This window comes from Martinezella rhizogenes (genome assembly GCF_000799715.1).
GTDB lineage: Bacteria > Pseudomonadota > Alphaproteobacteria > Rhizobiales > Rhizobiaceae > Rhizobium > Rhizobium rhizogenes_C.
This window is the reverse complement of sequence record NZ_JUHG01000015.1, coordinates 115,344-346,029: the sequence shown is the minus strand read 5'-3', so window position 1 is coordinate 346,029 and position 230,686 is coordinate 115,344. Positions and strand designations below refer to the sequence as shown.

The following is a 230,686-nucleotide window of genomic DNA, read 5'->3' as shown; positions in this document are numbered from 1 at the left end:
GATGCGCAAATGGTTGCGGATGAAATTGTGCCGATCTGGCGACCCGGCAGATAACTTCGATTGCTAGCGCGAGCACTTAGGCAAGTGAGGGCCATGGCGGCGAACGGGCCTGGCCCCTGGTTCGCAGGAAGATATGAGGCGTGCGTGTGTAATGAATACAATCATTGCGGTTATCCCGCTTGCCGACCATCCTGTGATATCGTTCCTACAGCGAAATACGCGGCGGCTCGGCGTCAACCATGGCGCTCAAGCCACGACCATCCGAAGATAACAGGACGAAATAAGTGTTCTCGGTTTGCCGCCTGATGGATATGTCAACGCTCGCAATCGGAAGTCTGGCAGAGTCGCAATGCAAGTTCGCTTGCGCGAAATGATCGTGTGTGCGCGAACCTCGTTGAGGCAGTACATTGATAATCAGGACTTTTTCCGTCGCCGAGGCGGTTGTCTCGGCTCGTTCATGCTGTCGGTGCTCGGTCGCGGCGTCACACGGAACCGAGGTTGCGACCGCGATGAGCGCAAGAAAAATCAGCCTGATCAACAGCTTCATACGATGTACGGCAAAGTAGGATGTCCCAACTACGCTTGATTTCCGATTAGACCGTCCAAGGAGCAGCAAAATCAAATTGTCACTAGGGTCATAAATCCGAAGATTTTGGGGCAAAGATTTAGGTTTTGAAACAATCCCCACGGAATTTTCCCGGAATTGTTATTGAGCCTCAGATCAGCAAGAATGTGCAAATCCGCGTAGGGCAAGGATCAACGACAATGGCTTTTTCCGCTCTCGGCGGTTTGTTTCTGGCCGCATTTGTGGCGGCCACGATCTTTCCAATGCAGTCGGAAGCCGTTTTAGCTGGCCTCATACTCACGGAGAGGTTTTCGCCGTTTACGCTCGTAGCTGTCGCCTCAGTCGGCAACACGCTCGGAAGTGTCGTCAACTGGTTTCTTGGCCGAGGAATCGAGCGCTTCCGGGACAGGTCCTGGTTTCCCGTCAGCGTAAAAGCGCTCGAACGATCATCCCGCTGGTACCGCAAGTACGGCAAGTGGTCGCTGCTGCTGTCCTGGATGCCACTATTCGGAGACGCTCTCACAGTTGCGGCGGGCGTCCTGCGAGAGCCGCTCCTGCCGTTTACGGCGTTGGTGTTCGTGGCCAAGACCGGCCGGTACATTGTCTTGGCTCTTGTTACTCTGAAGATATTCGGCTGAAGCAACGCTCGCGCGAGCCATTAGCAAAGTCACTGTTCCCACAACGAGACCAATGAAAATGAAGTCCGCCCTTTCATTTTATGCAGTCATATTTAGCCTTGTGCTTTGGCCGACAGTCACAGCCGCACAGGACGTCGTCGTGCTGAGGCAGGCCGACATGAAGGCGATCGCCGCAGCCGCAAAAACGATTTCAGGAATGTTCAAGGAGCCGACGACATACGCGTCGGCAGAGTTCAAGCGGGCAGCTGAGACAATTCGCGACAAATCTGGAGACGTCCTCATCGGCCATTTTGCAAACGAGGCCGCCGACCCCAGATCGAAGGCAAAACCAAACATTATCGAAGAACGCGAGCGGTTTGATAGCCTTGCGAATGACTTGAATGCTTATGCCACTGCTCTTGGCGCTGACGCGGACAAGAATCTGGGACCAATGACAGATAGCATGCGTATGAAACCAGGCGAGCCGATGGGTGGTGGACCGCTCGGCATCCATGTTCAGAGCGAGGCGCAACTGTCCTCCCTACCGGCCGAGCATGCGTTTCACCTTATGTTGCAAACGTGTACGACGTGTCATTCGAGATACAGAATGCCCGATTGAGAAGTTGAATCTACGGGCCAAACGACGCAGGCTCGTACGTCTCGCCAAACGGCCGATTGAGCAGCTTTACTGCCCTCGGAGGTGTGAAAATCGGTCGCGGGCTAGCCGGTCTTTTCAACAGGAATACCAGCCTGCGGCGGTTATCGGGTAGATTGTTCAGTCCTCATGCCGTTCACGCCAAATCGAGCATTGATGGAAGGCAGGCCATCGTCTGCCATGCCCGCGTTCGCGATCTCCTCGATGATCGGACAATCGGGGCGCTCGTCACCATGGCAGTTATTGGCCAGATGTTTCAATGTTTTCGTCATTGCCTGGATCGCAGCGGCTTTACGTTCAAGCTCGGCAATATGCTCCAACGCGATGCTTTTGACGTCTGCGCTCGCCCGTGATCGATCACGCCAAAGAGCGAGCAACGTTTTCATCTGCTCCACCGAAAACCCGAGATCGCGAGCGCGACGAATGAAGCGAAGTGTGTGGATGTCGTTGTCGCTGTAGGTGCGATAGCTGGATTCGGTGCGATGCGCGGGCGTGATCAGCTTGATCTGCTCATAGTACCGGATCATTTTCGCTGACACGCCGCTGGTTTTCGCTGCTTGTCCGATGTTCATCTCATTTCTCCTCATTGCAAGGGAGCTGCATCGAGGGGACCCCTTGGTGCAGCTCTGTCATCAGTTGGCTTGGTAGCGGCGCAGACGAAGCGCGTTTCCGAGGACGAAAACGCTGGACATCGCCATCGCACCCGCAGCGAAAATGGGCGAGAGCAGGGTGCCATTGACGGGATACAGGACACCCGCCGCGACCGGCACGAGGCTGACGTTGTAGGCAAAGGCCCAGAACAGGTTCTGCTTGATGTTCTGGATCGTTGTCCGGCTCAAGGCGATAGCGCGGACCACACCGGTTAGATCGCCCGACATCAGCACGACGTCCGCACTCTCGATGGCGATGTCGGTGCCCGTACCGACCGCCAAGCCCACGTCAGCTTCGGATAGAGCAGGGGCGTCGTTGATGCCATCGCCGATAAAGGCAACTTTCTGGCCATTTTTGCGAAGTTGTTTCACGGCTTCGACTTTGCCGTCCGGTAGCACCTCCGCAACAACGTGATCGATACCCAATTTCGCGGCAATTGCCTCTGCCGTGCGGCGATTGTCGCCGGTAATCATTGCTACCTTCAGACCTTGGGCGTGCAGCGCTGCGATGGCGGCAGGCGTTGTTTCCTTGATTGGATCGGATACCGCGATGATCGCCGCCAGCTGACCATCAACCGCAGCGTAGAGCGGAGATTTGCCTTCGCGGCCGAGATCAGCTGCCATGCTTGCGAAGCTGGTCACACTGATACCTTCGCGAACCAAAGCGCGGTCGGCACCGACGAGAACCTTGTGACCGGCGACAATTCCGCTCACACCAAATCCCGGAGTTGCCTCGAACGCGGAGACTTCCAACGTCGGAAGACCATTCGCTTTTCCGGCGGCAACGATTGCTTCCGCAATTGGGTGCTCCGAAAGGGCTTCGAGGCTGGCGACCCAGGAAAGCACTGCGTCATGGTCGAAGGCCTGCGAAACCCGAAAGTCCGTGAGTTCCGGTTTCCCTTTCGTCAAAGTACCGGTCTTGTCTATGGCGATGATCTCGATCTCCCTCAAGCTCTGCAATGCCTCGCCCTTGCGGAACAGGATTCCCAGTTCAGCCGCCCGGCCGGTACCGACCATGATCGAAGTCGGTGTGGCCAATCCCATCGCGCAGGGACAGGCGATAATCAGCACGGCGACGGCGTTTACCAATGCAAAGCTCAGGGCCGGTGATGGTCCAAGCAGCATCCAGGCGCCAAACGTCAGGGCTGCTGCCAAGATCACGGCGGGAACAAACCAGCCGGTCACCTTGTCGACGAGGGTTTGTATCGGCAGCTTCGACCCCTGAGCCGCCTCGACCATCTTGATGATCTGGGCCAACAGGGTATCGCTTCCAACCTTCGTTGCCCGGAACGTGAAGGAGCCGGTTTTGTTGATAGTGCCGCCGACCACCTCGCTATCCTCTGACTTGAGAACCGGGACCGGCTCACCCGTGATCATGGCTTCATCGACATACGAACCACCCGAGACGACGATACCGTCGACGGGCACCTTTTCGCCCGGGCGGATGCGAATGACATCGCCAACGATCACGTCGCTGATCTGGATCTCCACAAACTCATCGCCACGATCAACGAAGGCCGTCTTCGCCTGCAGACCAAGTAGCCTTTTGATTGCCTGGCTGGTCTTGCCTTTCGCGCGAGCCTCAAGGTACCGACCGAGAAGGATCAGGGTCACAATGACAGCAGCAGCCTCGTAGTAGACATTCACTGTTCCCGCGGGCAGAGCGGTCGGTGCAAACGTGGCGACGACTGAATAGGCCCAGGCGGCGGATGTACCGAGAACGACCAGCGAGTTCATGTCCGGAGCCCATCGCAGAAGGTTTGGTACTCCCTTCCGGAAAAATCGGAGTCCAGGTCCAAACAAAACGATGGTTGCCAGCACGAACTGAACATACAGACTCTCGTTCATGCCGATAGTGTCCATGATGAACGCATGAACACCCGGAATGAAATGCGAGCCCATCTCCACGATGAACAACGGCAGCGTTAAAGCGGCGGAGAGAAGGAGTTGTCTACCGAGCGAGCGAATTTCAACATCCCGTCGAGCGTCTTGGTCGTCGGAAGCAACGTTGACAGCGACTTTTGCCTCATAGCCCGCATTGCGGATGGCTGCGGACAATTCTTCGGCGGATGTCGCTGCCGAGACGAAGCGCACCGTTGCCTTTTCTGTCGCCAGGTTGACATTGGCCTCGGTCACGCCAGGGATCGCTTTCAGAGCGCGTTCAACGCGCGACACACAGGATGCGCACGTCATCCCCTCAATAAGCAGTTCTTGCGTTTGGAGCTTTGCTTCGTAACCGGCACCTTCAATAGCCTGTAAAACTGCGACCGTATCGACGGCATCCTTAAAGGTGACGGTCGCTCGTTCGGTCGCCAGATTGACGGATGCGGCGTCGACCCCGCGAACGGCTTTGATCGCCTTCTCTACGCGGACGACGCACGATGCACAGGACATTCCTTCAATCCCGAACTCGGTCGGGATGGGCGAAACGTTGGATTTTTCGATTTGAGGTAATGCAGTCATGGGACGATCCCTAATTGAACTGCACATACATGTAATCCTTCCCACGATGGGAAGGTCAAGAGCCTTTTCTCCGGGCAAGACATCTCCAAATTTTCTCCGCCAGCCCAACCGACGGAGCATTGCTTGACCCAGATCAAAGCCGATAAAGTAAACGTGATTACTGTCGTGCTACGTCCATAATAGAATGGCGACATGTCGTTGATGAATAGGAACGAGGCTTGGACACGATTGCTGGCGATGGTCGTGCTGGCCGTCGCGATGGCGTTTGCGCCGTTCTCAACGTCACATGCGTCCGCAAACTGCGACCATCTTTCGGATAGTCATCAACTCGTGTCTGACAGCCATGGCAACGTGACAGCTTTTCACAAACACCCAGCTTCACCACCCTTGGCTGCTGGTTTGTGTTGCGTCTCGATTTGCTCGACTTGCGCCGCGAACGCCGGCCCATCCATATCCGCCGTTCGGTTTGATTTCCGGTCGGTGACGTATGATGCGAGATCGACAATATTGGCCGGACAGTCCGTTCGGCCTGCGCTCGATCCACCTCGTTTGAACGTCTGACGTTTCTTCGTTGGCGCTTCGCGCCTTACAGCATTGATCGGCCGCGCGCCGACATAGAAACCGGACCACACACATGTATCGTCGAGAATTCCTTTCCCGGATGATGACCGGAGCCGCCGCATTTGGGGCGCTCACAACAATCAACCCTCAGCTTACGCGAGCAGAAGCGAACACCGTTATCCATCCCATCGGCTCCCCGCAAAAGCTCAACATCGTGAAGAGAACGATTGAGGTGAACGGCAAGGCGGCAAATGTCCTTGGCCTGACGCGCCCCGATGGCTCGTCAGGCCTGATCCTTGAGGCGGACACCACCTTCGATGTCGAACTCACGAGCCGGATCGACGCCCCAACGCTCATTCACTGGCATGGACTGACCCCGCCTTGGGAAATGGACGGTGTTCCCGATAACCCGGCCGCGCCTATCAAGCCCGGTGAAGTTCGCCGCTATAATTTCCATTTAGGGGCGGGCGGAACGCATTGGATGCACGCCCATACCCTGCAGGAACAAAGCCTCCTGGCCGCCCCGTTGATCGTTCGCACCGCTGAAGACAAACAACGCGACGAGCAAGAGGTCGTCGTCCTGCTGCATGATTTCTCGTTCAAGTCTCCCGAGGAACTGCTGGCTGGTTTGAAAAAAAGCGACAGCGGCGATGGAATGGACATGTCAGGCCACGATATGGGCGGCATGATGAAAATGGATATGAGCGGCGGTGCCATGAAGATGGACATGGGTGGTGGAATGTCGATGGGTGCAATGGACATTAACGACATCGAATATGACGCGTATCTCGCGAATGACCGCACCCTCGACGATCCTGAAGTCTTCAAGATCGAGAAGGGCGGTCGGGTCCGCCTCCGGTTGATCAATGGAGCAGCGGCGACGGCGTTTGCCATCGATACCGGTCAAATCGAAGCTTCGTTGATTGCCGTCGATGGTCAAGACGTTGAGCCAGTCAAAGGCACGCGGTTCCCGGTCTCCATGGGGCAGCGTCTCGATCTCAGACTGGAAATTCCAAAAGAGGGCGGTGCTTTCCCGATCCTCGCCCTGCGCGAGGGCGCTCGTCAACGGACCGGGATCATCTTGGCCACCCCAGACGCGACAATCTCAAAAGTCGCAACAGTCGGGGAGGCCGATGGTCCCGTGCTAACGCTTGATCTCGAACAGCGACTGCGACCATTGAAGTCGGTCGCGGATCGACATGCCGACAAGGCTTTTAAGGTGAATCTCACCGGCGATATGGCCAAATATACCTGGAGTATCGATGGCGCGCCTCTTAACGTGTTTCCGGGAGACCACGTCGAAATGGCGATCAGCAACATGTCGATGATGTCCCATCCAATGCACCTGCACGGGCATCACTTCCAGGTGGTTGGCATCAATGGCCAGAAGACGAATGGGGCGTTTCGAGACACCGTGCTGCTTCCCATGATGTCACAGGTCACGATCGCCTTTGACGCTCACAATCCGGGCCACTGGCCATTCCATTGCCATCATCTCTACCACATGGTGAGCGGGATGATGACATATGTCGGCTACGAGGCCTGACGTGCACGGATAGATGCGCCCCGGTTACTCCCCTGGAGCGCATCCGTTTTTGACCGTGATCAACGTGTCAAGGAGCTTGCTATCGCCCGTATCGCTTTCAAGCCGGACCCAAAGCGAGCGATCGGTTCGCGGTTCTTTTCCAACTCGCTGTATGGAAAGTAGGAGGTGTCGAGATCCGAGACCTGGTCGAAAACGAAATAGACCAAGCCACTTGCATTCGGCCGAATACGAGGACGCTACAGGCGGAGCGCTGAAAGCACTCCGCCACCGGGCATCAAATTTGCTTGAAGCTGGAGGGATAGCCAGCGTTCTCGATAGCAGCATTGATTGCCACCGGATCGAGCTTTGTTTCGACCTTGGCAGTCTTGGCGCCAAGGTCGATACTGGCGGAGGCTTCCGGATCAGCAGCATTGATTGCCTTTTCAACCGTGCTTGCGCAATGACCACAGGTCATATTCTGAATATCGAACTCGTACATGGTGGTCTCCGTAATTTGTGACCACTGACATGTGGGGCTTCCCACCATGGGAAGGTCAAGGCCCCAAAGCCGTTTTGTCACATGCCCCTGAATTACAAATCTTCGTGAGCCCGCTTCCGTCGGCTAAAACCGCATGCCAATATAGGTGCATGAAATTCGCCGCCGCCATTCAACGTCTGCTTTGCGTTTTCGCAATACTCGGGGTCGTCCTTGGCCCCGTGAGTGTCGGCATGGCAGAGACCGCGATGGCGGCCTCGGGCATCATGCAAATGGATGCAATGCTTGGCATGGACATGGCTGTTGGATTCCGCCATGAATTGACCCGGTTTTCTGCTTGGTGCCGACTAGGCCAAGCTTGAGACAAGGCAATGAAAAACATTGATTTTCATTGCAGCCGCCGGGTCATGGCGAGATGGCAAATCAGGTGAATCTTGCACGCAATTCAACACCGCCGAAACCGCCAGTTGTTACTTGGCCGTCATTTTGCGTGGAAACTTTGACACTTAGCATCCCTCGATTTTGAAGGGTTCGCCCGATTTATCCGATCGCAGTTTTATTTTCGCCCCGAAGTGGCTGACGCTACCGCTGTAGAATTGAGGGCCTTCCGCCATCAGCATACATAATATTTCATATATGACATATTATTCCTGCGGCGCGCTGACCAAAGCCGGTTTAGGCAAGGCGACGAAAGCATTATTTTTTGATGATGGTCGCTGGGTCACGGCAAGATGGCAAACTGGATAAATTTCGAACGGAATTCAACATCGAGCCCTATCATGCTTGAAATCGAAGTCAGAAAGTAATACCTATGGCAGCAGTGGTATTACAAGGTTTTCATCATGACGACGACAGTTACTGCGAAAGGGCAGGTCACCATTCCGAAGGCCGTGCGGGATCTTTTGGGGATCGTTCCGGGAAGCCAGGTTGATTTCTATCGTGCCGCGGACGGTAGCGTGGTGCTGAAACCGGCTGATGCGAAGAAGCCTATTAGCCGCTTCCAAAAGTTGCGCGGGCATGCCGGAAAAGGGCTCGGAACTGACGCGATCATGGCGCTCACGCGTGGTGAAACGTGACACTTGTCGATACTAATGTCTTGCTCGATCTCGTGACGAACGACCCGGTTTGGGCAGACTGGTCGATCGAGCAACTTGAAAGAGCCAGTCTGGCTGGTCCACTGCTTATCAATGATGTCGTCTATGCTGAGCTTGCGGTTCGATACGAGCGTATCGAGGCGCTTGATGCCTTCATTGATCAAGCGGCGTTGGTGATCAGTCCATTTCCGCAGGCGGCGCTGTTTCTTGCGGGCAAGGTATTCATGCAATATCGCCGGGCCGGCGGTTCGCGTACCGGCGTCTTGCCGGACTTCTTCATCGGTGCGCAGGCGGCAGTTCAGCAACTGCCGCTGTTGACGCGAGATGTCAGTCGCTACCGCGCTTATTTTCCGACCGTCGAATTGATTTCTCCTGCGCAGTGAGCCAGAGTCTGGTGGCATTACTGTTAACAGGGCAGCTTTCATAGTCCCTGGCGGGTGGCATCTTACCACCTCACGATATTGGCTTCGTGAAGCGAACGCCAACACCGACGCCATTCTCGCGGATAAATTCTATTCCGGCCTCCTGAAAGGCCGCAATCATACTCGCGAGATTGTTGCTGATGGGAATATGCGCGCCACGTTCGAAATCAGCGACGGTCTGACGAGAGACGTTAGCTGCCTTTGCAAGCTCTGCTTGGCTCCAGCCCAACATAGCCCGGGCCCCACGGCATTGCTCCATCGTAAGTATGTTGCTGCTCAAGACAAACTTTCTGATTGACTTCTATCATTTTGTACGAAACATTATCGCTTAACGATCGAGTAGGTGCGCGAACACCTACCCGATCTAACCACAACCAAGCTTACGGGAGCTCGGATCATGGCTGATTCCGACCATAGCAGAACTTTGCCTCCGGTCACCCGGGGAGACTTCCATTCCGTCGTGGCGGCGTCTTTACCCACATATCCGGAGCTCGCCGCCTTGCTCACAGCACCCCTGGGCGTTTGCAATGACGATCTCGCGTTCACGATCTGGCAGGAATGGCGTGCGGCGCAGCAACGTTTGATCGAATCATGCCAGCGACAGCAGGGGCTCGAAACCAGGCTCATTTCGATGGTCGGCTCACCGCTGCTCGCACCCGAAGCCTGGCAGGCCGCCGACAAGCAAGTCGGATACAGCGAGGCCCTCGAAGAAGAGCGGCGTGCATCGGCCGTAGAGGACGAGGTGGCGGAAACCTTGTGGAATACACCGGCGGAATCGATCATCGGCGTAACCGCGAAGCTCCATGTCGTTGTTACCAAGTGGCAACCCTCCCTCATCAGCGAAGAGTATCCCTGGCCACAAATCCGTTCCGTCATCGCCGATCTGCTGAAGATCGACCGGCATCGTAAATTTAACGGCAAAGAGGCCATACGATGACGCCGGCCTCTTTTGTCGGCCATGCCCGGACTATTTTCGCCCACAGGTTCATCGCCGATGCGCGCAATTCGCGGTGATGGCTGGAGGAGGTGTCGTGAAGCAAGTAGGCGATGATCGGGTTTTTTCTGAAGCTGAAAGCTGCACGCGTGGTCTCCTCTGGAGCGCAAATTCCCGTAAACATTTTTAAGCCACGCTTGACGGAGAGCCAAAGCCGTGTTCTGTTTGCTGGAAGGCAATTCTACTTAATAGAATTCATATTGCAACCGTCTAGGATATGGCCATGGACACTTCTTTGCTCAACAGCGCGCACTCCCTCGATGCCAAGCACGTGGTACACCCCCATACGAACCTGCGCACCCAGCCTGAAAAAAAGCCGCTTATGATTGTGAAAGGGGATGGCATTTTCGTCATAGACGACGAGGGAAACCGCTATCTCGAAGCCGCGGCCGGGCTGTGGTGCGCTTCGCTTGGCTTCGGCAATGCCCGGCTTGCAAAGGTCGCGCATGATGTCATGACCGAGATCGGGTATTACCATATTTTCCGTGGGGCCGGTAACACGCCGACCGCCGAGCTCTCCGCCAAGCTTTCGTCCATTGCACCGGAAGGCTTCGACCGCGTTCTCCTGCAGAGTTCCGGCTCGGAAGCCAATGATACCGCCATCAAGCTCGTTTGGTATTACTGGAATGGGCAGGGTCAGCCGCAGCGGCGCAAGATCATTTCGCGCGAGCAGAGCTATCACGGCACGAGTGCCGTCACCTCCTGCCTCACGGGTAAGCCTAAGTTTCACGAAGGCTACGGTCTTCCTTTCGATGGATTTCTTTATGCGGCGATGCCCTACTATTATCGCCATGGCAAACCGGGTGAGAGCGAGCAGGAATATTCGACACGCCTAGCGGAAGAACTGGAGGCAATGATCATTGCCGAAGGTCCGGAAACCATCGCAGCCTTTTGGGCGGAGCCTGTTCTCGGCTCGGGTGGCGCGATCGTTCCTCCTGAAGGATATTTCGAAAAGATCCAGACCGTCCTGAATAAGTACGGCATTCTCCTCGTCTCTGACGAAGTGATTTGCGGGTTTGGCCGCACGGGCAATATGTGGGGAAGCCAGACCTTCGGCATGAAACCCGATATGATCACATGCGCCAAGGCACTTTCCGCCGCAATGCAACCGATCTCGGCCGTGCTGATAGGGGAGCGGGTCTACGAGGGCATGCAGGTTCAAAGCGATCGGTTCGGCACGTTCACGCATGGTTACACCTATGCCGGTCATCCGGTCGCGGCTGCGGTCGCGCTTGAAACCCTGAAGATCTACGAGGAAATGGATGTCGTGGGCCACGTCAAGTCGATGGAGCCACTTTTTCTGGCAGGCTTCGAAGCCCTGAAGGATCATCCTCTTGTCGGCGATTCAGGCGGTGTCGGCTTGCTCGGCGCAATCGAGATCGTCGCCGACAAGGTGACGAAGACGATGCACGATCCTTCGATGAAGGTAATGGCAATCTTCGAGGAGGCGGCCATGCAGCGCGGCCTGATCACGCGCATCATTCTCAACAGGATCGCGCTTTCGCCGCCGCAGATCATCAACGCAGACGAAATCGCCGAAATGTTTGCCCGCCTGCGCGCTGCGCTGGACGACACCCTGTCGCAAATCAACGGCTGATCCTCCAATTGGCATTCTTGGCGGTGTCCGACCAGGCACCGCCAAGAATGCCATGATGTGAACAGAACGCTCCATCTTCTGGGAGGACGGTATGTTATGCTGAATACACTCATGCTCCGCGCGCTTATCCTTGCCTGTTCTGTCGCCGGAGGCTGGATCGCGAGTTTGCTGGGCTTACCGCTCGCCTGGCTGATCGGAGCGCTGATCGTCAGCGGCATTTTTGCATTTTGCGGTGTCCGTTTCGATTTCAGGGCACTTAGGCCTTACGGGCTGGTCGTTCTCGGTCTATCGCTGGGGCAGAGCTTCACACCAGCGATACTCACTCAGATCCTGCATAATCTTCCGATCATCGCGCTATGTGCGTTGGGAACGCTCTGCAGCGGTATCCTTGTGGCGCCTTTGTTCAGTTCCTTTGCACGCACCGATCCCAAGACCGCATTTTTTTGCGGCGTTCCCGGAGGCGTTGTCTTGATGGCAATCCAAGCCCAACGTGGCGGCGCGTCGGAAAAACATGTCGTCCTGGCCCAGACCGTGAGGCTGGTCATGGTCGTCCTGATCTATCCGGTCGTGATTGCATTTCTGGTGCCAACGCATGCCGGACTGGCGCTTCAGGCGACGGCCGCCGCGGCATTTCATCTTGGTGACATCTGGAAGGTGGTTGGGTTTGTGGCAGTCGGGTTGCTGCTGGCGTTTATGGCCCGCAAGTCATTCGTGCCAAATCCGTGGATGATCATTCCATGCTTTATGGCGATTGCGCTCGCGGCGATCGACATGCAGCCGGTCAGAATGCCGCATGGGCTGGTGGCGGTATGCCAGATCATTCTCGGCGTTTCGCTGGGTGCGCAGATGACGCCGCAGTTCATATTGGGATCACGCAAACTTTTATTGGCCTCGATCCTGTCATCGGCACTGCTCACCGTGATCCTTGTGCCGTCCGCCTTGCTGATTGCCTATCTCTTTGGTTTCGACCTAGCCGCTGTGCTGCTCGGGATGTCCCCGGGTGGTATGCCTGAAATGACCGTCGCCGCCACCTCGATCGGAGCTGCCGTTCCTCTCGTACTCAGCTTCCATCTCGTCAGGGTGTTGATCGGAAACATGCTTATTGAACCGATCTGGTGGGTAGTCTGCCGAATAGGCTGGATGTCTCCGCTTGCAGGATCTCCGGATAAAGTAAATTGAAGCCTGGCTCGCAACGGCCGAGTGCTCATTAGGAAAGGTTAAGTCGTCATGGAAACTTTGGCGAACTACATCGACGGATTTTCAGTGGCGCCTTGCACAGGTGAATATCTGGAAACCACAAACCCCTATACGCAGCAGGCATGGGGTCGTATCGCACGCTCGCAGGCAGCGGATGTCGACGCTGCAGTCGCCGCAGCCAAACGCGCGTTCATCTCGGGACCATGGAGCAAATACACCGCCCCGCAACGAGGAGCCGCGCTGCGGAAAATAGCCGACGTCATCACTGCTCATGCCGACGAACTGGCAGCCATTGAAGTTCGCGACAATGGCAAGACGCTGAAGGAGATGCTCCATCAGGTCAAGCGGATCGCCGAATGGTACCAGTTCTATGCAGGTCTCGCAGACAAGATCAACGGCGCGGTTCTTCCGACCGACCGGCCGGGACACATGAATTATATCCGACATGAGCCATTGGGCGTGATCGGCATGGTAACGCCGTGGAACTCACCGCTCATGCTCCTTGCCTGGAAGCTTGCCCCGGCTTTGGCAGCCGGTAACACGGCGGTGGTCAAGCCTTCGGAATTCACTTCCGCCTCTGCTTTGCGATTTGCCGAACTCGTCGGGGACGCGGGACTGCCGTCCGGCGTCCTCAATGTCGTTACTGGCCTTGGCGCAGAGGCCGGCGCGGCATTGACCGCCCACCGGGATGTTGCAAAAATTGCCTTCACCGGAGGTGTTTCCGGCGGCCGGGCAGTTTACATGGCTGCGGCCGGCCAGATGAAGCCTGTCACGCTTGAACTTGGGGGTAAGTCGCCAAACATCGTCTTCGATGATGCAAACCTGGAAAATGCCGCACGAGGTGTCGTTGCCGGAATTTTTGGTTCCGGCGGACAAAGTTGCGTGGCGGGATCGCGCGCCCTCGTCCATCACGCAATTTACGATCGCTTCGTTGCACGTCTTCTCGAGTTGACGGCCAAGATCAGGCTCGGGGATCCGATGTCCCCTGATACCGACATCGGGCCGGTGGCAAACCGACCCCAGTTCGACCGCATCATGACCTGCATCGAATGGGGCAAGGCAGATGGCGCTAAGCTCGGCTGCGGAGGAGAGCAGGTTGCCGATCCCTCCGGTGGTCCGGGCCTGTTCGTCGCGCCGACGATCTTCACGGGCGTTCACAATTCGATGCGGATAGCTCAGGAGGAAGTCTTCGGACCCGTCTTGTGCGTCATCCCGTTCTCGAACGAAGATGAGGCGTTGGCGATTGCAAACGAGACGGCATTCGGCCTTGGCGCGGGCCTGTGGACGCGCGACGTCTCCCGGGTTCACAAAATGGCAGCGCAACTGCAGGCTGGATCGGTCTGGGTCAACACATACAAGGTGACGTCCCAGATCTCCCCATTCGGAGGCTACAAGGCATCAGGCCTTGGCCGGGAAGGCGGAATGGAGATGATCACCGAATATATGCAGACAAAGAGCGTCTGGCTCAATTTGACCGAGGAAGTACCTTATGGCTTTCCCCTGTGAGGCCGTGTGATGCCGGGACCCGTTATTTGCAACCAGGTTGATCCGTGTCTGACGGAGCTTCTTGCCTCTCATCCTTCGAACCCGAAAGTCATCGAAAGACTTGATCGGCTGACGCCCTGGGATATTCCGCCCGAAACAGAAATCCTGGTGACCCGGCTATACGATAGCTGGAGCGGGGCGCCCCAAAGTGGCCGCGACCTTCCTGGTCTGCGCTGGATTCAGACATATTCCGCTGGCGTGGAAGGCTATCCCCGTTGGCTTACACAGGACCGGTTGGTCAGTTGCGGCCGCGGTTTGGCGTCGGTGCAGATATCCGAATATGTGATGGCTGCGATCATGCGTGTCGAAAAGGATTTCGAGGGGGTGCGGGTGCGAGCCGCGTCCGACTGGATAAACCGTCCTATGGGAAGGCTGGCCGGGCGATCGCTTGGTCTTCTCGGTTATGGATCCATCGGTCGTGCTATTGCCCGACGGGCTCTTGCCTTCGACATGAACGTGCAGGCCTACAGAAGGGGGCCATGGAGGGAGGCGGATGCCGACATTAAACATTGCCAATCGCCCGAAGCGTTGATCGCCGGATGTGACCACCTGGTGCTTGCTTTGCCCCTCACCGACGAAACGCGGGGGTTGGTTGGCGATACATTGTTGTCGCGAGCCAAGATAGGTCTGCATCTCATCAATATATCACGTGGCGCGGTACTCGATCAGCAGGCCCTGATCAAGGCCTTGGATGCACGTTTTCTATCATGCGCCACCTTGGATGTAACGGTGCCCGAGCCTTTGCCGGAGAACAGTCCACTCCTGTCGCGACAAGACATATTCATAACGCCTCACATATCCTATGCGGGAGGACGAGGAGAGATGGAGATGTTCGGTGCGCGGCTGTTCAATAATCTCGGCGCTTATCTGGATGGTCGACATCTTGAAGAACAGGTCGATATGAGCCGCGGCTACTGATGGAGATCTTCCATCGGATTAGTCGATCCGCGCGCAAATAGGGCCGCACTACGACTCAACCCAGCAGCTCGTAAAACGGCGAGCGAAGATTGTAGCAGATATCTGCCGCAGCACGGACCAGTAACGGCTTCATGGCGCTCACCCGCTCCTCGGTGAAACGGGTGGACGGCCCAGACAGTGTCAAGGCGCCGATCATGCCCTGGTCTATCGCGAAAATGGGAACGGACATGCCGGCGATGTCCGGTCCGCGTTCTCCGATCGTCATGACGGGGAGAAGTGAGAGTTCGTCGTGACTTGCAGGCCCCATTCCATCATGATCGCTGAAATGTAAGAAGACACGGCCTGCGGCACCGCGTCCGATCGGGACCGAATCCCCTTCGGCAATGTGCTCCCGAAGAGGCTCGTTGGTGTCTTCGCGAAAAAGGCAAACGCGCTGATCGCCTTCGCGTCTGAAGAAGGATCCACTTTCGCCCGTCGCTTGGACAAGTTTCTTCAATGCCGGCCGTATGACGGTGTCGAGACGGAAGGTCCGTTGATAAACCCGACCAATCCGGAACGCCTCGATGCCAATGGTGTAGCGCCGGTCAGGCGTGGTCGCCAGCAGACCTGCACTTTGTAGGGATACCAGCAGGCGCAGTGTCGAGCTTTTGACCAGCCCGGTTCGCTGGCTGATGTCGTGCAGGCTCAAGACAGGAGATTGGCTGTCGAAAAGCGTCAGAATGCGGAGCGCTTTGTCAACGGCTTCGACGCCTTTTGTTTTTAATATCGCAGATTTATCGGTCATAGATCCCATCCCTTATCGAGAAACTAGCTCGTCATGCTGCGAATGCGAAGAAAAATTTCCTGGTGCAAATGCGGATGCTTGACGACCCAGCTATTATGCTACATCATTCTATCAGACGGCAAGCCATTCTATTCATCAGAATGCCATTCAATGAAGTCGGCGCAGATCGACGAGGGGAATGCTCAGGTTGAAGAACTCCATTTGCCGCTTTTTACCGCCATCAGGAGAATTCAATGACGCAAGACAACAAACGAACTGGGACATCGCTGACCATCGAGGCAGCGACGACTTTCAATCGCCGTACGCTTTTGAAGAGAACGGCGATCATCGGCGCTGCCGCAGCGCTTTCGCCTGCGTATATAAAGAGGTCACTGGCCTCTTCGGGCGGCATCAATATTCTCTGCTGGACAGATGAACTGCCAAACGAGGTGATGGGCGATTTCACGAAGGCGACCGGCATCACTGTCAACAAGACGCCGTTCTCCTCCAACGAAGAGCAGATCAACAAGCTTCAGGCCACGTTCGGGGAAGGTTACGACCTCTGCATGCCGTCCTTCAACCGGGCACCGGAATTCCAGTTCCTGGAGGTGCTGCAGCGTTTCGATACCAACCGAATGAACATGGGCATTTATTCGGAAGCATTGCTGAAGGCCTCCACGGATCTGTGGACGTGGGACGGTCTCTATCACGTCCCCCACGTTTGGGGCTCTGAAGGCATGGCCTGGCGCACCGACAAGGCCGAGCTTGATTACAAGAAGATGAGCTACGGACTGATCTGGGATCCGGAGTTTGCTGGAAAAGCGCAAATCCGTCCGGTGTCCGGACTGCTTGGTCTAGGCTTGTGGCTCGATGCGACCGGTAAGCTCCCGTCCAACCGCATGCTCGATACCTATAAGGACGAGGCAACCATGCGCAAGATCTACAGCGAGCTTGTGTCCTATGCGATTAAGCAGAAGGCGCAGATCAAGCAGTTCTGGGATTCGAGCGACAGCACGATGTCCGGTTTCATCGAGAACGGCTGCACAATCGGTCAGACCTGGGACGGTCCAGTCAAGCGAATGGCAAAGGCAGGCAAGCCCGTAAAATTCATGGCTCCTCAGGAAGGTGCGCTCGCCTGGATTGACGGCTTTGCAATGTCCAAGGCTGCGGCGAACCTAGATCAGGTCTACGCGTTTTTTGACTATATTCTAAAGCCTGAGGTCGCCGGCAAGATCGCGACCGTTTCCAGCTATAATTCTGTTGTGAAAGGCGCCGACGAGTTTGTTCCAGAGGCCGACAAGGAACGCTTCCGCTCGGCCTATCCGGATGACGCGCTTTCCAAGCTGTGGCGATATCCTTCCAGCCCGCCATGGTTCATTACCGCGCGCAACGAATACGCGGAAAAGTTCAAGGTTTCCTGAGCCTGATACAGGCGACGCGCCGCTCCTTACGGGAGTGGTGCGTCTTCTCGCCATCGCTTTAGCGGTGGTCCGATACCAATGGAAGGTTTTAGCATGACCGCAGCGATCGAGCTCGACAAAGTCCGGATAAGTTTCGGCGATTTTACGGCAGTACACGAGACGGATCTCGAAATCCGTTCAGGCGAGTTTTTCAGTTTTCTTGGCCCTTCGGGCTGCGGCAAGACAACGCTTCTGCGGACTATTTCCGGCTTTGTCGCACCAAGTTCTGGACGCGTCCGGATCGGCGGTGCCGATATGACAGGCGTCGGGCCGAACAAGCGTCCGACCGCTCTTATCTTTCAGAACCTTGCTTTGTTTCCGATGATGTCCGTGGCGGAGAATGTCGGATATGGCTTGAGGGTGCGTGGTGTTGCGCGTGGCGTTCGCGACGATGCGGTGCGGCGACTGCTGGACCAGGTCGCACTGTCGCAACACGCAAACAAGAAAGTCAGCGAATTGTCCGGCGGCCAGAAGCAGCGCGTGGCCATTGCGCGTGCGCTCGCTGTCGAGCCGAAGGTTCTGCTTCTCGACGAGCCACTATCGGCGCTCGATCTGAAGCTGCGCCAGCATATGCGTCGCGAGTTGCGCGAAATCCAGCAGCGCGTCGGCATCACCTTCATCTATATCACCCATGATCAGGGCGAAGCGCTGACGATGTCGGATCGGATCGCCGTGATGAATGCGGGCCGCATCGAGCAAGTGGGCGACGGCCGCAGCATCTACGGGCACCCTGAAACCCCGTTTGTCGCCTCCTTCGTAGGGGAGAGCAATGCCATTGCCGGCCGGATCATTTCGACACAGGACGGAATGGCCAGGATCGAAACGCCGCTGGGCCTTCTGTCAGGTCGCAACCCGAGCGGCATCGCCGCCGGCATGCTGGCTATGCTGTTCGTTCGTCCCGAGTTGCTGAAGATGGCCGAAAATAACGACCAGCGGCAAGACAACGAATGCCGCTTTGCCGCACAACTGCAAGATCTTGCGTTCGAAGGAAGCATGACGCATCTGCAACTGCGCGCCGACACGAACACCTCCATCGCTGCGACACTGGTGGCCGCCGATCTCGATACACTACCCCGCCAGGGCGACACGCTTTCGATGAGCTTTTCTCCGCAACACGCGGTCGTTTTGGCGGAGGCGGTTCGTAGCGCATGAGCAATCTTGCAATTACCATATCCACGACATTGCTCGTGATCATCGCCTTCTTTCTGTTAGTGAAGTTCGATCGTCAGCCGGGAAAACAAGAGGTCGGATTCTTCAAACGCAACGGCGCGTTGATCGGGATCTATCTAATCGTCGCCGTAGGCTTCTGGACGATCTTCACGATCATAATGCCTATGGTGTTCATGGTCGATCTCTCGTTCCACCACAAGTTGCCACCATCCAAGGTCGGCGGTCCGGACGATATCTATACTCTTCAGAACTACCGATATTTCCTGTTTGGCAGTGCCACGAGCACTGAGGAATGGAACTGGATCCATCTACGCAGCTTTTTTGTGACGATTTTTGCCAGTATCCTCCTGACGCTGGCCAATTTCGTGATCTGCTATCCGATAGCCTACTACATGGCGCAGTCGGCGCCAGCGCGAAAACTGCGGCTTGTCCTGCTGCTTCTCATCATACCCTACTGGGTCAACGATATCCTTCGCGCCTTCGCCTTTCGCATCCTGTTGTCCGATGGCGGCTTCATCAACAAGATGCTCATCTGGGCTGGCGTCCTCGACACGCCGTTTGACTTTATGTCGGCGAATGTCGCGCTCTATGTCGCGCTTTGCTATTCGCACCTCTTGATCATGATCTTTCCTCTCTACAACGCCATCGAGAGCCAGGATCACAATCAGATCGAAGCTGCGCGAGATCTCGGTGCGCCATGGTGGCATATCCACCTGTTCGTCGTGATGCCACACGCCAAGCCCGGTATCGCATCTGGCATGACGCTCTGCTTCATGCTGACGGCGGGCGCCGTAGCCACGCCACTCGTTCTCGGCGGCACCAACTCGCTCTGGTTCACGCCGATCGTTTACGATCGCTTCTACCAGCTGTTCGACTGGCCGCAAGGTGCCGCCTATGCGTTGGTGCTCCTGCTCGCCTGTATCGTATTCGTCCTGAGCGTACTCAAAATTTCAGGCCTCAAGCTTGGGGAGATCGCGAAATGAAACAACCGTTCGTCACCCGTTTCGCCGTCTCCGCTTACATGGTCCTGTTCTTCGTCTTCCTGCTTGGCCCGTTGCTGGTCATGGCAGTCTCGGCCTTCAACACACCCGATTATCCGCAGGTCTGGCCGATCGAGGGGCTGACCTTCCAGTGGTTCCGCGAACTGGCAACCGACCGGGAAATGCTTCAGGGGCTGCGAACCAGTGTCGTGATCGGCGTCTTCGTGGTGCTGCTTGCCGTCCCTCTAGGCCTGGCGGGTGCGATCGTGATGACGCAGGTCTTCCGTACGTCACGCTCGTTCTACTACTTCGTCATTGTCGCTCCGGTCCTCACGCCGGGGATTGTCATCGGTATCTCCACCGTTGTGTTCTGGCGCGATTTTTCCGGATTGCTCGGCCTGCGAAACCTAATCTACAGCGGCTCAGTCTTGACCGTTCTCGCCCAGTCAAGCTTCATCGCTTCCTATTGCATGTTGATCATAATGGCGCGTCTTCAGCGGTTTGATACGGCGTTGGAGGAGGCTGCGCTTGATCTGGGAGCGAGCTATTCGCAGAGTTTTCGCGATGTGCTGCTGCCGTTTCTTCGACCGGCGCTTGCCTCATCGGCAATGCTGGCATTCCTGAGTTCGTTCGAGAACTACAATGCCACGACCTTCGCCATTCTCTCGGATAAGACGATGACCACCGTTCTTGCCGGTCGTGTGCGGCTCGGATCGTCGCCGACCATCAGCGCGTTGGCGACGGTCATCGTTGGCCTGACGATCATTGCGGCTCTCGTTTTCGAGATCGTCAAACGGCGCAAGCAACGCAAGACGTTATGGCGGGAGAAGATGGCCTTCGAAGCCGAAGCCGCCGAACTTTCAGCGCAGCACTGACATCAAAGGGAAAAGCATGTCACCCAAGATTGATTCTGTTCGTTCAGACCAGGTTCTACCGGAGGCGGTTGATGTCGTCATCATTGGTGGTGGGATCATCGGAAGTTCGGCGGCCCTCTTTCTCGCCGAACGGGGAATTTCTGTTGCGCTTATCGAAAAAGGGATCATCGCCGGCGAACAGTCGAGCCGCAACTGGGGCTGGTGCCGTGAGCAGCTCCGGTCGCTGCCGGAGGTGCCGTTGGCACTCAAAAGCATGGAGCTGTGGCGCTCGTTTGAGGAACGCATCGGCGAAAGCGTGGGGTTTCGCCAGACCGGCATGATGGTGGTCACGAAGGAAGAAGAGGAAGTTGCGCGCTGGCGCAAGTGGATGGCCGATACGGCGCATTACGGTATGGAAGGATCGATACTGTCGCAAGCGCAGGTCAAGCAGCGCATTCCGGGAACGAGCGAGCAGTGGATCGCAGCCATCGAATCTCCGGTCGATGGCTGGGCGGAACCGTCGGTCGCGGCCCCGGCCATTGCCCGGGCCGCGCAAAGAAAGGGAGCAACCATTCATCAGGGGTGTGCCGTACGAGGATGGGAGACCGCGGGCGGTAAGGTCTCCCATATCGTCACCGAGAAAGGCCGTATTCGCACGAGCCAGATCCTGGTTGCCGGTGGCGCATGGTCCTCGATGCTGTTGCGGCATCAGGGAATATCGTTTCCGCAGTCCGGTGTGTATGCTACGGCCTTCCGCACCGAAGCTGCACCCGAATTCCATCCCGGCGGCGTCGGCAGCCCCAAGTTTTCCTACAGACGACGGCGCGATGGAGGATTTACGGTCGGGTTGCGGGGACAGGGTCGGGTAGAGCTGACGCCCATGGGCCTGATGCAGAGCCGGCACTTCTTTCCGCTTTTCCTCCGACGAAAAGGTGAATTGACCATCGGCGTCGGGCGATCCTTCTTCAATGGCCCGTTTGCCCTGAAGAATTGGAAGAATGATCAGGTATCGCCCTTCGAGCATTCAAGGATCTATGATCCGGCACCCGATCCGAAGCTGGTCAATGCGGGTCTTGAGGCATTCAGAGAAGCCTATCCCGAAATGGCGAAGGTCGGCGTCGCGGAAGCCTGGGGTGGTCTCATCGATGCGACACCGGATATGGTGCCGATCATAGACTCGATCGCCGGCCATCCCGGCGTCTATGTCGCTTCGGGATTCAGCGGGCACGGTTTTGCAATTGGACCCGGCGCCGGCTCTCTGGTCGCCGCGATGATTGCCGGCGAGACCCCGGACATCGATCCTTCTCCCTTTGCACTCAGGCGATTTGCCGACGGTCGCCAACATAAGGCGCATCGATGGATCTGACCGACGAGCGGGACGCGGTTGGGCAGGCACCCTATCGCCAGCACAGTAGTCATTGGGGGGCATTTTCCGCCAGGATGGTTGATGGCCGCCTGGATATCCGCCCTTTCTCGGGCGACGGCGAACCGTCGGCCCTTCTGAACAATATTCCGGACAGTATCAGCCACCCGGCGCGTCTGCGCCGCCCGTTGGTCAGAAAAGGCTGGCTAGAAGACGGGCCGGGGCCGGATGCACGGCGAGGCAAGGACACTTATGTCGAGATGGGCTGGCCGGAAGCTATCAAAATCGCTGCGACCGAGCTGCGCAGGCTTGGTGCCGGGACGGAAGCCTCAGCGACGCTTCCCGGCGCGCATGTCTTCGGCGGCTCCTATGGCTGGTCTAGCGCCGGTCGCTTCCACCACGCGCAAGGCCAGGTCCATCGCTTTCTCAATACCGTGTTCGGCGGGTATGTGGGCTCGGTCGATACCTACAGTTCTGCAGCTGGCGCCGTCATCCTTTCCTACGTCTATGGAAACGCCGTCAATCTCACGCGGGATCAACCCTGGTGGCAATCTCTCGCCGACAAGACCGAACTGGTGCTGGCCTTCGGCGGCCTGCCCTTGCGCAATACCGCAGTGAGTGGTGGCGGCAATTCGCAACATGTCGGTCGGACCTCGATAGACAAGGCGATCCAGCGTGGCTGCCGTTTGGTGTCGATCAGCCCACTGGCGGATGACATGCCGGTTGATATCGGCGCAGAGTGGATCGCACCCCGACCTGGAACGGACACCGCGCTGATGCTGGGCATGGCATACAGGCTGATGGAGACGGGGCGTGTCGATCACGACTACCTGTCGAGATATACGACCGGATACGAAAAGTTTGCTGCCTATCTCGGCGGGCAAAGCGACGGCGTGCCCAAAACGCCGGCATGGGCAGAGCAGATATGCGGTATTCCAGACGGCAAGATTATCGATCTTGCCGATCTGGCTGCCGCCTCTTCTCGAACCCTCATCAACGTCACCTACTCCTTGCAGCGGGCGCGAGGCGGCGAACAGCCGGTCTGGATGGCACTTGTTCTTGCATCGATGCTGGGGCAGGGCAGGGAACCGGGTGGCGGCTTTTGTTACGGTCTCGGGTCGATCGGGAATATTGGCAAGGAGCGGTTGGCTGTTCCCCTGCCAACCTTGCCGCAGGGCCGGAACGGGATCAAGGACTTCATCCCCGTTGCCCGGATATCCGACCTTCTGTTGAAACCGGGCGAGCCCTACACCTACAAGGGTGAAACCCGCGAATACGCCGACATCCGACTGGTTTACTGGGCTGGCGGCAATCCCTTCCATCATCACCAGAATCTTCAGAGACTTGCCGAGGCGTTTTCGAAGCCCGACACGATTATCGTCCACGAGACGGTATCGACCGCCACCACCCGCCATGCCGACATCGTCTTCCCGGCCACCATCACCGCAGAACGGCTGGATATCGGAGCCGGCGGCAATGACCCGTTTCTTTTCTCGATGGAGCCGCTCGTGCCGCCGCCTGACGGTCCGAGAGACGATTACGCGATTTTCTCGGATTTGGCCAAGGCTCTCGACTGCGGGGCCGGCTTCACCGAGGGACGGTCTGCCGAGCAATGGTTGGAAGAATTGTACGAGCCGACACGCAACGCCCTGGCGAAGCTGAATGTCGACGTACCGGACTACGAGGGGCTCCGGCAATTGGGAATGATCGAACTCCCGCTCGCGGAAACGCCCGGCGCGATAGCCCGTTTTCACGATGATCCCACCACGGCACCGCTCGAGACGGAAAGTGGCTTGGTTGAGATCTTCTCCAGGAGAGTGGCGGCCGCCGGCTTCTGCGGACATCCCGTCTGGACACCGCCCGAGGAGTGGCTTGGGTCAGAACTTGCGCTGAAACATCGTTTCCAGCTTGTCGCCAACCAGCCTGCATTGCGTCTGCATAGCCAGCTCGACTTCGGTGCAGCAAGCGCATCCGGGAAATCCGACGGCCGAGAGATCGTGCGGTTAAGCGAGCATGACGCGAAGGACATGGGGATCGTCAAGGGCGACACGCTGCGGCTCTGGAATGATCGCGGTGCGGTGCTGGCATCCGCATTGCCGAGCCGCGGCATCGCTAAAAGCGTCGTGCAGCTTTCCACAGGCGCCTGGTATGCACCCGTGGACCTGCAAGGATCCGGCACGACCTGCGTCAATGGCAATCCGAATATCGTCACGTCCGACGTGCCGGCCTCCGATTTGTCTCAGGGTTGCGCGGGTCAGCTCTCCCTCGTGTCGGTCGAACGCTGGTCAGGCCCAGTCCCGCCGATCGTCCCGCATGAGGCGTTCCTTCAGGTGAAAGGTCAATCGTGAGCAAGCGTTATACCACATCTCACTGGGGGGTTTACGAAGCATCCGCAGGTGCTGACGGCGTTACCCTGTCTTCCTTTTCCGAAGATCCGGACCCATCGCCGATCGGCCTGCACCAGTTGTCCCCCGATCTGATGCGCGTGAGGGTAAAGCGTCCAGCAATACGGAAAAGCTGGCTGGACAATGGGCCTGGCTCCCACCCCGATCTGAGGGGCAAGGAGCCGTTTGTGGAGGTCAGCTGGGAGGAGGCATTGCGTCTGACGGCGGGCGAGCTGGCGCGTGTGAAGACGACATATGGCAACGAGGCGATATTCGGTGGATCCTACGGCTGGGCGTCCGCGGGACGGTTTCATCATGCCAACAGCCAGATTCACCGCTTCCTCAATGTCATCGGCGGATACGTGTCCCATCGCGACAGCTACTCGCTCGCCGCGGCGCGCGTGCTGATGCCGCATATCGTCGCTCCGATGGAAGAGCTGATGAAGGAGCATACGGCCTGGTCCGTGCTTGCCGATCACTGCGAGCTGTTCGTAACGTTTGGCGGAGTGCCGGCAAAGAATGCTCAGATCAGTCAGGCGGGGGCAGGTCGCCACCAATTACGCGATGCACTGCATCGCATGGCTGTCGCCGGAGTGGAGTTTGTCAATATATCGCCGGTCGCGTCGAATATCGATACCGGCGGTCCCGTCGACTGGATACCAATACGTCCCGGTTCCGATACGGCAATGATGCTTGCCCTGGCGTTCGAGATTTTCTCCGATGGATCACATGATGTCGCCTTTCTCGATCGCTACTGCACGGGCTGGCCGGAATTCGAGCGCTATCTGACCGGCATGTCCGATGGTCAGCCAAAGACCGCCGACTGGGCATCGGCAATCTGCGCCGTCCCGGCCGAGCGGATCCGGACTCTGGCCAAAAAAATGGCCGGCAAACGGACGATGCTCAACACGGTTTGGGCGCTGCAACGTGCCGAGCATGGCGAGCAGCCTTTCTGGATGACGGTGACCCTTGCCGCGATGCTGGGGCAGATCGGACTTCCGGGGGGAGGCTTCGGGGTCGGCTACGGGTGCGAAAATTCCATCGGAAGCGCCCATTCCAGGCTTTCGGGGCCGTCGCTGCCGCAAGGGAAAAATTCGGTCACGGCCTTCATTCCCGTCGCCCGTATAGCCGATATGCTCCTCAATCCTGGAAAGGCGTTCGAGTACAACGGCGGCCAATATACCTATCCGGACATTCGACTTATCTACTGGGCCGGAGGCAACCCGTTCCATCATCATCAGGATTTGAACCGGCTGGAACTTGCCTGGCAGAAGCCGGATACGATCATCTTCCATGAGCAGTTTTGGACGGCAGCCGCCCGGCGCGCCGATATCGTTCTGCCGGCCACCACATCGATGGAACGGGAGGACATCAGCTACGCCACGCTTGAAGGCATGCTGGTCGCCTCACGTCCCATCATTCCGCCGGTTGGCGAAGCGATGGACGACTTCGAGATCTTTCGCCGATTGGCGTCCGAGATGGATTACGAGCAAGCCTTCAGCGAGGGCCGCGACAGTGAGGCATGGTTGCGCCATCTTTACGATGGCATGCGACTGAATTGGCGCCCGTCTGGGATCGATTTACCTGATTTTGGAGAATTTCTTTCGATCGGTAAAATCGATCTTTCCTCGCATGACACGCCCCGAATAATGCTGTCGGATTTTCGACGGGATCCGCAAGCCAACCCGTTGTCGACCCCTTCGGGGCGGATAGAGATATTTTCAGAAGCGATCGATTCTTTCGACATTTCTGATTGCCCTGGTCATCCGGTATGGTTGCCGCCGACGGAATGGCTGGGCGCGCCACAGGCGGCGAAATATCCTCTCCACCTGATTTCCGATCAGCCTGAGAGGCGACTGCATAGCCAGCTCGATCCGTCCCCGCACAGCAAGGCCGGGAAGATCCATGGAAGAGAAATCGTCACCATGAGCCACGCCGATGCGGAGGCCAGATCCCTCGTCGATGGCGAAGTGGTCGAACTGTTTAACGACAGGGGCCGGTGTATGGCTGGCTTGCGCATCTCCAGCGACATCATGCCCGGCGTGGTGAGGCTCTCCACTGGGGCCTGGTACGATCCAGATCACAGTGATGGTTATGAGCGACACGGCAATCCGAATGTCCTGACGGCAGATCGGCCGGCTTCCGGATTAAGCCAAGGATGCGCTGCCCAGAGCTGCTTGCTTGATGTTCGTCGACCGGCGAAATCTCCATCCGAGACGCAGGTATTTGAGGCGCCTGCTTTCGTCGATCCCACCCGAAACTCAGAGAAAAGTGCCCGATAATGATGAAGCTACTAAAGTCCATCGAATCCAACCCGACCACCAGGCCCAAGCTTGTTTCTCCCGCGGCAGACAGAGTTGTTGAGGGCAGCCCATCTTTCCGGGTCTGGAAGCAGGATGAAGACCGTGAAGGACAGATCCGTTCAGGTGTTTGGGAAGCCTCGATAGGCTCCTTCCGAACTGCCAAGGGAAAGAGCTACGAATTTTGCTATATCCTCAAGGGAGTGGTGGAACTGACGGAAGAAGGTCAAAGTCCGATCGTTTACCACGCCGGCGACAGTTTTATCATGAAATCTGGATTTGTCGGGATATGGAAGACCATAGAACCGGTTCGCAAGATCTTCGTTATTGTTGATTGAAACGATCTTCTGGCAGGCGGGCGGGGCACCCAGCGTTTCCGTCCTTTCTGGCCCAGTCGGCCCGAACGTGCGATTTTGGCCAAATCGAAGAACAAACATGGAACCTGTCACATTAGGGTGGCTTCCTTGTCCACCAGTCACAATAGGGGCAAACCGACCCTATTGTGACGCGCAGGGAACGTAACATTCGACCGTCACCTTGCGGTACACCCAAATGTAGCATAGCTAGCGCCTGGCGCAAAAATCTCCCTCCAATTGCCGGACTTCTGCGCCTGACATTTGCGACAAGAATTCCTGATGAATTTTGGCTTGGCGCATCACGGGCCGAAAAGTCAGGAATTTTGCGACAATCGATCGCTCATGACAAAATTAACAAGCCGGTCCAGTACCGCGATCTCTCTTATAATCTGCTTGCCCTCAAGCAGTTCGCCCACGCGCGGATCATCCTTGATCGCACGCAGAAGAGCGTCGGCAGAAAGACCCGTAGCAGCGAACACTTTGTGACGCAGCTTGCCATTGATTTGCACCACATATTCGCGACGCTCATCCTCAGCCAATGCCGCATCGAATGAAGGCCAGGGTGCATAGGCAAGCGAGGTCTCGTGACCCAGCATGCGCCATAACTCCTCGCAGATATGGGGTGCGAAGGGAGCGAGCAGCAGCACAAAGGTCTCCACCACTGCACGCGGTCTCTGCTCCAGTGCAATAAGGGCGCTCGACATCTCCATGAGCTTGGAGATCGCCGTGTTGAACCGCATCGCCTCGATATCCTCACCGACCGCGCGGATGGTCTTGTGCATCAGGCGCGCGATGTCGCTTGGCGGCGGGATGTCGCAGACTTGTTCGCTGAGGCCATCCGCGTCATCGGTGACCTGCGCCAGACACGATGCAGAAAGCGGCTGACGCCGGTCACGCCCGACATTTGCCACGGCTTGGCCACGTCGAGTGGCCCCATGCGGACGCCCGAAATCCGTTCGTTGCAAGGCATCGGCGGAAGCAACCAAATAAGCGGCCTATCAAAGACCGAATGATGACCCGTCGCTGACCGGTGCACCAACGCCCTCCTATGCGGCTTGTCGGCTCGTATAATGCTTGAGAGTGCCGCGAGACAGGTTCTGCGGTGCCAGGGGAAAAAACGATCAACGGGTTCCGAGCACAGTTTCGATATAGAGTTCGCGCAATTGCATGGCCAGCGGTCCGGGCTTGCCATCGCCGATGCGCTGACCGTCGATGGAGACCACTGGCATGACGATGGTGGAGGCGCTGGTAAAGAAGGCCTCGCGCGCCTGTAGCGCTTCTTCCACCATGAAGGTGCGTTCGACGAATGTCAGGTTCGTTTCCTCGATAAGGCGCAGGATGGCATGGCGTGTCACACCCGGCAAAACCGCATAGGAGAGTGGACGCGAGACGATTTCGCCAGCTTGCGTAACGATGAAGGCTGTCGATGATGCTCCCTCGGTGACGATGCCGTCCTCGACCATCCAGGCCTCATTGGCGCCGGCTGCGGCCGCTGCCCGCTTGGCCCACACCTGCGCTAGCAGCGAGGTCGATTTGATATCGCGCCTTGCCCAGCGAAGGTCGGGCACGGTGATCACCTCAGCACCTTTGGAGAGGGCTGCATTGGTCCGCACGGGCTTCGCCTGTGTAAACATCACCACAGTCGGCTTCAGATCGGCGGGGCTGAGGAAATCGCGCTCGGAGACGCCGCGTGTCACCTCGATATAGATGAGACCCTCGGTCAGGCCATTGCGCGTCACCAGTTCGTGCTGGATGGCCGTCCATTTCTCCTGTGAATGCGGATTGGGGATTTCGATCTCGCGCAGGGATCGGTCGAGCCGCCGCAGATGCGCCTCATTGTCGGCCAGGCGGCCTTCGATCAGCGCCGTCACCTCATAGATGCCGTCACCAAACAGGAACCCCCGATCCATCACGGGAATGGATGCTGTCTCGATGGGAACGAATGCGCCATTGACGTAGACAATGCGGGACGGGGATATGTCTGCCATGGAAAGACTTTCTTTTCGTTGGTGAGATGAAATTTTACGGGAGGCTGTGCGAGGGGAGGCGCCCTGTTGCAGGGCTATCGTAGCAGGGCGGACATTGCGGAGAGGCAGTTGATGATGCGTACCGCCGCCTCGACCGTCGGGGTGTGAAAGCCGATCTCGTCGCCAGAAAACCGCTCGAGATCGGGCCATTGGCAAAACAGATCTGCCAATGCCGGCGTCTGAACCCGGATATACACCTCGATGGGACCCGGCAGATTGAATGGCTGCGCTGCTTCCGGCCGGTTGAGCGCCTCTTTCATTCCGTTCCGGATTGCGTTGCACGCGTGCACCGGAGACAAGCTCGTTCCGCTGTTGCAGCCATAGGCGCGTTTCGTTTCCACGAAGACGGTGCGTGGGAAGAGATCACGGTTTTCGGCAATGAACACGTCGTCGCCGCTGGCCAGGATGATGGGAACGCCGTATTCGCCGGCCAGAGCCCCGTAAATGCCCGCTTCGCCGAGCTCCATCCCGTTGAATTCGATACGGGCAAAGGCGAAGCTGTTGATGGTATGGGCGAGAATGCCGCGACCATGCGCCCGCGAATGGTACCCGATCAGGCAGACGGCGCTTACGCCCTGTTCGACGCCGGCCATCATGCTGAGATAACGCGGCTTTCCCTGCACCACCAGGGCGCGCGGATCGAGCAGATCAGCATGCATATTGCGGAAGCCGGCATGGGAGTCATTGACCAGAACTTCCTTCGCGCCCGCGTCGAAGGCACCGGCGATGGCGGCGTTGGCTTCCTGCGTCATCAAAAGGCGCGCGCGCTCATATTCACCATGGCCGGGCCGGGTCTGTTCGGTGTGATAGACGCCGGCAACGCCTTCTATATCGACGGAGATGAGAATTTTCACTGTGGTTGCTCCGGGAAAGTAGTGATGTGGTCGGACATCAGATCGAGAAACGCCTGCCGTTGGTGTCCGTTACGTCCGATCACCGTTTCGGCGTGCCACAACGAATGGATGATCGCCTGTTCAACGCTGTCGGCCACTGCCTGAAACAGCGGGTCGAGCAGCGCGTCGTGCAGCATTGCGACATTCGGCATGGAATGCACTGGATCCTGCGGCAACGTATAGGCGGTCGAGAAGGCAAGCGCGATATCGCCACTGCCATGGCCGAATACCGATCCTGTGCGCGCCAACCCCGCGCCGGCGCGCAGCGAAAGGCGGCGCAGCTGACGCGCATCGAGCGGCGCATCGGTCGCGATGATAAGGATGATGGAGCCCTTTTCCGGTTCGCCGGCGTCATTCGCCGGAGCGGTTGCCAACCTATCAGTGAGGACCGGACCGATTGCTTGGCCAGCGAGGGTCAACTGTGATGGTCTTCCGAAGTTCGACAGAAGCAGCGTACCGACGGTGTACGTCGAACCATTCGCAATCGGCGCGTGACGCGATGCGCTGCCGATACCGCCCTTGAGACCGAAGCTCGACATGCCGCGTCCAGCACCTACGGAGCCTTCCGCGAAGGCGGAGCCTGCGGTGGCGCAGGCGTTGAGATAGTGCTCCTCGGTAACGGCCATCGCCTGAATATCGTTCAGATAGCCGTCATTGCATTCGAAGACGAGCGGATTGACGGTTGGCAACTTTCGCCCGCATTGCGGATTGGCCGCCATGCATTGACGGATCTGTGCCCGTGCCACGCTCGCGACGCAAAAGGTGTTGGTAAGGGCGATGGGTGTTTCCAGAACGCCGAGCTCCGCCACCTGCATGAGGCCAATGCTCTTTCCAAAACCGTTCAATATTGTGGCCGCGGCTGGAACCCGATCGCGATAAATGTCACCTGGATGCGGGCGCACCACGGTTACGCCGGTCTGGATTGGGCCGTCGGCCAGCGTCGTATGACCGACATTGATGCCCGCCACATCGGTGATAGCATTGCGCGGGCCAGCGGCCAGCCCGCCAATATGTGGTGGCGTAACGGTGGGGCCTTTCAACATGGTCTCCTATGTACGGTCGATCTTGGGATCAAGCGCATCGCGCAGCCCGTCTCCGAGCAGGTTGAAAGCCAACACCGTGAAGAAAATTGCGAGGCTGGGAAACAGCGCCACATGGGGTGCATTGACCATGTCGGCGCGGGCATCATTGAGCATGGCGCCCCATTCCGGCGTTGGTGGTTGTGCGCCCATGCCGAGGAAGGACAGGCTGGCGGCGGTGATGATGGAGGTGCCGAGCCGCATCGTGAAATAGACGACGATGGAGGAGATCGTTCCGGGCAGGATGTGGCGCACGAGAATGGTCCAGTCCGATGCGCCGATGCTCTTGACCGCCTCGATATAGGTCATGTGCTTGAGCACCAGTGTATTGCCGCGCACGAGGCGGGCGAAGGCCGGCACCGAGAATACCGACACGGCGATCACCACATTGATCATGGAACTTCCGAGAATGGCAACGACACCAATCGCCAGTAGAATGCCGGGAAAGGCGAACAGCACGTCGGAGATCCGCATTACGAGACGATCCCACCAGCCCTCATAATAGCCGGCGAGCAATCCGAGTGTGGTGCCTACCAACCCGCCGAGCGCCACCGACAACAGGCCGGTTGCCAGCGAAATGCGCGCCCCGACCAGGATGCGGCTGAAGATGTCGCGTCCGAGGGGATCGACTCCGAGCCAATGCGACCATGAGGGTCCGGCATTGATCTGGTCGTAATCGAAATAATTCTCCGCGTCATAGGGCGTAATTACCGGCGCGAGCACCGCGACCAAAACCAGCAGTGCCAAGAAGACGAGCGCCCCGAGCGCCACCGGCTGCTTGTGGAACTTGCGCCAGAATTCGCTCCAGGGCGTGCGCACGGTTGCGGTTGCGGTGCCGGGGTCGAGTGAAATGGTTTGCGTCATCATTGGCTCACTTATAGCGGATGGTGGGGTTGATGAGGCCGTAAAGCACATCCACAATGAGGTTGATCAGGATGAATTCCAGCGAAAACAGGAGTACCAGTGCCTGGATCACGGGATAGTCACGCTGATTGACGGCATCGACCAGAAGGCGTCCGAGCCCCGGCCAGTTGAAGACAGCCTCGACAACGATCGAACCGCCGAGCAGGAAGCCAAATTGCAGGCCCATCATGGTGACGACCGGAATCAGCGCATTGCGCAGGCAATGCTTGGCGATGACTACACGCTCGTTCAAACCTTTCGCCCGCGCGGTGCGCACGAAGTCTTCCTGAATCACGTCGACGAAGGAGGCTCGCGTGAAGCGCGCCATGACGGCGGCCACCGCCGCGCCAAGCGTCAGTGATGGCAGGATGTAATTTTTCCAGCTATCGGCGCCGACCGTGGGCAGCCAGCCGAGTTGCACAGAGAAAATCTGCATCAGGAGCATTCCCAGCGCAAAGGCTGGAAAGGAAATTCCCGATACCGCCAGCGTCATGCCGATGCGGTCCGGCCATTGATTACGGTAGACGGCTGACATAATGCCGATGCCCATGCCGAAGGTTACGGCCCAGATCATGCTGGTCAAAGTGAGCAGCAGCGTTGGCATGAAACGCTCGGCGATCTCGGTGGAGACCGGACGGCGCGTGCGTATCGAATGGCCGAAATCGCCCTGCAACACATGGCCGAAATAGGTGGCGAACTGTTCGGGCAGCGGCCGGTCCAGCCCCAATTCGCTGCGTACCAGCGCCACGGTCTGTTCGTCGGCATCCTGTCCCGCCGCAAGCCGCGCCGGATCGCCCGGCAGCATGTGCACGAAAAGGAATACGAGCACCGAAACGATCAACAATGTGGGAAGCAAACCGGTCAGCCGTTTCAGAAAATAGTATAGCATGGACCAACAACCGAACTGTACAATGAGTGGACAGAAGCCCGGCGCGCATCATCCAGTCGATGCGCGCCGGGCAGTAGGATGACCGTTTACTCGGAAGCGGCGATCTCGCTTGCCTCGATGTTGCCGTCCGGCTGGACATAGATGCCGGAAAGGCGTTTGGTCGTGGCATAGAGGTTTTTCTCCACAACTAGTGGCGCCCAAGGTGCGTCCTTCATGATTTCTTCCTGCGCCTTGCGGTAGAGATCAGTCTTCTCCTCATCCTTGACCGATTTCAGCGCGTCGGCGATGTAACCATCGACGGTCTTGTTGCTGTAATAGGCCGTGTTGTTGAGCTTCGGTGGCAAGGCTTCAGTGGCGAGCAGCGGGCGCAGCGCCCAATCGGCCTCGCCCGTCGAGGACGACCAGCCAGCATAGTACATGCGCACCTTGGCAGTCTGTGGGTCCGGCGCGGACTGGACCCATTCTGTCCGCTGACCAGGCTCCAGCGCCTGAATCTGCACCTTGATGCCGACCTGCGCCAGCTGTTGCTGGAGGAACTGGATCGTTTTTTGCGCGGTCGTCGTGGTGTAGGCGCTCCAGAGTATGGATTCGAAGCCCTCGGGATAGCCGGCTTCCTTCAAAAGCTCACGTGCTTTGGCCGGATCATAGGGCCAGGGATCCATCTTATGGGCATAGAGCACGCCCTGCGGCACGATACCCTCCGCTGGCTCCGCAAAGCCATTGAAGGCCACTTTGGCAAGCGCTTCCTTGTTAATGGCGTAGTTGATCGCCTGGCGTACACGGATATCGTTGAAAGGCTTGTGCAGCATATTGAAGCTGACATAGCGCTCGATAATCGACGGGCCGACCGTCACGGTCAGCTTGTCGTTGGCCTTGAGTGCGTTGACCTGTTCATAAGGCAGGGGATAGGCGAAATCGGCTTCGCCGGTCTGGAGCATGGCTGCACGCGTGTTGTTCTCGAGCACTGGCTTCCAGGTCACGTTGTCGACCTTGGGATAGCCTTTCTGCCAATAGCCATCGAATTTCTTGACTTTGATGAAATCCGTTTGTTTCCATTCCACGAAGGTGAAGGGGCCAGTGCCGACCGGGTGGAATGCGATGTCCTTGTTGCCGTATTTAGCGAGTGCGGCCGGCGAGATGATCGCGGCCGAAGCGTGGGCCAGCGAGTTTATGAAAGGCCCGAAAGGCTCCTTCAGTGTGATGCGCAGCTCAAAGGGCGAGACCGCCTCTACCTTGTCGATGCGGTTGAACTGATTGAAACGCGCCAGCTTGTTTTCGGGGTTCATGACGCGTTCCAGCGTCACCTTGACGGCTTCCGCGTTGAAATCCGTGCCGTCGTGGAATTTGACGCCTTCCCGCAGCTTGAAGTTGTAAACGAGGCCGTCGTCGGAAACGGTGTAGCGTTCAGCCAGGACCGGATGCACCTTCAGGTCCTTATCGAACTCGAACAGGCCCTGGTAGAACGACTTGGTGACAGCCGTCGTCAGCGTCGTGTTGGTGTTGTAGGGATCAAGGGTCTCGGGCTGGCCGCCGATAGCCAGAACGACATCGCCGGCAGCGAGGGCTGGTACGGCAGCACCGAATGACAGCAAGGCCACGAGGCCGGAAGCGAGCGACAGACGTCGCAGGTTAGGGAAGCCTTTTTTCATCGAACGACTCCAGTTGTTAGTGAGGGCAGTGGAAGATTGAACAGTTTCATCGACTGGTTCATTGGCCGAAAGCTCCGATCGGGTGGCAGGCGACGAAATGACCGGGGCCGACCGGCTGCAGAGGCTCCACCCGCGGCTCATCGCCCAGGGCCCGCAGCGGACTGGGAAGCTCCTCCGACATCAGCTCACGGCGCAGATGGCGGCGGGCCGGATCGGCAACGGGAACGGCGGCCATGAGCTTGCGCGTATAGGGATGCTGTGGATTTTCGAAGATCGCGGGCCGCGGACCGATTTCGACGATCTGGCCAAGATACATGACCGCCACGCGATGGCTGATGCGCTCGACGACCGCCATGTCGTGCGAAATAAAGAGATAGGCGACACCGAGCTCGCGCTGGAGGTCGAGCATCAGATTGACGATCTGCGCCTGGATGGAGACGTCCAGCGCCGAGACCGCCTCGTCGGCAATCACCACTTTGGGATTGAGCGCCAGCGCGCGGGCGATGGCAATGCGTTGGCGCTGGCCGCCCGAAAACTCATGGGGATAGCGCTGGGCATGCGCGGGCGATAGCCCGACTTTTTCCAAAAGCCATTCAACCCGCTCCCGGGCCTTGGAACCGCTGGTCGTGCCATGCACCAGAAGCGGTTCCATGATGGAGAAGCCAACCGTGACGCGCGGGTCGAGCGAGGCGAATGGATCCTGGAAAATGAACTGGATGTTGCGCCGCAGCTCGCGCAATTCGCTCTTCGGCAGGTTGAGAATGTTGCGGCCATCGAATTCAATCGCGCCGCTCTGGCTGTTGACGAGACGCAAGAGCGAACGGCCGGTGGTGGATTTACCGCAGCCGGATTCGCCGACCAGCGACAGCGTTTCTCCAGGATAAAGATCGAAACTGACTTGTTCGACCGCATGGACCCGACGCCTCACGCGATTGAAGAAGCCGCCATGCACATCAAAGCGTGTCACCAGATCCTTCACGCGCAGGATCGGCGCCGCATCCGGCTTCACCGTATCTTGCGGTGGCGCCTCCTCGGCGGGCGCGCCGGTTTCCGTGCGCAGCAGGTCGAACTTGCGCGGCAGTTCCACCCCTGTCATCGCACCGAGCCGCGGCACAGCCGAAAGAAGCGCGCGGGTATAGGGGTGGTGCGGTGCCGAAAACACGGATTCGGAGGAACCTTCCTCCACTTTGTCGCCGCGGCGCATCACCAGAACACGGTCGGCAACTTCGGCGACCACGCCCATGTCGTGGGTGATGAACACCACGCCCATTTTCATCTCGTCCTGCAGCATGCGGATCAATTGCAGAATCTGCGCCTGGATGGTCACGTCAAGCGCGGTCGTCGGTTCGTCGGCGATGAGCAGCGAAGGCTTGCAGGAGAGTGCCATTGCGATCATCACGCGCTGGCGCATTCCACCCGAAAGCTGATGCGGATAACGGTCGAGCACGTTGCGCGCCTCGGGAATACGCACCAGATCCAGCATGCGCAAGGCTTCCGCACGCGCCTCGCTTGCGCTCTTGCCCTGATGCACGCGGATTGCTTCGGCGATCTGGTCACCGGCGGTGAAAACCGGGTTTAGCGATGTCATAGGCTCCTGGAAGATCATGGCGATATCGGCGCCGCGAATGGCGCGCATGGTCGCATTATTTGCCTGTGCCAGATCCAGAACGGCGCCAGAACGGCGGCGAAACAGCATGCTTCCCGAATTGATGCGGCCGCCGCCATGTTCCACGAGGCGCATCAGGGCGAGGGAGGTCACGGATTTACCGGAACCGGATTCGCCGACGATCGCCAGGGTTTCGCCACGCGCGATGTTAAAGGAGAGATCGCGCACTGCGGTAACCGTGCGCTCCGATGTGGAAAAGCGCACTGACAGGCCATTGACCTCCAGAACCTGCCCCGCGGCCAGAACAGGCGGGCGGTCTGGAAGAAGGACAGTTTGGGTTTCGAAAGACGACATGAATGATCCCATTCGATCAGGACGAACAGACATCGGAAGGATGTTCGAAGATTGCTGTAGAAGGGGTCTCCCCGACCCGGGCATAGCCGCGATACATCCCCTCGGTGTTGAAGCGCAGCGAGACGTTGCCCGCCGCGTCAACCGCGATCAAGCCGCCATTCCCGCCGATGCCGGGCAGTCGCTCCATCACGATCTGACATGCCGCCTCGTCCAGCGTTGCGCCGGCATAGGCAATGCGTGCGCAAAGATCGTGGCTGGCAGCGATGCGGATGAACGCCTCGCCCGTGCCGGTGCAGGATATCGCCGCAGTGCGGTTATCCGCGTAGGTTCCAGCACCGATCAGCGCCGAGTCACTGATGCGCCCCGGCCGCTTGTTGGTCATTCCACCCGTGGAGGTAGCGGCGGCGAGATTGCCGTGGGCGTCGAGTGCGACAGCACCGACCGTGCCGAATTTTCTGTCTTCGTCGAGAGGTGCGTCGCCATCGTGATCGAGAACGGTCGTTGTCGTGCCTTGGACACGGCGAAGCTGCTTGCGCCGGAACTCAGTGGAGAAATATAGGGGCTCCACCATCTCCAACCCCAATTCGCGGGCGAGCGTTTCCGCGCCGCTGCCCGCCATCAGGACATGCTCGCCGTGTTCTAACACCGCGCGCGCCGCGAGAATCGGATTGCGGATATGGCTGACGCCCGCAACCGCGCCGGCGCGCAATGTCGCGCCATCCATCACCGCAGCATCGAGCTCATGGGTGGCGGCGCGCGTGAATACCGAACCGAGACCGGCATTGAAGAGCGAGTTGTCTTCCAACCGCTGAACCGCGAGCCCGACCACGTCGAGGGCGGCCGCACCATCGCTCAGCGCCTGCTGCGCTTCGGTGAGAATTTGGGCAAGTGCCGCATGATAGGCCGCTTCCTGAGTCGGCTCGATGGCCGCGCGGGTGAGGGTGCCGGCGCCACCATGAATGGCGATCACGGGTTGGATCAGGGTCATTCCAATTCCTTGCTGGCTGATTTCTTGCGAGATGAGGCAGTTCTATCGCGCCCTTTGGCGGTCGGCGCTTCGGCTACGGGGCGCAACCCGCCGGAGTGACTGCCATGCAGCCAGGGCAACACGGCTTCGGTGAGTTGTTCGGCGGATTTGACCGATCGCCCGGAGGCGTGGGCCACGGCACTGCTAAGCGCCTCTATCAATGCCAGCGCGCTTGCATCCGAACTTGCGTGATATTGGCTATCTGTATTTGCATAAAGCGCAATGCTCGACAGCGACGCGATGGGAGAATTGACGCCGTCGGTCAGTGCCAGAAGGCCTATTCCTGCTTCATGCGCGCGCCGTGCCAGCAGCACCGTATCGGAAAAGTAACGCGGAAAGGCGATCGCGATCACAAGGTCATCGGGCCTCAAACGGTGAAAGGCCCGCGCGGCATAGGACGATCCTTCAATGCTGGCGAGCAATTGCACATTCTCGCAATGTAGTTCGAGATTGCGCAGAAGCAGGCCACCGAGCCAGCTGCTGCTGCCGAAGCCGAAGATGAACACGCGCCGCGCACCGAGAATGGCTTCGACGGCGCGCGCACACTCTTGCGTATCCAGCCCCTGACGCGTCCTTTCGATGTTGCCGGCCATATCGGCGAGTACTGCGGTAAAGACATCGCCCACGTCGGCCGATTGGCCCAGCTTGCTACGCAGCTTTTCCACTGGCGCCAGTGCGGTCTCGAAACCGAGCACAAGAGCCGCGCGGAACTGCGCATAACCCTCAAAGCCGAGCGCCCGGGCGAAGCGGTTGGCGGTGGCAACCGAGACATCGGTCACGGACGCCAGTTCATCGATCGGCATGGCGGCGACCCGCAACGGATGATCGAGCACATAATCGGCGATCTGGCGATGCGATGGCGACAGCGCGGCGCGCGCAATGCGTTGCGCTATGGAGGGATTGCCGGGCAGCGTCGCCATAGATTTTTCTTGTTCCGCCTCGCATACGCCTGCTGTCCAGGCATATGACTAATTATTTTCATTGGGATAATACAAACGATATTTTTATATCATATGCAAGCACATTCGATCATTATCTGTGCACAAGACGAGTGTGGCTACTATTTAGGCGGATACTTATGGGGCGACTAAACGATGTGGCGATGTCACCTTAACTTGAATTGGGTTGCGCGGGAGACGTTCTGCCTTGAGGATTGATCTCAGGCTGCGGCTCCGGCCGCAGCTTTCCACTCTCCGAGCGCATGGATGCGGTGAATGCGGTGTTGGAATGCGGAGCGTTGCGCGCGGGGTGGGACGAAGAGGTTACGGACAGCGGAGAAGACAGAGACGAAGCGCTGAAGGCCTCCCGGTGATCGAAAGCCTTGCATCATTCGCTCCCGTTTTCGCAACGGCACATGAGAATTCTCGGCCCGGTTGTTCAGACCCTTGTGGGATCGGTGTTGGACGTGCGGCATGACCTGTCGCCGGGCTGCTGCATAGGAGCGCAATTTGTCAGTGATCATCCGCTTCGGTGAAATACCCTGCGTCTTCAGAAGGCGGGTCAGCAATCGTCTGGCGGCCCTGGTATTGCGGCCGTTCTGGACGATTTCGTCAAGCACATACCCGTCCTGATCGACGGCCCGCCATAGCCAGCGTTTCCTGCCGGCAATGGTGATGACGACCTCGTCCAGATGCCACACATCGTTCCCGCTGGGCTTCTTGCGGCGAAGACGACGCGTATAATCCGGGCCGAACTTCTTTCCCCACCGGCGGATCGTTTCATAGGACACGGCAATGCCGCGCTCCAGCAGCAATTCCTCGACAAGGCGCAGGCTCAGCGGAAACCGAAAATAGAGCCAGACCGCGTGGGCGATGATCTGGGGTGGGAAGCGATGGTGCTTGTAGCTGACTGGCGAAGTGTTCATGCACGCGCGTCTATCGCAACCGCTCCTCACAAGGCATTACCGTGACATCGCTCTGGTGGCACTTGCCTGAGCGTGATGTTATCTCAGCGAGGCTCCTTGAGCGCATCGATGAGCCTGTAAAGATGATGACGCCGATATTGAACTCGTGTGCGGAGAAATAAGGCGGAACAACTCGGTTTGGAGAGCCGCTTGGTAGTTCGGTGGTTCGACCTGATAGGAACACTAGATGGCCCTGATCCACGAAGCTGCTATCCGGATCGCAATTACAGGGTTCGCGGTTCTAATCTCTTCAAGACCACCAGCTCTCAACAATCATTCGCCAGTGTCAGGAAAAGTTCTCCAGCACGGCCAGAAAGGTGTGCCGATCGCCTTGGCCTTCGGTCAGCCGCACGCGGCCCTCGATATCGGCCAAGTGGTGATCCATCAGTTGCTGCGCCTTCGCCAAGTCCTTGGCTTTTAGGGCCGCGACGATCATTCTATGATGATCTGCACCACAGTCGTCCTTGCGCTCTTCCTCGTACAAGGCCATGACCAGTGAGAGCCGTGCGACGATCTTCGAGAGCATTTCCGTCAGCACGGGATTTCCGGCGGTTTCGGCGAGCACGATATGAAACTTGCCGGAGAGAACCGTTTTGGATTTCTCATCGCCATGATGATGGATGTGCTCTTCCTCGTCCGTCAGTTTTTGAAGAGCATCCAGTTGGTCTTCAGTCGCCCGCGCGATCACGAGTTCCAGCAGAAGTCCCTCGAGCTTTCGGCGAGCCTCGAACAGGTTCCTGGCCTGCGCGATGCTCGGTTCCGCGACGAAGGTGCCGCGGTTTCTCTTCCGTTCCAGGAGATGGTCGCTTTCGAGAACGCCCAATGCACCGCGCACGACCGTTCGGCTGACGCCGAAATGCTCTGCGATCGCTTCTTCCAGAATCTTCGTGCCAGGCTTGAGTGCGCCTTCGCCGATGGCGGCTGCCAGCGTGGCGCGGATGCGCTCCGAAACGTCGTCATTATTGTCGGCGCTATCCGCCGACCCATTGACCGTCGGGATCGCCTTGGCGCTTTGCCGGCGCGTCTTCCTCATTGCCTTCACCACTTCAAGCCTCGGTATCTCTTGCGTGTCCGGTAGTCCGCCGCACTGAATATCTTTGCGCCGTAATTATTTCCATAAGAATGTTTCTGCGCAAGCTGTGAATTTGGACGGAAACGCGACTTGGAAACGCTGGCAGAAATTTCCGCCAGCGCTTTGTATCTCAAGACTAAGCTGCCTTCTGTTTCGTTGTCGACGAAGACAAGACGATCCCCTTTTCCGCGCAAAGCGTCTCGATGTGGCGGGCCGATCGTTTGATGAAGCCGATCGCCTCGTTGAAGCCATAGGATTGGTTTTCGTAGGTCGGATAGCCGTACTGGGTGCTTTCGTAGGCTTCCCAACCCGGAACCTCACCTGATGCGACCCGCTTTTCGTAGGCGTCGACCATGGCCATGTAGGCGTCTAGTTCGTCCGGTGACAGGTCGGGGTGGCGGGCTCTCCAGATCGGGTCGTCGATTTCGATGCACTGGCGTGGATTAGCCTTGCGGGGCTTGTCGTCGACAGACTGGGCGACTTCCAGCGAAAGGTTCAGCGCAGGATTGGCCTCCGCAAGGATGGGAAGGATCGCCGCGAAATCGACGATACCGCCGCCACAGGGCCGTGTCTGGAAGTCGAGGCCGCCGGGAGCGCGGCCGACATAGGCATCCTTGATGTGCGTTTGGCGAACATAGGGGGCCAGGCGCTTGGCGGCGAAGACCGGATGCTCTGCCCGCTGCAGCCCGTTTGCCGTGTCGAACACGACGCCGACGCAGTCGGAGCCGACCTTCTCGATCAATCGCAAAATCTCGAAGGAGGTAATCTCGTCGTGCGTTTCGATGTTCATATGCGTACCATTGGCACGCGCGACAGGAGCCAGCTTCTGGAGGACCTTTTCCATTCCGAGCAGTTGCTCTTCCCAGGTCACGTCGGTGCGGAAGCGGTCATTGGCCAAGCGACCGCGATATTCGGCCTTGAAATTGCCAGGCGCAACCCAAAGCTCGTGGCAGCCGATGGCGGCGCTCGCTTCGATCATCCGCGTCAGGCCGGCGATGATATCACCTTCGCCGATCGCCCGCAGTTCCGGAGCCTCGGCGCTGCAGTAAGGGTTGATCTTGCCGAGGCCGCTCTCGAGGTAAAGTCCTAGCTCATCGGCCTTTGCCCTGATGTCGCGGAGCATGCCACTGTCGAGGCCAGGGCTCATATCGAGCACGGTACTAAAAAAGATGCCAGCCAGGCCAAGTTCGTTGACGTGGTCGAGACTTGCGAGCGGGCCACGCTTCTTCACCTCGGGCAGCTTCAGCCCATCGATACCCAATTTCATGTCAAGCTCCTTTACTGTTTCCTGATCGGATGCGCTTCACTGGCGATCCTTGGTGTTGTTGGATTGTTCGTGATTATCGATGTCGCGGCGTTCATGGCGTACGTCGCCACCACCCGCGCGCTTTCTCCGCAGAGCCATAACCCTTGGGCTGAAGGCTCTGTTCAAGGAAATGCTGGCCAATCGATGCGATCGAGGTGATCGCGAGGTACCAGATCGAGGCGACGAACAGCAGTTCGATGACGAGGAAGTTCCGGGCGTAGATCGCCTGCGCCTGCGTCAGCAAATCCTGCATGCCTATGACCGAAACGATGGCGCTGGCCTTCAGCATGCCGATGGCCTGGTTTCCGGTTGGCGGAATGATGAGGCGGGTCGCTTGCGGCAGGATGACCGCGCGCAACCGCTGCAGTGGTCTCAACCCCAATGCGGCGGCCGCATCGCGCTGTCCGCGATCGACGGACATGAGGCCGCCACGAATGATCTCGGACATGTTTGCCGCTTCGTGAAGCCCGAGCGCCAGAAACCCTGCGAGTGAAGGCGTCACCAGATCGTTGATCGAAATGGTGAAGCTGCCGATCCCAACCTGTGGGATGAAGAGAGCGATATTGAACCAGAAGAATATCTGGACGATCAGCGGCACGCCGCGAAACCACCAGACAAAACCGGCGGCCATGACCTTGAGGACCAGGTTCTGGCTCGTGGCCATCACGGCAAGCACGCATCCGAGTGCGATGCCGAACACCATGGCACCCGCCGTCAGCTCGAGCGTCAGCAGCACACCGTTCAGGATGGAGGGGTGCACGAGGTAGTGAGGAATCTCGGACCATTGAATGCTTTGGCTTTGGCCCACGATCAGGGCGAAGAAGGCCATCACTGATATCGCGATAGCAGCGGTTGCGATCTGCCCCCACTGGATCGGTCGCGTGCCGCGTGGGGCATGGGAAAGAGTGATTGGTTGAGCGATGAATAGCGCCATGGTCGTCAATCCACAGGCATGCTTGCGGCATCATTGACCTTGACGGTCTTCACGGCCAGCGGTCCGAGGCTCCACGTCTTCATGATGGTCTCGTAGGCTCCGGAGTCCACCATCTGCTGCAAGGCGGCAACGACGCTGTCACGCAGTTGCGGATTGTCCTTGGCGGTCAGCATGCCGAGGTAGCCGACGGCCAGGCGGATATCGGGAAGCGCCTCAAGGCCCTTGCCGTTCCCTGTCTGGTTTTCTGTCGTGTAGACGCTGGTGGCATACCCGTTGACGGTCGCGTCGGCCCGACCGGTGCGAACTGCCTGAAGAACATCGGGCATCTTCGGGATCGCCATGATATTGATCGGAGCCGAGCACTTGGCCGAAGCGGTTTCGACCAGTTTCGCCTGGAAGGTGCCGACCGGAACCGCAACTTTCCTGCCGCACAAATCAGCCATGCTCTTGATGCCGAGAGGATTGCCCTTAATTGTCATGATCGTGGTCGCATCGTACATGTAGTCGATGACGTCGACCTGCTTTTCCAGTTCCGGATCGTCGTTGATCCCGGAGATCGAGACGTCGAACCGTTTGGACAAAATCGAGGGGACGATTGCCGCTCCCGCGCCGACATCGGTCATTTGAACATTCACACCGAGAATGATGCCCAGCGCCGCAGCGATGTCTGCGTCGATGCCGACGAGCTTCCCATCGTCGGCGTGGAAGCTGATCGGTGGGGTCAAGTCGGTCGCGACCTTCAGGATGCCCGAAGTCTTGATGGCCGGTGGTAAGGCTTCCGCCAGTTTCTTCGTCAGTACGACGCCGGGCAACTTTGCAACATCGGTGTCGGGGAGCGTCTTCTCCGCCGCGCCCGCAACGGTTTGTGCGGATGTGGCGATCAGCGTGGCGATTGCCGCGGTAAGCCCCGCTTTCAAAATTCCCTCAAGGCTTTTCATGTGATCCCCATTTTCATTTTTGTTCCCATGAATTCTCGGGATCTATCAAGCAATTGCCGTGCCAATTCCAAATTATTTTCAGTATCTATTTGATATTGAAATCATATTTACGGAGAAACTTTATTCGAATAATAATTCGTATAATTATGCGAATGATATTTCGAACATCATCTGCATATTTTTTGCCCTTATAACGGATTCAATAGGCATCATAGGTGGGCATGGCCCGATGGTGTGTCCGATGCGGGTGTGTTTCGTGCGGAGATTACGCCCTTTCCACCTCTGTTATCGGCGGGCAGTCCGCACGATCGATCAAAAAACGCTCGCAGGCATGCTCAATAAATATGCTTGAATGGCGGAAAATTGCCCACACAGAAATTCGAACTTGGACACGTAATATAATAATTATAAAGTTTCGAATATTTATAAATCAGAAATATCATATTATTTTCAGGCAATTATGATGCGACTATCTGCCGTTTACGAAAGTTGGCACGCAGCTTGCTCCTCAGCTTTCATGAACAAAATCGACGCTACACTCCTCTCCAAGCCGTATCTCCGCCTCACGCCGGAGAGCACGCATCCATTCGTGTACTCGTCGCAACCTCAGGGAAACCAGATGCCAGACACCCAGAATGTTGTCGGACGGAAGCGGCTGAGCGTTCATGGCCTCACGCATAGTTATGGTGGGCAGAATGCGGTTAGCGACGTTTCGTTTGATGTCGAAGCCGGCGAGATCGTGGCTCTGCTGGGGCCGAGCGGCTGCGGCAAGTCGACCGTCCTGCGTGCCATCGCGGGGCTGATCCAGCCGAAGACCGGAAAGATCGTCCTTGGAGAAAAGGACCTCGCAAATGTCTCCGCCAGGTCACGCGGTGTCGGCATGGTCTTTCAAAACTATGCCTTGTTTCCGCACCTGACTGTCGCGGAAAACATCGCCTATCCACTTGCCTGCCAGCAGATTCCACGGGCTGAGCGGAGAGCGCGCGTCGAGGAGATGCTGTCTCTTGTCAGGCTCGGCGGCTATGGCAACCGTCTGCCGCGGGAGCTGTCGGGCGGACAGCAGCAGCGCGTCGCCGTTGCGCGAGCGATTGCGGGCCGTCCGTCACTTCTGCTGCTCGACGAGCCCTTCGGCGCTCTCGATCGGGCATTGCGTTTCGATCTACAGGTCGAACTGCTTCATCTGCAGAAGACGCTGGGCATCACGACGCTCATCGTCACGCACGATCAGGAAGAGGCGCAAAGCCTGGCAAACCGGCTGGTGCTCATGAACAAGGGACATGTCGAGCAGATCGACACGCCGATGACCGTCTACGATCGTCCGAAGACCCTTTTCGTGAATACGTTCATCGGACAGGCCAATCTACTGCATGGAGCAGTCCTCCGGTTCGACGGCGAGACCACGCTGATAGGCCTTGCCAACGAAAAGACCCTCGCTTTGCCGCGCCGCCTGAACTTCACCATCGGCTCTAAGGTTACGATCACGTTCCGACCTGAAGAGGTCCGTCTGTCGACGCGGCCGAGTGAAACGGCGCTGCCGGTACGCATGACCGTATCCGTGCCTCTCGGGCCATCCCTGGTCCATGATCTTGTCCTCGAAGACGGTACGGGTCTGCGCGCTTCCGAGGTGAGGGGACCTTCCACCGCCATCCCCGAACCGGGAGCGCAATTATTTGCCGAGATCGACACTGCAAGGTGTCACGCCTTTCCGGCTGAACCGGACGGCACCCAATAAAGAAACAGGTCAACAGAGGTGAACATGATGATGAGAGATTTTCAGATGACCCGTCGCGGCTTCGGCTTTCTGGCCGCCGGTGCCGCCGTATCGGCCATACTTCCTGTTTCCGCGCGCGCTGCGGGCGGCGGGGCGGTCGCAGCCACGTTCCCAGGCAGTTGGGAGGACGCTTACCGGACCGTCCTCACTCCGATGGTGCAGAAGGCTGGCTACGATCTCACGATTGCACCGGCCCTTGCGCAGGACCAACTCGCAAAGGTGATGGCAAGCCCCGGCAATCCACCCTATGACACGCTGCTGATGTCGCCGGGCCAGATGGCCGTCGCCATCGAGAACGATCTGATCCAGAAAATCGATCCGAGCAAGCTCAGCAACTGGGGAATGCTCGATCCGTCGTTTCAGGGTGAATACGGGCCGACCGTGACCATCGAGGTCAACGGCATCGCCTACAATCCCGATCTTGTTCCAAAGCCGAAGGGCTATCGCGATCTGTTCGAGAATTCGGCCTATAGCGGCAAGGTCTCGTGGACAGGCTTTGCCTCGAACACGGCGATCATGGCCTATACCGAAATCGCCAAGATCTTTGGTTCCGGTCCCGACGACATGGATGCGGTCTTCAAGCTGTTCAAGGATCATCCGGAACACCTCAAGGGCGTCGTCGACAGCACCAACCATCAGATGACGCTGTTCCAGCAGGGCGAAATCGCTGTCTTCATGTGTAGCACAGGCAATGTTGCCCGCCTTAAGAGCCTTGGTCTCAACGCCGAGTTCGCCCACCCGGAAACCGGATCGCCGGCAGCCCCGGTCAACATCCATCTGACCAAGGGCACAGCCAATCTTGATGCGGCATACGCCTACATGGATGCCGCCATCTCCAAGGCCGCCCAGGACCAGCTCAAGGAGCCGCCGACGGAGATGTTTCCGACAAACAAGGACGTCGCTCTTACCCCCGCCATCGAAGCCTACGTTACGCGCGAGCAGTTGAAGACGATGGTCTATCCGGACTGGGTTGCGATCAATAAGCACCGTCCCGACTGGATTCGCCAGTTTGACGCGCTCGTGGCTGGTTGAGGCGAGATGATGAAGGCGAGCGGCTTCCCATACGTCGTACCGATGCTGTTGCTGTCCGTGGCGTTCTTCGCGACGCCGCTCGCCGTTCTCGTCGGTTTCAGCTTCGCCGGTCCCGGCGGAGCAACTCTCGATCATTATGCGCGCTTCTTCGGGGATGCGTTCAATTTCCGCGTTCTCGTCAATACGGCTCGGCTCGGGCTTGAGACTGTCATCGGCACGACAGCGCTCGGAATACCCATCGCGCTGCTCTATTGGCACGGGGGTCGAAACCTGCGGCAGGTTCTGATCTTCCTCACCCTCATTCCCATGCTCACCAGCAACGTGGTCCGGACCTTCGCCTGGATCGTCATCCTTGGCCGTCAGGGACCGATTAGCGAAACGCTTATGGCGCTCGGCCTTACGGGAATGCCAACCAGCCTTTTGTTCACCGAGCTTGGTCTGCTGATGGCGATGTGCCAGATCGACCTGCCGCTGATAATCCTGCCCTTGATCGCGATCCTGTCGCGCACCCCTATCCAGCTCACCGAGGCAGCCCAGGTTTCCGGCGCTGGCCCTTGGCGCATTCTGGTGACGGTGCTTTTGCCGCTGATGCTGCCAGGCCTGCTCGCCGGCTGGATTCTGGTCTTTGCCAGCACAAGCAGTTCGTTCGTCACCCAGGCGGTGATCGGTGGTGCGCGAAACGTCTATGTTCCGCAGTTGATCTACCGAGAAGTGGGAACGTTGTTCGACTGGCCGCTGGCGTCAGCCATCGCGGTGGTTCTGCTGCTATCGACAGGCTGCCTGCTGGTGGCACTCACAATGATTTCCCGTCACAGGAGGTTGGTCGGTCATGCCTGATCCCAATAAGAGCCCGAATAGGGAGAATCCTGTTCCAGCCATATTCTACAAGGCATTCGTCTTCGGATTCGGCGGCTTGTGCGTGATCTATCTCGTCGCGCCCATCTTCATCGCCCTGACGATGTCGTTCACATCGGGCCAGACGTTGAAATATCCGCCGCAGGGCTTTTCCTTCAAGTGGTATGAAGCTCTGTTGGACCCGGTGCGGTCCGCAACGGAACAGATCGCAGCCTGGAACTCACTGAAGATCGCGGGCCTCGCCGTTCTCGGCTCCCTGCTTTTTGCTGTGCCTGCGACTATTGGGATGACGCGAATGAAGCGTAGCACCGTCGGCACGATCGAGCCTTTGCTGCTGGCTCCGCTCGTTCTGCCGAGCCTCGTCTATGGTCTTGCCGCCCTGATCGTCGCCAACTTCATCGGCTTTCGGCCTTCGCTCTGGCTGACGGTGACGGGCCATATCGTCGTTTTTGGGCCGCTGATGTATCGCGCGGCATCCGTCGTTGCCCAGGGTCTCAATCCCTCGCTTGCCGAAGCCTCGACGGTAATGGGGGCGAGCTGGTTCATGACGCTGCGGCGCGTGATCTTGCCATTGCTGATGCCGGGCATTCTCGCTGGCGCGTTTCTGGTGTTCATCCAATCACTCGACAACGTCTCAGTCTCGCTCTTTCTCGCCGACGCCCGAACGACCGTGCTTCCGTTGCGCATGTTCGCGCTGATCGAGGAGTCGCTCGATGTCCGGGTGGCAGCAATTTCCGGAATTCTGATCGCTGTGACTTTGGTCGGACTGCTTGTCGCCCGGCGCGTTCTGGCACCGCCTCGGCAGGCCTGAACTCAGCAACATATCTGAACTTACAAGGAATAAACTCATGAACATTCGCTCGACACCGGCACGCGGCTATCGCATCGGATCGCTGCTGGCCGACTTCCAGCCGGATTTCGACTTTTCCGCTCCCCTGCCGCTTCCCGTCGAAGAGTTCGAGGATCGCCTTCGCCGAATTCGCCGTCAGGCGGTCGAAGCCGGTCATGATGCGATCATCGTCCATGCCGGTAGCGTCGGCTGGTTCCACGCCTCGAACGCCTATCTCCGCTATATCTGCGACTGGATGCGCGAGGGCGTGCTGATCATTCCGACCGACGCCGACAAGGCGCTCGTCCTTCTGTCTTTCTTCACACAGTCCGTGCTGCTGCCGCCCGGAGGCGAACCGGTTCTCGTTGACGAAATCTGGCAGATCGGCCCGATCGGCAGGGAATATTCGGATCGTCCCGGCGATTCCGTCATCAAGACCGCGGAGAAATGCGCCGAGATTCTTGGCAACCTCGGTCTCGCCAAGGCCCAGATCGGCAGGATCGGCGATCGGACGTCGTTGACTTTCTGGGCAGCGCTCGAGGAACTGCTTCCGAAGAGCAAGTTCGTCGCTGATAACGCCATTCTGGATCGCATGCAGAAGATCAGGTCGCCGCGCGAGATCGAAATCTTCCGTGCCGCCGCCCAGTTGATCAGCATCGGCACGCAGGCCGCCTATCATGTTACAAAGCCTGGCGTGACCGACCACGAAATCTACGCCGCTTTCACTCTTGCCCAGCTCGCGCTCGGTGGCGAGACGGGCGACGGCTACCAGATCGGCATCAACGAGTTCGGCACCCATTGCGGCAAACCCTACGGCCACGTCGTCAGACCGGGAGACCTCATCAACCTCTACATCTCGAACGTAACCTATCGCGGCTACACGGCGCAGACGGCGCGGATGATCGCTGTCGGCGATATCACCAAGCGCCAGGAAGAGGTGCTTGCCGCCTGCACTGAAGGCGTGAAGCGCGCGGAAAAACTGATCAGGCCCGGCGCGTTGATGCGCGACGTCAACAATGCCGCCTTCGAGCCGATGATCGAGCGCGGCATGTTGTCGTCACCGGAGGCGCGAACCATGCCCTACAACTGGGCTCCGATGGAGGACGGCGGCGCCCGCCTTATCCCCCAGCAATATGTCAAAGACATCGATTGGGAAGCGCAGGGCCGCAAGCTCATGCACGTCTACCCCGCGACCCACGGGCCGCATAATCCCAACCTCGGCCATTCGGTCGGCATGGCCGGCGGCCAGAACAGCTTCAACATTTCCTCGCACAACTACGACAAGATGGAGGAGGGCATGGTCTTTGTCTTGCATACGCAGTGGCTGGAACCACTGTCCGCCGGCTGCAACATCGGCGACATGTATGTTGTGACCAAAGACGGTTTCGAAAACCTCAGCCGCCACACTCCGCTCGAAACCCACCGCATCGCTGTCGAGGCCTGACATGAGCAACACCAAATCTCACACGCATTTCGATTTCGCGAAACTGACGGAACGGGAACGCTACAAGATCCTGATCGGCACGGTCATTCCCCGCCCGATCGCATTGGTGACCACCGTGAGCAAGGACGGCAGGCCGAACGCCGGTCCGTTCAGTTTCTTCAACGTGCTGACCCATGATCCGGCGATCGTTGCCATCGGCGTCGAAAACTACTCGGACATGCGCTTCAAGGATACCGCCCGCAACATCCGCGAGACTGGGGAATTTACTGTGCATATCTGCGACGACGCGCTCGTCGACCAGATGGAGGTCTGCGCCATCAAATTCGGTCCCGAGGTGGACGAACTCGATGAAGCAGGCCTGGCAACCACGCCCGGCCAGATGGTCAGAAGCCCGCGCATCCTCGCAGCCCCGGCAGCGCTCGAATGCCGCCGCCACACCACCTTGCAGGTTGGCCCGGCCCGCGAAATCATTCTTGGCGAAGTTCTTGGTGTTTATGTCCGCAGCGACGCGGTCGATCCGTCGAACCTACATATCGATCAGCAATTGATGGACGTGGTAGGGAGGATGGGCGGTCACACCTATGCCAGGACGCGTGACCTGTTCGATATCAAAACTCAGACGAAGGAAGAATGGAACTCACAGAAGAGCGGCTCCGAGCTACACTTCGCAAAGCGGTAGGAGCGGCTTGGTATAATCGGCGGCATACTAAGGAAGTGCCCCTATTTCATTGCAGGGTGTGTCGGAAGCTTTGACCAAATAGGGATCAGCGGTTCATAGCCCATCAAGACCACTGATACGCATACTAATCATTCGGTATAGAGCCGCAATCTAATTGCGGGCAGTGATCCGGCTGGCATAACACTGCACTCGACCGCGGCAGCGATTGCCTCGGCGCACCGCTCCCAGGCATCTTCCGATGCCGCGTGGAGCACGCAAAACGGATGAGCGGGGTCGATCCTCGAACCGACCGATGCGAAGGAAGACGCTCCCACCGTGTGGTCAATATCATCCTGAGGCCGTGTGCGGCCGGCGCCGATGCCAAGCAGCGCGATGCCGATCGCATAGCAATCCATTTGGCTGACAAATCCCGTCTTTTTCAGATGAACCGGGCGAATGACAGGTGCGTCTCTTATGTATCTGCGGGGCAGCTCCACCAGATCGGCCGGCCCTCCGAGTGCCGCAACCATGCGGGCAAAGCGGTCCGTCGCTGATCCGTCATCGAGGCGCTGTGAGGCGATTGCCCGGGCGGTCTCAAGGTTTGCCGCAAGTCCTCCCATGACGAGCGTGTCGGAGACGAGGACTAGGACCGTTTCGAGCAGCCTGGGCTCCCGGTATTCGCCTGTCAGGAAGCGTATGATCTCACGTATCTGCAAACCGCTGCCGACACTGTCTCCCAGGACCTGGGTGAGATCGCTGATGAGGGCGGTCATCGGCACTCCTGCGCCGCGCGCGACATCCAGCAGGCTCTCGGCCAATTCAATGGCGCGGGCTTCCGTCTTCATGAAGGCACCCGACCCGAACGGGACGGTCATGACCAGTCCATTGATACCGGCCGCTAGTTTCTTCGACATGATCGAGCCCGTGATGAGCGGTATGCTCTCCACCGTCGCGCAGACGTCGCGAGCATAGAAGATCGGCTTATCGGCCGGGGCAAGATCCGGTGTCGGCGCGATGATGGCGCAGCCTGTATCCTTGACCGTGTTCATAAAAGCTTCGGTAGTCGGCACGGTATCATATCCCGGAATTGCTTCCAGCAGATCGATTTCACCGCCGGTATGTCCAAGGCCTCGCGCGGAAATCATCGGCATGCGGATCCCGCAGGCGGCGGCCAGAGGTGCTACGATCAGACTGACTTTTTCGTCGCCGACACCGCCGCTGGAATGCTTGTCGATAATCGCAGGGCCCTTAAGGCCCACCGTCGCCCAATCGATCACCCGACCGCTATCGCGCATGGCAAGCGTATAGTCGATCCGTTCCTGTCTGGACATGCCGTTGAGATAGACGGCCATCGTGAAGGCACCAATCTGCGCCTGGCTCACCGCTCCGCTGACCGTGCCATCGACAAATTGCTTCAGGTCCCGCTGAGCGAGGGTTTCACCATCGCGTTTTCTGCGAATGACCTCCTGGGGCAGGAATGGTCGTGATGCGATAGACATCTGATATCCTTTCGATCAGCTGGTGGGGGAGGGGATGCTCGTTTCTCAGTTTCGCCGCCAGTAAGGCATGTCGCCCGCATAGCGGTTCATGCCGATATCGACGAGTGACGCGCGCCTATGGATCTCAGCGAACCAGGGCTCGAATATCCGATTTTTCGCTTCCACCTCTCCGTGTTCCGCGAGAAGTGCCGGGACGGTCTCGCGAATTTCTTGAAAAATAGCCGCCTCGTCGATCGTCAACAGCTTGCGGTCGCGAACGACGACTTCCCCGGCAACCATCACCAATTCGATCGAGGAGCCATTTTCACTGAAGACGATCTGGCGCTCAGCATCGTTGAGCGGTTGGAAAGCGTAGGTGCCAAGATCTAGCATGATGATATCGGCCGCCTTGCCCGGCTCCAGCGAACCGGTCACATGATCGAGAAGGGCTGTGCGAGCGCCGCCGAGCGTCGCGGCATGCAGGATTTCGTTTGCCGTCAGCCACTCTTCCGGGTCGGGGCCGCTGACGCCATGGATAAGTGCCGCCGTGCGCATGACGTCGAAAATCCGGGCCGTATCGTTCGAGCAGACACCGTCCGTTCCCAATCCGACGATCACGCCTGCCTCCAGGAGCCTCCGGATCGGCGCGATCCCGGCTCCAAGCTTCTGATTGGAGACGGCATTGTGGGCCACCGAGCAGCGCGCAGCGCCCATCAGCTCGATATCCTGATCGTTGACCCAGACGGAATGGGCGATCGTCGTATGGCGATCAAGGGCGCCCAGATCATGCAGGTGACGGATCAGGGTCTTTCCGTAGAGCAGCTGGCCGGTCACGGCCTGGGTCTTGGTCTCCACGACGTGGGTGTGGAAAGGAACGGAGTTCTCACGTGCCAGTGCATGGCAGGCCTGGATCAGATCCGGTGTGCAACGCTGCGGCGCAGAGGGCGCGATCATGAACTGCAGGCGCCCCGCGCGTCCATGCAATGTCGAAAATATCTCATTGCAAAAGGCGATATACGCGTCCGCCTGAATCTGCGGATTTCCGTCGAGAAGCAGCTGCAGTTCGGACGGCACGATCTCGCGGGCGAAAGGCAACGCGTCCAGCGTCGGTATGTTCATCACGGCGCTGGAGATGTTGGCCCTGATGCCGCTTGCTTCGTAGGCGGAGAACACGGTGCCCAGCCGCTCGACATCATGGCCCGGCACTTCGAAGAAGTCGTCGCACAGCGTTGTCACACCATTCCTCAGCGATTCCATCGCAAGAAGGAGGGTTCTCAGATACAATAGGCGCGGCGATATCTGTGTGCCGACAAGCAGCGGATATGCATAGAGTAGCCAGACCTCAAGCGGCATGCGTTCATAGCGGCCGCGGAAAAATGTCTCGCTGGAATGGGTATGGGCGTTGACCAGGCCCGGCATGATAAGCTTACCTGCCGCCTCTATGATCGCCATATCCGGAGTCGGTGCCACCGTGGTAGCGACCGAAATGATCCTGCCATCCCTGACAAGGACATCGCCGCTTAGCGTCGCGCCATTGCTGCCGGGAGCCATTGTCAGGATCAGAGCGTTTCGAAACAGTGTTTCCGTCATAGAAATGGTTTCCGGGGTGTTCGGAGGCTTTCGTTGGTCAGCTGCGATGAGGCGGCCAGCAGGCAGCTCCTCCACCGACGCTAGATGGCCGATATCATATCCGGCACCTTGCCGGGCGCCCCGCCTTCCAGCCATGCATAGAGCTCCCATATCTCGCCATCGGGGCCGGCAAAATATGCGCCGCGCGCGTTCCATGGATAGTTGGCCGGAGGGCCGGTGAAGGTGACGCCCTTGGCGGTCAGCTCCCGATATGTCGCCTCGACATCGTCGGAGCTGTCGAGCTTGACGGCGATCAATACGCTTGCCGGGCGATCCTGCGTAACGGCGACGCCTGCATGGCGTCCGATGTGGGCGCTTTCCCAGAGCGCCAGCGTCACGCCCGCGCCGGTGAAATCGGCGAATCCCTCGGCGCGGTGCTTGAGAACGAAACCGAGCTTGTCGCGATAAAAGGCAACGGAAGTCTCGACGTCGCGCACCAGCAGGCAGACGTCCGTGATGGTATGGCGTTGGGCAAAAGGCGGCATGGATATGTCCTCAATAGTCTCTAAGTTCGGCAAAGCCGTTCGCGGTCTTGGCGCCGCCGCGCAACCGTCCGCTGATCCAGACGCCGACGATGGTTGCTAGATAGGGAAGCGCCAGAAGCAGGTCGTGGGGGACAGCGTCGCCGAAAACGATCTGGGCACGGATTCCGAGTGCGCCGACGACGCTGAAGAACAAGGCCGCCAAGGCCGAACCGATTGGATGGGCAGCGCCGAAGACGACGGCGGCGAACGCCATGAAGCCGCGCCCGGCGGTCATGTTCTGCGCGAAGATCTGCAGGCTGCCTGCCGAAAGCTCGGCGCCGCCGATCGCGCAGAGAACGCCGCCGACAGCCAGGGCGATGAAGCGCATCCGCGCCGGGTTTATGCCGACGCTGCGGGCCGCGAAGGGATGTTCACCGCTTGCCGCCAATTGCAGGCCGAACCGGGTCCGCTTGAGAAGCACCCAGAGCGCAAGGACCACGAAAGGCATGGCGACCACGAAAATGGAGATCGAGCTATATGATCCGAATGCAGGGCCGAGGCGTGGTACGCCGAAGGGGGCTGTGACGGAGGCCTGACTGCCGAAGATGGACTGTGCGGCAAGCGCGGTTCCGCCGATGCCAAGTCCGGTCAGGCCAAGGCCGGCAATGATCGGATTGGCCTTCAGCTTCTCGATGATGAACCAGAGCAGAATGGAAGCCAGGAAACACAGCACACAGGCAATCAGGATCGCCGCGACGAACGATCCGGTCAGCACGATGCCGATGACCGTCGCGCAGGCGCCGATAATCATCACGCCTTCCAGGCCGAGATGCCAGATGCCGGCACGCTGTGCGATCATCCCGGCCATGGTGACATAAATCAACGGTGTTCCGGAGCGCAGGATGGCGACGATGAAATCATTCATGCTGATCTTCTCCCGAAGTTGAGCAGTCGATCGACGAACCGGGACTTGGCGGTAATGAACAAGGCGATTGCCGCGTTGATGATATCAATTGCCGCCGACGGAAGACCGGCCATGACCGGCAGGTAGAGAGCCGCCGAGGCAAGGCCGCCGAAGAAAAGGGCTCCGACAGCTGTCCCGATGATGGAAAGATTGGCCACCAGCGCGATGAGGATGGCTGTGAAGCCATGGGTGGGCAGAAACCCGCCGATCAGCCGACCGTTCGGCCCGAACACCTCCACCGTTCCCGCAAGCCCGGCCAGTGCGCCACTGATGACGAAGCTGGCAAGGCCCAGCCGCCATACCTTGGCGCCCTGCCAGCGGACCATCACCGGATTTCTGCCGGCAAGGCCTCCGACGATGCCGAAGGCTGTGCGATTGATCAGAAGCCACATCAGCACACCGACGACAGCGGTGATGATCAGGATCGTCGGCGATATGCCGAGCGAATTGCTGATCCGGTAGGCCGCATTCAGCGGCTTGCTCGACGCCTGCTGCCCACTGCCCGACGGATCCTTCAATGGTCCGGCTGTGACATACACCAGCAGCAGCGCCGCGATGAAATTTCCCATCAGTGTCGTGATGACTTCGTCCGTACCCCAACGCAGGCGCATGATGCCCGGCCACAACGCCCAGAGCGCACCGCCGGCCATCCCTGCAAGGAAACATAGCGGTAGCAGGACGGCAGCCGGCGCACCGTCAAGGAGGTTTGCGGCAAAGGTTGCAGCAATCGCGCCCACATAGAATTGGCCCTGGGCGCCGATGTTGAAGAAGCCGCAGCGGAAGGATAGCGCCACGCCACATGCGGTGATGAAAAGGGGAAGTGCCCAGCGAAGACCCTGCATGAGCCCTCCGGGCCGCAAAAAGGCGCCATTGAAAATGCTGGCAAACATCGAAGGCGCGGAATAGCCCGCGAATTCAAAGATGATCCCGCACAGCATCAATGCGACGATAATGAAGATGAGCGCCCGGAGGACTGTCGTCAGGCTGGCATTCATTGGTCTGCTCCCGTCATGGCCGCACCCACCTTCGCCATGTCGAATGGCGATGAGAACTCGGCTGCAATCCGACCCGACAGCATGACGATGATACGGTCGCTGATATCGAAGAGTTCATCCAAGTCCGATGAAATCAGTATGATGGCGCAACCGCGGTCCCGCGCCTCGCGCAAGGCCTTCCAGACGAAAAGGGTTGCCCCGATATCAAGGCCGCGTGTCGGTTGGGCCGCTATGATCAGCTTCGCATTCTCGTCGATTTCACGGGCAAAGATCAGCTTTTGTGCATTGCCGCCGGAAAGCGAACCGGCGCGCTGGGTCGGTGTCGCATAGCGCACACTCCAGGCGTCGAGCGTTGCTACGCTTTCCCGCTTCAAGGCCTTGGGGCTGACGAAATCCAGCAGCCCTTTCGACAGCAGCCTTGCAATTGACCAATTCTCCCAGAGCGAGCTGGAAAGGCTCAAGCCTTCGCTGTTCCGCTCGAATGGAATGATCCGCAATCCCATGGAACGGCGGTCCCCCAAATCGTGGTTTGTGATATCGTCGCCGCCCAGGACCAGCTTTCCCGACGGAACGTCAACAAGACCCGCGATTGCTTGAACCAGCGCACGTTGACCGTTGCCTTCGATCCCCGCGACGCCGATGATCTCGCCCGGCCGGATCGCCAGGGAAACATCTTCCAGCGAAGAGCCTTCCGCGTCACTCTGCGTCGATACATTCTCCATTTTCAAAAATGGTTGCACTGAAACAGTGCTCGTATGCGATTGATCCGCTGGCGTTGATGCGCCGATGACGACAGCTGCATCGTCCGAAGGGGCAGAGGTGCCGATGATGAGTTCGGCAAGCTCGGGAGGACCGATCGTGGCGCACGGAACTGCCGCTGCAATCAGCTTGCCGCCACGCAGCACCGTCACGGTATCGGCAATGCCCAGCACTTCCCGAATCTTGTGAAGGATCAGAATGACCGTCACGCCTCGCGCTTTCAGCATCCGGACGCGCTCGAACAGCCTCTCGATGCCGGAAGGTGAGAGGACGGCCGTGGGTTCGTCGAGAATGAGAATCCGTGCGTTGCTGACGAGAGCCCGGGCGATTTCCACACCCTGCTGCGTTTCAACCGGAAGATCGCGGATGCGCCTGTGCGGATCCACGGTTACATCGAGCGAATGAAGATGCCCGCGCCACCGTCGGTTCAGTTGCGACGAGGTGAAAAGCGACGATTGCCCCGTTGCTCCGAACTCGATCGCTTCTGAAATGGTAAACGAAGGCGGCAAAGCAAAGCTCTGATGCACGAGCTCGACACCGGCGCGCCTTGCTTCTTTTACCTTGCCAGGCTCGATTGGCCCGCCGTCGATCAGGATTTCGCCGGGTTCCGGCTTGACGAGACCGGCTGCGACGCGCGCGAAGGTCGTCTTGCCTGCGCCGTTCTGACCGACGACAGCATGAATGAGGCCCGGTTCGAATGCGACGCTGACACTGGATAAAGCTACGAAGTCACCATAGGTGACCGTGATATCGCGGCAGTGCAACGCCGGCAATGCAATGGCCCTATCGCTCGTCATTGTTTTCACACGGATAGCTCCGCCACCCATCCGGTGGCTACAGACTGAAAGACATATCATGTTCGAGGTGCCCCGGCCTTGTCGGCCGAGGGCTTGATGTTTCGACCGGAAAGCGGTCAGAGCGTGGTGTTGAACGCGACAGTCAGCGATCCGTCCTGAATCTTGGCTTTCGCCGCATCGATCTGCGGCCAGATTTCCTTGGCTTTCGCCACGAGATCCGCAGGTCCCTTTGCGACGAATTCGGGCGAGAGCACAAAGTCGATGACGCCGGTCCCAAGGCCGGTCTTCGTGTGGCCGCCCTTCCACTCCGGCTTCAAGGCATTCGATACCTCGTTGTAGAGCGACTGGCCGAAATCGAGCGAGACAAGCGTTGCGACGGAGGAAGGGCCGAGCTTGTACTGGGCCGGAGAAATGCCGCTGACGAGCTTGCCGGGCATTTCATTGGCCGCCGCGATAATGCCGGCGTCCGTCGCGGCAGAATCCGTCTGGATGAAATCGACGCCCGCCTTGTACATCTGGCCTGCAATCTCCTGACCCTTCGCAGGATCCTGAAACGAACCGGCGAAAGCCACCGTCAGCGTGGCATCGGGCTTGACCGATATTGCGCCTGCCTTGATGGCGTTGGCGTCGGCATTCAGCGGCGGGAGCGAAAGCCCGCCGATATAGCCGAGCTTGCCGGTCTTGGATGTCAACGCACCAAACATGCCGGACAAGTAGCAACCGAGATAATAATCATAAGAAACCGTGACGACATTCGGCATTGCGGGCTCGAAGGGGTCGGCGAAGAGCTGTATCCATTTGGTATTCGGGTAGGTCGGTGCCAGCGCCTTGAATGGTTCGGCAACTTCATTGAATGTCGAAACGATGATGGACACGCCGGCATCGCCCAGTGTGCGGAAAATCGTCTCGTAGGTTGCGGGATCGGCGGCGTAGACGATCTTTGTTTCAAAGCCCTTTTCCTTGGCCAGCTCGGTCAATTTGGCAATCATGGAGTCGACGGGGCCATTGTCCCCGGCCGCCTGGGTGTGAACGAGCGCCACGATCTCGCCTGCAGCCCATACGGTGTTCGGCAAGAGCGCAGTCGCAAGTCCCGCGCCTGCAAGGCCAGCCGAGCGCTTGAGCAGGCTGCGACGGGAGAGCGAAAATGGGGAATGCACACTGATTTCAGCAGGCTTCTTCATGTCTTCATCCTTGGATGGGGCGGATCCGCGAACGGAATGCCGTTTGAAACAATTTGGTCATGCAGTCTATTTTCACAGCAGGTTTGGTGAAATGAACCTAGCCAAAAGCTGACCAAAGTGTCAACTTATCGACGTCAAGAAACTGACCAAATAGTCAAATTTTTTCTGTACCAAACTATTGTTTTAAAAGCATGATTATATATCATCCGATTTGCACAAAAAGAGAACTCGCAAATGCCCAGCAATTAATCACTGGAAAATCTCGATGGAATCGCTGATGTTGATAGAGGAGAGCCAAGCGTGGAGAATGTGAGATCGAAGCGTTCAGCCAAGGGCAAAACGGCAGGGGCCGGCCTTAGTCCGGAAGTGAAGATCCGAGAACGCAACGAGCGTCAGATACTCGAAGCCGCAACGGTGCTGTTTTCGCGAAAAGGGTTCCAGGGTACCCGCACTTCCGAAATTGCCGAGGCCGCAGGCTTGCCCAAGGCAAATGTCTACTATTATTTCTCGTCCAAGGAGCAGATCTACAGCGCCGTGATCCGGCACCTGATTGCCGGGTGGGACGATGCCCTTCAGCAGATCAGAGCAGACCGGGAGCCGGCCGAGGCTCTTGAGGCCTATGTCCGCGCAAAGCTGAATTACGCCTGGCACAACAAGGAAGAGTCGCGCATGTTCGCGACGGAAATTCTTGCCGGTGCACCGTTTCTCTCGCGACGAGACCGTGAGCACATGCGGGATGTGACGAAAGAGCGTTCGGAAATCATCGAGCTGTGGATCAGGCAGGGAAAGCTGAAGCCTGTGGATCCGCGCCACCTTTTCATTATTCTTTGGTCTTCGACTCAGTTTTATGCCGATTTCGACAAACTGGCCTGTGATGCGCTGGAGACGAACCGGCTGACCGCAGCGGACCTCGAAAAAGCTGCGCAAACGATCGTACAAACAGTTATTCACAGTCTTCTGAAATAGGCGCAAAGACGTCAAGCTGGTCGTAAATAGTGGTTCCCACAACCCGGAGAATGGAACAAAATCAACCTGTTCAAAGGTTAGTGGCATTGATGTAAGCTATGGTTTGAAGGTTCGAACCCCATCAAGGCGACCATTGAGATTGGGGTCCGAGTATGTCGCATATTTCGGACGCTGGCCGGACACCGGCGTATCGTTGCGAACAGCGCAACATAGAGTTTCGCTCCTGGGATGTGCAGATGCCAACGATCGCCCAGTGACGGCTTTTGATCCTTCGTCAAAGTAATGTATGATCGTACCCTGCCAACTTGAAAAGCACTGCAATCTTGGGGTCGGGAAAGCCCAGCCAAATAAAGCTCTCCGCAATGTTCTTGCTGAAGACCTGATTGAATATCATCCCGCTAGCGAGCAGCCCGATGCTATCAGCCCATTCTAGTGTCTGGTGAAGATCAGTAGTGAGCTGGTGATTTCCGCGACCAGAATAAGCGAGCTTGAATAGGAGCCTCTGCTTCAGTGGTAGAGATTTCAAATGATCCTTGGCCGTAGCAATTGCCTTTTCCAGCGCCTTTAATCGCACGACCCCGCCGTGCCGATGCGTGTCACCAAAATTAATCTGTATCCGGGCGGTAGGCGTGCTGAGATAGACCTCAGCGAGAAAGTCGTCGTCGCCGGTCATCCAACCCACAGCCGAATTTATGTTTTCCTGTATCAACGGTGACGGGATAAAAAGACTCACGCTATTTCCTTCATTGCTCGGTTCAATTTGGTGGTGACGCAGATTTTCGACAAAGCCACGACAGGTGGGTATTCTGCGCCCAGCCAAATACGACATTGGGCAGGTTTTGTCGTTCTTGAAAACCAAGCACCAGCCGATTGAAGGCGCGATCCATTTTCTTCTCGCCTGGTCGGCATTCGCAGACAATGGCGACCGGGACTGCGCCGCTCTCGTTTGGGTATTTGCGATGCTCCGCCCAAGCGCGGATGATCGGCAAATCCATCGAGCCTTTCAACGAACTTAACGCGAACCGGAAGCTGCCCTGTGTGCGGCAACTGTTGGCCCGAAGTTGGCGTTCGGCGATCTCGCCCACTATGACCGCTTCGCGCCGACACCGGACATTGCGGCCGGCGCAAAACACCCTACTCTGCGATGTCGCAAAAGTCCGGAAAACAGGTGACTCTTTGATTCGGAATTTCGGGACTGACCAATGGCCAAGATTAGGTACACCAAGAAGCGGCCCATTGCATGCCCTACTGGAGATGAAGCATGTTCACCCACGTCATGATCGGCAGCAACGACTTGGAGCGGGCCAGAGCCTTCTACGACGCCACGTTCGCTGCACTGGGAGGCAAGCCCGGCGAGATGGATGCAAGGGGCAGGCTGATCTATGCCCACGAGGGCGGTCGGTTGATGATCACGAAACCGATCGACGGCAAGCCGGCAACCGCGGCCAACGGTGGGACTATCGGTATTGCCGCCGCAAGCCAAGACCATGTTCTAGCTTGGCATGAGGCCGGTACCAAGCATGGTGGCACAGCGATCGAGAGCCCGCCCGTAGAGCGTCCGAACGGGTCCTTCGTTGCCTATCTTCGCGATCCGGACGGAAATAAACTCACCGCACGGTCTCAGCCGACGAAGTGAGATCGGCGTCAGCAGCGCGTAGTGGACAGCGTGATCGATGCTCGGGCGAGTAAGCGTAGGAATGTCGGCTTTGGGCCGAAGTCAGACAAACGTCTCGGCTGCTTCGCGCCCTCATTTCGGTCGTTGGGACCGCGTTAACACTTACCTGAAAGCAGCGGTTCAGTTTCCGCCCTCATAATGCTGATGAAGGGGTGGGAAGCGGCTAGTCCGCTGGTGGCACTAGAATCATCAAGCGGATGTTTGGCCAGTCACGCACTCGCGGATGGCTGGCTTAACGCCCGATCAACGGTATTGAGGGAGCCGTTATCATCCTCGGTCCGCCCTTTCTATCCCGTTTCGAGTCGACCACGATCGACCAAAACATCCATCAAATCACGGACAGTAACCGTTTACTGTTTCACTGCTCTGTTCTAAGAGGGTAGGAGGGTCGAGATGGGTTCACCCTGTGCACGAGGGGACATAACATGGATTCTTCAATTCGGGCCCGGCCATCCTCCGCCATGAGCGACGTTCTGGCGTCGCGGCTCTTCCGAGGCGCTACCATGGCGATGTTCCTGTCGGGCCTGGGAACTTCGGCGGCAGCGCCGCAGATCGTGCTTTTCCTTGTTAGGGAGCTGGGCACTCCGCTCCCCGTTGCGAGTCTATACTACCTTACCAGCATCGCAGCCCCCATCGCGGGTTACATGGTGGGCAGGTACTCCGACCGCACCGGCATCCGGCTCGGCCTGTTCAGGGCCTGCGCACTGCTCGGCTTTCTCGGCTGGGCCGCCATCGCGCTTTCGAACGTGCTGTGGATGCCGTTCGTGATCAGCGCCGTAATCCTCTCTTTGGCCGGCGCGGCGACGTCGCAGATCTTCACTGCCGTCCACGACGAGCTGAGCCGTCATAACGGGAAAGCCAACGAGAGCGTCGTCGGCATAATCCGAATGGCCCTGACCGCTGGCTGGATCGTCGGCCCGGTCCTCGGAGCTTGGCTGGCCGCCCAGTACGGGCTGCGTGCCATGATCTGGGTGACAGCGGCCTGCTGGCTACTACAGATCATCCCTCTCGGCACGTTGAGAGTCCCGCCTGCCTCCAAGCCGGCGACCCAGGACACGCCCGGACAGCGATCGCCCGGCCGGGAGATGGTGCCCCTGCTCGCGTTCACCGGCCTGTTCGTCCTGGTCTACGCCGGGGAGCCGATCAAATACGGCTTCCTCCTCCTTTACATGGAGGAGACCCTCAAACTCGACCCGGCTGTGCGCGGGGCCGTCATCGGCATTCAGCCCTTCATCGAGCTGATGATCATGCCGTTCAGCGTGGTCCTTGCGCGCAAGGTGGGCACTCTCCGGCTGATGTGGCTCGCCGCGGGGCTCGGCGTCTGCGCCAACCTGTGCTTCGCCTTCTGGGCTTCCGCCGCGGGCATGTTCGCGGGCCAGATCCTGATGGGCGGGGTCTGGGGCGTGTTCATGGTTCTCGGCATCATCGTCGCCCAGCGCCTGCTGCCGGGGGCCGTGGCGACCGCGTCGGCAATCTTCATGAGCTCCACGGCGCTGAGCTCCGCGCTCGGCGGTGCCGCCGGCGGCCTCGGTGTCGCTGCCGTCGGCCTGCCGCACGTCTTCGTCCTCCCCGCGGTCTTCGCGGGGGTCGCTGCCATCGGGCTTGTGGCTATGGCCAAGGCGGGGATGATCAGGGACTAGGCACCGACGAGCCCCGCGCGACCAGTGTCGCGCGCAGCTCCGAACGCATCGGAACCTGATGGCCACCAATCGCCGCGACGAGCGTCTCAAGTCCAAGCCGGCCCATCTCACCGGCCGGCATGTGCATCGAAGTGAGAGCCGGGCGCAGGTACTGGCTGCTCAGGTAGTTGTCGAACCCCACCACGGCCACCGCGTCCGGAACCCGTCTTCCCGCGTCTGTCAGCGCAGCCATCGCACCCAGCGCGTGGCGGTCGGTCGACGCGATGACAGCCGTCGCTGCCAAGCCGTCCTTGAGTGCCTCGCCCATGCGCGAGAACGCGTCGGCCTCGCTGTAGATGCCGTCGAGCACGTCCAGCTTGTAGGCTTCATCGGCTTGCTTGAGGAACACGCTAACGCCGGCCTGGCGATCCCGAAAGTCGTGCCACCCCTTGTCCGGTGCCAAGTACGCGAAGGCACGGTGGCCGAGGCTCCAAAGGTGTTCGGCCACTTCGTAGCCAGCAGCCACATTGTCCGTCACAACGATCGGGAAGCCCGGGTTCGCCTGCTGTCCGATCAGGACGGTCGGGATCGGCATCTCAGTCGGAGTTCGTCCCGGCAGGTGGTCGTCGGCACCGGCACAGATCAGCAGTCCGTCGACCCTGCGCTCAAGGAACTCAGTGACCAGTTGCTCGCGCTTTGCCTCGTCGCCTCGGCTGAGGCCCAGCAGGATGGTGAGACCCTGGCGGGTCGCCGCCTCGTCTATCCCTTCGATCATGGCTGCGTAATAGGCGTGGAGCGCCGGAACGATCACGCCGACGCTCTCGGACCTCGAGCGCGACAAGCCGCGCGCCATGGCGTTGCGCACGAAGCCGAGGGCGCCCGCGGCCTCGATCACCCTCACCCGGGTCGCCGCGGCGACCGGGTAGTCGGCCTTGGCGATGACCCGGGAGGCCGTGGCCACCGAGACGCCCGCCATTTTGGCGACGTCTCGTATACCGGGTACGGAGTTAGTTTTTCGTGTCATCACCAACTCATAGCCGCTCCCGCCGGATGACGCTATGGCAGCGTCACAACAGCTGTTCGATCGAGCTCTTTTGGGCCGGGATCACCGTACTCATATTCCGTTAGGTGGCCTTGTGAATCAACGGCTTCAATTCTGCTCCTGTCCGATTCCGGGATTTCAATTCGGCTTGCGGCGGTGTTTGGATCGTCACCGCTGAAGCGCCCAATGTCGCAGATGGGGTGGGAGATGCCTTGCTCCGATCGTTTGATGAATTGCCGGTACTGCAGTTTGGGTATTCAAAGTGGACAGACCGCTCCCGGCCCCAAATCGGTCATTCTGTGAAAAAGCATCCAAGGATGACCCCGCTGAGATGAGGCTTGGGTAATTGAAATCTATTCCGTTTTCTGGAGAAAGTGGCGATCATACCGGCGTCATTCTTCAGAGCCGATTCACAGTGACCGCGGACGAATTCGGTCAGTATCGCATCGCCGCTGACATGTCCCAGAGAGTAATCCGATTTTTTAGATCAGATTTCTGGTTCAGCGACCCGTGGCCGTTCGCCGAGGAAAACGAGGCTGTGTTCGATGGCCACGCGGACAGAATCCAGGACAGGAACTCCAAGTTCCAATGAAAGTGCCGGGGCGATCGATGAGCCGGCTAGATTTGTACAAAGAATGACGATCGCATCTACAGGAGTTAGAGCAACCTCACGCACCATATTGGCGATTTCCCGTGGCTTGATCGCTGCGTAGGCCGTATTTTCTGTCAGGTTGTTGCGCACGGCTGCTGCGACATCGATACCGATGCCGGAATAGTTGGCGATGATGCGCCTTTCAAGGGCTTCGACGTAGGGCGTCACCAGCCCGATCCGTCGCGCGCCAATCCGCTGCAAGGCCTCGTTGATCGCGATGACCGCCGTTGTCGTGCGAATGCCGGTTCGCGCCTCGATGGCCTCGACCCATTGCCGGTCGCGATCGAAGCCGAGCCAGCTTGCCGCCGTTCCATTCCAAAGAATGAGATCGACGGCGGCATCGGCCAGAAGATCCGCTGCGGCGAGGACTGGTTCGATCTCAAACTGTTGGAGCGAGGACGCATCGTCGGAGATTTGGACCACCCGAAGACGTGAGACATGCGACGTCACGGAACCATCGGTCGGCAAGAGCTTTGCCGTCTCCGGTTCCAGCACCGTGTTGGAGGAGGGCGCCAGCATGCCCAGCCGCTTGGGGTGTCGCACGGTCATCGCGCCAACCTCAGACAATCGAGCGACGGGAAGCGATCCCGCCATCGACCGTCATGATCGTGCCGGTCGTGTAGCCGGAGCGGAAGGAGGCGAGGAACACGATCAGATCCGTGACCTCATGGATGTGAGCGGGACGACCCAATGGATAGGTGAGGGCCAGCTCTCCAAAGCGGGTTTCGTCGCCCAGTACGTCCCGAGCCCGCTTTTTCAGCATGTTGTAGATCCGGTCGGTGTCGACCGGGCCGGGATTGACGCCGACCACGCGGATGTTGTCGTCAAGGCTCGATCCGCCGAGCGCCCGGGTAAAGGCCATGAGGCTGGCATTGCCCATCGCGCCGGCGATATAGCGGGGATCCGCGATCTCGCCGCCATTGCCGATATTGTTGATGATCACGCCGCCGCCGGCAGCCTTCATGCGGGGATAATAGAGCCGGCAGAGATTGATATAACCGTAGATTTTCAGCTCCCAGCCTTCGCGCCATTTTGCTTCATCGACGTCGAACAGCGAGCCGGATGGAATGACGCCGGCATTGTTGACGAGGATATCGATATCGCCGACGGCCGCGACCAGGCGTTCCGCGGCGCCGGGTATCGTCAGGTCTTCGGGAAAGAGATCGACGACCGCATCGGGAATGGCTTCGATGATGCCGGCTTTGACGGCTTCCAGATTGCCGATATTGCGTGCCGTCAATCGCACCGCGCATCCTTCCTCAGCGAATGCCTTGGCAAGGCCCGCGCCTATGCCTTGCGACGCGCCGGTGATCAGAACGGTCTTCCCGTTTAACCGCAAATCCATTGTGGGCTCCTGTGAAAATCTTGTGAGAGGGCCGCGATCGCCGCGGCGGTGATGGGTGCCCGAGGCCTTGCTGACATGGTCTAGCGCTTCGCGGCTCGTTCGAGGCCGAGATGGTCCCGCAATGTCGAGCCGGTGTAGTCGGCGCGAAACAGACCGCGCTCCTGCACGATCGGGACGACCAGATCGACGAAGTCGTCCAGACCCTCGGGGAAATAGGGAGGCATGATGTTGAAGCCGTCGGCGGCGCGGCTTTCGAACCATTGCTGCAACGTATCGGCAATATGTTCGGCGGAACCGCAAAGAACCCAATGACCACGGGCCGCGGCCATCAGATTATAGACGTCGCGCAAGGTCATATTGTCCCGGCGGGCCTTGGACAGCATGACGCTTGCAAATGAATGGTAGCTGTCGGGGAGTGCAATGTCCGGAACAGCGCCGTCGAGATCATACTGGCTCATATCGACGCCAAATCGGTCTGAAAGCAGCGCCATGGCATTGGTCGAGGAGATGAAGCCTTGCAGTGTTTTCAACTTGTCGAAGGCTTCTCGGTCCGTGCGGCCGACGACCGGCATGACGCCCGGGAGCAATGTCACCTCGTCCGGCTTGCGGCCGAATTCCGGCAAAAGCGCCTTGAAGTCGGCATATTGTCGTTGTGCCTCGGAGATGTCCTGCACCACGGAGAAGACGACGTCCGCCGTGCGAGCCGCAAGCTTCTGGCCGGGAGCGGAGCCGCCCGCCTGCAGAACGACCGGCTGGCCCTGTGGTGAACGGCCGATGTTCAATGGCCCCTTGACGGAGAAGAACGCACCCGCGTGATCCAGCGACCGGACCTTGGCCGGGTCTATGTAGACACCGCTTGAGCGGTCGGCGACGATGGCGTCATCGTCCCAGCAGTCCCAAAGACCCTTGACGACATCGATGAACTCTCCGGCGATCGCATAGCGTTGGCTGTGATCGGGATGCTCACGGCCGAAATTTGCTCCGGAGGCGGCATTGGCGGTGGTGACCGCATTCCAGGCCGCCCTGCCGCCGCTGATATGATCGAGCGAGGCAAATGCCCGCGCGGTGCTGAATGGGTCGCTATAGGTGGTGGAGGCGGTGGCGCCGAGGCCGATATGGCTTGTCGTCATGGCAAGCGCGGCCAGCATGGTAAGCGGTTCCAGCCTGGCAGTGTAGGACGGATGGGCACCAGGATCCGCATAGAGATTATCACCCATGAAGATCAGATCGAACTTGCCACGCTCCGCCGAGGCGGCAATGGCCTGAATGGATTTCATGTCCTGAAAGCTGTCGAAGGCGCCTGGATAGCGCCAGCCCGCGACATGGCTGCCCGTTCCCAGGATGAACAGGCCCAGATGCATCTGTCGTGTCGTCATGAGCCGTTGCCTGTTGCTTCGAGGAAGGAGAAGCCCATCGTTCGGGCATGGTAATGAAGGCCGCCATCCTGCACGATCAGGAACATCGCCCGCTCATCGCCCTCGTTGTGATGCGAATGCGGCTCGGTCGCCGGCGTTACCAGCGTTGCAAACGGCGACCAGTCGCAGCGCAGGCCGCCGACCATCGAATAGGCGTTCTCTCCCTGGAGGATGAGGGTAATGGCCGCGGAATTATGCCGGTGCAGGCGCTGATGCTCGCCAGGCGGGACCGTGTTGAGCGACAATGTCAACGACGGCATGATATTGCGGCTGGCTTCCTGTCGCAGGGACGAGAAAATCAGCGCTATGCCGGAGGTCGTGTCGCTCTGCCCGGCCTCCACGACGCATCGCAATTGTCGTGCGATTTCCGCTGCGGGATAATGAACAGCTTCGATGGCCGCCGCTGCGGCAATCGGCGGAACCAGGTGCTCGAAGGCCAGTTGCGGCTCGTTGCTGACCAGCCACAAGACGGCGCCATCCGAACCCGCGGCAAGCGATGTATCCGGTCCGCCAGGTGTCAGGAATACATCGCCGGTGGCCCAGTCGAAAATCTCGGTCCCGGTTTTGGTAGAGCCCGAACCCCGGATGACATACCAGATGACACCGCTGGCGGCGAAATCTGTGGGAAGAGTGCCCCCTGGTGCGATTGCCGCATAGCGCGCGAGCATCAAGGGTGTCGTGGCGGCAAAGGGTGCGGCAATTGCTGCCGACTGATCGCAGGCAAACAACGTCGTCGTCGTTGCCGCAAGGGCCAGCGCTGCCTCCTCGCGGAAGGTGGATGCCGGCACTGCCGGTAGCTTGACGTTGAAGGCGTTGCCGGAATTGAAGAAGCGCGCCCGGGCGGCAACCGGTTCCGCTGTGGCGGAGGGATGCTGTACCGGCATCGAGGCCATGTCGATCTTCGGCGCGGTGTCCAGGCTGTTCGTCATGGTCTTGTCCTCGTTCGCGCCTCAGAGTGCCGGACGCCGCAAATGCCATTGGGTCACGCCCTGATAGGCATGTGCCGAACGACAGAGCAGCGCTTCGTCAAATGGCTTGCCGACAAACTGGAAGGCAATCGGGATGCCGGCCGTGCTGGCGCCGCAGGGAACCGTGATCGTGGGGTAGCCGCAGACGTCGAAAGGGGCTGTGAACGGGCCGATGGCGAGGATCGCTTCAGGGTCCTCGCCCAGCGACGCCATATGGTCGAGCGTCGGACCGGCGATTGGCAGGCCGGGCACGAGCAGCATATCGATTGCGGTAAACATGGTTGCGATCCGCCCGTTGAATATACGGCGGTCATGGAGGGCTTCGGCCATCGCCAAGCCGCTGAAATTGCCGCCGCGCTCCAGAAGAGCTGCCAGTCGCTCGCCATATTCCTCTCTGCGCGCCGGATATGTTTCGCGATGGGCAATGGCTGCCTCGACCGCGCATTGCACCGCCCAGCCGCGCAGGATGGCCTCGGATTCGGGAAAGGTGACGTCGACGATACGGGCGCCGAGTGTGCTCATGGTCGTCGCAACAGCCTCAATCGAATGGAGAATTTCCTCCGTGGCAATCCGGCGAAGAAAGGCCCAGTCGACGCCAATCGTGATGCCGGCCACGCCGCCATCGATGTCGGCAAGGTAGTCGGGCACATCGACCGGTGCGGCCGTGGGGTCGGCGGGATCAGGCCCTGCGATAACCGCCAGAATGGCGGCGGCGTCCTTGGCCGTTCGCGCCATCGGGCCGACATGATCGAGGGATTCCGCGAGAGGGAAGACGCCATGACGGCTCACCCGGCTCCAGGTCGGCTTGATGCCGACGAGCCCGCAGCAGGCTGATGGCAGGCGGATCGATCCGCCGGTGTCCGTGCCAAGCGTTGCGTAGGCAAGCCCGGCGGTAACGGCAACGCCGGATCCGCTCGAAGAGGTTCCGGTCCAGTGCGCGGCGCCGAAGGGGTTGATGGGCGGCGCGATTGTCGGGTGGTGATCGGCATAGACGCCTTCGGTCGCCGTCAGCTTGCCGAGCATCACGGCGCCCGCAGTCCGCAGCCTGGTCGTGGCGGTCGATTCATGAGGCGGCTGCCAGTCGTTATATATCGAGCTGCCGAGACCTGTCTTGATGTCGGTCGTGTAGAAGACATCCTTCACGGCCATGGGGATGCCGTGCAGCGCGCCGCGCCAATGTCCGGCCTTGATCTCGGCATGGGCCTTTTCCGCCATCGTCATCGCCGTTTCAGGAGCGACGGTGACATAGGAATGAAGAGTGCCATCATGGGCTGCGATGCGCTCGAGCATCAATTCGGTGAGCGTAACAGGGGAGAGGGCGCCGCTGCGGATACGGTCCGACAAGGCGGTAAAGCTTTCGGCCCACAATCTGTCTTCCGTCATCTAGCCCATCTCCGCAGGCGGATATCATTCTCGTTATACATAAAGAAGCTTTAAAAATAATCAACGCAAAAATATTAGGCAGTTTTGGGTAGATTTCAGGCTGAATCGCCATTGTGGCGTAGGTGGCCTCTGGGTTTCCGGCCTCGATCCGGTATAAAATCCTTGATTCTGAGTTGGCATGTATATTGCTTTTACATTTCTGCATACTGAAACGGAGAGCGATCATGAGGGCATCTTTAAGAAGTAGCTTGCTTGCAGCGGCGGTTGCCGTCTTTGCCGGGGTGGTTTCCATAACGCAGGCCTCGGCGGCCGAGGCGGTGTCGATCCGCCTCAAATGGGTGGCCCAGGCGCAGTTTGCCGGCATTTATGTCGCCAAGGCCAAGGGCTTCTACAAGGAGGCCGGTATCGAGGCGACGATCAATCCGGGCGGTCCGAACATCAATGTCGAATCTCTCGTCGCCTCCGGCGCCGATACGTTTGGCATCGCCAGCGGGACGGAGGGCATGCTCTATGCGCGCGAAAACGGATTGCCGCTTGTCTGCATCGGCATGTCGCAGCAGATGACGCCGTTTGCCTACGTCACCTACAATGGCACCGGCATCAAATCGGTCAAGGACTTCAAGGGCAAGAAGGTCGCCACCTGGTTTACCGGCCCGCAATTTACGCTTTTCTCGGTGCTCGCGCATGAGGGGATCGCCAAGGATGACGTGCAGATCGTCTCCCAACCCTTCTCGATGCAGCCATTTATCGACCATCAGTATGATGTGGCGACGGTGACGCTTTACAATGAACTCAACACGCTGAAGGAGCAGGGCATCAATGACATCCGCCTGTTCCTCCCCGACGATTCCGGTGTGACGACGCAACAGGATGCCATCGTCACCTCGGAAAAGGTGATCAAGGAAAAGCCGGAGCTCGTGCAGGCGTTTCTGGCCGCGACGTTGAAGGGCTGGAAATACTCCTTCGAACACAAGGCCGAAGCGGTGGATATCGTGCTTGCCGCCGGTTCAGGTCTTGAGCGTAAACATCAGGAACTAATGCTGGACGAGATTGAACATGTGATGACAGCCAAGCTCGGCAAGACCGAAGGTCTCGGTGCCATCGATCTGGCCTCCATCGGCGCCGTGCAGGACAGCCTTCTCGAGTACAAGGCGCTCAAGGCCAAGGTGGACCTGAAGTCCGCCTTCGATACGTCCTTCTGGGACAAGGTCCCGGCGGCGGACAAGAAGCTCTGAACGCGCATAAAATGGAAAACGGGACGATGGATCAACCGATGATGCAAAGCCAGCCGGAAGCACTCCATCGTCCCGCGCAACTGCAACTCGTCAACGTCTGGAAACGCTTCGGGGAGGGCGAACGGCAAACCGTTGCCGTTCGCAATGTCGATCTTTCCATCGCGCCGGGCGAGTTCGTCACGCTGATCGGTCCGTCCGGTTGCGGCAAGTCCACGCTCTTCAACATGATTGCGGGCCTTTTGCCGCCGGATCCGGATGGATCGATCCTGCTGGCGGGCCGGCCGCAGATGGACGGTGCGTTGCTCGGCAAGATTTCCTTCATGCCGCAACGAGACCTGCTGTTTCCCTGGCGCACCGTGCTCGACAATGCCACGATCGCGCTGGAGGTCGAGGGCATGTCACGCAAGGCTGCGCGACAAAAGGCTGAAGCGTTGTTCCCCGATTTCGGATTGCAGGGCTTTGAAAAACACTATCCGCATCAGCTATCCGGCGGTATGCGCCAGCGGGTGGCCCTGATGCGTACATTCCTGTTCGAGCGCGATCTGATCCTGCTCGACGAACCGTTCGGGGCGCTCGATGCCTTGACGCGCAGCATGATGCAACGCTGGCTGCTGGACATATGGGCTCGCCACCGGCGCACGGTTCTGTTCATCACCCATGATATCGACGAAGCGATTTTTCTTGGCGATAAGGTCGTGGTCATGACGGCACGACCAGGCACGGTCCGTTGCGAGGTGAAGGTCGATTTGCCGCGCCCGCGTGATGCCTCCATCCTCACCGATCCGGAGTTCATGGAGATCAAACGGAAGCTGCTCGCGGTGGTCGAGGAGGAAAGCATGAAGAGCTTTGCAACGGCGGTAGCGCCATGAAGGTCCGGGTTGTCGCAAGCTCTCCGCTGACCGCGGTTTTGATAACCATGGGCATCTGGCTGATCGCCGTCCCGATGTTCAGGATCGAGCCGCGTTATTTGCCGGCATTGCAGGATGTCGTTGCCGATGGGATTTCGATCTGGCCCGATCTGGTTTCAGGCTTCGCGCGCACATTTTTGGAGACCTTGATCGGTTTCATGCTCGGTGCCACGCTCGGCATCATCTTCGGTATTGTCTTTGCCTATGTCCGGATCGCTGAACGCGCCTTCTTCCCCATCTTCGTTGCGTTGCAGACGGTTCCCGTCATCGCATTCGGGGCGATTGTCGTGATCTGGTTCGGTAACACCATCCTGTCGAAGATCGCGATCGCGCTTTACTTGTCCTTCTTCCCCGTGGCCGTCAATACCCTGCGCGGCCTGCAATCCGTTGACCCGCAGCGGGTGGCTCTCATGCGCAGCTTCGGAGCGACACAGACGCAGCAATTCCTCAAGCTGGCGCTGCCGACGGCGCTACCGACCATTATGGTCGGGCTCAAACTCGGCGTGTCCCTCGGTCTTGCAGGAGCGATTGTTGGCGAATGGTTCGGTGATACGGTCGGCCTCGGCGTCATGCTGCTGCAATCGCTTTATTTCGAGCAGGTGCCACGCATGTGGGTACTGATCATTGCCAGTGGTGTGCTCGGTACGGCGCTCTATGGCGTGCTTGCATTGCTGGAACGGAAATTCATCTGGTGGCGTCCTGAATGACCAAATTCAATAGCCTCGCCCCGGTCTTCATCGCGCTTGTCGGACTGCTTCTCGCCTGGCAGTTCGGCGCTTCGCTTCTTGATTTGCCGGCCTATATCCTGCCCCGTCCGCTCGATATCGTCATGGGCGGTGTCGAGAAGGCTCACCTCATTGGCGATGCGTTGTTCGTAACCCTCCTTGAGGCATTGCTCGGTTTCGCCATCGGTGCGGCAATCGGGTTGGGGCTGGCGATTGTAATGATCCTGCTTCCGCCGCTCGAACTCAGCCTGCTGCCGCTGGTGATCGCCATCAATTCCGTGCCGGCGGTCGCCTTTGTGCCGCTGGCATTGATCTGGTTTGGGCTGGGCATGGCCTCGAAAGTCGCGATGGCAGGGCTTGCGGTCAGTTTCGCGGTTCTGCTCAATGCGTTGGCGGGCCTGAAGCGTCCCGAGACGGCGGCTGTCGATCTGTTGCGCAGCTTCGGGGCGGGGCCGTTCGGCATCCTCTGGCGGTTGCGGCTACCGGCGGCGATGCCGCATTTGGTCACCGGCCTGCGCATCGGGCTTGCCCGCAGCACCATCGCTGTGATCGTCACTGAAATGCTCGGAGCCTATGCCGGCATCGGGCAGCTGATCTATCAATCAACGGCTCAGATCGACTATGTCACCGTATGGGCCGCCGTTTTCGCCGCGTCGCTGGGTAGCCTAATCCTTTATGGCGTCCTCGTCGCAATCGACCGCAAGCTAATATGGTGGAAATGACCATGGCATCGACTTCCCTGCCGCTATCCGAAGCGGAGCTTCGCGTCCAGCTAGCCGCCTGCTATCGCCTTATCGCGCATTTCGGCATGGACGATCTGATCTACAACCACATCTCGGTGCGGCTGCCAGGCCCGGAGCATCATTTCCTGATCAATCCCTACGGATTGCTGTTTTCGGAAATCAATGCCTCCTGCTTCGTCAAGATAGATCTGGATGGAAACAAGATCGGCAAAAGCGATCATCCGGTGAACCGGGCCGGCTTTGTCATCCATAGCGCGATCCATTCGGGCCGCGAGGATGCGATCTGTGTGCTTCATACTCATTCAGAAGCGGCGACCGCCATTTCGGCGCTGGAAGAGGGCCTGCTGCCGGTCAGCCAATTCGCGATGCGCTACATGGGGCATATGGGCCTGCATGATTATGAAGGTGTCGCCATCGACACCGACGAACGGCAGCGTCTAATCGACGATATCGGCCCGCATAACGTGCTGGTGCTGCGCAATCACGGCGTCTTGACGGTGGGGAGAACCATCCCCGAGGCCTTTATCCTCATGTATTATTTTGAGAAGGCGGCTCGCGTGCAACTGATGGCGCAGAGTGCTGCAAGTGCCGGGTCTCGCCTTGCCCTGCCTGAGGCAGAGGTCAGCGATAAGGCGGCCAGGCAATTCCACGATCACCATGGCGACATTCTCGCTCCCGGTTCCCGGGAGTGGCCCGCATTCATCCGGCTGCTCGACCGGATCGATCCATCCTATCGCGATTGATATGATCTGCTTATCTATGCGAAGTAGAGTCGGCGGGAACCGCTACGGATATGCACCCGTAGCGCAAGAGATCTCATTCTAAAGACGGGAAAAGTGGCATGACGGGGCAGGAGACCGGATCGGTTCTATTGGCGTCCGATAATGGCGACGTGCGCGCGGGTGGCGGGACGCTTTCCGACGAGTTGCGCAATCGTCTGGAGGAAATGATCGTCAGCGGTACGCTCAAGCCCGGCGAACGCCTTGACGAAGTGGAGCTCGCGGCCCGTTTCAAGGTCTCGCGGACGCCGGTCAGGGAGGCGCTGAAAGCATTGAGCGCGACCGGCCTCGTCGACATACGCGGACGGCAGGGCATCACGGTTGCAATCATTTCGATCCCGATCCTCCTGGAAATGTTCCAGATGATGGCAGTGCTCGAAGGCTTGTGCGCCAAGCTGGCGGCGCGCCGGGCGACGGTCCCCGAGAGGGCGGCGCTGCGCGAGATCCATGCAAGGCTGATCAATGCGCTTTCGGCTGGCGATCCGGACAATTTCTACGTCATCAATTCCGAGTTCCATGAACTGCTGTACGATGCGGCGCATACGCATTTTCTGGCGGGCCAGACCCGGGCGCTACGCCGCCGCGTGGCCGCCTATCGTCGCTACGTCACCTATCAGCCGGGCCGCATGGCCGCGACGATCGGCGAACATGAGCGCATCCTCGACGCTATCGAGCGTGCCGACGCCGAGACTGCCTTCAAGGCCGCCAGCGAGCATGTCAGTCTCCTTGGCGATGATATGGTGGATTTTATCGCGGCCTTGCCGGCCGCCTTTGTTCAGGAAGGCTGAAGAGGGTCCGTCAGCCGACGCCATGTTTTTCCAGAATGGTCATTGCGATCGAATTGAAGGCCGCCGGGCTTTCGAGCATCGGAAAGTGGCCTACGTCATTCATGATGTGCAGATCGAGACCGGCCAGATCGAGTTCGGTGCTGCTGCGAAGCATGGCAGAGTTGACTGTGGCGACCGGGACATCCAGAAGCGGCCAGCGCGTTTCTATGTCCCATTCCAGCAAGGATCTCAAAGCCGTCAGCGCGACGTTTCTGTCGCATTGCGTCATGATGCGAATGATGTCGGAGACGATGACCGGATCCGTTGCAGGTGCCGTGATGTTGCGCACCATTTTTGCCATCGTGGCTTCGAAATGCATTTCGAACTTCTGAACCCGCAACTCGATCTCGTCGGCGGGACGGCGCTGGTAAAATGCCGCATCGGTGAAAGTGTCGACGCCGAGGACGAACTTGCATCGTCCGGCAAGAAGCAGGCCTGCCTCTATTGCGACGGGACCGCCCATGGAATGGCCCATCAGGGTCAGCTCCCTCGCATCGAGCACGTCGGCCACGTCGACAACGTTTTCCGCAAACCTGGCGATACCGATCTGCCGCGTCTCTACCGGAGGCGCCGAAAGACCGTGACCTTCCAGATCAAGCGTCACGACCCGGAAACGGCTGGCCAACTGCGATATTTGGAAGCGCCAAAAGACGTCACTACAGCACCAGCCATGAAGCAGGAATAGAAACGGTCCATTTTCTCCATGCACTTTGAAATTGTGAATGGGCATCCAGCAGCGACCCCACTTGCATCGATAGAAACAGGCTACCCGACGTCCCTATTGGCACGGGATCCGATATCTTTTTACACTATAATTTCTAGCCTGCTCATTGCTTGTTCTCTGAAGGCACATAAAGCCTAAACTGGAATCCGAAATGACCGGTCGGCGGTTCGAAGCCCATCAAGACCAGCATGGGCGGAGTTCGGTTAGCGCAGCCGAACTGTGCAGGTGAGGTGTCGAAACGGCCGAGGACGAGAATTCCGGAGATGATGGCAGTCCCCTGGTCATATCCAACCCGCATTCGCCCGATCTCATGGCTCCCCTGCGGGCCGCGACACCCAACCGCGTTGCCCCGGACGAGACGAGCTCTCGCGGATAACGAGTTCGCCCGGCAGGAGGGTCAAGGTTGGAGGGGGCAGGGGCGCATCCGTCTCCATGAGCGCGACCAGGCGTTCGACAGCTGCCTTGGCCAGTGTCGCGCCGTCGTTGCGGACGCTGGTGAGGGTCGTGTTGGAGAACTCCCCGAACTCGATGTTGTCATAGCCCACGATGGACAGCTCTTCGGGAACGGACACGCCATTGACTTTCGCCCAATGCATGGCCCCAAGCGCGAACATATCGGATGTCCCAAACAGGGCCGTCAGCCCGAGATTGCGCTCGGCCAACACAGCCATCCCTTCATATCCTGCCGCGATGCTGAAGCCGTTAGGTTCGTAGATCTGGCGGTCGTCGAGAGGAAGGCCATGCACATGATGCGCATGCCGGAAACCCGCTATTTTTAGCGGTTTCTCGTTGATTGGCCCAAGCGCGCCAATCCTTGTATGGCCAAGCGCGATCAGGTGGGTCGTTGCGTCGTAAGAGGCCTGAAATTCATCGACGCCGACGGCATCCAGCCCCGTGTCCCGGGCACCGACCAGCATGACGATCGGGAAATTCCGCTCTCGCAGCCGGTGCAAATGGCTAAGTTTGGTATGGTCCACCGGATAGATCAGCAGTCCGTCGACCATGTGCCGCCGAAACATCTCGATCGCGGCGGTTTCCTGTTGCGGCGTGCTGCTGCTTGCAAAGAGCACGCTATAGCCGCGATCCGACATTTCCCGCTGCAAGGCGGTGGCAACCGCCGTCGGCTGAGGGTTGGTCAGATACTCGACCAACATGCCCACCGTGTTGCTGCGTTTCAGGACGAGCGACTTGGCCGAATTGTTCGGAACATAGTCCAGCGCCTCGGCCGCCTTGATGATCGTGTCGCGGGCCGCCTGGGATATCCGCGTGCTGCCGCGCAAGGCCAGGGAAACGGTATTGGTGCCGTATCCGGTCTTTGCAGCGATATCCGCCAAAGTCGATTTCCGCTGCCGCGTCAAATGAGTTCTCCGTCCCGGCATGTCAGCCTCTCAGATGGGCATACAGCACAATAAATCACTTGCAAAGGTAATGTAGTAGCGTTACTACGCAAAAATGACGTAACCTTACTACATCTGATGAAAACCAATGGCGTCCCATTGAGGAGTGGCGCGCCAGGAGGTTGTTGAGAAGAGGTTGGCGTCAATTGCCTTACCGCCGTCGCCAGGAGGTAGATCGCGGAAGTCTTGCAACCTTGGAGGAGGAAAACGGAATGTTTCACGGCAAGAATGCTGCTTTCGGCGGTCTGGTCGCGCTGTTGCTGACGACGTCGGCGCAGGCGCAGGACCTGAGTGTCGAGGTCTATACCAATTGGGTGTCGGGCGGTGAGTCGGTCGCCCTGAATGCCATCGCATCGGCTTTCGAGGCCAAGGGCGGGACTTGGATCGACGACGCCGTTCCGGGCGATTCGATTGCCCCGGCGGTGACGCGCATTGTCGCGGGGGATCCCATGGGTGCCGCAAAGTTCGCTACAGGCAGCGATCTGGACGAACTCTACAAAGCGGGTTTGCTTTCTGACATTGATTCCGTTGCTGCCGAGCAGAAGTGGAAAGAGCGGCTCCCCGATTTCGTCTGGAACGCGATCACCCGCGATGGCCACGTCTATGCCGTGCCGATCAACGCGCAATCTGAAGTCTGGTTGTGGTATTCGAAGGCGGTCTTCAAGAAGGTAGGCATCGAAGAACCCAAGACCTATGACGAACTTTTCGCCGCAATGGACAAGATCAAGGCGGCGGGCGTCATTCCTCTGGCCGTCGGCGGCCAGGACTGGCAGTTGGCGATCCTCTTCAACAAGGTTCTGGCTGGTGTAGCGCCGGATGTCTACCGGCAGTTACAGACAGATGATTACGAGACCGCGATCAAGTCAGACGGCTTCAAAAAGGCGGCGGAAATTTTCGGGCGCCTGAGACATTATGACGACGAAGGCAGCCCCGGGCGTCAGTGGAACGTCGCGGTCAACATGGTCGCCACGGGTCGAGCCGCTATGATGGTGATGGGCGATTGGGCCAAGGGCGAGTTCTCGGCGGCGGGGCAGAAGGCGGGTGTGGACTACGGCTGCATGCTTGGACCGCAGAACGACGCGGTGATCCTGTCGGGCGATGCCTTCGTCTTCCCGAAAAAAGAGTCACAGCGGCCTGGTCAGATCCTCCTCGCCTCAGTGATGCTCGATCAGGCGACCCAGGTGGCTTTCAATGAAGCCAAGGGTTCGATGCCGAGCATCCTGGACGCCGATGTGAGCCAGATGGATGAGTGCACTCAAAAGGCCATGGCCGTGCTCCAGGACCCGGCCAAGCGCCTTCCTGCCCATCCCTACATTCTCTCCGCCGACCGTCGGAAGGGCATGCAGAACGTCATCTCGCAATATTGGAGTGATGAAGCAGCAGGGCCGGATAGTCTGATCGATGCGATGCTCAAGACGTTCCAGTCCACGAACTAGACCGCGGCCGGTTCATGCCGGCGGGTTTGTTCCCGACCCGTCGGTACCCCCTTCTCGCTCCACTCTCGACGGCTTGCCCAGATGGAACATGCCATGGCCCTGCCTGTAACACTCCGTAGACTTCCCGCCGTCATTGCCATGACACCGACAATCTTCTTTGTCGTCGTTGTGCTTTGCTTCGGCCTCTTGTGGACGGTCTGGACCTCCTTCACGTCGTCCAAACTGCTTCCAAGCAATGATTTCGCCGGCCTTGAGCAATATGTCAGATTGTTCGGGTCCGACCTCTGGCAGGTGGCCGTCGTCAATGTCGCGGTCTTCGGCATTCTGTTCATCGGCGGCTGTCTGGCGCTTGGCTATGTGCTTGCGGTCCTCCTGGATCAAAACATCCGCTTCGAAGATGGCTTTCGCACGATCTTCCTGATGTCGGCCTCGCTGAGTTTCGTGGTGACTGGGATCGTCTGGCAATGGCTGTTCGACCCGACATTCGGGATCCAGGCGGCCGTTCGCAATTGGGGCTTTTCCGACTTCAGGTTTGACTGGCTGGCACGCAAGGAGACCGCCATTTATGCGCTGGTCGGTGCTGGCGTGTGGCAAGCGACCGGCCTTGGAATGATCATCATGCTCGCCGGGCTGCGGGGCGTGGATCAGGACATCTGGAATGCAACGCGGGTCGATGGCGTCGCCAGATGGCGGGTCTATGTCTATGTCATTCCCGCAATGATCCGTCCGATGATCGCGACTGCGGCGGTGCTTCTGTCGCTGACCGCAATCAAGATCTACGACCTCGTCGTCGTCATGACGGGAGGCGGGCCGGGCATCTCGACTGAAGTTCCCGCCAAATACGTCATGGACATGCTGTTCCAGCGATCCAACCTCGGCCAGGCGACGGCAGCCGCAACCATAATGCTGCTGGCCATCTCGCTCTTGGTGGGCCTGCCATGGGTCATCATCCGACTTCGCCAATCGCGCTCTTTAGGGGGAGGTCAAGAATGAATCGCGCCGTTGTTCCAGAGGGCCCCAAGCCCCGGAAAATCTCTGCGTCCCGCATTGCGATCTACGTCTTCCTCGTTGTGTCGGCGGCGTTCTTTCTCCTGCCTGTCTATGTGATGATCATCACCTCGCTGAAGCCGATGGCAGAGATCCGGACCGGCAATCTCTTTGCCTTTCCAAAGGAGATCACATTCGATGCCTGGGCCAAGGCCTGGTCGAGCGCTTGCACCGGGCGGGTTTGCAAGGGGATCAGCCCCGGCATGCTCAATTCTTTCAAGATCGCCATTCCAGGCACACTCTTTCCGGTGATCCTCGGAGCGATCAACGGTTATGCCCTGTCCTTCTGGCGGTTCCGCGGGGCAAATCTGGTGTTCGTGATGTTGCTGGTGAGCACCTTCGTGCCGATCCAGGTGTTCATATTCCCGCTAGTGCGCATGATGACGGCGACCGGCCTCTTCGGCACCCTGCCTGGGATCGTCCTGATCCACACAGGGTTCACACTACCGATTACCACGCTTCTCTTTCGCAACTTCTATGCTGCGGTTCCCGAAGAGATGTTCAGCGCGGCGCGCATCGACGGTGGAGGGTTCTGGTCGATCTTCGGCTACGTCCTCCTGCCTATTTCCACGCCGATCGTCATCGTTGCAGTCATCCTGCAATTCACCGGCTCGTGGAACGACTATCTCTTCGGCCTGATTTTCGCGGGGCGAGGGAACCAGCCCATGACGGTGCTGCTCACCTCTATCGTCACCAGTCAATACGGCGAGAAGGAATACAACGTGAATATGGCAGCCACGATGCTCGCCGCCATGGTGCCACTCCTGGTCTATTTCGCCTCGGGCCGATGGTTCGTCCGTGGAATTTCAGATGGCGCGCTGAAGGGGTAAGACATGGAAAATGCTTTGAAAAAAGAAAAAGCCAAGGGTGTCTCTGTCCGCAAGGTCCGCGTCTCCTACGGGGCGGTTCACGTGATCCGCGAGCTGGACTTCGAGGTCGCGCCAGGGGAGTTCGTCGTTCTTCTGGGTGGCTCGGGCTGCGGCAAGTCCACGCTGCTTAGCGTCATCGCGGGGCTTCGGGATGTCTCTGGCGGGCAGATCTGGATCGGCGACGAAAACGTCACCTGGCACGAGCCCAAGGATCGCGACATCGGCATGGTGTTTCAATCCTACGCGCTTTATCCGCAAATGACGGTGCGCGGGAACCTGTCTTTCGGCCTGCGCATGACTGGGGCCGACAAGGCGGTGATCGACAAGCGGGTGACTGAAGCGGCCGAGATCCTGCAACTGACAGCACTCCTGGAACGCAAGCCGCGCCAGCTTTCAGGCGGCCAGCGGCAGCGGGTCGCGATCGGACGCGCGTTGGTGCGGCACGCCGGCGTCTTCCTCTTTGACGAACCCCTTTCCAACCTCGATGCAAAGCTGCGCACCGAGTTGCGCGGGGAACTGAAGCGGCTCCACAAGCAATTGGGCACGACGATGATTTTCGTGACCCATGACCAGATCGAGGCACTGACCCTTGCGGACCGCATCGCCGTGATGGAAGGCGGCGTGATCCGTCAGATCGGTACGCCAAAGGAAATCTACCGGCATCCGCAAAACCGCTTCGTGGCGGGCTTCATCGGTTCTCCCGGCATGAACTTCTTTGATGGCGAGGTGCAGGTGCAAGGCGAAGAGGCAAGGTTTGTCGGGCGCGGGTTCGAACTGACCCTGAACGGCTACGAGTTTGCAACGGCGACGCCCGTGTGCGGCAAGGCCGTACTGGGGCTGCGGCCCGAGCATGTCGGAACGCGCCTTACTGGCCAGTCACCCTTCCAGGCATCCAGTCCCATCGTCTCGGTCGAGCCCATGGGCGCAGAAACACTCCTCTGGGGGCGTCTTGGCGAGGATCCCCTCTCGATCCGGGTCGACACGCTTCAAGGCTTCGACGAGGCCTCCAGCATCGCGTTTGAAATCGATCCGGCGCTGGTCTCGGTTTTCGATGCGGCAACCGGCCAGCGGCTCTGACTGCCCAGAACTCAATTCACACTCCCCCGAAAGGATAGTGCAGATGACTTACACGGACGAAAATGGCTTTGTTTCACTTTTCGATGGCAAGACGCTGAACGGCTGGTTTGCCACGCCGAGGACATATGGCGAGATGTGGCCGGGTGGCCCCACGGTGCAGGAAGCCCATCCCGATCTCTTCTCGGCGGACTATGACGAGCAGACCGCAAAGCACCCGGCGGTGTGGACGGTGGAAGACGGTGCGATCGTCGGTCGGCAGGACAGCCCCGGCAGCGGCTGGGGCGGCTATCTGGTCACCGAAAAGACCTATGGCGATTTCGAACTGACCTTCGAGGCCAAGCCCGACTGGCCTGCCGATACCGGGATCATGCTGCGCAAGAAGCCGCATACGTTCCACGGTTTCCAGGTGCTTCTGGATCATCGGCAATCCGGTTCGATCGGCGGCTTTTATGGCAATGGCATCAGCGGCTTCCACGCCGTGCCCTTCGCGCTCGATGTGGTGCTCGACGTGGACGGAAAACCCGTCGGCCTGCGTGAGGACGACCCGAAGACCTCGATCGAGCCCTTCACCCAGGCCAAGCGTGATCTCTTGACCGAGGGCTGCTCCATCGAGGACTTTCTCGCGGCATGGAAGTTTGGTGAGTGGAACGCCTTCCGCGTCCGCATCGTCGGGGCCAAACCTCAGGCTTCGGTGTGGATCAACGGTATGCTGATCGCCTCCATCGATCTCGCCACGATGACGTTTCCGAACTACGACGCCGATGCCGTGGCTGACTTCCTTGGCCCTAAGGGGCACATCGCCTTTGAGGTGCATGACAACGACAAGAGGCTCGGCGAGGGGCGATGGGGCCGCACAGCCGCCTGCCGCTGGCGTAACATCCGTATCAAGGAGCTTTGAGCCATGCCCGAAACTCCTGACATCCGCTGGGGCATCATCGGCCCCGGATGGATCGCCGAGTTGTTCGCCGAGGATCTGGCCCGTACCCCGGGTGCGCGTTGCGTGGCGGTTGCCTCGCGCGACATCGGCAGGGCCAAGGCCTTTGCCGAACGCCACGGCATCGCCACGGCCTATGGCGACTATGCCGCCATCGCCGCCGATCCGCAGGTGGACATCGTCTATATCGCCACGCCGCACAGCCACCATCACGCCCATGCGCGGATGATGCTGGAAGGCGGCAAGCCGGTGCTCGTCGAAAAGCCCTTTGCGATGAACGCAACGGAAGCTGCCGACATCGTCGCGCTTGCGCGGGCGCGCCGCCTGTTCGCGATGGATGCGATGTGGACGCTCTGCAACCCGCTCTTTCGTCGGTTGGCGGGCGTCATCGCGGCAGGAGACATCGGCACGCCGCGCGCCTTCGCGGCCCTGATCGGGCCGATGGGCGCGACCAAGGGGCATCGGATCGAAGACCCCGATCTGGGTGGCAGCTTCACATTGGAGTGCATGGTCTACCCGATGAACATCCTGGCCGGACTTGCCCCGAACCTGTTGGTGGATGCGCGGGTGACCGCCTCGGCTCTACTTACCGAGCGCGGTGTCGACAGCGGCTCGGCGATCCAGCTGGCGAACGCGGATGGCCATGCCACGATGTCGGGTGGTTTCGTCCTGGGCGCGAAAGGCGGCGGGTCGTCGAGTTTCCAGCTGATTGGCGACGAGGGCTGGCTTGCGGTCACCGACAACCTCTTCAACCCCGGTCGCGCCCTGATCAGCGCCCGCGGCCGCGAGATGGAGGAGGTGACCGAGCCCTCCAGCACTGAGCGCTACCGCTTCGAAATCGAAGAGGCCGGCCGCTGCCTGCGCGCGGGAAAGCGCGAAAGCGAACTGGTGTCGCATGACTTGACGCTAGCGGTGATGCAGCTTCTGGATCAGGCAATGATCCAAACCAGAGGAGGAATCCTTCCATGAAAATCCCACCACGTGAGCTGGCAAGAGGTCAGCGCTGCCAGGTCTGGGTTCACGACACCGCCAGCGGCGAGAACCGCATGATACTGGAGACGACGGACCTACTGCTGGAGGCGCCCAACTGGACCCTTCAGGGTGACGCGCTGATCCTGAACGGCGGAGGAATGCTCTGGCGCTTGCCGATTGAAGACCCGAACCTGCAGGTGATCGACTTGCAGGGCGTGCCGCCCTTGAACAACGATCATGTACTGGATCCGGACGGGGCGCATATTTTCGTGTCAGCCTACGACGACTGGCAGCTATACCGCGCGCCGCTTACGGGCGGGGTGGCGGTTCAGGTCTCCGGCAGGCAAGGCCCTGACGGACTTCTGCACTTTCTCCACGGAGTTTCGCCTGACGGGCGGCAGCTTGCCTTTGTCGGCGTACAGGCACAGATCACCGACGGCAGCTTCACCTTCGTATCGGCCGAGATTTGCACCCTCGGGTCTGATGGACACGGGTTTCGTCAGATCACCTCGGGCGGCGCACCGGCTGACGGGCCGGAATACAGCCCCGATGGCGCCTGGATCTATTTCAACACCGAAGCCTTTTCGGGCCACGCTCAGATCGCACGCATGCGGCCCGACGGGTCGGAGATCGAAAGACTGACCGATACGCCCACGGTCGACTGGTTCCCGCATTTATCCCCCGATGGTCGGCTTGCGGCCTTTATAGCCTATCCGGCCGAGACGAAAGGACATCCGGCCGATCTTTGGGTCGAGCTGAAACTGGTGCGTGACGGCGATTGGCCGGGTGCAGTGACCGTCGCCCGTCTCTTCGGCGGTCAGGGCACCATCAACGTCAACAGCTGGTCGCCCGACAGCACGCGATTTGCGTTCGTTGCCTACCCGATGGACTGAGTTCACTTCGGGCCGCGCGCAATGCCAGCATGGCCCGACCTTCACGAAAAGACCCAGGAGACCCCAGATGAGCTACACGCTCGACACGCTTGCCCAGGAACTAAAGGACCTGCAACTTGCGACATTCGACTATGATTTCGCCTGGAAACTTGGCTGTATTATGCAGGCGCAGGCGGCGGCCCGATCATTGCCGGCAGCGATTACCGTGGCGCATGGCACCGATGTGGTGTTCGCCCTGCTGATGCCGGGCGCCACCCCGGACAATACGGACTGGGCGACCCGAAAGCGTTCCGTTGCCCATCGATTTCATCGCAGTTCCCTGGCCATGCGGATGGAATCTGAACAAGGTGGGTATGATTTCAACAGTCGTTTTCGATTGCCGGAATCCGACTTCGTGGCCAGCGGGGGCGGGTTTCCCCTGATGTTGCGCGGCGGGACACTGATCGGAACGGTGGGCGTCAGCGGGCTTCCCGACCTGGAAGATCATCTGCTTGTGACAAATGCGCTGCGGGAGCTGTTGATCTTGGATCATTGAGCGGTTTTGGGTCAAGACCCATGCCGGTCGCCGAAGCAAACTGGGACGTGATCCTCTTCATCTGTAAGCGTAAGAAACACCCCAACAGGGTTCGAAACCATTCAAAGGAGAAGGCAATTGGCCAAAACAATACGGTGGGGAATACTGGCGACAGGCTGGATTGCCGATCTGTTCGTCAAGGACCTGATCCAGACGGGTCATTCGGTTGCGGCCGTGGGATCCCGTGCACAGGAAAGTGCGGATCGCTTTGCAAAGGCTTTTGGTATCGCAACGGCGCATGGCAGTTATGAAGCGCTGGTGGCGGACCCCAATGTCGATATCATCTACATTGCAACCCCGCATCCCCAGCATGTCACCGCGGCGAAGCTTGCGCTCGATGCTGGCAAGCACATCCTCGTCGAGAAGCCCTTCACTCTCAATGCCAGGGAAGCCGCCGAAATTGTCGACCTGGCCCGCGCCAAAGGTCTGGTCGTGCTCGAGGCGATGTGGACACGTTTTCTTCCGCACATGCGCCGCATCCGTGAGATCATTGCCGCCGGCACGGTCGGAGAGGTCCGTTCCATCACCGCCGATCATCGCCAGAAGCTGCCAGATGATCCGAAGCATCGTCTGAACGCCTTGGAACTTGGCGGCGGCGCTTTGCTGGATCTGGGCATCTATCCCATCTCGTTCGTCTGGGACATTATGGGCAAACCTGTGTCCATCAAGGCGACAGCGACTTTTCGCGGCACCGGGGCAGACGCACAGGTTGCGACGCTGTTTCACTATGCATCGGGCGCAATCGCCACCACCCTGTCCTCAAGCGACAGCGCAGGGCCAAATCGGGCGAGTGTGGTTGGGACGAAAGGGCGGATCGAGATCGATCGTGTTTGGTATTCGCCAACCACATTCCGGGTGTATGATAATGAAAACAACGTTCTTGAGACTTTCGACGGTTCAGTTGAAGGCCGCGGCATGCAGTTTCAAGCGCAAGAGGCAGAGCGGCTGATCACTGGCGGGCTGATCGCGGGCCAAATCATGCCACCCTCGCAATCCGTCGACATCATGACCACATTGGACGAGGTGCGCAGACAGATCGGACTGCAGTACCCTGGCGAGCACTGAAATGCCCTTGTATCGCCGCGCCGCCTGTTCGATCCCCATCAGGGCGAGCGAGTGAACATCATCTCCGCTATTCGAGAGCGTCGCGGCGGCGGCACGAAGCAGGCACCGCTCATCGGCCTGCGGTGTGAAAAGTGCCGCCACCGTGCAATCAACCATCACTCAAGTCGAAACGCCTTCCGATGAGCTAGTCGCACTTGAGGAAGAAAACCGATGGTTGAAGGGCTTGATGACAGAATATGCAGCTTCGAAAGATGCTTGAGCGTCTGGCGGTATTTGAGTTCTCTTCCAAATCGATCGTCTTGCATTGATGCGCATCAAAGACGGCTCTGGTTGGAGCAATAGCCGACCATTCCGGCTTGGATTTGGCCATCTGCCACAAGAGCGTCTCGGGCCTGCATTGTCTGCGTCATCCTCTGCCTTGGATCTGTTGGAAAACACCGTTCGCCATTAGGTGCGAAAAGGTTAGGCCACTTCGAGATTCTTAAGGTAGAGCGAAAGCAATTGCGTCTGTGAGGAGATGCCGAGCTTACGGTAGACATTGCGCCGATGGACTTTGACGGTCCCCGTCGAAATGTTCAGCCTCATGCCGATCGACTCAGAAGAGTGGCCTTGCAGGACCAGATCGACGATCGCCGTTTCCCGGCTCGTCAGATTGAGATTACGCCAGACAGTATCGGCTGGTTGCAGCAAGTTTCCGGAGGTACTGCGCTTGCGACCATTGCGCGTCCTGGAGTTCAGTTGCGCGTCGAAGCGTGGCGCAAGGCCGGACCAGTAATGTCGCACCATGCTTGCGATCAACGGCTCGACCATTTTCAATAGCGCGAATTCCGTCGCAGGGAAGGGACCTGTTTCCTCCCGTCGCATCAGCGACAGCACGATGGTGATGTTGTCATCGGCAGCGACGAAGAAGCCGATCTCCTCTGCCAGCCCGGTCTGGACGTAGTATGTGCGATAATATTCGCTGGAGAAGAAGCGGTCAGGCGCTAGCTCCCGCATGCGAAAGGCGCCGGCGCGGCGCTCGCGGGCTGTTTGGTAAAATGGGTCGAGGAGGTAGGGGCCCGCCTGATAGAGCGTGACGAAGATGATGTGTTCCTTCTGGTTGAAGGTGCTGTAGAGGTCGATTGGCCGTTCCTTACCGCGATACGCGAAAACGACGACATGGTCGAAGCGCACCAGTGACGCCATCATCTTGGAGAAGGTCTCGCCGAATTCGCTGTCGGTCATTGTCGGTCGGCCGACCGTCGCATTGAAGGCTCGAAATAGCGCCTCCAAATCCGTGCCCATATGACGAAACCTCCTTGTTGCCCCACGCGGAAATCAGCGCGCCTCTATATATACCTTCCATGAAGCTAGATGGGCTGAAATACCTCTTTCGGGGTATATACCGTGAGGGAGGCTAGGCTTAGTCTTTTCTCAACGACGGTGGCAAAAGGCAGCGCTAGACTGCCCAATCCTAACCAACCGCAGGGAACAGACGTGGCATCCGCTTCGACGAACGATATCGAATTCCGTTCGGTCACAAAGAATTATGGCGACGTGACCGCTGTAACGGACATCAACCTCAATGTGCCGAAGGGTGCCTTTCTGGCACTGCTTGGCCCTTCCGGCTGTGGCAAGACGACATGTCTGCGCATGATCGGCGGCTTCGAGCAGCCGAGCGAAGGCGCGGTGCTGATCAACGGACGCGAGATGAACGGCGTGCCTGCCTATCGTCGTCCAGTCAACATGGTGTTCCAGCACTATGCGCTGTTCCCGCATTTCAATGTGGAGCAAAACGTCGCCTATGGGCTGAAGCAGATGCGACCAAGGATCGCCTCTGCCGAGATCGGTCGCCGGGTCATGGAAGCGCTGGAGATGGTTCGTCTCGGCGGCTTTTCTAAGCGCCGCATCCATGAAATGTCCGGTGGCCAGCAGCAGCGCGTGGCACTGGCACGGGCCATCGTTAACCGTCCGTCCGTTTTGCTTCTCGACGAGCCGCTGGCAGCACTCGACAAGAAGCTGCGCTCGGCCATGCAAATAGAGTTGCAGACATTGCAGCGTGAGCTCGGCATCACCTTCGTCCTCGTCACCCACGACCAGGAGGAGGCACTTTCGATGGCTGATGTCGTTTGTGTCATGAGTGCTGGGCGCATTCGCCAGTTGGGGTCGCCACAGGAGGTCTACGACCGTCCGGCAGATCTCTTCGTTGCAGATTTCGTCGGTAAAACAAACCGTGTCAGCGCAATGATGGAAGCCGATGGAGCGACGCTCCGGCTTGCAGACGGCTCTGCGATTGCAGCGAGCGCAAGGCAGCAGGTTTCGCCGGGAGAGACGATCGTCGCGATCCGTCCGGAGGCGATCCGGCTGACGCGAGTAGAGGCGCGCGAAGCCCCGGCCTTCAAGGGGACCGTTACGCACCGCATCTTCCTTGGCTCATCCGCTGAATATGCGGTGACGGTTCCAGGGCTCGGCGATTTCCTGGTTACCGCCGACCGGCGCGGCATGAACGAGGGCGACTTGGTCGAGCCGGGCGAGGTGGTCTTCCTCGACTTCGATCCGGCCGCGGCACATGTCTTTTCCGTATCGAGTGCAGCATAAAATCAAAACAAGGGAACAGCATCATGAGCAAGGACTACGAGGATAATCTCCCCATTTCCGCCAAAGGCTTCATGGACGAATTCATGCGCCTGAAGCGCGGCTCCGTTAATCGTCGCCATTTCCTCGGCATTACCGGCCTCGGTCTTGCGGCGGCGGTGATGTCTCGCTTCCCGGGCGCTGTGACGACACCCGCTTATGCGGCGGGGGAGCTCGGCACGCAGATGTCGATCGCAACTTGGCCGAACTACCACGATCCGGCGACCTTCGAGAATTTCAAGGCGGCAACAGGCGTTGCTGTCGAGGTCAACGTCTTCGGCTCCAATGAGGAAATGCTAGCGAAACTGCAGGCTGGCGCTTCTGGTTGGTCCCTATTTGTTCCAACCAACTATACGATCTCCACCCACCACAAGCTCGGCCTGATTGAGGAGCTGGATTTATCGAAGATACCGAACTTCAGCCAGGCGACCGAAAACCCGCGCTTCACCAAGGAAGGCCAGATCGAGGGCAAGACCTATGCCGTGCCAAAAAACTGGGGCACGACGGGCTTTTCCGTGAATACCTCGAAGATCAAGACGAAGCTGTCGAGCTGGAAGGATTTCTTCGAGATTGCCCAGACCGAGGCCGACGGCCGCGCCATGGTGCACGACTATCAACTGACAACGATCGGCAGTGCGCTGGTTTCACTCGGCTACGATTTCAACTCAATCAAGGCCGACGAGCTTGCCAAGGCCGAGGAGCTGCTGATCAAGGTCAAGCCGCACCTCTTTGCCATCAACAGCGACTATCAACCGGCAATGCGCGCCACCGATGCATGGATGACGATGTGCTGGACGAATGACGGCGCGCAGCTCAACCGCGATATCCCTGAAATCGCCTATGTACTTGGTACGGACGGTGGTGAGATCTGGACCGACTATTACGCGATCCCGAAGGATGCGCCAAACAAGGCTGCGGGCTACGCGCTGCTGAACTATCTGATGGATCCCGCGAATGCCGTGAAGGAACACATTGCCAACGGCGCGCCGACGACAGACAGCCGCGTCATCTCGATGTTGCCGAAAGAGATCACGTCCAACAAGATCGTCTATCCTGACGAGGCGGCGCTGACCCCGCTCGAATTCGGTGCCGCAGTGACGCTGACGGATCCGGGCCGTGCTGAGCTGATGGCCCGCTTCAAGTCGGCCTAACCGCGGATTATTGGTCCCTTACCTCTCCCCGTTCTGACGGGGAGAGGTACCTGCATCATATGACGTTGATATTGGAGCCGCCTGTGAAGCATGTCCCTCCGCCCCACATGCGGGGAGAAGATGCGGGCAGGCGGATGACGGGTGGTCCGTATCGTGAATGAGACACCAAGAGAATGACCCTGACACCGGATACCAGAAAACGCCTGATAACCGCTGCGCTCGTTGCGCCGGCGAGCGCCTGGCTGTTCGTGTTCCTGGTGCTGCCGTTCATCGCCATCGTCGTCTTTGCCTTTGGCGAGCGGGCGCCGGAGGGCGGCTATCAGGCGGCATTCACTTTCGCGCAGTTCGCCAATCTTGGTTCGCGCGCGGCAGCCTTCAAAAATACGCTCGTTCTGGCACCGATCGGCGCATTTGCGTGTCTGCTGGTCGCCTATCCCGTCGCCTATTATCTCGCAGTTAAGGCAAGTCCGAAACACCGATTGCTGCTCGTTTCCCTCGTCGTCGTGCCTTTCTGGACCAGCCTGCTCGTGCGCACCTACGCCTGGATGTATATTCTCGGGGCACGAGGCATTCCGCATCTGCTGGAATTCGTCGGGATCGAGAACGTTCGGCTGCTCAATACGCCGGGCGCCGTGTTGCTCGGCATCGTCTATGGCTACCTGCCGCTGATGATCATGCCGATCTACGTCAGTCTCGAGAAGCTAGACCGCAGGCTTTTAGAGGCCTCCGCCGATCTCGGCGCAAAACCGCTCTCGACCTTCTTCGGCATTACGCTACCGCTGTCGCTGCCGGGCGTCATGACCGGCGTTGCACTCGTCACCATCCTGCTGCTCGGTGAATACCTGATCCCCCAGCTGCTTGGTGGCGGCAAGGTCTTCTTCATCGGCAACGCGCTGGTCGATCTCTTCCTGCAATCGCGCAACTGGCCGTTCGGCTCAGCGATTGCCGTAACCCTCGTTGTCGTCGTTGTTATCGTGCTTCTCGTCGCCATGCGCATTGCCTGGCGTGTCGCGGGCACACGTCAGGTGGATCTCGTCTGATGCGCGGGCTTGTTACTGCAGTCTATCTGTTTCTCTACACGCCAATCGCACTGGTCGTGCTTTTCTCCTTCAACGCGGGCCGGAATGCCTCCGACTTCACCGGCTTCTCGACGCAATGGTATGGAAAGGCGCTCTCGAACACCTTCCTCATGGAAGCCCTGCAGAACAGCCTGATTATCGCCTTCATCAGCGCGAGCCTTGCCGCGCTTTTCGGCACGATGGCTGCGATCGGTATGGAACGACTGGGTGCTAAGACGCGGGCCGTGTTCGACGGATTGTTCGCAGCCGCGATTGTTGTTCCCGGCGTCGTTATCGGGATTGCGACGCTGGTGGCGCTCGTCGAGGTTTTCGGCGTCCTCAACCCGCTATTGGCGGCCGTCTGGCCCGGCGTGCAACCACCGAAGCTTTCCCTGGGCTACGGTTCGATCATCGCGGCACACGGGCTTTTCACCATGGCGCTGGTGACGATGATCGTGAAGGCGCGCATTGCCAGTCTCGGGCGCGATATCGTCGAGGCATCGAGCGATCTCTATGCCACACCGTTCACGACCTTCCGCCAGATTGTGCTGCCGCAGATCCTGCCGTCGATCCTGGCCAGCTTCCTGCTTGCCTTCACCTTCTCCTTCGATGATTTCATCATAGCCTTCTTCGTCGCGGGGTCGAACACGACGCTGCCGATCTATGTCTTCGCTTCGATCCGCCGCGGCGTGACGCCTGAAATCAATGCGATCGCCACGATGGTGCTCGTTGCATCGATAGGCTTGATCCTCATCGCGCGATTCCTGATGCGCGAAAAGACAACAACAAACTGAACGGGAAACGCCATGATCCTCAAGAAGCGGGTTGCAATCGTCACGGGAGCAGGCTCCGGCATCGGACAGGCCGGAGCGCTGATCATGGCGAAAGAAGGCGCTCATGTCGTCGTCGCGGATATCGGTTTCGTTAATGCCAGCGAGACCGTTAGCCTGATTCATGCCGCGGGCGGCAGCGCGGAACGCCTGGTTCTCGACGTAACCGATGACAATGCCTTGGAGGCAGGGATTGCGGCTGTCGCGGACCGTCATGGACGGATCGACATTCTCCACAATCATGCCGGTGCACAGGTTGCGGGCGACCTGGAGCAGGTATCGATCGAGGGCTTCGATAAGTCATGGAGCCTCAATGTGCGGGCGCATTTCATGGCTTCGCGGTTCGTCATGCCAATCATGAAGAAAGCGGGCAAGGGCGTGATCCTCAACACATCGTCTTCATCGGGTGTTCTCTACGATCGCGAAATGATCGCCTATACGACGACCAAGCACGCGGTGATCGCCATGACGCGGCAGATGGCGGGTGACTATGCCAAGTTCGGCGTTCGCGTCAATGCGCTTTGCCCGGGTTGGGTGGACACGCCGTTCAACGAACCCTTCATTGCGCAGATGGGCGGACGGAGCGCTATCGAATCGTACGTGGCTGAGAAGGTGCCGCTTGGGCGCTGGGCAAATGTCTCGGAAATCGCCGAACCGATCCTCTTCCTGGTATCCGATCGCTCTTCCTATATGACCGGCCAGATCCTCGTGGTCGACGGCGGCGAGACCATCGTCTGAGGCCGTTCTGTGGCTGGGCAGGGATTGCAGCTGTGTCGATCTAAGAATTATCCACTACCAAGGCTCGGGTCGCTCAGCCATCAACCAAGTGACTTTACTCTCAAAAAAGAACTCGTTGAGAAATAGCCGATAAAGCATTGGTGGTTTTGCGAACGGCAGGTATCACCTCGGTAGCCAGAAGCTCTATCGCATTGGCGACTTTTGCAAAGGGCAAGCCGCCTATATCGATCTGTGCCATAAAACGATCGTGGCGGAACATCTCGTATTCATAGAGAATCTTATCAATGATCTCCTGCGGACTACCGACGAAGAGGGCACCTTTGGGACTGGCAAGGCGCTCGTAGTCCGCGCGCGAGACTTTCCACCCGTTGTCGCCGTTTGGCAGATTATGACCGATATAGCTTGCGTAATGGGGATAGAATTCATCGCGTGCACGCTGGCTGTTTTTCTGGATATGCCGACTTTGATCCCAGCCGGATCATGACCGGCATCGCGGAAGCTGCGGCGGTAAAGATCGATGAATGGACGAAAGCGCGCCGGCTCGCCTCCGATATTGGCAAGATTGAGCGGCACGCCTGCCTTGCCCGCACGCACGGCGCTCTCAGGCGTCCCGCCGGCGCCGACCCAGATCGGAGGACGGTCGACATAGGGGCGTGGAGCGATCTCGGCCTTGTCGAGTGCGGGGCGAAACCGCCCGCGCCACGTCACCTCGTCGCTGGCAGCGATCTTCAGCAGTAGCGCAAGCTTCTCGTCGTAGAGCGCGTCGTAATCGCCGAGATCGTAGCCAAACAGCGGAAAGGACTCGATGAATGCGCCACGTCCGACAGTGAGCTCGCCGCGGCCAGCGGACAGCAGGTCGATCGTTGCCAATTCTTCGAAAATGCGGACCGGATCGGAGGACGATAAAATGGTAACGGCCGTGGTGATGCGAATACTCTTGGTCACCGCAGCAATCGCGCCCATGACGGCGACGGGCACCGAGATCGTGTAGTCGAGGCGATGGTGCTCGCCGATGCCGAATACACTCAACCCTGCCTGATCCGCTAGTTTTGCCGCCTCGATGATCTCCGATAGGCGCTGGCTGGATGCCGCAGGACCTCGGGTTCCGAGCGGAAGATCACCGAATGTGTAAAGACCAATCTCCACGACCGTCGTTTCTTTTCTACTTTGCCATGGCTGAGGCCAGGAACGTGGCGGCTCGCGCCGCGCCGTCAGCGGAAATTGTGTGGCCAAGTCCTGGTATGATCATGGTTTCGACCTTGACGCCCAGTGACTGCAGCAGAGCGGAGGCCTTGGTTGTCTCCGCTACCGGGATCACCGGGTCGGCGCTGCCGTGTACGAGCAGAACCGGCGTCGAGACGGCGGCCTGAAGCGGCAGCGGCGAGGCAAGACGGCCGGAGAAGCCGACGACCGCACCGACCGGCCAACGTCCCGAGGCAATCGCGTCGAGCGCCATGATCGTGCCTTGCGAAAACCCGACAAATGCGACGTGATCGAGCCGACCGGAAAAGCCGTTCTCTTCGACGATCGCCGTGATCGTCGCATCGAAAGCGGCGCGGGCCTCCTTGATGCGCGTGCTACGATTATCTTCGGTGACGCCGGCAACGCTGAACCACTGGTACCCTGATCCGAAGCTCGAGCGGCTGGGTGCGTTCGGCGACACGAAGATGGCGCCTGGCAGGCTGTCCTTCCAGGTGTTGGCAAGTGGCACAAGATCACTGCCGCTGGAACCAACGCCATGAAGCGTGATAGAAAGCATATTGGCTGCGAGCGTAGACATCGGCATTTCCTCTATAAGATTGCAAAGGGTAGCTGCGGGCCGACGGGAACGATGCCGGTCGGATTGAGCGCCTTGATGGAATAGTAGCCGCGTTTGATGTGATCGATGTTCACCGTTTCGCGGATGCCGGGTACGGATAGAATCCGGCCGAGATAGCGGCTGAGGCCGGCATAGTCGGCAAGCCTGCGCAAATTGCATTTGAACAGGCCGTGATAGGCGGCGTCGAAACGTATGAGGGTGACGAACAGGCGCACATCGGCTTCGGTCAGCCTCTCACCAAACAGGAACGGTCCCCGGTCATCCAGACGGGTCTCCAGTTCGTCAAGCATGGCGAAGACTTCGGCAAAGGCTTCCTCATAGGCAATTTGCGTCGTCGCAAAACCGGTCCGGTAGACGCCATTGTTGAGCCTTGGATAAATTCGTTCGTTCAATGCGTCGATCTCGACGCGCAGGTCTTCCGGATAAAGGTCGACAGTGTCATCGGCGAGCGGCCCGAAGCCCGAGTTGAGCATCCGCAGAATTTCCGCGGACTCGTTGTTGACGATCGTGCCGCGTTCCTTGTCCCAAAGGACGGGCACGGTCGCGCGGCCGGTGTAATGCCGGTCGGCGCTTGTATAAATCTCGTGGAGGTAGGTGGCACTATTCAGTAAGTCGCGCTCTGCGCCCGGATAGTCGCCGAACCGCCAACCCTGTTCGGAAAGTGCGGGTTCGACCACGGAGACGGAGATCGCCTCGCCGAGTTTCTTCAACGCGCGGCCGATCAGGGTTCGCGATGCCCAGGGACAAATCAAGGCAACATAGAGATGATAGCGTCCGGCTTCCGCCTTGAAGCCGCCTTCGCCGGTTGGCCCGGCACTCCCGTCAGGGGTAATCCAGTTACGGAAGCCCGAAATCTGTCGAACGAAGCCGCCCTTGGCATCGGTCGCCTGTACCGGATGCCAGTCGGCCGTCCATTTTCCGTCTACAAGCATGGCTGAACTCCTAAATGGTCTCTACGGTCGGCGTGACGATGGTGATCTCTGTGCCCCAGGGGTCGCGCAGGACGAGCCCCTGCGGCGTGCGAGTGGATGGTGTTTTCCGCGCGTCCGACCGATCGCTGATTGATGCTGCGAAATCGGGACCTGCAAGGATTTCGATATCGGCAAGGCCGGTACTGGGGTAGTTGCGTACGACTGCGCCGCGGCTGTTCCAGACGTTGGTTGCCAGATGGTGATGGTATCCGCCAGCTCCGTAAAACGTCCCGCCGGGATAGCGCGATGTGATGGCGAACCCAAGTATCTCGCTATAGAAGGCCTCGGCATTGGGGATCGCCCCCACCTGCAAATGCACATGTCCGACCTTTGAGCCCTCAGGAAAGCCTGTCCAGCGGCCGTTGCCGGCTGCAGCGAGCACGCTGTCAATATCGAGCTGGTCGCTTGGCATATGGACCAGTCCGTCTTTCCACTGCCAAGAAAGCAGTGGCCGATCGGCATAGATCTCCACGCCGTTTCCCTCCGGATCGGAAAGATAGAGCGCTTCGCTGACACTGTGGTCGGACGCGCCGACGACTGGCGGGCGCGTCTCTATGGCATGTTTCATCCAGCGGCCGAGATCAGCGCGGGTGGGCAGCAGAAAGGCCGTGTGAAACAGTCCGGCCTCACGCGGCGAACGCCGCCGCGCCGAAGAATCGCGGCGAAGCTCGAGAAGCGTGTTGCCTTCGACACCAAGCTCGACCGTCGATGCATCACCACGCAGCAGGTGAAGGCCAACTGCCTGTTGGTAAAAGCTGCTCACCCGATCGAGGTCCTGCACGGTGAGACTGACTTTTCCGATGCCGACCGTAGGGTTCTTGATCGTGCTCATCGCGGTTCTCCGATGTTTGGTCTGTGGCTGCGCGTTACTTGCGGTTGGGAGTAGGGCGGAGCGCCAGTGCGCCGTCACCGCTCAATGCCAGAACGATCAGGGCGACAATCCAGAAGCCCGGGAATTCCCAGCCGCCGTTCGGATTGGTGAAGAAGAAGCCGGCAGCAAGGTGAACGCTGGAGATCGCGCCGAGCAGGATGGGGATGACGGCGATAGCTGCAAGACGCGGCCAGATGCCCAGGATGAGCGCGACTGCGCCAGCCAGTTCCCATACGATGGTGACATAGGCGAGCCAACCCGGGAGGCCGAGGGAGGCGAAGAATCCGGCGGTACCGGCAGGGGTGAAGACGAAGATCTTCAAGCCGGCATGAGCAAGGAAGAGCAGTCCAAGTGCCAGTCGCAGAATGAGGACAGCATAAGGGGCGGTGCGGTTATCGATCATGATGGTGTCTCGTCTGTTAGGGGTGAATTCCTGCCTAAGGATATGCCCCATTTCCAGATCGATGATTATCCAGCGTGCGAGAGAGTATTTGCTTCCAAAATGGAAGCAATCACGGCCAGTTTTTGTCCCAGACCGGTTGTCCGCGAAAGGCGTTTGCCAGGAAATCGACGAGAACCCGCACTTTCAAGGCCAGATGCCGGCCGGGCGGATAGACAGCATAAAGGCCTCGGGGTTCGTCTTCGAAATCGCTGAGCACTGGCTTGACCGCCCCCGCCCGCAGTCTTGCGCCGGCCACGAAGCTTGGAGCACGAGCGATGCCGAGCCCGGCTTCGGCGGCCGCAACGCAAGCCTCGGCGTTGGAGAACTGGATACGGCCATGGACGTCAGCCAGAATGGGCTGCGGATCGGCGTGGTGCTTGAACCGCCAGGTGAGTGGATCGCGAAAATTTGTGTCTATGATGCAGTCGTGGTGCGCAAGATGCGCCGGCTCGACCGGCATTCCGCGCCCATCCAGATAGGAGGGGGCTGCAATGAGCACAATTCTTATGGCGCATAATTTGCGTGCTATAAGACTGCTGTCTTCCGGACGGCCAATGCGGATCGCTGCATCAAACCCTTCGTCCACGAGATTGACGATCCGGTCGGAGAAGCTGACATCGAGCTGGATGTCCGGATAGGCTGTCGCGAACTGGATCAGCACCGAAGCCAGCTGTGTAGTGCCAAATGTGAGCGGTGCGGTGATCCGCAGCCTGCCCGACGGCACTCCTGAGGCGTTACGCACCGACGCATCAAGATCATCAAACTCCTCAAGCAATGTCTTTATCCGCTCGTAGTATGCCCGCCCGGCTTCCGACAACGATAAAGCCCGCGTCGTGCGCATGATCAACTGCACGCCCAGGTTTGTTTCAAGCCTAGATACGAGTTTTGAAGCCTGCCCCGCGCTTGTCCCGAGGCGCGTGGCGGCCGCCGCAAAGCTGCCGGTGTCTATGACTGCGATGAACATGCGGTCGCATTCGAGGCGATCCAAATGTAGATCCTTTTGTCTAAAACTTGCTCTTGTGCGAACCGGTAATGGCGAACGTCCTCGCAGACGATAACTCCTGCCTGAAACTTCTGACGCACCAAACAATAAAAGCAACCGGAAAAGGCATGCTCATGCCTCTTCCAGCCTTGCCACAAAATGTCGAGATCGTCGTCAGAGTCCCCTCTTTCACCTCGCGCTCGTGGCGCAACGGTCAGTTGTCAAGAGGCGGCTATAGGTTTTGCAAAGCCTGCCAGGGGGGACATGTAGTGGGCACCGAAGACATCGAGCTTGCTTTTCACGTCTGCAGGAGCGTCGCCGTAGACATACAGGCGTTCAATCCTCGCCATCTTGAGGAAACGTTCTGCAAATGGCGCAAACGTGTTCTCGACATGGCTCAGCACCGAATCTGCGCGATAACGTTCGACGATATGAACCTCGCGCTCGTCCTCGCTGGCAGAGTATTCATAGATGAACGTGCCGGGTTCGTTGCTGCTCGCGGCAACGATTTCACCGACCAGTTCTTTGAACGCGACCAGATCATCTGGCTCGACGCTCATGTGGAAGACATTCGTAATGTAGTCCATTCGGAACAATCCTTTCGAGTGTTCTCGACCGCTGTCCGGAACCTGATCGGCTCCGGATTGCAGCTATCCGCACTATAATCCCGCCTTGTCCAGGACCGTGATTGCGTCGTCCGAGAGTGATAATTGCGCGGCTCTGGCCAGGCTCTGGGCCTGGCTGACACTCGTTGCGCTGGCGATGGGCGCCGTCACACCTCGTTTTGCCAGGAGCCAAGCAAGAGCTACTTCCGCCGCGCTTGCCTTCTCTTCCTTCGTGACCTGTTCAAGGGCAGCGAGAATGCGAGTTCCCTTGTCGTCAAAATATTTCAACAAGCCATCGCCGCGGGGACGACCTTCAACGTCCGCTTTCGAGCGGTATTTCCCAGATAGGAAGCCGGATGCCAGGCTGTAATAGGTGATGACTGCGATGTCTTCCTCGACACAAAGGTCAGACAGAGCACCTTCGAAGCCGCCGCGATCATAAAGGTTATATTCCGGCTGCAACACGTCATAGCGTTGGACACCATTTTTCGCAGCGGCGGCAAGCGCGTCAGTCAGCTGATCTACATCGAGGTTGGAGCAACCAGATGCCCGAATTTTTCCCTGTGCCTTCAGCTTCTCGTAAGCACCGAGCGTTTCCTCATATGGCGTTTCGGGGTCGTGCCAATGAGAAAGGTAGACGTCGATGTAATCCGTCTGGAGACGACGCAGGGAGGCTTCAACTGCTTCCATGATATAGGCCTCGCTCAGGCCCTTCTTGCCCTCGCCCATTTCCGATCCGACTTTGGTAATGACGACCGTCTTGTCACGGGAAGCCGTGCCTCTCTTCAACCATTTGCCGATTATGGTTTCGGATTCGCCGCCGATATTTCCCGGCACCCAGGAGGAATAGACATCGGCGGTGTCGATCGTGTTTAGCCCGGCTTCGAAACATGCGTCGAGAACGTCGAAGGACGTCTTCTCGTCAGTCGTCCATCCAAACACGTTGCCTCCGAGAATAATGGGAGAAATCGAAATTCCTGTTCGTCCCAAGCGTCGCTTGTTCATGGCAGTCTCCGAGTAATTAGGATTGGTGGTTTGCGGGTAATTGTCTGCGGCGACAGACCCTGTCTATTGGCCCGGACAGCGATCATTGAAAGTTGCCCGGGCTTAAGATGAGAGGCTCAGGATTTTTCCGGTTCCTCACCGAACAGCTTGCCGGCCCCTGCCCAATCCGACGGTGCGATGTCTTCGAACAGGACGTAGATGTATTTTGCGTCCGTACCGGTGTTCTTGACGATGCTCTCGGTGATTTCGGCGGCAACAGCCTTCTTGGCCTTTGCATCCTTACCGGCAAACCAGCTTACGCGTACGACAGGCATTTCAGTCTCCTTTAAAACCGGCAGCCATTTGCTGCCATAGCGACAGTGCCGAGCATTCGGCTCGTGGCGTGGTCCGACAACAGGGCGCGAGCTGCCGAGGTGGTAGATCATGCGAAGAGCGAAGCAGTCCGCTTTGAACCTTCTCGATCTTCACCGATGTTGCACGTCGGTCCCGAACTCATCGTTGTTGTCGCTTCGATAGTGATTATAGTATGCATGAAGTCCGATAAACGTTTCAAAAGCTACGATAAGTAGAGGAATTTTCTACAATGGCTCAACTTGACCAGCTTGGCGGCGTCATCGCCTTTGTCGAGGCGGCGACCTTGTTGAGTTTCACGGCCGCGGCCGACAAACTCGGAATAACGAAGTCTGCGGTTGGGAAGAGCGTGGCGCGGCTGGAGGAGCGATTGGGCACGAAACTTCTGCATCGCACGACACGCAAACTTGTCCTCACCCCCGATGGCGAGGCCTATTTTGCCAGTTGTCGGCACGCACTCGAGGAGATCGGCTCCGCGGAAGACGCGCTGGTCACCAGGAACCAGAAAGTGGCGGGACGGCTTCGCATCGATGCTCCGTCGGCGTGGGGACGACAATACCTGTTGCCGATCTTGACCAACATTGCAAAACAGCATCAGGGGCTGACCCTGTCATTGTCGTTGACGGATCGGATCATCGATCCGGTCGAGGAAGGGGTCGATCTTGCAATAAGGTTCGGCGAGACAAAGGACACCAATGGCCTGGTCACACGCAAGCTGGCCGAACAGAAGGCCACAATCTTTGCTTCGCCTGACTATTTGGCTGCGCGAGGCCGGCCCACGAGGATCGAAGACATTCAGCATCACGATTGCGTTGTCGGTTTCAGAAGGGACATCCCGAATACCTGGCGGGTTCGATCGGCCGACGGCTCGGTCACACGCATCACCCCGCCGCCGACCCATGAAATCGGGGACGGCGCTGCGATCATTGACGCTGCGGTTGCGGGTCTGGGTCTGGCTCAGATGCCTAGTTCGCTTGTTTCTGATCACATCGACGCTGGCAGGCTGGTGGCGGTGATCGAAGAGTTCACTGATGTTGCCGTCACAATCTCCGCAGTGTGGCCTGCGAACAAGCATCTGCTTCCGCGCGTGAGGCACGTCGTTCAGGTGCTGGTGGAAGAAGGACGACGCGGGACCCTCGGAATCTAATAGCGCAAGGATGGGTATCCCATCCAAATACTCAATTCGGTGCGTTACTCTTCCAGGTAAGCGCAGCTCGCGAGGTTGCTCACCATCGGGCCTAGAGATAGGCCGTCGTATGGCTCGACACCATCATCTTCAAGCTATGAGTTCAAAGCCGGCGCACAGGAATCGCCAACATACAAATCTGTTTTGATGACGTCCCATTCAACCTCTCCGTCGGGATTCTCCAGCCTTGCCAGAAGCCTTTGAGCCGCTCTGCGACCGACGACGTCAGAATAGGTCGACACCGATGTCAGACGTGGTCGCATAGCCTCGCCATTCCTGACATGATCAAAACCGATGATGGAATGGTCATGGCCGACCCGGATATTATGGTCATACAGTCCGCTGGAAAGACCCATTGCGACGATGTCGTTGAAGCAGATGGTTGCAGTCGGCAAGGTCATCCCGGCAAAGAGAAGGGGCACCGCGGTCTGCGCTATCTCCGCCAAGGTTTCCGGAACACGGACAACAGGCCCCGCATTCAAATTGTGTCGCGACATTGCGCGATCGAAGGCAAGCGAACGCTCTTCAAATGCCGAGTGGAGCCCGCCCTGGATGGCGAATGCAATGCGTTCATGTCCCAGCGAGACGAGGTAGTCCACGGCACTGTTCATGCCACCGGCGTAGTCGACGCCTACATAGTCGACTGATCGCGTGATATGACGCAAAACTTGAACGACGGAGAGTTGCCACTCCCGCTGGTCATCAAGAAAATCGCCCGCGGTATCCGAGGCGGGGCATAGGATGATACCATCTACGCCGTGCTCGCGCATTCTGCGCATCAGCGCACTTTGCCGACAAGCGCTGTCATGGCTGTTGGCAAGGATAACGATCAACCCGGCGTCGTCGATGATCTCTTCCACTCCCGACAGCAACTCTGCGAAGAATGGATTGGTCAGGTTTGGAACGATAAGCCCGACCATTCTTGTTTGGCTGGCCCTGAGGCGAGCCGCGGTGAGATTCCTGACGTAACCCAATCGCGCTATCGCCGCTTCCACACGCTCGCGCGTTTTGACCGCGGCGAGTGGGCTATTGCGGATGACAAGCGATGCTGTCGCTCGCGATACACCTGCTTCGCGCGCCACGTCGATCAGTGTCACCCGCTGTTTTCTTTTGTCATCCGAGGCCAAATGGGCTCCTCAACGGTAGGTTAATAGACCTGACATTGATCCACGTAATTTCAAGGTCCTGAAACACGGCGCTTAGCGCATCGCGACGTTGATAGCAAAATTCCACGCAAAATGAACTTGACTTAGATCGATCTAAATATCAAAACGAAAATGCTGATATTGACCCCGTCCGCTTCAACCTGCGGCGGGAGTGGAGATAATTCGTGCCTTTAGGGACGACCGCTCGTCTTGGAGCCCGGCCGATCCGTTCTCACAGGAAACGACCATGACCATGACGTCTCAGGATGGCCCGCTTTTGGCAGGGCGAGGCAATTCCATCAAAACTTCCACCGTGCCGTCGATCACTCGCCGCGCACTTCTTGCGGGAGCCGCCTTCTCTTTTGCCGGGTTTGCATGGCAACCGGCGAGCGCCCGGTCGGCGGCGCCGATCAGTGGGCTCTCCGGCTTCCTCAACGTTTCCCGCGCGATCACCGGGAAGTCTGATCTCTCGCCAATGACGGCGGATCGGATTTATGCAGCGCTGCAAGCCGATGATGCGGGCTTTGAAGGCCGCCTGGCTCAGATTGTACCGCTCGTTGGGCAAACGGGCTCGCCGGACGCCCTGAAGGCCGCGGCATCTGCCATTGGGCTTGGCGACACTCTGACCGCTATCATTACCGCATGGTACACCGGCACCGTCGAAACAGGCAAAGGGCCCGTCGTCGTCTCCTACGCCGACGCGCTGATGTACCGGCCCGTTGCTGATGGTCTGACCGTGCCCACCTACTGCAACAAGGGGCCCTTGTGGTGGACCGGTCTGCCACCTGAAATCACCACCATGCCCAACAACTATCCGAAAGTGCTTTGACGATGAAATCTCCCGTTTTCACAAATGGCGATGCCAAGGCTGACGTGGCGATTGTCGGCTCCGGCGTGGTTGGCGCCCTGATTGCAGAGCAGCTTGCCGGGGAAGGTTACGCGGTACTGCTACTGGACGCTGGGCTGCGCATAGAGCGTGGTCAGGCCGTGGAGAACTGGCGCAACATGCCGTTCAAGAACCGCGCAGGGTCTGACTTTCAAGGGCTCTATCCGCAATCGAAAATGGCGCCCGCGCCGCTTTATTGGCCGGAAAACAACTATGTCGAACTGTCCGGTCCGGACGGCAAGGGTTTCAAACAGGGCTATCTCAAAACCGTTGGCGGCACGACCTGGCATTGGGCCGCATCCAGTTGGCGGCATCTTCCGGTCGACCTGAAAATGCGCACCGCCTATGGTGTCGGACGGGACTGGCCGATCTCCTACGATGAGCTCGAGCCCTATTACTGTCGGGCGGAGGAAGCGATGGGGGTCGCCGGCCCCAACGATCCTATGCTGCAATCGCCGTCCGAGCGCAGCAAACCCTACCCGATGGACATGGTGCCCTGGAGCTATGGGGACAAGCGTTTTGCCGAAATCGTCAATGCGCATGGCTATCGTTCGGTACCGATCCCGCAGGCCCGCAGTACACGGCCCTGGAATGGTCGTCCGACCTGTTGCGGCAACAATAATTGCCAGCCGATCTGTCCGATTGGGGCGATGTACAATGCCATCCATTCCGTGCAGGCGGCGGAAGCCAAGGGCGCCTCTGTGCTCGCCGAAGCGGTTGTCTACAAGATCGATACGGACGAAAACAACCGCGTGACGGCGATGCACTGGTACGACAGCCAGCATCAATCGCACAAGGTCACCGCCGATACGTTCGTAATAGCCTGCAACGCGCTCGAATCGCCGCGCCTGCTCCTGGCCGCGGCTAACGATCGCAATCCTGCCGGCATCGCAAACAGCTCCGACCAGGTCGGCCGCAACATGATGGATCACTCCGGCTTTCATTGCTTCTTTCAAGCGCCGGAGCCTTTATGGATTGGGCGTGGACCAGCGCAAAGCAGTTGTATCGTTGGACCCCGCGACGGGGCGTTTCGTTCGGAATATTCGGCAAACAAGATGATCCTGAACAATATCACCCAGGTCACAACCGCAACGTCGGTAGCCCTGAAAAAGGGCCTTGTCGGTCCGGCGCTCGACGCCGAAATTCGCCGCCTTACGACGCATGGGGTCGATCTGTCGATCAGCCTTGAACCTCTTCCCGATCCGAAGAACCGGGTGACGCTCAGCAAGTCACGGCTCGATCCGCATGGCATACCCTGTCCGGATGTCTACTACGATGTCGGAGACTATGTTCACAAAGGTTATGATGCGGCCGTCAAGCAGTTGGAGAATATCGGCAGGCTTTTCAACGCCACCGATTTTCATGTCACCACGGCACTCAACGCCAACAACCATATCATGGGTGGCTGCATCATGGGCAGCGACCCTAAGGATTCGGTCGTCGACGGCAATTGCCGTACCCATGACCACTCCAATCTCTGGATCCCAGGCGGCGGAGCAATCCCGTCTGCAAGCGTGGTCAACAGCACCCTCACCATGGCGGCGCTCGGCATCAAGGCTGCCGACGACATCTCCAAATCGCTGAGGGCTTGAGCATGCGAAAGATCTTCAGGCAAAAAAGCCTTGCAAAACAAGGCGCAGTTATCTTCCTCGCCCTTTCTGCTGTTTTTCTGGGGATTGGAAAGGCCGGGGCCCAGACCAGCGATCCACAAGCACTTGTCGAAAAGGGCAGGGGGATCGCGACTGCCGCCGATTGCATGGCCTGCCACACCGTGCCCCACAGCAATAGACCGTTCGCCGGCGGATATCCGATCGTCTCACCGCTCGGCACCATCTACTCCACCAACATCACGCCCTCAAAGACGGCAGGCATAGGCAACTACACCGAAGACGACTTCGATCTTGCGGTGCGCAAGGGAATCCGCAAAGACGGCGGTCATCTCTATCCGGCCATGCCGTATACCGCTTATGCCGAGATCACCGACGCCGACATGCATGCGCTCTATGCGTATTTCATGAACGGCGTCGAGCCCGTCGATGACAAGGCATCAAACCAGACGAACTTGCCATTTCCGTTCAATATCCGGTTCTCGATGGCGTTCTGGAACCTGCTCTATTCCACCAAAGCGCCATTTCAACCGGACCCAGGCAAAACCGAGGAGATCAACCGCGGCGCCTATCTGGCCGGCGCGCTTGGTCACTGCAGCTCCTGTCATTCGCCGCGCGGCTTGCTGATGGGGGAAAGTGCCGGCAGCTATCTTGCCGGAGGCGCCGTCGGCCCATGGTATGCACCCAATATCACGTCTGATCCGGTGAGCGGCGTCGGCGGTTGGAGCACCGATGAACTTGTCCAGTATTTCCGCACGGGTCATGCGGACGGCAAGAACCAGGCAGCGGGCGGAATGGCGGAGGCCGTTCAGAACAGCCTGCAATATCTGCCAGATGCCGACCTGCATGCCCTGGCGTCATATCTCAAGAGCGTTCCAGCCATTCGCGACCCTGGCGACACACGTGCCGCCTATGAGTACGGCGCAGCGGTCAGTTCAGAGAGCAGCCTTCGCGGCGTCTATTCGCAAACGGAGCACAACAGCCTTCGCGACGGGGCGCAGCTCTACAGCGGCTATTGCGCAAGCTGTCATCAGATCGATGGTGCTGGTAGCGAAAACCAGGCCTATCCGTCGCTCTTCCACAACAGCGCGACCGGTGCCAGTCAGCCCGCCAATCTCGTGGCAACCATTCTTTATGGCGTCGATCGCGAAACGGCCGGCAAGCAGGTGCTCATGCCTGGTTTCGGTGCCCAGTCCTTCGTTACGCCTCTGACCGACCAGCAGATCGTCGATGTCTCCAACTATGTGCTCATGAATTTCGGCAATCCGGCGACCAAGGTTACGCTCGCGGATGTCGCCACCGCTCGTGCCGGTGGGCCGGTGCCGTTTCTTGCTCGCGTTCAGCCCTACATATTAAGTGTGATCCTCTCCGTCGTGGTAATCGTTCTGTTGGTTGCCGCATTGTGGGCTTTAAGGAAGAGGCGTGCAGTATCGGCGGCAGCGTAGCCGCCATTTTGCCGCTCAGGACAAAGGCGCCCCTCACCGCAGCGGTGTGGTCGGCGGTAGTCGGGTGATTCAGGCCGGAATCAAAACTCAGCGAAAAATCCTTGGATACTGTAACGGGCCTGTGCTTGGACAAGAACCATCGCTACCGGGACGCTGACCTGCTGATCAAGCACCCGACGGCGTTCGATCATTTCAGGGGTTGAACTGCATTCATTTCGAGCTGATTCCTGGGACCCGTGCATAAGACGCATGGGTGGAATGAGGGATTGGCACTGTTCTAAATCGATTGAAACGCCTATATCTCAATCATCGAAACGACGCCCGAGCCAAAGAAGGTTGCTGACGTCATCAAGCCCTCAGGAAAGGGGATTATCATGAACGTAGCACGCTCTTTCAACAACTGGCGCAAGTTCCGTCAGACCGTTACCGAACTTGGCCGCATGTCCAGCCGTGAACTGCAGGACCTCGGCATCGACCGCGCCGACATCCGCAGCGTTGCCCGCGCATCGGTCGCGCGCTAACCGCACGGACTTATAGCCTCCAAGACTGCTCGACGCCCGCCGATGACGCGGGCGTTTTTGCGTCGGGATCCCCGGTCTGCGGGTCAGTTCGATCCTGCTTCATCCCGCGCTTTTCCGATCTGTATTTCTTGCATAGCTGCAGTGCAGCATAAGCTATATGAAATCTCGATGTCTGGGGTATGGTTAGCTCCATCGAAGTGATGCACCTCCTCCCGCAGAGCTTCGAGTTTCAGACGGCCCGCTCCTCCTCCCAGGGACGTCTGTAGGAACGGCGGCACTCCTCCTCCCAGTCGCTGTTCGGTTCTTTTCGAAAAGCCTGCCGCACCTCCTCCCGCGGCAGGCTTTTTCGTTTCTGGGCGTGTCCCGCGCTCAATGGGTTGAAATCGAGCTGCAGCTCTTTTCATCCGGCACCTGTGCTCATGCGTGTCACGCTTGGGGCAGGGAAGGTCATTCCAAAGCGACAGCAGCCACACGGCTGAAAGACAGTTCGCGCTCCATCCACTTGTCGTATGCGGTGCAGTCAGGTCGCTTAATCCGCAAAGCGGTGATGCGATCCGGGCCGAACGCGTGGCTGCTCCACCCATTGGCGTTTCCGACCTCCGCTCTTTTGTCTGGCATCCCTAATCCAGTCCCATCCTTGGACGGTCAACCCGCAAGGGGTTCGCAGCTGCTGCGACCTCTGCGCCTTCGCCTTCGAGGTGACCGCGGCCGGGGCTTGGACACACGGGCGCCATCGAGCGGGGATCGGCCCCGCCAACGGATGGAGCCGCACATGTCACACGATCTCAGCCTCGCTCAAAACCACGCACTCGATCTTGCCCGGACCCTGATGGTTCCGGTCACCCTCTTTGAGGTGGATGGAGAGATCGGCGTCATGCCTTCCGCCGAATATGATGGCGACGAAGACGCCATCATCCACGAATACGACCCCTTCGCATACGGACCGGCTCATTGAGCCGGTTTCCCCCTGTCGGGTGCTGCTTGCGCCCATACGCGCAAAAGGGAGGCTTCGCCGCGAGCTTTACTCACACTTTTGCCAGTTGAGAACCGCGCCCTTGCGCGCTCGGGTCTTCGCGCCGGTGAGGCGTTCGATCAAGAAACAGAGTGGGAAGAGAGGAGTAGTCAACATGGAGAAGGCTGATATCGAAGCCCTGCGAGCGCGTGTCGGCTGTACTGCTATGCTGGAACACGAAGGCTTCGCCATCGATCTGAAAGAAAGCACGCGCCGCGCCGTGAAATTCCGGCGAGAGGACGACATCATCATCGTCATTCACGATGACAAAGGCTGGTTCGACCCACGCTCCGACGCCAAAGGCGACGTCTTTGCGCTTGCAAACTACCTGCTTGGCGGCGGCTTTTCCGAAGCGCTTGTGGCGGTCTGCGAACTCGTCGCCTATCAGCCGACCCTGCCGGCTTGGGAGCGGCCAGCGCGCCTCTTCAATATTGATGCGACGATCCCTGAACGATGGGACCATCGCAAGCGCCCAGGGCGCTCGTCTGCGACCTGGACCTATCTCACGCGGCATCGGGCTATTCCCGGGCATGTCGTCCGCAAGGCAATTGACGCCGAACTGCTTCGCGAAGGCCCCTACGGCAGCGCGTGGGCCAAGCACGTTGATGGCTCGGGTGAGATCATCGGATGGGAGGAGCGGGGACCCGATTGGCGGGGTTTTTCAACCGGGGGCGCCAAGCAGCTTTTCCGGTTCGGTGTGACAACGGCGCGGCGCATCTGCGTGACTGAAGCGGCGATCGACGCGATGAGCCTTGCAGCAATCGAGGAGACGAGAGGCGACACGCTCTATGTGAGCACCGGCGGTGGCTGGTCGCCGCTGACCGCTCAGGCGCTGGAGACCCTGGCATCCCAGCGACACACGCAGCTTGTCGCAGCGACGGACAACAACGTTCAAGGCGAGGTCTTTGCAGACCGGATCCGGCAGATGGCGGATGCCGCCGGCTGCGACTTCTCGCGGCTCAAGCCGCGCGTAGAGGACTGGAATGAGGAATTGAAGCAAAGGAGGGAGAGAGGGGAGTTGCCGCATACGCGCGCAACGCATCAAGGGTGACGCTTCGCCCGCCCGATGAGCGGCCCTTGACCCGCCGCCCGCGAGGCGCCGGCTGAGAAGGGGTGATCAAAGGACTGGAGAAGAGATCGACATGACCTAGGCTTCAGCCCAAACCCTTAAAGGAGCCGCAGATGTCAAATCCTCCGACAATCCGTAAAGTGTTCGAAGGCGTCGCCAGCCGCCAGCAGATGTATGCGTTGTTCAATCGTCACAGCCAGTCGCCGTTTGACGATGACCGCCTCTCAGGCCGTCGCTATGCCGGCGAGTGGTTCGAAATCACCGAGGCCAACCACGATCATATGCTTGAGATCCTGCCGCCGCTGTTCATCCGTGGCGACATGTTCGCCATGCGCGAATTCCAGGCGGCAAGCGTCACCAGCGTGTTCTTTGCACTGAAGATCGACGACCGTTTCCGCTGGTTTCACGGCTATTGCGACTTGGGCGACTATGGCTCGCCCGACCGCATGCGGGCTGAGATCATTGAGCGGGAATGCCGCCCGGTGCGCGCCATGAGCGCCCAAGAGAAGCTCGATCATATCTGGAGCACGACGGGCGCGGACTTCCGTGCCTATGCCTATGCCCGCTTCCCTGCCGATCTGCGCAATCGCCAGATCGTGCTCGTCTTTCCCGGTGGGCAAGGAAAGATCTGGAAACTGCTCGACGATCTGACCGACGAGGAAATCGCTGCCAAGTTGCCGGTTCAGCTCCGGCTTCTGCCGGAAGCCGTCGCTGCCTAACGGGCAGCCGGCACCTCATCCAATCCCCTTCATCCCGCCTCTGACAACTTTCCTTCCCGGGTGAGCGAGCGGAGGCGCGCCTTCTCCAGAGGAGCTTTTCATGGCGCATGACGATCCCTTCACCCTCGACCTATTCGGCAATACTTCTCTTTCATCCGGTTTCGACCTTGGCGTCTCTGCTTTCTCGACCGCTTTCGGCAGTGGCATTGATGACGACCCATCGCCTTCAACGCCCGCGCCTGCGATGCCGGTGCCGGCGACACCTAAATCCAAAACCCCGATGCGGGCGCGGATCGACTTTCGCCTGGAGGGTTCTCGCAATCTCGCGCATTCCTGGCGCGAGCGGGCACGTGACAATATCGCGGCGATCCAAATGGCGTCAGAGATCGAACGACAGGATCGATCGGCGCGTCCGGACGAGCAGGCCAAGCTGATCCGCTTCACCGGCTTCGGTGCGTCGGAACTGGCCAACGGCATGTTCCGGCGGCCGGGCCAGGATCAATTTCGCGAAGACTGGAGCGAGATTGCCGGCAACCTCGAGTCGTCGGTCAGTGCCGCGGACTATGCGTCGCTCGCCCGCTGCACGCAGTATGCCCATTTCACGCCCGAGTTCATTGTCCGCGCCATCTGGTCCGCGCTCATCCGGATGGGATTTGCCGGCGGCCGGGTGCTCGAGCCGGGGATTGGCACAGGCATGTTCCCAGCGCTGATGCCGGACACGCTCTCCCGCACCAGTCATCTGACCGGCATCGAGCTCGATCCGGTCACGGCTCGCATCATCCGCCTGCTGCAGCCGCGGGCCAAGATCATCACGGGAGATTTTGTGCGGGTCGCGTTGCCTGCGCATTTCGATCTGGCCATTGGCAACCCTCCGTTTTCGGATCGTATCGTCCGCAGCGATCCCGCCTTTCGGGCGTACGGTTTCCGTCTGCATGACTATTTCATCGCCAAGGCGATCGATCGGCTGAAGCCCGGCGGGCTCGCAGCCTTCGTGACGTCCACTGGCACCATGGACAAGGCCGACGCCCGGGCGCGTCAGCACATCGCCGGCATGGCCGATCTGGTCGGTGCCATCCGGTTGCCGGAGAGAAGTTTCCGGGCGCAGGCCGGCACCGATGTCGTCGTCGATATACTCTTCTTCCGAAAGCGCCGGGAGGATGAGCCCGTCTGTGATGACGCCTGGCTCGATCTGGCCGAGGTGGAGGGTTCAGCTGAAGACGGGCAAGCGATCCGCGTCAATCGTTGGTTTGCCGACCATCCGGGCATGGCGCTTGGGAAGCACGCGATCGTCACAGGCCAATACGGCGAAACCTACACATGCCTGCCGCTCGGCAACGACACTGAAGCCGCACTGTTGGAGGCGGTTCAGCGGCTTCCGACGCGAATCTACGACGGTGAGGCCGGATTGGTCGACTTCGAACTCGAGGATGAAGTCGCCGATGCCATGGCTGAACGGCCCGACGATCCGAAGGTTCGCGAAGGCAGCTACTTCGTCGGCAAGGCGACCCAACTCATGCAACTCATCGATGGGCAGCCGGCTCCCGTCGAGGTGAAGAAGGGCAGGGCGGCCGACGGTGTCTTTGCCAAACATGCCCGGATCATCCGCAAGCTGATCCCGATCCGCGACGCCGTTCGAAGTGTCCTGAAGCTCCAGGAGCGCGATCAGCCATGGAAACAGGCACAGGTCTCACTGCGAATTGCCTGGTCGAGCTTCGTACGCGAGTTCGGTCCGATCAATTTCACCACCGTGTCGACATCGGAAGATCCGGAAACTGGAGAAATCCGCGAAACCCATCGGCGCCCGAACCTGCAACCCTTTCTCGATGATCCCGATTGCTGGCTGGTCGCCTCGATCGAGGACTATGACCTCGAGACCAATACCGCCAAGCCTGGCCCGATCTTTTCTGAGCGAGTGATTTCGCCACCGCCCGCGCCGGTGATCACCTCCGCCCTCGACGCGCTGGCCGTCGTTCTTAACGAGCGCGGGCATGTCGATCCCGATCACATTGCCGAACTTCTGCATCGAGACGTTGCTGAGGTCATCGAGGAACTGGGGGACGCGATCTTTCAGGATCCGGCGACGGGCGCTTGGGCTATGGCTGACGCCTATCTGTCAGGTGCCGTCCGGTCGAAGCTAGCAATCGCTGAGGCGACCGCGGCGCTCGATTCCACATTCAAGCGAAACGTCACTGCGCTGGAGCGCGTGCAGCCGGCCGATCTGCGGCCATCGGATATTACCGCTCGGCTCGGCGCCCCCTGGATTCCCGCCGACGACGTCGTTGCCTTCGTCAGAGCGACGATGGAGGCCGATATCACCATTCATCATCTGCCGGAACTGGCGACATGGACGGTCAATGCCCGGCAGTTGGAATGGTCAGCCGCCGGCAACACCGAATGGGGCACCCACCGCCGGCACGCCGGCCAGCTCTTGTCCGATGCTTTGAATTCATCGGTTCCGCAGATCTTCGACACGATCCGCGATGGTGACACCGAGCGCCGGATCCTCAACACGGTGGAGACGGAAGCGGCCAAGGAGAAGCTCGCCAAGATCAAGGCTGCCTTCCAGTCGTGGATCTGGTCGGACCCCGACCGCACCGACCGGCTGGCGCGAGTCTATAACGACACCTTCAACAATATCGCGCCGCGGCATTTCAACGGCGATCATCTCCAGCTACCCGGCGCCTCAGGCGCCTTTTGTTTGTACGGTCATCAGAAGCGGGGCATCTGGCGGATCATATCGTCTGGTTCCACCTATCTTGCCCATGCCGTCGGCGCCGGCAAGACGCTGACCATGACAGCCGCCGTGATGGAACAGCGCCGGCTCGGGCTTATCAACAAGGCGATGCTCGTCGTACCCGGCCATTGCCTGGCGCAAGCGGCCCGGGAGTTTCTGGCGCTCTATCCTAACGCACGCATTCTCGTGGCCGACGAGACCAACTTCGTCAAGGAAAAGCGCCACCGCTTCCTGTCGCGGGCGGCGACCGCCAATTGGGATGCTGTCATCATCACCCATTCAGCCTTCCGGTTTATCTCCGTGCCGTCCGCCTTCGAGGCGCAGATGATCCAGGACGAGCTGGAGCTCTACGAGGATTTGCTCACTAGGGTCGACAGTCACGACCGGCTCTCACGCAAGCGCATCGAACGGATGAAGGAAGGCCATAAGGAACGGCTGGAGGCGCTCGCCACCCGCAAGGACGATCTCCTGACGATCTCCGAACTTGGCATCGACCAGATCATCGTCGATGAGGCGCAGGAGTTCCGCAAGCTCTCCTTCGCGACCAACATGTCGACGCTGCGCGGCGTCGATCCGAACGGCTCGCAGCGCGCCTGGGATCTGTTCGTCAAATCCCGTTTTATCGAGACGAAGAACCCGGGCCGGGCACTGGTGCTGGCGTCGGGAACGCCGATCACCAATACACTCGGCGAAATGTTCTCCGTCCAACGCCTGATGGACCCGACAGCCTTGTCCGAGCGTGGGCTGCACGAGTTCGATGCGTGGGCATCGACCTTCGGCGACACCTCAACCGAGCTCGAACTGCAGCCATCCGGCAAGTACAAGCCGGTCACGCGCTTTAGCCAGTTCGTCAATGTCCCTGAACTGATCGCGATGTTCCGGTTCTTCGCCGACGTCGTGCTACCGACAGACCTTCGCACTTACGTCAAGGTTCCGGACATCTCGGGCGGCAAGCGCCAGATCGTCACCGCCGACCCGACCGCTGCCTTCAAGGCCTACCAGAAACAGCTCGATGCGCGGATCAAGGCGATCGAGACGCGCGACGGGCCGGCAAAGCCAGGTGACGACATTCTGCTCTCCGTCATCACCGATGGCCGCCATGCGGCGATCGATCTCAGATTGGTGGATCCCGCCAACGACAATGAGGAGGAAAACAAGCTCAACGCGCTTGTCCGCAATGCCTTCCGCATCTGGCAGGAGACAAGCGAGGCCGAATATCGGCGCAAGGATGGCAAGCCCTTCGATCGATCCGGCGCCGGCCAGCTGATCTTTTCCGATCTCGGCACGATCTCGGTCGAAGCCTCGCGCGGATTTTCCGCCTATCGCTGGATCCGAGACCAGCTCGTTCATTTGGGCGTGCCGTCATCCGAGATCGCCTATATGCAGGATTTCAAGAAATCCGAGGCCAAACAGCGGCTGTTCACCGACTTCAATGCCGGCAAGATCCGCTTTATCATCGGCTCGTCCGAGACCATGGGCACCGGGGTCAACGTGCAGGCACGTCTGAAGGCACTGCACCACCTCGATGTGCCTTGGCTGCCGTCGCAGATCGAGCAACGCGAAGGCCGCATCATCCGCCAGGGCAATCAGCACGATGAGGTCGACGTTTTCGCTTACGCGACCCTCGGTTCGCTCGATGCCACGATGTGGCAGAACAACGAGCGCAAGGCTCGCTTCATTGCCGCCGCCCTTTCCGGCGATACCAGCGTCCGGCGGCTGGAGGATATGGGTGAGGGGCAGGCGAACCAGTTCGCCATGGCCAAGGCCATCGCATCCGGCGATCCGCGTCTGATGCAGAAGGCAGGGCTGGAAGCGGAAATCGCCCGGCTCGATCGCCTGCGCGCAGCTCACGTCGACGATCAGCACGCCATTCGTCGGCAGATCCGCGATGCCGAGCGCGATTTCGAGGTTTCGAATCGCCGCATCGATGAGATCGGCAAAGACATCGAACGCTTGGTTCCGACGTCGGGTAATGCCTTCGCGATGGACGTCGGCGGCGCTCAATTCGACGAGCGCAAGCTGGCGGGCCGGGCGCTCATGAAGGAGATTCTGACCCTGGTTCAGCGACAGCAGGAGGGCAATGTCGTCGTCGCATCAATCGGCGGCTTTGAGCTGGAATACTCGGGCGAGCGGTTCGGCAAGGACGGATATCGTTATGTCACCATGCTTCAGCGAAGCGGTGCCGACTACGAAATCGAGTTGACGGTCACGGTCACCCCCGTCGGTGCGGTTTCGCGGCTGGAGCATGCTCTGTCAAATTTCGAAGCCGAGCGGCACAGTTATCGGTATCGGTTGGCGGACGCTCAGCGTCGTCTTGCCTCCTATAAACCGCGCGTCGGCGAAGGTTTCGCACTCGCCGTCGAACTCGAGCTGAAACTGCAGCAACTTGCCGAGATCGAGAAGGACCTCGCCGCCACGGGAGAGCTCGAGGAAGCCATCGATCGGGCCGCGGCCTGACGGTCGCTTGCGCTGGAGGTCAACTCCCCTCAGGTCTTATCTCTCATCGCGGCCCGCAAAGTGTCGTTGATACGGTCCTGCCAACCAGGGCCGTCTTCCTGGAAAAAGGCGAGCACGTCGCTGTCGATCTTGAGTGAAACGAGTTCTTTGGTGTTTGGCAGCGCTGGTCGTTCAACCACCGGCACTGCTGCCTTCTTCGCCGGTTTGAACAATGCTTCGGCCGCATCCATGGGGTTGACGTGTCTGCGAGGCGGGTTTGCCATAGGGACTGCTTTCTAGTTTGAGTAAATCGCATGATTGCTGTTCGTCATGCTCAATGTCACCAGCTCTTGCGGAGCGCTCCCTGTGGAGGGTAGGCGCCCTTTTGTTTTCAAACGGCCAAGGCCGCTGCCATACTCGTCATAAGGAGCGATGGCTCGGGGTGGATTCAAGCGTGGCGCAGGCATTGCAGATCGGCATTCAATAGCTCCTTTTATCCCCCTTTTGTCGGACAGGTAGGTGCGCAACGGGCGAGATCAAAAGAAAAGTAAATTGAAACAATGGATTAGAAATTGGAATGAGAAGAAGTTTATATCAAGGCTATTTGAGAGTTCTGAAAAACTAGTCGCAGGACGGCCCATCGGCTGACGGTTTCCTCAATCGCGCCGGTCGCGCCATACCGGGCGCGCGCCCTTCGCAAGGCTGAAGAGCCTTGCTTGTCCGCGTGCCAGGCATGCTCCGCCGCAATTGCAGCCGCCGGGTTCGTCCCGCGGGTATCGGGAGAGGTCTTCGAGAAGAAGACGTGAAGGGATGGTCAGCCTGTCCGCCCCGAAACCCGAGAGGTCACAGCCATGCAGTTGATTACAGCCGATCCGCGCAGCCTGAAGGAAAATCCCGACAAGCTCCGCCAGTCGAAATCCACGCCACAGTCTGATGCGCTTCTTTGCGCATCGATCAGGGCGGTTGGCGTCGTGCAGCCCCCGGTCGTCAAGCTCGATCCGGATGGTGGCAACAGCTACATCATCGTCTTTGGTCACCGCCGTACTGCGCAAGCAATCGCCGCCGATCTTGCGGAAATCTCCGTGCTGTTGATCGAACCCTCCGACGATCTTGCCGCCATGCAGTCCTTTGCCGAGAATATTGCTCGCGAGCCTCTGAGCCCGATCGACCAGTGGCGCGCCATCGAACGCCTGGTCGCGCTCGGATGGACCGAGGAATCGATAGCGCTTGCCCTGGCACTGCCGGTTCGCCAGATCCGCAAACTTCGTCTGCTGGCAAATATCTTGCCGGGCATGCTGGACCAGATGGCACGAGGCGACATGCCGAACGAGCAGCAACTGCGCACGATCGCGGCTGCGAGCCAGGAGGAGCAGGCGGAGGTCTGGAAGAAATACAAGCCGAAGAAGCAGGATCCTCAAGTCTCTTGGTGGGAAGTAGCCCGGGCGCTGACCAAGACCCGCATGCTGGCAAAACATGCCAGCTTCGGCGAGGATCTGGCACAGGCCTACGGGATCACATGGGCGGAGGATCTGTTTGCGCCGGCCGATGAGGACAGCCGCTATACGACTGATGTCGAAGCCTTCTTCGGCGCGCAGCAGGAATGGCTGGCGAACAACCTGCCTAAGCGCGGCTCGATCATAGAAGCCAGCGAATACGGGCAGGTCAAGCTCCCAGCCAGGGCCCAACAGGTCTATGGTAAGCCGGGTAAGGGCGATCTGACCGGCTGGTATGTCAATCAGCGTGACGGTTCCGTCCAATCGGTCGTCTATCGCATGCCGGAAACGAAGAAGGTGAAGACGGGTGATGGCGTCGCGGCTTCTGCCGAGGAGGCAACGGAAGCAAAGCAGCGGCCTGACGTCACGCAGAAGGGCCTCGACATGATCGGTGACCTGCGCACTGATGCCCTCCACGAAGCGTTGTCACGTGCCCCGATCGAGGACGACACGCTGATGGCGCTGCTCATCCTCGCCTTCGCCGGCACGAACGTCACGATCGCCAGCGGCTCTTCGGACAATCCCTATGGCCGCGCCAAATGCGGGCAGCATGCTGCCCGGCTAATTGGTAAGGACGGCAAGCTCACCTTCGAGCGCGACACGCTGGTCAGGGCCGCGCGTTCGATCCTGATCGAGGTGGTGTCCCTGCGGCGCAATCGCTCGGATAGTGGTCTCGTTGCCCGCATCGCCGGCGATGCAATCGGTGCCGACGGCTTCCTGCCGAACATGGCGACGGAAGGCTTCCTTTCATGCCTTTCGCGCAATGCCCTGGAGACAGCTGCGGATGCAGCCAGCGTTCCCTGCCGCATCAAGGTGAAGGATACCAGGGCGGCTCTTGTCGAACATTTCGTAGAGGCGAAGCTGGTCCATCCGGCTGCGCTCTTGGCGCCATCGCCAGAAGAGGTCAAGGCGTGGACGGCACAGCATCCCTCTGCCGAGGGCCAGGGGGATACGAGCGAAACGGCGGCAGAGTCGGTGAGAACCCCCGTGTCCAGTGGGCTCCAGGAAGACAGCTCTTCGATTGGAGAGGACGTCGACCACGGTTTTCGCGAGGCGGCCGAGTAGCCCGAAACGCTTAAGACGCGAACTGACGCCGCCGGCTCTTGCCGGCGGAGTTTTTTGTCCACCATGGGACAGCTATGCCAACGTGCGCAGCCGAACAGAACATCTCAAACAGCGCTTTTGCCTCATCACAAATCGCTATAGGCTGCCAACCGATGATCGAACGGGGCTGCAACAACTTATGGGTCGAGCCTTGTCAAATCTCGAAATTCTTGCAAATTTCTGTGTTTTCTGTATTATTCAAATAATGCAGAAAAGGACGCTGCAATGAGCAATAAATCCATTTCGACGGCTGAATTTATGCGCCATTTCGGACGCTATCATGATGAAGCGCAAAAGCGGCCCATCACTCTGACAAAACATGGCCGTCCGTCTGTCGTCGTCGTGCCCATCGAGCTTTTCGAGCGCATGGTGGGAATCGAAGATCCGCGCCGCGTCTACAAGACCAGCGAGACGCCCCCAGAGCTGGCCGACATGATTTTGGCGGAGCTTGACCGCCAAGCAGCAGATGACGAGCCGCAGCAATGAACGCAAGGCACAAGCAGGGCCAGATAGTGGACTACCCTTACCTTTGGCTTTGGCAGGCCGAGCAGGGGCGGGATCATGGCGAAAAGGATCGGCCGGTTTGCCTGTCCATCGTCATCGAGGACAAGAAGCAAGGCATCCATCATTTGATTCTATTGCCGATTTCGTCCACTCCGCCGCGCAAGGATCAGGAGACGCTTGAAATTCCTGCCCTGGAACTCAGGCGCGCAGGACTTTCCGACGCCAAGCAGGGCTGGATCACGGTCAGCGAATACAATTACGACATTCTCGAAAAGTCGTTCTATTTCGACGCGAGGAAGGCGCCACGAGGATCGTTCAGCAAGCCTTTCCTCGATCAGATCAATGCGAAGTTCCGACAGACACTACAGGCCAGGAGCGGCAAAGTGGATCGGATGAAGTAGCAGGCACCAGCGGCGGGGCTCACGATCGCGGATCCGGCAATCGGTCTCCCTCTCTCAAGCATAAAATCGGATTTCCCTATCCTTCCGTGTGCCGATCTGCTGCGGCCCGATGCGCAAATGAACTCCGCTCCGGTGATCGGAGTGCCGAACAGGCTTGACGAGATCGGTTGCGAGCCTCTGGAAAGCATACGCGCATTCGGCCGGCCGACTGCCAAGCCATGAAGGATCCTTCTGCGTGATCGCTTGAGTTCCTCCTGAAGCCACTCATCCGGCCGGCTCAACTCCTCGGTTTTGCTGCGGTCTGACATGGGCACGTCCCGGTCAAAGGCCGCTGTCGCGCCGCGTTGCGGCAGGACGCCCGCGTCTTCGCAAGGCGGGGCCGCGTCTGGCGCAGACCGCTCATGCAGTCCGCGTCATCCACAACCCTTCCTCGCTCAGCCCGCAGCGCCCTGACCTTGGGCAGGGCCGCTGATGCCCATGTCCTTTCGACCGCACCCGAGGAACAGAGCCGGACAGACGACCGGCAACCCGCGGGCTTTGCTGAAAAATCGCTCGAAAGGATACCATCATGGCCACGAACTCTCGCTCCACCCAAAAGGCTCGCCCCGCAAAGTCCCAGCGCGCCACTACCCTCGAAATGGTCAGGCACGCCTGCCCCGACACCGCCCAGGCGCTGCGCATCTCAGAAAGCTTCGGCCTTGCCGTCATCGACAGTGGTGGCATCCGTGATCTCCATCGGTCCCAACTGATCGAGAGCGCCGAGGCGCTGAAAGACGGCCTTGCCGAAAAGGCCATGCAGATCCACATGCAGCGCATCGTCGGATCCTTTGTCGGCTCCGCCTACGGCGCCGGGCAGTTCTACAGCCGCTCGGTCACCGAAGCCCGCGACCTCACCACCAAGCTCTCCAACGACGATCGCGACGAAGACCTGGAAGGCCCTGTAGGGTTCGACAGCCGCGCCCAGCGCAAACGCGAATTCGCCGCCGACATGGGGCTACAAGCCCACGTTCTCAGAATGGCAGCCGAAGGCGCCGTCTCCGCCTACGAAAACATCACCGGCGAGACCTGGAAGCCCTACGAGCGCACCCTCGAGCAGCCCGGCTTATCCGTCGACCAGAAAGCAGCCAGCGCCCAGATGGCAGCATTCGAATAGGACGATCGCGGGGCTTCGGCCCCGCATTTTCCTTTCCAGATTGAGGCGGTCGGCGCCTCAAGGCGACGGCATTTTGAGTGTGAGCATATCGCGCCCACGCGGTCTGTTCCGGATCGCGGTCTAGCTTCGCCCGGCTGCGTGCCGGCGCAACGGCAAGCCGTCCTCCACTTCGTTCCGGCCCAGATCCCACTATCCCCACTCCCCGTGGGATCACCTCGGGTGCGCCGTCGCCGGCCTCCGCTCTTCGACCGCCGTGACGGACCGCGATGGGCGCGGTCTTCGAATCGAGGAGAACAAAATGAGACAGGAAAGCAGGAAGAGCGGTCAGGAAACGCGGGTCGACATCTATTCAAAAATCACAAACCGCATCATCGCCTCGCTAGAGGAGGGCGTCCGCCCTTGGGTGCAGCCCTGGAGCACAGGCCATCTGGAAGGTCGCATTACCCGTCCATTGCGGCACAATGGCGAGCCCTATTCCGGCATCAATGTTCTGCTGCTCTGGTCCGAAGCGATCTCGCGTGGTTTCCGCTCTCCGACATGGATGACATTTCGCCAGGCAGCCGAGCTTGGCGCTCATGTCCGCAAGGGTGAGACCGGTTCGACTGTCGTGTATGCGAACCGTGTCAAGAAGACAGAAACGGCCGAGAACAGCGATCAGGTCGAACGCGACATTCCGTTTTTGAGGGCCTACACAGTCTTCAATCTCGAACAGATCGATGATCTGCCCGAGGAATACCTGCCTTCGCTCGCCGAAAATCCCAAGAAGGGCGTCAATCGCATTGCCGCAGCGGACGCATTTTTCGCAGCAACGGGAGCCGTGATCCGCCACGGTGGCAACAAGGCATTCTTTGCTCCAGGCCCGGATATCATCCAGATGCCGCCGATCGAAACCTTCCGGGATGTGGAATCCTACTACGCGACCCTGGGCCATGAACAAATTCACTGGGCTGGAGCGAAGCATCGCCTCGATCGTGATCTCTCGCGCTACGGGAAAGACAAGACCGAGCGCGCGCGTGAAGAGCTGATCGCCGAACTCGGCGCCGTTTTCCTGTGCGCCGATCTCGGCATCGTGCCGGAGATGGAGCCGCGACCGGATCACGCGAGCTATATCGCATCCTGGCTCTCGGTTCTCAGACATGAGAAACGGTTCGTCTTTTCCGCAGCCGCGCATGCGCAAAGGGCGGTGGCGTATCTCCACGATCTTCAACCGAAGGCGCAACAACGAGCAGCTTGAGTCACATCAAGTTGCGCGGACGCACCAGGAAAGGATCCTTTCTGCGGACTGCGGACTGCGGACTGCGGACTGCGGACTGCGGACGAGCTGAACGACTGACGTGCACTGCGGCGTGTGCATGGTGAGATGGGGCGGCTGTGTAAACGAAGCCATCAAAGCCGCGCGGCAATCCCACAACTGGGGGAGAAACAGGTCGAGATCCATCCCGCGGGTGCGTCGAGGCGAGCGATCAAGCTTGGTGTTTGTGAGCTGAGCGCGCTGGAGCGTGGGGCAGGGCGTTTACAACCGATCCCCGCCAGATGACGCCATTGCCGTATCCTTGCGACCTGTCAGCTGGCTCACCCACTGCGGTCTCGATGGGGCATGTCTGACCGAAGACCACCGAGCTGAAGCTCGGTTCGATCGGCATCCGCAACGGCCGGCTCGTTTTCTTCCCCTGAGCGCAAGCGCCCATTCCTCGCGCGCCAAGAAAGCCTCTCCCTTGGCCGTCCTCCACTCGCGTTACGGCCTTTCAGGTGCAGGCCGATCGTCTCCGGTCTGATCGACTGCCATCGAGGCCGCGATGGACGCGGCCCGAACAACCGAAAAGGAATACGACAATGGCAACCATCGGCTCTTTCACCGCTTCCGGCAACGGATTTTCCGGCACCATCAAGACCCTCAACCTCAACGTCAAGGCAACCATACGCGCCGTCGAGCGCACATCAGACAAAGGCCCTGACTACCGCATCCTTGCCGGAGCCACGATCGAATTCGGTGCAGCCTGGAAAAAGACCTCGAACGAAGGTCGCGACTACCTCTCGGTCAAGCTCGACGACCCGAGCTTCCCGGCCCCGATCTACGCAACGCTGATCGAGGTCGAAGGCGAGGAAGGCCTCTCCCTCATCTGGTCCCGGTCGAACCGGGACTAGTACGGGATGCCCCGCCTGACAAGGCGGGGCTCACCCCCATTGGGATCACTTGTTCAGTGCATCCTTGAGCGCCTTGGCAGGCGTGAAGACCAGCTTTTTGGCCGCTGCGACCTTGATGGTCGCGCCGGTTGACGGATTGCGGGCGTCGCGCTCCGGCGTCGCCTTCACCTTGAACTTCCCGAAGCCCGGCAGCGAGGTTTCGTTGCCAGCAATCGCGGCTTGAGTGATGGAGGCAATCACCGCTTCTACGATCGCCTTGCCCTGTGCCTTCGTGAGGCTATGTTCGCCCGCGATCTTGTCGGCGATTTCGTTCGTGGTCGTCATTCTACGTCTCCGCATCATTATTGATACGGAATCCCTGACAGCGGATTTGGTTGCTGTCATTGAGGCGCTGCGGCATGTAACGTCGAATTGCCCGGATTTCCACAGTTTCCGACCGGTCGGTAGCCCTTGATCCGCTTTATCCGTGCAAGTTCCAGGAAATGCCGCGCAGCTTCCCTGTCCGTGGCGAACACCTCGGACTTCTCTCCGCCGCGCTTTCCAATTCGTCCCCAGCAGCGAACGACGGCCGTCTCGCCGAACAGGGTCGGCTGCAACGAAAGCGCATAATAGCGCGCCATGTTTTTCTTCGCGTCGATACGCTGGCAATAAAGCCTGAAACTGTAGAGTGCCATGGTGAAAACCATGACGAAGACGTCCCCTCGCGTCCAACGACAGTTTTGAATCGATTCGAGGGTTTTGATTCACGACGTTGATGAGTGCTGGCGATGCGTGAGGCGTCGAGATAGAAGCCGCATATCAACAATGGGCGGGCCACAATGGACGACGCAATCAAGATCGACAATCGCGGCGACTTCGGGCTTTGGGTGATTGAAGCCGCCAAGCAGATCGTCAGCGATCAGGGGTTCGAGCTGGCGAGAGCAGCGCGGGATGGCACGGAAGAAGAGCTTCGTGTGGCCGGAAACGCACTTGGCCAAGCGATCACCAATGCACTCCTGAAAGTCTATGATGGACTGCTGGATGGTATTGAGGACGAGTAACCCTGCTATCTCGATCGGCGAGACAAAGTCGCGTCCATGCGCTCGATATAATACTGGCCGGCAAGCGGACACGGCGGCCGCCGCCGTAGGCTCTTCCTTCTCTCGCCTCCCATTGTGCACCCGTCACTCCGGCGTCAAGGACTGCGCGGCCCACAAAAATGGAACGCAACGAGCGGGGGGCAGTCGGTCCCGCTTCCCCTTCGGGCCACTATGTTGAAGCTCCTGCGGCTGCCCTTGTTCCGCTCGTTGCGCGGCGAGAATTCCCGAAATCCCGGCCTGTGGCCGGCGCATGCTGATTTCTCCGATGCTCTTCATCCTCTCCGGATCGCCCTTGTTCGTTTCACGTCGCTTCGGCACGATCGACATGGCAAAGTCGGCGCTGTCGGACCGTTTTCCAGCCGCAGCGCCGCCGGTCGGCTGCCGGGGTATCCCAGGCCGATGCAAGATGATCGTGACCTGGTCGTGATCGGTGACATAGATGCCCGCTACGATCACGACGACGAGTACTGAGGGACGTCGAATGGCGGGGAGGGGTAGGGCCGGCGGATCGCCGGATGCGGACACGGCGCCTGGCGGCGCCGTGGTTTCCCTCTCTCTGACATCCCATTGTCGCACCGTCTCTCCGGCGTCAAGGACGAGCGGTCCCCCCAATTTTCAGAGGCCGCCCCGTCGGGGCGACATCAGAAAATCGGCTCCCCCGCCCGCCGCCGCTGGCGGCCGCGTTCCGCGGTCCCTGACCCCTCGCGCCTACGGTGCGGACACCTTCCGTCAGAAAGACGAAAGGAGACTTCTTATGCCTGATATTGACTTCCTCAAGCTGAATGCGGATGCCGCCGGCCTCCGGATCATTGTGCTGGCCAATCAGCTTGGCTGCGAGAGCGACCGGGAGCGCGCGCTCCACGACTGGGTGGAGAAGCTGCTCACCAACTTTATCGCATTTACCCAGTCCGCTCTGGAGGCTGAAAGGCGCCTCGTCCTCAACACCGATCCCACCAAGGTGGCGGAGATCGGCGAAGACCTTTGCAATCACCGAGACAATTACCAAGACTATTGGTGCGAGGAAGGCGACAGCGACCTGTGGAACTTCGTTCCCTATGGGATGGCCGAATTCCGAAATATCCTGAGCCGTATCCACCGGGATCTGCGGATCTTCCTCACCGCATGGGGCCTGGAGCTCCACAAGGACGAACGGCCGGTATCTGCCAAGCCGCGCTATGCGTTCAACGCGGACGACATCGATGACGAGTGCTACGAAGATCTTCACGGCACCGATGACGGGGAGTGAGATGCGAGACGAGAGGCGGCATCCGTCGCCTCTCGTCTTTGCCTTGATGCAAGGAGCCACGCCAGCCGGTTCGACCGGCCGTCCTGGCTGATGAAAGGGGGGCTGCGCCGACCCCTCTCAACACTCACCCCATGAAGGAAGGGCAAGCCCCTCCTTCAAACATCCTCCCATGGGGAAAGGGGACGGTTCCCTCCACCCTTTCCCCAAACCCCAATCCCTCTCCCGGACGGCGGCATCCTGCCGCCCTTTATGGAGAGCAGGTCGACATTGGTCCATCCGCATGTCACACCACGAGGCCGTCCTGGTCTCCGAAGTCAGCAGCCCACTGGTGCGACCAGATGCGTTTCAGGGCAGGCGCTCAACGGATCGGATATCCGCATCATGCCGTGGACGGCTTTGTATCGCTGGCCGTCGCGCTTTCCTTCTCCTCCCGCAGCTTTCGTTTTCCGGTTGTCGAGCGGATCCGATTCAGGACAGGTTGGAGAAACGGAACATCCTCCCAGACCACATCGCGCTCGAAGCGCTCGCTGTTTCTGTTGCGCCAGCGCACCTCCTTCCTGGTCACAAAGGGCGGTGCGATCTCGAAGACGGCCGCAAGCGGTGCAAGTATCAGAGCGCAGAACATGGCAAGGGTTTTCACGATCGTATCGCCGAGCGGCGTCAAGACGGCGAGAGAAACAATCACGACCATTCCGAGAAATGGCACGGCGATGATGAATACGACCCAGATCATCAACGGTCCGAGCAATGAGTACCAAGTCTTTTTCCAATGTTGCATGGCCGATTTCCTCTTATTTGCGTAACGGTGTCAATGGCGTCTGTGCCTTCGAAACAGCTTCGCTTTCGGGCACTGTTCGATGGAACCTGTTCACCCCGACGATCGATGTCATGTCGTCGCGCCGGAACCAGATCGCGCGGCCGCATCTGAGCGGCGCGTTGCCGGCGGTGAAAACGATCTGTTCGTCGGCGCGCATCCGCATCACTTCATGCGGCAGGATCAGCGGGCGGCGGGTGAGTTGCTTTGACCGCGAGCGCGATGATCCCTTCATCCCGGAAGAGCGGTTCGTCTGGTCGACCTCGACCGTCGTGTCGCCGCAGCGCTTCGAGATGTACTCAGCAGTTTCCGGATCGTTGATAGCGGCAAAGGAAATCCACGACGCGGATTCGAACCAATTCGACGTGGCGTCGCGTCCGCCGTAGGCTTCGCGCATTTGGCCGATCGACTGATAGAGCATCGTCAACGTTATCCCGTACTTTCGGCCGGCATCGCGGGCAGTCTCGAGGATGCGCAGGTAACCGAGCCTTGCTACCTCATCCAACAGGAACAGTGCGCGGCCCGTAACATCGCCGTTGCGATTATAAATCGCATTGAGGAATGAGCCGATGATGACGCGGGCAATACCCGCATGGTTCTCCAGCGTCTTCAGGTCGAGGTTGATGAAGACGTCGACGTTGCCGCCGGTTAGATCATCGGTCTCGAAACTCGAACCCGAAACCAGTGAGGCGTAGTTTGGATAGGAAAGCCAATGCGTTTCCTTAGCTGCATTTGCATAGACGCCCGAGAATGTCTCCGGCGTCATGTTGATAAACGGCGCGACGTTTTCTTTCACGAAGATCGATTTCGATTCGTCGTAAATTTCCTGCAGACGGGCCCGCAGTTTTGGCTCCGGTTCTGACAGATTGGCCCGAACCTGACGCAGGTTCTGGTTTTCTGTTTCTGTGTTTCCAGACAAGCAGACATCGGCAATGATAGCTGTGAGAAGCTGTAGCGACGAGGCACGGAAAAAGTCATCCCGAACGGCGTTTTGGCTCGGGCTGTCGCTGACGATCCACGACGCAACCGATGCGATGTCCTCCTCCTTGGTCGCGCCAAATCGTCCGATCCAATCGAGAGCGTTGAAGCCAACACCGGGTACCTTGGGATCGAGCACATGAACTTCGCGTCCGGCCGCTACCCGATGTTTCATCACCATAGGCGCGACCTCGTTGGACGGATCGAGCGCGACAAGCGTGCCGCCCCATTTCAGCGCTGTCGGGATCGTGATCGACGTCGTCTTGAAGCCGCCCGATCCGGCGAACACAATGCCATGCGATGAGCCAAACGAACCATCGAAGCAGAGCAACGGTGCTCGTCCTCCAGCGCCCCAGCTCGCTGCATCGTCGGCCTGGAACGCGGTCGTGGAAACGATGTCCCGATCCACCCTGTACGCCTCACCAACAACAATGCCGCCTGATGCTGGAAACAGCCGCGCAGCAACCGCAAAGCTCATCCAATCGGCATCGCCGTGGACAGCGCGTTTGCCCTTGAGGCGTTTCGGAGCGGCGGGCGCGAAAGCGGCGTTGCCCCTTAGCGCGACGCGCAAGCCGAACAGGCCGGACAGCGTGGCGATGGCCGATCCAATCGTCGTGACCGGATCCAGGTAATCCCAGACCGATCGACCTGATGCTATCTGGCCTGAAAATGCTGCGAGGCGGATGGCTTCGCGGACGATTGCGATCGCGACGACCGTCCCAGTTCCAACGATGACACCAAGGGCAACCGTTCGGATAGTGACGGTGCCCGCAGCAGCGAACAGGAACACGACTGCGACGGCGGCGGCCGCTGCATAGGGCAGGGCAATCCCAACTCTGCCCAGAAATAGTTCCGCAGCGGTAGTTCTTCCGAAATCTGCGATCCAGGACTGATGGCCGGTGAGTGCGATACAGCTGCCAACGATCAAAATGACTGGCGCAAGAAACGAGATTGCTCTACGCGGCGTCATTGCCGAACGCCTCCGCGCCAATCGCCGTCAACCGCAGCCGCTCGTTCTCGTCGACTTTCACACGGCTTGCCGCATCAATCAGCATGCCGAGCAGGAGGGCGCGCTTTTCGTGGCGGAGACCAGCCTTCACGATCAGGCCGCCAAGCTCGATTTTCTCCCGCGTGTCTTTTTTGCGGGCGGCGGATGTCGATGCGCGGACCACGCGCTCAGCCCTCGCCACGTTGGCCCGAAGTCTGGCCAGACGAGAACGCCGCCGCTGACTTCGGTTTCTGCCCCGCACCCTTGCGAAACCGTGCGGCCACGTCTTCGAATGCTGTCTGAAGCTCAGCCTCGTCGATCTCTATATCGCCAAGCCCGGCCTTCAGCGCGATCCGACCGATACGCTCGGCCTCACGGGTTTCAGCTGCCTTAAGCTGTTCCTGAAGTTTGGCGATTTCTTCCCTGATTTTCGACGAAGGCTTCTTCATTCCGGATGATCCCTTGTTGGTCTGATCGCAACGCCATCGACCAAGACTCCTCCGGATGATCCTGCTTTTCTACTCGTCAAAATGCGAGTTGGCGGAGCCAACGCTTCTGGAGATGATCCCGCCGTTCCGAAGGAGCGGGTCCAAGGGCGCAGTTATACGTCGCGATGCGACGCTCTGCTTTTCGGCCCGTTTGTGGGCCTCCGCTCCCGGTGAACACGACGTGTCCAACCGTTCGGGAGATGGCCAGCTTGGCGATCACGCACTTCACAGCTCAGATCATCGGCCGCGGCGAGGGCCGCAGCGCTGTGCTGTCGGCCGCCTATCGCCACTGCGCCAGGATAGAGCATGAAGGCGAGGCGCGGGTTGTCGACTATTCGAATAAGCGCGGTCTGATCCACGAGGAGTTTGTGCTCCCGCCAGATGCTCCCGCTTGGCTTCGAACCCTGATTGCTGATCGTTCGGTCGCTGGGGCCGTCGAATCCTTTTGGAACAAGGTCGAGCAATCAGAGAAACGTGCCGACGCCCAGTTTGCCCGCGAGTTCATCATCGCCCTTCCAGTCGAACTGTCTGTTGAGCAGAACATCACCTTGATGCGCAACTTTGTCGCCAATCAGATCCTGGCGCGTGGACAGGTTGCCGACTGGGTCTATCACGACGAACCGGACAATCCGCATGTCCATCTGATGACGACGTTGCGACCGCTGACGGAGCAGGGGTTTGGCCCGAAGAAGGTAGCCCTGATCGGCGAGGACGGGCATCCGCTTCGCAATCCGGCGGGCAAGATCGTCTACAAGCTCTGGTCGGGCGAGAAGAGTGAGCTGATCGAGCAACGCCAATATTGGTACGAGTGCCAGAACCATCATCTGGCGTTGGCCGGCTTCGACATTCGTGTCGATGGACGCTCCTATGCTGAGCGCGGGATCGACATCTTGCCGACGACCCATATCGGCGTTGCCGCGAAAGCCATCCAGCGCCAGGCCAAACGCGAGGGCAGGGACCCGGAACTCGATCGGCTGCGGGTCCATGAGGAAACCAGAGCCGAAAATGCACGGCGTATTGTCGATCGTCCAGACATCGTCCTGGACATAGCCTCCAGAGAAATGTCTGTCTTCTCACAACGAGACATCGCCAAAATCCTACACCGCTATATCGACGATGCCGGCACGTTCCAGCAGTTGATAGCGCGTATCCTGCAAAGTCCCCAAATCGTGCGTCTGGAAGCCGCCCGCATAGACTTTGCGACGGGTTCCAGGCTCCCGTCAAAATACACGACGCGCGAATTGATCAAGCTCGAGGCGGAGATGGCACGGCGCTCGGTTTGGCTCTCGAGGCGCGACACTTTCGGGGTCAGACACCCCGTCTTCCACACAGTCCTTTCTCGCCATTCGAAACTCTCTGACGAGCAGAGAATTGCCATCGAGCATGTAGCGGGGAATGGGCAGATCGCCGCAGTCGTCGGCCGCGCCGGCGCCGGCAAGACAACCATGATGAAGGCGGCGAGAGAGATCTGGGAAGCAGCCGGCTATCGGGTCGTTGGCGGTGCGCTTTCCGGCAAGGCGGCCGAAGGTTTGGAGAAGGAAGCGGGTATCGTCTCGCGCACGCTGTCCTCCTGGGAACTGCGCTGGAAGCAGGGCAATGGCCAGCTCGATGGCCGGACGGTCTTTGTCCTCGATGAAGCTGGCATGGTGTCGTCACGGCAGATGGCAACCTTCGTTGAGGCTGCTACGAGAACCGGCGCCAAGATTGTGCTGGTCGGGGACTCCGAGCAGTTGCAGCCAATCGAAGCCGGCGCTGCCTTTCGTGCCATCGTCGAACGCATCGGTTATGCTGAGCTTGAGACGATCTATCGTCAACGGGAACAATGGATGCGGGACGCCTCGCTCGATCTGGCGCGTGGCCGGGTGCGGGAGGCGATCTCGAGCTATAACGAACACGACCGCATTCACGGGCGCTCGTTCAAGGCCGACGCCGTCCACGATCTGATCGACGACTGGAATCGGGAGTACGATGCCACGAAGTCGACGCTCATCCTCGCTCATCTGCGCCGTGACGTGCATGCGCTCAACAGCATGGCGCGCGCAAAGCTCGTGGAGCGTGGCCTGCTCGAGCCCGGCCATGGTTTTCGAACAGAGAATGGCGAGCGCCATTTCGCCGCCGGCGACCAGATCGTGTTCTTGAAAAACGATGGCTCGCTCGGAGTCAAGAACGGCATGATCGGGCGCATCGTCGAGGCGGAGCCGCGGCGCTTCATTGCCGAGGTTGGGGAGCGAGAGCACCGACGTTGCGTCGAGGTCGATCAGCGCTTCTACGCACAAGTCGACCATGGCTATGCCGCCACGATTCATAAGAGCCAGGGCGCTACCGTCGATCGGGTGAAGGTGCTCGCATCACTGTCTCTTGATCGTCACTTGACCTACGTGGCGATGACCCGGCACCGCGAGGACGTTGGCCTCTACTATGGTCGCCTTTCATTTGACAAGGCGGGCGGGCTGATCCCGATCCTGTCGCAGAGCCGGTCGAAAGAAACAACGCTCGACTACGAGGACGGCCGTTTCTATCGCGCCGCACTTGCCTATGCCGAAGGCCGAGGCCTGCACATTGCCCGCGTCGCCCGCACGCTCGTTTCCGACCGACTGAGATGGACGGCCGGTCAGAAACAGAAGCTGGTCGATCTCGGCAACCGGCTCCTTTCCATTGGCCGGACCCTCGGTGTGATCGATCGACAATCCGCCAACAGAACCCAGCCATCGAAGGAGGCTCCCTTGGCCGCCGGCGTCAAAACGTTCCCAAAATCCATCTCCGATACGGTCGAGGACAAGCTGGATGCCGATCCCGGCCTTAGGAAAATCTGGGAAGATGTCTCCAAGCGCTTCCGCCTGGTCTTTGCCGATCCCGAAAGGGCATTCAAAGCAGTCAACTTGGATACCGTTCTTGCCGATCCGGCGGTGCGGAAAACGACGCTGTCAGCCCTTGGCGACAAGCCGGAAACCTTCGGAGCACTTCGCGGCAGAACTGGGATACTGTCCAGCAATGCAGACAGGCGGGCGCGGGAACAAGCCGAAGCCAACGTGCCTGCACTCAAGCGCGACATTGAACGCTTTCTTTGGGCGCGGGCAGAGGCCGAACACAAACACGAGGCAGAAGAGCGTGCCACCAGACTGCGGGTCGGCATTGATATCCCGGCTCTGTCGCCAGCTGCTGCGGTGATCCTCGAACGGGTGCGTGACGCGATCGATCGGAATGATCTGCCGGCAGCACTCGGTTTCGCACTGAGCAATCGGGAGGCCAAGACAGAAATCGATGCATTCGGTAAAGCGATTTCCGAACGGTTCGGCGATCGAGCCCTTCTCGGAATCGCCGCGAAGGACACGAGCGGGCAAACCTTCCGAGAGTTGACGACCGGTATGAACCCCGCTCAGACCGCGGCGATCAGCGCCGCATGGCCGACTATGCGGGCAGCGCAGAAGCTGGCGGCCAGTGAGCGTTCGACGGAAGCGCAGAAGCAGTCTGAGACCATGCGTCAGTCTCAGCGGCCGGGGCTCGGCCTAAAATGACAGTTGTGGCAATCCGGTCTCAAAAGAAAGCGGCGCTTTGGTTGATATCAATGGCGGCGACGGTCGCGGTGTTGATCATTGCCGCGGGCTGGTTCGGCGGATACCGGATCAATACCACGCCGAGCTATCCGTTGGGGCTTTGGCGCATTGGGCATCTCGCCCGGGACATTCGAGTTGGCGACCGGGTGTTCATTTGCCCGCCCGACAATGATGTCTTCAGATCGGCGAAAGAGCGGGGATATCTGCGCACGGGTCTTTGCCCGGGTGGCTTCGGTCCGCTTATCAAGACGGTTGCGGCGACCGCTGGTCAGCGCGTCGAGACTAACAGATCCGTCATGATTGACGACAAGCCCCTGGCCCATTCCCAGATCGCAAGACTGGATGGCCGCCGCAGGTCGCTTTCTAACTCCGCTGGTGGCGTTATTCCGCAGGACTTCGTGTTCCTCCATTCGGATTTTGTCGGATCGTATGACTCCCGTTACTTCGGCCCGGTTCCGAAAAGTGGTGTGCTGGGCCTCGCTGAGGAGGTTCTCACCTATGCACCGTGAAGTGCTTGGCTCCATCGGCCTGATCACTGCGGCCGCCATTGTTGGGACATTCGGCTGGAGCGGGAAGGTCCAGCTATTGCCACTGGCGATCCTGTTCCCCTTGGTGTGGTCACGTGCGCCATCGCGCGTTGTCGCAGCAATGATTGCAGCGGCCTACTTCCTTGCCGCATCCCGTGGCTTGCCCCAAGGTGTCGTGAACTTCTATGGGTCGAGGGAGGCGTACGGTTACGCATTGTGGCTGATGGCCGCCGCCGGATTCGTGTTTGTTCACGCCGTTTGTTGTACGCGGCGATCGGGTGTACGGCGCTCGGCGGGATATGCGATCGCTTCAATCCTTATGATCCTCCCACCGTTCGGGATTGTCGGCTGGGCTCATCCGCTCACGGCTGCGGGCGTATTGTTTCCCGGCTGGGGTTGGATCGGTCTGCTTGCGACCGCGACCGGCATGCTCGCCCTAACGACGCGACGATGGCCGATCGCGGTCATAGTATTGGGAGGCTTTTGGGTCTGGTCCGCCGCATGCTGGGTGCCTCCTTCTTTGCTGAAAGGCTGGTCAGGTGTCGACACACCTCTTGGCCAATCGTTGGGCCGCGGCTTTGATCTCGAGCAGCAACGGTCGCTTGTCAGGGCAGTGCGAGAGGAAGCGGCACTTGGAGCTCGGGTGGTTGTTCTTCCCGAAAGCGCGCTTGGCTTCTGGACGCCGACGATGGAGCGATTTTGGCGGACAGCTCTGGATGGCAACCATGTCACGGTGTTGGCCGGCGCTTCGGTGGTAAATCCCGACGGTTACGAGAACGTCATGGCATCAATTAACAGGGATGGCGGATCGTCGATTTATCGCGAGCGCATGCCGGTACCGGTGTCTATGTGGCAGCCATGGCCGGCCTTGATGGGGAAAAGCGGTGGGGCTCGCGCCGCCTTCTTTGCCAATCCCATCGTTGATGTCCTCGGCAGTCGTGTCGCGATCCTGATTTGCTACGAGCAACTGATCACGTGGCCGATCCTGCAATCGGCGCTTCATCGACCCGAGGTGATCGTCGCAGCCGGGAACGGTTGGTGGACGGCCGGAACATCAATCGTCCCTATTCAGCAGGCCAGCGCGTTCGCCTGGGCCAGCCTGTTCAACATCCCTGTCGTCTTTGCCTTCAACAGTTGAGCTGTGGAGCCTCCATGTTTGATCCAACCCTAATCGCCAAATGCGCTGATCCCGACCTCAAACCTGCCATCGTCGAAAAATTCATCGCCGAGGCCGGCTCGCCGAACCCGCTGATGGTTGCAGTCAAATCTGGCGACCGTCTAATTCTTGTGCCTTTGCCGAAGACCAGTGAAGAAGCCATGGCGATCGTATCAAAATACGTTGGCAATGCGGTCGTTCGAGTTGGAGTCACGCAGTATCCAGCCGGAATCGGCGTGAAAGACGCCTCCGAGTTGAAGCCAGAGATTATGGACGCCTGCGAAAATATTCGGGTGGGCACCGCTTTGTTTGCGAAAGTCTATCGCATCGTTGTGAAATGGTACGGCTCATCGCCTCCCGAGGCGCTCGACGATGCCATCTTTGCTTGGAAGACTGGGTATTTCGAAGGCAAGTCCGTCTTCATGGAGCCCGACCCCGGAAAGCTCGACCCAGGCGCCTCGGCCCGCCAGACTGTCGATGGAGGCGATGGTCTCGACGTCCAGACGACCACGAAGAGGACAGAAGCGTCCGATCAGACCGATCCTTCGCGTGCCGATCCACGTATCGACCTTTCCAGAATCAATGGGACGAGATCAGCCTACGCCGAATAAGCGCAAGCCGGCTAAATAACGCCCTTGGCAAAAATGAAGCATCCGTAAGGGCCGGGGTCCGATGTCCTGACGATTGCGAGCGACGTTTTTGCGGTATCGTAGAACGCAAAGCACTCGAGCGCCGCCATCTTGATTGACCACCCCTCAGCTCGATCCACGACACTTTCTGCATTGTGGCAAAGGTCGGCATCTGTTTGTCCCGATCGCCGACGACCTGTGGGGCCTCGACGAAAGCGTCGACCGGATAAAGCCTTGGAGTTGCCTCCGCCGCACGTACAAGACCACAGCCGGAGATGCCGATGAGACGGCCATAGGCCGTATGGCTGACAATTGATTGGGCGGAATGATTGACATCGCAATGATCGAGTTGATCCCCAGTCCCATGAGCACCAAACCTTTCCGGCCGTGTCGCGTCCGTTCGCCTAACCCATCGACGTCTCCTGTGGCTGGCAACGCAAAAGTGCCATCGTTCGATTTATTGCGCCGCACAACATTTCATAACTTTACAAAGATATGTGTGTATGTGAAGTAACGGCAACACCTAACGATGTGAGCGTAGTCCAGTGACCAATTTGAAATTCGCCACCCGCCTTAACTCTTTCGCCTCGCGGCCACAGGCTGAATGGCCTGATCTTTCCGGCAAGCCGACAGTGATGCAGATGGTCGCGCGTGCCGCAAAGGTTGAGGGTCTGACGGATCTCGATCTCAATTATCCCGATCACGTCTCTGAAAATCCGCGCGAACTGGCGAGACAAATTGGCGATATGGGCCTTGCGATCAACGGCTTCGCGATGCGCTACTACACCAATCCGGCCTTCAAAATCGGCGCTTTCACCAATCCTGATCCCGCAGTTCGTCGCGAGGCGATCGATCTTACGAAGAAAGGGATCGATGCGGCGCGCGACGCTGGCAGCAACCTGATGACCATCTGGCTCGGTCAGGATGGCTTCGACTACGCTTTCCAGGTCGATTACGCAACCTTGTGGCAACACGAAATATCCGGAATTCGTGAAGTTTGTGAGCATGATCCGGACTGCCAGATCAGCATCGAATACAAGCCGAACGAGCCACGCTCCTACAGTCTGATGCCCGATTGCGCGACGACGCTTCTGGCAATCAAGGAGATCGGGCTGCCAAATCTCGGCGTGACCCTCGACTTCGCCCATGTCCTTTATGCAGACGAGCAGCCGGCCTTCGCCGCCGCGTTGATCGCCCGCTACAGCCGCCTTCTCGGCGTTCATCTCAATGACGGCTATGCCAAGCGCGACGATGGTCTGATGGTCGGCGCCGTCCACACACAGCAGACGATCGAGCTGCTCCGTCAGATCCGCAAGGACGGCTACGACGGCGCCATCTACTTCGACACGTTCCCTGACATGACCGGCCTCGATCCGGTTCACGAATGCGAGGTGAACATCCAGACCGTCAAGCGCATGCTTCAGGTCGTGGACCGCCTTGAGCAGGACAATCGCCTCTCCGGTGCGATTGACCGCCAGGATGCTGTTTCCGCACAGGCAGTCATTCAAGAACTGATGCTTGGCGCGAAGGCGTGAACTCCAACAATCAACGCACGCCGGACGGTGTGTAAATCCAAACCTCGGGAGGAACCGATGAATACATTTTTGAAAACAACTGTCGCCGCAGGGCTGGCCGCCAGCTTCCTGTTCGGCGCTGCCATTGCACAGGATCTGGCGCCGCTGAATTCGGACACAGAAAAGGACCGCATGGACTGGTCTCAGCTCGAGACCAAGTTCGGACCACTCCCGAAACTGCCGGAAGGTACCAAGGCAGGAGCCGTATCCAAGACGCTGACCAACGAATATTGGCGCTCGCTGGGTGAGGGATACAAGAAGTTCGGTGACAAGATTGGGGTCACCGTCGCCTATCAGGCGGCGCAGAGCGAGGGCGACCAGCTCGGCCAGTTGACGATTGCCGAGGGCATGATCACCCAGGGCTTCAATGTCCTCCTGGTCTCGCCGCAGACTGACGCCAATCTGCAGCCTGTCATGGAACAGGCAAAGGCTGCCGGCATCCCTGTCGTCAACGTCAATGATGCGGTTATCCCACAGGCCGAGCACTATGTCGGCAACGTTCAGCGCGACAACGGCGTCCGCGTTGCAAAGTGGTTCATCGACAATCGTCCCAACGGCGGCAAGGTTGCCATCGTCGAAGGCCAGGCGGGTGTTTACGCCGCTGTTCAAAGAACGGACGGGTTCAAATCCACGATCAGCGAATCCGGCAAGTTCCAAGTCGTTGCCAGCGTTCCCGGTAACTGGGATCGTCAGACCTCCTATGATGCGGCAACCAATATCCTGCAGCAGCATCCGGATCTGATTGGCTTTTATGCCAACAACGACGGCATGGCTCTCGGCATCGTCGAGGCAGTCAAGGCCGCCGGTCTTCAGGACAAGGTCGCTGTCTTTGGCACGGATGGGATCTCCGACGCCTATGCGTCGATCAAGGCTGGCGAGCTGACCGGCACCGTCGACAGCTTTCCTGTGCTGACAGGCGAAGTGGCACTTGAGGCCGCCTTGCGTCTGGTTGCCGGCCAGAAGTTGCCGCGCGTTGTCGCAACGCCTCAGGCGCTCATTACCAAGGACAATGTCGCCCGCTATCAGGGAGGAAGCGTCGATGTCCGCGCCGTGCTGATGGAAGATGCCGCCAAGGTCAAGTAACGCAAGATCGACAATCGTGATGCCGGCTATCCGTGGCCGGCATCTCATCGTCAAAGTAGGTGCTAGCAAGATGACCGAGATGCCCAGACTGAGATTCGAAACCATTTCCAAGTCGTTTCCAGGTGTGCGTGCGCTGTCGGATGTATCCTTCGACGTCGTGCCGGGTGAGATTCACGGGCTTCTCGGAGAAAATGGAGCGGGAAAGTCGACGCTGCTGCGCATCCTGTCCGGCGTCTTTCGTCCAACGTCCGGTTCGATGTTCGTGGACGGAGAGACTGTCGCGTTTCGCAAGCCCCTCGATGCTCGTGGCGCCGGGATCGCGATGATCCACCAGGAGCTGCAACAGGTGCCGCACTTAAGTGTCGCGCAGAATATGTTTCTGGGCCACCCGTTGACCACGGCAGGCGGCCTGTTCGTATCGAGACGGGAGCAGGAGCGTCGCGCCGGCGAGGCATTGGCGATGATCGATCCGGGTATCGATCCCTCAGCGCCGGTTTCGACGTTGAAAGTTGCGCAGCGCCAGATCGTGGAGATCGGGCGGGCACTGCTCGACAAGGCCAAGATCATCGCAATGGATGAGCCGACCTCCAGCCTGACGCCAAGTGAATTCGAGCGGTTGGCGGAGGTCATCACCAGCCTTTCGGCAAGTGGCGTATCGATTATCTATGTTTCGCATAAGATGGATGAGGTGTTCCGCATCTGCCAGCGCGCCAGCGTCATGCGTGACGGCAAGCTGGTTGGTCGCGTGGATATGCAGACCGCCTCGCATCAGGACGTCATCACGATGATGGTCGGCCGCGAACTGATGCAGGAGCAGCATGTTTCCCATGCCACCACGACGGTGAAGCTTGAGGCGCGGGATCTCTCCTCTGCGACGAAGATCCGCAATGCGTCATTCCGGCTCCATCGCGGCGAGGTCCTCGGCATTGCGGGTCTCGTCGGATCCGGCCGAACAGAGCTCCTGCGCCTTTTGGCCGGAGTAGACCGCCTGTCAGCCGGTAGCATTGAGATTGACGGAAAGCCTGTAAACCTCACCAATCCACGCGAGGCCATTTCGGCGGGCATCGGTCTGGTCCCCGAGGAGCGCAAGCGCGAGGGGATCATTCCGGTTCGCTCGGTCACCATCAATATGGCACTCGCGTCGCTCGGCAGTTTCTCGAAGGGTGGCCTTATCCAGAATGGCAAGTTGCGCCGGACCGCACAGGATCTGCTGCGCCGTGTAAACTTGCGGCCATTCCAGCTGGATCGGCCTATTCGCCTGTTCAGCGGCGGTAACCAACAAAAGGCGATCATCGCGCGTTGGCTGGCAAGCCGCTCGCAGATCCTTCTTTTCGATGAGCCCACTCGCGGGATCGATGTCGGTGCCAAGGCAGAAATCTACCACCTTATCGAGGCGTTGGCCGCCGACGGACATTCCATCATCGTCGTTTCCTCGGAACTGCCGGAAGTCATCCGGCTCTCCGATCGGGTTCTCGTCATGAGAGACGGGAAGATCGCGGCGGAGATTGCAAGAGAAGATCTGAGCGAAAGCGCAATCGTGGCGCATGCCATTCCCGGTGCCGACACCGGACAAGCGCCTGCTGCGTAAGCGCGGAAGACATAGAGGAACACGTTATGAGCAATTCACCCGCTGCTGCCGATACGAAGCTTTCGCCCTCCTTTGGCCGCTTCTCATTTTCCTTGCGAGACGCCGGTACATTGATCGGCCTGGTCATTATCATGGCCGTGTTTGCGACCCTGGTACCCGGCTTTTTGTCCGAGCGGAACCTCGTCAATATCCTGCAACAGTCCAGCATCAATGCATGTCTGGCGCTCGGCATGACGCTGGTGATCATATCGGGCGGCATCGATCTGTCGGTCGGTCCAACCGCTGCGATTTCTGCCGTCGTCACGGCGACGCTGCTGCTTGCCGGGACGCCGGTTCCGCTCGCTATTCTGGCGGGGCTTGCCATCGGGGCGGTTTGCGGTTTCATCAATGGAGTGCTGGTTGCCTATGTTGGGTTACAGCCTTTCATTGTTACGCTCGGAACATTGAGCACCTATCGCGCCATTGCCTTGATCTACACAGGCGGAAATCCTGTGCTGGGGATCCCCGCGGGATTTCGCTCACTCTTCAACGGAAATCTTTTGGGCATTCCGACCCCGGTTCTCATTGTCGCCGTTGTGGCGGTGGCTGCCTGGATCCTGCTCAAGAAAACCCCGATCGGTGAGTATCTGCTGGCAGTCGGCGGCAACGAAGAGGCGGCCTACGTGGCTGGTGTTCCCATCGCCCGCACGAAGATCACGGCCTATGTCATCTCGGGCGGGCTTGCCGCGCTCGCATCCCTGATCCTGATCGGGCGGCTGGGAGCGGCTGAGCCAATCCTCGGCAATCTCTGGGAGCTCGATGCAATTGCTGCCGCCGCAATCGGTGGCGCCTCGCTGATGGGCGGCAAGGGCAGCATTCTGGGAACGATCCTCGGCGCTATCATTCTCGGCACGATGCGCAACGGTCTTACGTTGATGAATGTCCAGGCGTTCTATCAACTGCTAGCCACAGGTCTTATAATCCTCGTCGCAATGATGATCGATCGCGCGACAAGGGGACGAGAATGAACACTGAAAGCTTCGACATGAAGGCCGTCGGCCCGCGCATCCGCATGATGATGCCACTGCTGACGCCACTCGAGGCAAAGGTTGTCGATACGGTCTTTGCCCTGCGCGACTTCAGCGACGACACATCTCTGAAACAGATCGCCGACGATGCCGGTGTCTCGGAAGCCATGGTGGTCAAGATCACCAAGAAACTGGGCTTCTCGGGCTATCGCGATTTTCGAACGGCAGTTAGTCAGTATAATCGCCAGCCCACGGCAGAAATGCATCAGGAACTGTCGGCCGACGATACGTCGCAGGAAATCGTCCAGAAGGTGTTCCGCACATCGATCAATGCTCTGGAAGAAACGTTGTCGATCCTCGACATCGAGGCGTTTGACAGGGCAGCGGATCTGATTCACCGAGCCAAACAGCGCGATTTCTACGGTGTCGGCGGTTCCGCTCAGATTGCACGTGACGTCGCTCATAAATTCCTGCGCATCGGCGTACGGGCAAGTGTATTTGACGATTCCCACATGATGCTGATGTCGGCGTCTCTCATCGCCGACGGCGACATCGCGATCGGGTTTTCTCATTCCGGCAATACCACTGCGGTGATCGAGGCGATACAGCTTGCTCGCCGTAACGGCGCTCGAACGATCGCCATCACCAACTACAATTCCTCCGCATTGGCGCAGGCTGCCGATGTGGTGTTGTGCTCTACCGCGCAAGGCTCCCCTTTGATGGGGGAAAATGCGGCGGCGCGCATCGCGCAGCTGAACATTCTTGATGCCGTGTTCGTGGCCGTTGCCCAACGCGACTATCAAGCCGCCGAACGTAGTCTCGATCGGACGATGTCCGCAGTCACCTCCAAACGAAAAGATAGACTTCCATGATCTCCGCGCCTCTTGTTACCGTTTTCGGCAGCCTGCACTACGACATCGCCGTGATGGGGCCGGCCCGGCCGCGCAAGGGGGAAACGGTGACCGGGACGTCCTGGCATCCGAAGAGCGGCGGCAAGGGCGGTAATCAGGCAGTGTCGTCGGCGCGTACGAGCGTCGCGACATCGATGATCGGCGCAGTCGCAGATGACGACTTCGGACGATTTCTGCTCGCCAATCTCAAACGTTGGAATGTTGACGATCAGTTCGTGCGACGCGACGCGACGCAATCGACCGGTATGAGCGTGGCAATCTTCGACGCTGACAGCGACTATGGCGCGGTTATCGTTTCAGGGAGCAACCTGACGCTTGGCGACGCGGATGTTGAGGCGGCGCGCGGTCTTCTAAGCAGGACGACAGTCCTGGTCCTGCAAAATGAAATCCCTGATGCGGCAAACGCCGCTGCTGCAAAAGCAGTGAAAAACTTTGGCGGATGGGTGCTGCTCAACGCTGCTCCCGCCAGAGAGCTTTCCGACACGCTGAAGGATCACGTTGATATTCTCGTCGTCAACGGCATAGAGGCTGAGATGCTCGCAGGTGTCCCGGTGGTTGAAACACTGAGCGGTGCGCTGGAAGCGGCGCGCATCCTTGCCCGCACCTACCCGGCAGCTGTCGTGACCGTAGGAGGCGCCGGCGTTGCCTATGCAAATGGCAAGGGGGACGAACTCGCTATTGAAGGCGTCAAAGTTAGGGTTGAAAGCACGCACGGCGCGGGGGACGAGTTCATCGGTGTTCTCGCGGCGGAGATAGCATCTGGTGCTGCGATGGAGGACGCACTTCGAAAGGCCAACAATGCTGCTGCGCGGCTGGTGGCCACGCCAGAAGTTGATCGCTTCTAACGATGTGACGGCGCAGCCACGTTGTTTTCACATCAAGGATCTGGGGATAGTCGCGTGGCAACAAGGGATCGCGCCGACTTACAAGAACCACGACTATCAGAACTCGCTCGGAAAAAAGTGGCCGCGGAATCGCTCCACGGCCAAGATTTGCACTTTGAAGATCAACGTTTGGAAGCTTGGCTCAATCCTGGAACTTCACGTTGCGCGTCAACTTGGCGATCGCAGCGAGGGTCTCTTCACCAGTCTTGCGATCACGCTGCCAAATGTTACGGCCCACGATGACGCCACGTGCGCCTCCGCGAATTGTACCGGCCACCGCTTCGATCGTCTCCGCCGGAGGACCGGAAAGCGGGCCGCCAGCAATCACCAACGGCACCTTCAATTCTTCCGACAGACGCCTCGTGCGTTCTTCGCCAGGGAATGCGATTTTGATGATGTGTGCGCCAAGATCGTAGGCAATACGGGCCACCTGTTCTTCCTGGATGACCACTTCCTCGGAGCGCGGTGCGCCCATGATAACGGGCTCCAGAACCAGCGGGATGTCCCAACGATCGCACGATGCGACCACTTTGCCGACGCGAGCGCACATTTGCACTCGCTCATATCTCGACATGTTCCATGGGAAGAGCATTTTGACGGCATCGACACCCATGCGAACGGCTTCCTCGACCGTCGTGATGAGGTCATGCGAGCCGCCGCCATCAAGCTCGCGGTATTCGTTGTATGTGTCGATCGTCAAGACGCGGGTGAGGTGGGGATGAGCCGCGAAGAATTTCTCGGTCTGCTTGACCTGTCCCGGTGTCATCATGAAGCCGGTCACGTCGTTGTTGGCCCACGCTGCGAACGGTGCCGACGGGGTTTCGAGACCTTCGATGCGGTCGAAGATTAAGCCGTGATCGACCGGCATGATGATAGCCGCACGATCGCTGGGCAGGGTACGACGAAGACGATATTCCATCGACATGAGATTTTTTCCTATCCTCTCGACGGTCCGACCGTCTTGATTGGTGCTCCTCCTTGTCTTGTCTGTTCTGTACGGACAAGACGGACGATACGTATCTACTCTTCGTTGATTTGGGGTGTCAAGACGAAACTCGACGATGGGTGATATGCGCCGTCGATGTAAGGGGACGCGACCGTGTCATCAGAGTGGGACGAATTGTCGGGCAGCCGGTGCGAGCCGCCACGCCATCGAGGTGCCGGAAAAGCGCCGCCCAGGAGCTTTGAATGATCCGCCGGCTGAAGAGCGGAAACTGCTACTCGCCGTCGCCTGCGCTTTGACCGCTCTCAGTCTGTGCTTCCGCATCGACCGAGATCGTCACAACGTCGCTTCGTACAAATGAGCGATAAAAGTCAAACACGCGACCTGCGTCGGAGCGGGACGTCGACTGCACGAAGAGGACCGGTGCGCCTCGGGCTAAGCCCAGATGTTTTGCGGTGTCGGCAGGAGCGCCGATCGCCGCCACTTCGCGCCTTGCCGCGAAGATCGAGAAGCCGGCTTGCGCCAGCGTCTGGTTCAAGGACGCCAAGCCCTCCAGCACTGGCTTACCAATGAGCGAACCGCCGACATCGGCTGGTAGGAAATTCGTAGAATGCATGGCCGCCTTGCCGTCAATGTGTCGGATGCGCTCGATTACAAATCCGTTCTCTCCCCGTGCAATTCCAAGGGATTCAGCGGCGAAGTCCGGCAATGGTTCGAACCCTGCGCGCAGAACTGCTGTCTCGATCACACGGTCGGGGGAATGCGCACCGGTTTCAAGGAAGCCCTGCGTCACCTGCAACTTCCACCGGTTCTCCGCAGGATCCGAGACAAACGCACCACGTCGTGGAACAAGCCGGATCAGACGTTGCTGCTCGAGAGCACGGAGGGTCTCGCGAACCGTCGACCGCGCGAGATCGAACGACCGGCAAAGCTCGGTCTCGCCGGGAACACGGTCGCCGACTTTATATTTCCCGGCCTTGATCTGGTCCTCGATGATCCGTGCGAGCTGAAGATAATAGGGTTCCGCGGATGCACGATCGATGTTCTGCATGACGACTCTCAATTAATGTCCGAACGAAACGTACACCAAAATTATGTGTGACGTCCATCGTGGGACCATATCGCGATTGAATCGTAGGCACCGAAAAAACTTTTTGCGGTGATCCCCTATATGATTTCGAGGCGGAGCGGACGCAGGGCAAGTAAGACAAGGTTATGTAATCTCTAAGGGATCGATCTGCCATCGAGTGCCAGGTGGATTGCGATCGATGCGGGATCGGCGGCACCAATCGCAAATTACGCCATTGACGCGTTGCTTTTATTTTTGTACGTACAGAACATACAGATAGGCTACCCAGGCGGAGTGAGTAGTTTGCTGTCGGCCCGCCGCATGGCGCCGCCGTTGGGACTTCCGACAATAATGTCGGATTTTTTGGGAGAGGAACTTTCGATGACTATGACTATGTGGCGGCCGGCCGTTGCCGGTGCGCGTGTGAGCACACTCGCGCTTTCGATTGCTCTTGGATTGCTTGCGGCCGAACCGGGACATGCGGAGGAAGTCACCCTCACAGTCGCCCTCGCTGCAAATCCGCAAATGGAAACCGCCGCAAAGCTCATCGATAACTTCTATGCCAAGTATCCGGACATCAAGGTCAAGTTTCAGACGCTACCGGAAAACCAGCTTCGCCCGACCGTCCTCAAGGATGTCGCGACGAAGTCCGGTCAGTTCGACGTCGTCATGATCGGCGCCTACGAAGTTCCCCTCTGGGCGCAGAAGGGCTGGATCACCAATCTCAGCAAGGAATACGTCGCCAAGGACACCACATGGAAGGCGGACGACCTTCTGAAGCCGATCGCCGATCTGGTGTCCTACAAGGGCGACATGTTTGCGACACCGTTCTACGGTTCGTCGTCGTTCATGTTCTATCGCAAGGACCTGTTCGAGAAGGCTGGTCTGAAGATGCCCGAGCAGCCGACCTGGGATCAGGTCGCCGAATACGCCGCGAAGCTCGACGACAAGTCCAAGAACGTTTCCGGTATCTGCTTGCGCGGCATTCCCGGTTGGGGCCAGAGCCTTGCGCCGCTGACGACTGTGATCAACACTTTCGGCGGCCGTTGGTTCAACGAGAAGTGGGAGCCACAGCTCAGCTCCGCAAAGAGCAAGGAGGCGATCAATTTCTACGTCAAGCTTCTAAAGGAACACGGCCAGCCCGACGCTGCGAAGGACGGTTGGCAGGAATGCCTGCAGCTCTTCACGCAAGGCAAGACTGCCATGTGGTACGACGACACGGTCTTCGCTGGTCCGGTCATCGATCAGGCCAACGCCGAAGTTAAGGGCAATGTCGGCTTCGCGCTCGCGCCGATCAAGGAAAAACCTGGTTCCGGATGGCTCTGGGCATGGGGTCTTTCGATCCCGACGACCAGCAAGCACCAGGACGCTGCCTGGAAGTTGATTTCCTGGCTGACGAGCGAGGAATACATCAAGCTGGCTGGTGAAAAGGCAGGTTGGGGCACAGTTCCTCCAGGCTCGCGTCAGTCCACCTACAAGCTGCCGGAATATGAAAAGGCAACGAAAGACTATGCCGACCTGACGCTCAAGTCGATCAGCGCGGCGAACCCGCTCAAGCCCACGGTCGATCCGGTTCCCTACACGGGCGTCCAGTATGTCACGATCCCCGAGTTCGAGCAGATCGGTGACTTTACCTCTCAGCAGCTTGCCGGCGCAATCAGCGGCCAGATGAGCGCCGATGAGGCGATCGCCACCAGCGAGACCAAGATCAAGGAGATCATGGAGGATGCGGGCTACATTAAATAGTTGAGCCCCGGCGGGCCGTTTCCTCCCGGCGGCCCGCCAAAATTTCAGTATCATTCATGCGGATGACAACATGACATCGATTTCGCAATCAAGCGGCTCCCTGGCGACACGTGGCCGCCGCAGCGTCGCAAAGGGATGGTGGGATCGGCTCCCGCTGCTACCGGCCCTGATTTTCGTGATTCTGGTCACGCAGCTCCCCTTCGTCATAACTCTCTACTATAGTCTGCTGCGCTGGAACCTGGTTTCGACGACGGCTCCCCGGTTCGTGTGGTTCCGGAACTTCGTCAACGCCGCAAGCGATGCAGTTTTCCTCAAAGCCGTTGCGAATACTGCGATCATAACGTCCTCGATCGTTGTGGCGTCCGTCGTCATTGGCGGACTGCTCGCTGCGGGCTTGAATAGAGAGTTTCGCGGTCGGACCATCGCTCGCACGCTCGCGATTACACCGTTCTTCATCATGCCTGTTGCGGCAGCACTTTTCTGGAAAACGGGTGTCTACGATCCGACCTTCGGCATCCTCGGCTGGGTCACCGACGAAATCGGTATCGGTCGTATCAACTGGATCAGCCAGTATCCCAAGCTGACGATCATCATCCTCACGACGTGGCAGTGGTCGGCTTTCGCGCTTCTGATCCTGTTGGCCGGCATGCAGTCGTTCCCGACCGAAGTTGCCGAGGCCGCTGAAGTTGATGGCGCTGGCCGCCTATACGTGTTCCGTCGCCTTATGTTGCCGCATCTGCGACCCTTCATCGAGCTGACCGGTCTGCTGGTTGCGATGTACGTGCTGGAGAACTTTGCTGCGATCTCTATCCTGACGAACGGCGGCCCGGCCTACGCAACGACCAATCTTTCCTACTATGTCTATCTCGAGGCTTTCAGTGCGTTCGACCTCGGACGGGCCTCTGCGTTCGGCATGATTTCGCTGGCACTCGCAATGGCTCTCACCATTCCGATGCTCCGGGTGGTCTCAGGCATCTTCAAGGAAGGGGGCCGTGCATGACACGCCGACGCCACAGCTCTCTCGATCTCCTACTGACTGTTCTCACCTGGTTCGGAACGCTGATCATGTTCGCGCCGATCGCGTGGATGATCCTGACAAGCTTTAAGACGGAGCAGGACGCGGTCAGCTATCCGCCAAAACTCCTCTTCACGCCGACGCTTGACCACTACCGCCGCATCTTCGAGAACGACTTCGTTTCTTTCGCCACCGTGTCCGTCATGGTGACAGTCATCTCGACGGCGATCGTGATCGTTCTTGCCGTTCCAGCAGCTTTCGCTCTTACGGTACGACCGGTACCGAAGTGGCGGGACGTTCTGTTTTTCTTCATCTCGACGAAGATGATGCCGATCGCTGCCGGTATCGTGCCGATCTATCTCGTCGCGCGTACGTTCGACCTCCTGAACACGTCGACCGTACTCATCATTCTCTACACCTCGATGAACCTGCCGTTGGCGATCTGGATGATCCGTTCGTTCATGGTCGAAATACCCAGAGACGTCTTCGATGCAGTCGAAGTCGACGGTGCTGGCCGCATCCGGGAGATGGTGCAGATCATTGTGCCCTTGATCAAGCCCGGCCTCGCCTCCACGGCGCTGCTCTGCGCGATCTTTTCTTGGAACGAGTTCTTCCTTGCAGTCAACCTGACGACGACAGTGAGTACGCTTCCAGTTTTCTTGCAGAAATTCCTGAGTTTCGGTCAACTCTACACGGCGCAGGTCGCGGCCGTTGCGACGCTCATCAACGTGCCAGTGGTTGTCGCAGGTTGGTTAGCCCAGAAGAGCCTGACACGAGGCTTAACATTCGGAGCAGTGAAATGAGCTTTGACAATTTGTTCGGTGGCGCACCGGGCGGCAAGATGAGAGCTGTTCGGATCACCCAGAACCATCAGATCAGCGTGATCGAAACGACTATTCCCTTGGTCGCCGACGACGAAGTCTTGGTGAAGCCTACCTGCTGCGGCATCTGTGGGACCGACCTGCACATCCTGAGGCATGGTTTCGTAGGGACGAACTATCCAGTCATTCCCGGACACGAGTTCGCCGGACATGTGGTGGCGGTAGGGCAGAGCGTGCGGAACGTGAAGGCGGGGGACTTCGTCGCCGTCGATCCGAACGTTGTGTGTGGGGAGTGCCGCTGGTGCCAGTCCGGAAGGCCCAATTTGTGCGTTCATCTGACCCCGATCGGCGTTGGTCGCGCGGGAGCTGCCGCCGAGTACGTGGCCGTCCCGGCCCGGAACGCGTTCAAGGTGGACGAGTCCATTGGTTCGGACCTCGCGGCCCTGATCGAACCGCTCGCCTGTGCGCTTCACGCCGTCGACTCCTCACAAGGTATCAAGGACCGACAGGTCCTCATTCTGGGCGGTGGGACGATGGGGCTGCTGATTGCAATCGCTGCCAAGCATTCTGGCGCCGGGAAGGTGACGCTAGCCGATCCGGCCGCCGCCAAGCTCGATATCGCCAGGACCGTCGGAGTGGACGCTGCCGTCCAGCCTGCCGAACTCGGTGCCGAGAGGTTCGATGTCGCCTTCGAGGCCGCCGGTGTGCCAGCAGCATTGAAGCAGGGCCTTCTACTCGTGGAGAAGACCGGAGCCTACGTTCAAGTCGGCGTCCATGACGAACACGCCGAAGCGTCGTTCGTGCCGTTCAAACTTTACGAACAGGAGCTCCGCTTCATCGGATCCAATTCCTGCGCGGGCAAGTTCGCCGCCGCCGTGGAACTGATGCCGGATATTCGTGACAAGGCCAAGGTTCTGGTGGGCGAGAGCTTCCCGGTGTGGAGCTTCGAGACCGCCGTCCAAAGCATGCAGGCCGGAAAGTCAATCAAGACCCAGCTCAGGTTTTCTTGATAGGCGCGTGTGACCAGGAGAATTTGGAATGCTGGTTTGCGGCGTCGATATCGGAACCACCAATCTCAAGGTTTCGATCGTTGATGAGACGGGAGTCTCCAAATGGACGCGGGCGATCCCCACGCCGCGCGTGGGCGTGGCCGCGGGAGTCGACGCGAAAAAGCTGCTTGTCGCCATCGAGGATCTGATCGTCGAGGGATGGAGTGAGGTAGGGCAGGGTTCTCCGTTTTCTGCCATAGCGACGACCGGCATTGGCGAAGATGGCGTCTGCGTGGATAGCGCGCTGTCGCCGCTCGATGTTGCAATACCATGGTATGATCGATGCGCGAGCGCAGAGGCCGTGAAGATTCGCGAGAGCAGCGCGGCGACAACGCGGGCCGGGATCGAGATGGAGCATACCCGAACCGGCGCAAAGTGGCTGTGGCTCAGGCGTAATCGGCCTTCTGTATTCGCCGGCGGTAGCAGATGGATTGCATTGGCGGACTACCCATCGGTCTTCTGGGCCGGTCATCCGTTCATCAGCGAGACGCTGGCTTCCCGGACTGGCTGCTATGACGTGGGACAGCGCGAATGGATTGCGGCGCTCCTTGAGTACTGCGGATCTCCCGACCTTCCCGAAGTGTTGCGGGCCGGTGATGTCGTCGGCTGCATGCGTGCCGGTCGTCTGACGTCGTCCGGTGCCGCCACGACGGAAACCCTTGTCGTCGCCGGCGGACATGACCACCCCGTTGCTGCGGCGCTGATCCAGCGCATAGACCCAATGGCGCGCGTCGATTCGATCGGCACGGCCAATGTCATCTACGGAGAGTCCACGACGTTTCCGCTGGATCGCTTTGACTGCTATCTGGCATTCATGGTGCCCGTCCGGGCGAAGATCGGCGTGGCATGCCTTGGCGTCTTCGAGTTTTCGTCTGCCGTCAAATCACTTCAGGCGCGGGGCGTTGATATTCGGGCCTTTCTGGCGCTCCCAAAGATTCCCGGCGCACCGGGGTTCTTCGCGCCGGCTTCTGACTTGCCTGCGGCCTCCGATGCCCGATCGGTGCTGGAGATGGCTGGTATCACGGCACGTACGATGTTCGATCATATGCGTTTTGCCGGTGTTCCGGACGGGGAGATATATGCAACGGGCGGATGGAGCAGATCACGCAGCCTCTTGGAATTGAGGGCAAGTATTTTTGGACGATCGGTCCGTGTTCTGAGTGAACAGGAACCGGCAGTCGTCGGGGCCGCGCTGCTCGCGGCAGAAGGCTTGGGGAAACCCGTTGATTTCAAGACAGGCGTGACCACGGAAACCATCGATCCGGATCCGCGGTGGCTTGCGTTCTATGAAGACAGATATCAGGCGTCTTGCGACGCCGCATGTGGTCAGGCGGACAGAAATTGAGGCCGACTGGTTTGCGCACACAAGGGAGGAACTCATGTCCGTAATTGCAATCGAGAACCTGAACAAGTCGTTCGGCGCGTTCAACGCTGTCGACAATCTCAATCTTACCACCGAAGACGGCGAGTTCGTCGTCTTGGTCGGCCCCTCGGGTTGTGGAAAGACGACGACGATGCGCATGATCGCCGGCCTTGAGGGCTCCACCTCTGGTTCGATCAGCATCGACGGTGAGGATGTTACCGACCAAACGCCGTCAGAACGGGACGTCGCCATGGTCTTCCAGAACTATGCGCTTTATCCACATCTGACCGTCTACGAGAACATGGCCTTCTGCCTCAAGGTGAGGAAGTGGTCGAAGGACAAGATCGACGCGCAGGTCCGCAAGACAGCGAAGGCGCTCGACATCGAGGCTCTTCTTGAGCGCAAGCCTTCCGCCCTTTCAGGGGGGCAGCGTCAGCGAGTAGCGCTCGGTCGTGCCATTGTCCGGGAACCGCGCGTATTCCTTATGGATGAGCCCCTATCCAATCTCGATGCGAAGCTTCGCATCGAGATGCGCGCCGAGATCGTCAAGCTTTGCCGCCGGCTCAAGATCACGACCTTCTACGTGACCCATGACCAGCTCGAAGCGCTGACCATGGGGCACCGCATCGTCGTGATGCGCGGTGGGATCGCCCAGCAGATCGATACCCCGCAGAACATTTACGACACGCCCGTGAACCGTTTCGTGGCTGGCTTCATCGGTAGCCCTCCGATGAACTTCATCAACACGACGATCGAGAACGGCGCGCTTGTTGGGCCCGATGTTAGATTGCTTTCCCAGGGCGTAATTGCTGACGCCCTTCGTGCCCGGACCGGAACCGTCATTGCCGGAGTGAGACCCGAACACCTCGCTCCACATGTCGGACAGGCGAGCGGCGACGTCGGCAGCATCAAGGGACGCATCGAGCTCATCGAGCCGCTGGGATCGCAGGTGATGATCCAGGTTTCGGTTGGAAATGATCTGGTTTCCGCCCAGTTTGAGCGCGGGCCACAGGTCGAAGTCGGCAAGGATATTGTGCTTATTCACCGACCGGGCAGCATTCACGCATTCGACGACGCTAGCGAGCGCTCGGTTCTCGCGCCCGCCAACTGAGCGACCTAAGGAGACAAGTATGAAGAAGCTGATCAACGATCCATCCACCGCCGTGAGGGACATGCTGGAAGGTGTTGTGGCGCTCAGCCCGTCCACCATTCTGCTTTCCGAAGAAAACGTTGTCATCCGTTCGGGTCTTCCCGAGGCCGGGCAACGGAAGGTCGCGGTTCTTTCGGGCGGAGGCAGCGGTCACGAACCGGCCCATGCAGGATATGTCGGCGCCGGCATGCTCACTGCTGCCGTCGCCGGAGATGTGTTCACCTCGCCGAGCACCGATGCGGTCCTCGCCGGGATCAAGGCGGCGGCTGGTCCGGCTGGCGCACTCGTTATCGTCAAAAACTACACGGGCGACCGCCTGAATTTCGGCCTGGCGGCAGAGCTTGCCCGTGCCGAAGGTATTCCTGTCGAGATCGTTGTCGTCGCCGACGACGTATCCCTTAAGGACACCGTCGCCGCTGAGCGCCGTCGGGGTATCGCCGGAACAGTCCTGGTCCACAAGCTGGCCGGCGCGGCGGCAGAGCAGGGGCTTACACTGGAAGAAGTGGCGCGGATAGCGAGGTCGGGGGCGGCCGAACTGGCTTCGATGGGGATCTCGCTTGGCTCCTGCACCTTGCCTGCAGTTGGCAAGCCCGGCTTCACGCTAGGCGAACAGGAAATTGAAGTTGGTCTTGGCATTCACGGTGAGCAGGGCGTCCGCAGAATGCCGCTTGCCTCGGCAGACCAGCTGGTTTCGCTTATCCTTGAAACAATCGCGGCCGATGGCAAGATCAGCGGCGGTGATCGGGTCGTCTTGCTGGTAAACGGCCTCGGATCGACGCCGCCGATGGAAATTTCGATCGTTGCGCGTGCTGCGATCCAAGAGCTCGAGAAGAGGAGCGTCGTCGTCGAAAGGGCTTGGGCAGGAACGTTCCTGTCCGCTCTCGATATGCCGGGATTTTCGCTCTCCGTAATGCAGGTCAACGACCACAAGCTGAAACTCATCGACACCGCCACTGATGCGACCGCGTGGCCGCGCGGCGGCGCGATCAACAGGAAGCGGGTCCTTCTGTCCGCTGTGGTGCAAGAAGACGCGCCCTCCCATGCAACGATGACAGAGGCTGGAGCGCGGCTCTTTAAAACTGCTCATTCGATCGCTCGAGCGTTGATCGTTGCCGAACCGCATTTGGCTGACCTGGACAGCGTGACAGGTGATGGCGATCTCGGTGCCAGCATGAAACGCGGGAGTGAGGCGGTTCTGGCTCTCCCTGTCGAGAAGTTCGGCACTGTCTCCGATGGGATGATGGCGATGGCCAATGCGATGAGGAAGGCCATCGGCGGAAGTTCGGGGCCATTCTATGCAACCGGCCTCATGCGGGCCTCACGTCATCTCTCGGGTGCCGGAGCACCGACGGCGAGGCAGATGGCGGAAGCTTTCGTGTCGGCGGTCGAGGCCGTCTCTGAACTGGGCGGTGCAAATCCCGGCGACCGGACAATGATCGATGCTCTTCACCCGGCGGCGACGACTTTCCGCGATCGGCTTGCCGGGGGAATGAACGCGCAAGCTGCCTGGCAGGCGGCGGTGCAAGCCGGGCTGGCAGGCGCGGAGGCAACGAAAGCCATGAAGCCCCGGCTTGGACGGGCGAGCTATCTCGGTGATCGCGTTGTCGGACACCCTGACGGTGGGGCGGTGGCGGTCGGTATCTGGCTCGCGGCAATAGGGTAGCTCCACATCTAGAGGTTCATGGTTCTTCTTACAAATGAGCCGTGAACCGTTTGGCTGGCGTGGTTTAGCCGAGGCACTTTCTCGATTGGTCGTTGAGGTCGCGGAGCTGACGCCGGATATCGTTGACGCTTGCAACAATATTCGAATGGGCACCAGATTGTTTGCAAAGGTCTATCGCATCGTCGTGAAATGGTATGGATCCGAGCCACCAGAAGCGCTCGACGACGCCATCCACTTGTGGATGGGCGGGATACTTCGACGGCAAATCGGTCATTCTGGAGCCGGACACAGTAAGGCAAGGGGCCGAAGGGCAGAATATTGAGCCTGTGACGACCAAGGATGTGCTGTCCACGAGAGCCACAGATCAGGTAGAGTCCACCGCTGCTCGGACCGACCCCGTGAATGCCGATCCACGCGTTGATCTCTCAAGGATAAGCGGGGCAATCTGATCCCTTGCCAGCGCAGGGGTGGCAACAGGGAGCGCCCGATCGTCCAACAGACTCTATGCGTCATTGACCGATGACACGTTGACGTGGCCGCGCCACATAACTTGGTTCACGCCAACACAGAATAACAAGGCCAGCGCCGACAACACCATCGCGTTGGACATGCCGTGCGTAAATGCCGCTGTATCGGAATGGGCGACCATCGCGCCAAAGATCGCCACGCCAACCACACCTCCCAGCTGCCTCGCCGAGGACATTAGCCCGGAGGCGATCCCAGCGTCGTGCTGTGTTACCGACGATAGCATCGAGTTCGTTATGGATGGGACCGCAACGGCACTTCCTACGCCTATCATAACGAGCGCGCCGTTGAGCAGCCACCAAGACATTTCTGGACCGACCCGTGATAGTGCAATGAAGCCGATGACCTGGATCATGAAGCCTGTTGTTATGATGCGCGCAGCACTAACCCGCTGTGCTATTCGTGACGATACCATTGTAGAGACCGTGAGGACTGCCGTTAGTGGAATGAACGACAATCCCGTTTCAATTGCATTGTAGTGCAAGATCGTTTGAAAATAGATACTTAGGTCGAATACCGTTCCATAAAACGTCATGCTAATTACCGCTCCGCTCAGAGCCATTGTCGTCAGCACTTTGTTTTTGACCAGACGAGCGGGTAGCATAGGATGCCTAACGCGACGTTCTATGACGACAAAAGCGACCATAAAGAGAACCGCACATGCCATCGCGGAAAGAGGTCCGAGAGTCCAACCTGACGCGCTAGATTCGGTCAACGCATATGTCAGGGATGCAAGACAGAACCCGATACCGATCTGTCCTAAAACATCCAAATTCTTATCAACGAGGGGTGATGGGGGAGCGCAGCGCATCACCAACCAGATAGCGAGTATTCCGATCGGGACATTGAGTAGAAAAATGCTCTGCCAACCGAGGTATTGAATCATTAACCCGCCTATGACTGGGCCAGCCGCCAAGGCAACACCTCCGCATGCGCCCCACATTGCCACGGCCGTTCTGCGCATGGCGGGATCCTGGAACGACAGGCGGATAAGGGTCAGCGATGTCGGTACCAAGAGCGCCGCACCTAAGCCTTGTACACCACGCAGCGCGATGAGCGTCGTCATGCTGTTGGCAAGACCGCAGCCAATAGACGCCAAGGTAAATATTGCGAAACCGACCGCAAAGGTGGCTCTCGCACCAAATTTGTCCCCACTGGCTCCACCGAGAATGAGGAGAGCGGAAAACACCAAGGCGTAGCTATTGATCACCCATTGGAGGCCCGTGAGATTCGTACCGAATGCTTCTTTGAGTGCGCCCAAGCCGACGTTCACGACGCTTACGTCGAGTTGAACGACCAGGAACCCCAGACAAGCGGCAGTTTGAATGGCCAGCAAAGATGGCGTGATCTTACTCATCGATGAAATCTCAGTGACTACAATGATTGACCGTAAATGCCCATTGACTTGGCATGCGTAAATACTGAAAAAAGCGGATAATCTATGCAAATATGCAGGCTTTATGAACTGGGAAGATTTACGGATTTTTCGCGCAGTTGCCAGGGCAGGTACGCTGTCGGGAGCCGCGCGGCTTTTGAATGTCGATCAGGCCACCGTCAGCCGGCGCCTGGCATCGTTGGAAGGAAAGCTGAATGTGCGCCTGATAGAGCGGCTGCCGCGAGAGGCGCGCTTAACGGCGATTGGTCAAGATGTGCTGGCGGAGGTCGTTGATATCGAGGCCAAAGCGTTCAAAGTTGAACGCATGGCTATGACATCGAGTAATAGGGAGCGCACGAAAGTCACCATCACCGCGCCGCCTATTTTAGCGCGACATTTTTTTGCGCCAAACATCCACACACTGTCTCGGCGCTTTCCCCTCGTGCAATTGGCGATTGTGAGCGAGTCTCGCTTCCTATCATTGTCTCGACTTGAGGCAGACTTGGCGGTGCGCCTGGCCCCGGGCATCCAAGACACCGATATCATCCGGAAGATTGGCGGGATGGAATTCGCCCTATATGCGGTAAAAAACTACGCCTATGCGGCGGATCCCACCAAATGGGAGTTTATTGGATATACCGAGCGGCAAGCTGATTTCGATCATAAGCGTTGGCTTTACGAGATCATTGGAGCACGCCGTGTCGTTTGTGAATTGACGGATTTGAGCAATCAATACGAAGCCGTTTGCACAGGCATTGGAGTTGCAGGGCTGCCGCGCTTTGTTGGTGACGCTGATGAGCGGCTCATGAAGCTTTCGAGCGATCAGCCAATGCTAAATCTGGACATCTGGATCGCAACGCATCCTGACCGGCGAAACGACATGCTCGTGCGCAACGCCTCGAATGCGATCGCAGAGCTGATCGTTTCCAGTGGGTTGGGCATAAAATGAAGTTGGTCTACTGAGGTTGGCATCTCGGCATTCCAAATTCTCCGACACCAGGCCTTTGTCCTTGTTGCGATGCGGCACATTAGGATATGACTAAATATAGCGTAAGAGCTATCGTACGATATAATTCATAATAACAATTATGGAACTTTTATCTCTATACAGGATTGCAAATCCAGTGAAAAATTTGTGACAAGACCCGCTGCTCTTGCTCGCGCATGTAATCCTGGATGATCATGTAACCGCCGGTGAACCCGCACTCGTCATGTTCTCCAATCGGATTGGCTATCGCCAAACGACGGGTTGGCTTCCACTCCGGAAGACGGTAAAGGCGATGGTTCTTGCGATTTTTCATTGGAGAATAGTCTATGAATCGTATGGTGCCCATTCACGATGCGGCTGACACAAGAAAACGCATTTTCGCTATTGTCGGCAGTGCCTCAGGCAATCTCGTCGAGTGGTACGATTTTTACGTCTACTCCTTTTGCGCGCTCTATTTTGCCTCGGAATTCTTTCCGGCAGGCGATTCAACTTCGCAGCTTCTCAATGCCGCCGCCGTCTTCGCCGCTGGCTTTCTCATGCGTCCCATCGGAGGCTGGCTGTTTGGCCGCATTGCTGACCGGCTTGGCCGCAAACGTTCGATGCTCATCTCGGTGACAATGATGTGCGCCGGTTCCTTCTGCATCGCGATCCTGCCGACTTATGAGACAATCGGCATTCTAGCCCCGATCCTTCTGCTGCTTGTGCGCCTGCTTCAAGGCCTGTCAGTCGGCGGCGAATATGGCACGACCGCAACCTATATGAGCGAAGTGGCGCTTGCCGGACGGCGTGGCTTTTTCGGTTCGTTCCAATATGTGACGTTGATCGGCGGCCAGCTTCTTGCGGTTCTCGTTCTTGTTATCCTGCAACAGTTCCTTGACGAGCCTGAACTCAAAGCTTGGGGCTGGCGCATTCCGTTCGCCATAGGCGGTGTTGCGGCGATTGTAGCGGTTTTCCTGCGCCGCTCCTTGCATGAAACATCGACCGCGGAAACCCGGACTAAAAAGGAGGCGGGTAGCATTTCCGGTCTGTTAAAACACCACAGGCGGGCGTTCCTCACCGTGGTCGGCTATACCGCCGGCGGATCGCTGATCTTCTACACCTTCACCACTTACATGCAAAAATATCTCGTCAACACGGCGGGTTTCAGCAAGGAAACGGCCAGCACAACGATGACCGTGGTGCTTCTTGTCTACATGCTGCTGCAGCCCATTTTCGGAGCGCTTTCCGATAAGATAGGGCGGCGTAATTCGATGCTCATCTGGGGCTTGTTGTCGATGCTAACCACCGTACCGTTGCTCACCGCGATTGGCGGCGTAAAGGAGCCGACCACAGCATTCGTGCTGATCACCGCAGCACTCGCAGTTGTCAGTATCTACACCTCGATTAGCGGTTTGGTGAAGGCGGAGATGTTCCCGGCAGAAGTTCGCGCTCTTGGCGTCGGTTTGGCTTACGCCATCGGCAACGCGATCTTCGGCGGTACTGCCGAATATGTCGCATTGTGGTTCAAGTCCGTTGGACATGAAAACTGGTTCTTCTGGTACGTGACAGCCATGATGGTCATTGCCTTCATCGCCGCAATCATTATGCCGGACGCGCGCAGGAAGGGCTATCTCCAAGGCCATGGCACCGTCGATTAATCCGGATCTAGCCCATCAGACGGGATCACTCCTCTCGCACCATGCGAAGGTGTGATCCCGTCGATCTCAGTGCTGCCATCCACATAGGCCCGATAGAAGCTCCCCTGCCCTTGCCTTGGCCGTCAGCGCTTGCAGGTAACCACCACCTCAGGCGGAATCGGCGCAGGCTGCGGCGCCATCAGTGCCTTCAGGCTGTCGCGATAGTGTCGGATCACGCCGCTCGGCACGGTGATCTCGAACAGCTGCTCGAAGGGCGGCTTGCCGAAATCCTGATAGAGCGCTTGCCTGTTGTCGGTGAGCATGCGCTCCATGCGCTCCATGCGCTCGAGCTGGTCGATCCGCCAGTCATGGCTCTTGGTCGCGTCACTCAGGAAATGCTCGCGCGGCACATCGAACAGGGACTGGAATCGGTTGGCCATGACGAGGCCCCCGGAGCGACGCCGCGAGGTTGGCTCCATCTAAACAAGGGGTCGGAAACGAAGGCGGCCGGGCGTCAGCCCGGCCGCATCACAAATTACTTCGTGGTGTAGCCGCCGTTGACGAGGATGGTCTGGCCGGTCATCCACCAGCCGTCCGAGACGAGGAAACGGATGAAGGGGACGATGTCCTCGATGTCGGTGAGGCCGGTCTTGGAGAAGTTTGACAGCGCCGCCGCCGTTTTATGATAGGCGACGGCATTGGCGCCCTCGGCCGGGTAGAAGAAGGGCGTGTCCATCGGGCCTGGGCCGATCGCCGTCACCGAGATGCCGCGTTCGCCGAACTCCTTCGATGCCGCCCGCGTGAAATGCTCGACCGGCGCCTTGGTGCCGGCATAGGCCGCGTAAAAAGGCGTGAACGCGCCGAGCAGCGAAGTGACGAGCGTTACCACCTTGCCGTTGTCGCTGACATGTCTGCCGGCTTCCTTGAGGAAGAAGAAGGCCGTCTTCGAATTGACCGCAGTCATCTCGTCATACTCGGCTTCCGATATCTCGACCATCGGCTTCTTCAGCACCTTGCCGACGGTGTTGATGGCGATGTTGATCGAACCCATGGCCGCCTTGGCCTCGGCGAACAGCTTTTCCACTGCGCCAGCCGTGGTGAGATCGGCCTGGAAGGCAAAGGCCTCAGCGCCGGCAGCCTTGATCGCGGCCACGGTCTCGTCGGCTGCCGGCTTGGTGGCGCTGGTGTTGTAATGGACGGCGACCGCTTTCGCGCCCTCTGCGGCGAGATCGCGGGCGATCAGCCCGCCGAGATTCTTCGCGCCGCCGGCGATAAGAACGGTTTTCCCCTTGATGCTGTGATCGGTCATGGCGTTGGCCTCCTGGGTTGCCCGGCGGCCCGCCCACGTGACCGCTTCCTGCAGCGCACCATATCGTCTATGATAACGTTATAAAGCTGCTTATTCTGACATCACCCGTCAGAAATGACGGACAATCAATAGAGTTGGCTTCCTTGGACCGTATCGATCTTTTCCGCACCTTCACTCGCGTCGTCGAATGCGCGAGCTTTACCCGCGCTGCGGACACGCTCGGGCTTCCGCGCTCGTCAGTGTCAGCAGCCGTGATCGACCTCGAGTCACGTGTCGGAGCCCGCCTGCTTCACCGCACCACCCGGAGGGTCGCGCCGACCCAGGACGGTGCCGCTTTCTATGAGCGCTGCCTGCGGCTGATCGCCGATGTCGAGGAGACGGAGGGACTGTTCCGGCAGGCTTCAGTCGGGCCTACAGGTATGCTCCGCATCGACGTGCCGGGCCGGATCGGCCGGCTGGTCATCGCGCCCGCCCTGCCGGAGTTCCTCGCCCGTCATCCCAAACTCGACATCGAATTGCGCACCACCGACCGCGCGGTGAACCTGGTGGAGGAGAGTGTTGACTGCGTCCTGCGTGTCGGACCGCTTGGGGACTCAAGTTTGATCGCCCGCAAGATCGGCGACCTGCCGCTGATCAATGTCGCGAGTCCCGGTTATCTCTCCGATCACGGCACGCCGGAACAGCCGGAAGATCTTGGCACCCATTTCGCCGTCAACTATGCTTCTCCGTCGACGGGGCGCGTCGAGGATTGGGAATGGGTCGAGGACGGCGAGGTACGGATGTTGTTGATGCGCACCCGCGTCACCGTCAACAGCGCCGAAGCCTACATCGCCTGCTGCCTCGCCGGGCTCGGTCTCATCCAGATCCCCGCCTATGACGTCAGAGGGCATCTCGACGCGGGTGAACTCGTCGAGGTCATGTCTGATCATCGCGCCGCGCCTATGCCGATCGCATTGGTCTATCCGCATCGCCAGCATCTCTCGCGACGGCTCCAAGTGTTTGCCGAATGGCTGGACGGGCTGCTGAGGCGAGAGTTGCTCTGACTCCAATGATCTACGGGTTAGAGTGATCGCAGCCGCTTCGGATAGCGCCGCCGCGGTGAGCAGCGATCTGGCGGTGGACCTGTCTGCGAGGTAATGCTCGGTCAGTGTTTCGCTTTTGGAAACATTCCGGCCGGGAAAAATCTAGCCGAAAATGGTCCAGTTTGAAGGCCCAGACCGCAATCTTTCCAGATGATCTTTGCGGGTGATGGTTGTAAAATGCTGCAATCAAAAATTGGAGTATGCGAACATGAGGTACGCGCGCCGCAACTATTGGGAAAATATCCGTCGTGACACGTTCCTTACGCTGTGTGTGATGATTCCCATCACAATACTTGTCTTGCTGGTACTAGCACTGATATCGGCGATAGGCTGATCCACTGTCTGGACAGCTTGACGAAATCAGAAGCCCCGCGAAGCGGAAAACCAATCTGTCTATCAGGCTACGCAGCGCCCGCGTCGTCAGGTTTTCTTCGGAAACTCAGTCCGGGGGGATCGGGCTCTTCTTGCCTCCGGCATTTGAGAGGGCCTTGCGTTTGGATGACACGTTCGCGCTCTGCTTAAGCCTTCTGCAATTGGCAGTTCAACTCGGCAATCCATCGGCCCGTGTCGTCAAATACCAGTACAATCGCGTCTCGATATTCGGCCTCTGAGCCAATTTCGTCGGCCACCCTCTGACCATATGTTATTGCGGACGCGATGGTAGGATGCTCCATTCCCTTACTGTCCGGGCACGACAACCTATTCGCCAAAATCTCGAAAAAATATCGTCTGCTCATCATGTTTCTGCTTTCCGCATCAGCGCGGAACGTCTTCGCACTCCAGTGCGTCGGCTGCGAGGCGGCATGTAAATGTCGCAATAGCCTTATAATCTAAGGCTTTGTGCTATGGAGTAGCAGATGCACGTTCTGCGCTAAATGAAATGTTAATGCACTTAATTCGGTACAAAAGGCTGTTATGAACAACCAAAGGCATTGATCGATCGCCGAGGACAAACTCCCCGGCCTCGCTCAATTCCGTGACCTAGCGCGGCACGCATTATTTCCAAGTGCTCCGTGTGAACGGTTTCTGATGTGGCATCGCGATATGCGAGTGTCAGGTCAGGGAGCTTTTCCGACGAAGGCCCATCGCCTTGTGAGGATAAAACCGAGTTCAAGCCAATATTCGGATTATTTATTGGCTGGAAGCTCTCTTCACCACACGTGTTGCACAGATGGATCGTCTACTATAAGCGGCATTCATGATTGAACGGCAAATCTCGATCAGATCACGAAAGCGGTCATGTATTGGTCGGGCGGAGTAACTCGCATTTGCGACATGAGGAGACAGACATGGGCAGCGACGACGCATATATCTACGATGAGGTAACCGGCGAGTGGCGCCCAGCCGCCGAGATGGCAGCGTCGGCTAATGGCGATCAGATGCTGGTTCGTGACGCAGCTGGGAATATCCTTGCCGATGGTGACTCTGTTAGCCTTATTAAGGATCTCAAGGTGAAAGGGGCCAACCAGACCCTGAAGCAAGGCACCGTCATCAAGTCGATCCGCCTCACACATAATCTCGAGGAAATCGACTGCCGTTTTGAGGGGATCAAGGGTCTTGTTCTGCGTACCGAATTCGTCCGCAAGCGTTAATTCGATCTAGGCAGACATCTACCACAGTAAAGCGAGCAATGATGGCCAGTTGACATTCGCAAAGCCGCTGGAGAACGCTTAATTGTAACCATAGGCGGAATGTTGAGTCTGTAAATTATCGTGACATGTCTAATGATGCGGGTGACGAATTTTCCCCCAGATGCCTCATTGCAGGCTCCGCAGGTTAATTTGCGCAGCGGATGAATCCGCTTCCCTCTCGCCATAATAGGCCGCACCTTTAAGAATGTCAGCAGATCGATCTCGTTTGGGATTGGCTTTTTTTCGACAAGTACACGGTCGTAAAGGCGTCCCAAGTCAGCGATTTTCGCGGGAGGTTGAAGCGGGATCATTGGACGATTCAAACGGCAGCATCAAACGTCTGTATATTCATACCTCATTCTGGCCGGGTAATATGAAGCTAGGGAAGAAAGCATTCGTCGTTGAGATCAAGAACAAGCGCAGCCCATCCAAACGGCAAATATCGATCTGGGGAGACGTCGACCTGAAGGCGGCCTTGGATGATGCACCAACCGACGGAAAGGCTGAGACGGCGGATACCCAAGCTGTGAAGAGCTTACCAACCACGAAGACAGATAGATCAAAGTCTGACGAGAGCGCTGAGTAGACCGGTGCCCCGATGAGAGACCCCGAAGAGACTTTTGGCATCTTGATGGCCGATAGTTTCCGCTTTCCTGAACCGGCGAAGCAAGCTCTGCCAAATCCGGATCATACATATGGTCCCGTTGGTTGGTCACATAGTAAGCAGCCCTACTACAATAAAAGTCAAGCTGTTGATTTTGAGCGAGAAGCCGGCTCAGGTCTGGAATATTTTGTTGCCTTCACGTTCACAGCTTTGTTAATCGTGCCGGAGCAGCCGGCAAAACCATGAGCAGGGTGAGCGCAGCCAGGACAGGGCAGTCCAAGGCCCAAGTCTGACTCTCGATGGTATACTATTCAGCGCGAGAATTGAGATGGGCCTTTTTAAACAGATCACTGCGGCGTGGGAGGATGGGAAACAGAAGCGCGTCATCGAACGCCAGCTTCGGTCACTTACGCTGGAAGAACGAAGCAGGCTCCTTGTCGTGTCGGATTATGAGTTCACCTGGTTTGGACAAGGCGGCGAAGAGGATGGCTACATCATTCGCAAGGCAGATCGCTCCGAACCGGATTGGAACAGAGCCCTTGCACGCGGGCTCGGTGGCGCTTGCATATCGACGGCGGAAGACACCATTATCCGAAACGAATTGTTGAAGCAGCTACGCGACGATAACTGAAAGCACGATCGGTGCTGATACTGAGCGCCGACTTGGGCTGATAGAGACCTGCCATAAGCTTGGCATCCCCTTCTTCACCTGGCTCGGCGATTGCTCTTAGTGAAGCAAAGGGTTCCACCGCTCGCCGATCTCATTATCACGCTCTTGTAGGCTTAGCTCGCCCCAGTCTTTGCGTTCGGGAAACCTTCTTTCTACCCGGTATGCTGCTTGCCTTAGTCTCATGGACAGGAAATATCATGATCTCATTCAGACCAATGCGTGACAGGGAGTATTCGGATTACCTCGAATATTTCATCCCTGACTACGCCGCCGAGATTTCGGCCAATTATGGGCTTTCCAGTCTTGAGGCCCTAGCACAGGCCAGACGGGAAGTTGCGGACGATCTGCCACTTGGCGTCGACACGCCTGACGAGGTCATGCGCTGTGTCATAAACCAAACGTCGGAAACCGAAAGTGTCGTGGGCTATCTTTGGTATCGGCCTGATCTGGCGAACCGCTCGGTATTCATCAAGGATTTCTATATCTTCGCGGCACATCAGGGAAAAGGCTTTGGCAAACAGGCGTTGAAAGCCTTGGAAGCCGAGTTGGCTCGAACGGGTTTCGAGCAGATAAAGCTGCGTGTTGCAGAGGACAATAAGCGCGCCAAGCATGTCTATGACATAACCGGTTTTCGCGTCACCGGTGTCAACATGAGTAAGATAATCAAAACGGAATGATAATTCGTCGCGGCTCCCGCGATCTGCACTCAATTGACCCCAATTCCGCCGTTGCCTGCGATATGGAGTTGAGGTGTACTTCGATCTTGAGACAGCGAGAGCTGGGATTTCCGGGGTAGTGGCGCAAGTCGGCAACGCCGATGCGCCGTTCATGAGCGAAAACGATAGATCGCGATCATTTTTCTTGTCTCACCCAGAGGTAAAGACGTACCTCGGAGAGATCAATGTCGGAAAAGCGAACGCTGCACAGGACTTAGCTGATCGCAAATCTCTTTAAAAAGAGGTTTGCGATCAGCTAAGTCTGCATCTTGCGGTAGGAATCGGAAAAACAGGTTACAATGATCAAATCGGAACTCGTGCACATTATCGCGTCTCGCAACCCGCATCTCTATCCCAGCGACGTGATGCGGATTGTTGACACGATTATCGATGAGATTGTCGAGACATTGGCGCAGGGTGGAAGGGTCGAACTGCGAGGCTTCGGAATATTTTCTGTGCGCCGCAGGCCGCCACGTTCGGGGCGCAATCCGTCAACCGGCGAGGCTGTCTTCGTTGAAGAAAAATGGGTGCCTTTTTTTAAAACGGGCAAGGAGATGCAGGTCCGCCTGAATCCAAAGACAGAGGTTCCGTACGCACAGACACGTCGTCTTCCGGAAGAAAGATAAGGGGCTTTCCTGGCATTTCTGTCAGTACCCTTGCGTTAGATGCCCGCTCTTTAGGGTCGGTTCCGGATGGGGGCGAAATGACATCCGAAGGCCGTTCCCACTGTACCAATTGAACTGTTGCGGATTTCTGTGCAGGAAAGCCTTGATTCCCGAGGCGCTGAAGTCGTTCCGATCAACCTTCGTCTTCTTGAGACATCATGGGTACTCTTTGTGATTTAGGGAACCATGCCGCTCCGGCAGTGGCTGCCAGAATCTTGCCCATGTCGCAAATGAAAGCCTGGGCCCGACAAGGCTGAGAGCTTGTGGGGTCGTTTGCGGGACGGGGGGAAGTACTATCAAAACAGGCTCCACCAACCTATCAGGCCGAACGGGTGTCGACGAGACGATGCCGGTGGCAAAGTTAAGAAATAGGGGTGTCATGAGTAACAGCATCTTTACTAATAAACGTGCCCTTCTGATGGGTGTAATCGCAGGCGTTGCTTTTTTCACGGCGGCGCAAGGCTTCTTCATTCTGCGTGGCCCGCAATACGCCGAATCTCGCGACGGCGCCGTGATGGTTCGCCCGATTGTGAAGGATGATGCCACCCGCAACATGACCATGAGCGTTATAGTCGGCCTAGTTGGCGGCCTTTATGTCGCTCGCGCGCTTCAAAAGCGCTCAAACAAAACCTGACTTTTGCGAAGTGAAGCATCCGCGGTGTCCCGATGACCGGACGGATCTTGGGGCGCTACGGCATCTTTGATGGAAGCTGGCCGGCTACTTCAATGCGTCCCATGCGCCGCCGTTGTTCAGACCGACCTCAGCAGAATGTTTGAGATCGGTATCCGCTGCCAGCCTAATTGCGAGGATCGTGGGGCGTTCGCCGGCTGCGCCAGAATTCCCGTTCCTCCTCTTCCGTGATGAAATCATCGGGCTCCGGAGCCGATGGTTCCTCTTCTTCGGGATAACCTGCCTCCAGGAAACTCTCTGCTTCTAGATAGGCGTAGGCTTCAGGTCGTAGTTCCACCTCCAGGATGTGCACCGCAATCTCGCCGGAATATTCCGAAATCGGTTCGGCATAGCAATAGGTCGCCCAGGGGAAAAGCCTGGTCATGATCTCATGAAGACTATGCCCGCGAAGACAATAATCGATCCGCACATCCGGCTCTTGCCTTTGGCTTTCACCGACATAGATGCGGAGATTGCCAAAGATTGCAGTCGTGTCGCCCCATTCGTCCCATACGAAAAACGTTGTCTGACCCTGCATTTCCTGCATCAGCGCGTGATCGAGCGCAAAGGCGGAGCGCATCAGTAACTCTGGATCGGTTGTTATGGTCTCATCGAAGCAGAGCCTGGCTGAGGCGTCGAGCACATTGGTCGCCGGAATGACGATCGACCATTCCGCCTCCATTATCACACACAACCGCTTCTCAACCTGTTGCCAGAGCATCAGGCCGCTTTCAGAATCGACGATGATCACACAGACCGGTAACGAATGCCTTGTCCAATAGTCGAGGTGTTTCTTCTCTCCGCGATAGGTATGATCGCCATGCCTCTTGCTCGTCGACGATATGGATCTGATTTGTAGCGGCAAGAACCGACCTGTCGGCCGCCCCTCATCGAGGATTTCGGCGCGCGCCTCAATGCCGGTGTCGGAACTTGGCAACCTGCGGAAAGCCCATTTGAAATCCCGAAGAAAAACCTTCTCGACAGCGTCGATGGCGAGGCGGATGGCGGGATCCGTCTGATGGTCATCCAGCTTCTTGCCGTGTAACCGCAGCGATGGCAGCACTGGCGAGAAAATCCAGCGCCGAAGGGCAGTGATCAGCGCCTTTATTGCAATAAGTCCAGCCTGGAGAAGTCGAACCATGGAAACTCACCGTCACGAAGCGCGGCCTCCCGTGTTCACATGTTCAAGCAAAGCAAGAAGACCTCTAAGGATGTCCGTCGGCGATGGCGGGCAGCCCGCAATATGGAGATCGACCGGCACGACCTTCGAAACTCCGCCCACCACGGCATAGCTGCCGGCAAAGCATCCGCCATCGCGAGCGCAACCACCAAGTGCGACCACCCACTTTGGAGCCGGCGTGGCGTTGTATGTCCGTTCCAGCGCTTCGCGCATGTTCTTGGTTACGGGGCCAGTTACGAGCAGCACGTCAGCATGGCGCGGCGAGGCAACAAAACGGATGCCAAAACGCTCTATATCGTAGAAGGCATTGCTCAGAGCGTGCATCTCTAACTCGCAACCGTTGCAAGAGCCGGCGTCGACTGCACGGATCGACAGGCTGCGCCCGAGACGCCGGCGAGCGGCTTCGTCGATGGAAGCGGTAAGCTCCTCCATTGCCGTATCAGAGGGGGATGGCGCCGGTTCCGTCAGCGGCAGGCGGATCAGGCTTTCGAAGAGGAGCTTTCGCATGGGTAACTGCCTTCAAAGATCATGACCAGAATAGGAACAGTTGAACGACTTGTTGCAGAGCGGGAAATCGGCAACGATATTGCCTTCGATCGCCGCCTCGAGAAGCGGCCACTGGAACCAGGATGGATCGCGCAGATGGCAGCGTTCGATCATGCCCTCCGGCGTAAGCCGTAGCCAAACCAGCACATCACCGCGAAAGCCCTCGACGAGAGCCAAGCCTTCCCGGCCTTCCCCAACGAATGGTGTGGCTTTGAGGATCGGGCCTTTCGGAAGCTGGTCGAGAATCTGCTCAGCCAGCGACAGGCTCTGTTCGATTTCGCGGATACGGATCCAGACACGCGCGTTGACGTCGCCGTCGCCAAGCACCGGAACCTCGAAAGAAAGACTATCATAGGGCGGGTAGCGCAGGAAATGTCGTGCGTCGAAACCGCGTTCAGAGGCCCGTCCGACATAGCCACCTGCCCCATATTCACGGACTAGCTCAGCGCGCAGCCGACCTGTGCCAACGGTCCGGTCCTGCAGCGAGGCGGTATTGTCGTAGAGTTCCACCAATGCCGGGAACTTGCGGCGGATTTCGGCAAGCAGGCTTCGCAAGCCAGTCGCCGTATCGTCATTCAGATCGGTGATGACGCCGCCTGGTACGATCCGATCACGCATCAATCGGTGGCCGAAGGCGGCATCCGCGGCACGCAGCACGCGTTCGCGCAGCACGCCGCAATGGGCCAGCATCAACGGAAATGCGGCGTCGTTGCAGATGGCGCCGATATCACCGAGATGGTTGGCGAGCCGCTCCAGTTCGGCCATCAGCGCGCGCAGCCAAATCGCCCGGGGCGGAACTACGAGCCCGAACGCGGCCTCCACGGCCCGCGCAAAGGCATAAGCATAGGCCACAGTGCTGTCACCGGAAATCCGCCCAGCGAGCTGTGTTCCACGGATCAGGTCCGCGCCTGCCATCAGCGCCTCTATCCCCTTGTGAACATAGCCGAGCCGCTCTTCGAGGCGAACGACCGTCTCGCCGTTGGCGGTGAAACGGAAATGTCCCGGTTCGATGATGCCGGCATGCACGGGGCCGACTGGAATCTGATGCAGGCTTTCGCCTTTAGAGCGGAGAAATGGATAGGAACTAACCTCCAGTGGCGGCAACGGAAGGCCTCGCGCGCCAAGAGGATGACGCAGATCCCATCGGCCGTGATCGAGCCATGGCCGGGTGTCCGGCAAATCCTGTGATTTAAGCCCGGTCAGATCGCGCATTGCCCGCTCTAGCCGCAGCGCCGGTGGATGCACTTGCGCCACGGAAGGATACGCATCACCGTCCAACCCTTCCAGGCTGACAACGCCGATCATGCCAGCCGGTTCGTCGAGCAGTGCCATGTGAGCTGCGTTTTGCTCGCCCCAGAGACCGAGCAGGATCAGACGCCCTTCGCAAAGCGCCTGTGCCGCCGATATCCAAACAGCCTGATCGACAACGGCACGCGGCCACGGCGCATGGTGCGGAATGGATCGACCTTTCTCGAGGATATCATTCAACATCGACATGTTCCCCCCGCATCATCGAAGAAGATTGGCAACATGCTGGAACCAGGCAACCAGCTCCGACGGCAGATAAATGCCCGCGACGAGCACCAGTGCGAGATGGGCATACATTGGAATATAGGATGCCTCGGCGGGCGCCGTGTTGCCGCGCGGCTGCCCAAAGACGGCCCCTGTCAGCCGCAGCAGCAATGCCCCGAAAGCGACCAGTAGTCCGAAGACGAGCGGAACAGCAAGCAACGGCTGTCGCGCGAATGCCGAGCTGACGATCAGGAACTCGCTCATGAATATTCCTGCCGGCGGCAGGCCGGCAATAGCGACGACACCGATCAGTAGACCCCAACCGAGCCCTGGATGCGTTTCAGTCAAACCGCGGATAGCAGATAGTCTTTGCGTTCCCTTGACCTGAGCGATGTGGCCGACAGCAAAGAAGATCGCCGATTTGGTCAGCGAATGCATGACCATATGCAATAGCCCGGCGAAATTGGCGATCGGTCCGCCCAGACCGAAGGCAAAGACGATGATGCCCATATGCTCGATCGAAGAATAGGCAAACAGGCGCTTGATATCGCGGCGACGGTAAAGCATGAACGCCGCGAAAATCAGCGAGGCGAGCCCCATCGTCATCATCAGCGGTCCAGGCGCAAGAGCCTCGGGATTGGCCGAGAGCAGCATCTTGAAGCGTAAAACCGCGTAGAGTGCGACATTCAGGAGCAGGCCGGACAAAACGGCCGAGATTGGCGTTGGTCCTTCGGCATGCGCATCCGGTAGCCAGGCGTGTAGTGGCGCAAGGCCGACCTTGGTGCCATAGCCAAGCAGCAGGAAGACGAAAGCGACGTTGAGAAGCGCCGGATCGAAGGCCGAGGCGTGATCGATCAAAATGGTCCAGACCATGGCATCATAACCTTCGCCGACAATTGGCTGCGCCGCCAGATAGACGAGAATGGTGCCAAAGAGTGCAAAGGCGATACCGACGCTCCCCAGAATGAAATATTTCCAGGCGGCTTCGAGGGCCTCGTGCGTGCGGTAGATGCCAACCATCAGCACCGTCGTCAGCGTCGCAAGCTCGATGGCGACCCACATTAGGCCAATATTGTTCGATACGAAGGCGAGATTCATCCCGAACATCATGATCTGATACATGGCATGGTAGAAGCGAAGGTTCGCAGGTGTCAGCCGGCCGGTTTCCAATTCATGGGCGATGTAGCTGGCACTGAACATGCTGGTGGTAAAACCCACGAAGCTGTTGAGGACGATGAAAACGATATTGAGATCGTCGACGAGCAGATATTGCCCCGGTGTCGGCCGCGCGGTCACAAGCAAGGAGAGGGCGGAGAGCAAGGTCAGCAGACTTGCAAATACGTTCAGCCGCGCCGTCATCCGATAGCCGGGCAAAAGTGCCAGGAGGACGGCGGCGGTGATCGGTATCACGAGGACGGCAGCCACGGCATCGAAGCTGAGAACAAAGGAGAACGCGCTCATTTCCGCCGCCTCCCCTTGAAATCATCGAGTGCACGGACATCGACCGTGTCGAAGCGTTCGCGGATGCGAAACAGAAAAACGCCGATAACGATGAAGGCGATCAGGATCGAGAAGGCGACGCTGATCTCGACGACCAGTGGCATGCCCTTGGCGCCGGTCGCGGCAAGCACCAGCCCGTTCTCGAGCGACATGAAGCCCACGACCTGGCTGACAGCGTTGCGGCGCGTGACCATGATCAGCAGCCCGAGCAGCAGGACCGACAATGCGAAGGCAAGGTCCTCCCGCGCCAACGGATCTGCCTCCGGCGTCACCCGAAGCATTACCACCGTCGCTAAAGCGACGAGGCCGATGCCGGCGAGCATGGTGGGGCCGATGCCGACGACGGTCTCGATCTCGCGGTGTATCCCGAGCTGGCGGATCATGCGATGGAGCACCACGGGAATGACGATGGCCTTGAAGACGAGAGCGATCGCCGCCGTGACATAGAGATGCGGAGCATCCTGAACGAAGGCCTGCCAGGCCACCGACAGGGTCAATATCAGCGAATGCAGCGCGAAGACGTTGAGCAATGCGTAGAGACGGTCCTGATAAAGCATCATCATGCTGACCAGGACCAGACCACCAGCGAGCATATGGGCGATGTCGAAGACCGTTCCGTTCATCACAGACTCCTCGAGACGAACCGCAGCAGGGTCGCGAGCAGGCCGAGCATGAGCGCCGCGCCCAGGAATTCGGGCACGCGGAAGACCCGCATCTTGGCGGTCGCGGTCTCGAACAGGGCCAGGAGAGCGCCGCCGACCGCGAGCTTGACGAGATAGGCGAGCATGCCCACCAGATAGGCGGCCGGCCCCTCTCCTAGCACAGCGAGTTTCCACGGGACGAACATGCAGGCGATCAGGGACATGTAGAGCAGGAGCTTCAGGGATGCGGTCAGCTCGATCATCGCGAGGTGCCGTCCGGAGTATTCGAGCACCATGGCTTCATGCACCATGGTCAACTCCAGATGGGTTGCCGGATTATCAACGGGGATACGGGCGTTTTCGGCGATCGCGACCATGACGAGGGCGATCAAGGCGATCGCCAGTGAAACACGCAGGCCCACCTGCGGGGAGGTCATAAAGGCGGCGATGCTCGAAAGCTGGGTCGAGCCCGCGATCAGGGCAAGCGTGAAGATAATCAGCAGCATCGATGGCTCTGCCAGCGTTGCGATCATCGCCTCGCGGCTCGATCCGATACCGCCGAAGCTGGTGCCGACGTCCATTCCGGCGAGCGCCAGAAAGAAACGGGCGCTGCCAAGCAGCGCGATGATGGCGATCAGATCCGCCGTCCAGCTGAAGATGAGGCCGGTGGCGAACGTGGGGATGATGGCGGCTGCGACCCAGGTTACGGCGAAGATCAGATAGGGTGTTACCCTGAACAGCCATGACGCATTCTCGGCCAGCACCACTTCCTTGCGCAGGAGCCGCAGGATGTCGCGGTAGGGCTGGATCATGGACGGCCCCCGCCGGCGCAGCAATCGCGCCTTGATCAGACGGATGAAACCGGTCAGCAGCGGTGCGAGCAGCACGACGAGCGCCATCTGAAAAGTCTGGACAAAGAGGGCGGAGATCACGACCATAGCGCCAGCACCAGCAGCAAGAAAACAAGCGCTAGGAAAACCAGGCTCAGATAGCGACGGATCGTCAGGAATTGCAGATGGTTGAGCTTTTCGGCGGCGAAACCGACGGCGCCGATGATCGGCAGGTAGAGGCCTTCCCAGATCAGATCATGGGTCTCGACGGAGAAACGCGCCGGCCTGAGATCACCGGGCGCGGGCATGTCGACGCTCTCTCGGACGCGGAAAACCAGCGTTCCAAAAACGCGTCGGATGGGCTGGGCGAAGCTGCCCGCCGTATATTGCGTTGCCGGGCTGATCTCGGGAAAACCGCAATCCCAGGCGGGTGCGCGACGCAGCCCCCGAGAGGCAAAACGGTGGATGAGATAAGCCGTCAGTGACGCTGAGAGAAGCGTGAACAGGAATACCAGAAGGCCGTTGTAGGAACTCCGGCTTTCGGCAACCGGCACGATCGACAGCCATGGAATATCCGTCTGCAGCGGCATCCGGTCTCCGATCAGCGACAGTGTTACAGGCGCAAGCCCGTCGATGACGATCCCCGGCAGGATGCCGGCGAGAAGGCACAGCACGGCCAGCACAGACATCGCCGCAAGCGAGAAGCGGTCGACCTCCACCGCCTGCTCGGCCACAGTGCTACGCGGACGACCGAGAAAGGTCACGCCGAATGCCTTGACGAAACAGGCAGCCGCGAGCGCCGCCGACAGGGCGAGCAAGCCACCGACCGCCGGCACCAGGATCTTCAAGCCCCATTGCGGCACGGCAGGGCTTTGCAAGATGGCCTGGAACGCCAGCCACTCGGACACGAAGCCGTTGAATGGCGGCAGGGCCGAGATCGCGACACAGCCGACGAGGAAGACGACGCTGGTGACCGGCATGCGATGGATAAGGCCACCGAGCTTGTCCATGTCCCGCTCACCTGTCGCCGTCAGCACCGCGCCGGCGCCGAAGAAGAGCAGGCTCTTGAAGAAGGAATGGTTGAGGGTATGGAACAGCGCGGCAGTCAACGCCAATGCCGCCGCCAGTCCCATGCCGTTTGCCTTGAAGGCAAGCGCCAGCCCGAGGCTGACGAAGATCACCCCGATATTTTCGATGGTGCTGTAGGCGAGCAGCCGTTTAAGGTCGCTCTCCATCAGCGCCTGCAGGATGCCGAGCACCGTAGTCCCGGCGCCGATGGCTAGGACGACGATGCCTGACCACCATGTCGGCATGCCGAGCAGATCGAAGACAACGCGGATGAAACAATAGATCGCGACCTTGGTCATGACCCCACTCATCAAGGCGGAGACATGGCTTGGGGCTGCCGGATGCGCCAGCGGCAACCAGACATGCAGCGGCACGAGACCCGCCTTTGAACCAGCACCGAGCAGCAGCAAGGCGAGCACAAGACCGGCTGTTAGTGGCGTGTGTTCGGATATCCGCATCGCGGTAAAGCCGTAGTTGCCACTAAGACCCGCAAGCAGGCTGAAGGCAAGCAACAGGGCCAGCGTGCCGAAACTTGCCATGACGATATAGACATAGCCGGCCTTCCGGTTGCTGGCGTCGTGATGGTGGGCCATCACCAGTGCCCAGGAGGCAAGCGACATGAACTCCCAGGAGATGAGGAAAGTGAAGGCGTCGTCCGCCAGAATGACCAGGTTCATGCCGGCGAGGAAAGCTGGAAAGAACGGCAGCACGCGATGCGGCGCGTGTTCGTGACGGCCGTATCCAAGCGCGTAGACAGACGAGAGGACACCGCCAAGATTGATGACCGTCAGGAAGAAGGCGGCGAGCGCATCGAGCCGGAAATGGCTTCCCAGCCACGGCAGGCCAATGGGAAGGACAAGCATCGGCGCGTCTGTGGACGGAAGACCGGTTGCAAGACATGCAAGCGCGGTTACAAAGGCGATGGCGCAGAAAATCAGGCTGGCGCCGTAGACCACCGGCGTTGATCGGTTCGAACGGGCGATCAAGACCGCCAGCACCGCCGTCCCAAGCAACCCTGCCTCGCATGTCAACAAGACGGAAACCGGCGTCACGGGGGCGCCCTCGCTGCACGCGAGGGCATGGATGGTTCCGTCATTCCACTCTCTGAGGGCTTGACCTTCGTTTTGAGCCGGACCCCGCGCCCGCCGTCCGGGCTAACGGCTCCATCGTTAATCACCTCGATGCCCGCACCGTCCAGCGCAGCCAGCAGACGCATCAGGGTGTCAACATTGCCGCGCACCACATCGGCGCTTGCTTCCATTCGCTGGATCGTCGGGACCGAAATTCCCGCCAGTTCGGCCAGCTGGCGCTGGTCGATACCGAGAAGGGCCCGGGCGGCCCGCATCTGAGCGGCAGTAATCACGATTCACCATCGGGTTATCTTGCGCAGGCTCTGATAATTGATGTCTATGATGTGCCTATTGATGTCTGAAATCAATATTCTGATGCGTCAGCACGTTTTTGACACGAACCGTCGCTTGTTAAACGGCGATGCCTGGGATTAAGTAGATATTGTTTCGCCCGCCGAAATAGCTCCCAACTTGCCAGTCAATCCTGACGCCATCACGCCAATAGCTCGCAGCAACATGCTCGTAAGACAGGGTTCTCACCGTAACGAAAAGATCGACCGCGGCTTGGCGGCTTCGCTTGCAGGCATTGCCGGCGCATTGAATGCATCGGCCTTTTATGCCGTGGGCTTCTTCTCCGCCAACATGACCGGCAACGTCTCCACACTCTCCGATCATCTCGCCATCGGGCAGTGGCTATCCGCCCTGTTTTACGGCGGGATCGTTGTGGCGTTCGTGCTCGGTGCTGCGGTATCGACGCTGATCATCAACGCGGGCCGTCGCCGCAGCGTCCATGCCATTTACGCCTATAGCATTCTGACCGAAGCGGCGCTGCTTGCCATCCTCGGCTGCGCCGATCTTTGGTTGCTGGCTGAGTGGCGTGTGCCAGTTCTCGTCCTCGGCCTGGCTTTCCTGATGGGCTTACAGAATGCCGTTGTCACCCGCATCTCGGATGCTCGCGTACGCACCACGCATGTGTCCGGCATGGCCACCGACCTTGGGATAGAACTCGCAACCGCCTTCGATATTTTGCGCGGACGCGAGCCGGTAGCAGACAGCCGGCACAATCTGATCAAGCTCCGTTTGCACTTTTACACGATCGCCGCCTTTCTGATCGGCGGTATTCTGGGCGTCTTCATCTACCGAGCCGTCGGCGGCTACCTTCTGATCTTGGCTGCGGTCTTGCTGACCGTGATCGCACTTGATGCAATTTGGCGAGCGCGCGCGATGCGAACTGCTCGAAGCAAAACCGCAGGCAAGAATGCCGGCAGAGGCTAAGCTTGGCTTCATCGTCAGCGAAGGTCGGCGCGGTGCGAGCTTGCCGCCGAGACTGGAATAAGGGAGGAAGTAGGTGATGTGCTCCTCGCCCTCAGCCGCTTTTCTAAGACGGCTACGATGGCTAAGAAGAGGTCACCTGCCTTTGAGCAAAGCCCTCCCCTCCAATACCGCGGGCCTTCGCCGCTGTTCGCAACATCGTTCGATCCGCAAACATGGGTGCCTTGGGCTGTGTTTGCTTGGCCTGACTTGCCGTTTTGCTGGGATATGGCCGTTCGATTTGGTTGAATTTCACAGGCTGAAAATCCGCCGCGACAGGATTAGGTGTATTGCTGGCAATATGTTGAAGCGGCGGCTGCGTCAGGGATGTATGGTGGGTACGAAACGGCAATTGAGATGGGCAATGGGAGCTCTACGGCGCTCGATACGAATAGGACATTGCGAAGAAGCGCTCGGCACATTCGTGGCAGATTCCCCACACTCTGCTCACTTAAGCTCGCTTGTCGCCAAGGCTGCCCGACAAACGCTCTTTCCGTTTAAAAACATATGCTAAGATACGGCTGCCTCGGCGCGTTAGGGGCAAGATCTGTCAAGGGACCGCGCGGTGGGAATCCAGATCTCAACAAAGGTTGGCCGGAAGATGTTTTTCTACAACATGCTGCGGTCAGCGTCCGTGTTGCGACGAAGTCGCGGAACTGGGTTCCCTCAGTACGAGCCTTGGATAATTGCGGCTATTGCGCAATTCGAACGAGAAATCGAGGCGTTCTATAAACGGGCACAATTCGAGATTGTTTAGGGCACTCACGTCCCGGAAGCCATCCGTTGTCGCACGAAAACGCGCGCACCTTGAGTTGGGTCAAAGTTAATGAATCCAGATTGCTATAGTAAATACATCACTCCTCGCGTCGGGGCCGCGGCGAGCAGTTGTTCCGCGAACCTAAAGGAGAAGCATGATGGAAATCGAAGATACCAAGGGCGAGCTAACCACGCGTAGCGGATTTCACTTTCACGTTCGTGGCGCCGAGCCGAAGGATGAAGCAATTGTCGCTGATTTTTTCAAGCATGTGACACCAGACGACGTCAGATTTCGTTTCCTATCCGGAATGAAATCCGTTTCTCATGAAAGGCTCGTTGAAATGACAAGCGCTGGCGATGCCAAGCGCGTCAACTTCCTTGCCTTTTCACCGGATCAGACTTTGCTGGCAGTGGCAATGCTGGCAGTCGGCAAGGATCCTCAACGTGGAGAGGTCGCGCTGACCATTCGTGAAGACTACAAACACCAGGGCATAAGTTGGGAAATGCTCGCCCACATCTGCCGCTATGCAGAACGACACAATTTCAAAAGCATCGAATCCATAGAAAGCCGCGAAAACCACGCCGCAATCGAGCTGGAGCGCGATATGGCCTTCCACGCCCATGATGACAAAGACGATCCCGCGATCGTCGTGCTGCGGCGAGATTTTAGGCATTGACCATCGATATTCATCGTCTGCACATGGTTGATCGCCGTCATTGCATATTCGAAACTAAGTGCCGCTCAGACGGCCGCGGGCTTGCCCCTTTGTTTTGATCCCGACCAGGGACGACAATACGATTGTCCACCGCTCCACGGCTCGCTTCCGAAGTGATGAGCCAAGGACGTGTTGATGGTTGGGCAATTGAAGTGTCGTATCCGTTTTCGCCTTGCATTCAATCGCCGTTGAGTGGCCAAAATCTTCGAGTCAAGGCAAAGACAGGTCCATTCGTAGGAACGATCGGACATGAAGAAGAGCGCCGGCATCCTAATGTATAAAAAGGCGCAGAGCGGCATTTTGGTTCTGCTTGTCCATCCAGGCGGCCCCTTCTGGCGCAAACGTGATGACGGCGCGTGGTCCATTCCCAAGGGCGAATACAGCGAGGATGAGGCACCCGAAGCGGCTGCCCGACGGGAATTCGCCGAGGAAACAGGTTGCGCGCCTGAGGGTGCGCTACAGCCTCTTGGCGAAGAGCGCCAGAAGAGCGGAAAGGCCGTCACCGCCTTTGCCCTTGAGGGGGTATTCGACACATCCTGCTTGCACAGCAATCTGTTTGAAATCGAGTGGCCGCCACGAAGCGGACGCTTCGAGTCCTTCCCCGAGATCGATCGGGCTGAGTGGTTCACCCTTTCCGAGGCAGGCCAAGAGATCATCGGCGGTCAACGCCCCTTCCTGGAACGTCTGAAGAGACTGCATTGCGCGGGAGCGCAAGGTACCGTCAACCAGACGGACGACAGGTGATGCCGCATTCTAGCTGAGGCGAGATCCAGGATCGTCAGCCAACATTCTAACGGTGCGGTGTCCAAGCCTGCTTAAGATGACAACCGGTTTGACCAGGATCAAGGTTTGTCACCGCCAACCAGTGTTCAGTGTCTCCCACAGATGTCCTTGATCCTTGGGGGAAAACCATGACTTCGATCGGCATAAAACTTGTCGCCGCGACCGAGCCGGTGGCGGCTAGCAGGAAATTGCGCCTGGGTTCGCTTACGGCATTGGTCATCGGCTCGATGATCGGCTCCGGCGTCTTCAGCCTGCCGCAGAACATGGCGGCAGGCGCCGGCCCATTGGCCATCGCAATCGGCTGGGGGATCACCGCGATTGGCATGCTGGCGCTGGTCTTCGTGTATCAATCCCTGGCCACCCGCAAACCAAACCTGAACGTCGGTCCCTATGCCTATGCAAAAGCTGGATTCGGTCCCTTTATCGGCTTCAACAGCGCGTGGGGCTACTGGCTGAGCGCATGGATCGGTAACGTTTCCTATGCGGTTATCGTCTTTAGCGCCCTATCCTATTTCTTTCCATCCTTCGGCGACGGAAACACCTGGCAGGCGGTGCTTGGTGCGTCTATCCTGCTGTGGTTGATTCATGCCATTGTACTGGCGGGCATTCGCGAAGCGGCGGTCGTGAACCTTATCGTCACCGTCGCAAAAATCGCGCCGATTTTGTTATTCATCGGTGTCGGCGTCGTCGCCTTCAAGCTGAATGTCTTCTCGCTCGATTTTACCGGTCTGGGCAACGCAAGCCTCGACTCGATCACCGCGCAGGTCAAGAGCACCATGCTGGTCACGCTCTGGGTGTTCATCGGCATAGAAGGTGCCAGCGTGTTCTCCGCCCGGGCCGAGCGCCGACGTGATATTGCGACGGCAACGGTCCTTGGCTTTTTCACATGCCTTGCTTTCTACGCGCTCGTATCCCTGCTTTCGCTCGGCATTCTCAGCCAACCTGAACTTGCTGCCCTGAAGAACCCTTCCATGGCCGGGGTACTTGAGGCGGTGGTCGGTCCTTGGGGTGCGGTTCTCATCAACATCGCGCTTGTTGTCTCAGTGATCGGAGCCTTTCTAAGTTGGACGCTTCTGGCAGCCGAAATTCCCTTCGCGGCGGCAAAGGACGGGACCATGCCGAAATTCCTCGCCTCGGAAAGTGAACGGGGCGTCCCGTGGGCCTCGCTGCTGATCACCAATCTTCTCGTTCAGGCGTTCCTTGTCGTTACGCTTTATGCCCACGGCACCTATCAGGCGCTGTTTTCCATCGCATCGACCGCGATCCTCGTGCCCTACATCTTCTCGGGCGCCTATGCCGCAAAGCTGGCCATATCAGGAGAAGGCTATGCGCCGGGCGAACAGCGAACAGCTCCGATGTTGGTCGGGCTTTTGGCAACGTTTTACGGGCTATGGCTCGTCTATGCCGCCGGCCCGGCTTACCTGTTCATGTGTGCGATCCTCTATGCGCCGGGCATTCTCTTCTATGTTCTTGCGTGTCGAGAAGCGGGTCAAAAGCCCTTCCGTCCGTTCGAAGCCCTTCTCGCCGTCGCGCTTGTCGCGGTAGCCCTCCTTGCCGCCTACCAAATGTGGGCCGGCCTCGTCAGCCCGTTTTGACAGGGAGCAGCGTCATGAATGTTCTCGGCGTTCATTCGGAAGTCGGTCGTCTCCGCGAAGTCATGGTTCACCGCCCTGACCTGAGCCTGCGGCGCCTGACACCGGACAATTGCAAGGCGTTGCTTTTCGACGACGTGCTGTGGGTCAAGCGTGCCCGGCAGGAGCACGATATCTTCGTTGATGCCTTGCGCGAACGCGGCGTCGTTGTGCAGTCGTTGGGCGAATTGCTCACGGAAACGATGGCTTTGCCCCAGGCACGCCGCTGGCTGCTTGATCGCCGCGTCGAATCCGCGGTTGTCGGATGTGACATGGTCGATGAACTGCGCGGCTGGCTGAACGAGATGCCGGCGGATCAGCTGGCAACCTATCTCGTCGGCGGCATCGCTCGTGCCGAATTGCCATTCGAACCCCTCGGGCTGACCGGACGCACGCTGGCGCCACAGGATTTCGTGCTACCACCGTTGCCGAACCAGCTCTTTACCCGCGACAGTTCCTGCTGGATCTATGGTGGCGTTTCGGTCAATGCTATGTATTGGCAAGCGCGACGGCCAGAGGCTGCAAATGTCGAGGCGATCTATCGTTTTCATCCTCGCTTCGATGCGGCGGACTTCATATTTGTCTCGCCCGAGAGCCCGGTCGCTGGAACCAGTCTTGAAGGTGGGGACGTCATGCCGGTTGGCGACGGGGTCGTCCTGGTCGGCATGGGTGAACGCACCACCCCGCAGGCGGTCGGGGCGCTGGCCCGAAGTCTTTTTGCAGCTGGTATCGCCAAACGTGTCATCGCTGCACTCATGCCGCGCGATCGCAGCTTCATGCATCTCGATACAGTCTTTACCTTCTGCGATCGGGATCTGGTGACGATGTATCCTCCCGTCGTCGACCGGTTGCGGAGCTTCTCGTTGCGGCCGGGCGATGCCGAAGGCTCGGTGGACACCCGGGAGGAGACGTCTCCGTTTACCGACGTGGTTGCGCAAGCGCTTGGATTTAAGAGCTTGCGTGTCGTTGCGACCGGCGGCGACCGCTACGAAGCGGAACGCGAGCAGTGGGATGACGGCAACAATGTGATCGCCATCGAGCCCGGCGTGGTCATCGCCTACGACCGCAACGTCTACACCAACACGCTGCTGCGCCGCGCAGGTGTCGAGGTGATCACCGTCGAAGGGGCAGAACTCAGCCGTGGCCGTGGTGGCGGTCATTGCATGACGTGCCCGATTGCTCGTGTCCCCCTTTAGCTACAAAGGAACTTGTCATGCCTATCAATCTTCATGGTCGCAGCGTTCTGTCTATCGATGATCTGGAAGCCGGGGAGATCCGTTATCTGCTGCGCCTTGCGGCCGATCTCAAGGCCGCAAAACTGGGCGGTTACGAAGTGCCGTGCCTGACGCGAAAGAATATCGCCCTTATCTTCGAAAAGGATTCGACGCGCACCCGAACCGGGTTCGAGGTGGCAGCCTATGATCAGGGTGCACACGTTACCTATATGGGTCCCACCGGCAGTCATATTGGCCACAAGGAATCGATGAAGGATACCGCACGTGTTCTCGGCCGCATTTATGATGCCATCGAATATCGCGGTTTCGCGCAGAGTGCGGTCGAGACCCTGAAAACCTATTCCGGCGTGCCGGTTTATAATGGGCTCACTGACGTCTCTCATCCGACGCAAATTCTCGCGGATCTCATGACGATGCGCGAATTCACCCACAAGCACCTGTCGGACATGGTCGTGACCTTCCTTGGCGACGGGCGCGACAATGTGGCCATGTCGCTGGCGCTCAGCGCTGCCAAGGTCGGGATCGATTTCCGCCTCGTCTCACCGACGGCTCTGTGGCCGGACCAGTCTTTCGTCGATCATGTGAAATCGCAAGCATGGAAAAGCGGCGGCAAGTTCGCCCTGATGGAACATGTTGGTTCAGGGGTATTGGGTGCCGATTTTATCTATACGGACGTCTGGCTTTCCATGGGCGAAGATGAATCGGCTTGGGCGGAGCGCATCCGGCTTCTTTCTCCCTTCCGGGTTACCGCTCAAGTGATCGAGGCGACCGAAAATCCTTATGCGAAATTCATGCATTGTCTTCCGGCGTTTCACGACACCGAGACGGAAGTCGGCGCCCGCATCGCCAAAGAATACGGCATCGATTGCATGGAGGTGACGGATGACGTTTTCGAGTCCCACGCCTCCATTGTTTTCGACCAGGCCGAAAACCGCATGCATACGATCAAGGCCTTGCTCGTTGCGACGATCGGAAGCTGAGATGCTGATCGTCGCCGCACTGGGAGGAAATGCGCTTTTGCATCGCGGCGAACCGATGACGGCTGAACACCAGCGGGCGAATGTCCGGCTTGCCGTCGCTGCCTTGGCCGAGCTCATCCTTGCCGGTCACTCTCTGGTCATCACGCATGGCAACGGCCCTCAGGTCGGGCTCCTTGCCCTGCAGGCAGAAGCCTCCAACGGCAATGGTTTTCCGCTGGATGTTCTCGGCGCCGAAACAGAGGGGATGATCGGCTATATGATCGAACAGGAGCTCGGAAATATTCTGAAGAGCAATCCAACTGCAACGCTGCTGACGATGGCACTGGTGGAGGCAGGCGATCCGGCCTTTTCACATCCGACCAAGTTCATCGGTCCGGTTTACGATGCGGCGACCGCCCGCCGGCTTGCCAGAGAGCGCGGCTGGAGAATTGCGCCCGACGGTGAAAAATGGCGGCGTGTCGTCGCGTCGCCAAAACCTTTGGCAATCATTGAGGCAAAAACGATCTCATTGCTGGTCGATCACGGTGTGACCGTCATCTGCACCGGCGGCGGCGGCATCCCCGTGATCGAGCAGACGGACGGCAGACTTACCGGCATCGAGGCCGTGATCGACAAAGATGCCGCCAGTGCGCTCCTGGCACGACAGTTGAATGCCGACATGTTGCTGCTTCTAACTGATGTCGATGCAGTCTATCTGGATTACGGGACACCGAAGGCTCAAAGCTTGGGTCGTATTGCCCCCGAGACGATCTCTGGCGCGAAGTTCTCGGCTGGCTCTATGGCGCCGAAGGTCGCTGCCGCAATCCAGTTCGCAAAAGAAATGGATAAGCCCGCTGGTATCGGCAAGCTGGAGGACGCCGGCGCCATCGTCCGCGGCGAGAAAGGAACCTTGTTCGATCCACGTCTCTCGGCAAAAGGTTGTAACAGGCAGCAGGCATAAGCCGATTCATTCCGCATGCGCGATTCGATCTCCCGCATGGCAACGATCAATATCGCGTGCGTCGAAGCTCCGATTTCAAAAACCTCCCTGTTTCCGCAGGGATGTGCCACTGGAGCGAACTCAAAACTGGATAAAACTTGAGGGCAAGGTCAACAGAAACATCCCCGGACCATTCATCATCATGATTATAGCCTTTCGTCGTCAATGGCGAGACGATCACGCTGCAAACAAAAATGCTATAGAACACGAGCCACAGCCAAAAGCTGCACGGCAATTTTTTGGATGTAATCTTGTTCTTGAATCCGAGAGGAGTGCCTGACATCCGTTTGTTTGCCGAAGGTCAGGTAAATGCACGGACTCCGAAATAGGCAACAGTGCCGATCACGAGCGCCGTCAGCGTTGTCATGCTCAATGCCAGGGCGTAGGCCCGACTTCCGAACAGGATGGCTAGCACCATTTTCGCTGTCAGATTGGCAGCGGCAGCCAGAAAGATCGCGATCATGGCAACCTCCGCAGTGAGCTCCGAGCCTACCATGCGCGCTGTCGACAGAGTGATAGCATCAAGATCGGCGAGTCCCGAAAGTAGCGCGACTGCGAAGATCGTCGACAGCCCAATCTGGTCGATCATGAATTTCGATACAAAGCTTATAATTCCGAGAAATGCTCCGAAGCGTAGAACCGTGAGCAGTTCGAACGGATTATCCGGATTGATGTCCGTCGCATTGTCGCCAGCTTTCGTTCTCCTCATCATCAGGAAGCTTGCCAAAAGGAAGACGAGAATAATGGGAACGAACGCGGCGGCTAGCCTTGGAACAAGTGCAGGAGCCATTGTGCCGCTGATTACCAGCGCACGTCCAATGGACATTGCTCCGGCGATAGAGGAGCCGGCGACAAGGTTGTAGGCCGCTTTGGAACTGCCGGACGATATACGCGCAAAGGACAACGTGACAGCGGTCGACGAAATGAAACCGCCCGCAGCGCCACTGAAAAGGATGCCATGTTTTGGTCCGGCGATGCGAACCGCCAGATAGCCGACATAGGAAATGGCAGCAATCATGATCGTCAGCAGCCATAGCTGGAATGGATTGATCGCATTCCATGGATCGATTGTTCTGTCGGGCAGGAGAGGCAACGCAACGAGTGTCATGGCAAGCAGCACGAGTGCAGCTCTAAATTCCAGCCAGGTCAGGTTTCGCAGAAATCCGTGCAGACTGTGACGAGCGGCCAAGAGGGCGGTCACTGCGACACCACCTGCCGCAGCAACCGCCATGTCGGAAACGGTCGCAACAACCCCGAGCACAAATACAGTGAGAGCCGCTATGACGCCGGTGACGCTGTAATCCTGCTCCTGTTCAGCCTCATATCTCTTGAAGACGATGAAAGCGATACCGAATACAGCGAAAACGGCGGTTGGCAGGATCGGTCCGAGCGTGGCATGCAGGAAACCTGCTAAGCCGCCGAGAAACCCGGACAGGCCGAACGTCCGAATACCGGCCGTTCTCTTGCCAGGCACTGTTTCGCGCTCCTGCCAACCACGCTCGACGCCGACCAGAATGCCGATGGCAAGAGCAAGGCTGAGACGCTGAAACGCTTCGATGATTTCCATTTTACAACAATAGTGATGAGCGACCGCGCAAGCAATCTGGACTATTCCGGCACTTTCGCTTCAATCGATACGCGAAATTGGGACCGACTGATATCCGACAATGCTCGTGGTTTCCCTAGAGAAAGCAGTTGCCATGAACCGTATCGTTCTCGACATTTGCCGCGGCCAGATCTTAAATAGTCGTCTCCCCGACACGTTGATCCCTGCCAAAATTGACCGTCAGACGCTTCATTGACTGCTGAGAAGTGACTTGCGAAAACGCAACGTGGCCATGGCAAAGAATGCCGCGCCGATACCGAAAAGTGCCAGCATTTGCGGCCATATGATCGCAAGTCCGGCTCCCCGATAAAGGACAGCCTGCGATAGCGCGACGAAATGTGTCGATGGCGCAAGCTGCATCACATTCTGCAGCCAGCTTGGCATGCTCTCCATGGGTGTCGTGCTTCCGGACAAAAGGTTCATGATGATAAGAACCGGCATGACAATAAGTCCGAACTGCGCCATCGAGGTCGAAATAGTGGCAATCAAGATGCCAAGCGACGTCACCGAAAACTGGTAGAGGATGGCCGCCGCTACAAAAAGGCCTATGGATCCCGCAACAGGCACACCGAGTAGGCGTTCAACGACGATGATGAGCGAAAAGATCGCCGCGACGACGATGACGAGACCATTTGCCCATATTTTTGCGAGCATGATCTCGATCGGCGTGACGGGCATGACGAGCAGATGCTCGATCGTCCCGTGTTCGCGCTCGCGGATCAGCGCTGCCCCGGTCAGAATGACAGAAAGCATGGTGATATTGTTGATCACCTGCATGACGGCCGTGAACCATTCGGATTTGAGGTTGGGGTTGAACTTCGCCCGTACAACCAGATTGACCGGCTGCGTCTGATCGGCTCCGGGTACCGCCGTCAGTACCTCCTGCAGAATGATGTTCTGGATGTAGGAGGCTCCATTACCGGCCTGCGACATCGCGGTCGCGTCGATGTCGACCTGGACGGAGGGGTGATGCCCGGCAATCACGTCCTGCTCGAATTTGGGTGGAATCTCGACAACGAAAACAAAACGGCCAGCGTCCATAGCAGCGTCGATCTCGTCGGCATTAATGAGCTCCGGCGACTTGAAGAAAGGCTGCAGCAGGGCATCGCGCAGCCGCGCGGAGAGCATCGAGTGGTCTTCATCCACAATTGCCACTGCGGCGTTCTCCACCTCGAATTTCGCACCGGTCGCCACGGCGTAGATGGCGAACGTAAATGTATAGACGATCAGCACCACCAACACGGGATCGGCCTTAAGGCTGTAGAGTTCCTTGATGCCAAGACGAAAGGTCCGGGAGAGACAGGCAACCATGTTACGCTCCCCTCTTTCGCAACGCGACAATCGCCGCCGCGATGAACCCAAGGCCAAAAAGGCCGATCACCAGCATATCCAGCCAGAGATCGGCAAAACCGAGGCCCTTTGCGACGACGCCAACGCTGACCGGCTGATACCACGCCGATGGGAAAGCAAGTCCCATGAGCCGCCCGCCCCCGGAAAGCGAAGAGACGGGGACGAGCAGTCCGGAAAAATTCACTGCCGGAATAATGGCGATGATGGCTGTCGCAAAAATCGCAGCGACCTGACTGCGGACAAAGCTCGATATGAACAGGCCAAAACCGGTGGTGGCGAAGACATAGAGCAGCGACCCGACGGTGAAGGCGAGAAAAGAGCCTTTGATCGGCACGCCAAAGACAAAACGGGTCATCAGCACAAGAAGAATGAAGCTCAGGAAGGCGATGACGACATAGGGCAACTGCTTGCCAAGAAGGAATTCGACCTTCGTGACGGGCGTCGACTGGAAGTTGGCAATGGATCCGGTCTCTTTCTCCTTGACGACGCCAAGCGCCGTCATGATGGCGGGAATGAGCACGAGTATGAGCACGATGACGCTTGGCACTATGGCATTGGCACTTCTGAAGGCCTGATTGTAACGAAAGCGGCTTTCGATATCGATCGGGTAAGCGGATGTGTTGCGACCGCTGCGGCGCGTGGCGTTGTCGGTCAGGTAGGCCGTGGCAAGTCCTGAGACATAGCCGCGCGCCGTCTCCGCCCGGAAAGGCATGGCGCCGTCGAGCCAGACCGAGACTTCCGGGCGGGTGTGCCGCAGGAGATCGTTGCCAAAGTCGGTCGGAATCTCGATCGCTAGCTTCAGCTCACCGCTTTTGAGACGAGTCTCGAGCTCCTCGATCGAGGATACCGCCGGTTGCTCATCGAAATAGCGCGAACCTTGGAAGCTCTCCAGAAGTTGCCTGCTTTGGGCCGATTGATCCTGATCGAAGACCGCAAACGGTAGGCGCTCCACGTCGAAGGAGATGCCATAACCGAAGGTGAGGAGGAGGATTACAGGACCCAGAAACGCGAAGGCCAGACGCGTGGGGTCACGGCGTATTTCCAGGGTCTCGCGCCATGCATAGGCCCACAGGCGGCGAAGATCGAAGATTCCTGGCTTTGAGACATCGGCGGGTCTCGCCACAGTTGCAATTGCCTGGGTGTCGTCCCGTCCCATTCCCGCCTCAGTGAGCACGTCAATGAAGACATCCTCCAGCGCCTCGCGACCGCGCTGCTTCTTCAGCTCTGCCGGACTGCCGATGGCAAGTACCTTGCCCTCGTGCATCAGAGAAATACGATCGCAACGTTCGGCTTCGTTCATGAAATGCGTGGACAGAAAGATCGTTACGCCATCTTTGCGTGACAATGTCAGGAGCGAACGCCAGAAACCGTCGCGAGCGACCGGATCGACCCCGGATGTCGGTTCGTCCAGGATCAGTACCTCCGGGCGGTGAATAACCGCCGCCGCCAGTTGCAGGCGCTGTCGCATGCCAAGCGGTAGGCTTTCTGGACGACTATCGGCAACGGCTGCAAGCTCGAAGTCGGACAGCATTTCCTGGACGCGAACCGTCGCCTGCTCGGCCGGAACGCCAAACAACTGTGCATGCAGTACCAGATTCTGCCGAACCGAGAGTTCGCCATAAAGAGAAAATGCCTGAGACATGTAGCCGACGCGGCGGCGCGTTTCCAAATCCCCGGCCCTGAGTGGCTGACCGAAGAGTCGCGCCTCCCCCTCGCTTGCGGGAAGCAAACCCGTCAGCATCTTCATGGTCGTACTTTTGCCACTGCCATTCGAGCCGAGAAAGCCGAAAATCTCCCCCTTGCCGATACGAAAGCTTACGTGATCGACGGCCACGAAGTCATCAAAACGTCGGGTAAGTCCTTTGGCCTCGATAGCAGGTACGCCTTCTCCTGCGGGGGGCTGGGTGACGAGAAGTGGCACGTCAGCTCCGCGCATCTCTTCCGGTAAGAGTGCAACGAAGGCGCCCTCCAGGGAGGACTGCCCTGTGCTTTGTTTGACCTCCGCTGGACTCCCTGTTGCGATCACCCGTCCGCCATACATGGCTGCAAGCCAATCGAAACGTTCGGCTTCTTCCATGTACGCCGTGGCGACGATGACGCTCATCCCCGGCCGCCGCGCCCGCATGCGTGCGATCAACTCCCAGAATTGTCGGCGGGACAACGGATCGATACCAGTCGTCGGCTCATCGAGAATAAGAATATCCGGATCATGAATAAGAGCGGCACAGATACCGAGTTTCTGTTTCATACCACCTGACAGCTTGCCGGCCGCGCGGTTCCGAAACTGGGCAAGTCCGGTGATTTTGAGTAGTTCGTCCATGTGTTCCCCGCGCTCGTTGCGATCCATCGCAAAGAGGCGACCGAAGAAATCGAGATTTTCGGCAACGCTCAGCGTCGGATAGAGATTGCGGCCGAGACCCTGCGGCATATAGGCAATACGGGCACCGGCGAGACGGCGCTGATGCGCATTGGACATATCGCCGTCGAGGACATGGATGTTCCCTTGTTGCAGCCTTGTGACACCAGCAGCGAGCGCGAGCAGCGTCGACTTTCCAACGCCGTCCGGGCCAATCACGCCTGCCATGCAGCCGGCCGGAACAACGAGGTCGACCCTGTCGAGCGCCACTTTCTTCCCATAGGAATGTGTGACGCCGGCGAGGCGAACAACTGCGCCCGTCATTGGGGTAACTTCACAGCAAGTTGCGGCGGCCAGGTGGCGGCCAGATCGGTGCGCACGTAACCCACGCCGCGAACCCCCGTCTTCACCTGCGTTTCGTGCTGCTTCAGCAAATCGGAGGCGATACGAAGTTTGACACGGAACATCAGCTTCTCGCGTTCGTCCTGGGTCTCGACCGCTTTCGGCGTGAACTGCGCCTCCGCGGCGACGAAGGAGATGGTCGCGGGCACGACGTAGTCGGGAGCTGGATCGAGAATGATGCGGGCTTCATCACCAAAAGCGAGACGCCCAGCGGTTCGTGCCGGCAGAAAAACCGTCATGTAGACGTCCGCCAGATCGAGCAGCGTCGCAACCGGCGCCCCGGCTGCCACCACTTCGCCCGACTGCACCAGCTTGTATTCCACGCGCCCTCGCCTGGGCGCCTTTAAGACCGCATCATCGAGTTGCGAGCGAATGCGTGCCACCTCGGCGCGAGCGGCATCCAGGGCGGCTTGAGCCTCGTCACGGCTGGCAAGCGCGGAACGGGAGGTGGCCTCGGCAACGACGAGTTGGCTGCGACGCAGGTCGAGTTGTTGCCGTGTGCCACTTCCCGTGGCGCTGAGATCGAAGGCGCGGTCGAGCTCCTGGTGCGCGAGTGTTAGTTCGCTCTGACGCTGCGCAATAGTTGCCTCGGCACTCGCCACACCGGTTTCGGAACGCCGAACGTCCGCCTCCGCGCCCGAAAGCTGCGCGTCGAGCTCGGACGTGTCCATGCGCCCAATGACGGCGCCAGCATCGACTATCTGTCCCTCTTCAACAAGAATATCAGCAACACGACCAGCGAATTTCGCGGAAACCAGAACCTGTTGCGCCTCGATGCGACCGTTGGACATCGCGATGCCGGCCGGCTGTTGGTTGCCGCGCAACTTGCTCCAGAGCTGCTGCATGTGATCGCTGAATGTTGTTGCATCTCGCGCCACGACCTCGCGGCTTCCTGCATTTAGGCTCAGGACCGCAACAACGGCGAAAAGAAGAGGGACGTGGGATTTGTACAAGAACCGGCTCCCGGAGAACGAATTGGATGGGTGCTGCCGGCGTGGCGAACCACTCAGGCGCTGCGTTCATTATTCACGGGTGGGACTCCCCATCATTGATGTAGGTCATCTGCCGAGTGCAAACATCGTCGTCACTCGAAACATTGTTCGATCCGATCCGTGAGAAAAGATTTTCCGCTCTTTGAGGAAAAACTTCGGTTGGCCGGAAACAGCAAAAAGCCGAAGGCTCTCACATCACTCGGCCACCGCAGCCCAGAAGAAAGGAGAAAAAGCCAATCCCTTTACCTCATCATCCAGCAAGCCGCGCTGGGACTCGGCGCCGATATTCTGGTGATGGGAGCATTTAGACATTCGAGGTTGCGCGACTTTATCCTGGTCGGAGCAACCGACGGTGTCTTGGAGCGGCCAATTTTGCCTGTCCTGATGTCACATTGACAAACGCCAGGCCCGCGGATTCTGAGCGGGTCTGCAATCAACAGCAGCTTTTCGTATCGGCCTCAGCAGGAGGCATCGGTAACAAGCGCTTTCATGCTCGCAAAGCGCCCCCTTCGTTCTCCCATCGTTGAAGCGTCCTGACACTTGGCGAACTCGCGATGAGCGAGGGAGAGGAAAAATTGGAGCCAAAACCCAACATAGCCTTCGCAAGGACAGGCACAGTGATGGGAGGAATAGAGGAAAAAGTGGCTTCAACTGTCCTTGCCGCCATTGCTGCTTTCAGCTTCGCTTTTTCGCATCCGAGGAGCTCAAGAAGAATTTTTTCTTGCGATAGTCTTTCTCCGCGAGGAGCAAGCGATTGAAGTTTTCGATATTTTTCGTTGCTATGAAGATGTCCATGGGATTGCCTCGCTTTCACTGCTGGAGGCGGAAACCAGCTTCTCTGGGAAGCTGGTTGGCAAACACTTATGCCAGTCGGATAATACATCGATCACACCGCGCCACGCGTCTGCAAGGCCGCATCTCTTTCCGACTGGCCGAAACGATAAGCCTGCGGTTGGTAGTCCGCAAGAGGTTTGCTCAGATCAGACGCGACCTTGGGTGTCACCGCGCTATTGAGTGCACGCCTGCGCTACCAATCCGAGTTACCGGTTTTGATTCAGCACAGTGCACCAGGGAAAACACTACCATGCGAGTCGTCTCGGACCGATGTTTGGCCCCTAACCGACTGAGGGACAGCCTTGATGCGGATCAATGCAACAGACCGGCGATAGGTCTAGGTTTGTTCGAGGTGCACGGAATTGGCTGGTTTTCGCGACCAACCCGGTCTCTCTGCGGCACCTGCGTTGCAGATACTCGGCCAGAGATGAGCAAAATGCGAAGACAGGTATTCCATCGTCGGATCCTTGGCTTGCTGATGCTCAGGGGTTGGGGTTGGCAGAAGAACATGAGACCGACTGGAGAATGACCATGCAGAAGCACTCCTCCTCACCACTGAGGCAGCATATCGAAAAGTATAGGGCGATCCTCAACCAACGTCGGCGCGAGCTACAAATCCGCCTGCGAGCGATTGAGCAGGATTTCGAGGCGCCTCGCAATCCTGATGATAGTGATCGTGCCACAGAGCGAAATAACGATGAAGTCCTGGAAGAACTCGGCGAGACCGGACAGAAGGAGCTCCTGGCTGTCCAAGCGGCTTTGGACCGGATTGAAGCTGGCACATTTGGCACCTGTGTGAAATGCGGTAGGCCGATCGGCGAGCAGAGGCTTGAGGCGGTCCCACACACACCATTCTGCCAATCTTGCGCTCATTCGATTTAACACCTCGCTTGCACGCTCACAACGATGCTCCCAGCGTCGAGAATAGGGTCCTTGATCAATCGACGGACAGCAAAATCTGAGCGGTGGTTCATCGCCAGAGCCCGACCACAACGCAGTCGTTCAAGGTGGGACAGTTTTCAGTTCCACTAGCCGAAAAGTGTTAAGGCGCCAGAAGAGAAAGGAAGACCGACATGGCCATCTTCGGCACCCAACGTGACAACCTCCGCGGCGATACGGCAGATGGTCTTTCCGTTGCGGAAGCGAAGAGCCGTCTAGAGCGACATGGGTTCAACATTCTACCGCAACCCCAACCTCCTTCTATTATTTCCCTTTTCCTGCGTCAGTTCCGCAGCCCGCTGATCTACATCCTTCTCCTCGCGGCTGGTGTCTCCTTGATGGTCAGCGAAGCCGAGGACGCAATCTTCATCGGCGTCGTCCTGCTCTTGAATGGCATCATTGGCAGCATGCAGGAATATTCCGCCGGGCGGGCTGCCGCAGCGCTCCGCAAGCTCGAACAGTCGCATGCCATGGTCGTGCGCGACGGGCTAGTGCAGGAAATCGAAGCGCGCTTTCTGGTGCCTGACGACCTTGTGATGCTCGATGCCGGCTCACGGGTTCCGGCAGACCTCATTTTGACTGACACCAACGATCTTCTCTGCGATGAGTCACCGTTGACCGGCGAATCCCTGCCCGCAAGAAAAGCCGCCCACATTCCTGGGGAACTGCTCGAAGATCGCAAAGCGACGACGGCCTTTGCCGGAACGCTCGTCACTCGCGGGCGCGGAAAGGGCGTCGTAACCGCCACCGGCCTCAGCACCGAGATCGGCAAGATCGCATCCGAAATCGGAAGGGCATCCATTTCCCAGCCGCCGCTAATGATCCGGCTGGCGCATTTCTCCAACGTTATCGCCTGGGCGGTCGGCGTCACATCACTGGTGCTCGTCGCAATCGGCTACCTGCGCGGACTTGCGTGGCAGGAACTCTTTCTGATGTCAGTGGGGCTTGCCGTCAGCGCCATTCCGGAAGGACTGCCAATCGCTATCTCCATTGCGCTTGCGATCAGTATGCGCCGCATGGCGAAGCGTAACGTCATCGTTCGCCGCATGCCTGCGGTGGAATCGCTCGGTTCCTGTACGATGATCGCCACTGACAAGACCGGCACACTCACCCTAAACGAGTTGACGGTCACAGACATCCGTCTGCCGGACGGAACCGACCTTACCCTCGACGCGCATGCCGATCTCGACGCCTGCGAAATCCGCGCCTCCGACATGAGCTCTAAGCATGCGCGTGAACGAGCCGTCCGGCTGCTCCGCGCCGCCTCCTTGCCCAACGAGGGCTCTCTAACGTTTGAGGGAAACAGTTGGAAGGGCGTCGGCGACACGGTGGATATCGCACTCCTGGCTGCTGCTCATAAGGCAGGTTTGACGCGGGACAAGATGGCCAACGCCTTCCCGCTTGTTGCCCGCATCCCCTACGAACCGGACCTCAGATATGCCGCTTCCTTCCATGGTCGCGGCAAGCGCGTGCATATCTTCGTCAAGGGATCCGCCGAGACCCTGATCGCAATGGCCGACCGCATGGATGTTGGCGATCGACTGGTCCCCATTGACCGCGACATGCTTCTTGCCCAGAAGCGACAGATGGCGGAACGCGGGCTGCGCGTACTCGCCTTCGCGGAGGGCGAGATTAGCAACGCCACCGACGACACCTTTGGTTCCCACCATCTGGTTGATCTCGTCTTTCTGGGGCTGGCCGGTATGCAAGACCCCATCCGTCCCGAAGTCCCGCAAGCGATCCGGGCTTGCCGGGAGGCTGGCATCGTGGTGGCGATGGTCACGGGAGACGATCCGAAAACAGCGGCAGCGATCGCCGGTCAGGCCGGGTTTGTGTTCCGGGCCGACCAGATCACGACCGGCGAGGCGGTTAGCAAGGCGGAAAAGGCAGGACCTAACCGGCTGGACGATCTTACGCGCCAAGCCCTGATCTATGCGCGCGTAGCGCCGGCCCAGAAGCTCGCGATTGTCCTTTCGCTCGCCCGCAACGGTCATTTTGTGGCGGTCACAGGAGACGGTGTCAACGATGCGCCCGCCCTGAAACACGCCCATGTTGGCGTCGCCATGGGGCGCAAGGGGACCGAGGTCGCCAAGGAAAGCGCCGGTATCGTTGTGACCGATGACAACTTCGCCTCGATCGTCAATGGTATCAGCGAGGGTCGTACAGCCTATTCCAACATCCGCAAGGTGATTCTGATGTCGGTCGCAACGGGTGCCGCCGAAATGCTGCTCTTTCTGCTGGCGATTCCTCTCGGCCTACCCATGCCTCTGCTACCGGTGCAACTCCTTTGGCTAAACCTGGTGACGAATGGCATTCAGGACGTCGCGCTCGCCGGCGAAAAGCCCGAAGGCGACGAACTTTCTAGACCGCCGAGGCGGCCGAAGGAGCCGATTTTTGACCAGTTGATGATCCGCCGGATCATCTTCTCGGCTCTCGTCATCGGGGGCGGTGGATTTGCGATCTTCTATTGGCTGCTGTCGGTGGGTTACGAGGTCGCAGAGGCGCGCAACCTGCTACTCCTGCTCTTTGTCATGTTCGAGAACGTACAGACCGTCACCAGCCGATCGGAACGGCAGTCAGTTTTCATATCGTCCTTCTTCAGCAATCCACTTCTGCTTATCAGCATCATCGCAGCGCAGGCGGTGCATATCTCGGCGATGTATATTCCCTGGTTCCGGGAGACGCTGGAGCTTGCGCCCATTTCGCTTGCCGAATGGGGAATGACCTTGCTTGCCGCTTCCTCGATCCTCTTCGTGACTGAAGTCGATAAATGGCAGTCCCGGAAACCGGCATGATCGCGTTGCCCAAATTCGAACCGAAGCAGCGGCCCCTTGGAGAAAGCTTTATTCAAGATCAGCCCCGCAAATGGCATCCAAACACGAGACCTGATCGAATGGTTTCTTACCCCGTGGATATCGCAATGTGTCACAGTGATATTTGACAACGTCTCTACAGAGAAGAAGACATCCGCGCCATCAGTACCATGGCACAGCATCGCCTAGACAGAATTGATATGGATAGCAGATTATGTTTATTCAGCGGCTTAGCTTCTATCTACTCTTGGTGTTGGTGACGATTGCGTTTTTCGCAATTATCCTCCCGTTCTATTCGGCAATTTTTTGGGCTGTTGTTTTCGCAATCATCTTTTTTCCAGTTCACAGACGACTGGAGTCACGATTATCGCGACACCGAAACGTAGCGGCAGCGCTTTCAACGCTCATGTGCGTCTGTCTGGTGATCATACCTGGGTTGATTGTGCTGAGCTCGCTGGTGCAAGAAGGCAATCACCTTTACCAGCGCATCAACAATGGGGAGATTGATCCGCGCCAGGTATTTGAGCAGCTGCAAGGCGCGTTGCCGTTGTTCTTGCAGGAAAGCATCAAAACCTTGGATCTAAGGGGGCTACAAGATCGCATCTCATCGATGCTCGTGCAGAGCGGCGGCTTCTTTGCTGGCCGGGCATTGAGTTTTGGTCAAAACACGGTGCAAGTCATAATTACGTTTAGCTTGATGCTCTATCTACTGTTCTTCATGTTTCGGGACGGACGTTTTCTGGCTAAAACCGTGCGAAGAGCGATCCCAATGAGCGACACCCACGCGCGCCGGTTCGTTTCAAAATTTACTTCAGTTGTGCGGGCTACCGTTAGGGGCAATGTCATCATCGCGGCATTGCAAGGATCGATTGGTGGAGCGGCGTTTTGGGCCTTAGGTATTGAACCAGCGTTATTGTGGGGGGTGCTGATGAGCTTCCTCTCCCTACTGCCAGCTATTGGAGCCGCTCTAATCTGGGTGCCGGCTGTAATTTACCTCGCGCTGTTCGGCGAATGGTTAAAAGCTTTTATCCTGGTCGCCACAGGTATTTTGGTGATCGGACTAGTGGATAACTTCCTGAGACCACCGTTGGTAGGACAGGAAACGAAGCTTCCAGACTACGTCGTCTTGGTTTCGACGATTGGCGGTATTTCACTCATCGGGCTCAACGGCTTTGTCATCGGGCCATTGGTAGCAGCGCTCTTTATCGCAGCCTGGGAGATATTCATTGCCGAGCAGGACGTGTGACGGCGTCACAGCAATCCGGCACCCCCTTTCGGGTGCTTCTTGGTTCGATGAAAGCGCGGCTGCTCGCACATCTATTCTTTGCCCAGATGACGGATGAGCAAAATGTGACGCCCCCTGCCGACGCTCGGTGAAGTCGAGGGAAAACCCGGTCGCCACGAATTGAAGCATCAACTCTTCGCAGACTCCGAGGCTCAGACGGTGCTCCCGAGAAGGATCAAAAAAAGCGCTTCAGGACCGATGCAGGCACGGAACCAGCCGGCAACCTACCCATACGGATATTGAATTCCACGTCATTTCAGCCTGATTTTCATTTCGCGATGATCCATCAGAGCCGTCGAGAACCCTTACGGCACTTGGCTTTATTCACCGCGGCCGTGGTTCCCTGTAAATGGAAGATTGGATCCAAAGGACATGAAACTTAACCGTAATCGGTCAGAAAGCGATGGCTGATTTTTCATCCCATCTGCCGGCGTTGATCCACGGAATTTTCTACGAAACTGGCAGCCTGAGCACTCCCGGCCGTGCTCGGGAAAATTGGAGTTCATCGCGAACGTTCAGAAGCGATCAGGAATGAAGAATGGAATAGATTGCGAACAGGCGTCGCAGAACGTCTTCAAATTGCTTGATCATCGCTTGAATCCATCCGTGATCAGGCAGATCAGATGGGCGATGGGCGGCTCAGTTGATCCGCTCTGGCCGGTGCGGAAGGGGTCAACCGGCACCGAGTAGCGCTCTCCAATTCTCCTCGGGATCGTTCCTCCGTCGCACTTGGCGCGGATTTTGCTATTGCTCCGATAGCCCCATGCGCCTCAATCGGCGAACCGTCACACAACCACCAGACTTCAAACTCGGTTTGGGCTGGCTTCGGACGGCCTCCACGGTCGCATCGAGGAACTGCAAAGCGTATTCCACGGCCGCATCGGTATCTTCGCAGCAAAGTCCAGCTATTCTGCAACGCGCGTTAAGGGCCTGCCTGATTCTGAGCCTTATGGAGAGCATTGCATCCGTGTTAGAACCAACCAAAAGCTGACGGAGGCAGCTTGTGGCGACAATTTCCGACGCAATGAGCTTGCCCTCGACCTCCCCGAGTGTCGGCATGGCAAATCGCTGCCCGCCCCTCCTGCAATCGCGATCTGTGGTCAGCATCATTTTCCTCCTCGGGAGCTAATTTTCACTGGCATCCTCATCCAGGGCCTTTTTGACCCGTCGCAGAATGATGGCACGCCCTTTCCGATCGGCCGTTCTCCGTAGCCGTTCCTCTAGGTCGAGAATGACCGACTGGTAATCATTGTGCCAATCCGAATGCCCGACATCTTGTGGAACGAGGCGCGGAGGTGGTGTGACACGCGTAAGCGGAACCGCAGCCGTTTTTGTCAGGCTGTAGCTGTCATCAAGCGACGGCACCATAATCGCCGTACCTGGTTTCACGGCCAACAGATGGGATTTCAACTTATCGCGGGCGGCAGGCTCGCCGTGAACCAGGAACAATGCTGATCGTATCGGCTCTCTGGCCTCTATCCAATGCGTCAATTCGGTGGCGTCCGCATGACCGCTATAGGCATCCAGCGTTCGCACAGTCGCGCGGACGATGATTTCTTCGCCCTGGATTTTTACCGTGTGTGCTCCGTCTTCCAGAATCCTCCCAAGCGTTCCGGCAGCCTGGAACCCGACGAGCAATACCGTGCCCTCATCCCGCCAAAGCCAGTTCTTGAGACGGTGACGAATGCGGCCGGCCTCGCACATGCCGCTGGCGGCGATGATGATATGGAAACCGCGAATGAGATCGATTGCTTTTGATTGCTCGGCCGTTTCCGTAAAGCGTACATTTTTGGCATTCAGCGCTTTGATAAGCAGGTCGCCGTTAGGGATGGAACGTGCATGCTGCTTGAAGATTGCGGTCGCGCGCGAAGCCAATGGGGAGTCGATGATAACGGGACACCGGGATATTTCCCCCGCATCCATCAACACATTGATATCTGCAAGCAGTTCCTGTGTGCGTTCGACCGCAAATGATGGGATCAGTAGAGCGCCGTTGGGATGATGGGCCTTGAGAAGGATCTCACGAAGTTGCCCGCGACGAGCGACGTCGGAAACTTCGTCCCGTTCACGATCCCCATACGTGCTTTCACAGATGACATAATCGAAGCCCTTAGGGGCATCTGGTCGAGCCTCCAAGAGTTTGTGCTGCGGACCGACATCACCGGAAAACAGCATGCGGATCGGGCCGTTTTCGGTCGCGAGTTCGATTTCGACGGAGGCCGAACCGAGCAGATGTCCAGCGTCCCAAAACCGGAACCTAAGGCGGCCTTGTTCTTCCTGCCATTCCTTATAGGCAACCGCTCGAAACTGGGTCATCGCAGCGCGAGCATCATCCGCCGTGTAGATCGGTTCCAACGTGTCGCGCGATCTATGCCGGTTGCGGCGGTTCAATTGCTCGACTTCCGACTCCTGGATGTGCCCGGAGTCCTGAAGCATGATTGTGCACAGATCCAGGGTTGCCGCGGTACAATGGATGTGCCCCTCGAAACCGGCTTTGACAAGCTTTGGGATGAGGCCCGAATGATCGATATGAGCGTGGGTCAGGATGACCGAGTCAATCAGAGCCGGTTCGAACGGGAACGGCCGGTAATTCAACTCCTTCTCGGTCTTCGACCCTTGAAACATGCCGCAATCGATCATGGTGCGAGCACCGGCGTGTTCAAGCACAAAGCACGACCCGGTGACCGATCCGGCCGCGCCATAGAAATGTAATATTGGGTTCGTCATCGGCTTTCCTCATATGCACAATGACTTTATGCATGCGGGATCGCTCTCGCTTTGAGGAAGATCAAGGAAACATGGATACAATAGAGATTATCTTTGCCTACCTCCAAACAGGAAAGGCGATCTGATCATGTCCATCAAAACTGTCTTGAGTATCCTCGACGTCCATGAATTCAAGGATGACGTGAAGGGCGCCAGCGACTTTTGCCAAACGCATGGTGCCCATCTTACCGCGCTGGTGGTTTCGATGTGCACCACGCCTCCCCTCACGGCATACGATGCTATCTCCACCATCAGGCTAGATGAGCGGCAACGAGAAATAGATACATTGGCCGAAAAAGCAGCCGATATCAAAACGCTGCTCAGCGGGAGCACGACGTCCTATGACGTGCAGGAGGTCTACACGGAATTTGCCTGGGCGGACGATGATATAGCCGAGCGGGCTCTTTATGCCGATCTTGTCCTTATTGGCCCGCAGGCCGCGCGCAACGAGGAGCTGCGGCGAAGAGTGATCGACGGGGCACTGTTCCAGTCGCCGACACCGGTGCTTGTCACCCCGAGCGACAAGATGGTTCGGCTCACGCCAAAAACAATTTTGCTGGCCTGGGACTCTGGCGAGGAGGCTGCGCGCGCCGCGCGCCAGTCGATCGACTTCTTGCAAGCCGCCGGGGCGGTGCATGTCACGCTTGTCGATCCGCTTGCCGCGCGTTCCGTCAACGGCGAGGAGCCCGGCGCGGATATCGCCACTTTCCTCGCACGGCATGGCGTCAAGGTCGATGTCGATTGCGTTGCGAGCGGCGGCCGACCGGTCGATGAAACGTTGCGACAACATGCGGTCGACATCGCAGCCGACATGATCGTCATGGGAGCCTATAGTCATCCGCGGTTACAGGAACGCCTGTTCGGCGGAGTGACGCGATCGATGCTGAAAGACTCGGACATACCGTTGTTTCTCGCCCACTGATAACAAGCGCCGGAACTGTTATCCCGGCGCCCTTCTTCGATGATTGCCTAGCATCTCTCAAACACCGCATGATCAGAGACATCTCCGACAGATGGCCCGTACCAGACTAAATGCGGCCCGGCCCCGATCGATTTTCGCAGGGCTGCTCCCAATCCTCCCATAATCCGAGGGTCATGACGGATCGAGATCCAGGCAATTTAAGTTTGCCCGTCGATCTCGACCAAGCTCGCCAAGACACCGCTTCGTCTTTGACCCAGCGCAATGACACCGCACGCCGGATTGGCGAGATTTGATTTGAGGTGCGACCCTCGCTCAATTGTCTGCAAGGAGGAAATCATGAGTGATCTAGAGATACGTCGGGATATCCTCGACGAACTGGAATTCGATCCCAGTGTTGATGCTGCCAACATCGGCGTTTCCGTGGAGAATGGTGTCGTGACACTGTCTGGCCACGTGAAGAGCTACGCCGAGAAAATGGCGGCGGACGCCATTGCTCAGCGCGTGAAAGGTGTCCGGGCGATTGCCGAGGAGATCGATGTGCGCTGGCCTGAGCGAAAAAAGCATGCCGACGATGAAATCGCGTCACGCGCACTCGATATTATTGCCTGGGACACCGCGCTTCCCGACGGCGCCATTGATGTCAAGGTCCAGCGGGGCTGGGTGACGCTCTCCGGCCAAGTGCGTTGGCACTTCCAGCGTATGGCGGCGGAAAATGCGGTCAAAAAGCTCGGTGGCGTTCTTGGTGTCACCAATTACCTGACGATCCGTCAACTTGTAGGCATGTCCGACATCAAGGATCGTATAGAGCGGGCGCTTCGGCGGAACGCCGAGATCGAGGCGGATGGAATAAGAGTTCGCGTGTCCGAGAGCAAAGTCGTCCTTGAAGGCGACGTACATGCCTGGAATGAGCGGCACGCGGCAGAGCAAGCAGCATGGTCGGTGCCCGGTGTCGCCGTTGTTGAAAACCATCTTCACGTCGGCTGAGGCATAAGGGAGGGGTGTGCCCCTCCCTTTCTCTGTTGTCATTCCCCTTGGCAACCTTACAGGTGAACCGCGGCGGATATAGATAAAGTGCCGGCGGCCTAAGCGGCCTTGATCGCAATTTTCCGGTCATTCTTTTTCGCGCTGGGTGTCTTCGGTAGAACGACCTTCAAAACGCCATTTGCGAAGGAGGCGTCGATCTTCTCAGCATCGACGCCGTCAGGGAGCTGCAGACTGCGCTGGAACGAACCATAGCGCCGTTCGGAGAGGTAGTATTCCTTCTCCTTTTCCTCCTTGCTTTCCTGCTTTTCGCCTTTGACCGTCAGAATGCCATTTGCGAGCGTTAGTTCCAGTTCCTTGGCATCGATGCCTGGCAGTTCCGCTGTGAGCTCATAGGCTTTGTCTGACTCGACAAAATCGACGGCCGGCACGTCGCGCGTGAAGGCGTTCGGGAAACGTGCGAGTGTACGATCGAAAAAGCCTGGGGTGAAATCATTGAAGACGCGGTCAATTTCCGACCGAAGGCCTTCGAGCGGCGTCCAACGCGCTATAGCGGGTGCCGTCTTCTTTTCCGTGCCCACAGAGAGCTTCCTTGCCAAATCGGCCATATCTTTTCTCCTCTTCGTTGCGAGGACCACGGAAAGCGACTTCGTCCCCGGCCCTTTTCCAAATCGTCTTCGTGAGACGCGGCGCCATTAAAGACGGTGTTGCTCGGCTACTCATTGACCCGCATCAAAATGGCGCGATATCCTTCATCCCGAGACGGTCTAAATCCACAAATCTGGCAGACATTCGATCGGCTGCCTCCTGCGCGAGCCCAGGCGAGCTTGATCTTCATCAAGGCGAAGACGAAGTCCGAGTGCGATCATTGTGGTCGTCTGTTAGAGGAGGCCGACGTGAAACCTCAATTCCATCTGCCATTGATCACTTATCCCAGTGCAAGCTCGTTTTCCCTCGTGCAAAACGCAGTCGACTTGGCGCGCCATAACAAGGCGGATCTCACCGCAAGCATCTTGCAGATCAAGATGCCGCTTATCAGGCACTCATCTCCGTGGATTGCCGACGCAGAAAAATTGAGTTCGGAGGCGAAGCGCTTTAGCCGCGACAACGGTATGGCATTGAATCAGACCCTGCACGATTATGCACGGAAAACAGAGATAAAGGCCGTCGTCCAATCATTCGAAGCGTCGGAATCATTCGTCGCCGGTACACTGGCAGAACTATCGCGCGCCTACGACCTTTCGATCATGGAAGCGTCGGAAACGATGAGACCACTGATTGAGAGTGTTCTGTTCGAAAGCGGCAGACCACTCATCCTGTTTCCCGCGGACAATTTCTGCGGCCGCATCGATACGGTTGCGGTTGCCTGGGATGGAAGCGCCACTCTGTCGCGAGCGTTGACGGGGGCAAGGCTATTTCTGGAGTTCGCATCGAAGGTCATATTGATCTCAATAACGGACGATAAGCCGATTAGTGAAAAAGCCCGGGATCAATTCGCAGACGTGCTTCGCAATGCCGGCCTGGAGGTCGAGGTTGCCACGGCCCAGGCCCATGGTGCGCAGGCCGCTGGCGCTATTCAATCGGTGGCCGCAGCGAACCGGGCGGATCTCCTTGTCGCCGGGGCATACGGGCATTCCAAGCTGCGCGAATTTATCCTCGGAGGCGTCACGCGATCACTGCTGGTCGATCTCGAGATGCCAGTTCTTCTCGTCCACTAGCCTTAGGCATGGGAGGATCGACATCGGTGTCTCAACACAATGCTTGAGGCGTTGGACGTTTGTTGTTCTATCTCGGGCAGAAGCGCACCTGGTTCAACGAAGGTTTGGACGATCTCTGGTTCTTCATTCTCGGTGTCATCGGCACATTGATATTGATGCAGTTGATGAAATTTGCGGAATTTGGAACTGTGCTCGAACGAGACCTGGGCACGTTGATATTCAGCGTGATGCAGTTTCGTATATCGCTCGACATATCCCGCGTTTTCCTCCGCATGACGTTCGCCGGACCGGCAGGCTTCAGCCACGATGAACGGAGAGTTTGACCGGTATCAATGGAGCATCGGGATAGGTCGGCTAGTGTCAACTGCACCTTGGGGATCAATTGACATGAACGCTCCGCTTAATAGTCGGGATTCCGCAAACCGAGATACAACGGTGCCGACCGCGCCTTGCTGGTCGAAGGCCCAAGATGTTCTGCTGCACGATCTCGGCTCACAGACAAAAGGTCTTTCTCCTGAAGAGGCAACGTCCCGGTTACGGACCTATGGTCCGAACACCGTCGTCGCTATGACGCACACGAATGCCCTTTACATTCTGCTACGGCAATTTCTAAATCCGCTCGTTCTCATTCTCATCTTTGCCGCGACGGTATCATCGCTGGTCGGGGAGATGCACGATGCCATCATCATAAGCCTCATCGTCCTTGCGAGCTGCCTGCTCGGCTTTTCTCAGGAATATGGAGCGACGAAGGCGTTAGAGGCCCTGAAGAAGAGCATTTCGTTGTCCACGACAGTTGTAAGGGGCGGGATAGAATCCCTGGTGCCGGCAAACACCATCGTCCCGGGTGACATCATCAAGCTTGCAGCTGGCAGTCTTGTGCCGGCCGATGGCGTGATTCTTTCGTCACGTGACTTGAACGTCAGCGAGGCCACCCTGACGGGTGAGACCTTCCCGGTCGGCAAGCTGGCCGGTGTCTGTCTGCCCGACGCTCCGATCGCCGCCAGGTCCAATTGCGTCTTCACCGGCACTTCGGTTCGCAGCGGCACGGCAACTGTCATCGCTGTCGAAACAGGTGGGCGCACCGAGTACGCGACCATCGCCGGCGCAATCGCGAAACAGATACCCGAAACGGACTTTTCACGAGGTATACGTCGCTTCGGTTATTTGATGACACGGATCATGTTGGTGATCGTCGTTACCGTCTTTGTTGCCAACCTGCTCCTGCAGCGACCGTTGATCGACTCACTGCTATTTTCTCTGGCGCTGGCCGTCGGCCTGACTCCGGAGCTGCTGCCGGCGATTATCAGCATGACGCTCGCCCGCGGTGCGCACGCCATGGCAGCCGGCGGCGTCATCATTCGCCGGCTGGACGCCATTGAAAATCTCGGGAGCATGAACCTGCTATGCACCGACAAGACCGGCACGCTGACGGAAGGCATCATAAAACTCGACGATTGCGTCGATCCAGGCGGCACGCACTCGCAGCAGGTCCACCTACTCGCTTTTTTGAACGCATCATTGCAGGCCGGCCTTAAAAACCCACTCGACGATGCCATACTGGCATCCGGCGAGATCAGCACAGATCTGAGAGCCTTCGAGAAAAAGGACGAGATTCCATACGACTTCATGCGCAAACGGTTATCGATCATCGTTGATCAGGCCGGCCAGGGCACGATGATGATCTGTAAGGGCGCGGTCGCCAATATCCTTTCCGTCTGTACCTCCGTCAGGACAAGCAATGCTGTCGAGCCCCTCAATGACCGGTCGCGTTTGGAACTCGACACGCGTTATCGCAAATGGGGCGAGGACGGCATTCGGGTGATCGCCATCGCCACCAGGGGCTTCGCGCAAAACAAGGGATCCTATGACGTCGGCGACGAATGCGAGCTCTGCCTCGAGGGCTTTCTCCTGTTTCTTGATCCACCGAAGGCAGGCATCAAGAATGCGCTGGCAGGATTGAGACATCGCGGCATCGGCATCAAGATCATATCCGGCGACAACCGCTACATCGTCAGACACCTGGCCGACACGATCGGGCTGGGGACAAAACACGTTTTGACCGGCGGAGAGCTGGCGTCGATGAGCAGTGATGCATTGTTCGCTCGCGCGCCAAAAACAGATCTGTTTGTCGAGATCGACCCCAATCAAAAAGAACTCATTATCAAAGCGCTACGGCGCTCCCGCCACGTGGTCGGATATATGGGCGACGGCATCAACGACGCTCCGGCGCTTCATGAGGCCGACGTCGGCATCTCTGTCGACGGCGCAGTCGATGTCGCCCGAGAAGCCGCGGATCTCGTGCTATTGCAACAGGATCTCAGCGTACTGATCCGCGGCGTGGACGACGGGCGGCGAACCTTCGCCAACACCATGAAATACATATCGATCGCGACGAGCGCGAACTTTGGCAACATGATCAGCATGGCGATCGCCTCTTTGTTCCTCCCCTTCTTGCCGCTACTCGCCAAGCAAATCCTGCTCAACAATCTCCTTGCCGACATTCCGTCTATGGCAATTGCCACGGATAGGGTCGATCGCCGGCAGGTTCAGCGCCCCAGGCGCTGGAACATCCGCAGCATCCAACGCTTTATGATCTTCTTCGGTCCGGTCAGTTCGCTCTTCGACTTCGCGACGTTCGGATTTCTGCTTTTTGTCGTGCACGTGACAACCAGCCAGTTCCGCACGGCCTGGTTCGTTGAATCACTCATTACCCAGCTCGCGACCATGCTGATTGTTCGTACGACCATGGCGGCATGGAAAGATAGGCCGGGTCCCCTCCTTCTGTGGTCGACGGCATTCATCACCCTCATCGCCCTCGTGCTGCCCTATTTTCCGCTGGCTGCGAGCATATTCGATTTTACGTCGCTCCCCGCGCCGTTGATGGGCGGTCTGATCGCAATCTCGGCGATCTATGCGGCCACGCTCGAGTTGGTGAAACGCATCTATTTCCGCCAGCGATGACCGCGTCGGCAGGAGCGACGAGTGCCATTTTTATATCGGGCTAGCTTGCCTCGAGCACCAAGACCGCTGCGCCGACAAGACGTCCCGCGCGAAGATCGGCCAACGCCTCATTGGCCTTTTTGAGAGGATAGGCCGTGGTGTGGGTTCGCACGCCGGCCAGGCGGGCGATCGGGAAAAACTCGGCCGCATCCTCACGTGTCAAATTGGCAACCGAAACAAGCTCACGCTCGCCCCATAAAACGACATAGGGCATGGACGGTATATCACTCATGTGAATCCCGCCACACACGACCACACCGCCTTTGCGAACCGCCTTGAGTGCTACCGGCACCAGATCCCCTACGGGTGCAAATATGATGGCTGCGTCGAGCAGAACGGGCGGGTTGTCTTCCGACGAGCCGGCCCATGTCGCGCCGCACTCCAACGCAAATTGCTGCGCAGTACGGTCACCGCCGCGTGTAAAAGCATAGACCTCGCGGCCCTGCCAAACGCAAATCTGGGTCAGGATGTGCGCGGCGGCGCCGAAGCCGAAGAGACCAATTCTCTTGCCCTCGCCCGCCTTCTTGAGCGAACGCCAGCCAATCAATCCGGCACACAGCAGCGGTGCGAGCGATACGGGATCAGCTTCTGCATCGAGATCGAACGCATAGTCCGCGTCGGCCACAACATGCGTCGCGAAACCGCCGTCTCTGGTATAGCCGGTAAACTGGGGTTCGTCACAGAGGTTCTCGGCCTTCATACAGCAATATGGGCATGTTCCACATGTGTGGCCAAGCCAGGGGACACCGACACGACATCCAAGCCTCGTGGTCTCGACACCATCTCCAACGGCATCGACAATGCCGACGATCTCGTGACCGGGAATAAGCGGCAGGTTTGGATTCTCGAGATCGCCGTCCACGACATGGAGATCGGTACGGCAGACCGCACAGGCTTCCACCTTCATCCTCAGCTCGCCGGGGCCAGGTCTAGGGTCGTCTCGTTCGGCAAACACCAAGGGTTTCCCGAGTTGTTGAAGAACCATGGCTTTCATGGCTGAAGCCGATCAAAATTGCGGTTCATTTCAAAGCTCTCTATCGGAAGAAAAGACTAGAAGGCCGTCTATATCGTCAGCGTTTCAAGCCTTTTTTCCATCCATGATTATCTCCGGCGAACGGTTTGTTTTGATGCTCACTCTTTCCATACAAATGATATTTCGTCCTTGACGCAGATCAAGGTTCGGCCAGCCCGCATGCCTGCAACAGTCCGGTCAAGTTGACGCAAATCAACGCGTCCATCGCGCAAGCATGGGAGACTTCCTGCACTGTCGCAATGTTTACGCGGCCATCCAGGAGAGCGTGCGTGCAAAAACTATTGCTGATCATATTGATCATCATGATCGCAACCGTCCTCGGTATTTTGTGGGTCAAGCCGATCGCCGATAACCAGCGGCAAATTACGATTCAGAAGTCGATGACACCATAATAGCACTGGAGGCTATTCATGATGCCAAATGAGCCACATCGCGCGCTCCTTCGGAGGAAGCATCTTGCCCAAAACACTATACGGCTTCGTCTTTAGGGCTTCGGGATGGCATCAGCTCGGCGCGGCAACCTTATCCATCCTGCTCTTCGTCGCTGGCACCATTCCGCTGGAGATACAGCGGCGAATCGTCAATGCGGCAACCGAGAACGGCTCCTATCGCAGCATCGCCCTTCTGGTTCTCGCATATATGGTTCTGGCACTGACCGAAGGTGCGGTGAAACTTGTGCTCAATATCTACGGCAGCTGGATTGGAGAAGCTGCCGTCCGGTGGCTACGGCTACAAGTATTCGAGACATCATGCGTGCAGCCGAAGGATGATAACGCATCAACGACCGAGGGTGTGCAGCTTTCCATCATTCTGGCCGAAGCCGAACCAGTGGGCGGCTTCGTCGGAACAAGTATTTCAGAACCGTTGCTGCAGCTCGGCATATTGACTGCGGTTTGCGGCTACCTAGTTTATCTGCAGCCGCTCATGACCATCATCGTCATCACGATCTTTCTTCCTCAAAGTGGCTTCGTTCCTATCATGCAGGCCGCGATCAACCGACGCGTTGGGCAGAAGATCACTATCATGCGCAATGTCAGTAAGGACATTGTTGCGCTGGGACGGGCAGTTGATGCAGACGGCTCGCAAGGATCCCGCATCCGTGATGTTTTCCGGATCAATATGAGCATCTACAAGATCAAGTTCACGATGAATTTCATGATGAACCTTATGACGCAGATGGGCTACGGCGGCATCTTTGCGTTGGGTGGCTATTATGTCGTCACCGGGAAAATTGAAATCGGGACGGTCGTCGCCTTTGTGTCCGGCCTATCAAAAATAAACGATCCTTGGGGCGACCTCATCAACTGGTATCGTGATCTGAGAGTGACGCAGGTAAAATATGACCTCATATATAACGCCGCTCAGGTCGGTGCGATCACTGCCGATAACGGAGACGACATTACCGCAACATTGGCGGCGCCATGCTCCTGAAACACCGAGGCTCCCGCTCCTAATTCAAACATTACGTCTACGCCCGAGCGTCGGCAATGCTACTTTTAGCCTCCCTGTCGGGAAGCTACTGTTAGATAGCCGGGTCCATGATGACGGAAGGAACGCTTTTGCTCTCGGCTTTCAGGGCATCAGGCTCCGTCCCCGCCAAAATCGCTCCGCAGATGACGTCGACGCTCTCGGAGGCGTCAATCTTACGCCAGGCCAGTTTATCGAGACGTCGAGCGAGCTGTGTTTCGAGAACTTCAATGTTCGCATCCGAAGGGCCCCCTTGCCGCCCGCTTACCCGCCTCCAAAGCAATGCAGGATCCGTTTCAAGCCAAAACCCGTCAAACCGGATGTCTCGGTGACGTGCGGGCATTTCAATAGCGTTTCTGTGGTCGAGATCGTTGAAGACGGCATCAGCGACCACGCATCCATCATCCGCAAGAATGATATCGGTACGCAGGTTCATCTCCGCGTAAACCCTTCTGGACACGTCTGGCCGATAGGCGGCCTTTGGAAGGTGCGTTTCGGCAGGCACGCCATGCATATATTTACGAATGCGATCACTTTCGATAATCCGCGCTCCGGGAGGCGCCCCTACTTTCGGAGCAAGCGCCTCCGCAACGGTTGTCTTGCCGGAGCCACTCAGGCCGCCAATGGCGATGAGCCGCGGCGCCTTTGTTTGCAGCAATTCTTTTGCCAGCTCGAAATAGCATCGCGCATCCACGCGCAGTTTGTCCCTATTGATCACTGCCGTTTCCGCCTGGGTCGCGGTGACATGCGCCCTGACGGCAGCGCGCACGGCCATGAAGAACGGCAATAGCGCAAATCCGCTCTCGTTTTCTGACTCGTCGAAATAGCGGTTCGCAACCAGATTGGCGTGATGCAGATGGCCCCTATGCCAAAGATCCATCAGAAGAAAGGCAAGATCGTAGAGCACATCGACCGTGGCGATGGCATCGTTGAACTCAATACAGTCGAACAGACGCGGTTGGCCATCGAGAAGGCAAATGTTGCGCAAATGCAGATCGCCGTGGCATCGCTTTATCTTCCCCGCAGCGCCGCGCTCCCGCAATCGATCGGCGTGCCGTTTAAGCCGATCTCGAAAGAGCAGGCTGAGCTCCGCCACCTCACTGTCAGTGAACAGAGTACTGGTGGCAAAGCCCGCTTCATTGACGGCCAGGACCGCGTCCATCTGGCTGACGCCGTCCACACCTGATACGGCGATGGCATCTTGATGAAAGCACACAATCATCCTTGCGGTCGACGTCATCAGATCATCGGTAAGCCTATCGGCTTCTGCAAGTCTGTCGAACAGGAGATCCTGGTCGAAACGGACCATTTCCACCACAGCGTCGGTGCATTCGCCGCTTTCCGCGAAACAAATGGCCCCGTTTATGTCTCTGACGAGCTTTTTGACACCAAGATAGAGCCCGGGCGCGGTTCGGCTATTCAGCTCCATTTCCTTCTGGCATGCAGTCAGCCGCAAGGACGCCGTGGAGAAATCGACATAAGGAAAACTTACAGCTTTTTTCATCTTATAGGCGCGGGCGCCCGCTAGGAAAATTCGGGAAATATGTGTCTCGATCATCTCCACAGGCGAGGCAAGCCCATAGGATTTCGGATCGCTTAGGAAGGCTACAGCCGCCTGCTGGTCTTCGACAATCATCGCTGCTTCTCCGCCTTCTACCCGTTCAATCTCAAATCGGGCCGTCGCTTTCCCCTTACGCTCCCCCAAGCTGGCGAGAGCAACGACCCGAACGCCCCGTTGACTAGGCACAATGCCGACGAGGCGCCTCTAACAAAGCAGACCCGGCGTCAGATGCATTGATGAAAATCAAGGTTCCTGTGTCCGGCATATTTAGAATGGATCGTCTGGCCATATTTTCGGAGACACCACAGATGTATCATCCCTCCCGCGAGCAATTGATCCGAGCCTTGTTGCCGTTCGTTCGCCAGGCGGGAGACGCTGCTATGGCACAATGGAGGACGGTAAGTCCGACGATCACAAAGCCAGACGGGTCACCCGTTACTGCGGCCGACCTCGAGTGCGACTGGATATTGTGCGGAGCCTGTGCACGGCTCGCCGCACATATTCCGGTTCTAAGCGAAGAAAATTGCGCCCTCCCGCCGTTGGTCGAAGACCAGGTCTTCATTATCGATCCAATTGACGGCACAAAGGAATTCATCGCCGGTAGAAAAGACTTCACGATCAACATCGCTTTGATCGAGAAAGGTATCCCGACCGCCGCGATCATATATGCGCCGGCTCATCATCGCCTCTTCTATTGCGAAGGCCAGGGACTGGCCTTCGAAGAAGATCGCAAGGGCCATTGCCGGCAACTTCCATCTCTCGTCAAATCCGGGGAAACGCTACGCGTTGTCGTCAGCCGCTCTCATCTCGACGAGAGGACGCGCCAGTTGCTGAGCAAGCTTGCGCCATCGTCGGTTCAGCAGGTTGGATCGTCATTGAAGTTCGCCCTCATTGCCACCGGTGAAGCGGATTTCTATCCACGTTTGTCACCGACGATGATCTGGGATTGCGCAGCCGGTCAAGCTTTGATCGGTGCTGTGGGAGGTGTGGTCCTGCGACCGAATGGCGAACATCTTCGCTACGATGTTGGCGGAGGGAATATGGTCGATGGATTCATGGCAAGCGCCACTGCAGAATTCGCTCTTGCTGCAGCCAACATCGTTGCATCGATGCCGATGAGCCCAGCATCGGCCGGTCGCGCCACGCAAGCAGCGGATTAGATTTGGCAACCCGCGACCAATGCAGCGAAAGGCGTAACAATGTTCATATTGTCACGCCTTGTCATAAACTGTCGCAAGTGCGCCGATCTAAGATCTTAGGTTCGCTGCTTCTCGGGAGTGAAGCGCCGGCAGACGCAAAACCGGACGTCCAGATAGATCTTTCGTCCGGCCGCCAGGGGTATTTGAAGGATACGCGATCGACGTCTTGAATGCGTCCTCGGTTGCCCTCGTCGCACGAGGACGGCGACGTTTGACCACGGTAACCGCCTTATGTTTTGACACGATATCTTCCTTTTGAAGGTAGTTAGAAATCAAAAACCATTGCCTTTTGTCGGAGGTATATAGAGATCAGGATAACCCAGCCGCGGTGCGCCGGTTCGCTTTTCCAATTTGGTTGATGATCCCTGTTTTGCGTCTTTCGGCTTGTCGGAACCACTGGATTGGTAAGCGTAGGCGCTATAGATAACGCCAGCGATCGCTGCGCTCAGCAGAGCTACACGCATGTTTTTCTTCCCTTTGACAAAACTATCGTGCGAGTTAAATTTTGAAGCATCAGTCGGCATGGAATCGCCGCTGATCGTTCGTCATTAGTTGATATGCGCTCCCGAGACATCCGACCTTGATATACGTCAACGAACGGATCCTACGACGATAGCCATGCATTTTGAGCAGGCATCAACCAACAACCGAAATATATAAAATATGCTCCTCGTCAGCCGCGCGGATAAGCGCATCCCTGACTGCATCCGGGGGAATGACGTCGTACAGCGCGTCCAGACAAGCCATGACTGCCGCAAAGTACTCCTCGCCGTCGTCGCTGGGCCAATCTGAGATCAGCGTCACTGCCGCATCCCTGACCGTCCTGATGACTCTGCACTTTTCTCCGCCACGCACGACGAGCCTCAGCGTGGAAAACTGATGCGATGTATGCCGTTTCATAACCCATGGTCTCCGGAATGCGAGAATATGAGCAACCACGCGAAACGCATTACAAACTGGAGTGATTGCCAACGGAACAAATATCAAGGTGCCCGGACCGAGACTTTGATATCTCGCAAAAATGCCGCCGTAACGGCGATGCATTCAAACGCACAACGGCTGTAGAGCTCCTGTGACACCAGCCAGCAGCAGCAACAGTACGCGACACCTGATGCATTCTATGTTTCGTGACGGGCTCTTTCACAACCTGAAGAGGTTAAGAACCCCATGCGCCATTTTGCGCATGGGACAATGTTCACTACGCCCAATTTTCATAAGAACCGTATCAAGTCGGTGAGTAGGTCATCCGTTCGACATTGATATGGTTCAATGTCGGTTTGCTCGCTGGATGCAATCGTTTGAACCTATTCAAAAAAGAGAGTTCGAATGTCGCGTTTCCAAACCATTTGCCCGATTGTTATTGCGCTTCTGGCGCCATCAACTATCAGCTTCGCTCAAGAAGCCCCATCCGCCAACATTGCATTCTCCGGTGGCAGTGTCGCAGCCGGCGTTGGATATACTTGGGGCAGTGGAACTTCGTTGTTCAAAGGTAAGCCCCACCCCTTCACAGCTTCGGGGCTTAGCGTCGTTGATATTGGCGTCAATCGTATCGATGGCAACCTTGCGGCGATCCCGTTCGATCATCTCCCTTTCGGAAAGCCGGAGCAGGTACCCGACATGATCGACACCCTCTGTGGCGCATAGCCGAGCGAGAGTGTTGTTTGGCAGACGTTCCCCAGATTCGCTTCCGTGATGGCGCTGCGGAGCGGTACACTCCCTGTTGAGCTTGAAACCATTGCCCTGCAGGGCCTCACTTCCAACGTCTTGCAGGGCTAACGGGCGTTCGCGCGGTCGACGTTGCGTTTCTCGCGAACAGCTTTCACTGTTTATATCCTTTTAAAGTGCCTGGGCATTCGATTTTGGCGCTTCATCGTGCAGCAACGCTCCAGATTTAGATGTTCTTGCAAAATTCCGCTGGAATCCTATCGTTCGTTAGCCTCAGTTGATAGGAGGCGGTGCTGATGGCGTATCACTGTGACGTGCGACAGCTATCTTTGTAGATCAGGATTCGTATGCGATTGTTGCTAGTCGAGGATAGCGCGCGTCTGCGCGATCTGCTGGCCGAAAGCGTCCATCAGATGGGTTGGCGCCTGGATAGTGTGGCGACGATAGGCGACGCACATTTGGCAACACAAACGGTCAGCTATGACTTGGCCTTGGTGGACCTAGGCTTACCGGATGGCGACGGTTTGGATCTCATTCGGGAACTACGCCGCGACGATTTTACCGCACCCATCCTCGTCATCACCGCACGCGGTTCGATCGAGGATCGCGTGGCTGCCCTCGATGGCGGCGCCGATGACTATCTCGTCAAGCCGTTCAATCACATCGAGCTGCTCGCACGCTGCCGCGCCCTTCTACGCCGCAGAGCGCCGAACTACATTGAATCCATTGTCGTTGGCGGCCTGTCTTTCGATCCCGCCAACGGTGTCGTTGCAGTGGGCGGCGAACCGCTCGCTGTCGCACCGCGCGAACGGTCCGTCCTGGAACTGCTACTTCGCAACGCCGGCCGGGTCACTCCCAAGCAATTGATCGAAAGCAAACTCTCCGAATTCGGCGACGACATCTCGACCAATGCCGTGGAATTGGCGGTCTCGCGTTTGCGCCGCCGTCTCGCCCCATTCGATTTGCCCATCAGCATCGAGACAATACGCGGCATCGGTTATTTGCTGCGGGAAAAGCGGCAAGATGGCTGATCGAACTGCCCAACCGCAAACGCTGATCCGGATCATCACGCTTCGCATTGCGCTCTTTGCAACGCTTGCCATGGCGATACAGGCAGCACTCGTCTTTGCGGACTACTACTTCGACAACGAGCAGCTAGCGACGTTGATGATCGAGCGTGAAACCGGAAAGCTGTCGAAAGGTTTCGAACGCCGGCGTGACGAAGCGCCCTACAAGCTGCCGGACGACCTCCACCGTTACGGCGCCCGGGATGGCTTCTATATCACCCGCATCCGCACGCCTTCCGGTCAGGTTCTCTATACGAACTGCGACACGCGTTGCGACAATCACCTGCTGCCGCAGGAGGTCAACCCGCCGGACCTCTGGTCTCGTATGCTGAGCGACGGCAAGCCGCTCGCCATCGCTGGCGGCAAGACCTATGAAATCCATGGGGACAAGATTTTTATCGAAATTGCAATCCTGCACGACAGCGACGGCATCATGTGGGCTGTGATCGGGCGTGAGTTTGCGGATCATCTCGCCACCCCGATGGCGATCATGCTGTTTTTCGTTCTCGGCGGCACCTTGTTGTCAATCCACCGAGCCCTGCGCCCTGTTGCAAAGGCAGCGCAAGAAGCCGGCCATCTCGATCCGCTCGATCCAAGCCATCTGATCAACCAGACCGGCATGCCACGCGAAATTGCCGATCTTGCCGCCGCCGTGAACCGGAGCCTTGCACGCATCGGTACGCTCATGAAGTCACAGCGTCTGTTTACTACGGCTGTTGCACATGAAATCCGCACACCATTGGCGATGATGAAGCTGGAACTGGGCAATATCGAACATCCGCGGGCGCGCAAGATCGAGACCGATCTCGACGCGCTGGCGGGTTTCGTCGGCCAGATCACGGCGTTGGGGCGGCTCGAAAGCGCTGACCGCGCCGTGTTCCGGCTGGTCGATCTGGCAAAGCTAGCCGATTGGGTGGTCACCGATATCGCACCCCTTGTCTATGACCTCAATCACACTATCGCCTACAGCAATCTTGGTGCCGGCTCTGTTGAAGGTCACACGCCACTGCTTCAGGACGCGTTGCGCAATCTCATCGAAAACGCCGTCAAACATACGCAGGAGGGTGCGGCCATCGAGGTCATCGCTGGCCCCGGCCTGCGCTTGACGGTCAAGGATGACGCTGGTGTTTTTGACGCACCGGCACAGGTCCCGTTTGGCGATCTCAAAGCCGACCATATGGGTATCGGCCTTGAGATCGTACGCCGGATCATGGCATTGCATAAGGGACGACTCGAAATCGAAGTGGAGCCCGGCCATCTCACAGCCATGACGCTCCTATTTGACCCGCCCAAACCCTAAATTGATGCAAAGAAGCTGCCGCCAAATAGCGTGACGGCGCCATAAACCAGGCCAAAGGCAATCAGAAGACAGACAGCGGCGGCAGGAAGCGAGCCACCCGTCGCCTCTTTATAGTCGACATAGGCTTCGCGCCGTTTGCGACCGGTGATCATGGCGCCGATGAGATTTTCACGCTTGACGAACTGATAGTAGAAGTTTGCAACGATATGCAGTCCAACCAAGGCAAGGATGGCGAAATAGAACCACGCAGCATGGACCGAAGCGGTCCAACTCGAAACGGTATCGCCCACCAGTCCGGCAAAAGGTCCAGAGGCCGTCACTCCGTCGCTGGAGAACAGCCCAAGGAGGACTTGTACGCCACAAACAACGAGCAGACCGATAACCATCAGGCCACCGGCGGGATTGTGACCGAGATAATGCTTCGCCCTGTTGCGCCGTAACGCCTTGAGATAGGCCCATACGGCGGCGGGAGAGCGTACGAAACCAGAAAACCGAGCCGTTGAACTACCGAAAACACCCCAGAGGACACGGTAGACCACCAGCACGAGAACGCCGTAGCCGGCCGCTTTGTGAACGGTCATATCCGGATCGTTGAAACCGCTTGAGACCCAGGCCGTCAGGACCAAAGCGACGAGCGACCATTTGAACAGACGCGTGGGCAGGTCCCAGGCACGAACGACATCACTCTTGGCAGATGAAGTCTTGCCGCCATTCTCGGCGGGTGGTTCGCAATAGGGTTCATATGCGGATCTTTGTTCGCTCATGTGGAGTTTCCTGTTCGGGAAGATTTTCAGCGGCTATTTGTAAGCCGTGTGGCAGGACTTACATTCGGCTGCCACCGCTACGAATGCCTTGCGAAATGAAGCCTTGTCCTGTGCCTGTTGGCTCGCGGTATTGGCGATCATCGCCATCCTGCTGAAGCGGGCATGGAGATCTTTTTCCTTGGTGCCGTTCTGATTCGCAAACATGGCGTCGGCGGCCGCAGCATCCGCCGCGTAGCGCTGCAGAACCTGTTCGGCGGCTTTGCTATCGAAGTTGGCAAGCACTGCCTTGGCTGAGGTCGTGTTATCGCCCATGCTGCCCATGATACTCTTGAGCGAAGCAGCGACGGCCGGCCCCACTAGCACGGTGAAAACAAGACCGACTCCGACATAGCGACTAAGTTTGGAGGATGATTTTCGCGATTCTGTCATGACGCTCATTTTCCGTTGATTTCCAAAGGGGTTTCATTTGGCAGGCACCGGATGATTGACGGCAACGACCAAACTGCAGCTCTCAAGAGCCCTCATATCTAGGAGTGCAATTGCGGCGGAATCCACGATTACGCCCATTTTGCAGACCGCTTTCATCGTCCCATGACAGGCTTTTGACAGGGTCGTCGGGCGTGATCACATTGATTGGAAGATCTGAGACAAACCGTATGTCTTGATATCGAGGGCTGTGATCAGCCGCGAGATGCGTCCTCAAGCTTTACGCTTACGCGATCAGTCGGGTGATGCTGCCGTCTCTGTCCAGCATTTGACAGGCTGGATATCTACTGTTTCGCCGCGGGCATAAGCCGATCGATGTGAACGGAGCATTTTGCATGATGCACAATGTGGTCGACCGTCGATCCGAAGACACGATCGAGAATGTCGGGCGCGTGAGCAGCCACGACGATCAGATCGGCCTTCATTTCGGCGGCAAGGGTCAGGATCGCGTCGCCAGCGCGGCCGGTGTTAACATGGATAAGCGCCGGTACTGAAAGTTGCCTGCAAAGGAGTGAGAGCTTTTCTTCCGCCTCGCTGATTACAAAGACAGCGCGGTCATCCGGTCCTTGCTGCGCAAGGGATGGGAAGCGCTCGACGGTGTGAGCGACATGCAAGGTGCCGTCCGCGTCGAGAAGCGCGCGGGCAGTACGCAACAGATGCTCGGCCCTCTCCTTCGATCCAAGACCAACAGCACAGACAATCGTCTTATACATGTCTCCACCTCTCAAAAGAGATCCTTACCGCCCGTGCCGACAAACTCGGTTCGAAATCCCAGCGCTTGCGCCTGCTTCAGAAATTGGTCCGCGCTCAGTATATCCACCTTGAAGCTGTCGCCCAGAGACTGACCGAGAGGATAGCACAATTCGTCGCGAACCCATGCTTGGGCGCGGAGCGACAGAACCGTGATTTCCCATTTGTTGCTGTCGGCTCGGTCGAGGCGAAAGTCGCAGTTTTGATGATGCGGGAGGGGACAACCGGCGCCCGCAAGGAGCGCTTCGCTCGTTCGTGTGCAATCCATGCTCATGATGTTCGTATCCTCTCTTGTGTCGAAAGCTGATCAGTTTATGGACAGCTGATCATCGAGCGCGTAGACGCCTGGGGCCGACCAGGCGGCACGTTCCGCCGCAAGTCGTTCGGACCAAGTCCTGACATTGCCTTTCAAGGTGACCTTGCCGCCCGAAACGTCCACCTGGATGGCTTGCGCCTGCAGGTCCGAATCGCGTTCCAGGGCATCTTTAATGCGCCTCCTGACGTCGGCGGCGCTGATCCCAGGGACGACCTCTACAAGGTTGGAAACGCCGACAACGCCGGCTAGATCCTTGATTGCATCAGCGGCGGCATTCCTTTGATACTGCCATTCAACCTTGCCAGTTAGAGTGACAACGCCCCTGCACACCCGGACCTGCACTGCTTCCTTCGGGATGGAAATATTCCAATCCACCATTTTGACTGCTCGTCGGGCAATGTCGTCGTCATCTGTCTTCCTTGCACCCAAAATGTGCACTTCCATCTCTTGGGCTATGCCGCGAACGCCTTTCACACGTCTCACCACTTTCTCTGCAGCTTCCTTCTCCGCATATGTGCGGACGTGGCCGGTGAGAGTGACGATACCGTCTCGCGTCACGACACCGATGTCGGCAGCATCGACCCTCGGCTCGAATTCAAGGGCGTCCAGAATATTCTGTCTCAGAGTGATGTCGTCCATAGCCTTCTCCTTGAGATTCCATTGGCAGAAGAAGGATATGGCCAGCCAGAGATTGCAACATTGATCAAGGTCAAGCAACTGAGGAGGATCGAAGCTGGTTGGCTTAGACAACGGAAAGCAAAGGAGCTGCATCGGCAGGTCCGGCGACTGCCAAACCACAGCTTTCCACCAAGGTAGCCTATACCGAACATGAAGATTCCATTCTCAGGACGCGTTCTGATGGATCGGAAATTCCATCGTCGCGGATGCTCCGCCCTCTGGCAAATTGGCGAGTTTGAGATCGCCTCCGTGAGCAATCATCGTCTCCTTCACGATCGATAGGCCAAGCCCGAGACCGCCCGATCCGCTGTCGGGTTTACCGACAGCCACCGCCGGTTCGAGCCATCGCGCCGGATATCCTGGGCCGGAATCGGAGACCGTGATGCCGTATCGAAAGATCGTCACGGTAATTGTCGTACCAGGAGGCGTATGGTTCAGCGCATTCTCAATGAGGTTGCGCAGGGCTCGAAAGATGAAGTCGAATGCGCCGCTGACCACGACGGGCTCTAAGGGCGACTGCAACTCGATGTCGCGGCCCTTGGAAAGAATGACCGGTGCAAGGAATGCCGCTGTCCGCTGCCCGATATCACCAAGATCGACCCGGTCGCTCGTCTCAAAATGCAGGCCACCGATCCTGACGCGATCGACCAATTGACCGACCAGCCGCTCTACACCCTCGAAATCCTCCTCGACTTTCCGTGCGAAGGTATCTTGCGAGAGCGCAAGGCGAGCCTTGATAATCGCAAACGGCGTCCGAAGCTCATGGGCAAGATGGATCGAGAACTGCTCAAGTGACAGAAATCCCGCCTGCAAGCGATCGAGCGCTTCGTTGACCGCGCTCACCAATGCCAGCACATCCTCCGGCATCCCGGTTTCCGTCAGCCGCGCCGCTGTGCTGGAGGGCCCGATTTGCCGTGCCTCCTCGGCCGCCTGGCTCAATGGCTTCAGCGCGAATTTCAGCACGAGGATGTTGACCAGCAGAAGAAGACAAACAAATGGGATCCATATCCAGGCGATGTCGGTGACGAACTCCTCCAGCACGGTATCGAAAATGACGTGCTCCCGCGGGAAGGCGATTTGCGCAAAATGCGCGGGATTATCGCCATCAAGTTGCATTGAGATGCCAAAAAGGGCTCTCACTTTGCCGTGCCCCGGGAGCAGAAAGTACCGAACTTTCTGGTTCGAGACAGGAACCAGTGGCTGATTCAACGTCTCCGAACTGACAAGGACTTTACCCACATCCGTCACTATGGCGAATTGTCCACGCAGTTCCCTGATCCGCGCTCTCAAGGCAGATGCCGGTCTACCGGCGAGTTGCGGATCCGACACGAACTGGCGCTGCATGTCCTGTGCGAAGGTCGAAAGCGTTTCCTCCCGAAAGGCGTCATTGGCCGACTGGAAACGGACGTACAAGAAAAGAACACTCGCAACGACAGCAACCAGTGCGACAATAGACATTGCAACGACGAGCCGCCTGAATAGCGTCAGTCGGCGAAACGTCATGAACGCCCCTCCGTCAGCATGTAGCCGACGCCTCGCATGTTATGAATATCGATCGCAGCGCCCGCAGCCTGGAGCTTTTTGCGCAACCGATGGATGAGAACCTCGACTGCGTTGGAGCTCAGTTCCTCGCCGAAGCCATAGATCGACTCCTCGACATCAGCCTTGGAGAGAACCCTGTTGAATCTTCGAAGAAACAATTCCAGAGCGGCAAATTCCCGGCGACTGAGCTGCAGTTCGGTCTCCCCGACCTTGGCAACATGCTGCGAAAGATCAAGATGGACGTTGCGCTCGCCGAGGATCGTATCGTGGCGCAGCGCTGGGCGACGCATCAAGGCACGAACGCGCGAGATCAACACGCCCATGACGAAGGGCTTGACGAGATAATCATCGGCACCGCTGTCGAGCGCATCGATAATCGAACTTGCGGCATCGCGTGCCGTCAGGATGAGAATAGGCGTTGAGGGCGTCCGGCGGCGCGCAGGTTCGAGCAAGGACAGGCCGTCGCGATCCGGCAAGCCGAGATCGAGGATGACCGCCTCATAGCTGATGTTGGATATAGCCTCCTCGGCATCGCTGGCTGAACTGACCCAATCGACGGCAAAACCATGGGAACGCATTGCCTCGCTTGTCAGTGAAGCGAGCTTGGCATTGTCTTCAACGAGCAACACACGCATGAACCAGTCCAAAATTTTCGCGTTGATCCGTAGGGCGACTTCAGCGAAAAGCCTCTTTGTTCTTGGCGAATTCGAGGCACGCCTCTTCGCATCCCTTTTTGCGACACGCGCCTCAATCCCGCGGCATCGCGTCATTCCCGTTCAGACGATGAGGCCAGGCGCTCCGGTTAAGCGCGCCCTAAAAATGTAACCTGAATGGTCAATTTCACCTTTTTGACAGGTTTCTGTAAGCCGCCCGTAAGCCAGGCCAAACAATGTCCGCTCCGACAAACACAACAACGACCCTTCCTGTCGGAACGAGTACGTAGAATGAATGACAAAGATCTTAGCGATCTTCCTATGAAGACTTACCTCATCAATCTCGACCGTGCCGCGGATCGGCTGTCCGCCATGCAGGATAAGCTCGATAGTATGCGGCTGCCGTTCGAACGCGTTGCCGCGGTCGACGGGCGGGCGCTTGAGTTGCCCATTAGGGACTTCCGCGAGGGCACCTATAGGCTTCTGCATGGAAGATGGGGAAACCCTGCAGAGGTCGGCTGCTACCTTAGCCATATTGAATGCGCAAAGCGCCTGCTTGCCTCGGAGTCAGAATTTGCCCTGATACTGGAGGATGATCTCGAATTTCCCGCCGACTTGAAACAACTCTTGAGGGCCGCAATCGAGGCGAACGCCGATTGGGACATCTTGCGGCTTTCGACGGTCAATCGCGGCCGCAAATACCCGTTTGCCGACTTGACGTCCCAACGTTCCCTTGCCGTGGCGCTTACTCGCGAGAAAGGATCGGGCGCCTATCTGCTCAACCGGCGAGCGGCCGCGTGGTTTGTCGAAAAGCTCGTTCCGATGCGTTTGCCGTTCGATCTTGCTTTTGATCTTGAATATCTGGCGGGCCTGAAGGCCGCTTTTGTCTTCCCCGTGCCGATCAACCAGGATACTGGATTGCCGTCCCAGATTCAGGCCAAACGCCGAACCTATCATTTGCGGCAATGGCGCTACGTGACTGTTCAGCCCTATCGCGCATGGCTAGAAGCATCACGTTTTATCTGCCGTCTTCGGCAATTGACGTGGCTTTTGCTAAAGCATGCCTTCTTACGAAGAGTTGACAACCTTTCCTCAGGAACCCGCACAAAATCCTTATCATTGACGGACGGGAGCAGAGGTGACTGATCAATGGTTGCTTTGCCCACGAGCCTCGGTGTCTATGTCATTAACCTGGCCAGATCTGTTGACAGGTGGAAAGCTATCCGCTCTCAGGCGCTCGCCCATGGTATTCATATCACACGGGTTCCCGCCATCGACGGGCGTAGCATCGCTCCCATGGACTATATCGACGTCGATCACGCCAGTTTCTTCAGACACGGTGGACGGCAACTGCTGCCGGGCGAATACGGCTGCTATCGAAGCCACTTGCGCGCCGTGGACATGTTCTTATCCAGCACATTCGAGGCATCCATCATCATCGAGGACGACGTGGAAATCGTCGGCGACTTGCTGGAGCGAGCCTCGCAAATACTTGCCGCAGTGCCGACTGCAGACATCGTCAAGCTGTTCAATCACAGAATCCGTGGGTTTCGGCGGATCACCACGACGATTTCTGGAGATGAGATCGGCCGTTGTCTGCACGGTCCCCAGGGATCCGCTGCATGCTACACGAATATGCTGTGAACCGCGCTGCAGAGCGGAAGACGCGATCCATCCGCTGCTTTTTTTAAAATTCGCATGTCTCTCGGACGGGTCGCATTGAGACGGATCAATGTCTGTTCGATGGAAACGGTTCTAATCAGCTGATCGAGGGCAACAGCATATCGGCTACAAACTCAGCCATCGGAGCCAAGCATGACATTCTCCAGCGTGACCAGCACGGTAGTTTCTCTGCTAAAAACCGATGGGGCATCATTGGTGCTGATCGCATCATCTGGGCTTTTGGCAGGCCTGACCTTCGCAGTAATCGATAGCATCGCGCTTGCCTCATTTGTCTGGGCACTCGCCACCTTGCCGATCCTGGGCGCATTGTTGCTGCAGACCTTCCATACCTTGCGTCGTGGCGATTTCGGGTTGGATATCGTCGCCGCCCTGTCGATGGCGTTCGCCCTTTCCTTTGGCGAAAGCCTCGCAGCCAACGTCGTCGCGCTGATGTATGCAGGTGGACAGATGCTAGAGGGATATGCGTCCGACCGCGCTGCCCGTGAGATGACGTTGCTGATGGGACGAGTGGCACAAACTGCATTTCGCTATGTTGGCGATCGGTTGGAACTAACTCCTGTCGAGAAGATAGTTGCTGGCGATCACATCATGATCCGCCAAGGCGAAGTGCTGCCTGTCGATGGTATTCTTCTGTCTCCACGAGCTGTTCTTGACGAGTCCGCTTTGACAGGTGAGGCACTCCCTGTGGATCATCGGGCCAGCGAGGAAGTTCTGAGCGGAAGCGCATCGATCGGTCCCGTCTTTGCTCTCAAAGCACTTCGCCCCGCCTCAGAGAGCACATATGCTGCGGTTGTACGCCTCGTCGAGACGGCACAGAAGAGCAAGGCGCCCATGGCGCGTCTTGCGGACCGCTATGGCTTGGTGTTTCTGCTCATGACAGTAGCGATAGCGTCGACGGCCTGGTTGCTGTCCGACGATCCGCGACGTGCTCTTGCCGTTCTCGTCATCGCCACGCCCTGCCCGCTTATCCTGGCCGTACCGGTCGCGCTCATGTCGGGCATCTCGCGTTGTGCCTCGATAGGCTGTCTGGTGAAAGACGGCGGCGCCCTTGAAGCCTTAAGCCGAGTGCGGATTGCCATCCTCGACAAGACTGGCACTCTCACGCACGGCAAAGCCCAAGTCGTGGCGATTGGCTGTGTCGATTGGATCGATAAGGACGAGTTGTTGCGTCTCGCCGCCTCGTTGGATCAAGCATCAAGCCATGTCATGGCAGCTGCTTTGATCGCAGCGGCGCAGGAGCGCAATCTGCGGCTCTCGCCACCGACCAATGTCGAAGAAGTCGGTGGAATGGGGCTTGAAGGGATGGTCGACGGACGCCGCGTCGTGATCGGCGGTAGCCGCTTCGTGAAAAGCCGAAGTGCTCGGGGCGCTTCCCACGCCTTTGAAGATCATCATCGATCCGGTGAAGCTGCGGTGACAGTCGCAATCGACAGTGTTGTCGCGGGAAACATCATCATGGCCGATCCGGTGCGCGCAGAGGCGATCAGCGTTCTGCAGCGATTGCGCAGCGCCGGAATTGCGAAAATCGTTCTTGCCTCTGGCGATCGCCTGGATGTTGCCTCGCACGTCGGCAACATCCTCGGCATCGAACAGGTGCTCGGCGAACAGACACCTGCTTCGAAAGTGGAGGCCGTTATCGCGGCCAAAAGCTTCGGTCCGGTAATGATGGTGGGTGACGGCGTCAATGACGCGCCGGCGCTCGCGGCCGCCGATGTGGGTGTTGCTTTAGGCGCGCGCGGAGCGGCGGCCTCCTCGGAGGCGGCAGGTGTCGTCCTGCTCGTGGACCGGCTCGATCCGTTGGTAAGCGCGCTGGTTGTCGCCCGCCGGACCGTTGCGATCGCCCGCCAAAGCGTGGTTGCGGGACTTGGCCTTTCAGTTGCCGGCATGATCGCCGCAGCATTCGGCTATTTGCCTCCGCTGCACGGTGCCTTGCTTCAGGAAGTCATCGATGTCGCAGTCATCCTGAATGCATTGCGCGCCCTTGGGCCTCCCAAATCAGAGGATGGCCCATGCAACCACTTCGCGAATATCGCGACCAAACCTGCCTCCAAGGCGCAATTATACTGAAACACAGATCGCCGGATCACATCACCGCGTCTGTCACCCTTCGTCTGATCGGGAAGATTCCTCTCCTCATTGATTCTGATCAATGCCGCGTTGGCGAATATCCGCAGACTGCTTCCTGCAACCAAACCCATGAAGGAATCAGCAAATGCTAAGAGCCAGACGCGACAGCCTAGGCGGCGCAGCCTCTAAAGCCATTCCCTCCCTCGGTGAGGTAGAAGGCCGCATGATGGTTCTTGAACTGATCGCGCTGACGGCGCTCACCCGTCTTATGCGTCTTCATGACGTCGGAGCACGAGCCGATCTCATGAAAGCGATGCGACACGCCATCGATCGAAAATGCCATGACGCCAGACTATGCGGGACTGATACGCAGTCCGCCGAGACATATGCGGAGGAATTGCTGGCCTGCGCGCAAGAGCAGTCGATCGATCTGGAAGAAACCCGAAAACACGCCTGATACGCGCCCAGACGATCGAGACGGTTTCGAAGCGGCTGTGGCGCATTTCACTGCATCGCTGCGTCCATGGCCGGCGCGGTTCCTAAAATGCAGATGGTGAACGAAAAAGGGGTAGCAATGCAGGCCAAGGACATCATGACCAAGAACGTCATTGCGGTCATACCTGCGTTGAATGTTCGAAACGCGGCCTTGCTCATGCGCGCCAAAAATATCAGCGGCCTTCCGGTCATCGGCGATGACGGCGAAGTGTGTGGAATCCTGACCGAAGGGGATCTCATGCGACGCGTCGGTGACAATTGGGCGTCGCCAGTGAACGGCGCGGCGGCGCGTGACGGTCGGCATGGTCTGAACACTTTCCTTCAAATCCACAGTTGGTCGGTCGGCGAAGCGATGAATCGCCATGTTATAAGCGTTCCCCCTGATACCGATGTCGGGCGGATCGGTACCCTGATGTTAGCTCACAGGATCAAACGGGTTCCAATCATCAACGATCACCGGCTTGTTGGCATTGTCAGCCGATGTGATCTGCTCAACCTCATCATTGACGCGCACGGTCAAAATATCGAGAGCGAGGATGACGCCATACGGCGCGCCGTGACGGCACGCTTGGCGACGGATCTCGGGTTCGGAAACGATCAAGTGGAAGTCACCGTAAAGGATAGACAGGTGCAAGTGCAGGGGAAGCTCGATTCCAACATCCAGCGCCTGGCAATACGGAAACTTGTGAAAGGCATTCAAGGTGTTGGCGGATATATTGACCAGACAACGCTCCTGCCTTCCAACGTCATCAGTTTCTCCACCATGTCCAACGGTGCCAGATGACACAGGAACTGACCGCCCTTGAACATCATTCGTGGCGTTCGCGATTGTCAGGTCATCTGGCACGCCTGCGGGAACACCCGCTCGCCAGCGTTGGGCCGGGTCTCATCACCGGCGTTGCCGACGATGATCCCAGCGGCATCGCTACCTATTCCCAGGCAGGCGCTCAGTTCGGCCTGAACATGCTCTGGACCATGCCCGTGTCGTTTCCGATGATGGCCGTCGTGCAGTCGACCTGCGCGCGGATTGGGCGGGTGACCGGGCGGGGCTTGGCTGCAAACATCAAGGAAACCTTCCCGCCGCTCGTCCTCTATGCGGTGGTGTTCTCGCTTCTGATCGCCAATATTCTGAATATCGCCGCCGATGTTGCGGCCATGGGCGAAGTCGCGGAGTTGGTCACGGGCCTCAATCGTCACCTGATGACGATGTTCTTCGTCTTTGGGACGCTCGCACTTCAGGTCTTCATTCCATACCACCGCTACGTCGCGTTTCTGAAATGGCTGACGATTTCGCTACTAGCTTACGCGGCTGTCCTTTTCACCGTCCATATCGACTGGCAGCAAGTCGCCCTGAGAACGATATGGCCTGCGATTACCCCGACACCCGCCTACGCCGCCGTGGTCGTCGGCGTCTTTGGCACGACGATCAGTCCCTATCTCTTCTTCTGGCAGGCATCGGAAGAGGTCGAGGATATGAATGCGGACCCCAATGCGACGCCGTTATCCACAGATAGTGCGGCGGCCCCCAAAGAACTCCGACGAATTGGTTGGGATACCTGGAGCGGCATGCTCTACTCCAACTTCACGGCCTTCTTCATCATATTGGCAACGGCCGTTACGCTGCACGTCGCCGGCATCACGCATATCGACACTGCCGCTCAAGCTGCAAGCGCGCTACGGCCGCTCGCCGGACCGTTTGCCGCACTTATCTTCGCGCTCGGAATTTTAGGCGTTGGCCTCATCGGTGTCCCTGTTCTCGCTGGCTCCGCCGGCTATGCATTTGCCGAGGCCATGGGCTGGAAATTCGGACTGGAACGCGCGCCCAACGACGCCAGAGGCTTCTACACGGTGATCGCCATCAGCGTGCTTTTGGCACTGGTTATCCAGTATTCACCGATCACACCGATGAACGCCCTATTCTGGAGCGCCGTGTTCAATGGCCTGCTCGCAGTGCCCCTGCTCGTCGTCATCTTGTTGCTGGCGGCCAGCTCGAAGGTCATGGGCGTATATACGATGGGCAAGACCGCCGCATGCATTGGCTGGGCAACGGTTGCACTGATGGCGGTCGCGGCCGTGTTGATGTTCGTTCCGTACTAACCGCCCTGTGACTCTCCGCTTTGGCTGCTTGAAGTGGCCGCCCTACTTTCAAACGACGGTCCATTGTCGCGCAAACACGGCTTGCCAATGATCTCAGGTAGCCGCGCTCGGTTGATGTCGATCAAAGCGCGGCAATCGCCTCCTCTGTAACCTCCTAGGCACGGAACAACACAAACCCCTATCAGCAACACACTCCAAATCATCGCCGGGAGACGACCATGCTCATTCAAGAAATCATGAACGCGCCAGCTATCACCGTAGGGCCCAAGACATCTGTTATGGATGCGGCGATGGTGATGCTCGACCGTCACGTCAGCGGTCTTCCGATCGTCGATGCCGGCGGAAGCCTTGTCGGCATTGTCAGCGAAGGCGATTTCCTTCGCCGCGGGGAATTGCACACGGAGCGCAAGCGATCCTGGCTGCTCGAGTTTCTGACCAGCCCCGGCAAGCTTGCCGATGAGTATGTTCTATCGCATGGCCGTAGCGTTGAAGAAGTGATGACGTCAGAGGTTGTCACTATTGCTCCCGGTGCCACGCTCATCGTTGCCGTCGATCTGATGGAGAAGCATGGGATCAAGCGCTTGCCTGTTGTCGTACATGGCAAAGTGATCGGCATGGTTTGCCGATCAGACCTGGTGTGCGCATTGGCCAACATGCTGCCAAAAGAGAAGGTACAGGCCAGCGACGATCAGATCGCCGAGGCGGTCATTGCGGAACTGTCTCATCAGAGCTGGAGCCAGAACGGCTTTATAAAGGTCGGCGTTCAGAACGGCGTTGTCGAATTATCCGGCAGCGTCTTCGACGAACGAGAACGGCTTGCCGCGACGGTCGCGGCGGAAAATGTGCCCGGCGTCAAGTCCGTTACCGATCAGATCACATGGATCGATCCCTATCTTGGCGTTGCCATGCCGGCGCCGAGTGAACCGGTCTAAACAACGCAATCTCGATAAGCACGAGGGAAGAGGGTATAGCGGGGTGGCGAACGATTGGTTCGACACCCCATTTTGGCCGCCATCTGGATTCCTCGGAGAGCCAAAAACTATCTGTTGGGGACTGCCGAGATTTGCCGCACTGGCGGAGACGGTGCCTGACAAGACCTGTCTCTCATAGTTTTACGAGATTGACCTAGGTCAAAGCTAAGGCGGCGCGGGCAAATTAGAACACGTCAAGTTCAGCACGCAAATAGCCCGGACCAACCAATGATCTCGCGCCGAATGAAGTGCTTTTAGAATTGTCTAAAGACACTGCGGCGACGGAAACCACCATGAGCCTTCCGCCTCTCGTCCAATCCTTCGTTATCCATCTCGGGCTTGTCGAGGCGGTAAAGACGCGCGTCGTTTCGCTCGGCCACAAGCGCATGAGCGCCAATCCCACCGACAAGAGGTAGGCACGATGACCAGCGCTTTCTTCGATACGGGATCGGAAGTCGGTGGACAGGTGGAGACCGAGGTCACCGACAGGTCGATCCAACCGGCATCCATAAGCTACCGGTCGCCAAGGACAATGCCCGCCAAGCTGTCAAGGGCCGCTCTCGTGCAGACCCTAGCGTCTCTCCTCTGGATTCCTCAAGCAGCCTTGCTTGCCAGTGGAATAGGTGTGATCGCTGATGGACACAGCATAACCGCAACGGCGATACCGGCGCTGCTCGTCTTTGTGCTTGGCGCCCTCCGTGCCGGGCTGGACGCGCTTGGCGGACGTTTGGCCTTTCGGGCGGCGCGCGCCGAACTGAGCCGGCGGCGCGAGATTGCCGTTACAGCCCTTTCCGCCCGCTCGCCAATGGACAGCAATCGTCCGGCATCCGGCTTTGCCGCCAGCCTGATCGCCGAGCAGGCTGAAACCATCGTGCCCTATCTTGCTCGTTTCCGGCCGGCGCAGCTGAAGGCAAGCGCCGTCCCACTGGCCATATTCATCTGCGTTACGCCAGTCTCCTGGGTTGCAGCCCTCATTCTGCTCTTCACGGCGCCGCTGATCCCTGTGTTCATGGCCTTGATCGGCTGGCGAGCCAAGGCGGCAAGCGAAAAGCAACTGGCCGAGACCGGCGGGCTCAATGCTTTTCTCCTCGACCGACTGCGCGGCCTTGCCACCATTCGCGCGCTCGGCGCCGTCGATCGTACCGCCTTGCGGCTGCGGTCCGATGCCGAACTGCTCAAAATCCGCACCATGGCCGTGCTCAAAATAGCCTTCCTATCCTCCGCAGTGTTGGAGCTGTTTGCCGCGCTGGGCGTTGCCGCAATGGCCGTCTATGTCGGCTTCAATCTGCTCGGCGCCATCGATGTCGGCACATGGTCCGGCAGATTGAGCCTGACCCACGGTCTGTTCATTCTCCTGCTGGCTCCAAGCTTCTTCGAGCCGTTGCGCGAACTGTCGGCAGTCTGGCACGACCGGGCAGCCGGAGAAGCAGCCCTGGACGCTCTCGATGCACTGTTCGGTACTGGGATGATGCTGCCCGGTTGGCGCGATGAAAACACGGCGGAAACCAGCCGTGATCATACATTACCGTCAATCAATATCAGTCGGCTCCGTTTCCGGCATCAGCCCGAACGAATGCCTGTTTTCGATGATTTCAGCCTAGCAATCGCAGCCGGTGAGCATGTGGCTCTTCTGGGAGAAAGCGGCGTGGGCAAGACGACCATGCTGTCGTTGATTGCAGGTCTTGTTCCTCCAGAGAGCGGTATGATCCATGTCGGCGGGCAGCGGCTTGATGATATTTCCGCGTCCGCACTACGACGGCGCATGGCCTGGATCGGTCAGCGACCGCATATTTTTGCCGGCACGATGAACAGCAACATCACGCTTGGTCGCCCCGAAGTCAGTCCGCATGCAGTACAACAAGCGATCGATCTCGCCCGTCTGCGGCGGGTCGCAACCCAGCGCGGCACGGCGTCGATCGGCGAAGGCGGGTCGGGCCTGTCGGGCGGCGAGGCCCTCCGGCTGGCGATTGCCCGCGCCGCCGCGACCCCGCATATCGACATTATCCTTGCGGACGAGCCGACCGCGCATCTCGACACCGAAACCGCACGCGATATCACCGATGCATTGTTGGCGGTTGCTCGCGGACGGACGCTCGTTGTTGCCACCCATGATCCGGTTCTTGCAGCAAGAATGGGTCGGGTCATCCATATCGACGCATCGGTCCGGGAGGAAGCGGCATGACGTCGACATTCTCCGCTCTTTATCCCATCTGTCGGTTTTTCCTGGCGGGGTGTAAACGCGCATTGTTGCTCGGCGCACTGCTGTCAGCCCTCACTGTGCTTGCCGGCATCGCCTTGCTCGGGCTCTCGGGTTGGTTCATTACAGCTGCTTCGCTTGCCGGCCTGACGGCAGCAGCGATCACCTTCGATGTCTTTGCTCCGTCGGCCGGTATCAGGCTGTTGGCGATCCTTCGCACTGGCGCGCGCTACGGCGAACGACTGACCACCCATGATGCGACGCTCGGCCTGCTTGCGGCGCTACGCGAAAATCTGTTTCGCGGTTGGGCAGCACCCGGGGCAGCAGCGATATTGATGCACAGGCCGGCCAAGCTCCTTTTCCGGCTGACGGCGGATATCGACGCGCTCGATTCCCTTTATTTGCGCGTTCTGGTGCCGGCCACTGTCGCCATTGTCTCGGGCCTGGCAGTCAGCATCGCGCTGATGCTGCTCTCGGTCCCCTTCGGCCTGCTCGCGGGCCTATGGCTCATCGCTGCCGGTCTCGGCATTCCGGCTCTTGCGGGACGCTTGGCCCTGAAACCCGCACGGCGACGGGCGCACGCAATCGAGGCGCTGCGCTCGCGTGCTATCGATCTCGTCGCAGGACAGATGGAACTCGTCATGGCCAACAGGCTGCAGGCGCAATGTACGGCGATTGCCGCCGCCGATCGCCGTCTGAGCGAGGCAGACGACATACTGAACCGGATTGAAAGCGGAGTTACCATCGGTTTCGGCCTCGCTTCTGCGGCGTTGCTGTCCGGCACTTTACTGACCGTTACCTCGCTGGCCGAACGCGGCATTATCGGTGCACCGGTCGCCGCCTGTGGTCTACTGATGGCACTCGCTGCGCTCGAACCCTTTGCAGGGCTGCGTCGTGGAGCACTGGAACTCGGCCGCACCATACTTGCTGCCCGCCGGCTTTCACCGCGTCTGGTACAGGTTTCTCACTCTCCCGCACATCAGATGCCGCCGGGCGGTCTGGCCGTTCGTCTCTTCAGCGTTTCCGCCCGATATGAGGGAGCGGCAGTGGCTTCGCTTGAAGGCATCACACTTTCGCTGGCGCTGGGCGAGCATCTCGCGGTGATCGGCCCAAGCGGAGCGGGAAAATCGACCCTGTTTGCCATTCTCGCCGGCGAACACGCCGCCGAAAGCGGCACGGTCGAAACCGTGACGACCGCGATGCTGACCCAGCGCACGGAGCTTTTCCAGGACAGTCTGCGGGATAACTTGCGTCTCGCTGCCCCGGAAGCAAGTGACGAGACGCTGAGTGACACACTTGCGGACGCTGGCCTGCTTGCAGACATACAGGCCCTGCCGAAAGGCATCGACACGCGCCTCGGCGAAGGCGGGCTTGGCCTGTCAGGTGGACAATCCCGTCGCTTAGCACTTGCCCGCCTGTTCCTGCGCGGCACCAAACTCTGGCTGCTCGATGAGCCGACCGAAGGCCTTGACCGCGAAACCGGACGGGATGTCATGCGGCGCCTTGCCAGTCGTACCCGCGGCCGTTCGCTGGTGATCGCCACGCATATTCGCCGGGAAGCCGAGATCGCCCACCAGATCGTCGTTCTCGACAAGGGCCGCATCGTCGCTACGGCTCGGCGGGGAGAAACCGAATTTGACGCAGCACTCGCCCGGCTGAGGCAGGACTGAGACGTCTGACCGATCAATCATAGCCAAGGCCGTTCAAGGCTGCGGTGCATCAAACACCCTCAGGGGCGTGGGAGAAAGACTATGGAACTCGATATCGTCGCGCTATCGCGCCTGCAGTTCGCCATGACGGCGCTCTATCATTTTCTGTTCGTACCCTTGACGCTCGGCCTTTCCGTGCTGCTTGCCATCATGGAGACCACCTATGTCATGACCGGTCGTCAGATCTGGCGGCAGATGACGAAGTTTTGGGGTACGCTGTTCGGCATCAACTTCGTGCTCGGTGTCGCCACCGGCATCGTCATGGAGTTCCAGTTCGGCATGAACTGGAGCTATTACAGCTATTATGTCGGAGACATTTTCGGTGCACCGCTGGCGATCGAAGGGCTGATGGCCTTCTTTCTGGAGGCAACCTTCGTCGGCCTGTTCTTTTTCGGCTGGGAAAAGCTCTCCAAGGTCGGACATCTGGTGGCGACCTGGGCCGTCGCGCTCGGTTCCAATTTCTCGGCTCTATGGATCCTGATCGCCAATGGGTGGATGCAGAACCCGATCGGCTCGGCGCTCAACCCGCAGACCATGCGTATGGAGATCACCAGTTTCTACGATGTGGTCTTCAATCCGGTCGCCCAGGCGAAATTCGTTCACACCGTATCGGCAGGCTACGTCTGCGCTTCCATCTTCGTGCTTGGCGTCTCCGCCTGGTATATGTTGAAAGGCCGGCATATCGAGATCGCCAAGCGCTCGATGACGGTTGCCGCCTCCTTCGGCCTGGCCTCGGCCCTTTCGGTCGTCGTTCTCGGCGACGAGAGCGGTTATCTGTCGACCGAGCATCAGAAGATGAAGCTCGCGGCGATCGAGGCCATGTGGGAAACCGAGCCGCCGCCCGCCGCCTTCACTGCCTTCGGCTTTCCGGATCAGCAGGGACGAGAAACCCATTATGCCGTGCATATCCCCTGGGCCATGGGTCTGGTCGGCACCCGCTCGCTGACGACGGAAATTCCCGGTATCAACCAGCTCGAAAAGCAGGCGGAGACCCGCATCCGCGACGGCATCAAGGCCTATGATGCGCTGATGAAGATCCGCGCCGCCCAATCGACCGCCGCCGGTACCGCAGCACAGGACCCAGCCGCCGAGCAGGCACGCTCCTCTTTCGAGGATATCGGCCATGAGCTCGGCTATGCTCTGCTGCTGAAGCGCTATGTCGACGATCCCCGGCAGGCGACGGAGGCGCAGATCGCTCAGGCGGCGCGCGATACCATTCCCCATGTGCCGACGCTCTTCTGGTCCTTTCGCATCATGGTCGGGCTCGGCCTGTTCTTCATTCTGCTGACGGCGACCTTTTTCTGGCTTTCGGCCCGCCGTCAGCTCGATCGCTATCCACTGCTGCTGCGCATCGCTGTCTTTGCCATTCCACTTCCCTGGGTCGCTATCGAATTCGGCTGGATCGTTGCCGAGTTCGGCCGTCAGCCGTGGGTCATCGAAGGCGTATTGCCGACTGCTGCTGCCGTTTCCAATCTCGGGGCCGGCAGTGTCCTGATCACCCTGCTCGGCTTTGCGGCGATCTATACGGCGCTGATCGTCATCGAAATGAGCCTGATGGTGAAGGGCATTCGCAAGGGTCCGGAACCGGACGGCGAACCGGAAGCCGGTCTGATTTCAGAAACCCTCATTCCCGCTGCGGAGTAACCACCATGATCCTTCATGAATTGATCGACTACGAGACTCTTCGCATCATCTGGTGGCTGCTGCTCGGAGTGCTGCTGATCGGCTTTGCCGTGACCGGCGGCTTCGACCTCGGCGTCGGTACGTTGCTTCCGTTCGTCTCCAAGACGGACACCGAGCGGCGCATTGCCATCAATTCGATCGGCCCGACCTGGGAGGGTAACCAAGTTTGGCTGCTGCTTGGCGGCGGCGCCATCTTCGCCGCCTGGCCGCCGCTCTACGCAGTCTCCTTCTCCGGTTTCTATCTGGCGATGTTCGCGATCCTCTTCGCTCTCATTCTGCGGCCAGTGGCCTTCAAATACCGATCAAAGCGCGAGAGCGCTCGCTGGAAGGCAGGCTGGGATTGGGCGTTGTTCATCGGCGGCTTCGTTCCCTCGCTGATCTTCGGCGTGGCAGTCGGCAATGTGCTGCAGGGCGTGCCCTTCCGTTTCGCCGACGATATGCGGATCTACTATGAAGGCTCGTTCTTCGGCCTGCTCAACCCCTATGCTCTGCTTTGCGGCCTTCTCTCCGTCGCCATGCTCACCATGCATGGCGCCGCGTGGCTGCAACTGAAGACGAGCGGCGATGTCGCGGAAAGAGCACGCCGTTACGGCAGTCTGGCAGCGCTTGCGACGGTCGTGCTTTTTGCCCTTGGTGGCCTCGCTCTTTGGTATGGAATCGACGGTTATCGCATTACCAGCCAAATCAATCCGATCGGTCCGTCCAATCCACTCTTGAAGACGGTCGATCATAGTGCCGGTGCCTGGTTCGCAAATTACGGTAGCCATCCGTGGATGATGGTCGCTCCAATCTTCGGCTTCATTGGTGCCGTCGCCACGCTGCTGTCGATGCTTGCCGGCCGCGAACTCGCGCCGCTGCTCTTCAGCAAGCTCGCCATCTTCGGCATCATCTCGACGGTCGGCGTCTCGATGTTCCCGTTTATCCTGCCTTCTTCGCTCGACCCGCGCTCCAGCCTCACGGTCTGGGACGCGTCCTCAAGCCACATGACACTATTCGTCATGCTGGTCGCAGTGCTGATCTTCCTCCCGATCATCCTTCTCTACACCACCTGGGTCTATCGGGTGCTGTGGGGCAAGGTCGACGCCCAGACGGTCAACGACAAGAACGGACACGCCTACTGAACCCCATACAAGGAGAAAGAACATGTGGTATTTCGCCTGGCTCCTCGGCTTCCCGCTTGCCGCCGCCTTCGCTGTCCTCAACGCGATGTGGTACGAACTCGTCGACGATAGAGCGACGAACAACAAGCAGGGATAATGCTCAGGCGGCCGGGCACGCCACCCGGCCGCCTGCTAACCGATCGCTCCCCCAGATCTATTGAAAGACGCGTTTCCCGTGCTCACCAGTTCGCTTATCCGTTATGCTCAGCCCGCACCGCGCTATACCAGCTACCCCACCGCGCCGCATTTTCACGATGGCATCGACAATGCTTGCTATGCCAGATGGCTTGGCGAGACGGATCCACACAAACCCGTTTCGCTTTACCTGCATGTGCCCTTTTGCGATCGGCTCTGCTGGTTTTGCGGCTGTCATACCAAGCAGGTGCGACGCTACGATCCCATCGCCGATTATCTAGGCGTACTTGAGGCGGAGATCGCACTTGTAGCGAGGTTCCTTTCAGATCGGCGACGCGTCAGCGCCATTCATTTTGGTGGAGGCTCGCCGACCGTGATCGAGCCTGACGACATCGACAGTCTGCGCGCGAAGCTCGATGCCGCTTTCGATCTGGGCACGGATTGTGAGATCAGCGTCGAGATCGACCCGCGCAATGCAGACCATGACAAACTCCAGGCCTGGCACCGTTTCGGCATCACGCGGGCAAGCCTCGGCGTTCAGGATTTCGATCCCGGCGTCCAAAAGGCGATCAATCGACTGCAAAGTTTCGAGCAGACCCGCGCGATCGTGAACGTATTGCGCGACATGGGCATAGGCTCGATCAATCTCGATATCCTCTATGGCTTGCCGCTTCAGACAACGGAAACGTTGCGGAGAACCATCGATCTTGCCGTGTCGATGCGGCCAGATCGTATCGCGCTGTTCGGCTATGCGCATGTTCCCTGGATAAAAAAACACCAAAGCCTCATCGATCAAAATACCCTTCCCAGTCCGGTCGAGCGGTTCGAGATGGCAAGCCTTGGTGCCGCTCAATTGGCGGAAGCCGGCTATATCGCGCTCGGGATCGATCATTTCGCTAGGGAAACCGACGATCTCGCGACTGCCGCCAGCGATGGACGGATGCGACGCAATTTCCAGGGATACACGACCGACGATGCTGAGACGCTGATCGGGTTTGGGGCATCTTCGATCGGTAAGCTGCCGCAAGGCTATGTCCAGAATTCGGTCGCTGCCGCAGATTATATCGGCAAGGTGAGCGCCGGCGAGCTAGCCACCAGCCGAGGCTTTGCCCTTTCGATCTCAGACCGGGTCGTGGGCAGCCTGATCGAGAGCCTGATGTGCAGCTTTTCCTTCTCCCTCGCCGATCTGCGGCAGAGCTTCGGAATTGAAGTCGACCATTTGCTAGCCGATGTCGAGCGCATCGCTAAGGAGGAGCAGGAACTCATCCGCTTCGACGGCAATGTATTTATGGTAGAACCGCAAGGACGGCCTTTTGTTCGCCCCATTGCTTCCCGATTCGATCGCTACCTCGCGATCGCCAAGGGGCGCCATAGCGTTGCGGTATGAAGCATCTGGAGTCTACAAGAGACATCAATCGAGGAGTTCGCGCAGGCGGATGGCCAGTTCCCGGGCGGTATAGGGCTTCTTCAGCCAACTGCCAGCTTCTGCTAACTCTCGC

Annotated in this window: 215 protein-coding genes and 4 pseudogenes (1 of these 219 running past the window's edge); 128 read left to right on the top strand and 91 right to left on the bottom strand. The window is 58.4% G+C overall.

What is annotated here, in order from left to right; translation table 11 throughout:
• Positions 1–765 precede the first annotated feature (765 nt).
• On the top strand, positions 766–1,203 hold the full coding sequence (locus EX00_RS21720) for a YqaA family protein (protein WP_047462569.1): 438 nt from the start codon (positions 766–768) through the stop codon (positions 1,201–1,203).
• A gap of 58 nt (positions 1,204–1,261) precedes the next feature.
• Positions 1,262–1,801 carry a cytochrome c gene (locus tag EX00_RS21715; protein WP_047462948.1) on the top strand — a complete coding sequence of 180 codons (540 nt, stop codon included), beginning with the start codon at positions 1,262–1,264 and terminating at the stop codon, positions 1,799–1,801.
• 140 nt (positions 1,802–1,941) lie between these two features.
• On the opposite strand, the gene cueR is transcribed toward EX00_RS21715, so the two are convergent.
• Positions 1,942–2,409: a Cu(I)-responsive transcriptional regulator gene (cueR, locus tag EX00_RS21710; RefSeq protein ID WP_047462566.1), complete on the bottom strand. Its 468-nt coding sequence runs from the start codon at positions 2,407–2,409 to the stop codon at positions 1,942–1,944.
• 60 nt (positions 2,410–2,469) lie between these two features.
• Positions 2,470–4,950: a heavy metal translocating P-type ATPase gene (locus tag EX00_RS21705; RefSeq protein ID WP_047462563.1), complete on the bottom strand. Its 2,481-nt coding sequence runs from the start codon at positions 4,948–4,950 to the stop codon at positions 2,470–2,472.
• A 634-nt stretch (positions 4,951–5,584) separates the two neighbouring features.
• Between EX00_RS21705 and EX00_RS21700 the strand changes: the two genes are divergently transcribed.
• Positions 5,585–7,057, top strand: coding sequence for a multicopper oxidase family protein (locus EX00_RS21700; RefSeq protein ID WP_047462560.1), 1,473 nt, complete (start codon positions 5,585–5,587; stop codon positions 7,055–7,057).
• A gap of 274 nt (positions 7,058–7,331) precedes the next feature.
• Here the strand turns inward: EX00_RS21700 and EX00_RS21695 are convergent, their stop codons facing one another.
• Positions 7,332–7,535 (bottom strand): heavy-metal-associated domain-containing protein, encoded by a 204-nt coding sequence (locus tag EX00_RS21695; protein WP_047462558.1) that lies wholly within the window; start codon positions 7,533–7,535, stop codon positions 7,332–7,334.
• 839 nt (positions 7,536–8,374) lie between these two features.
• Here EX00_RS21695 and EX00_RS21685 point away from each other — a divergent pair.
• The gene (locus tag EX00_RS21685; protein WP_047462553.1) at positions 8,375–8,608 is read left to right on the top strand and encodes an AbrB/MazE/SpoVT family DNA-binding domain-containing protein; all 234 of its coding nucleotides are present in this window, start codon (positions 8,375–8,377) and stop codon (positions 8,606–8,608) included.
• Positions 8,605–9,009, top strand: coding sequence for a type II toxin-antitoxin system VapC family toxin (locus tag EX00_RS21680; protein ID WP_047462550.1), 405 nt, complete (start codon positions 8,605–8,607; stop codon positions 9,007–9,009). The genes EX00_RS21685 and EX00_RS21680 overlap by 4 nt, the downstream gene beginning before the upstream one ends.
• 70 nt (positions 9,010–9,079) lie before the next feature.
• On the opposite strand, the gene EX00_RS21675 is transcribed toward EX00_RS21680, so the two are convergent.
• The gene (locus EX00_RS21675) at positions 9,080–9,328 is read right to left on the bottom strand and encodes a helix-turn-helix transcriptional regulator (RefSeq protein ID WP_234709078.1); all 249 of its coding nucleotides are present in this window, start codon (positions 9,326–9,328) and stop codon (positions 9,080–9,082) included.
• Positions 9,329–9,445: 117 nt separating this feature from the next.
• Here EX00_RS21675 and EX00_RS21670 point away from each other — a divergent pair, with 117 nt between their 5' ends.
• The 5 genes from EX00_RS21670 (at position 9,446) to EX00_RS21650 (ending at position 15,299) form a co-directional block, all read left to right on the top strand.
• Positions 9,446–9,985, top strand: coding sequence for a hypothetical protein (locus tag EX00_RS21670; protein ID WP_047462543.1), 540 nt, complete (start codon positions 9,446–9,448; stop codon positions 9,983–9,985).
• Positions 9,986–10,265: 280 nt separating this feature from the next.
• The gene (locus tag EX00_RS21665; protein WP_155294110.1) at positions 10,266–11,639 is read left to right on the top strand and encodes an aminotransferase; all 1,374 of its coding nucleotides are present in this window, start codon (positions 10,266–10,268) and stop codon (positions 11,637–11,639) included.
• A gap of 96 nt (positions 11,640–11,735) precedes the next feature.
• Positions 11,736–12,818 carry an AbrB family transcriptional regulator gene (locus tag EX00_RS21660; RefSeq protein WP_047462538.1) on the top strand — a complete coding sequence of 361 codons (1,083 nt, stop codon included), beginning with the start codon at positions 11,736–11,738 and terminating at the stop codon, positions 12,816–12,818.
• 48 nt (positions 12,819–12,866) lie between these two features.
• A complete protein-coding gene (locus EX00_RS21655; protein ID WP_047462535.1) occupies positions 12,867–14,342 on the top strand; it encodes an aldehyde dehydrogenase in 1,476 nt (491 codons plus the stop codon).
• Positions 14,343–14,351: 9 nt separating this feature from the next.
• Entirely contained in the window at positions 14,352–15,299 is a 948-nt protein-coding gene (locus EX00_RS21650) for an NAD(P)-dependent oxidoreductase (protein WP_047462531.1), read from the top strand.
• A 55-nt stretch (positions 15,300–15,354) separates the two neighbouring features.
• On the opposite strand, the gene EX00_RS21645 is transcribed toward EX00_RS21650, so the two are convergent.
• Positions 15,355–16,083, bottom strand: a complete 729-nt coding sequence (locus EX00_RS21645) for an IclR family transcriptional regulator (RefSeq protein WP_052210870.1) — start codon at positions 16,081–16,083, stop codon at positions 15,355–15,357.
• A 233-nt stretch (positions 16,084–16,316) separates the two neighbouring features.
• On the opposite strand from EX00_RS21645, the gene EX00_RS21640 reads away from it, so the two are divergent.
• The 8 genes from EX00_RS21640 to EX00_RS21605 all read left to right on the top strand — a co-directional run bounded on the left by EX00_RS21640 (position 16,317) and on the right by EX00_RS21605 (position 26,911).
• Positions 16,317–17,483 carry an extracellular solute-binding protein gene (locus tag EX00_RS21640; protein ID WP_080761299.1) on the top strand — a complete coding sequence of 389 codons (1,167 nt, stop codon included), beginning with the start codon at positions 16,317–16,319 and terminating at the stop codon, positions 17,481–17,483.
• A 93-nt stretch (positions 17,484–17,576) separates the two neighbouring features.
• Positions 17,577–18,674: an ABC transporter ATP-binding protein gene (locus EX00_RS21635; protein ID WP_047462527.1), complete on the top strand. Its 1,098-nt coding sequence runs from the start codon at positions 17,577–17,579 to the stop codon at positions 18,672–18,674.
• The gene (locus EX00_RS21630) at positions 18,671–19,675 is read left to right on the top strand and encodes an ABC transporter permease (RefSeq protein ID WP_047462525.1); all 1,005 of its coding nucleotides are present in this window, start codon (positions 18,671–18,673) and stop codon (positions 19,673–19,675) included. Before EX00_RS21635 ends, EX00_RS21630 begins: the two co-directional genes overlap by 4 nt.
• Positions 19,672–20,547, top strand: a complete 876-nt coding sequence (locus EX00_RS21625) for an ABC transporter permease (RefSeq protein WP_047462522.1) — start codon at positions 19,672–19,674, stop codon at positions 20,545–20,547. Before EX00_RS21630 ends, EX00_RS21625 begins: the two co-directional genes overlap by 4 nt.
• 16 nt (positions 20,548–20,563) lie before the next feature.
• Positions 20,564–21,892, top strand: coding sequence for an NAD(P)/FAD-dependent oxidoreductase (locus EX00_RS21620; RefSeq protein ID WP_047462519.1), 1,329 nt, complete (start codon positions 20,564–20,566; stop codon positions 21,890–21,892).
• Positions 21,883–24,237, top strand: a complete 2,355-nt coding sequence (locus EX00_RS21615) for a molybdopterin-dependent oxidoreductase (protein WP_052210868.1) — start codon at positions 21,883–21,885, stop codon at positions 24,235–24,237. Before EX00_RS21620 ends, EX00_RS21615 begins: the two co-directional genes overlap by 10 nt.
• A complete protein-coding gene (locus tag EX00_RS21610) occupies positions 24,234–26,555 on the top strand; it encodes a molybdopterin-dependent oxidoreductase (RefSeq protein ID WP_080761298.1) in 2,322 nt (773 codons plus the stop codon). The genes EX00_RS21615 and EX00_RS21610 overlap by 4 nt, the downstream gene beginning before the upstream one ends.
• A 2-nt stretch (positions 26,556–26,557) precedes the next feature.
• A complete protein-coding gene (locus EX00_RS21605) occupies positions 26,558–26,911 on the top strand; it encodes a cupin domain-containing protein (protein WP_047462933.1) in 354 nt (117 codons plus the stop codon).
• Positions 26,912–27,243: 332 nt separating this feature from the next.
• Here the strand turns inward: EX00_RS21605 and EX00_RS21600 are convergent, their stop codons facing one another.
• The 15 genes from EX00_RS21600 to EX00_RS21530 all read right to left on the bottom strand — a co-directional run bounded on the left by EX00_RS21600 (position 27,244) and on the right by EX00_RS21530 (position 43,509).
• Entirely contained in the window at positions 27,244–27,840 is a 597-nt protein-coding gene (locus EX00_RS21600; protein ID WP_234709077.1) for a class I tRNA ligase family protein, read from the bottom strand.
• 210 nt (positions 27,841–28,050) lie between these two features.
• Positions 28,051–28,917: a D-amino-acid transaminase gene (locus EX00_RS21595; RefSeq protein ID WP_047462512.1), complete on the bottom strand. Its 867-nt coding sequence runs from the start codon at positions 28,915–28,917 to the stop codon at positions 28,051–28,053.
• Between the two features lie 74 nt (positions 28,918–28,991).
• The gene (locus tag EX00_RS21590; RefSeq protein ID WP_047462510.1) at positions 28,992–29,810 is read right to left on the bottom strand and encodes a M55 family metallopeptidase; all 819 of its coding nucleotides are present in this window, start codon (positions 29,808–29,810) and stop codon (positions 28,992–28,994) included.
• Positions 29,807–30,892: a DmpA family aminopeptidase gene (locus EX00_RS21585; RefSeq protein WP_047462506.1), complete on the bottom strand. Its 1,086-nt coding sequence runs from the start codon at positions 30,890–30,892 to the stop codon at positions 29,807–29,809. Before EX00_RS21585 ends, EX00_RS21590 begins: the two co-directional genes overlap by 4 nt.
• Before the next feature lie 6 nt (positions 30,893–30,898).
• Positions 30,899–31,795 carry a glutathione ABC transporter permease GsiD gene (gene gsiD, locus EX00_RS21580; protein ID WP_047462504.1) on the bottom strand — a complete coding sequence of 299 codons (897 nt, stop codon included), beginning with the start codon at positions 31,793–31,795 and terminating at the stop codon, positions 30,899–30,901.
• Between the two features lie 4 nt (positions 31,796–31,799).
• The gene (gene gsiC, locus EX00_RS21575) at positions 31,800–32,720 is read right to left on the bottom strand and encodes a glutathione ABC transporter permease GsiC (RefSeq protein ID WP_047462503.1); all 921 of its coding nucleotides are present in this window, start codon (positions 32,718–32,720) and stop codon (positions 31,800–31,802) included.
• 86 nt (positions 32,721–32,806) lie between these two features.
• Positions 32,807–34,369: a glutathione ABC transporter substrate-binding protein GsiB gene (gsiB, locus tag EX00_RS21570; protein WP_047462501.1), complete on the bottom strand. Its 1,563-nt coding sequence runs from the start codon at positions 34,367–34,369 to the stop codon at positions 32,807–32,809.
• Positions 34,370–34,427: 58 nt separating this feature from the next.
• A complete protein-coding gene (locus EX00_RS21565) occupies positions 34,428–36,329 on the bottom strand; it encodes a dipeptide ABC transporter ATP-binding protein (protein ID WP_052210863.1) in 1,902 nt (633 codons plus the stop codon).
• Positions 36,330–36,345: 16 nt separating this feature from the next.
• The gene (locus EX00_RS21560; RefSeq protein ID WP_047462498.1) at positions 36,346–37,317 is read right to left on the bottom strand and encodes an isoaspartyl peptidase/L-asparaginase family protein; all 972 of its coding nucleotides are present in this window, start codon (positions 37,315–37,317) and stop codon (positions 36,346–36,348) included.
• Entirely contained in the window at positions 37,314–38,276 is a 963-nt protein-coding gene (locus EX00_RS21555; RefSeq protein WP_052210861.1) for a MurR/RpiR family transcriptional regulator, read from the bottom strand. The genes EX00_RS21560 and EX00_RS21555 overlap by 4 nt, the downstream gene beginning before the upstream one ends.
• A gap of 239 nt (positions 38,277–38,515) precedes the next feature.
• Positions 38,516–39,220, bottom strand: coding sequence for an IS6 family transposase (locus EX00_RS21550; RefSeq protein WP_047462495.1), 705 nt, complete (start codon positions 39,218–39,220; stop codon positions 38,516–38,518).
• 325 nt (positions 39,221–39,545) lie between these two features.
• Entirely contained in the window at positions 39,546–40,292 is a 747-nt protein-coding gene (locus EX00_RS21545) for a GntR family transcriptional regulator (RefSeq protein ID WP_047462492.1), read from the bottom strand.
• 175 nt (positions 40,293–40,467) lie between these two features.
• Positions 40,468–41,598 carry a sugar phosphate isomerase/epimerase family protein gene (locus EX00_RS21540; protein ID WP_047462491.1) on the bottom strand — a complete coding sequence of 377 codons (1,131 nt, stop codon included), beginning with the start codon at positions 41,596–41,598 and terminating at the stop codon, positions 40,468–40,470.
• Positions 41,599–41,689: 91 nt separating this feature from the next.
• Positions 41,690–42,571 carry an amino acid ABC transporter permease gene (locus EX00_RS21535; RefSeq protein WP_047462488.1) on the bottom strand — a complete coding sequence of 294 codons (882 nt, stop codon included), beginning with the start codon at positions 42,569–42,571 and terminating at the stop codon, positions 41,690–41,692.
• A 5-nt stretch (positions 42,572–42,576) separates the two neighbouring features.
• Positions 42,577–43,509, bottom strand: a complete 933-nt coding sequence (locus EX00_RS21530; protein WP_047462484.1) for an ABC transporter substrate-binding protein — start codon at positions 43,507–43,509, stop codon at positions 42,577–42,579.
• Positions 43,510–44,026: 517 nt separating this feature from the next.
• Here EX00_RS21530 and EX00_RS21525 point away from each other — a divergent pair.
• The 6 genes and pseudogenes from EX00_RS21525 (at position 44,027) to EX00_RS21500 (ending at position 50,119) form a co-directional block, all read left to right on the top strand.
• Positions 44,027–45,263 (top strand): annotated as a pseudogene (locus EX00_RS21525) (ABC transporter ATP-binding protein).
• A gap of 8 nt (positions 45,264–45,271) precedes the next feature.
• Positions 45,272–46,312 carry an extracellular solute-binding protein gene (locus EX00_RS21520; RefSeq protein WP_047462925.1) on the top strand — a complete coding sequence of 347 codons (1,041 nt, stop codon included), beginning with the start codon at positions 45,272–45,274 and terminating at the stop codon, positions 46,310–46,312.
• A 6-nt stretch (positions 46,313–46,318) separates the two neighbouring features.
• Positions 46,319–47,149 (top strand): ABC transporter permease, encoded by an 831-nt coding sequence (locus EX00_RS21515; protein ID WP_202903747.1) that lies wholly within the window; start codon positions 46,319–46,321, stop codon positions 47,147–47,149.
• Positions 47,142–47,978 carry an ABC transporter permease gene (locus EX00_RS21510; protein ID WP_047462479.1) on the top strand — a complete coding sequence of 279 codons (837 nt, stop codon included), beginning with the start codon at positions 47,142–47,144 and terminating at the stop codon, positions 47,976–47,978. Before EX00_RS21515 ends, EX00_RS21510 begins: the two co-directional genes overlap by 8 nt.
• A 37-nt stretch (positions 47,979–48,015) precedes the next feature.
• Entirely contained in the window at positions 48,016–49,440 is a 1,425-nt protein-coding gene (locus EX00_RS21505; RefSeq protein WP_047462476.1) for a M24 family metallopeptidase, read from the top strand.
• 1 nt (position 49,441) lies between these two features.
• Entirely contained in the window at positions 49,442–50,119 is a 678-nt protein-coding gene (locus EX00_RS21500; protein ID WP_047462473.1) for a flavin reductase family protein, read from the top strand.
• A gap of 128 nt (positions 50,120–50,247) precedes the next feature.
• On the opposite strand, the gene EX00_RS21495 is transcribed toward EX00_RS21500, so the two are convergent.
• From EX00_RS21495 to EX00_RS21465, 7 genes are all read right to left on the bottom strand, one after another.
• A complete protein-coding gene (locus tag EX00_RS21495; protein WP_080761297.1) occupies positions 50,248–51,597 on the bottom strand; it encodes a thymidine phosphorylase in 1,350 nt (449 codons plus the stop codon).
• Between the two features lie 45 nt (positions 51,598–51,642).
• A complete protein-coding gene (locus tag EX00_RS21490; protein ID WP_047462471.1) occupies positions 51,643–53,166 on the bottom strand; it encodes an amidohydrolase family protein in 1,524 nt (507 codons plus the stop codon).
• Positions 53,167–53,246: 80 nt separating this feature from the next.
• Positions 53,247–53,690 (bottom strand): VOC family protein, encoded by a 444-nt coding sequence (locus tag EX00_RS21485; protein WP_047462469.1) that lies wholly within the window; start codon positions 53,688–53,690, stop codon positions 53,247–53,249.
• 10 nt (positions 53,691–53,700) lie between these two features.
• Positions 53,701–54,594, bottom strand: coding sequence for an ABC transporter permease (locus EX00_RS21480; protein ID WP_047462466.1), 894 nt, complete (start codon positions 54,592–54,594; stop codon positions 53,701–53,703).
• Positions 54,591–55,628 (bottom strand): ABC transporter permease, encoded by a 1,038-nt coding sequence (locus EX00_RS21475; protein ID WP_047462463.1) that lies wholly within the window; start codon positions 55,626–55,628, stop codon positions 54,591–54,593. The genes EX00_RS21480 and EX00_RS21475 overlap by 4 nt, the downstream gene beginning before the upstream one ends.
• A complete protein-coding gene (locus tag EX00_RS21470) occupies positions 55,625–57,184 on the bottom strand; it encodes an ABC transporter ATP-binding protein (RefSeq protein ID WP_047462460.1) in 1,560 nt (519 codons plus the stop codon). Before EX00_RS21470 ends, EX00_RS21475 begins: the two co-directional genes overlap by 4 nt.
• A gap of 116 nt (positions 57,185–57,300) precedes the next feature.
• On the bottom strand, positions 57,301–58,365 hold the full coding sequence (locus EX00_RS21465; protein ID WP_052210859.1) for a BMP family ABC transporter substrate-binding protein: 1,065 nt from the start codon (positions 58,363–58,365) through the stop codon (positions 57,301–57,303).
• A gap of 300 nt (positions 58,366–58,665) precedes the next feature.
• Between EX00_RS21465 and EX00_RS21460 the strand changes: the two genes are divergently transcribed.
• Positions 58,666–59,331 (top strand): TetR family transcriptional regulator C-terminal domain-containing protein, encoded by a 666-nt coding sequence (locus EX00_RS21460; protein WP_234709076.1) that lies wholly within the window; start codon positions 58,666–58,668, stop codon positions 59,329–59,331.
• A gap of 274 nt (positions 59,332–59,605) precedes the next feature.
• Here the strand turns inward: EX00_RS21460 and EX00_RS21455 are convergent, their stop codons facing one another.
• Entirely contained in the window at positions 59,606–60,064 is a 459-nt protein-coding gene (locus tag EX00_RS21455) for a hypothetical protein (RefSeq protein ID WP_155294109.1), read from the bottom strand.
• 22 nt (positions 60,065–60,086) lie between these two features.
• Positions 60,087–60,416 (bottom strand): hypothetical protein, encoded by a 330-nt coding sequence (locus EX00_RS31530; RefSeq protein WP_155294108.1) that lies wholly within the window; start codon positions 60,414–60,416, stop codon positions 60,087–60,089.
• A gap of 176 nt (positions 60,417–60,592) precedes the next feature.
• On the opposite strand from EX00_RS31530, the gene EX00_RS21450 reads away from it, so the two are divergent.
• Complete coding sequence (locus tag EX00_RS21450) at positions 60,593–60,967, top strand: VOC family protein (RefSeq protein WP_047462456.1); 375 nt, start codon at positions 60,593–60,595, stop codon at positions 60,965–60,967.
• A 542-nt stretch (positions 60,968–61,509) separates the two neighbouring features.
• A complete protein-coding gene (locus EX00_RS21445; protein ID WP_234709075.1) occupies positions 61,510–62,646 on the top strand; it encodes an MFS transporter in 1,137 nt (378 codons plus the stop codon).
• Here the strand turns inward: EX00_RS21445 and EX00_RS21440 are convergent.
• The 6 genes from EX00_RS21440 to EX00_RS21415 all read right to left on the bottom strand — a co-directional run bounded on the left by EX00_RS21440 (position 62,636) and on the right by EX00_RS21415 (position 69,430).
• Positions 62,636–63,649 carry a LacI family DNA-binding transcriptional regulator gene (locus EX00_RS21440; RefSeq protein ID WP_080761295.1) on the bottom strand — a complete coding sequence of 338 codons (1,014 nt, stop codon included), beginning with the start codon at positions 63,647–63,649 and terminating at the stop codon, positions 62,636–62,638. The genes EX00_RS21445 and EX00_RS21440 overlap by 11 nt on opposite strands.
• Positions 63,650–64,154: 505 nt before the next feature.
• Positions 64,155–64,868 (bottom strand): maleate cis-trans isomerase family protein, encoded by a 714-nt coding sequence (locus EX00_RS21435; protein WP_052210854.1) that lies wholly within the window; start codon positions 64,866–64,868, stop codon positions 64,155–64,157.
• Between the two features lie 10 nt (positions 64,869–64,878).
• Entirely contained in the window at positions 64,879–65,664 is a 786-nt protein-coding gene (locus tag EX00_RS21430; protein WP_047462447.1) for an SDR family oxidoreductase, read from the bottom strand.
• An 80-nt stretch (positions 65,665–65,744) separates the two neighbouring features.
• Positions 65,745–67,040: an LLM class flavin-dependent oxidoreductase gene (locus EX00_RS21425; RefSeq protein ID WP_047462444.1), complete on the bottom strand. Its 1,296-nt coding sequence runs from the start codon at positions 67,038–67,040 to the stop codon at positions 65,745–65,747.
• A complete protein-coding gene (locus tag EX00_RS21420; protein ID WP_047462442.1) occupies positions 67,037–68,008 on the bottom strand; it encodes a cupin domain-containing protein in 972 nt (323 codons plus the stop codon). The genes EX00_RS21425 and EX00_RS21420 overlap by 4 nt, the downstream gene beginning before the upstream one ends.
• Before the next feature lie 21 nt (positions 68,009–68,029).
• On the bottom strand, positions 68,030–69,430 hold the full coding sequence (locus EX00_RS21415; protein ID WP_047462439.1) for an amidase: 1,401 nt from the start codon (positions 69,428–69,430) through the stop codon (positions 68,030–68,032).
• A gap of 224 nt (positions 69,431–69,654) precedes the next feature.
• Between EX00_RS21415 and EX00_RS21410 the strand changes: the two genes are divergently transcribed.
• The 6 genes from EX00_RS21410 (at position 69,655) to EX00_RS21385 (ending at position 74,608) form a co-directional block, all read left to right on the top strand.
• Positions 69,655–70,665, top strand: a complete 1,011-nt coding sequence (locus EX00_RS21410; RefSeq protein ID WP_047462437.1) for an ABC transporter substrate-binding protein — start codon at positions 69,655–69,657, stop codon at positions 70,663–70,665.
• A 26-nt stretch (positions 70,666–70,691) separates the two neighbouring features.
• On the top strand, positions 70,692–71,534 hold the full coding sequence (locus tag EX00_RS21405; RefSeq protein WP_202903746.1) for an ABC transporter ATP-binding protein: 843 nt from the start codon (positions 70,692–70,694) through the stop codon (positions 71,532–71,534).
• The gene (locus tag EX00_RS21400) at positions 71,531–72,280 is read left to right on the top strand and encodes an ABC transporter permease (protein WP_047462434.1); all 750 of its coding nucleotides are present in this window, start codon (positions 71,531–71,533) and stop codon (positions 72,278–72,280) included. Before EX00_RS21405 ends, EX00_RS21400 begins: the two co-directional genes overlap by 4 nt.
• Positions 72,277–73,020 (top strand): ABC transporter permease, encoded by a 744-nt coding sequence (locus EX00_RS21395; RefSeq protein WP_047462431.1) that lies wholly within the window; start codon positions 72,277–72,279, stop codon positions 73,018–73,020. The genes EX00_RS21400 and EX00_RS21395 overlap by 4 nt, the downstream gene beginning before the upstream one ends.
• Positions 73,021–73,022: 2 nt before the next feature.
• Positions 73,023–73,784 (top strand): class II aldolase/adducin family protein, encoded by a 762-nt coding sequence (locus EX00_RS21390; RefSeq protein ID WP_047462427.1) that lies wholly within the window; start codon positions 73,023–73,025, stop codon positions 73,782–73,784.
• Positions 73,785–73,882: 98 nt separating this feature from the next.
• Complete coding sequence (locus EX00_RS21385) at positions 73,883–74,608, top strand: GntR family transcriptional regulator (RefSeq protein WP_080761294.1); 726 nt, start codon at positions 73,883–73,885, stop codon at positions 74,606–74,608.
• Between the two features lie 10 nt (positions 74,609–74,618).
• Here the strand turns inward: EX00_RS21385 and EX00_RS30840 are convergent, their stop codons facing one another.
• Both EX00_RS30840 and EX00_RS21370 read right to left on the bottom strand, forming a co-directional pair.
• Positions 74,619–75,377 (bottom strand): alpha/beta fold hydrolase, encoded by a 759-nt coding sequence (locus EX00_RS30840; RefSeq protein ID WP_080761293.1) that lies wholly within the window; start codon positions 75,375–75,377, stop codon positions 74,619–74,621.
• 302 nt (positions 75,378–75,679) lie between these two features.
• Positions 75,680–76,705: a LacI family DNA-binding transcriptional regulator gene (locus tag EX00_RS21370; protein ID WP_234709074.1), complete on the bottom strand. Its 1,026-nt coding sequence runs from the start codon at positions 76,703–76,705 to the stop codon at positions 75,680–75,682.
• A gap of 275 nt (positions 76,706–76,980) precedes the next feature.
• Between EX00_RS21370 and EX00_RS21365 the strand changes: the two genes are divergently transcribed.
• From EX00_RS21365 to EX00_RS21325, 9 genes are all read left to right on the top strand, one after another.
• The gene (locus EX00_RS21365; RefSeq protein ID WP_052210849.1) at positions 76,981–78,204 is read left to right on the top strand and encodes an ABC transporter substrate-binding protein; all 1,224 of its coding nucleotides are present in this window, start codon (positions 76,981–76,983) and stop codon (positions 78,202–78,204) included.
• A 93-nt stretch (positions 78,205–78,297) separates the two neighbouring features.
• On the top strand, positions 78,298–79,197 hold the full coding sequence (locus EX00_RS21360) for a carbohydrate ABC transporter permease (RefSeq protein ID WP_047462417.1): 900 nt from the start codon (positions 78,298–78,300) through the stop codon (positions 79,195–79,197).
• Positions 79,194–80,081, top strand: a complete 888-nt coding sequence (locus EX00_RS21355) for a carbohydrate ABC transporter permease (protein WP_047462414.1) — start codon at positions 79,194–79,196, stop codon at positions 80,079–80,081. Before EX00_RS21360 ends, EX00_RS21355 begins: the two co-directional genes overlap by 4 nt.
• A 3-nt stretch (positions 80,082–80,084) precedes the next feature.
• Positions 80,085–81,197: an ABC transporter ATP-binding protein gene (locus tag EX00_RS21350; protein WP_047462411.1), complete on the top strand. Its 1,113-nt coding sequence runs from the start codon at positions 80,085–80,087 to the stop codon at positions 81,195–81,197.
• A gap of 43 nt (positions 81,198–81,240) precedes the next feature.
• Positions 81,241–82,095: a 3-keto-disaccharide hydrolase gene (locus EX00_RS21345; RefSeq protein ID WP_047462408.1), complete on the top strand. Its 855-nt coding sequence runs from the start codon at positions 81,241–81,243 to the stop codon at positions 82,093–82,095.
• Positions 82,096–82,098: 3 nt separating this feature from the next.
• The gene (locus tag EX00_RS21340) at positions 82,099–83,100 is read left to right on the top strand and encodes a Gfo/Idh/MocA family protein (RefSeq protein ID WP_047462405.1); all 1,002 of its coding nucleotides are present in this window, start codon (positions 82,099–82,101) and stop codon (positions 83,098–83,100) included.
• A complete protein-coding gene (locus tag EX00_RS21335) occupies positions 83,097–83,996 on the top strand; it encodes a TolB-like translocation protein (RefSeq protein WP_047462402.1) in 900 nt (299 codons plus the stop codon). The genes EX00_RS21340 and EX00_RS21335 overlap by 4 nt, the downstream gene beginning before the upstream one ends.
• Positions 83,997–84,063: 67 nt before the next feature.
• Positions 84,064–84,531: a heme-degrading domain-containing protein gene (locus tag EX00_RS21330; RefSeq protein WP_047462399.1), complete on the top strand. Its 468-nt coding sequence runs from the start codon at positions 84,064–84,066 to the stop codon at positions 84,529–84,531.
• Positions 84,532–84,648: 117 nt separating this feature from the next.
• Positions 84,649–85,635 (top strand): Gfo/Idh/MocA family protein, encoded by a 987-nt coding sequence (locus EX00_RS21325; RefSeq protein ID WP_047462397.1) that lies wholly within the window; start codon positions 84,649–84,651, stop codon positions 85,633–85,635.
• 462 nt (positions 85,636–86,097) lie between these two features.
• Here the strand turns inward: EX00_RS21325 and EX00_RS21320 are convergent, their stop codons facing one another.
• Positions 86,098–86,919, bottom strand: a complete 822-nt coding sequence (locus EX00_RS21320) for a helix-turn-helix transcriptional regulator (protein ID WP_047462394.1) — start codon at positions 86,917–86,919, stop codon at positions 86,098–86,100.
• Between the two features lie 192 nt (positions 86,920–87,111).
• Here EX00_RS21320 and EX00_RS21315 point away from each other — a divergent pair, with 192 nt between their 5' ends.
• From EX00_RS21315 to EX00_RS21295, 5 genes are all read left to right on the top strand, one after another.
• Positions 87,112–88,212 carry an ABC transporter ATP-binding protein gene (locus EX00_RS21315; RefSeq protein WP_047462391.1) on the top strand — a complete coding sequence of 367 codons (1,101 nt, stop codon included), beginning with the start codon at positions 87,112–87,114 and terminating at the stop codon, positions 88,210–88,212.
• A 23-nt stretch (positions 88,213–88,235) separates the two neighbouring features.
• Positions 88,236–89,399: an ABC transporter substrate-binding protein gene (locus tag EX00_RS21310; protein ID WP_047462388.1), complete on the top strand. Its 1,164-nt coding sequence runs from the start codon at positions 88,236–88,238 to the stop codon at positions 89,397–89,399.
• 173 nt (positions 89,400–89,572) lie between these two features.
• Positions 89,573–90,439, top strand: a complete 867-nt coding sequence (locus EX00_RS21305; protein WP_047462386.1) for an ABC transporter permease — start codon at positions 89,573–89,575, stop codon at positions 90,437–90,439.
• Positions 90,439–91,251, top strand: coding sequence for an ABC transporter permease (locus tag EX00_RS21300; RefSeq protein WP_047462382.1), 813 nt, complete (start codon positions 90,439–90,441; stop codon positions 91,249–91,251). Before EX00_RS21305 ends, EX00_RS21300 begins: the two co-directional genes overlap by 1 nt.
• 12 nt (positions 91,252–91,263) lie before the next feature.
• Complete coding sequence (locus EX00_RS21295) at positions 91,264–92,025, top strand: SDR family NAD(P)-dependent oxidoreductase (protein WP_047462379.1); 762 nt, start codon at positions 91,264–91,266, stop codon at positions 92,023–92,025.
• 100 nt (positions 92,026–92,125) lie between these two features.
• On the opposite strand, the gene EX00_RS32230 is transcribed toward EX00_RS21295, so the two are convergent.
• From EX00_RS32230 to EX00_RS21250, 10 genes are all read right to left on the bottom strand, one after another.
• Entirely contained in the window at positions 92,126–92,263 is a 138-nt protein-coding gene (locus EX00_RS32230) for a hypothetical protein (protein WP_309546371.1), read from the bottom strand.
• Positions 92,245–93,171 (bottom strand): LLM class flavin-dependent oxidoreductase, encoded by a 927-nt coding sequence (locus tag EX00_RS21290; RefSeq protein ID WP_309546370.1) that lies wholly within the window; start codon positions 93,169–93,171, stop codon positions 92,245–92,247. The genes EX00_RS32230 and EX00_RS21290 overlap by 19 nt, the downstream gene beginning before the upstream one ends.
• 16 nt (positions 93,172–93,187) lie before the next feature.
• Positions 93,188–93,805, bottom strand: a complete 618-nt coding sequence (locus tag EX00_RS21285; RefSeq protein WP_080761292.1) for an alpha/beta hydrolase — start codon at positions 93,803–93,805, stop codon at positions 93,188–93,190.
• 11 nt (positions 93,806–93,816) lie between these two features.
• On the bottom strand, positions 93,817–94,776 hold the full coding sequence (locus EX00_RS21280; RefSeq protein ID WP_037198815.1) for a glutathione S-transferase family protein: 960 nt from the start codon (positions 94,774–94,776) through the stop codon (positions 93,817–93,819).
• Between the two features lie 10 nt (positions 94,777–94,786).
• Positions 94,787–95,647, bottom strand: a complete 861-nt coding sequence (locus EX00_RS21275; RefSeq protein ID WP_047462376.1) for a VOC family protein — start codon at positions 95,645–95,647, stop codon at positions 94,787–94,789.
• Positions 95,648–95,681: 34 nt separating this feature from the next.
• On the bottom strand, positions 95,682–96,089 hold the full coding sequence (locus EX00_RS21270; protein WP_034482443.1) for a DoxX family protein: 408 nt from the start codon (positions 96,087–96,089) through the stop codon (positions 95,682–95,684).
• A 109-nt stretch (positions 96,090–96,198) separates the two neighbouring features.
• Positions 96,199–97,116, bottom strand: a complete 918-nt coding sequence (locus EX00_RS21265; protein WP_037198823.1) for a LysR family transcriptional regulator — start codon at positions 97,114–97,116, stop codon at positions 96,199–96,201.
• Positions 97,117–97,331: 215 nt separating this feature from the next.
• Positions 97,332–97,697: a putative quinol monooxygenase gene (locus EX00_RS21260; RefSeq protein WP_034482446.1), complete on the bottom strand. Its 366-nt coding sequence runs from the start codon at positions 97,695–97,697 to the stop codon at positions 97,332–97,334.
• A 72-nt stretch (positions 97,698–97,769) separates the two neighbouring features.
• Positions 97,770–98,720: an aldo/keto reductase gene (locus EX00_RS21255; protein WP_047462371.1), complete on the bottom strand. Its 951-nt coding sequence runs from the start codon at positions 98,718–98,720 to the stop codon at positions 97,770–97,772.
• Between the two features lie 116 nt (positions 98,721–98,836).
• Positions 98,837–99,034, bottom strand: a complete 198-nt coding sequence (locus tag EX00_RS21250) for a tautomerase family protein (RefSeq protein ID WP_034482449.1) — start codon at positions 99,032–99,034, stop codon at positions 98,837–98,839.
• Between the two features lie 269 nt (positions 99,035–99,303).
• On the opposite strand from EX00_RS21250, the gene EX00_RS21245 reads away from it, so the two are divergent.
• Complete coding sequence (locus tag EX00_RS21245) at positions 99,304–100,218, top strand: LysR family transcriptional regulator (protein WP_047462368.1); 915 nt, start codon at positions 99,304–99,306, stop codon at positions 100,216–100,218.
• Between the two features lie 134 nt (positions 100,219–100,352).
• Here EX00_RS21245 and EX00_RS21240 read toward each other — a convergent pair whose 3' ends face one another.
• Positions 100,353–101,384, bottom strand: a complete 1,032-nt coding sequence (locus tag EX00_RS21240) for a LacI family DNA-binding transcriptional regulator (protein ID WP_047462364.1) — start codon at positions 101,382–101,384, stop codon at positions 100,353–100,355.
• Between the two features lie 265 nt (positions 101,385–101,649).
• On the opposite strand from EX00_RS21240, the gene EX00_RS21235 reads away from it, so the two are divergent.
• From EX00_RS21235 to EX00_RS21205, 8 genes are all read left to right on the top strand, one after another.
• The gene (locus EX00_RS21235; RefSeq protein WP_052210846.1) at positions 101,650–102,231 is read left to right on the top strand and encodes a sorbitol dehydrogenase family protein; all 582 of its coding nucleotides are present in this window, start codon (positions 101,650–101,652) and stop codon (positions 102,229–102,231) included.
• Between the two features lie 2 nt (positions 102,232–102,233).
• Complete coding sequence (locus EX00_RS21230) at positions 102,234–103,880, top strand: GMC family oxidoreductase (protein WP_047462361.1); 1,647 nt, start codon at positions 102,234–102,236, stop codon at positions 103,878–103,880.
• A gap of 2 nt (positions 103,881–103,882) precedes the next feature.
• A complete protein-coding gene (locus tag EX00_RS21225) occupies positions 103,883–105,340 on the top strand; it encodes a c-type cytochrome (protein ID WP_052210844.1) in 1,458 nt (485 codons plus the stop codon).
• Between the two features lie 374 nt (positions 105,341–105,714).
• Positions 105,715–105,861 (top strand): DUF1127 domain-containing protein, encoded by a 147-nt coding sequence (locus EX00_RS31180; protein WP_080753481.1) that lies wholly within the window; start codon positions 105,715–105,717, stop codon positions 105,859–105,861.
• 772 nt (positions 105,862–106,633) lie between these two features.
• Complete coding sequence (locus tag EX00_RS21220; protein ID WP_034482454.1) at positions 106,634–106,816, top strand: hypothetical protein; 183 nt, start codon at positions 106,634–106,636, stop codon at positions 106,814–106,816.
• 172 nt (positions 106,817–106,988) lie between these two features.
• On the top strand, positions 106,989–107,924 hold the full coding sequence (locus EX00_RS21215; protein WP_047462358.1) for a DUF3991 and toprim domain-containing protein: 936 nt from the start codon (positions 106,989–106,991) through the stop codon (positions 107,922–107,924).
• A 131-nt stretch (positions 107,925–108,055) separates the two neighbouring features.
• Positions 108,056–108,661 (top strand): DUF1419 domain-containing protein, encoded by a 606-nt coding sequence (locus EX00_RS21210; RefSeq protein ID WP_047462355.1) that lies wholly within the window; start codon positions 108,056–108,058, stop codon positions 108,659–108,661.
• Positions 108,662–108,761: 100 nt separating this feature from the next.
• On the top strand, positions 108,762–113,852 hold the full coding sequence (locus tag EX00_RS21205; RefSeq protein ID WP_047462352.1) for a helicase-related protein: 5,091 nt from the start codon (positions 108,762–108,764) through the stop codon (positions 113,850–113,852).
• A gap of 29 nt (positions 113,853–113,881) precedes the next feature.
• Here the strand turns inward: EX00_RS21205 and EX00_RS21200 are convergent, their stop codons facing one another.
• A complete protein-coding gene (locus tag EX00_RS21200; protein WP_034482458.1) occupies positions 113,882–114,115 on the bottom strand; it encodes a BrnA antitoxin family protein in 234 nt (77 codons plus the stop codon).
• Between the two features lie 567 nt (positions 114,116–114,682).
• Here EX00_RS21200 and EX00_RS21195 point away from each other — a divergent pair.
• From EX00_RS21195 to EX00_RS21170, 6 genes are all read left to right on the top strand, one after another.
• Positions 114,683–116,389: a ParB N-terminal domain-containing protein gene (locus tag EX00_RS21195; protein WP_047462349.1), complete on the top strand. Its 1,707-nt coding sequence runs from the start codon at positions 114,683–114,685 to the stop codon at positions 116,387–116,389.
• A gap of 264 nt (positions 116,390–116,653) precedes the next feature.
• The gene (locus tag EX00_RS21190) at positions 116,654–116,914 is read left to right on the top strand and encodes a type II toxin-antitoxin system prevent-host-death family antitoxin (protein ID WP_052210843.1); all 261 of its coding nucleotides are present in this window, start codon (positions 116,654–116,656) and stop codon (positions 116,912–116,914) included.
• Entirely contained in the window at positions 116,911–117,333 is a 423-nt protein-coding gene (locus EX00_RS21185; protein ID WP_047462346.1) for a hypothetical protein, read from the top strand. The genes EX00_RS21190 and EX00_RS21185 overlap by 4 nt, the downstream gene beginning before the upstream one ends.
• Positions 117,334–117,901: 568 nt before the next feature.
• Positions 117,902–118,486, top strand: a complete 585-nt coding sequence (locus EX00_RS21180; RefSeq protein WP_047462344.1) for a hypothetical protein — start codon at positions 117,902–117,904, stop codon at positions 118,484–118,486.
• Positions 118,487–118,784: 298 nt separating this feature from the next.
• Positions 118,785–119,720 (top strand): ArdC family protein, encoded by a 936-nt coding sequence (locus EX00_RS21175; RefSeq protein ID WP_047462342.1) that lies wholly within the window; start codon positions 118,785–118,787, stop codon positions 119,718–119,720.
• Between the two features lie 599 nt (positions 119,721–120,319).
• Positions 120,320–120,631 (top strand): DUF736 domain-containing protein, encoded by a 312-nt coding sequence (locus EX00_RS21170; RefSeq protein ID WP_047462339.1) that lies wholly within the window; start codon positions 120,320–120,322, stop codon positions 120,629–120,631.
• A 45-nt stretch (positions 120,632–120,676) separates the two neighbouring features.
• Here EX00_RS21170 and EX00_RS21165 read toward each other — a convergent pair whose 3' ends face one another.
• Together EX00_RS21165 and EX00_RS21160 are read right to left on the bottom strand one after the other, a co-directional pair.
• On the bottom strand, positions 120,677–120,955 hold the full coding sequence (locus EX00_RS21165; RefSeq protein ID WP_047462885.1) for an HU family DNA-binding protein: 279 nt from the start codon (positions 120,953–120,955) through the stop codon (positions 120,677–120,679).
• A gap of 56 nt (positions 120,956–121,011) precedes the next feature.
• Positions 121,012–121,317 carry a WGR domain-containing protein gene (locus tag EX00_RS21160; protein WP_234709073.1) on the bottom strand — a complete coding sequence of 102 codons (306 nt, stop codon included), beginning with the start codon at positions 121,315–121,317 and terminating at the stop codon, positions 121,012–121,014.
• A 132-nt stretch (positions 121,318–121,449) separates the two neighbouring features.
• Here EX00_RS21160 and EX00_RS21155 point away from each other — a divergent pair, with 132 nt between their 5' ends.
• The 3 genes from EX00_RS21155 to EX00_RS21150 all read left to right on the top strand — a co-directional run bounded on the left by EX00_RS21155 (position 121,450) and on the right by EX00_RS21150 (position 122,956).
• Positions 121,450–121,671, top strand: coding sequence for a hypothetical protein (locus tag EX00_RS21155; RefSeq protein WP_047462335.1), 222 nt, complete (start codon positions 121,450–121,452; stop codon positions 121,669–121,671).
• A 210-nt stretch (positions 121,672–121,881) separates the two neighbouring features.
• On the top strand, positions 121,882–122,181 hold the full coding sequence (locus EX00_RS31525) for a hypothetical protein (protein WP_155294106.1): 300 nt from the start codon (positions 121,882–121,884) through the stop codon (positions 122,179–122,181).
• Between the two features lie 283 nt (positions 122,182–122,464).
• Complete coding sequence (locus tag EX00_RS21150) at positions 122,465–122,956, top strand: hypothetical protein (RefSeq protein WP_047462332.1); 492 nt, start codon at positions 122,465–122,467, stop codon at positions 122,954–122,956.
• Positions 122,957–123,335: 379 nt separating this feature from the next.
• On the opposite strand, the gene EX00_RS21145 is transcribed toward EX00_RS21150, so the two are convergent.
• Genes EX00_RS21145 through traC form a run of 4 tightly spaced genes read right to left on the bottom strand, consistent with a single transcriptional unit; the run spans position 123,336 to position 126,185 of the window.
• Positions 123,336–123,734 (bottom strand): hypothetical protein, encoded by a 399-nt coding sequence (locus tag EX00_RS21145; RefSeq protein WP_047462330.1) that lies wholly within the window; start codon positions 123,732–123,734, stop codon positions 123,336–123,338.
• 13 nt (positions 123,735–123,747) lie between these two features.
• Complete coding sequence (gene traG, locus EX00_RS21140; protein WP_047462327.1) at positions 123,748–125,718, bottom strand: Ti-type conjugative transfer system protein TraG; 1,971 nt, start codon at positions 125,716–125,718, stop codon at positions 123,748–123,750.
• Entirely contained in the window at positions 125,705–125,920 is a 216-nt protein-coding gene (gene traD / locus EX00_RS21135; protein ID WP_047462324.1) for a type IV conjugative transfer system coupling protein TraD, read from the bottom strand. The genes traG and traD overlap by 14 nt, the downstream gene beginning before the upstream one ends.
• Before the next feature lie 4 nt (positions 125,921–125,924).
• Positions 125,925–126,185: a conjugal transfer protein TraC gene (traC, locus tag EX00_RS21130; protein ID WP_047462319.1), complete on the bottom strand. Its 261-nt coding sequence runs from the start codon at positions 126,183–126,185 to the stop codon at positions 125,925–125,927.
• A 248-nt stretch (positions 126,186–126,433) separates the two neighbouring features.
• Between traC and traA the strand changes: the two genes are divergently transcribed.
• Genes traA through EX00_RS21110 form a run of 4 tightly spaced genes read left to right on the top strand, consistent with a single transcriptional unit; the run spans position 126,434 to position 132,072 of the window.
• A complete protein-coding gene (traA, locus tag EX00_RS21125; protein WP_047462316.1) occupies positions 126,434–129,739 on the top strand; it encodes a Ti-type conjugative transfer relaxase TraA in 3,306 nt (1,101 codons plus the stop codon).
• Complete coding sequence (gene traF, locus EX00_RS21120; protein WP_047462314.1) at positions 129,736–130,287, top strand: conjugative transfer signal peptidase TraF; 552 nt, start codon at positions 129,736–129,738, stop codon at positions 130,285–130,287. Before traA ends, traF begins: the two co-directional genes overlap by 4 nt.
• Positions 130,277–131,443, top strand: a complete 1,167-nt coding sequence (locus EX00_RS21115) for a conjugal transfer protein TraB (protein WP_047462312.1) — start codon at positions 130,277–130,279, stop codon at positions 131,441–131,443. The genes traF and EX00_RS21115 overlap by 11 nt, the downstream gene beginning before the upstream one ends.
• 14 nt (positions 131,444–131,457) lie before the next feature.
• On the top strand, positions 131,458–132,072 hold the full coding sequence (locus EX00_RS21110) for a TraH family protein (RefSeq protein ID WP_047462310.1): 615 nt from the start codon (positions 131,458–131,460) through the stop codon (positions 132,070–132,072).
• Between the two features lie 11 nt (positions 132,073–132,083).
• Here EX00_RS21110 and EX00_RS32045 read toward each other — a convergent pair whose 3' ends face one another.
• Positions 132,084–132,200: an RbsD/FucU domain-containing protein gene (locus EX00_RS32045; protein WP_474089999.1), complete on the bottom strand. Its 117-nt coding sequence runs from the start codon at positions 132,198–132,200 to the stop codon at positions 132,084–132,086.
• 444 nt (positions 132,201–132,644) lie between these two features.
• Between EX00_RS32045 and EX00_RS21105 the strand changes: the two genes are divergently transcribed.
• The 6 genes from EX00_RS21105 (at position 132,645) to EX00_RS21080 (ending at position 139,098) form a co-directional block, all read left to right on the top strand.
• Positions 132,645–133,625 (top strand): sugar phosphate isomerase/epimerase family protein, encoded by a 981-nt coding sequence (locus EX00_RS21105; protein WP_047462882.1) that lies wholly within the window; start codon positions 132,645–132,647, stop codon positions 133,623–133,625.
• Positions 133,626–133,682: 57 nt separating this feature from the next.
• Positions 133,683–134,747, top strand: a complete 1,065-nt coding sequence (locus EX00_RS21100) for a sugar ABC transporter substrate-binding protein (protein ID WP_047462308.1) — start codon at positions 133,683–133,685, stop codon at positions 134,745–134,747.
• Between the two features lie 70 nt (positions 134,748–134,817).
• Positions 134,818–136,335, top strand: a complete 1,518-nt coding sequence (locus EX00_RS21095; protein ID WP_047462879.1) for a sugar ABC transporter ATP-binding protein — start codon at positions 134,818–134,820, stop codon at positions 136,333–136,335.
• A 26-nt stretch (positions 136,336–136,361) separates the two neighbouring features.
• Positions 136,362–137,342, top strand: coding sequence for an ABC transporter permease (locus EX00_RS21090; RefSeq protein ID WP_047462306.1), 981 nt, complete (start codon positions 136,362–136,364; stop codon positions 137,340–137,342).
• Complete coding sequence (locus EX00_RS21085; protein WP_047462304.1) at positions 137,339–138,214, top strand: MurR/RpiR family transcriptional regulator; 876 nt, start codon at positions 137,339–137,341, stop codon at positions 138,212–138,214. The genes EX00_RS21090 and EX00_RS21085 overlap by 4 nt, the downstream gene beginning before the upstream one ends.
• On the top strand, positions 138,211–139,098 hold the full coding sequence (locus EX00_RS21080) for a ribokinase (protein ID WP_047462302.1): 888 nt from the start codon (positions 138,211–138,213) through the stop codon (positions 139,096–139,098). The genes EX00_RS21085 and EX00_RS21080 overlap by 4 nt, the downstream gene beginning before the upstream one ends.
• 181 nt (positions 139,099–139,279) lie before the next feature.
• On the opposite strand, the gene EX00_RS21075 is transcribed toward EX00_RS21080, so the two are convergent.
• Together EX00_RS21075 and EX00_RS21070 are read right to left on the bottom strand one after the other, a co-directional pair.
• Positions 139,280–140,062, bottom strand: a complete 783-nt coding sequence (locus tag EX00_RS21075; RefSeq protein WP_047462301.1) for a class I fructose-bisphosphate aldolase — start codon at positions 140,060–140,062, stop codon at positions 139,280–139,282.
• A gap of 292 nt (positions 140,063–140,354) precedes the next feature.
• Positions 140,355–141,131, bottom strand: a complete 777-nt coding sequence (locus EX00_RS21070; RefSeq protein WP_047462298.1) for a GntR family transcriptional regulator — start codon at positions 141,129–141,131, stop codon at positions 140,355–140,357.
• Between the two features lie 399 nt (positions 141,132–141,530).
• Here EX00_RS21070 and EX00_RS21065 point away from each other — a divergent pair, with 399 nt between their 5' ends.
• From EX00_RS21065 to EX00_RS32225, 8 genes are all read left to right on the top strand, one after another.
• Entirely contained in the window at positions 141,531–142,895 is a 1,365-nt protein-coding gene (locus EX00_RS21065; RefSeq protein ID WP_052210839.1) for an ABC transporter substrate-binding protein, read from the top strand.
• Between the two features lie 70 nt (positions 142,896–142,965).
• Positions 142,966–143,895, top strand: a complete 930-nt coding sequence (locus EX00_RS21060) for a carbohydrate ABC transporter permease (protein WP_047462290.1) — start codon at positions 142,966–142,968, stop codon at positions 143,893–143,895.
• Positions 143,892–144,713 (top strand): carbohydrate ABC transporter permease, encoded by an 822-nt coding sequence (locus EX00_RS21055; protein ID WP_047462285.1) that lies wholly within the window; start codon positions 143,892–143,894, stop codon positions 144,711–144,713. The genes EX00_RS21060 and EX00_RS21055 overlap by 4 nt, the downstream gene beginning before the upstream one ends.
• Positions 144,710–145,741: an alcohol dehydrogenase catalytic domain-containing protein gene (locus EX00_RS21050; protein WP_047462283.1), complete on the top strand. Its 1,032-nt coding sequence runs from the start codon at positions 144,710–144,712 to the stop codon at positions 145,739–145,741. Before EX00_RS21055 ends, EX00_RS21050 begins: the two co-directional genes overlap by 4 nt.
• A 28-nt stretch (positions 145,742–145,769) precedes the next feature.
• Entirely contained in the window at positions 145,770–147,125 is a 1,356-nt protein-coding gene (locus EX00_RS21045) for an FGGY-family carbohydrate kinase (RefSeq protein WP_052210838.1), read from the top strand.
• 34 nt (positions 147,126–147,159) lie between these two features.
• The gene (locus tag EX00_RS21040) at positions 147,160–148,254 is read left to right on the top strand and encodes an ABC transporter ATP-binding protein (RefSeq protein WP_047462280.1); all 1,095 of its coding nucleotides are present in this window, start codon (positions 147,160–147,162) and stop codon (positions 148,252–148,254) included.
• Between the two features lie 19 nt (positions 148,255–148,273).
• Positions 148,274–149,956: a dihydroxyacetone kinase family protein gene (locus tag EX00_RS21035; protein ID WP_047462277.1), complete on the top strand. Its 1,683-nt coding sequence runs from the start codon at positions 148,274–148,276 to the stop codon at positions 149,954–149,956.
• Positions 149,957–149,990: 34 nt separating this feature from the next.
• Complete coding sequence (locus tag EX00_RS32225) at positions 149,991–150,278, top strand: lysozyme family protein (protein WP_155294103.1); 288 nt, start codon at positions 149,991–149,993, stop codon at positions 150,276–150,278.
• Between the two features lie 180 nt (positions 150,279–150,458).
• On the opposite strand, the gene EX00_RS21025 is transcribed toward EX00_RS32225, so the two are convergent.
• Positions 150,459–151,838: an MFS transporter gene (locus EX00_RS21025; RefSeq protein ID WP_047462273.1), complete on the bottom strand. Its 1,380-nt coding sequence runs from the start codon at positions 151,836–151,838 to the stop codon at positions 150,459–150,461.
• A gap of 103 nt (positions 151,839–151,941) precedes the next feature.
• On the opposite strand from EX00_RS21025, the gene EX00_RS21020 reads away from it, so the two are divergent.
• The gene (locus tag EX00_RS21020; protein WP_047462271.1) at positions 151,942–152,805 is read left to right on the top strand and encodes a LysR family transcriptional regulator; all 864 of its coding nucleotides are present in this window, start codon (positions 151,942–151,944) and stop codon (positions 152,803–152,805) included.
• Positions 152,806–153,170: 365 nt separating this feature from the next.
• Positions 153,171–154,481 (top strand): MFS family transporter, encoded by a 1,311-nt coding sequence (locus tag EX00_RS21015; protein ID WP_047462268.1) that lies wholly within the window; start codon positions 153,171–153,173, stop codon positions 154,479–154,481.
• A 122-nt stretch (positions 154,482–154,603) separates the two neighbouring features.
• Here EX00_RS21015 and EX00_RS21010 read toward each other — a convergent pair whose 3' ends face one another.
• Both EX00_RS21010 and EX00_RS21005 read right to left on the bottom strand, forming a co-directional pair.
• Positions 154,604–154,900 carry a hypothetical protein gene (locus EX00_RS21010; protein ID WP_047462266.1) on the bottom strand — a complete coding sequence of 99 codons (297 nt, stop codon included), beginning with the start codon at positions 154,898–154,900 and terminating at the stop codon, positions 154,604–154,606.
• Positions 154,901–154,995: 95 nt separating this feature from the next.
• Entirely contained in the window at positions 154,996–155,769 is a 774-nt protein-coding gene (locus EX00_RS21005) for an SDR family oxidoreductase (RefSeq protein ID WP_047462263.1), read from the bottom strand.
• A 143-nt stretch (positions 155,770–155,912) separates the two neighbouring features.
• On the opposite strand from EX00_RS21005, the gene EX00_RS21000 reads away from it, so the two are divergent.
• Complete coding sequence (locus EX00_RS21000) at positions 155,913–156,812, top strand: LysR family transcriptional regulator (RefSeq protein WP_047462872.1); 900 nt, start codon at positions 155,913–155,915, stop codon at positions 156,810–156,812.
• Between the two features lie 557 nt (positions 156,813–157,369).
• Here EX00_RS21000 and EX00_RS32290 read toward each other — a convergent pair.
• Complete coding sequence (locus EX00_RS32290) at positions 157,370–157,588, bottom strand: DUF6894 family protein (RefSeq protein WP_404944032.1); 219 nt, start codon at positions 157,586–157,588, stop codon at positions 157,370–157,372.
• Positions 157,589–158,140: 552 nt separating this feature from the next.
• On the opposite strand from EX00_RS32290, the gene EX00_RS20990 reads away from it, so the two are divergent.
• The 7 genes from EX00_RS20990 (at position 158,141) to EX00_RS20965 (ending at position 161,771) form a co-directional block, all read left to right on the top strand.
• On the top strand, positions 158,141–158,443 hold the full coding sequence (locus EX00_RS20990; RefSeq protein WP_047462257.1) for a zinc ribbon domain-containing protein YjdM: 303 nt from the start codon (positions 158,141–158,143) through the stop codon (positions 158,441–158,443).
• A gap of 349 nt (positions 158,444–158,792) precedes the next feature.
• Complete coding sequence (locus tag EX00_RS20985; protein ID WP_047462253.1) at positions 158,793–159,068, top strand: hypothetical protein; 276 nt, start codon at positions 158,793–158,795, stop codon at positions 159,066–159,068.
• A gap of 12 nt (positions 159,069–159,080) precedes the next feature.
• Positions 159,081–159,332 (top strand): hypothetical protein, encoded by a 252-nt coding sequence (locus tag EX00_RS31520; protein WP_155294102.1) that lies wholly within the window; start codon positions 159,081–159,083, stop codon positions 159,330–159,332.
• Between the two features lie 82 nt (positions 159,333–159,414).
• The gene (locus EX00_RS20980) at positions 159,415–159,717 is read left to right on the top strand and encodes a hypothetical protein (RefSeq protein WP_047462250.1); all 303 of its coding nucleotides are present in this window, start codon (positions 159,415–159,417) and stop codon (positions 159,715–159,717) included.
• Between the two features lie 236 nt (positions 159,718–159,953).
• Complete coding sequence (locus EX00_RS20975) at positions 159,954–160,433, top strand: GNAT family N-acetyltransferase (protein WP_047462247.1); 480 nt, start codon at positions 159,954–159,956, stop codon at positions 160,431–160,433.
• Between the two features lie 338 nt (positions 160,434–160,771).
• The gene (locus tag EX00_RS20970) at positions 160,772–161,098 is read left to right on the top strand and encodes an integration host factor subunit beta (protein WP_052210836.1); all 327 of its coding nucleotides are present in this window, start codon (positions 160,772–160,774) and stop codon (positions 161,096–161,098) included.
• Between the two features lie 418 nt (positions 161,099–161,516).
• The gene (locus tag EX00_RS20965) at positions 161,517–161,771 is read left to right on the top strand and encodes a hypothetical protein (protein ID WP_155294101.1); all 255 of its coding nucleotides are present in this window, start codon (positions 161,517–161,519) and stop codon (positions 161,769–161,771) included.
• A gap of 163 nt (positions 161,772–161,934) precedes the next feature.
• Here EX00_RS20965 and EX00_RS20960 read toward each other — a convergent pair whose 3' ends face one another.
• Genes EX00_RS20960 through EX00_RS20925 form a run of 8 tightly spaced genes read right to left on the bottom strand, consistent with a single transcriptional unit; the run spans position 161,935 to position 170,447 of the window.
• Positions 161,935–162,948 (bottom strand): DUF4365 domain-containing protein, encoded by a 1,014-nt coding sequence (locus EX00_RS20960; protein WP_047462242.1) that lies wholly within the window; start codon positions 162,946–162,948, stop codon positions 161,935–161,937.
• Between the two features lie 12 nt (positions 162,949–162,960).
• Positions 162,961–163,494, bottom strand: a complete 534-nt coding sequence (locus EX00_RS20955; protein ID WP_047462239.1) for an NADH-quinone oxidoreductase subunit B family protein — start codon at positions 163,492–163,494, stop codon at positions 162,961–162,963.
• A gap of 12 nt (positions 163,495–163,506) precedes the next feature.
• Positions 163,507–165,030 (bottom strand): hydrogenase large subunit, encoded by a 1,524-nt coding sequence (locus EX00_RS20950; protein WP_047462236.1) that lies wholly within the window; start codon positions 165,028–165,030, stop codon positions 163,507–163,509.
• Positions 165,031–165,042: 12 nt separating this feature from the next.
• Positions 165,043–166,506, bottom strand: a complete 1,464-nt coding sequence (locus EX00_RS20945; RefSeq protein ID WP_047462233.1) for a hydrogenase 4 subunit F — start codon at positions 166,504–166,506, stop codon at positions 165,043–165,045.
• Positions 166,503–167,168 carry a hydrogenase-4 component E gene (locus EX00_RS20940; RefSeq protein WP_047462229.1) on the bottom strand — a complete coding sequence of 222 codons (666 nt, stop codon included), beginning with the start codon at positions 167,166–167,168 and terminating at the stop codon, positions 166,503–166,505. Before EX00_RS20940 ends, EX00_RS20945 begins: the two co-directional genes overlap by 4 nt.
• Entirely contained in the window at positions 167,168–168,124 is a 957-nt protein-coding gene (locus EX00_RS20935) for a respiratory chain complex I subunit 1 family protein (RefSeq protein ID WP_047462227.1), read from the bottom strand. The genes EX00_RS20940 and EX00_RS20935 overlap by 1 nt, the downstream gene beginning before the upstream one ends.
• Complete coding sequence (gene hyfB, locus EX00_RS20930) at positions 168,115–170,136, bottom strand: hydrogenase 4 subunit B (RefSeq protein WP_047462224.1); 2,022 nt, start codon at positions 170,134–170,136, stop codon at positions 168,115–168,117. Before hyfB ends, EX00_RS20935 begins: the two co-directional genes overlap by 10 nt.
• On the bottom strand, positions 170,133–170,447 hold the full coding sequence (locus EX00_RS20925; protein WP_234709071.1) for a helix-turn-helix domain-containing protein: 315 nt from the start codon (positions 170,445–170,447) through the stop codon (positions 170,133–170,135). The genes hyfB and EX00_RS20925 overlap by 4 nt, the downstream gene beginning before the upstream one ends.
• A gap of 223 nt (positions 170,448–170,670) precedes the next feature.
• On the opposite strand from EX00_RS20925, the gene EX00_RS20920 reads away from it, so the two are divergent.
• The 8 genes and pseudogenes from EX00_RS20920 to arcC all read left to right on the top strand — a co-directional run bounded on the left by EX00_RS20920 (position 170,671) and on the right by arcC (position 178,506).
• Positions 170,671–171,429, top strand: coding sequence for a YoaK family protein (locus EX00_RS20920; RefSeq protein WP_047462218.1), 759 nt, complete (start codon positions 170,671–170,673; stop codon positions 171,427–171,429).
• Positions 171,430–171,636: 207 nt separating this feature from the next.
• Positions 171,637–171,725: pseudogene (locus tag EX00_RS32035) on the top strand (glycerol-3-phosphate 1-O-acyltransferase PlsY); the annotation flags it as partial.
• A gap of 654 nt (positions 171,726–172,379) precedes the next feature.
• Positions 172,380–172,898 carry a GNAT family N-acetyltransferase gene (locus EX00_RS20915; protein ID WP_047462215.1) on the top strand — a complete coding sequence of 173 codons (519 nt, stop codon included), beginning with the start codon at positions 172,380–172,382 and terminating at the stop codon, positions 172,896–172,898.
• 288 nt (positions 172,899–173,186) lie between these two features.
• Entirely contained in the window at positions 173,187–173,681 is a 495-nt protein-coding gene (locus tag EX00_RS20910; RefSeq protein ID WP_047462208.1) for an NUDIX hydrolase, read from the top strand.
• Positions 173,682–173,848: 167 nt separating this feature from the next.
• Positions 173,849–175,315, top strand: coding sequence for an arginine-ornithine antiporter (gene arcD / locus EX00_RS20905; protein ID WP_052210835.1), 1,467 nt, complete (start codon positions 173,849–173,851; stop codon positions 175,313–175,315).
• A 14-nt stretch (positions 175,316–175,329) separates the two neighbouring features.
• Complete coding sequence (locus EX00_RS20900; RefSeq protein ID WP_047462205.1) at positions 175,330–176,547, top strand: arginine deiminase; 1,218 nt, start codon at positions 175,330–175,332, stop codon at positions 176,545–176,547.
• Between the two features lie 17 nt (positions 176,548–176,564).
• Positions 176,565–177,566, top strand: coding sequence for an ornithine carbamoyltransferase (gene argF / locus EX00_RS20895; protein ID WP_047462203.1), 1,002 nt, complete (start codon positions 176,565–176,567; stop codon positions 177,564–177,566).
• Between the two features lies 1 nt (position 177,567).
• Entirely contained in the window at positions 177,568–178,506 is a 939-nt protein-coding gene (gene arcC, locus EX00_RS20890) for a carbamate kinase (protein WP_047462201.1), read from the top strand.
• A gap of 340 nt (positions 178,507–178,846) precedes the next feature.
• On the opposite strand, the gene EX00_RS20885 is transcribed toward arcC, so the two are convergent.
• The 4 genes from EX00_RS20885 to EX00_RS20870 form a co-directional block, all read right to left on the bottom strand.
• Positions 178,847–180,112 (bottom strand): MgtC/SapB family protein, encoded by a 1,266-nt coding sequence (locus EX00_RS20885; RefSeq protein ID WP_047462198.1) that lies wholly within the window; start codon positions 180,110–180,112, stop codon positions 178,847–178,849.
• Between the two features lie 228 nt (positions 180,113–180,340).
• Positions 180,341–181,462, bottom strand: a complete 1,122-nt coding sequence (locus tag EX00_RS20880) for an ABC transporter permease (RefSeq protein ID WP_047462194.1) — start codon at positions 181,460–181,462, stop codon at positions 180,341–180,343.
• Position 181,463: 1 nt separating this feature from the next.
• Positions 181,464–184,181 (bottom strand): ribosome-associated ATPase/putative transporter RbbA, encoded by a 2,718-nt coding sequence (rbbA, locus tag EX00_RS20875; RefSeq protein ID WP_047462191.1) that lies wholly within the window; start codon positions 184,179–184,181, stop codon positions 181,464–181,466.
• Positions 184,178–185,212 (bottom strand): HlyD family secretion protein, encoded by a 1,035-nt coding sequence (locus EX00_RS20870; protein ID WP_047462186.1) that lies wholly within the window; start codon positions 185,210–185,212, stop codon positions 184,178–184,180. The genes rbbA and EX00_RS20870 overlap by 4 nt, the downstream gene beginning before the upstream one ends.
• 159 nt (positions 185,213–185,371) lie before the next feature.
• On the opposite strand from EX00_RS20870, the gene EX00_RS32285 reads away from it, so the two are divergent.
• The 4 genes from EX00_RS32285 (at position 185,372) to EX00_RS20850 (ending at position 191,083) form a co-directional block, all read left to right on the top strand.
• Complete coding sequence (locus tag EX00_RS32285; protein ID WP_404944029.1) at positions 185,372–185,647, top strand: universal stress protein; 276 nt, start codon at positions 185,372–185,374, stop codon at positions 185,645–185,647.
• Between the two features lie 969 nt (positions 185,648–186,616).
• Entirely contained in the window at positions 186,617–186,967 is a 351-nt protein-coding gene (locus EX00_RS31165; protein ID WP_080761291.1) for a TraR/DksA family transcriptional regulator, read from the top strand.
• Positions 186,968–187,158: 191 nt separating this feature from the next.
• Entirely contained in the window at positions 187,159–189,819 is a 2,661-nt protein-coding gene (locus EX00_RS20855; protein WP_047462179.1) for a cation-translocating P-type ATPase, read from the top strand.
• 232 nt (positions 189,820–190,051) lie between these two features.
• Positions 190,052–191,083 (top strand): AI-2E family transporter, encoded by a 1,032-nt coding sequence (locus tag EX00_RS20850; protein WP_047462176.1) that lies wholly within the window; start codon positions 190,052–190,054, stop codon positions 191,081–191,083.
• A gap of 1,164 nt (positions 191,084–192,247) precedes the next feature.
• Here EX00_RS20850 and EX00_RS20840 read toward each other — a convergent pair.
• A complete protein-coding gene (locus EX00_RS20840; RefSeq protein WP_047462172.1) occupies positions 192,248–193,849 on the bottom strand; it encodes an MBL fold metallo-hydrolase in 1,602 nt (533 codons plus the stop codon).
• 127 nt (positions 193,850–193,976) lie between these two features.
• Between EX00_RS20840 and EX00_RS20835 the strand changes: the two genes are divergently transcribed.
• A complete protein-coding gene (locus tag EX00_RS20835; RefSeq protein ID WP_047462169.1) occupies positions 193,977–194,810 on the top strand; it encodes a universal stress protein in 834 nt (277 codons plus the stop codon).
• 336 nt (positions 194,811–195,146) lie between these two features.
• Positions 195,147–195,794: a BON domain-containing protein gene (locus tag EX00_RS20830; protein ID WP_047462167.1), complete on the top strand. Its 648-nt coding sequence runs from the start codon at positions 195,147–195,149 to the stop codon at positions 195,792–195,794.
• Between the two features lie 98 nt (positions 195,795–195,892).
• Here the strand turns inward: EX00_RS20830 and EX00_RS20825 are convergent, their stop codons facing one another.
• Positions 195,893–196,399 carry an Hsp20/alpha crystallin family protein gene (locus EX00_RS20825; RefSeq protein ID WP_047462165.1) on the bottom strand — a complete coding sequence of 169 codons (507 nt, stop codon included), beginning with the start codon at positions 196,397–196,399 and terminating at the stop codon, positions 195,893–195,895.
• 288 nt (positions 196,400–196,687) lie between these two features.
• On the opposite strand from EX00_RS20825, the gene EX00_RS20820 reads away from it, so the two are divergent.
• The 3 genes from EX00_RS20820 (at position 196,688) to mgtA (ending at position 200,470) form a co-directional block, all read left to right on the top strand.
• Positions 196,688–197,509, top strand: a complete 822-nt coding sequence (locus tag EX00_RS20820; RefSeq protein ID WP_047462859.1) for a universal stress protein — start codon at positions 196,688–196,690, stop codon at positions 197,507–197,509.
• Positions 197,510–197,571: 62 nt separating this feature from the next.
• Positions 197,572–197,832, top strand: coding sequence for a hypothetical protein (locus tag EX00_RS20815; RefSeq protein ID WP_155294100.1), 261 nt, complete (start codon positions 197,572–197,574; stop codon positions 197,830–197,832).
• Positions 197,833–197,896: 64 nt separating this feature from the next.
• On the top strand, positions 197,897–200,470 hold the full coding sequence (mgtA, locus tag EX00_RS20810; RefSeq protein WP_155294099.1) for a magnesium-translocating P-type ATPase: 2,574 nt from the start codon (positions 197,897–197,899) through the stop codon (positions 200,468–200,470).
• A gap of 40 nt (positions 200,471–200,510) precedes the next feature.
• Here mgtA and EX00_RS20805 read toward each other — a convergent pair whose 3' ends face one another.
• Positions 200,511–201,503: a zinc-dependent alcohol dehydrogenase family protein gene (locus tag EX00_RS20805; protein ID WP_047462160.1), complete on the bottom strand. Its 993-nt coding sequence runs from the start codon at positions 201,501–201,503 to the stop codon at positions 200,511–200,513.
• Between the two features lie 308 nt (positions 201,504–201,811).
• Between EX00_RS20805 and EX00_RS32155 the strand changes: the two genes are divergently transcribed.
• Together EX00_RS32155 and EX00_RS20800 are read left to right on the top strand one after the other, a co-directional pair.
• Positions 201,812–201,934, top strand: a complete 123-nt coding sequence (locus EX00_RS32155; protein WP_267884779.1) for a hypothetical protein — start codon at positions 201,812–201,814, stop codon at positions 201,932–201,934.
• A 28-nt stretch (positions 201,935–201,962) separates the two neighbouring features.
• Positions 201,963–202,973 (top strand): ABC transporter transmembrane domain-containing protein, encoded by a 1,011-nt coding sequence (locus tag EX00_RS20800; RefSeq protein ID WP_234709070.1) that lies wholly within the window; start codon positions 201,963–201,965, stop codon positions 202,971–202,973.
• A 91-nt stretch (positions 202,974–203,064) separates the two neighbouring features.
• Here the strand turns inward: EX00_RS20800 and EX00_RS20795 are convergent, their stop codons facing one another.
• Positions 203,065–204,645: a bifunctional aminoglycoside phosphotransferase/ATP-binding protein gene (locus EX00_RS20795; RefSeq protein WP_047462158.1), complete on the bottom strand. Its 1,581-nt coding sequence runs from the start codon at positions 204,643–204,645 to the stop codon at positions 203,065–203,067.
• 161 nt (positions 204,646–204,806) lie between these two features.
• On the opposite strand from EX00_RS20795, the gene EX00_RS20790 reads away from it, so the two are divergent.
• Entirely contained in the window at positions 204,807–205,730 is a 924-nt protein-coding gene (locus EX00_RS20790) for a 3'(2'),5'-bisphosphate nucleotidase CysQ family protein (protein WP_234709069.1), read from the top strand.
• 311 nt (positions 205,731–206,041) lie between these two features.
• Here the strand turns inward: EX00_RS20790 and EX00_RS31505 are convergent, their stop codons facing one another.
• The 3 genes and pseudogenes from EX00_RS31505 to EX00_RS32030 all read right to left on the bottom strand — a co-directional run.
• Complete coding sequence (locus tag EX00_RS31505) at positions 206,042–206,293, bottom strand: hypothetical protein (RefSeq protein WP_155294098.1); 252 nt, start codon at positions 206,291–206,293, stop codon at positions 206,042–206,044.
• A gap of 112 nt (positions 206,294–206,405) precedes the next feature.
• On the bottom strand, positions 206,406–206,669 hold the full coding sequence (locus EX00_RS20785; protein ID WP_047462153.1) for a DUF982 domain-containing protein: 264 nt from the start codon (positions 206,667–206,669) through the stop codon (positions 206,406–206,408).
• Between the two features lie 657 nt (positions 206,670–207,326).
• Positions 207,327–207,422 (bottom strand): annotated as a pseudogene (locus tag EX00_RS32030) (AAA family ATPase); the annotation flags it as partial.
• Between the two features lie 359 nt (positions 207,423–207,781).
• On the opposite strand from EX00_RS32030, the gene EX00_RS20775 reads away from it, so the two are divergent.
• The gene (locus EX00_RS20775) at positions 207,782–208,465 is read left to right on the top strand and encodes a response regulator transcription factor (protein WP_047462147.1); all 684 of its coding nucleotides are present in this window, start codon (positions 207,782–207,784) and stop codon (positions 208,463–208,465) included.
• Complete coding sequence (locus tag EX00_RS20770; RefSeq protein ID WP_047462144.1) at positions 208,458–209,801, top strand: sensor histidine kinase; 1,344 nt, start codon at positions 208,458–208,460, stop codon at positions 209,799–209,801. Before EX00_RS20775 ends, EX00_RS20770 begins: the two co-directional genes overlap by 8 nt.
• Here the strand turns inward: EX00_RS20770 and EX00_RS20765 are convergent.
• The 7 genes from EX00_RS20765 to EX00_RS20735 all read right to left on the bottom strand — a co-directional run bounded on the left by EX00_RS20765 (position 209,798) and on the right by EX00_RS20735 (position 214,972).
• Positions 209,798–210,565 carry a cytochrome b/b6 domain-containing protein gene (locus tag EX00_RS20765; protein WP_052210831.1) on the bottom strand — a complete coding sequence of 256 codons (768 nt, stop codon included), beginning with the start codon at positions 210,563–210,565 and terminating at the stop codon, positions 209,798–209,800. The genes EX00_RS20770 and EX00_RS20765 overlap by 4 nt on opposite strands.
• Positions 210,566–210,598: 33 nt before the next feature.
• A complete protein-coding gene (locus EX00_RS20760) occupies positions 210,599–211,003 on the bottom strand; it encodes a cytochrome c (protein WP_047462141.1) in 405 nt (134 codons plus the stop codon).
• Positions 211,004–211,335: 332 nt separating this feature from the next.
• Positions 211,336–211,764: a universal stress protein gene (locus tag EX00_RS20755; RefSeq protein WP_047462134.1), complete on the bottom strand. Its 429-nt coding sequence runs from the start codon at positions 211,762–211,764 to the stop codon at positions 211,336–211,338.
• A gap of 11 nt (positions 211,765–211,775) precedes the next feature.
• Positions 211,776–212,075 carry a hypothetical protein gene (locus EX00_RS20750; RefSeq protein ID WP_047462129.1) on the bottom strand — a complete coding sequence of 100 codons (300 nt, stop codon included), beginning with the start codon at positions 212,073–212,075 and terminating at the stop codon, positions 211,776–211,778.
• A 33-nt stretch (positions 212,076–212,108) separates the two neighbouring features.
• A complete protein-coding gene (locus tag EX00_RS20745) occupies positions 212,109–212,756 on the bottom strand; it encodes a BON domain-containing protein (RefSeq protein ID WP_047462848.1) in 648 nt (215 codons plus the stop codon).
• 204 nt (positions 212,757–212,960) lie between these two features.
• Positions 212,961–214,298 (bottom strand): sensor histidine kinase, encoded by a 1,338-nt coding sequence (locus tag EX00_RS20740; RefSeq protein WP_047462126.1) that lies wholly within the window; start codon positions 214,296–214,298, stop codon positions 212,961–212,963.
• Positions 214,295–214,972, bottom strand: coding sequence for a response regulator (locus EX00_RS20735; protein WP_047462123.1), 678 nt, complete (start codon positions 214,970–214,972; stop codon positions 214,295–214,297). Before EX00_RS20735 ends, EX00_RS20740 begins: the two co-directional genes overlap by 4 nt.
• Before the next feature lie 309 nt (positions 214,973–215,281).
• On the opposite strand from EX00_RS20735, the gene EX00_RS20725 reads away from it, so the two are divergent.
• From EX00_RS20725 to EX00_RS20715, 3 genes are all read left to right on the top strand, one after another.
• On the top strand, positions 215,282–216,136 hold the full coding sequence (locus EX00_RS20725; RefSeq protein ID WP_080761289.1) for a glycosyltransferase family 25 protein: 855 nt from the start codon (positions 215,282–215,284) through the stop codon (positions 216,134–216,136).
• 3 nt (positions 216,137–216,139) lie between these two features.
• Complete coding sequence (locus EX00_RS20720; protein WP_052210830.1) at positions 216,140–216,634, top strand: glycosyltransferase family 25 protein; 495 nt, start codon at positions 216,140–216,142, stop codon at positions 216,632–216,634.
• Positions 216,635–216,805: 171 nt separating this feature from the next.
• Positions 216,806–218,740: a heavy metal translocating P-type ATPase gene (locus EX00_RS20715; RefSeq protein WP_047462119.1), complete on the top strand. Its 1,935-nt coding sequence runs from the start codon at positions 216,806–216,808 to the stop codon at positions 218,738–218,740.
• Between the two features lie 169 nt (positions 218,741–218,909).
• On the opposite strand, the gene EX00_RS31500 is transcribed toward EX00_RS20715, so the two are convergent.
• Positions 218,910–219,083, bottom strand: coding sequence for a hypothetical protein (locus EX00_RS31500; RefSeq protein WP_155294097.1), 174 nt, complete (start codon positions 219,081–219,083; stop codon positions 218,910–218,912).
• A 180-nt stretch (positions 219,084–219,263) separates the two neighbouring features.
• On the opposite strand from EX00_RS31500, the gene EX00_RS20705 reads away from it, so the two are divergent.
• The 10 genes and pseudogenes from EX00_RS20705 to hemN all read left to right on the top strand — a co-directional run bounded on the left by EX00_RS20705 (position 219,264) and on the right by hemN (position 230,574).
• A complete protein-coding gene (locus tag EX00_RS20705) occupies positions 219,264–220,019 on the top strand; it encodes a CBS domain-containing protein (protein ID WP_052210827.1) in 756 nt (251 codons plus the stop codon).
• Complete coding sequence (locus EX00_RS20700; RefSeq protein ID WP_052210826.1) at positions 220,016–221,332, top strand: NRAMP family divalent metal transporter; 1,317 nt, start codon at positions 220,016–220,018, stop codon at positions 221,330–221,332. The genes EX00_RS20705 and EX00_RS20700 overlap by 4 nt, the downstream gene beginning before the upstream one ends.
• Positions 221,333–221,550: 218 nt before the next feature.
• Positions 221,551–222,264 (top strand): CBS domain-containing protein, encoded by a 714-nt coding sequence (locus EX00_RS20695; RefSeq protein ID WP_047462113.1) that lies wholly within the window; start codon positions 221,551–221,553, stop codon positions 222,262–222,264.
• A gap of 332 nt (positions 222,265–222,596) precedes the next feature.
• On the top strand, positions 222,597–222,719 hold the full coding sequence (locus EX00_RS32150; RefSeq protein ID WP_267884778.1) for a hypothetical protein: 123 nt from the start codon (positions 222,597–222,599) through the stop codon (positions 222,717–222,719).
• Positions 222,720–222,724: 5 nt separating this feature from the next.
• On the top strand, positions 222,725–224,485 hold the full coding sequence (gene cydD / locus EX00_RS20690) for a thiol reductant ABC exporter subunit CydD (protein ID WP_047462110.1): 1,761 nt from the start codon (positions 222,725–222,727) through the stop codon (positions 224,483–224,485).
• Positions 224,482–226,170 carry an amino acid ABC transporter ATP-binding/permease protein gene (locus tag EX00_RS20685; RefSeq protein ID WP_047462109.1) on the top strand — a complete coding sequence of 563 codons (1,689 nt, stop codon included), beginning with the start codon at positions 224,482–224,484 and terminating at the stop codon, positions 226,168–226,170. The genes cydD and EX00_RS20685 overlap by 4 nt, the downstream gene beginning before the upstream one ends.
• 81 nt (positions 226,171–226,251) lie before the next feature.
• On the top strand, positions 226,252–227,853 hold the full coding sequence (locus EX00_RS20680; protein WP_047462106.1) for a cytochrome ubiquinol oxidase subunit I: 1,602 nt from the start codon (positions 226,252–226,254) through the stop codon (positions 227,851–227,853).
• 5 nt (positions 227,854–227,858) lie between these two features.
• Positions 227,859–229,013: a cytochrome d ubiquinol oxidase subunit II gene (cydB, locus tag EX00_RS20675; RefSeq protein WP_047462102.1), complete on the top strand. Its 1,155-nt coding sequence runs from the start codon at positions 227,859–227,861 to the stop codon at positions 229,011–229,013.
• A gap of 22 nt (positions 229,014–229,035) precedes the next feature.
• A pseudogene (gene cydX / locus EX00_RS31155) lies at positions 229,036–229,146 on the top strand (cytochrome bd-I oxidase subunit CydX); the annotation flags it as partial.
• A gap of 81 nt (positions 229,147–229,227) precedes the next feature.
• On the top strand, positions 229,228–230,574 hold the full coding sequence (hemN, locus tag EX00_RS20665) for an oxygen-independent coproporphyrinogen III oxidase (RefSeq protein ID WP_047462097.1): 1,347 nt from the start codon (positions 229,228–229,230) through the stop codon (positions 230,572–230,574).
• 24 nt (positions 230,575–230,598) lie between these two features.
• Here the strand turns inward: hemN and EX00_RS20660 are convergent, their stop codons facing one another.
• Positions 230,599–230,686 carry the 3' portion of a hybrid sensor histidine kinase/response regulator gene (locus EX00_RS20660; RefSeq protein WP_047462094.1) on the bottom strand. 1,832 nt of this gene lie beyond the right edge of the window, so only the last 88 of its 1,920 coding nucleotides appear in the window; its start codon lies beyond the right edge, outside the window — the gene reads right to left on this strand; its stop codon occupies positions 230,599–230,601.

Coding starts and splice junctions, on each gene's coding strand:
- EX00_RS21720 (WP_047462569.1), top strand. CDS start 766: ATGGCTTTTTCCGCTCTCGGCGGTTTGTTTCTGGCCGCATTTGTGGCG.
- EX00_RS21715 (WP_047462948.1), top strand. CDS start 1,262: ATGAAGTCCGCCCTTTCATTTTATGCAGTCATATTTAGCCTTGTGCTT.
- cueR (WP_047462566.1), bottom strand. CDS start 2,409: ATGAACATCGGACAAGCAGCGAAAACCAGCGGCGTGTCAGCGAAAATG.
- EX00_RS21705 (WP_047462563.1), bottom strand. CDS start 4,950: ATGACTGCATTACCTCAAATCGAAAAATCCAACGTTTCGCCCATCCCG.
- EX00_RS21700 (WP_047462560.1), top strand. CDS start 5,585: ATGTATCGTCGAGAATTCCTTTCCCGGATGATGACCGGAGCCGCCGCA.
- EX00_RS21695 (WP_047462558.1), bottom strand. CDS start 7,535: ATGTACGAGTTCGATATTCAGAATATGACCTGTGGTCATTGCGCAAGC.
- EX00_RS21685 (WP_047462553.1), top strand. CDS start 8,375: ATGACGACGACAGTTACTGCGAAAGGGCAGGTCACCATTCCGAAGGCC.
- EX00_RS21670 (WP_047462543.1), top strand. CDS start 9,446: ATGGCTGATTCCGACCATAGCAGAACTTTGCCTCCGGTCACCCGGGGA.
- EX00_RS21665 (WP_155294110.1), top strand. CDS start 10,266: ATGGACACTTCTTTGCTCAACAGCGCGCACTCCCTCGATGCCAAGCAC.
- EX00_RS21660 (WP_047462538.1), top strand. CDS start 11,736: ATGCTGAATACACTCATGCTCCGCGCGCTTATCCTTGCCTGTTCTGTC.
- EX00_RS21655 (WP_047462535.1), top strand. CDS start 12,867: ATGGAAACTTTGGCGAACTACATCGACGGATTTTCAGTGGCGCCTTGC.
- EX00_RS21650 (WP_047462531.1), top strand. CDS start 14,352: ATGCCGGGACCCGTTATTTGCAACCAGGTTGATCCGTGTCTGACGGAG.
- EX00_RS21645 (WP_052210870.1), bottom strand. CDS start 16,083: ATGACCGATAAATCTGCGATATTAAAAACAAAAGGCGTCGAAGCCGTT.
- EX00_RS21640 (WP_080761299.1), top strand. CDS start 16,317: ATGACGCAAGACAACAAACGAACTGGGACATCGCTGACCATCGAGGCA.
- EX00_RS21635 (WP_047462527.1), top strand. CDS start 17,577: ATGACCGCAGCGATCGAGCTCGACAAAGTCCGGATAAGTTTCGGCGAT.
- EX00_RS21630 (WP_047462525.1), top strand. CDS start 18,671: ATGAGCAATCTTGCAATTACCATATCCACGACATTGCTCGTGATCATC.
- EX00_RS21625 (WP_047462522.1), top strand. CDS start 19,672: ATGAAACAACCGTTCGTCACCCGTTTCGCCGTCTCCGCTTACATGGTC.
- EX00_RS21620 (WP_047462519.1), top strand. CDS start 20,564: ATGTCACCCAAGATTGATTCTGTTCGTTCAGACCAGGTTCTACCGGAG.
- EX00_RS21615 (WP_052210868.1), top strand. CDS start 21,883: ATGGATCTGACCGACGAGCGGGACGCGGTTGGGCAGGCACCCTATCGC.
- EX00_RS21605 (WP_047462933.1), top strand. CDS start 26,558: ATGAAGCTACTAAAGTCCATCGAATCCAACCCGACCACCAGGCCCAAG.
- EX00_RS21595 (WP_047462512.1), bottom strand. CDS start 28,917: ATGGCAGACATATCCCCGTCCCGCATTGTCTACGTCAATGGCGCATTC.
- EX00_RS21585 (WP_047462506.1), bottom strand. CDS start 30,892: ATGTTGAAAGGCCCCACCGTTACGCCACCACATATTGGCGGGCTGGCC.
- gsiD (WP_047462504.1), bottom strand. CDS start 31,795: ATGATGACGCAAACCATTTCACTCGACCCCGGCACCGCAACCGCAACC.
- gsiC (WP_047462503.1), bottom strand. CDS start 32,720: ATGCTATACTATTTTCTGAAACGGCTGACCGGTTTGCTTCCCACATTG.
- gsiB (WP_047462501.1), bottom strand. CDS start 34,369: ATGAAAAAAGGCTTCCCTAACCTGCGACGTCTGTCGCTCGCTTCCGGC.
- EX00_RS21565 (WP_052210863.1), bottom strand. CDS start 36,329: ATGTCGTCTTTCGAAACCCAAACTGTCCTTCTTCCAGACCGCCCGCCT.
- EX00_RS21560 (WP_047462498.1), bottom strand. CDS start 37,317: ATGACCCTGATCCAACCCGTGATCGCCATTCATGGTGGCGCCGGCACC.
- EX00_RS21555 (WP_052210861.1), bottom strand. CDS start 38,276: ATGGCGACGCTGCCCGGCAATCCCTCCATAGCGCAACGCATTGCGCGC.
- EX00_RS21550 (WP_047462495.1), bottom strand. CDS start 39,220: ATGAACACTTCGCCAGTCAGCTACAAGCACCATCGCTTCCCACCCCAG.
- EX00_RS21545 (WP_047462492.1), bottom strand. CDS start 40,292: ATGAGGAAGACGCGCCGGCAAAGCGCCAAGGCGATCCCGACGGTCAAT.
- EX00_RS21540 (WP_047462491.1), bottom strand. CDS start 41,598: ATGAAATTGGGTATCGATGGGCTGAAGCTGCCCGAGGTGAAGAAGCGT.
- EX00_RS21535 (WP_047462488.1), bottom strand. CDS start 42,571: ATGGCGCTATTCATCGCTCAACCAATCACTCTTTCCCATGCCCCACGC.
- EX00_RS21530 (WP_047462484.1), bottom strand. CDS start 43,509: ATGAAAAGCCTTGAGGGAATTTTGAAAGCGGGGCTTACCGCGGCAATC.
- EX00_RS21520 (WP_047462925.1), top strand. CDS start 45,272: ATGAGAGATTTTCAGATGACCCGTCGCGGCTTCGGCTTTCTGGCCGCC.
- EX00_RS21515 (WP_202903747.1), top strand. CDS start 46,319: ATGATGAAGGCGAGCGGCTTCCCATACGTCGTACCGATGCTGTTGCTG.
- EX00_RS21510 (WP_047462479.1), top strand. CDS start 47,142: ATGCCTGATCCCAATAAGAGCCCGAATAGGGAGAATCCTGTTCCAGCC.
- EX00_RS21505 (WP_047462476.1), top strand. CDS start 48,016: ATGAACATTCGCTCGACACCGGCACGCGGCTATCGCATCGGATCGCTG.
- EX00_RS21500 (WP_047462473.1), top strand. CDS start 49,442: ATGAGCAACACCAAATCTCACACGCATTTCGATTTCGCGAAACTGACG.
- EX00_RS21495 (WP_080761297.1), bottom strand. CDS start 51,597: ATGTCTATCGCATCACGACCATTCCTGCCCCAGGAGGTCATTCGCAGA.
- EX00_RS21490 (WP_047462471.1), bottom strand. CDS start 53,166: ATGACGGAAACACTGTTTCGAAACGCTCTGATCCTGACAATGGCTCCC.
- EX00_RS21485 (WP_047462469.1), bottom strand. CDS start 53,690: ATGCCGCCTTTTGCCCAACGCCATACCATCACGGACGTCTGCCTGCTG.
- EX00_RS21480 (WP_047462466.1), bottom strand. CDS start 54,594: ATGAATGATTTCATCGTCGCCATCCTGCGCTCCGGAACACCGTTGATT.
- EX00_RS21475 (WP_047462463.1), bottom strand. CDS start 55,628: ATGAATGCCAGCCTGACGACAGTCCTCCGGGCGCTCATCTTCATTATC.
- EX00_RS21470 (WP_047462460.1), bottom strand. CDS start 57,184: ATGACGAGCGATAGGGCCATTGCATTGCCGGCGTTGCACTGCCGCGAT.
- EX00_RS21465 (WP_052210859.1), bottom strand. CDS start 58,365: ATGAAGAAGCCTGCTGAAATCAGTGTGCATTCCCCATTTTCGCTCTCC.
- EX00_RS21450 (WP_047462456.1), top strand. CDS start 60,593: ATGTTCACCCACGTCATGATCGGCAGCAACGACTTGGAGCGGGCCAGA.
- EX00_RS21445 (WP_234709075.1), top strand. CDS start 61,510: ATGGCGATGTTCCTGTCGGGCCTGGGAACTTCGGCGGCAGCGCCGCAG.
- EX00_RS21440 (WP_080761295.1), bottom strand. CDS start 63,649: ATGACACGAAAAACTAACTCCGTACCCGGTATACGAGACGTCGCCAAA.
- EX00_RS21435 (WP_052210854.1), bottom strand. CDS start 64,868: ATGACCGTGCGACACCCCAAGCGGCTGGGCATGCTGGCGCCCTCCTCC.
- EX00_RS21430 (WP_047462447.1), bottom strand. CDS start 65,664: ATGGATTTGCGGTTAAACGGGAAGACCGTTCTGATCACCGGCGCGTCG.
- EX00_RS21425 (WP_047462444.1), bottom strand. CDS start 67,040: ATGACGACACGACAGATGCATCTGGGCCTGTTCATCCTGGGAACGGGC.
- EX00_RS21420 (WP_047462442.1), bottom strand. CDS start 68,008: ATGACGAACAGCCTGGACACCGCGCCGAAGATCGACATGGCCTCGATG.
- EX00_RS21415 (WP_047462439.1), bottom strand. CDS start 69,430: ATGACGGAAGACAGATTGTGGGCCGAAAGCTTTACCGCCTTGTCGGAC.
- EX00_RS21410 (WP_047462437.1), top strand. CDS start 69,655: ATGAGGGCATCTTTAAGAAGTAGCTTGCTTGCAGCGGCGGTTGCCGTC.
- EX00_RS21405 (WP_202903746.1), top strand. CDS start 70,692: ATGGATCAACCGATGATGCAAAGCCAGCCGGAAGCACTCCATCGTCCC.
- EX00_RS21400 (WP_047462434.1), top strand. CDS start 71,531: ATGAAGGTCCGGGTTGTCGCAAGCTCTCCGCTGACCGCGGTTTTGATA.
- EX00_RS21395 (WP_047462431.1), top strand. CDS start 72,277: ATGACCAAATTCAATAGCCTCGCCCCGGTCTTCATCGCGCTTGTCGGA.
- EX00_RS21390 (WP_047462427.1), top strand. CDS start 73,023: ATGGCATCGACTTCCCTGCCGCTATCCGAAGCGGAGCTTCGCGTCCAG.
- EX00_RS21385 (WP_080761294.1), top strand. CDS start 73,883: ATGACGGGGCAGGAGACCGGATCGGTTCTATTGGCGTCCGATAATGGC.
- EX00_RS30840 (WP_080761293.1), bottom strand. CDS start 75,377: ATGCCCATTCACAATTTCAAAGTGCATGGAGAAAATGGACCGTTTCTA.
- EX00_RS21365 (WP_052210849.1), top strand. CDS start 76,981: ATGTTTCACGGCAAGAATGCTGCTTTCGGCGGTCTGGTCGCGCTGTTG.
- EX00_RS21360 (WP_047462417.1), top strand. CDS start 78,298: ATGGCCCTGCCTGTAACACTCCGTAGACTTCCCGCCGTCATTGCCATG.
- EX00_RS21355 (WP_047462414.1), top strand. CDS start 79,194: ATGAATCGCGCCGTTGTTCCAGAGGGCCCCAAGCCCCGGAAAATCTCT.
- EX00_RS21350 (WP_047462411.1), top strand. CDS start 80,085: ATGGAAAATGCTTTGAAAAAAGAAAAAGCCAAGGGTGTCTCTGTCCGC.
- EX00_RS21345 (WP_047462408.1), top strand. CDS start 81,241: ATGACTTACACGGACGAAAATGGCTTTGTTTCACTTTTCGATGGCAAG.
- EX00_RS21340 (WP_047462405.1), top strand. CDS start 82,099: ATGCCCGAAACTCCTGACATCCGCTGGGGCATCATCGGCCCCGGATGG.
- EX00_RS21335 (WP_047462402.1), top strand. CDS start 83,097: ATGAAAATCCCACCACGTGAGCTGGCAAGAGGTCAGCGCTGCCAGGTC.
- EX00_RS21330 (WP_047462399.1), top strand. CDS start 84,064: ATGAGCTACACGCTCGACACGCTTGCCCAGGAACTAAAGGACCTGCAA.
- EX00_RS21320 (WP_047462394.1), bottom strand. CDS start 86,919: ATGGGCACGGATTTGGAGGCGCTATTTCGAGCCTTCAATGCGACGGTC.
- EX00_RS21310 (WP_047462388.1), top strand. CDS start 88,236: ATGAGCAAGGACTACGAGGATAATCTCCCCATTTCCGCCAAAGGCTTC.
- EX00_RS21305 (WP_047462386.1), top strand. CDS start 89,573: ATGACCCTGACACCGGATACCAGAAAACGCCTGATAACCGCTGCGCTC.
- EX00_RS21300 (WP_047462382.1), top strand. CDS start 90,439: ATGCGCGGGCTTGTTACTGCAGTCTATCTGTTTCTCTACACGCCAATC.
- EX00_RS21295 (WP_047462379.1), top strand. CDS start 91,264: ATGATCCTCAAGAAGCGGGTTGCAATCGTCACGGGAGCAGGCTCCGGC.
- EX00_RS32230 (WP_309546371.1), bottom strand. CDS start 92,263: ATGGCACAGATCGATATAGGCGGCTTGCCCTTTGCAAAAGTCGCCAAT.
- EX00_RS21285 (WP_080761292.1), bottom strand. CDS start 93,805: ATGTCTACGCTCGCAGCCAATATGCTTTCTATCACGCTTCATGGCGTT.
- EX00_RS21280 (WP_037198815.1), bottom strand. CDS start 94,776: ATGCTTGTAGACGGAAAATGGACGGCCGACTGGCATCCGGTACAGGCG.
- EX00_RS21275 (WP_047462376.1), bottom strand. CDS start 95,647: ATGAGCACGATCAAGAACCCTACGGTCGGCATCGGAAAAGTCAGTCTC.
- EX00_RS21270 (WP_034482443.1), bottom strand. CDS start 96,089: ATGATCGATAACCGCACCGCCCCTTATGCTGTCCTCATTCTGCGACTG.
- EX00_RS21260 (WP_034482446.1), bottom strand. CDS start 97,697: ATGGACTACATTACGAATGTCTTCCACATGAGCGTCGAGCCAGATGAT.
- EX00_RS21255 (WP_047462371.1), bottom strand. CDS start 98,720: ATGAACAAGCGACGCTTGGGACGAACAGGAATTTCGATTTCTCCCATT.
- EX00_RS21250 (WP_034482449.1), bottom strand. CDS start 99,034: ATGCCTGTCGTACGCGTAAGCTGGTTTGCCGGTAAGGATGCAAAGGCC.
- EX00_RS21245 (WP_047462368.1), top strand. CDS start 99,304: ATGGCTCAACTTGACCAGCTTGGCGGCGTCATCGCCTTTGTCGAGGCG.
- EX00_RS21235 (WP_052210846.1), top strand. CDS start 101,650: ATGACCATGACGTCTCAGGATGGCCCGCTTTTGGCAGGGCGAGGCAAT.
- EX00_RS21230 (WP_047462361.1), top strand. CDS start 102,234: ATGAAATCTCCCGTTTTCACAAATGGCGATGCCAAGGCTGACGTGGCG.
- EX00_RS21225 (WP_052210844.1), top strand. CDS start 103,883: ATGCGAAAGATCTTCAGGCAAAAAAGCCTTGCAAAACAAGGCGCAGTT.
- EX00_RS31180 (WP_080753481.1), top strand. CDS start 105,715: ATGAACGTAGCACGCTCTTTCAACAACTGGCGCAAGTTCCGTCAGACC.
- EX00_RS21220 (WP_034482454.1), top strand. CDS start 106,634: ATGTCACACGATCTCAGCCTCGCTCAAAACCACGCACTCGATCTTGCC.
- EX00_RS21215 (WP_047462358.1), top strand. CDS start 106,989: ATGGAGAAGGCTGATATCGAAGCCCTGCGAGCGCGTGTCGGCTGTACT.
- EX00_RS21210 (WP_047462355.1), top strand. CDS start 108,056: ATGTCAAATCCTCCGACAATCCGTAAAGTGTTCGAAGGCGTCGCCAGC.
- EX00_RS21205 (WP_047462352.1), top strand. CDS start 108,762: ATGGCGCATGACGATCCCTTCACCCTCGACCTATTCGGCAATACTTCT.
- EX00_RS21200 (WP_034482458.1), bottom strand. CDS start 114,115: ATGGCAAACCCGCCTCGCAGACACGTCAACCCCATGGATGCGGCCGAA.
- EX00_RS21195 (WP_047462349.1), top strand. CDS start 114,683: ATGCAGTTGATTACAGCCGATCCGCGCAGCCTGAAGGAAAATCCCGAC.
- EX00_RS21190 (WP_052210843.1), top strand. CDS start 116,654: ATGAGCAATAAATCCATTTCGACGGCTGAATTTATGCGCCATTTCGGA.
- EX00_RS21185 (WP_047462346.1), top strand. CDS start 116,911: ATGAACGCAAGGCACAAGCAGGGCCAGATAGTGGACTACCCTTACCTT.
- EX00_RS21180 (WP_047462344.1), top strand. CDS start 117,902: ATGGCCACGAACTCTCGCTCCACCCAAAAGGCTCGCCCCGCAAAGTCC.
- EX00_RS21175 (WP_047462342.1), top strand. CDS start 118,785: ATGAGACAGGAAAGCAGGAAGAGCGGTCAGGAAACGCGGGTCGACATC.
- EX00_RS21170 (WP_047462339.1), top strand. CDS start 120,320: ATGGCAACCATCGGCTCTTTCACCGCTTCCGGCAACGGATTTTCCGGC.
- EX00_RS21165 (WP_047462885.1), bottom strand. CDS start 120,955: ATGACGACCACGAACGAAATCGCCGACAAGATCGCGGGCGAACATAGC.
- EX00_RS21160 (WP_234709073.1), bottom strand. CDS start 121,317: ATGGTTTTCACCATGGCACTCTACAGTTTCAGGCTTTATTGCCAGCGT.
- EX00_RS21155 (WP_047462335.1), top strand. CDS start 121,450: ATGGACGACGCAATCAAGATCGACAATCGCGGCGACTTCGGGCTTTGG.
- EX00_RS31525 (WP_155294106.1), top strand. CDS start 121,882: ATGTTGAAGCTCCTGCGGCTGCCCTTGTTCCGCTCGTTGCGCGGCGAG.
- EX00_RS21150 (WP_047462332.1), top strand. CDS start 122,465: ATGCCTGATATTGACTTCCTCAAGCTGAATGCGGATGCCGCCGGCCTC.
- EX00_RS21145 (WP_047462330.1), bottom strand. CDS start 123,734: ATGCAACATTGGAAAAAGACTTGGTACTCATTGCTCGGACCGTTGATG.
- traG (WP_047462327.1), bottom strand. CDS start 125,718: ATGACGCCGCGTAGAGCAATCTCGTTTCTTGCGCCAGTCATTTTGATC.
- traC (WP_047462319.1), bottom strand. CDS start 126,185: ATGAAGAAGCCTTCGTCGAAAATCAGGGAAGAAATCGCCAAACTTCAG.
- traF (WP_047462314.1), top strand. CDS start 129,736: ATGACAGTTGTGGCAATCCGGTCTCAAAAGAAAGCGGCGCTTTGGTTG.
- EX00_RS21115 (WP_047462312.1), top strand. CDS start 130,277: ATGCACCGTGAAGTGCTTGGCTCCATCGGCCTGATCACTGCGGCCGCC.
- EX00_RS21110 (WP_047462310.1), top strand. CDS start 131,458: ATGTTTGATCCAACCCTAATCGCCAAATGCGCTGATCCCGACCTCAAA.
- EX00_RS32045 (WP_474089999.1), bottom strand. CDS start 132,200: ATGGCGGCGCTCGAGTGCTTTGCGTTCTACGATACCGCAAAAACGTCG.
- EX00_RS21100 (WP_047462308.1), top strand. CDS start 133,683: ATGAATACATTTTTGAAAACAACTGTCGCCGCAGGGCTGGCCGCCAGC.
- EX00_RS21095 (WP_047462879.1), top strand. CDS start 134,818: ATGACCGAGATGCCCAGACTGAGATTCGAAACCATTTCCAAGTCGTTT.
- EX00_RS21090 (WP_047462306.1), top strand. CDS start 136,362: ATGAGCAATTCACCCGCTGCTGCCGATACGAAGCTTTCGCCCTCCTTT.
- EX00_RS21085 (WP_047462304.1), top strand. CDS start 137,339: ATGAACACTGAAAGCTTCGACATGAAGGCCGTCGGCCCGCGCATCCGC.
- EX00_RS21080 (WP_047462302.1), top strand. CDS start 138,211: ATGATCTCCGCGCCTCTTGTTACCGTTTTCGGCAGCCTGCACTACGAC.
- EX00_RS21075 (WP_047462301.1), bottom strand. CDS start 140,062: ATGTCGATGGAATATCGTCTTCGTCGTACCCTGCCCAGCGATCGTGCG.
- EX00_RS21070 (WP_047462298.1), bottom strand. CDS start 141,131: ATGCAGAACATCGATCGTGCATCCGCGGAACCCTATTATCTTCAGCTC.
- EX00_RS21065 (WP_052210839.1), top strand. CDS start 141,531: ATGACTATGACTATGTGGCGGCCGGCCGTTGCCGGTGCGCGTGTGAGC.
- EX00_RS21060 (WP_047462290.1), top strand. CDS start 142,966: ATGACATCGATTTCGCAATCAAGCGGCTCCCTGGCGACACGTGGCCGC.
- EX00_RS21055 (WP_047462285.1), top strand. CDS start 143,892: ATGACACGCCGACGCCACAGCTCTCTCGATCTCCTACTGACTGTTCTC.
- EX00_RS21050 (WP_047462283.1), top strand. CDS start 144,710: ATGAGCTTTGACAATTTGTTCGGTGGCGCACCGGGCGGCAAGATGAGA.
- EX00_RS21045 (WP_052210838.1), top strand. CDS start 145,770: ATGCTGGTTTGCGGCGTCGATATCGGAACCACCAATCTCAAGGTTTCG.
- EX00_RS21040 (WP_047462280.1), top strand. CDS start 147,160: ATGTCCGTAATTGCAATCGAGAACCTGAACAAGTCGTTCGGCGCGTTC.
- EX00_RS21035 (WP_047462277.1), top strand. CDS start 148,274: ATGAAGAAGCTGATCAACGATCCATCCACCGCCGTGAGGGACATGCTG.
- EX00_RS32225 (WP_155294103.1), top strand. CDS start 149,991: ATGAGCCGTGAACCGTTTGGCTGGCGTGGTTTAGCCGAGGCACTTTCT.
- EX00_RS21025 (WP_047462273.1), bottom strand. CDS start 151,838: ATGAGTAAGATCACGCCATCTTTGCTGGCCATTCAAACTGCCGCTTGT.
- EX00_RS21020 (WP_047462271.1), top strand. CDS start 151,942: ATGAACTGGGAAGATTTACGGATTTTTCGCGCAGTTGCCAGGGCAGGT.
- EX00_RS21015 (WP_047462268.1), top strand. CDS start 153,171: ATGAATCGTATGGTGCCCATTCACGATGCGGCTGACACAAGAAAACGC.
- EX00_RS21010 (WP_047462266.1), bottom strand. CDS start 154,900: ATGGCCAACCGATTCCAGTCCCTGTTCGATGTGCCGCGCGAGCATTTC.
- EX00_RS21005 (WP_047462263.1), bottom strand. CDS start 155,769: ATGACCGATCACAGCATCAAGGGGAAAACCGTTCTTATCGCCGGCGGC.
- EX00_RS32290 (WP_404944032.1), bottom strand. CDS start 157,588: ATGAGCAGACGATATTTTTTCGAGATTTTGGCGAATAGGTTGTCGTGC.
- EX00_RS20990 (WP_047462257.1), top strand. CDS start 158,141: ATGGGCAGCGACGACGCATATATCTACGATGAGGTAACCGGCGAGTGG.
- EX00_RS31520 (WP_155294102.1), top strand. CDS start 159,081: ATGAGAGACCCCGAAGAGACTTTTGGCATCTTGATGGCCGATAGTTTC.
- EX00_RS20980 (WP_047462250.1), top strand. CDS start 159,415: ATGGGCCTTTTTAAACAGATCACTGCGGCGTGGGAGGATGGGAAACAG.
- EX00_RS20975 (WP_047462247.1), top strand. CDS start 159,954: ATGATCTCATTCAGACCAATGCGTGACAGGGAGTATTCGGATTACCTC.
- EX00_RS20970 (WP_052210836.1), top strand. CDS start 160,772: ATGATCAAATCGGAACTCGTGCACATTATCGCGTCTCGCAACCCGCAT.
- EX00_RS20965 (WP_155294101.1), top strand. CDS start 161,517: ATGAGTAACAGCATCTTTACTAATAAACGTGCCCTTCTGATGGGTGTA.
- EX00_RS20960 (WP_047462242.1), bottom strand. CDS start 162,948: ATGGTTCGACTTCTCCAGGCTGGACTTATTGCAATAAAGGCGCTGATC.
- EX00_RS20955 (WP_047462239.1), bottom strand. CDS start 163,494: ATGCGAAAGCTCCTCTTCGAAAGCCTGATCCGCCTGCCGCTGACGGAA.
- EX00_RS20950 (WP_047462236.1), bottom strand. CDS start 165,030: ATGTCGATGTTGAATGATATCCTCGAGAAAGGTCGATCCATTCCGCAC.
- EX00_RS20945 (WP_047462233.1), bottom strand. CDS start 166,506: ATGAGCGCGTTCTCCTTTGTTCTCAGCTTCGATGCCGTGGCTGCCGTC.
- EX00_RS20940 (WP_047462229.1), bottom strand. CDS start 167,168: ATGAACGGAACGGTCTTCGACATCGCCCATATGCTCGCTGGTGGTCTG.
- EX00_RS20935 (WP_047462227.1), bottom strand. CDS start 168,124: ATGGTCGTGATCTCCGCCCTCTTTGTCCAGACTTTTCAGATGGCGCTC.
- EX00_RS20920 (WP_047462218.1), top strand. CDS start 170,671: ATGCTCGTAAGACAGGGTTCTCACCGTAACGAAAAGATCGACCGCGGC.
- EX00_RS20915 (WP_047462215.1), top strand. CDS start 172,380: ATGGAAATCGAAGATACCAAGGGCGAGCTAACCACGCGTAGCGGATTT.
- EX00_RS20910 (WP_047462208.1), top strand. CDS start 173,187: ATGAAGAAGAGCGCCGGCATCCTAATGTATAAAAAGGCGCAGAGCGGC.
- arcD (WP_052210835.1), top strand. CDS start 173,849: ATGACTTCGATCGGCATAAAACTTGTCGCCGCGACCGAGCCGGTGGCG.
- EX00_RS20900 (WP_047462205.1), top strand. CDS start 175,330: ATGAATGTTCTCGGCGTTCATTCGGAAGTCGGTCGTCTCCGCGAAGTC.
- argF (WP_047462203.1), top strand. CDS start 176,565: ATGCCTATCAATCTTCATGGTCGCAGCGTTCTGTCTATCGATGATCTG.
- arcC (WP_047462201.1), top strand. CDS start 177,568: ATGCTGATCGTCGCCGCACTGGGAGGAAATGCGCTTTTGCATCGCGGC.
- EX00_RS20885 (WP_047462198.1), bottom strand. CDS start 180,112: ATGGAAATCATCGAAGCGTTTCAGCGTCTCAGCCTTGCTCTTGCCATC.
- EX00_RS20880 (WP_047462194.1), bottom strand. CDS start 181,462: ATGGTTGCCTGTCTCTCCCGGACCTTTCGTCTTGGCATCAAGGAACTC.
- rbbA (WP_047462191.1), bottom strand. CDS start 184,181: ATGACGGGCGCAGTTGTTCGCCTCGCCGGCGTCACACATTCCTATGGG.
- EX00_RS31165 (WP_080761291.1), top strand. CDS start 186,617: ATGCAGAAGCACTCCTCCTCACCACTGAGGCAGCATATCGAAAAGTAT.
- EX00_RS20855 (WP_047462179.1), top strand. CDS start 187,159: ATGGCCATCTTCGGCACCCAACGTGACAACCTCCGCGGCGATACGGCA.
- EX00_RS20850 (WP_047462176.1), top strand. CDS start 190,052: ATGTTTATTCAGCGGCTTAGCTTCTATCTACTCTTGGTGTTGGTGACG.
- EX00_RS20840 (WP_047462172.1), bottom strand. CDS start 193,849: ATGACGAACCCAATATTACATTTCTATGGCGCGGCCGGATCGGTCACC.
- EX00_RS20835 (WP_047462169.1), top strand. CDS start 193,977: ATGTCCATCAAAACTGTCTTGAGTATCCTCGACGTCCATGAATTCAAG.
- EX00_RS20830 (WP_047462167.1), top strand. CDS start 195,147: ATGAGTGATCTAGAGATACGTCGGGATATCCTCGACGAACTGGAATTC.
- EX00_RS20825 (WP_047462165.1), bottom strand. CDS start 196,399: ATGGCCGATTTGGCAAGGAAGCTCTCTGTGGGCACGGAAAAGAAGACG.
- mgtA (WP_155294099.1), top strand. CDS start 197,897: ATGAACGCTCCGCTTAATAGTCGGGATTCCGCAAACCGAGATACAACG.
- EX00_RS20805 (WP_047462160.1), bottom strand. CDS start 201,503: ATGAAAGCCATGGTTCTTCAACAACTCGGGAAACCCTTGGTGTTTGCC.
- EX00_RS20800 (WP_234709070.1), top strand. CDS start 201,963: ATGAGCCACATCGCGCGCTCCTTCGGAGGAAGCATCTTGCCCAAAACA.
- EX00_RS20795 (WP_047462158.1), bottom strand. CDS start 204,645: ATGATTGTCGAAGACCAGCAGGCGGCTGTAGCCTTCCTAAGCGATCCG.
- EX00_RS20790 (WP_234709069.1), top strand. CDS start 204,807: ATGAAAATCAAGGTTCCTGTGTCCGGCATATTTAGAATGGATCGTCTG.
- EX00_RS31505 (WP_155294098.1), bottom strand. CDS start 206,293: ATGCCGACTGATGCTTCAAAATTTAACTCGCACGATAGTTTTGTCAAA.
- EX00_RS20785 (WP_047462153.1), bottom strand. CDS start 206,669: ATGAAACGGCATACATCGCATCAGTTTTCCACGCTGAGGCTCGTCGTG.
- EX00_RS20775 (WP_047462147.1), top strand. CDS start 207,782: ATGCGATTGTTGCTAGTCGAGGATAGCGCGCGTCTGCGCGATCTGCTG.
- EX00_RS20770 (WP_047462144.1), top strand. CDS start 208,458: ATGGCTGATCGAACTGCCCAACCGCAAACGCTGATCCGGATCATCACG.
- EX00_RS20765 (WP_052210831.1), bottom strand. CDS start 210,565: ATGAGCGAACAAAGATCCGCATATGAACCCTATTGCGAACCACCCGCC.
- EX00_RS20760 (WP_047462141.1), bottom strand. CDS start 211,003: ATGAGCGTCATGACAGAATCGCGAAAATCATCCTCCAAACTTAGTCGC.
- EX00_RS20755 (WP_047462134.1), bottom strand. CDS start 211,764: ATGTATAAGACGATTGTCTGTGCTGTTGGTCTTGGATCGAAGGAGAGG.
- EX00_RS20750 (WP_047462129.1), bottom strand. CDS start 212,075: ATGAGCATGGATTGCACACGAACGAGCGAAGCGCTCCTTGCGGGCGCC.
- EX00_RS20745 (WP_047462848.1), bottom strand. CDS start 212,756: ATGGACGACATCACTCTGAGACAGAATATTCTGGACGCCCTTGAATTC.
- EX00_RS20740 (WP_047462126.1), bottom strand. CDS start 214,298: ATGACGTTTCGCCGACTGACGCTATTCAGGCGGCTCGTCGTTGCAATG.
- EX00_RS20735 (WP_047462123.1), bottom strand. CDS start 214,972: ATGCGTGTGTTGCTCGTTGAAGACAATGCCAAGCTCGCTTCACTGACA.
- EX00_RS20725 (WP_080761289.1), top strand. CDS start 215,282: ATGAATGACAAAGATCTTAGCGATCTTCCTATGAAGACTTACCTCATC.
- EX00_RS20720 (WP_052210830.1), top strand. CDS start 216,140: ATGGTTGCTTTGCCCACGAGCCTCGGTGTCTATGTCATTAACCTGGCC.
- EX00_RS20715 (WP_047462119.1), top strand. CDS start 216,806: ATGACATTCTCCAGCGTGACCAGCACGGTAGTTTCTCTGCTAAAAACC.
- EX00_RS31500 (WP_155294097.1), bottom strand. CDS start 219,083: ATGGCATTTTCGATCGATGGCGTGTCGCATCGCTTTCATGAGATCGGC.
- EX00_RS20705 (WP_052210827.1), top strand. CDS start 219,264: ATGGCCGGCGCGGTTCCTAAAATGCAGATGGTGAACGAAAAAGGGGTA.
- EX00_RS20700 (WP_052210826.1), top strand. CDS start 220,016: ATGACACAGGAACTGACCGCCCTTGAACATCATTCGTGGCGTTCGCGA.
- EX00_RS20695 (WP_047462113.1), top strand. CDS start 221,551: ATGCTCATTCAAGAAATCATGAACGCGCCAGCTATCACCGTAGGGCCC.
- EX00_RS32150 (WP_267884778.1), top strand. CDS start 222,597: ATGAGCCTTCCGCCTCTCGTCCAATCCTTCGTTATCCATCTCGGGCTT.
- cydD (WP_047462110.1), top strand. CDS start 222,725: ATGACCAGCGCTTTCTTCGATACGGGATCGGAAGTCGGTGGACAGGTG.
- EX00_RS20685 (WP_047462109.1), top strand. CDS start 224,482: ATGACGTCGACATTCTCCGCTCTTTATCCCATCTGTCGGTTTTTCCTG.
- EX00_RS20680 (WP_047462106.1), top strand. CDS start 226,252: ATGGAACTCGATATCGTCGCGCTATCGCGCCTGCAGTTCGCCATGACG.
- cydB (WP_047462102.1), top strand. CDS start 227,859: ATGATCCTTCATGAATTGATCGACTACGAGACTCTTCGCATCATCTGG.